The following is a 230,026-nucleotide window of genomic DNA, read 5'->3' as shown; positions in this document are numbered from 1 at the left end:
CCTCGACGACCACGTCGATGTCACCCCGTTTGACCAGGGCCGTGGCGTCGGTGGTGATGAGCTCGGGCGCGATGCCCTCGCGCACCTTGGAGGGCCGGCGGACGGCGACACCGGCGAGCTCGACCGGGGCGCCGATGCGCGCGGCGAGGTCGTCGGCGTGCGTCGTCATGATGCGCGCCACCTCTGAGCCGACCACTCCACAGCCCAGCAGCGCCACCTTCAGCGGACGCGTACGCATCATCCGACCTCGTTTCCTTCTACAGCTTGAGTGCGAACCAGTCTCACTCACCGGACGGGAGTTTCTATCCCCCGTCCGGATCCTGAGATATCTATTTCATCAGCCGACATCGAGACGCAGGAGATCTTCCTCCGTCTCACGCCGGACGATCACGCGCGCCTCACCGTCGCGGACAGCGACGACGGGCGGGCGAAGTGCGTGGTTGTAGTTGCTGGCCATGGAGCGGCAGTACGCCCCGGTGGCCGGTACGGCGATCAGATCGCCCGGCGCCAGGTCGGACGGCAGGAACGCGTCCTTGACCACGATGTCGCCACTCTCACAGTGCTTGCCGACGACCCGGGTGAGCATCGGCTCGGCGTCGGAGGTGCGCGACACGAGCGAGACGGAGTACTCCGCGTCGTACAGAGCGGTACGGATGTTGTCCGACATGCCGCCGTCGACGCTCACGTACGTCCGCAGCCCTTCGAGCGGCTTCACGGTCCCCACCTCGTAGAGCGTGAAGGCGGTGGGGCCCACGATGGCGCGCCCGGGCTCGACCGAGATCCGCGGGGTGGCGAGCCCGGCGGCCTCGCACTCCCTGGTCACGATGTCATTGAGGGCCTTGGCGATCTCGTGCGGCTCCCGGGGGTCGTCGTCCGGGGTGTAGGCGATGCCGAGTCCGCCGCCGAGGTCGATCTCCGGCAGCTCGACGCCGTGCTCGTCGCGGATCTGCTTCAGCAGCCCCACCACCCGGTGCGCCGCCACCTCGAAGCCGGAGGTGTCGAAGATCTGCGAGCCGATGTGCGAGTGGATGCCGACGAGCTCCAGGCCGTCGAGCTTCAGCGCGCGCCGGACGGCCTCGGCGGCCTGTCCCCCGGCGAGCGCGATGCCGAACTTCTGGTCCTCGTGCGCGGTGGCGATGAACTCGTGCGTGTGGGCCTCCACGCCGACCGTCACCCGGATCTGCACCCGCTGGCGGGTGCCGAGCGACTGGGCGACGTGGGCGACGCGCACGATCTCCTGGAAGGAGTCGAGGACGATCCGCCCCACGCCGGCCTCCACCGCGCGCCGGATCTCCGCCTCGGACTTGTTGTTGCCGTGGAACGCGATGCGGTCGGCCGGCATCCCGGCGTCGAGGGCGGTGGCCAGCTCGCCGCCGGAGCAGACGTCGAGGTTGAGCCCCTCCTCGTGGAGCCACCGCACGACGGCCCGGGACAGGAACGCCTTGCCCGCGTAGAACACGTCGGCGTCCTTGCCGAAGGCCTCGGCCCAGGCGCGGCAGCGGGCACGGAAGTCGGCCTCGTCGAGGAAGTACGCCGGGGTGCCGAACTCCTCGGCGAGGTCCGTGACGGTGAGCCCGCCGACGGTCACCCGGCCCTCCTCGTCACGGCCGACGGTCCGGGCCCAGACCTTCTCGTCGAGCCGGTTGAGGTCGGCGGGCGGGGCGCTGTAGTGACCCTCGGGCAGGACATCGGCGTGACGGGGCCCGGCGGGATGTGCGGAACGGCTCATGTCGGCTCTTTCAGATCTGTTCGGGTGCGCTGATGCCGAGCAGGGAGAGGCCACCGGCGAGCACCGTCCCGGCGGCTTCGGCGAGCGCGAGCCGGGAACGGTGGGCGGCCGAGGGTTTCTCGTCCCCGAGGGGCAGCACGGTGTGCTGGAACCCGAGGAGCGCGTCGGCGATGGCCTCCAGGTGCCGGGCGACCCGATCGGGGGCGCGATGGCGTGCGGCGGCTTCGAGAACGGCGGGGTGGTCGCCGAGGGCGGTGAGGAGGACGGGGGCGTGGACGTCCTCCTCGTACGCGCTGCTGAAGTGGAGCTGCGCGGCGTTGCGGACGAGGGCGCGGGCTCGTGCGTGCGCGTACCGCACGGTGAAGAGGGGGTTGCCCTCTCGCTGCACGAGAAGCCCGTCGTGCTTGGGGTGATCGTGGGCGGCGGCCCGCAGGAGGGCCCACCGGCCGGCGTCGTGCCCGGTGCGCGCGGGGTCGTACGACGCGGGCAGCGGCCGCAGGCGCTCCGCCCCGCCGGCCCCGACGGTGGCGTCCGCGCCCTGGCTGCGCAGCAGCCGCACCACGGTCTCGGTGAGGAGCCGGGCGCGGGGCTCGTGGGCGGGCGCGAAGGTGACGACACGGCCGCGGAGGGCGTCCCCGTGCCCGTACCGCGCCCCCTCGGCGAGAATGCGCCGCACCAGCTCGGTGTCGCCGCCGCCGAGGGTGAAGTTCAGGAACCCGGGCCCGGTGATGTCGATGCGCTCGATGCTCTCGGCGCCGGGTGCGGTCTCGAGCCGCGCGCGCAGGATCTCGGCGACCCGCCGGGGCGGCAGCCCGGCGGCGCCCGCGAGCTGGAGCGCGGCGCTGGTGGCCCAGTCCCCGCGCCCACCGGGCCGCGGCCGCTCGACCTTGACCCGCTCGGGCACCCGCGTCCCCGCCCCCAGCGCACCCTCACCGACCGCACGGCGCACGGCGTGCAGCACGGTCAGGGAAAGGTCCGCGGGGGTCACGGGACAAGCGTATGGGAGGAGGGGGCGGTGGGTGGAACCGGTTTCGCGATGCGGGCAGGCGGGGTGGGGGGCGTTCCGGGGGGTGGGCCGCTCGGGGGGCGGCCGGGAAGTGCTGGGGCGGGGCGCTCGGGGGTGCGGGGCGCCGGGGGCGCCGGATGGAGGGCCCGGGTGGAGCGCTGCCGGGTCGCTCATGCTGTCGGCTCGCGCGGCGGGGATGCGACGAGGGCGCCAGTAGGTCTGTCGGGCGGGACCGAACACACGGGGGGAGACCGATGAGGCCGGCGGGGCTCAGTCGGGTCCAGGGGCCTTTGGCCGGCCGGACCCTGCGCAGCCGGGCCTCTCCTCTTGCGGGGTGGCTTGGCCCCGCCGGGCGGATGCCCTGTGCCGAGGCGCCCAGGTCGAGCCGCGCCGCAGGCGAGTCATGGCAGCGCGCGAGCGTCTGAAGCGCAGCCTGTCCCACCGCGTAGTCCCGCGACCTCGTCGGGCAATCGTCCCGGACCCGGGCGCTCTGCTCAGCCGCGCGTGCTCTCCGCCCGCCCGGCACCGCGCCGCCCGTCCACCGGAGGCGGGGGCGGCTCCGGGTGCATCGGCGAGTCCCGGCGCATCAGTTGCCGCACCAGCCGCACCAGTTCGGCGGGCTCGAAGGGCTTCGCGAGGAAGGCGTCGACCCCGGCGGCGAGCCCGGTATCCACCTCGTACTGCGTGCACGCACTGATGATCGCGACGGGCAGGTCCCTGGTCCGCGGATCCTCCCGCAGCCGCTCGGCGGTCCTCAGCCCGTCGAGCCGCGGCATGACGACATCGAGGGTGACCACATCGGGGCAGACGCGATGCACGACATCCAGACATTCGGCACCGTCGGCCGCGGTCACCACCTCAAAGCCCTCCAGCTCGAGGTTGACCCTGATCAGCTGCCGAATGACCCTGTTGTCGTCCACCACAAGGACCCGGCCGGACACGCCTGACACAACTCGAGAGTAGGTCGCGATCCGGCCCTGCGTCCGGGTTTTCCCCACTTCCGCCCCGCACGGGCGACGCGGCACGGCCGACGACTGCCGCCCGTAAATACCTGTTCACAGGCACCCTCCGGGAGCTGGTAGGGTTCTACCCGTCGCCGCAGGAACGCGGCGGACGCCCCCGTAGCTCAGGGGATAGAGCAACGGCCTCCGGAGCCGTGTGCGCAGGTTCGAATCCTGCCGGGGGCACTTCCGGAAAGAGGGTCTGACCAGCGGAAACGCTGGTCAGACCCTCTTTGCATGGGGCTGAAACAGCAACGGCCTACCTTGCCGCTCCTGCTCCCAGCGACGTCGCCCTGACCTGGACCTTTACCGCGCCGGACGCACAGTGTCCCGTATGTTCGATCCCGCGAAATCGACGTCGTGGGACATGTGCGGGACGAAAAGCCTCGGAGAGAGCGGAGAACCCCATCCCCCCACACCGTGACCTGCGCCTTTCCCGCCAGCGCGGGTCAACCACATACGGAGCGCGGGGCCGTTGCACTTCGCATCTCACCTCTCCGGCCGGGTTGTTTACAGATACGGCGCGGGCTCCCTCTGACATCGGCGCACCCGAGGGACGCGCGGGGCATGAGATCCCCGTGGGCAACTGGGTTGACCGCGAGGAGGTTGGCGGCCTCTCATCCGTATTCGCCCAGAAGCGCGTCGATGCGCCTGTTGGCGAGGGCCTGACGGCCGTAGAGGCATTTCGCGTACCGGCTCATGAGGACCTCGACGCTATTGCCCGCCCGTTCGGCGACCTCGGTGGGGTCGACGCCGGCGTTCAGCCAGGTGGACAGGGCCGAGTGTCGCAGGTCGTAAGAGCGGGCGGCGAGGGGAGACACCACCAGGTCCGGCGGGGGGCGAGTTCGCGGGCCCCGTGCCAGGCGCGATCGTACGTGCGGGAGCCCACGATGCCGCCCTTCTCATGGAATTACCGCACCGAGTTCACGAGCGTCGTGCGCTTGCGTCGCTGTGTTTCCGCAGCCGCGACCGTACCGTCCTGCTTCAGCCGGAGAGCCTGCAGCACGCCGCGCATCACGACCGGGTCCAGAAGGCCGTCCAGGGGGCGTGAAGCCCGGGCGACCCAGTCCAGAGCGAGCCGCACCTCTGTGGGCGCGGTGCGCGTATCGGGCCGGGGGATCACGAACGCCCAGTTCCGCAGCGCCCGCCGCAGCAGCTCGTCACCCGGCCGCCCTCGTGTCCTTCCGAGCATCGCCATGGTGATGGAGCAGAGCGCGTCGTTGGTCTCGTTCCGGGTCTTCGCCGAAACCTGAATGCCGCCTGCGGTTCCAGTGTCAGCCAAGAAAGCCGCCAGGAGGATGAAGGGTAGGATAAGTGGCATGAGCGAGCCCACCGGAAAGTACTCGATCACCATGCCGCGCGACATCGCCGAAGCCGCCAAGGCCCGCAGCGGCCCCTCCGGCCTTTCCGCCTACGTGGCCGCCGCCGTCGCCCGCCAGATCGAACGCGACAACCTCAACGAACTCATCGCCGTCGCCGAGGCCGAGCACGGTCCCGTCACTGACGACGAGATCCAGTCCCTGCGCGACCAGCTCGCCCAGGCCCGTCGCGAGCAGAACCAGCATGGGGCGAGCGCAGCGTGACCCGCTCCCCCGCGATCCCCGGCGGAACCCTCGTCCTCGACAGCGAAGGCCTGGCCAAGGCCGTCCTGCGCGACCGCGCGGTCACCGCCTGGCTCGCCCTGGCCCGCGCCGACGACCTGCGTGTGATCACCTCGGCGGCCACCCTCGTCGAAGTGGTCCACCCCCGCATCAACCGCCCGGCCCTGGAGTGGACGCTCTCCCGTCTCGCCGTGGAGCCGATCACCGAACCGATCGCCCGCCACGCCGCCGCCCTCCTCGCCGACGCCGGCCTGCACGGTCACAAGTACGCCATCGACGCCATGCTCGCCGCCACCGCGCTCGCCTCACCGGGGCCTGTCACGATCCTCACCTCCGACCAGGAGGACCTCATCACCCTGTGCGGTGGACGCGTCACAGTGATCAAGGTCTGACAGCGACTGACCGTACGAAACGCGATCGCGAATTCCGGGCAGCCGCGTCAGCGCCTGCCTTCTGTCCCCAGCCATGACTCGAAGGCCATCAACTGTTCGCCCACGGCCCCCAGCGAGTACGGCGAGGATTCGTACTGCACCGACAGATTGACCTCGTAAAGCTTGTACACCGCCGGAGCCGTCTTTCCCGCCACGGACGCCTCCTTCAAGGCCCGGGCCACTTTTTCGAGGTCTGCTCGACGAAGGGCACACGTGACCTCCGGCCACACCGTCTCCGCAAGGTGATCACAGAGCTCCATCAGAAAGCGGCCCGCCCGTGCCGCACGCTCGGAGGTCGCCTCTTGCCTCGCCTCGTGCATATGGTCCGCGAGATGATCGTTGCGCTCGTCCTCGCTGTCCCATGAACCGTCGTCGTAAATCTCTTTCCAGGTGCCCTCGGCCCGATCCATCGCCGCCTCTCGTAGGCGTGGTTGCCGGTCTGGCGGGTGAGTGGGGCGGCCAGGCGGCGGTAGACGGCGAGTGCATCGGCGGGGCGGGTGGGACGTGACTGGTCGGCGAGGGTGAGCCACTGGCCGTCGTGAGCGCCGTGTGTCGCGGCGGCCTGCCAGGCCGCGTCGGTGTCCTTGTCGTCGAGGAGGGCGTCGACGAGGACGCGGCCGCCGTGACCGTCTTTCCGTTTCGCGTCGGCGCGCAGGAGCTCCAGGGCCCTCTCGCGCTCGTGCGACCAGCATGCGGCGGTTCTGGCAGCGGCACGTAGCTGCTGGTAGGTCAGTAGAGTGCGGCGGGCCGTGAAGTGGTCGCGGCGCAGGGTGACGGCGTCTGCGAGTCGGCCCGTCCCGGTGTAGCGGTCGGCGAGGTGGTCGACAAGGGCGGTGTCGGCCGTGGCGAGGTCCTCGGTCTCGCGGATGCCGCGCTCGGCCCATTCCAGGGCTTCGGCGGGGCGGTCGGCAGTGCCCAGTTCGCGGGCGATGAGCAGGTGAGTGTGGCCATCGGGTGCCAGGTCGGCGGCGTGTATGGCGATCACCGTGTCGATGTCCCGCACCGACTTCGCGAGGTGCTGGATCAGGTGCTTCTCGGCCCAGCCGGTGCGGTTCGCCTTCCAAGCCTCCGTCGCGTACCGGCGCAGGGCGGCCAGGCCCGGCTCGCCAAGCAGGTCCTCGTAGTCCAGCGGGTCGATGTCCGTCAGGTCGGCCGCATCGTCGAGGACGTGGTTCACCAGCCAGTGCGCGAGTTCTTCAGGGTCTGGGCTGGCTTCGCGGCAGGCGTCGAGGTGGGCGCCGGCGAGGTCGGCACCGATCTGGCCGAGCCGGCCGTCGGAGTCGTCGACGCTCTCGACGACCCCGGCCAGCAGCCCGATCGCCTCCCGCGCCAGCTCCATCGCGTCAACCGCCCGGCCCGAGGCCGTCAGCGACCGGATCGCGGACACCGATTGCCCCGCCTGGTCGGCGTAGGCACGGGCGTCGGCATACTCGACGTAGCCGTACTGGGCGAACGGGCCGATGTCGAGCAGCTCACGGATGCGGGACCGGATCCCGGCCAGGTCTCCGCGAGCGCTCGCTGCCCGCAGTTCCAGGCGGCGCCGCAGCTGCCTGTCCTCGGCGATCTCCTCCCGTACGAGAGCGAGCAGGTCCTCACGCGACAGGCCGGACAGCCAGGCGTCGAGGCCGCGCGCCCGGTCCCGGGCCGACTCCCGTTGACGGGGGAGGTCTGCCTCCTGCGCCATCACCTTCAGGCCGAGAGCGACCAGGTGCTTGCAGAAGTTGCCTTCCCGACCGTACGGGCAGTCGCACGTGCCGGCCGGCCCCTTGCGTCCGCCCAGGACCAGCTCCGCCTCGTACCGCTCCGTGCCGCGCACCGACGCCCTGATCCAGCCGTCACCGAACTCCACACCAGACACCGCGTCGACGTAACCGAGCCCACGCTCGAACGAACGCTCCCCGGCCAGCGCCCTCAGCTTTGCTTCCGTAAGACCGCTCACAATTCCCCGCGCTTCGATCCAGGCTCGGGCTCCGCCCAACGGCCCTCACCCTAACGGCCGCCAGGTCGAACGACTCCGGCGATCAGAACACTGCCACCCTCGCGAGGCAATGCCTCATCTGAGGCCAACCGCTGCGGCCGGACTCGTAGCCACGTGGGGCCGACAGACAGGGAAGGCGGCCAGCCATTCGGCCGCGGCTGCGGTGCATGGAGCTCATGTACGAGACGGCCGTGAGGAAGGGGCTCTCCCGCCCGGCGTGCGGACGCTGGGGTCCCACACGTCGGACACCGCATGGCGGTGAACATGAACCCCTCCCGGCCCTTTCGCCGGCGTCGACCGGTGGGATTGGGGTCTCTGAGCGCCCGGCAGGAGCTCGACGAGGTCCAGCGTCGGGAGGAGCACCCGGGCCGGCGTATGGCGGGGATCTGGAGCGCGGTGATCGCAGCACGGGCGTCCGCACAGGACGGGGACGATGCCCGGCGGCGGTTCACGCTCTCGCTGCCGACCGGACGATGCCCGGGCAGCGGCTCACGCCCTCCAGCCGCCGCCCGGATCGCCGGGCCGGCGGCAAGCCGGTGGTGCAGATGGACGGGGCGGGGCGGCGGGCGACAGGCGAGACGCATTTGGTGTACTCAGCCGTCGTGCGCTTGAGTGTCCACGTCAAATCGACAATGAACACGAGGGGTTGACCTTGAGTAAGGCAGCACGGGGGATCGCGGCCGGAGTGGTGCTGATGGCCGTACTGACGGGGTGTGGTGGTTCGGACGACGGTCTGGATGCCTTCCGCGGGGACGGTGACAAGCCGCCGGTCACGTTCACGCCGGACATGGTCCGCACGGCCCTCCCCAGCAAGGCGAGCGCCCCCAAGGGCTTCGAGGGCGACGACGTCGAGGTCGAGGCCGGCGAGAAGGCCGTCGAGGCGTGCACCGAATCGACCGAGTCCAACTGCGGCGGGCTGCTCAGCATGGGCGGTACCGACTTCGACGCGGACGCCGGCAGCCGGGGCGACAGCTCCGACTACGACGGTGAGGTCGTCTTCGGCATCCTGGCCTTCCAGAGCCCGGACGACGCCAGGGCCACGTACAAGGCCCTGGTGACCGAGGAGCGCGGCAAGGCCGAGAAGGACGGAAAGAAGCCGAAGCTGGTGGAGATCAGCGCGGGTGCCGAGGAGACCGAGGCCTTCGAGGACGCCGAAGGCGAGACCACGGTCATGATGCGGATCGGCAGTGTCGTCGCCGTGGTGAACGGCGAAGGCACCTTCGTCGAGAAGCCGAACTACAACGACCTCGCGAAGCTCCAGATCGACCGGCTGAAGAAGACCGCCCAGGGCATGAACCCCGACGCGTGATCCGCCGGGCCTCCGCGGCCCGGCCCCGGCCGGGCCGCGGGCGGGCCGCCCGCCGAGGGCGACCACGCGCTGCTTGTGTACGACGCGGGGCCACTACCGAATCCCGTGTGTGACGGCGGCCGGGTCATGGGCCGGCCGTCGTCACGTCACCCGTCGAGACGCTCGCGGAACCGGTGGCCTTCGGCGAGCACCGGTTCGCCTCCGGGCGTGCCCTGCGTGTCGAGGGGCCGGCGCCGGTGTGAGGGTGTGGTGCTCGCCGACATGGTCGCGCGGTTGGAGCTTCACAGCGCCGCGACGAGGCGCACGGGCTTCCCGTCGAGCCCGACCTGTTGGGTGCACCACTCCGCGGTCGCCCGGTGGAGGTAAGTGGCGGAACCGGGTTGCGCGTTTCTGTAGAAACGTCAATCAATCGTGAAGCCCCAGAAGACGCCGACTTCCGTGGCCGAGAAAGCGATTACACCGCAGTCCATTACGTGCCCGGTGAAGCCCTCGTAGGCACCCTCGCGACCATACATGTCGGCATGGGGATTCACTCGCGCCGTCGCCGCATCGGTGAAGAACAGCGCATCTCCTCCGACCTTGCGAGGACCACTCTCGCGTGACCGGTCAATTCGGCCTCACGCGCGGCGAAGTCAGGGATTTCGTCCACTTGGAACCACTCGCCCTGAAGAGTGACCCATACTTGCTCGGCCCCCCGCTTGGACAAGGGGAAGGCCGACTTGAAGTCACCCGGCGTGACAGCACTGAACGGGTTTCCCAGGCCAGCGCCGTAATCGCCCCCTCCTGGTGCCGCGACAAACCCCGACCAGCCACGAGGATCGCGGTCTGCAGACGCATGACGTCGAGAGCGTCCAGACGCCAGTCATCGTGCCGTCGCGCGCCCACAGCCGCGAACATGCCCTGCCCGAACAGCGCCCGCAAGGAACAGCTCCACGACGCCTCTTCCAGATGGGTCACGGGTCATCCTCCCAGTTCTTCGAAGGGGCGCACACGGGTGCCGGGGCTTGAGAGGTCCGTTACGGACCCGTAGTTCGGTGGCGTGTCGATCACGACCGGCCGTGGCTGAGTCGGGCCGGAGCGCCCGAGGGGTCCGTGGCGGCGTCGGCGGTAGCGTAGTGGTTCGCGGTCACCGTGAAGCCGACCGCGGCGCCGCCGACATTCGCCACTTGGCCCACACCTCGATGAAGCGGTTGCCGACTTTCTTTTTAGCGGCGGCGAACTCCCATGCGGCGGTTCCGTAGCCCCCGCAATCCGGATACCGGCCAAGCTCACCGAGGAGTTGGTTGGCCCCCTTGTTTCAGTCCTGGAGATGCGCGACGTAGCCCGAGAGGGCGTACAGCGAACTGGGGGTAACGTCGATGTCTGCGTTCTTTGTGGGAGGCGCCGGAAGGGGCGTGCTCATCAGCCCGCCCCCCATCCACGCAGCACTGCGGCATGTTGGGCTTTCAGCCGGCAGGAGAGGAGCCGAAGGGCGGCGGAATCAGCCGCTGTATTGTCGTCGCTGTCACTCATGCTTCCCCCACGTCAGAGTTCATGGATGCGGCTCGTGCGCAGCTCGGTGGGGACCTGGTCCGGATCCACATCGTCATGGATGTGCCTGCAGGCCGCCTTTGCGTCGAGTTCCTGCTCAGTGCACCCGTCCCGGCGTCTACGAACAGCCGCGTCGATCAGGTTCACGACCTCACGGGGGTCCCCCTTCGCAGCATGACGCGGCTGCCGTCGGGCTGGTCAGTTTCGCGCTGATCGCTCGATGTTCCACCGGCTCCGTGTCGGCCTGCGGGGCCATGTCCGGTTCCGGAAGCACCCAGTTCTGTTCCGGTGTCGCCAACCGGCCCCGCGGCAGCCCGCGGTACGGGCAGCGGGACTGCCCGCCGTGCAGCGCGCGCGGCTCCCTTGTCCAAGGCCCCCACACCATGAGGGTCGCCGGCCCGCCGACCGGTGCGGAGAGGGTGGGTGGGAGGGAACGCGGGGTGCATCGGTTCGTCGGGGCAACGCGGTACGACGCGGGAGATGCGCCCGGCAACCGGCGGCCGACAGCGCGCGGCCGAGGGGTGGCGGGGTGTGGGCGCGGGCCGCGTGGAGAAATCGGAGGCCGTCGTGGCGACTGTCGTCGGGCATCCGGCAGGACCGCGCCGCAGCGGTCACATGCGGTCACTGACGATCAGAGTGGTGCATCCATTGGCCAGACTGGGAAGCGATCAGCCCAAACAGCCTCGGAGTAGGCACCGTTGGGTCACACTGCTCCCGCGCGATCAGAGGCGGGCCGTCCGATCGGGACGGCCCCACCTCCGCCGAGGTGCGGATGTGGGGGGTGGGGGCGGGGCAGTACCGCCTCCCGGGTGACCGGTCAGGCGTGGTCCGGGTGGAGGAGGTCCGACTGGGCCAGCAGATACGCGAGGTGGGCGCGGCTGCGGCCGCCGAGGAGGTCGGAGGCCTTCTTGATGTGGGTGGAGACCGTCCGGGCGCTGATGCCCAGCCGGGAAGCGATCGCCGCGTCGGTGTGCCCCTCGACCATCAGGCGCAGGACGGCTCGACGGGTCTCGTCGGTCATCAGCGGAGGACGGATGTATTCCTGGGTGATGCTGACCGCTTCGCCTCTGGACCACGCGTGTTCGAAGACGGTGGCCAGGTAGTGGACGATCGCCGGGTGTTCTATGGCGAGCGCCGCGGTTTTGCGCTCGTGGCGCGGGTCGGGGATGAAGGCCGTGGTTCGGTCGTAGATGATCAGCCGGTCGAAGACCTCGTTGAGCGTGCGGAACTGTGCGCCCGAGGCGGTGGCCTGCTCGATGTAGGCGAGCGTGGGGCCGTGGGTGCGCACCGTGTGCTGGTAGAGGGTGCGCTGTTTGACGCCGCGTCGGTGCATCGCGAGGACGCGGGAGAGGGATCTGGCGAGGTTCTCGGGGTCCCTGCTGCCGCCCGGCTGGCACGTCAGCAATTCCTCGCGACAGGCGTCGGCCGCCTGTTCGAGCGCGGCGTGGATCACTTCCTCTCCCTGGAGCAGTCGTACGGGTGCGGACGCCCCTTGACGGGCGGCGCGGTAGACGGTGTCCGCCGCTGTGATTGAGTCACGGATGGCGGCCACCGTGTGCTGGTGCGCGAGCACCTCGCGTTCGATGGGGCGGGTGAGTTCACGGCCCGCGATGTCCGGAGGGACGGCTGCCAGGAGTGCCGGGCTTTCAGCCAACGGCCGCAACAGGCCGAGCCGGAGAAGACACTCGGGCACATCCCCCGATATCGGACCGTGCGTCAGCGCACGTCGGTACACCTCAAGGCCACGCTCGCAGAGCCGCACAACGTTTGAATGAGGCGCTAAGTCCGATTTTCTGCACATTTGCGTCTCCTTCTGGTTCTTGCATTGCGTGATCATGATGCTACTCAACGGCCGTTTTGGGTGTGGGCATAAGGCATTCTTTCCACAGCGAGAGGCCGAGGGGCCTTTCAGCCAGGGGAGGGAAAATGCACCACTCACGAAAGGTCATACGAGTGCTCTTTGCGGCGCTGACTTTGGCCCTTGCGGTCGGGTTCTCCGAGCTGGTCACGGACAGTCGCGCCGGAGGAATGAATTCCGTCAACTCGGTCGCCGCCGGCCCGATCTTCGGGACCACCGACGGGGATGACGGCTGGGGCTGATCGGCGCTCGCCGACCGAGCGAACGATCCGGGGGCGCACAGGCCCCGACAGACCGTCAGATTTCCGCGATGTGAATTCGGGCGTCACAGTTCGGCCCGAATCGATGGGGGCGCTGGATGAGTACGGAGAAGAACCGCGAAACAGTCGGGATACTCCTGGCGGGTGGCAGGGGGGAGCGGGCCAAGCCCATCACCCTGAAGTCCTCGGACCACATCCGCAGCAAGGCGCTGATCCCGTTCGCCGGCCGCCGTCTCGTCGAGTGGGTCGTCGATGCCTGCCGTGAGCAGGGCATCCGCCGCTTCTACGTGGTGACGCACGGCCTCGAGAACCGTACGCAGATCAAGCTGCTGCTCGGCCACGGCGAACGTCACGGTGTGGAGGTCACGTACTCCCGCTCGCGGTTCGACCGCTACAACGTCGGCTCGGCCGGCGCCACCCTGCACAATCTCGAACAGTGGGACCTGCAGGGCCGCGCCCTCGTACTGCCGGTGGACTCGCTCTTCGACTTCGATCTGAAGGCGATGGAGGAGACGCACGCCGACCGCGGCGCCCTGGTGACCGTGGCCGCGGTGCGGCGCACCGCCGACGAGATCGCCGGCAAGTACGGGGTCATGCGTACCGACGAGGACGGCCTGGTCCAGGGGTTCGTCGAGAAGCCGGACCGTGATCGCATCGGGGAGCTCTTCCCGCGCACGGCCGAGGACCCCGGGGCCACCCTGCCGACCAACGCGGGCATGTATCTGGTGGACTGTGCCCGGCTGCGGCTGCTCGCCCGTGAGCCGGAACTGTTCCGGCAGAGCTACCAGCGCCTGGACTGGGGCGGCGACCTGCTGCCCTGGCTGGCCGCCCGCGGGCTGCCGGTGGCGACGCACGCCATCGGCCGGCTCGGCGACCTGGGCAATGTGCCCGACTACCTGCACACCTTGCGGCTCGTGCTCAACGGTGCGTACGAGCAGATGAACCGGCTCATGGATCTTCCCGACTTCGACTCGCCGCGGGCCTGGATCCATGAGAGCAGCCTGCGGACGAAGGACGACGTCACCGGCACCACCCTGGCCCAGAAGATCGAGGAGGGCTCGGTGGTGATCGGTCCGGGTGTCCGGATCGGCCGGGAAGTGGAGATCGGGCCCGGGGTGCGGCTCGAGCACTCGGACATCGGCGACGGGGCCGAGGTCCGGGAGGGCGGCACCCTGGTCCGGTCCGCGGTCGGGGAGTCCGCGGTCGTCGGCGCCTACGCCGAGATCGAGGACTCGTACATAGGGCCCATGGCGGAGGTCTGCTCGGAGCGGACCCGCCCTTCGAAGCTCGAACGATTCTCGGCCATCGGCGACGGAGCGATGCTCTGGCCGGGGTCACGGTTCTGCGGGGTCACCATCTACCCGCGGCTCAGGGTGCCCGCGATGACCGGGGTGCCCGCGGAAACGGAACTCAAGAGCGCCGACGACATCCTCAACTGGGTGTAGCGGCGGCACACTCCTTGGAGGGGACCGCCATGCGGAGTCCCATTGCGGTAATAGGAGGGGCGGGCCGGCTGGGGAGCCTGGTGACCCGGCGGCTGCTCCAAGAAGGTACCCGGGTACGGGTGGTGAGCCGGCATCCGGAGCGCGGCCGGCTCCCGCTCGGAGTGGAGGAACACCGCGCCGACGTGCGGTACGCGGCCTCGCTCTCCCTCGCTCTGCGCGGCTGCGCGGGCGTGGTCTTCACGGTGGAGCCGGGCACGGCCGACAGTGGTCCGGACAGTCCCGAGACGACGATGTACGACGGTGTCCGCAATGTGCTGGCCGCCGTCACCGAGCAGGGTGAACGCCCGCACTTCGTGCTGGTGAGCCAGATCTTCGTGACCCGTCGCGAGCACCCGATGAACGCGTACGGGCGGCTGCTCGACTGGCGGCTGCGCGGTGAGGACGCCGTGCGCGAGTCGGGTCTGCCGTACACCGTCGTCCGGCCGAGCTGGCTGACCGACGAGGGCTTCGCCGGCAACCGGGTGCGCCTGGAGCAGGGCGACCGCGGCGACGGCTGGGTGTCCAGGTCGGCGGTGGCGGAGGCGTGCGTTCAGGCCCTGAGCAGTCCGTCGGCGGTCGGCCGCACCTTCGAGATGTACAACGAGCTGGGCGAGACGCCGACCGAATGGGCGCCGCTGTTCGCCAGGCTCAGCCCCGACCGCGTGCTGGAGCACCTGAGCGGCCGCTAGCGGACCCGCCCCAGGACGGGGTGCCGGGAGTCGTGGAGACCGACGAGGCGGCTGACCCACCACCGCCCCGTCCCCCCGCCCGTCGTCCACCGTCCCCCGTGACGACGGGCCGTGGAAACCGGGACCGGTGCGCGCGAAGGTACCGCTGGGCCTGCGCACCGGCCCGGTTCTCCGATCCGAACTTTCAGGCCGAGGCCGAATACCGAATCTTTTTGAAGGGTGTTCGGCTGCCGAGCCTGCCATTCTGTGGGAGAGAGCTGGGTAATGGTCGTGGAACAAGACCTGAATATGCCCGACGATATTTCGACCGCGACAGTCTCCGAGTTTCTTGCCCGGACACTCGCGTCCATTCCGCGCAGCGATCAACGACGCTGGGGCGAGCTGTATGTGCGCGGTCTCCTGTCGGTCGTCGGCAAGAAGACGATGCGGGCGCTCGCGAACAACGCGGGCGGCGGCGTGGAGCAAAGTCTCTATCAATTCATCACCAAATCGCCGTGGGACAGTGTTCCCGTACGGCAGGAGTTGGCCCGCTTCCTCCAGCAGGAGGCCCAGCCGCGCGCCTGGGTGGTGCAGCCGCTGGTGATCACCAAGGTCGGCCAGCACTCCGTCGGCGTCGAGCGGCAGTTCGTGGCCAAGCTCGGACGGGTCGTCAACTGCCAGCAGGGCATGGGCCTGTGGCTGGCGTCCGACCAGCTGAGCGCGCCCGTGGACTGGTGGCTCGCGCTGCCCGAGTGCTGGACGGACCGGCCGGAGATGCGCAAGCGGGCGTCGATCCCGGATCATGTGGGGTCCTGTCCGCCCGAGCAGTGCGCGATCGGCTCGGTCGGCCGGATGAGTGACGAGTGGAGCATGCCGGCCCGGCCGGTGGTGATGGATCTGCGCGACGCGGGTCCCGCCGCGGTCTGCGCCGAACTGGTCGAGCGCCAGATCCCGTTCGTCGTACGGATCGATCCCGGGATGTCGCACACGGACGTCGAGCTGCGCCGGGCCGGTGACATCCGTTCGCCGGAGACGGCGCACGACCTGCCCGCGGCGCTGAGCCGTAACCGGATGCCGGTCGAGTGGCTGGACCACCGCACCGGCATGGTGCGGGCCACGTCCGTGGGATCGACCCGGGTGCGGCTGCGCGCACCGGGCGGCGGCCGGCTGGATCGGCAGGACCTGGTGCTCCTCGGGGCCTGGGGCAAGCCGGGCGGGCGCGGCCCGAGCGAGTACTGGCTGTCCAACCTGTCGCAGCCGAGGCTCGGCACGGTCTACCGCACGGCCATGCTCAGCCGGCGGGTCGAGCGCGATCTGACGGAGGTGGGCTACCGGCTGGGTGTGCGTGACTTCGAGGGGCGTTCGTTCCGCGGCTGGCACCACCACATGACGATGGTCTCCCTGGCGCACGCGATCACCGTGCTGTCCCGCTCGCGGGCGGCCGAGGCGGCCCTGTCCGATTCCCGTAGCGCGAAGGTGTCCGCGGCATGACCGTCACCCCGGAACTGCCGGAAGCCCTCGACACCGGGCGGATAGCCGCCGATCTGCACCGGCTCCTGCCGGCGTGGCTCGGTGAGCAGCGCTGGTTCGGCGGCAAGGACTGGTCGGCGCCCGACGTGGAGCCGGTGCTGGTCGAGGCCGTGTGCACGGACGGCCCGCCGCTGCTGCTGGTGGTCGTGCGCACGGAACACGACGAGTGGTACCAGCTGCTCGTCGGGGTGCGCGACATGGTGCCGACCGCGCTCGGGCCCGCGATCATCGGGCACAGCGGCGGTTCGGTGCTCTACGAGGCGACCGCCGACCCGGAGCTGATGGGCCGGCTGCTGGCGCGGATCGCGGCGGGCGGCACGTCGGGGCACGCCGAGTTCCACCGCTCCCCCGGCGCGGACATCCCCGCCGGGCTGCCCGCCGTGGTGGTCACCGCGGAGCAGTCCAACACCTCGATAGCGTTCGGTGACCGCATGATGCTCAAGGTGCTGCGGCACCTCGTGCCCGGGCCCAATCCGGAGCTCGAGATGCTCGCCGCGCTGCAGCGGGCCGGGGACGTGCCGAGCGCGGCGCCGCTGGGCTGGTTCGAGACGTCCGCGTCGGCGCCGGGCGGCACCCTCACACTCGGCATCCTGCAGCAGTTCGTCCCCAACCGGGGCGACGGCTGGGAGATCGCCGTGGAGGAGGCGCGTGCCTGCATCGTCGGCGAGTGCGAGAGTGTCGCGCCGCTGGGCGGGTTCGCGGAGGAGGCCCACGGGCTGGGGATGGCCACGGCACGGGTGCATGCCGCGCTCGCCGCGCAGCTGGAGACCCGGGAGCTGAGCGCGTCGCAGGTCGACGAGCTCGTCGCGGTGCTGACGGGCCGGCTGGACCACGCGCTGGACCAGGTGCCGTCGCTGCTGCCGTTCGCCCGGCAGCTGCGCTCGGTGCACCAGGACCTCGCCGAGGTGGCGAAGCGGGGCAACACCCCGCTGCGCATCCAGCGGATCCACGGCGATCTGCACCTCGGGCAGACCCTGCGCGCCGAGGACGGCTGGGTGGTGATCGACTTCGAGGGCGAGCCGGGGCAGCCGCGGGAGGAGCGGCGGCGGCTGCAGCCCGCGCTGCGTGACATCGCCTCGATGCTGCGGTCCTTCGACTACGCGGCGCACCACGCGCTGGCGGAGGTGCTCGGCGTGCCGCCGGGCGAGCAGTCGCCGCAGAACGTGCAGGGCACCCGGCTGGCCCGGCGTGCCTCGGCGTGGGCGGTGCACGGCAGGCGGGCGTTCTGCGCGGGGTACACGGAGGCGGGCGGCACCGATCCGCGCAACCAGCCGGTGCTGCTGCGTGCGTTCGAGGCGGACAAGGCCGTGTACGAGGCGGTGTACGAGGCCCACAACCGGCCCGAGTGGCTCTCCATCCCGATGGCGGCGGTTCGCCGTCTCGCCAAGTAGGCCGATCACGAGGGCAGGTTGATGATGTCCCACGCACCCGACCGGCGCCACACACTCGACCGACACCGCGTACCGGACCGGCGCCACGCGGCCGTACCGGCGTACGAGTTCCGGGGCGCGGCCGCGGGGGCCGGGGCCTCGGTGTCGCCCTTCACGGTCCTCGCGTCCTCGGCCCGGTTCGCGTCCTTCGCGCCGAGGGCCTCGCTGGCGTCGTTCGCGCGTCTGGTGTCCCTGACCCGGACGGTCCTCCCGGCGTTGCCTGCCTTCCCGGCGTTGCCGGCCTCCTCGGCTCTGCCGACCCCCTCGGTTCCGCGGGCCTCCGCGGCCCCGCCGAACGCCTCGCCCCGCGGCGGGCGGCGCGGCCGGGTCGGGGAGGTGGCGGCATGAGCGCCGTGGGGACGGCGGACGCGGCGGTCGTGGGCGGCGGGCCCGCCGGGCTGTCCGCCGCGATCTACCTGGCCCGCTACAACCGTGACGTCCTGGTCTTCGACACGGGTCACGGCCGCTCCACGCACCACCAGGTCAATCACAACTACCTGGGCTTCCCCGACGGGATCGCCACGGTGGACCTGCGGAAGCTCGCGGTGGAGCAGCTCGCCCGCTACGACAACGCGCGGATCGTGCACCACCTGGTCAACTCCGTGGAGGGTGACGCCGAGAGCGGCTTCGTCCTGCGCTCCCAGGGGCACTCCTGGCGGGCGCGCACGGTGCTGCTGGCGACCGGGGTGCTGGACCACTTCCCGCACTTCCCCGGCTGGGAGTCGTACGTGGGCCGGTCGATGTTCTGGTGCATCACCTGCGACGGATACGAGAACCGGGGCCGCGACATCCTGGTCGTCGGCCACACCGACGCGACCGCCGGTGAGGCGATGCAGCTCCACGCCCTCACCGACCGGGTGCGGCTGCTCACCAACAGCCGAGGCGACGAGATCAGCGAAACGTTCCGCCGCCGGCTGGAGCGGGCCGGTGTCGAGGTGATCCACGACCGGATCAAGGAGGCGGAGGGCGAGGACGGCCGGCTGCGCGCGCTCGTCACCCGCACCGGCCGCCGGCTGGAGCTGGAGGCGCTGTTCTCCATCCAGGGCGCGACGCCGGAGACCTCGCTCGCCCGCCGGCTCGGTGTCGCCCTCACGCCCGCCGGATACATCGCGGTGGACTCCGAGCAGAAGACGTCGGTGCCGGGCGTGTACGCGGCCGGGGACGTGACCGCCCTGCATTCCCATCAAGTGGCCGCCGCCGTCCACGAAGGCGCCCAGGCGGCGTCCGCCGCCAACTACTTCCTCTATCCGCCCGAACTGAAGGCCGAGTAGGTCAGGAAGTCCGCGATTGTTCTTTGCCCGGCTCGTATTGCGCTGAGCATGATGGTGGAGCACATCCCGGAATTGTGTCTCTTTGCTGTGCCGGAAGCCACCCGCCCGAAATTGTTCGGGGTCTGATTCCCGCAGAGAGCGGCCGGACCGGTGCGAGCCTTCTCATGTCCCGGGGGAAAAGGAGAATTCCCATGATTCACCAGTTCATTCTGGCGGCGCCCAAGCCGGGCATGACCGCCCAGGAGTTCCAGGACTACTGGGTCGACGTCCACGCGGTGAACTACGCGGCGAAGATCCCGCAGATCCGCAAGTACATGGTCGACACCCGGGTCGAGACCGGCGCCGACCTCGGCACGCCGGCGCTCCCGCACCAGGGCATCGCCGAGATCTGGCTGGCGAACGGCGAGGAGCAGCTGGCCTCGCTGCAGACCGAGGAGTTCCTCCAGGGCGCCCGGCTCGACGAGCCCAAGTGGGCCGCCTTCTGGCAGACCATCGTCGTCGACACCACGGCCTACGAGATCGTCCCCGGTCCGGCGCTCGCCAAGGGCCAGGACTGGGTCAAGCTCACCGTGCTGCTCAAGCGGCGGCCGGGCCTCGCCCTGGAGGACTACCGCAAGCAGACGCTCGGCTCGTACGCCTCGGTGGTCAGCGCCACGCCCGGGCTGCGCCGCTATCTGCACGCGCACACCGTGGACGGCGCCTACGTCTTCGGCGAGGCCGGCTTCGACAGCGTCGAGCAGCTCTGGTTCGACGACGTCGCCGCCCTTCAGGAGGCGCTGCGTTCGCCGTACTTCACCGGTCAGGTCGCGGCCGCCCGCGAGGAGGTCGCCGACCCGAAGTACGTGTTCTCCCTCGCCGTGAAGGAGAACTGGATCATCGGTCCCGAGGCCCGCTGATCCGCCCACCGATTACCGAAGGAGCAGGCGTGGCCAGAAGGAACGCCAAGAAGATCCTCGTGATTCTGTCGGAGTACGGCTACTGGGGCGAGGAGCTCGTCGGGCCGCTGCACCACTTCGACCAGCGCGGATACGAGGTCGTGTTCGCGACCCCCACCGGCAAGCAGCCGCACGCGCTCCCGCCGAGCATGGACCCGACGTACATCGACCCGCCGCTCGGGAAGTCCGTGACCTCCGAGGAGGTCGCCAAGCTGACCCGGCAGATCGACGAGTCGGACCGGCTGGCCGACCCGATCGACATCTCCAGCTGGGTGCCCGAGCGCCCGTACACCGCGGACGACAACTACCTGCGGAAGCTGGAGGCGTACCACCGCGCCCTCGACGTGGTGGCGAACGAGCTGGAGGAGTACGACGCCCTGCTGATCGTGGGCGGCTCCGGCCCGGTCGTGGACCTCGCCAACAACGAGCGGGTGCACCAGATCATCCTGGCCTTCCTGCGCGCCGACAAGCCGATCGCGGCCGAGTGCTACGGCGTGGCCCCGCTGGCCTTCGCCCGTGACTGGGAGGACCGCAAGTCCATCATCTGGGGCAAGCACGTCACCGGTCACTGCAAGGAGTACGACTACAAGGACGGGACGGGTTTCCTCAACACCGATTTCGTCATCGGTCCCCCGCCGTATCCGCTGGAGTACATCCTGCGCGACGCCACCGGCCCCGAGGGCCGTTACCACGGCAATTTCGGCAAGGACACCTCCGTGATCGTGGACTACCCGTTCATCACCGGGCGTTCCACTCCGGATTCCTACCTGACCGGTGAGAAGGTCGTCGAGGTTCTCGAGGACGGGCTCCGCCGCTACGGCTGGTAATTCAACGGCTCACCGAATCGAGAGAAGGAAGACATGGCCAGGCAGGGTAACGCGGCGATCATCGAGCAATTCCTCGCTGATGGAATTCCCTACATGTTCGGCAATCCAGGAACGGTCGAGCAGGGATTCCTGGACGCACTGGAGGAGTACGACGACCTCCAGTACATCCTGACCCTGCAGGAGACGGTCGCCGCCGGTATCGCGGACGGGTACGCCCGTGCCACCGGCCGTCCGGCCCTGTTGCAGCTCCACAGCGGCGTCGGTCTCGGCAACGGCATCGGCATGCTGTACCAGGCCAAGCGCGGCCACTCGCCGCTCGTCGTGATCGCCGGCGAGGCCGGGGTCAAGTACGACGCGATGGACGCGCAGATGGCGGCCGACCTGGTCGCCATGGCGGAGCCCGTCACCAAGTACGCGACTCGGGTCACCGACCCGAACTCCGTGCTGCGGGTGCTGCGCCGCGCCATGAAGATCGCGATGACGCCGCCGCGCGGGCCGGTCTTCGTCTCCCTTCCGCTCGATGTGCTGGACGCGGTCAACACCGAGCCGGTCGTCCCGAGCACGTTCCTGGAGACCCGCACGGCACCGGTTCCCTCGCTCGTCGAACAGGCCGCGCGGCTGCTGGCCGGCGCCGAGAAGCCGATCGTCCTGGTGGGGGACGGCGTCTCGGCGTCCGGCGGGCAGGCGGAGCTGGTACGGGTCGCCGAGCAGCTGGGCGCCGACGTGTGGGGCGTGGACTTCTCCGAGGTGAACCTGGACGCCCGGCACCCGCTCTACCGGGGCCAGCTGGGCCATATGTTCGGTGAGGTCAGCCGGGCCGCGGTGAAGGACGCGGACGCGGTGCTGATCGTCGGCACCTATGTGTTCCCCGAGGTGTTCCCGGTCCTGGACAACCCGTTCCGGGAGGACGCCAAGATCGTCCACATCGATCTCGACGGGTACGAGATCGCCAAGAACCACCCCGTGACGCTGGGCCTGGTCGCCGACCCCAGGGCCACCCTCGCGGCACTCGCCACCGAGCTGGAGGGCCGGCTCTCCGCGGAGGCCCGGGCGCTTGCTTCGGGGCGGCTGGAGTCCCGCCGCCGCGAGCAGCCCGAGGGGCCCGAGGACGACGGCTCGCTGCTCCACCACTTCCTGCGGGAGCTGGCCGGTCAGGCGCCCGAGGACCTGATGGTCTTCGACGAGGCGCTGACCGCGGCCGGCCCGCTGAACGCCCATCTGCCCGGGCGGCTGCCGGGCCACTGGTTCTCCACCCGTGGTGGTTCGCTGGGCGTCGGCATCCCGGGCGCCATCGGCATCAAGCTGGCGCACCCGGACAAGACCGTGATCGGTTTCACCGGCGACGGCGGCTCGATGTACACGTTCCAGGCGCTGTACACCGCGGTCCGGCACAACGTCGGCGCCAAGTTCGTGATCTGCAACAACCGCAGCTACAAGCTGCTCGACCTCAACATCGAGCAGTACTGGCGGGAGCGGGACGTCCCGCTGCACGCGCATCCGACGCCGTTCGACCTGTCCCACCCCGATCTGGGCTTCAGCCAGATCGCCCAGGGGTTCGGCGTCGACGCCCTGCGGGTCGACGACCACGAGCAGGTGGCGTACGCGGTGAAGCGGATACTCAGCGACGACAAGCCGTTCCTCATCGATCTGCGTACCACTGAAGGGGGAAATCGTGGCTGAGACACCTTCACGCGACGGGGTACTCAGCGGGCGCAGGATCGCCATCCTGGCGGAGAGCGACTTCTACGAGCCCGAAATCGCCTACTACCAGCGCCGGTTCGCCGAGGAAGGAGCGCGCGTCGACTTCCTGACCCGGCTGTGGGGCAACAAGTCGATCACCTTCACCGGCCACGAGTACCGTGCGCCGCTGACCGTGACCCGCAGCCTGGAGGAGCTCGACGACCGCCGGCTGCGCGAGTACAGCGCGCTGATCGTGCCGTCCGGCATGGTCGCCGACCGGCTGCGCTACACCGAGGACATCGAGCAGCTGGCGCCGGCCACGGACCTGCTGCGCCGGGCGTTCGCCCGGTCGGGCGTGGTCAAGGGGATCATCTGCCACGGCATGTGGCTCGCCGCGTCCATCCCCTATGTCGTCCGGGGTCGCAAGGTCGTCTGCCACAACAACCTCATCGGTGATGTGCGCAACATGGGCGCCAACTACGTCGACCAGGACGTCGTCGTCGACGGCGACCTGGTCACCGCGAGGACGGGCGACCACTGCCATCTGTTCGCCAGGACCATCATCGACGAGCTCGTGCTGCGAGGGGCGTGAAAGCCATGTCTGCCACATCCGACTCCGTGAACTTCACGTTCTCCGACACCGTCGCGGGCCGCGTCACGCGCTTCGACCGCGAGGCCCGGGTCGTCACCGTGATCACGCCGGGCGGCAAGGAGTTCGCGATCTCCCTGGACGGCGGCCCGAGCGCGGAGCTGCTGCACAACCTGGGCGAGCCGTACCAGGACGCCTCCGGCCACATCGACGAGCTGCTCCAGGAGGGCGCGTTCGTCCTCGCGTACGGCATCTTCTACCCCCGGGGCGAGGGGATGCGGTTCGAGGCCAAGCGGCTGATCTTCGTGGGGCGCCAGGGCGACGACTTCCGCTTCGAGGAGGCGGGCTGGTGGGTGCGGCAGATCCGGGAGATCGCCGGCTTCTACCGCAAGGCCCAGTTCGGTGACGGACCCGTCGACTTCGACGAGTACCGCACCGAGATCCGGCTCGGCGGCGAGAAGACCGCCAGCCACGTCCAGGAGACCGACACGATCTCCCGGCTGGTCTTCGGCATGGCGTCGGCGTTCCTGCTCACCGGTGAGGACGAGTACCTGGAGGTCGCCGAGCGCGGCACCGAGTACCTGCGCGAGCACATGCGGTTCGTCGACACCGACGAGAACGTCGTGTACTGGTACCACGGTCTGTCGATCGACGGGGACATCGAGAAGAAGCTGTTCACCTCGGAGTTCTCCGACGACTACGACGCGCTGCCGGCGTACGAGCAGATCTACGCGCTGGCCGGGCCGATCCAGACCTACCGGATCACCGGTGACCCGCGGATCAAGGACGACGCGGACGCCACGCTGCGCCTGTTCGACCGGTTCTACCTGGACCCGGAGCACGGCGGGTACTTCTCGCACATCGACCCGATCCTGCTGAGCCCGCACCACGACTCGCTCGGGCCGAACAAGTCCCGGAAGAACTGGAACTCCGTCGGTGACCACGCGCCCGCGTACCTGATCAACCTGTACCTGGCGACCGGTGAGCGGAAATACGCCGACATGCTGGAGTACACCTTCGACACGATCGTCGAGCGGTTCCCGGACCCGAAGCACAGCCCGTTCGTGCAGGAACGATTCCACCAGGACTGGTCGCACGACACCACGCACGGCTGGCAGCAGAACCGGGCTGTCGTCGGCCACAACCTGAAGATCGCCTGGAACCTGATGCGGATGCACAGCCTGCGGCCCAAGCCCGAGTACCTGGAGACGGCCGCCTCCATCGGCGAGACCATGCCCGACGTCGGCGGCGACCGCCAGCGCGGCGGCTGGTACGACGTGGTGGAGCGCATCAAGGCCGACGGCGAGGAGCAGTTCCGCTTCGCCTGGCACGACCGCAAGGCGTGGTGGCAGCAGGAGCAGGCGATCCTCGCCTACCTCATCCTGCACGGCATCACCGGCCGTGAGGACTTCCGTGACGAGGCGCGGGACGCCCAGTCCTTCTACAACGCGTTCTTCCTCGACCACGACGAGGGCGCCGTCTACTTCAACACCCTGGCGAACGGCCTGCCGTACCTGCTGGGGGTCGAGCGGCTCAAGGGCAGCCACTCGATGAGCATGTACCACTCGGCGGAGCTCTGCTACCTGGCCGCCGTCTACAACAACCTGCTGGTCAACGGCAAGGCGATGGACTTCTGGTTCAAGCCCGACCCGTCCCTCCTGGAGGGCCGTCTGCTGCGTGTCTCCCCCGACCTGCTGCCGGCCGGTTCCGTGCGGATCGAGTCCGTCGACATCGAGGGCGAGCCGCACGCCGACTTCCAGGCGGAGGCGCTGACCGTCCGGCTGCCCGAGACCTCGGGCCGCGTCAAGGTCAAGGTCCGCCTCGCCCCGGGTGGCGGCCGCAAGGAGGTGACGGGATGACCGTCAGGGTCAACGCGCGGTCCGAGGGCGACATCACGGTGATCGCGCTCGACGGCGAGATCAACAGCACCACGTCCGGAGGGCTGCAGGCGCAGCTGCTGCCGTTCATCCGGCAGGGCGCCGAGGTCCTCGTCGATCTCACCGGCGTCTCCTACGTCTCCAGTGCCGGTCTGCGCACGCTGCTGATCGTGCACCGGCGGGCCCAGCAGGTGGAGGCCCGCATCACCCTGGTCGGCCTGTCGGAGGAGGTCACATTCGTCATGAACGCCACCGGGTTCCTGGACTTCTTCCGGATCGGCGAGGACGTGGACTCCGAGCTGGAGCGGGCGGCGCGATGAGCCCGCAGGACGTCCAGGAGATGCGTGAGCGCGTCGACGCCTACCCCACGCACCGGATCGGCGGCTATCGGGTGCGGGCCGGCCGCCCGTTCCCGTACGGGGCCGTCCCGGTGCCCGGCGGGGTCAACTTCTCGGTCTACTCGGACCGCGCCACCTCGATGAGCCTGGTGCTCTTCGAGCGTGGCGCGGCCCGGCCGACCGCGGAGCTGGAGTTCCCCCCGGAGTTCCGCACGGGCAGCGTGTACGCGATGACGGTGTTCGGGCTCGACGTGGAGAACCTCGAGTACGGGTTCCGCGCCGACGGCCCCTTCGACCCGGTGGCCGGCGACCGTTTCGACGCCCGCCGGGTGCTCAGCGACCCGTACGCCCGGCTCGTGTCGGGCCGGGACGTGTGGGGGCGGGAGCCGGACTGGAGCGATGTGTACCAGTACCGCGCCCAGGTCGTGAACGACGACTTCGACTGGGGCGACGACACCCCGCTGCGGATCCCGACCGAGGATCTCGTCATCTACGAGACCCATGTGCGCGGCTTCACCCGGCACCCCTCGTCGGGGGTGCAGGCGCCGGGCACCTACGCGGGACTGCGGGAGAAGATCCCGTACCTGAAGGAGCTCGGGATCAACTGCGTCGAGCTGCTGCCGATCTTCGAGTTCGACGAGCTGGACAACCCCCGGACCAATCCGGTGACCGGGGAGCGCCTGCACAACTACTGGGGCTACAACACCGTCTCGTTCTTCGCGCCCAAGGCCGGCTACGCGGCCACGGGCCGGTTCGGCATGCAGGCCGACGAGTTCAAGTCGCTGGTCAAGGAGTTGCACAAGGCCGGCATCGAGGTCGTCCTGGACGTCGTGTTCAACCACACGGCCGAGGGCAACGAGCACGGGCCGACGATCTCGTTCCGCGGCCTCGACAACGCCACGTACTACATGCTCACCCCGCACGGCGACTACTACAACTTCAGCGGCACCGGCAACACCGTCAACTGCAACCACCCGGTGGTGCGGGACTTCGTGCTGGGCTGTCTGCGCCACTGGGTCGCCGAGTACCACATCGACGGGTTCCGCTTCGACCTGGCGGCCATCCTGGACCGGGCCCCGGACGGCACCCCGCTGCCCAACCCGCCCCTGCTCGAACAGCTCGCGCACGACCCGATCCTGCGGCACACCAAGCTGATCGCCGAGGCCTGGGACGCGGCCGGGCTCTACCAGGTCGGCAACTTCCCCAACTACGGCCGCTGGTCGGAGTGGAACGGAAAGTACCGCGACGCGGTGCGCAAGTTCATCAAGGGCGAGCCCGGACTCGCCGGTGAGCTCGCCACCCGGATGGCCGGCTCGCCCGACCTCTACTGGGGCCGCACCGCGACGGCCTCGATCAACTTCGTCACCGCACACGACGGCTTCACGCTGAGCGACCTGGTCTCCTACAACGACAAGCACAACGAGGCCAACGGCGAGAGCAACAACGACGGCGCCAACGACAACCACAGCTGGAACTGCGGCGAGGAAGGACCGAGCGCCTCCCCGCACGTGCGTGACCTGCGGCTGCGCCAGATGAAGAACATGCTGGCCATCCTGCTCACCAGCCAGGGCGTCCCGATGATCCTGGCGGGTGACGAGGTGGGCCGCACCCAGCTCGGCAACAACAACACGTACTGCCAGGACAACGAGCTGTCCTGGTTCGACTGGGGCCTCGTCGAGGCCAACGCCGAGCTCCTGGAGTTCACCCGCGGCCTGATCGCCTTCCGGCACGCGCACCCGGTGCTCCGCAACACCGAGCATCCACGCGGCATCGACTCCATGGGCAGCGGCTACCCCGACGTCAGCTGGCACGGAGTACGGGCCTGGCACCCCGACTGGGCCGACCACTGCCGGGTCGTGGCCCTGATGCGCTGCGGCCACCACGCCAAGGGCGGCGTCCCCGACGACCACGTCTACGTCGCCGTCAACGCCCACTGGGAATCGCACGACCTGGAGCTGCCGCAGCTCCCGGACGGGCAGGCATGGCACCTGTTCGCCGACACCGGCGCCCTGATGCCCTACGGCCTGCACCCGCTGGGCGAGGAACCCCTGCTGGAGCACCCGGGCCGCTACCACCTGGGCGCGCACTCCGCGGTGATCCTCGTCGGCCGGCCCGTACACACACCGACGTAACCAAAGGAGACCGACCGTGTCCTTCGACGTAAGGCTGAGGGTCAACGACCGCGTGGCGACGATCGAGCTGAACGGCGAGCTCGACGCGTCCAGCGCCGCCCAGTTCCACGAGACGATCGACCAGGCGGCCGCGGCCGGCGCGATCGAGCTGGTGATCCGGGCCGAGAAGCTGTCCTACATGTCCAGCGCGGGCCTGCGGTCCCTGGTGTTCGCCCGCCAGAAGATGGGTGACGACGTGCGCATCGCCGTCGTCGGCGCCACCGAGCCGGTCGCCCACACGATCAGGCTGGCCGGGTTCGACCACAGCATCGATCTGATCGACGCCTAGGGAGGCGAGCAGAGATGGCCCTCGACTCCGGTGCCGCACCCGGTGCGTCCGGCGCGTCGGAACCCTCCGACCGGCGCTGCGACCTGCCGTCCGGATGTGTCCTCGCCGGGCACCCCCTGTCCGGCGAGTGGCCGTCGGGTGCGCTGCGCGTCCCCGCGCGGCTCTCCGATCTCGACCGGGTCGCCGAGTTCGTGCTCGGGCTGGGGGCGCGGGCCGGTCTTCCGGAGAGCTCCCTGTACCGGCTGCGGCTGGCCGCCGACGAACTGGCGACCAACATCGTCATGCACGGGTACCGGGGGGCCGCGGGCGAGATCTCGGTGGACGGAGGCGTCGACCCGGACCAGGTGTGGGTGCGCTTCGAGGACGACGCCCCGGCGTTCGACCCCCGTCAGGGGATGCGGGCACCTGCCCTCGATGTGCCGCTCGCCGAGCGGCAGATCGGGGGGCTCGGCGTCTTCCTGGCCTTCACCGCCGTGGACTCCTTCGAGTACGAGCTGGTGGCGGGCCGCAATGTCAGCACGCTCGTGATGAATCGCGCGTCGAAGGGATAGACCGGCGCGTCCCGGACGACCGGTCCGGGACCGTTTCGTGGACTGATGAGGTGACATGTTGCAGACCAATGTGCTGCTGCTGGACGAGCATCGCAGCGCGCCTTCCGAGCTGCTGAAGGCGCTGGACAGCGTCGGCGCCGTCGTGCGGATCAGGACACCCGCGGACGTGCTGGTCGTCCAGCACGGACAGCTTCCCGCCACGGAGGTCCTCTTGGCGTACGCAGGTCTGTCACCGCACACCGTCAGAGCGGTGGCCCGCCGGCTCGACGACGAGGGCCAGCGGCCCACCGTGGTGGCTTTCGCCGAGCACGATCTGCATCTGCTCGGCAGCCACATCCACGCCGGCTCCGACTACCTGGTGCCGCCGTTCTACCCGGACCTGGTACGGGCGCGGCTGCGGGACTGTCACGAGCGGGCCAATTTCACCCGGACCATGGAGGACGTCACGGCGCGTGCCGAACTCCTCAGCTACGAGCGGGAGCTGGAGATCGGACGGGAGATCCAGATGGGTTTCCTGCCGGACGCGCTGCCCAGCCCCGACGACTGGGAGATCCACGTCAGGTTCCGTCCGGCGCGGACCGTCGCGGGCGACTTCTACGACGTGTTCGAGCTGGTCAACAACCGGCGGCTGGCGCTGGTCGTGGCCGATGTCTGTGACAAGGGCGTCGGTGCGGCGCTGTTCATGGCGCTGATCCGCAGCCTGCTGCGGCACACCGCCGAGCAGAGCGGGCTGCAGAGCCTGATCGCCGCCGATTTACTGGGCGAGGAGACCGGCTGGCGCGAGCAGAGCCGGGCCATACCGGTCGTCGGCGCGACCCCGCTGCTGAACGCCGTCGTCGGCACCAACAACTACCTGACCAGGAACCACATCAGGCAGGGCTACTTCGCCACCATGTTCTTCGGCGTCCTGGACCCGGTCACCGGGAACCTGGTCTACATCAACGGCGGCCACAACCCGCCGGTCCTGGTGAGCGCGAGCGGCCAGGACCCCGTGCTGCTCGAACCCACCGGGCCGGCCGTCGGGGTCATCCCCGACGTCGCCTTCTCGCTGGGGTACGCCCAGATCAGCCCCGGCGACACCCTGTTCATCTACACGGACGGGGTGACCGAGGCACGGTCGATGACGGGCGAGTTCTTCGGCGAGGAGCAGATGCTGCGGCAGCTGTCGATGGCGGCGGTGCGCGGTGAGGAGCTGCTCGACCACATGGACGGGGTGCTCAGCGAGTTCGTCGGCCCGTCCGAACAGTCGGACGACATCACGATGATGGCCGTCCACTGGCGCGTCCCGGAACGTGTACCGGACAACGAAACCGGGCCGCGGCCCGAGCCCGAGCTCGCCTGACCCACGACTCACCGGACGGAACCCATGTCGCAGATCATCACCGTGCACTCCTACCGAGGGGGGACGGGCAAGTCCAGTACGGCCGCGAACCTCGCGCTGCTCCTGGCCTCCGCGGGCCGCCGGGTCGCGCTGGTGGACACCGACATCCAGACACCGGCGCTGGACGTGATGTTCGGCGACACCGTCCCGGCCGTACGGCGCTCCCTGTCCGACTACCTGATCGGCCACTGCGAGATCGAGGACGCCGCCTACCCGTGCCGGGCGGACGTCGGGCACGACGGGGTGTTCCTGGTGCCGGCCCGCAGCCGGGCCGCCGGCATCAACGAGATCATGGGCCGCGGGTACGACGTCGGGCTGCTCCGCGAGGGCTTCGACCGGCTGATCGACCTGCTGGCCCTCGATGTGCTGCTGCTCGACACGCACGCCGGGTTCAACAACGAGACGGTGACGGCCATGGCCAGCTCCGACGCCCTGGTGATCGTCACCCGGGCGGACCGGCTGGACCTCGCGGGCGCCCGCGAGACCATGGCGCTGGCCAACCGGCTGGGCTGCGTCCGGGTCAGCGTGGCGCTGAGCATGGTGCCGGACGGCGTGGTGCACGAGCGACTGCGCAACGACGTGGAGACGGCGTACGACACCCCCATCACCGCCGTCCTGCCGTACGCGCCGGAGATGGCGTCGCTCGCCGGAGAGCGGTTGTTCAGCCCGGCGTACCCGCACCATCCGCTGGTCGCGGGGTATCGCCGGCTCATCTCCGCGGTGAGCAACGGCACCACGGCGATCCGCCGGTGAACCGGCCCCCCTCCCCCCTATCAGCGACCGCACCCCGGTGCGAGGAGGCATGACGATGCAAGGCAGGACGAAGAAGCGGAACGCCAAGGGCGCCGCACGCCCGGCCGGGGCCGGCGCGGCCGCGACCGGCACCCCCGAGGGGGGCGTGGCCGCGCCGTCGGACGCGGAAGCGAACACCGCGGCCGGCGCCGGTGCCCCTGAGGGGGGCCCGGCAGGCGTGGGCGCGCCCGAGGCGCCCGTGCTCGGCACCGCGGGCTCGAACGCCGACCCGGACGCCGCCCGCCCCTCGGCCGCGGCGGTGGGCACAGCCCCGTCGCCCGCCGGTGCCGGCTCGCCACGGCCGGCCGACGGCACAGACCCTGCGGTCGCCGGACCGCACCCCGGTGGGGCTTCGGCCGCCGCCGGGGCGACGGACTCTCCCCTCGCGGATACGGGCACCCATGCGGCGGCTCCCGCCGGCACGGCGGCCGGGAACGGCGTCGCCGAGAGCGCCGAGCGCCAGGGTGGCGGCGCGGCCGCGTACGGCGGCGCCGACGAGGCCGCCGGCTCGCTCGGCGAAGGGGCGGAGGCGGCCCGCGGGGGCCTCGCGGGGCACGTGGGGGAAGGCGTGCACCGGGGGGCCGGGGGCTCGCGGGTGTTCGGGGCCTCGGTGGGCCGGATTCCGATCGTCGACGTGCGGCCGCGGGTGGACGAGGGGCGGCGGCCCGCGCGGGCCGTGCCCGAGGAGGTGTTCGAGGTCAGCGCGACCGTGTTCCGCGAGGGGCACGACGCCGTCGGCGCGAACGTCGTGCTCACCGGGCCCGACGGTGAGCCCGGCGAGTGGACCCCGATGCGGCTCACCGCGCCCGGCACCGACCGGTACGCCGCGGCCGTCTCCGCGGACCGGGAGGGCGACTGGACGTACCGGGTGGAGGCCTGGACCGACCCCGTGGCGACATGGCGGCACACCGCCGAGGTGAAGGTGCCGGCCGGGATCGACGTGGAGCTCGTCCTGGAGGAGGGCGCCCTCCTCCTGGAGCGCGCCGCCGACGCGTTCGCGGTGACCGAACGGACCCCGCTGACGCATGCCGTGACCCGGCTGCGCGACACCCGGCTCGGCGCCGACCAGCGGCTCGCGGCCGCGTTCGCGCCCGTGGTGACCGCGCTGCTGGGCGCCCGCCCGCTGCGGGAGCTGGTGACCTCCTCGGCCGAGCTGCCCCTGCGGGTCGACCGGGAGCGGGCCCTGTTCGGCTCCTGGTACGAGTTCTTCCCCCGTTCCGAGGGCGCGGTCGTACCGACCGAGCCGGACGCCGACGGGGTCGTCGCGCCACCCCGCTCGGGGACGTTCCGCACCGCGGCGAAGCGGCTGGACGCCGTCGCGGACATGGGCTTCGACGTGGTGTACCTGCCGCCGATCCACCCCATCGGCACCGCCCACCGCAAGGGCGCCAACAACACGCTCACGCCCGGCCCGCACGACCCGGGCTCCCCCTGGGCCATCGGCTCCGCCGACGGCGGCCACGACGCCGTCCACCCGGACCTCGGCACCCTCGAGGACTTCGACCACTTCGTGTCCCGGGCCGCTGAACTGGGCCTGGAGATCGCCCTGGACTTCGCGCTCCAGTGCTCCCCCGACCACCCCTGGGTGCAGGACCACCCCGAGTGGTTCCGGCACCGGATCGACGGCACCATCGCGTACGCGGAGAACCCGCCGAAGAAGTACCAGGACATCTACCCCATCGACTTCGACACCGACCCGGACGGGCTGCACAAGGAGTGCCTGCGCGTCCTGCACCACTGGATGGCGCACGGCGTACGGATCTTCCGGGTCGACAACCCGCACACCAAGCCGGTGGCGTTCTGGGAGCGGCTGATCGAGGCGGTGCACGCCACCGACCCCGATGTGCTGTTCCTCGCCGAGGCGTTCACCCGCCCGGCCATGCTGCACAGCCTGGCCCGGGTGGGCTTCCACCAGTCGTACACGTACTTCACCTGGCGCAACTCCAAGGACGAGGTGGAGTCGTACCTGTCCGAGCTGGCGGGGCTCGGCGGCGAGGAGAGCGCGGCCTATCTGCGGCCGAACCTCTTCGTGAACACCCCGGACATCCTGCACGCCTACCTGCAGTACGGCGGCCGGCCCGCCTTCGAGGTGCGGGCCTGCCTCGCCGCCACCGCCTCCCCCGCCTGGGGCGTGTACGCGGGCTTCGAGCTGTGCGAGAACGTGGCGGCCGACCCCGGCAGCGAGGAGTACCTGGACTCGGAGAAGTACCAGTACCGCCCGCGCGACTGGGAGGCGGCGGAGGCCGACGGCACCTCCCTGTCGCCGCTGCTGCGCACCCTCAACCAGCTGCGCCGCGACCACCCGGCGCTGAAGCAGCTGCGCAACCTGCGGTTCCACCGGACCGACAACGACGCGGTGGTCTGCTACTCCAAGCGGGACGGCGACGACTGGGTGCTCGTCGTGCTCAACCTCGACCCGCACAGCGTCCGCGAGGCGACCGTCTCGCTCGACCTGCCCGCGCTCGGCCTCGACCGGTCGGAGTCGTTCCAGGTCCATGACGCGCTTTCCGGCGCCACCTACGAATGGGGGCGGGTCAACTACGTGTGCCTCGACCCGCGCCGCCAGGTGGCTCACATATTCACGGACGGGAACACGAAGTCGTGACCAGGGACCTGGCAGCCTCCACGAAGACGGACACCACGAAGACGGACACCGGGAAGCCGGGCGCGGCGGAGCCCGGCACGAAGAGCACGGACGGCGGGCTCACCGACACGGTCCACACGGCGCCGACCGACCTCAAGCGCCTCCTCACCGGCGAGGTCAGCGACCCGCACGCGCTGCTCGGGCCCCACCCGGGACCCGCCGGGATCACCGTGCGGGTCCTGCGCCCCCTCGCCGAGCACGTGCGGCTCACCACCCCGTCCGGCGAGCCGCTCGCCGCACTGCGGCACCAGGGCGGGGGCGTCTTCGCCGGACTGCTGCCGGACCCCGGCATCCCCGACTACCGGGTCTCGGCGGTCTACGGCGACGAGACCCACTCCTACGACGACCCGTACCGCTTCCTGCCCACGCTCGGCGAACTCGACCTGCACCTGATCAGGGAGGGCCGCCACGAACAGCTGTGGCGGGTGCTCGGCGCCAACGTCCGCACCCACGAATCCGGCCACGGCCCGGTGCACGGCACCGCCTTCGCGGTGTGGGCGCCGAACGCGCGGGCCGTGCGGCTCGTCGGCGACCTCAACCACTGGGACGGCCGCGCCCACCCGATGCGCTCGCTCGGTGCGAGCGGGGTGTGGGAGCTGTTCGTGCCCGGCGTCGGCGCGGGCTGCCGGTACAAGTACGAGATCCTCACCCCCGACGGCCGCTGGATCCAGAAGGCCGACCCGCTGGCCTCCTCGGCCGAGGCCGCCCCCGGCACCGCGTCCGTCGTGCACACCTCGACGCACCGGTGGAACGACGGGGCGTGGATGCGTCGGCGCGGGGAGCGCGACGCCACCCGGGCCCCGATGAGCGTCTACGAGCTGCACCTCGGCTCCTGGCGGCCCGGCCTCGGCTACCGCGAGCTGGCGAACGAACTGCCCGCCTACGTCAAGGCGCTCGGCTTCACCCACGTCGAGTTCCTGCCGCCGGCCGAGCACCCCTTCGGCGGCTCCTGGGGCTACCAGGTCTCCTCGTACTACGCGCCGATGGCCAAGCCCGGCTCGCCCGACGACTTCCGGGCCCTGGTCGACGCACTGCACCAGGCCGGCATCGGGGTCATCGTCGACTGGGTGCCCGCGCACTTCCCGAAGGACGACTGGGCACTGGCCCGCTTCGACGGGACCCCGCTCTACGAGCATCCAGACCCGCGCCGCGGCGAGCACCCCGACTGGGGCACCCTCGTCTTCGACTACGGCCGTACCGAGGTCCGCAACTTCCTCGTCGCCAACGCGGTCTACTGGTGCGAGGAGTTCCACATCGACGGGCTGCGGGTCGACGCCGTCGCCTCGATGCTCTACCTGGACTACTCGCGCCGCGACGGCGAGTGGCTGCCGAACGCCTACGGCGGCCGGGAGAACCTGGACGCGGTCGAGTTCCTGCAGGAGATGAACGCCACCGTCTACCGGCGCTGCCCCGGTGTCGTCACCATCGCCGAGGAGTCCACCGCCTGGGACGGCGTCACCCGCACCACCGACCGGGCCGGTCTCGGGTTCGGGCTGAAGTGGAACATGGGCTGGATGCACGACTCCCTGTCGTACATGGCCCAGGACCCCGTGCACCGGCAGCACCACCACCACGCCATGACGTTCGCGATGATGTACGCGTACGCCGAGAACTACATGCTGCCGATCAGCCACGACGAGGTCGTGCACGGCAAGGGTTCGCTGCTCACGAAAATGCCCGGCGACCGCTGGCAGCAGCTGGCCAACCTGCGCGCGTACCTGGCCTTCATGTGGGCCTTCCCCGGCAAACAGCTCCTGTTCATGGGCCAGGAGTTCGCCCAGGACAGCGAGTGGTCGCACGACCGCGGCCCGGACTGGGCACTGGCGGGCCACGCGCCGCACGCCGGCGTGCGGGACCTCGTCCGCGACCTGAACCGGTCCTACGCCACGGACCCCGCCCTGTGGAGCCAGGACACCCGGCCCGAGGGCTTCCGCTGGATCGACGCCGACGCCGCCCAGGACAACCAGTACTCCTTCGTCCGGTACGGGGAGGACGGCGAGGTCCTGGTGTGCGTCTACAACTTCCAGCCGACCGTACGGCACGGGGTGCGGCTCGGTCTGCCGTCGGCCGGGAACTGGATGGAGGTGCTCAACACCGACGCGGCGGCCTACGGCGGCAGCGGCGTCACCAACCCGGGACGCGTCGCCGCGCGCGACGAACCGTGGCAAGGACTGCCCGCAAGCACGGAGATCACCCTGCCGCCACTCGGTGCCGTCTGGCTCCGCCCCTCCAGCTGACCTTCCCGGCCACAGGACCGACCCGTGTGGCCACAGGGCTGACCTTCACCGCCACAGGGAGGCGACCTTCCATGCCCGCACCGCGACTGAGGACCACCCCGCTGCCGGGGATCGGCGTGCAGTACGAACTCACGACCCGCCGGCACGACACCCTGTCGGTCGTCGCCCACCGCGACGGCACCCGCACGCTCAACGTCCACCACGACGACGACCCCGACTCGTGCGGGCTGTCCATGCGCCTGACCGGCGCCGAGGCGCTCACGCTGACCGAGGCGCTGCTGCCCGGCCACAACAACCCCAACCTGCTGCACACCAGCGACTTCGGGCTGCTCGCCGAACGCGTCACCATCACCGGAGACTCGTACTGGAACGGGAGGCAGCTCGGCGACACCAAGATGCGCACCACGACCGGGGCGTCCATCGTCGCCGTCATGCGCCGGGCACACCCCATCCCCTCCCCCGGCCCCGACTTCCGGCTGCGCAGCGGCGACACGATCATCGTCATCGGCACCCGCGAGGGTGTCGACGCCGCGCACGCCATCCTCGAGCGGAAGTGATGACGTGCATTCCGCCGTGTTCCTGATCGAGTTCGGGGCCGTCGTTCTGGCCCTCGGGCTCCTCGGGCGGTTCGCCGCCCGCGTACGCTTCTCCCCCATTCCGCTGTACCTCCTGGCCGGGCTCGTCTTCGGCCACGGCGGCATCGTTCCGCTCGGCGGCAGCGAGGAGTTCATCGAGATCGGCGCCGAGATCGGGGTCGTCCTGCTGCTCCTGATGCTCGGACTCGAATACACCGCCGGAGACCTGGTCGGACATCTGCGGACCCACGCGCCGGCCGGAGTGGTCGACTTCGTGCTCAACGCGGTGCCCGGCGCGGTCGCCGCGCTGCTGATGGGCTGGGGGCCGGTGGCCGCGGTCGTACTCGCCGGAGTGACATGGGTGTCCTCCTCCGGAGTGATCGCCAAGGTGCTGGGCGACCTCGGGCGGATCGGCAACCGGGAGACGCCCGCCATCCTGAGCGTCCTCGTCCTCGAAGACCTCGCCATGGCCGTCTACCTGCCCATCCTGACCACACTGCTCGCCGGCGCCGGATGGGCGGCCGGCGGGATCACCCTCTCCATCGCCCTGGGCGCCGTCGGCGTGGTGCTCGTCGTCGCCGTGCGGTACGGACGGGTCATCTCCCGCTTCATCTCCAGCGACGACCCCGAGAAACTGCTCCTGGTGGTACTCGGACTGACCCTGCTGGTCTCCGGATTCGCCCAGGAACTCCAGGTGTCGGCGGCGGTCGGGGCGTTCCTGGTCGGTATCGCCCTCTCCGGCGAGGTCGCCGAGAACACCCACCACCTGCTGATGCCGCTCAGAGACCTGTTCGCGGCCGTCTTCTTCGTCTTCTTCGGGCTCAGCACCGACCCGGCGACGATTCCGCCCGTACTCGTCCCCGCGCTCGTGCTCGCGGTACTCACCTCGCTGACGAAGATCGCCACGGGGTACTGGGCGGCGAAGCGCGCCGGGATCGGCGAGCGGGGGCGCTGGCGCGCGGGCGGCGCGCTCGTCGCCCGCGGCGAGTTCTCCATCGTCATCGCGGGCCTCGCGGTCGCCTCGGGCGTGGAACCCGCGCTCGGGCCGCTGGCGACGGCGTACGTCCTGCTGCTGGTGGTGTTCGGGCCGGTGGCGGCGCGGTTCACCGAGCCGGTGGCGCTGTGGGTGACGGGGCGGCGGGGCACGAAGCGGGTGGTGGGCTCGGACTCGGGGACGGTGGTGGCCGGTGCCGGTGCCCGTGCCGGCGCCGGTGCCGGTCCCGAACCGACGCCGGCGGCAGCGCGGGACTGAGATCCGGCGGCCCGCGGGCGCAGCTGCCCCACCTGCCGACGGGTGGACCCGCCCCTGCCTGGGCGCGAGTGCGTCACCGGCCGGTGGGTGGATCCGCGCCTTTTCGGGCGCGCGCGGTTGCGCCACCTGCCGGTGGGTGGGGCCGTCCCTTCTCGGGTGCGGCTTCGTCGCCTGCCGGTGGGTGGTGGGGTGCGGCCCCTCCGGGCTCGACTCCTCGGGGTCGGCGGCCTGTCCTCTCTTGCAAGGGAGCCGTCCCAGCGCCGCCAACCGTGCAGGGTCGTCCCCGCAGGGGTTGGCCCCACCCCGGGCCGTGTGCCGAGTGCGGCCCGGTGTGGGCCGTGGCCCGTGGTTCCGGTTGTGGCCAGGCGCCGCCGCTGGGCCGCCTGGTTGTGGGCATGCGTTCCGCCTGGGGCGGAACGGGTGGGCACAACCGGACCACGGCCCGCAGACGAACGGGGGTCCGGGGCGGAGCCCCGGCGGTGGGGCCGCACCCCGCGGGTGCGGAGACCCCGGGGCGGGGCGGAGCCCCGGGTGGTGGGGCCGTGCCTGGGTGGGGGTGTCCGGGTGTCGAGGGCGGAGCCCCGGCGGTGGGCCCCCACCCCGCGGGTGCGGAGACCCCGGGGCGGGGCGGAGCCCCGGGGTGGGCCCGGGGCGGCTCGGGTCAGGGCTGGGCGGTCAGGGAGGGAACCGCCCTGAAGATGCCGTCGGGGTCGTAGCGGCGCTTCGTCTCGAGGAGACGCCCCTTGTTCGGCCCGAACCCCAGCAGCGCCCGCTCGCGTTCGTCCGCACCCAGCAGGTTGGGGTAACCCCCCGGCAGCGCGTGACCGGCGAGTTCCGCGGAGAGGCCGCGCGCCCAGCGCCGGTGCGCGATGTCGGCCGCGACGTCGCCCTCGGGGACCCAGGAGCCGGCGATCTCGACGAGGATGTGGTCCCGGCGCAGGGCGAACGCCGTGTCGGGGACCGGGACGCGGGCCGCGGCGCCGTGGAAGTGGTGGAGGAAGATCCCCGAGTACGGGGACGTCATGCGTCCCGCCGCGGAGACGAGCAGTTCGATCGTCTCGTCGGTGAGCCCCGGGAGCCAGCGGGTGCGCATCTCGTTGTGGCGGCCGTCGACGATCGTGCCGTCGAACATGCCGAGCACGTCCTGATAGGACATGGCGCCCGGTTCGCCGGTGGCACGTTCGGTGAGGGCGGAGAGGACGGCGGGGGGCCGTTCGGGGTCGCCGCTCCACAGCGGGAGCAGGAACAGCACGGGTGTGCCTGCGGGCCCGGTGAAGAAGCCCGCCATCACGGTGAGTGCGTCCGGAGCCTCGGCGATCATGTCGCGATAGCGGCGCAGGATCGTTTCTGCTTCGGTGAGCGGGAAGATCAGCAGGCCGGAGACGACCGTCGTGCCGGGGTGGACCCGGAAGCGGAGGGACGTGGCGACACCGAAGTTGCCGCCGCCCCCGCGCAGCGCCCAGTACAGATCGGGGTTCTCGTCGGCGTCGGCGGTGACCTCGGTGCCGTCGGCGAGGACGATCCGGGCGGCCAGGAGGTTGTCCGCGGCCAGGCCGTGGCTGCCGCCGAGGAGGCCGTACCCGCCGCCGAGCGTGAGGCCGGCGACGCCGACGGCCTTGACGGTGCCGAGGACGGGCCGGAACCCGTGGGTGTGGGCCGCCGCCACGAGGCCCCCGGCGCGGACGCCGCCCTGGGCCTCGGCGGTGGCCGTGGCGCGGTCCACGGTGACCCGGTCCATCGCGCGCAGGTCGAGGACGACGCCGTGGTCGGTGAGGGCCCGGCCGGCCCAGTCGTGGCCGCCGCCGCGGACCGACAGCGGCAGGCCGTGGTCGCGGGCGATCCGGACGGCGGTGGCGACGTCCCGGCCGTCGGCGCAGCGCACCAGCGCGGCGGGGCGCCGGTCGACGGCGCCGTTCCAGATCCGGCGGGCGTCGTCGTAGGGCTGGTCGGCGGGTGACAGGACGGTGCCGCGCACCGCTCTTCGGAGGTCGGCGGATATGTCCGTGCGAAGTGTCATCGGTGCCCCTTCAAAGACGAAGGGCGCCCGGGCAGGCCGGGCGCCCTCGGAGTCGTACGGGTGTCAGCGGGCGACCTGGGCGTAACGGCCCGACTGGACGGTGGTCTTGTCGATGGCGGCGAGGAACTCCTGGGTCTCGTCGGCCGTGAAGAAGCCCTTCATGGTGGCGTCGGCGTCCTCCGGCGTGGCCCAGTGCACGATGACCAGGTATTCGCCGTCGTCGCTGCGGGAGACCTCGCGGGACACGAAGCCGGGGCGCTTGGCCATGTAGTCGCTCTCGACCTTGCGGTCGAGGCCGTCGAAGGCCTCCGCGTCGGTGCCGGCGACCAGCTTGAACCTGACGGTCTCTATGGTGCTCACGGGGTCCTCCTGAAAGCGTCGGCGTGGGCGTGGGCCCACTGGGCGAAGGTGCGGGGGTCGCGGCCGAGGAGTTCGCGCACGGTGGGGCGGACCTTCGAGTCGTCGAGGGTGCCCGTGTCCTCCGCGTAGTAGCGGAAGAAGGCGTCGATGTACTCGGGGGGCGTGTTGCCCTCCATCTCCTTGCGGGCTTCCTCGTCGGTCAGGCCCTCGAAGCGCAGGGGGCGTCCGAGGACTTCGCCGAGGATCCGGACCCGGTCGGCCGGCAGCAGCGGTTCGGGGCCGCTGAGGGCGTGGGCCCGGCCGGTGTGGTCCGGGTCGAGCAGGACGCGGGCCGCGACGGCCGCGATGTCGTACGGGTCGATCATGGCGATCGGCTTGGTCGGGAAGGGGGCACGGACGAGATCGCCGGCCGCCAGCTGGTCCTGCCACTGGAAGGTGTTGGACATGAAGCCGCTGGGGCGCAGGATCGTCCACGGCAGGCCGGAGGCCCGTACCGCCTCCTCGGAGCGGATCATGAAGCGGGAGATCGCGTTGTCCAGGTCGCCGTCGGGGGCGGCGACGGTCGAGAGCAGCACGACGTGCTCGACTCCCGCGGCCCCGAACTCGGCGAGGAGACCCGGCATGTCCGCGTAGCCGGGCAGCAGGAAGACCGCCCGGACGCCCTGCAGCGCGGGGCGCAGGGACGCGGGTTCGTTGAGGTCCCCGACGGCGGTCTCGGCGGGTGCGTCCCGCGTGGGCCTGCGGACCAGAGCCCTCACGGGGCGGCCCGCGGCGGCCAGCAGGGCGGTCAGTTCGGCGCCGACGTGGCCGGTCGCTCCGGTCACCAGGATCATGACGTGGCCTCCAGGTCGAGGACGAGCCGGCCCCGGACGTGGCCCTCCTCGCCGAGGGCGTGGGCGTCCTTCACCTCGTCGAGGCGGAAGACCCGCTGGATCTCGGGGCGGAGGCGCCCCTCGGCCAGCAGCGGGGCGACCTTGTCCAGCACGGCGCCGTCGGGGTGCACATAGGTGAAGCCGGCGCGCACGCCGTGGTCCTCGGCCGTCTGCCGGTGGTCGGGACCCTCGCCCTTGAGCGTGACGACGATCCCGCCGGGCCGTACGACGTCGAGCAGCCGGAAGAACTCGGCCCCGCCCATCGGGTCCACCGCCAGGTCGACGTCCTTGACCTCCTGCTGGAGGGGGACCGTGCGGTAGTCGACGACCCGGCTCGCGCCCAGGCCGCGGACGAACGCGTGATTGGCGGGGGACGCGGTGCCGATGACCTCCGCGCCCGCGTCGACGGCCAGCTGGACCGCGATGTGGCCCACGCCGCCCGCCGCACCCGAGACCAGCACCCGCTGGCCGGCCCGCAGGCCGCCGTGCTCGAAGAGCGTCTGCCAGGCGGTGAGCGCGACCATCGGGACGGACGCCGCGACCAGGTGGTCGACGCCCTCCGGCTTGGCCGTCAGTTCGGTCTCGGAGGCGACGGCGTACTCGGCGTAGCCTCCCGCCAGGGCCGGGAAGCGCGGCATGCCGAACACGGCGTCGCCCTCGGCGAACCGCCGGGCTCCCGGGCCGGTGGCGACCACCGTGCCCGAGATGTCCCAGCCCAGAACGGCGGGGAAGGCGGCGACGCCGACGCCGTGCCCGGCCCGGGTCGCCCAGTCGATGGCGTTGACGCCGGCCGCGTGGACACGGACCAGCACCTCGCCCTCGCCGGGCTCCGGGACGGGCAGCTCACGGACTCGGAGCGTCTCCGGGCCGCCGAAGGCGTCGATCACCGCCGCGCGCATGGTGCCCGTCACGGCGCCAGGCGCAGGTCGTGCTTGGGCGCGAACTCGACGATCTGCCGCTTCTGTTCGTCGGTGAGTGGGACGGGAGCCTCGCCGGCCCGGGCCTCCTGACCGATCTCCATGAAGAACTTCTCCAGGTAGGCCGGGGTGAACATGAACAGCATGCGGCTGGTGTGCAGGCCGACGTTGCGGAAGCGGTGGCGGGTGCCGCGCGGCACGAAGACGAAGTCGCCGTCGTGGGCCACGAAGGTCTTCTCGCCGTTGAGGAACTCGATGTCGCCGTTGAGGATGTAGAAGGCCTCGTCCGCGTGGGGGTGGATGTGCGGCGGCGGGCCGCCGCCGGGCGGCACGGACGCCTCGGCGAAGGTGAGCGAGCCGTTCGTGTTCTCGCGGGTCGCCTTGAAGGTGTAGACGGCGTCGCCGAACCAGTAGGTCGGGCCGGTGCCCGCCGGGTGGTGGACGACGTCGCCCTCGGGGTGGGGGTTGGTGGCCCCCGTCTCGGGCTGCGCGGTGGTGGTCATCTGGGTCTCCCGGGGGTCAGAGTCGGAACAGGCCGGGGTCGGCGACGACGACGTCGAGGAGGACGGGGCCGTCGGCGCTCAGCGACTCGCGGAGGGCCTGCTGGAGGCCTTCCGGCGTCTCGATGCGCTCGCCGCGGACACCGAAGCCGCGGGCCAGCTGGGCCATGTCGACGCCGCTGAGGTCGTACCCCTTCTCCCAGGACTTCTGGTCCTGGAGGTAGTACTTCAGGGAGAGGTAGCCGGCGTTGTCGGGGATGACGAAGGTGACCGGCAGGTTGTGCTGGGCCGCGGTCCACAGCGAGTGCAGGGTGTACTGGGCCGAGCCCTCGCCGACGACCACGACGGCGCGGCGGTCGGGGCGGGCCAGTGCGTAGCCGACGGCGCCGGCGAAGGGGAAGCCGAGCGCGCCGCTGGCGGTGGCGAAGTAGCCGTTGTCGGCGCCGAGCGGGATCTGCTCGTGGAAGTCGGCGCGGGCGATGGGGAGCTCCTCGAACAGGACAGCGTTGTCCGGGAGTTCCTTGGAGAGCAGGTGGAAGAGGTACGCCTGGGTGAGCGGTGTGGACGCCTCGGGCACGGCCACGGGCTCGCGGACGGGGGCGAGCTCGGCGCGCTCGCGCCGATCGACGAGCGGGACCAGGCCTTTGACGACGGCGCCGGGCTGGGCGATGAAGCTGCGGTTGGCGAGCGTCGCCGCGGCGGCCTGCGGGTCGTCGGTGACGTGCAGGAACTCGATGTCGTCGGTGAGCGTGGGCCGGGGGCTCTTGTCCAGGTCGGCCGGCGCGGTGGAGAACAGGTCCCAGGCGGTGAAGAGGGTGAACGCCGGGCCGCCGAACACCACGACGACGTCGTGCTGGGCGGAGAGCCGCTCGTTGATCAGCTCGGGGATGGGCGGCAGGACGCCGGCGAAGAGCGGGTGGTCCTCGGGGAACGCGCCGCGGTTCCACACCGGGGCGCCCCACACGCGGGCGTTGAGCTTCTCGGCGAGCTCGATCAGCGCGCCGCGGGCGCCCTGGGCGTCGACCGGGCCGCCGGCGATGATGCCGGGACGCTGGGCGCCGTTGAGGGCGGCGGCGATGGCGTCCAGCGCGGCCGGGGACGGCACGGTGGCGTTCTCGACGACGGGGATGCGCACCGGCGTCGGGTCCGCGGGGCGGATGTAGTCGTCCTCGGGGACGGCCACGAACACCGGGCCCTGCGGGGCCTGCTTGGCGATCTGGTACGCCTGGGCGATCATCGCCGGGACGTCCTGCGGGCGGGCGGGCTCGCCGGCCCACTTGATGTACGGCTTGGCCAGCTGGGTGGAGTCCTTGGCGATCAGGAACGGCTCGCCGAGAAGCATCTTGCGGGCCTGCTGGCCGCCGAGGATGACCATGGGGGTCTTGGCGGAGGCGGCGGTGTAGACGCTGCCCATGGCGTTGGCGAGGCCGGGACCGCCGTTGATGATCACCAGCGCGGGTTCGCCGGTGGCCTGGGCGTAGCCGTCCGCCATACCGACGACGGACGCCTCCTGCAGGCCCATGACGAACCTGAACTCGTTCTCGGGCCAGGCCTCGAAGAGCTTCATCTCGGTGTGGCTGGGGTTGCTGAAGATGGTCGTCAGACCCAGCCGGCGCAGTACGTCCAGCGTTGCGTCGCGTACGGTCCGGAGGCCGGTTGCGTCGGTCACGGTCATTCTCCTGATCGGGGGGGGAAGACGGGTGGTACGAGGGGTGTGGGGGGCGGGCCCGGCTCAGTTGGCCGGGGCCACGGCGGGGCCGCTGTCGGCGGGCCGCGTGTCGGCGGCCGGCGCCGCCGCGGGCAGGGTGAGCCTGCCGCTGGCCCAGGTGAGGGGCAGGGCGACGGCACAGACGATCAGCGCGACGAGCGGTGTCCTGCCGACGTCGTACGCGGCGACCGCCCAGCCGCCGATGGCGGCACCGGCGGCGATGCCGGCGTTGACGGCGGAGGCCCCGAGGGTGGCGGCGAGGTCGCCGCCGGGGCCGGCGAGGGAGATCACCCGCAGCTGGAGGGACGGCACGATGCCGAAGCCGACCAGGCCCCAGCCGGCGAGCGCGATGCCCGCGAGCAGCGCGTTGGAGCCGAGCAGGTAGAGCCCGCCGAGGGCGAGGACGAGGACCACGTTGCCGACCAGCAGGGTGGCGTTCGCGTTCCGGTCGGCGAACTTTCCGCCGGCGAAGGTGCCGATGGCACTGGCGAGGCCGAAGATCAGCAGGAAGGCGCTGACGCCGCCGCCGGAGATGCCGGTGACGTCCTCCAGGAAGGGCGCGAGGTAGGTGAAGGCGGTGAACTGTCCGCCGAGCAGGAGCAGGCCCACGGCGAGCATCGCGAGGACGCGGGGTGCGAAGGCGTGCCGGGCCTGGGCGCCGAGCCCGCCGGATCCGCTGCCGGCGACGGACGGCACGAGGGCGAGGGTGGCGACCAGGGCGAGGGCGCCGAGGATGACGATGCCGACGAACGCGGCGCGCCAGCCGATCGACTGGCCGACGAGGGTGCCGAGGGGCACGCCGATGACGGTGGAGACGGCGATGCCGCCGAAGACCATGGAGACGGCCTGGCCCCGGCGTTCGGCCGGGACGAGCCCGGCGGCGACCGCGGAGGCCACACCGATGAACAGGCCGTGGATGGCGCCGGTCACCACGCGGGCGGCGAGGAGCAGGCCGAAGGCCGAGGCGACGACGGCGACGAGGTTGCCGGCGATGAAGACGGCGAGAGCGAGCCACAGCAGGGTCCGCCGGGGCAGCTTGATGGTCGCGGCGGTGACGACGGGGCCGCCGAGGGAGATACCGAGCGCGTAGGCGGTGACCAGGAGCCCCGCCGTGCCGACGGAGACGTCCAGGTCGCCCGCGATGAGGTTGAGTACGCCGACGATGACGAGTTCGGCGGTGCCGATGACGAACGCGCCCAGGCCGAGCGCGGCCAGCGCGTAGGTGCTTCGGGTCTCGCTCATGGGCGAGCCCCTCCTTCGGTTCGGTGATGGGGTGGCTGGGTGGGGGCTCCCGGCGTCCGGCCGCACAGGGGGGTGTACGGCCGGACGCCGCGGTGGGGGCCCGGCGGGGACCGGGGGTCGGGGTCGGGCGGTCGGGCGAGTGGGGCGAGGGGGCTCGCGGGCGCCGTGAGGGAGGGTGCGCGAAGTTCGCGGGGTACGGGCGAATCGAGCGGGGGTACCTCCCACGCCCGCGGGGCGGAGGGGAAGGTCGACCGTCGACGCACGCGACCGGCGCCCGGAGCCGAACCGGGCCCCTTGTAAGGGGGTTACACCTTGTAGCGCTGCTTGACGTCCTCCGCGAAGCCGAGGTAGTCGCGCAGCGGCCAGACCTGCTCGAACTCCAGGTACTCGCGCATCGGGAGGCGGCCGAGGGCCGTGCGGTCCAGTTCCTCGGCGTCGGGCGAGTCGATGATCGCGATGACGCGCTTCTGGGCGGCGACCTTCCAGATGCCGACGCAGAAGCCGGAGTCCACCGTCTCCTGGGCGTGGATGGCCTCTTCCTGCTCCAGCTCCCACAGTTCGTCGAGGGAGATCCGGCCCTCGTGCTTCCACTTCATCTGGACGTAGAACAGCATGGGGTCAACTCCAGTTCGTGTGCGGGTGGTCGGCGCGCGCGCGGCTCAGCGCGCGGCCTTCTCCCGGATCAGAGCGGTGAGCGCGTGGTCCGCGCCGAAGACCTCGACCGCGAGGTCGAGCGGGGTCTTGCCGTCGTGGCCGACCAGGTCGAGCCGGGCGCCGGCGCCGACGAGGATGCGGACGCACTCCTCGTAGCCGTGCCACAGGGCGTCGTGCAGGGGGGTGTAGCCGTTGGTGGCGCCCTGGAAGTCCAGGTCGATGCCGGGCCGGCGGACCAGCTCGGCGGTGATGTCGGCGTGGCCGTTGTAGACCGCCTTGTGCAGCGGTACGGCGCCGAAGGTGGGTTCCACGGCGTTGACGTCGGCGCCCGCCGCGAGCAGCAGCCTGACGATCTCCCCGTGGCCGTCGCGGGCGGCGACGAGCAGCGGGGTGTGCCAGTCGTTGAAGCCGTTCAGGAACGGGAAGCGCTCGTCGACCTCGGCGCCGCCGTCCAGGAGCTTGCGGGCGCGTTCGGTGTCGCCCTCGGCGACCGCGGCCATGAGTTCCTGGCGGGCCACGGCGTCCTCGTCGCTCTTGCGGCGGGCGTTGAGGTGCTCCTCCGCCTTGAGCAGCTGGTCCTTGCCGAAGGTGTTGACGTTCAGCTCGTATTCGAAGTGCTGCTCCAGCGAGAAGCCGTAGTGCGTGTAGACCTTCAGTCCGGCGCCCTGGGCGAGCAGGTACGCGGCGATGTCCGGGTACTTGAACCAGAGCGCGTCCATCAGGGGCGTGTGCCCGGTGGTCGGCGCAACGGCGTCGACGAACGCCCCGGCCTCGACCAGCGCGCGGACGACGTCGAGGCTGCCGCCCATGCAGGCCTTGTGCAGCGCGGTCGCGCCGGCCCGGCTGTCGCCGGTGTGGATGTCGGCCCCGGCCCCGATGAGGGCCCGGACGGTGGGCGCGTCGGCCTGGCCTGCAGCGATCATCAGGACGCTGAGGCCGGTCGCCTCCTCGCGTGTGGAGGGGTCGGCGCCGACGGCCAGCAGGCCCGCCACGTTGGAGGCGTCGCGGTCGCGGACCGCGGCGATCAGGTCGGCGCTCATCAGGCGTTCACCTGGCCGGACGTGTCCCCGCGCAGGGCCCGGACGATCGTGGAGGGGTCGGTGTACGACTTCCAGCGGACGATCTTCCCGTCGCGGACGGTGAGCCACTGGATGAATTCGATCTCGAATTCTATTCCGGTGCTGCGGACCACCGAGAGTTCATGAATGACGCCGGCCGCGTTCTCGCCGTCGACGGCGAGGTTGACGAGTTTCTCGAACTTGACGTCACAGGCCCCGGTGAAGACCTGGAGGCTGGCGAGGACGGCGTCGCGGCCGCGCAGCGCGCCGATCCACTTCATGTCGTCGTTGTAGCCGGGGACGGGCGTGTAGTTGTACCACTCGACGTCGTCGGCGAGCAGGGCGAGGCAGGTCTCGAAATCGCCGCCGGTGAGTGCGTCGAACCAGCGCTGGGCGACCGCTCGGGTCTCTGCTGTGAGGTCACTCATTTGTACTCCTCGTGAGGGCATTCGGGACGCGGAATGAGCCCGAGGGAATCTCATGGAATTGTCGTCCGGGGGCCCGTCCGATACCTACAAGAGCAAATCGACTTCCTGAGGTGACCGCGTCCGGATGTTTTTCGGGGAGGTCAGGATCCGGTGGAGCGCGCCTGGTCGGTGCCGGTGAGCAGTTCGCGGTTCCCGTCCGTCCAGGAGCGGGTCATCACGATTCCGTTGAGGAGCCAGCGGCCTTCGGTGCGGACGAGGTCGAAGCGGTAGCGGCCGCCGATGGTCCACAGCGGGCCGCCGTGTTCGTTGGGCTGCCGGTGCACCGCCTGGAACATCGCGGTGCACACCGCGGTGTCGCCCTCCACGTCGACCAGGAAGTTGCTGATCAGGTGTTGCGTGGAGGCGAGGTTGCCGAGGAGGGAGGACCAGGCGGTGACCAGGTCCTTGCGGCTCATGGTGGTGGGCTCGCCGCCGTTGAGGCTCGTGTAGTCCACCCGGATCTCGTCGGTGAACATCCCCTCGACCGCGTCCCATTCGCCCTGGTCGGTGTACCAGGCCATCCGGGTGCAGGCCTCGATCACGTCAAGTCGGTCCGCCGCGGAACTCATGGGCCGACCACCTCCCTTGTGTGTGTGGGTGCGTAACAGGTGTGGCCCAGCCGCTTGGTCCACCGGTGCTCGATGAGCAGCGCGCAGACGATGAGCAGTCCGAGCGAGACGACCTCGCCGACGGCTGCGGCGAAGTAGCCGATGGGCACGGTGCCGAAGGCGAGTGCGGCGGCGGCGAAGTGGAAGCGCTGGGGCCCGATCTTGAGAATGCCGTGGAACCAGGCGATGCCGGCGAGGTAGAGCGCGACGCCGCCGGCGAGTGCGAGGGACGGTGCGAGCGGGAGGCCCTCGAAGGGGTGCACGATCGTCTTCTTCACCGCGGCCGCGATCAGGATCAGTCCCAGGAGCATCGGCACGTGCGCGTAGAAGAATGCGGAGAGCGCCATCCGGGACCGGGTGGTGGAGTCCTGTCGCTCCAGGGCCACTTCGGCGCGGCGGGCCTTCTCCGACTCATTGAAGTACACCCACCACAGGCAGGCCGGGATGATGAAGATCAGGACGGCGGTGGTGACCACGGACAGCCCGGCCGGGGCTCCGTCGGTGCCGATGCCCAGCGCCAGGAACGAGTCGCCCAGGGCGATGATCATCAGCAGTCCGTGGCGCTCCACGAAGTGGCCGGGCTTCAGGTCGAACCCGGAGACGCCGGTGATGAGGGGGGCGAGCACTTCCAGCAGTACGGCGCCGCCCCAGCACAGGTACATCGGTACGCCGTCGAGGAATCCGGCCAGGATGATCAGCAGGGCCCCGGCGACGTGGAACGGCGCGATGCGCAGCATGTTCCGGGCGGCCTTGGGGCCGCTGAAGGCGAACAGGGCGGCGTGGACGCTGACGATCAGCAGGTAGCCGACGCCGAAGGCGACGCCGTCGCCGGTGAAGGCGTTGGGTGTGGTGAGCCCGACGACCAGGAACGAGGCCATGCCCAGGAGCAGCAGCAGACGCTGGTGCTTGCCGTGCGGCGGCACGTGGTTGGTGAGCCATGCGTACCCGCCGTACATCCACCACAGCAGCCAGAAGACCAGCAGGATCTGCAGGGCCCCTTGCGGGTTCATGCGGTCGCTGAACACGCGAGCGAGCTGGGTGAAGTTGAAGACGAACGCGAGGTCGAAGAAGAGCTCGAGCGTGGTCACCCGCGCTTTGTCCAGCGCGAGCGGATCGCCTACTTCCGGAACGTCTTCCGTACGGGTGCCGGACGATGCGGGGGACATGGCGCGAAGGTAACGGCGGCCCCGGTGACCGGGTCAAAGAATCCGGCTCGACATCATGAAGTCGGGGCGCGGGGATGGCGGGGCGGGTGCCGCGCCGGAGTACCCGGATCATTCCCAACCAATGCCCAAGCCAGGTTAAGGGAAGGGCAAAATCCGTATTTGACATGAGAAAGTCTGCATGTCGTCGGAGGGCCGAATCGGGGCCATTTTTCCGCGCACACTTTCGGCCCCACCTCAGCTTTTCGGCCATCGGCGTCCCGGGCCGGGGGGCATTCACGGCCGTTCGCGGTGTGCCGACCGAAACATATGGTCTCTCGCTACCTGGGCGGGTTGTCCCTACCGCCCCTCACGAGAAGAGAGACACACGTGGAACGTATTCGTCCCGTCCGTTCCCTCGCGGCCGTGGGGTTGTCCCTCGCCGCGCTGCTCTCCCTGCCGGCGCTGACCGGCAAGGCCGTCGCCGACGAGGACGGCGCCGCCCAGTACCACTCCGGCACGGCCTTCACGCTGCCGGGGCCGCGCGTCTTCCCCGAGGGCATCGCGGCCGACGACCGGACCGGCGACTTCTACGTCGGCTCGTACGCGACCGGAGCGGTCTACAAGCGGGCGGCCGGCAAGCCCGCCGCCGAGGTGTTCCTCCCCGAGGGCACGGACGGCCGCACCGCCGCGGCGGGACTGAAGGTCGACAGGTCGAACCGGCTGTGGGTCATCGACCCGAAGGGGGTCATGGTCTACGACCTCGCGACCCGCAAGCGCCTCGCCCACTTCGTGTCCGGGACCCCGGACGCCTCGCTCCTCAACGACCTCGACATCGCGCCCGACGGCTCGGCGTACGTGACCGACTCCTGGCGCGCCGTCGTCTACCGCGTCACCCCGGCCCAGCTCAAGGCCGCGATCGACGGGGGAGGCGGCGGCGGGAACCTGACCGTCGCCCACAACCTCGTCGGGGTCATACCCCCGCAGCCCGAGAAGACCGTCACCCTCAACGGCATCGAGGCCGATTCCACCGGCAGCTATCTGCTGACGGTCGACTCGGCCGGCGGCGGGCTCTACCGCATCGACCTGAAGACCGGGGAGATGCGCAAGGTCACCGCCACCGTGAGCCTGAAGTACGGCGACGGCCTGCACCTGGAGTCGGGCCGGGTCTGGATCGCGCACTACGGCAACAACAAGATCAGCCGGCTGAGGCTGAGCACGGACGTGACGTCGTTCGTCGTCGAGCGCGAGGCCGTCGACGCGACGCTGCAGATGCCGACCACGCTGGTGCGCCGCTACGGCCACCTCTATGTGGTGCGCTCGCAGTTCGACAAGCTGGCCGGCGGGACGGCCGAGCTCCCGTTCACCATCGCCGACGTGACCGGGATCTGACACCCCACCTGGGGGCGCCAACAGGCGCCCCGGGGGAGAACCGGGCTCAAAACGTCCCCGGACGCCGCGCGGAAAGGGCTGGGGCCCGCCCCGAAGGGCGGGCCCCAGCCTCCACGGAAGCGGCGGTCGACCGGTCAGCCGGCCGTCGTCACGGGGGCGTTGCCGGCGCTCCGGGCGGCGTCCTCGCCGCCCGGGCCGGATGCCACCGGCTTCCCGGCGGCCGCGGGCACCGGCGCCTTCAGGAAGCGCGTGGCCCAGACGGCGGGCAGTGCGACGAGGGCGGTCACCAGGGCGACCAGCGCCACGTCGTCGGTCCCGAAGGAGGCCAGCGCCCACCCGCCGACCGCGGCTCCCCCCGCGACACCCACGTTGACCGCGGAGGCGCCCAGGGTGGAGGCCAGGTCGCCGCCCTCGCCGGCGAGTGAGATGACCCGCAGCTGCAGGGAGGGTGTGACGCCGAAGCCGACGAAGCCCCAGACGGCCAGTGCGAGCCCGACGAGGACGGGGCTCGCCCCGAAGACGTACAGCGCGGCCAGCGCGACGGCCAGCACCGCGTTGCCGACGAAGAGCGTGGCGGAGGCGTTGATATCGGCGAACCGGCCGCCGACGAAGGTCCCGACGGCACTGGCCACACCGAAGACCAGCAGGAAGGCACCGACGGCGCCGCCGCCGATCCCGGTGACCTCCTCCAGGTAGGGGGTGAGGTAGGTGAAGGCGATGAACTGCGAGCCCATCAGCAGCACGACGGCCGCCAGCATGGCCACCACACGAGGGTGGAAGGCGTGCCGGGCCTGCGCCCCGAGCCCGCCCGCACCACTGTTCTCGACCGGAGGCACGACGGCCACGATGGCCACCAGCGCGAGCGCGGCCAGCACGACGACACTGCCGAAGGTGGCCTGCCAGCCCAGGCCCTGCCCGATCAGGGTGCCGAGCGGCACACCGACGACGGTGGACACCGAGATGCCGCCGAAGACCAGACCGACGGCCTGGCCCCGGTGCTCGGGGGCGACGAGGGAGGTCGCGACGGACGACGCCGCACCCAGGTACAGGCCGTGGATGGCGCCGCAGAGCAGCCGGGCGACCATCAGCAGCCCGAACGCGGCGGAGAAGACGGCCACCACGTTGCCGGCGATGAACACGACGAGGGCGAGCCAGAGCAGGGTGCGCCGCGGCAGCCGGATCGTCGCCGCGGTGACGAGCGGGCCGCCGAGGGAGACGCCGAGGGCGTACGCCGTGACCAGCAGGCCGGCTGTGCTGACGGAGATGCCCAGGTCGTCCGCGATCAGGCTGAGCACGCCGACGATGACGAGTTCGGCGGTGCCGATGACGAACGCGCCCAGGCCGAGCGCGGCCAGTGCGAGTCGGTTACGGGTCTGGCCGACCCCGGATCCGGTTGCGGTGCTCATACAAGGGCCCTTCTGCTTCGGCGGGGCGGGGAACGCCCTCACGCGTACTTCAGGTTCAGCTTCGTGATGCGTCCGTCGCGGACGTCGAACTCGTAGTTCGCCTCGAATCCGCCGGAGCCGCCGGGGGCGAAGCGGACGAGGAGCGTGGTGCCGTTCTCCCTGGGGGTGCTTTTGAGGACGGTGAGCGTTCCGCCCATGCCCTCGGACTCGGCCCAGCCCCGGATCTCGTCGTGGCCCTTGAACTCGCGGCCGGTGTCGATGACGGCACCGTCCGTGTGGAACGCCTTGGCCAGCGCGTCGGCGTCCTTGGCCGCCACCGCGTCCACATAGGCCTGGGCGGCGGGGTCCACCTTGCCGGGGTCCGCCGCGGGAGCACCGGCCGTGTCCTGGGTTCCGGGGGTTTGCTGTGCGGCCGGGGCGCCGGTGGTGGGCGCGGCGGCGGTGTCCTTGTCGTCACCGCCGCCGTCGGAGCACGCGGTGGCGCCGGTGAGCAGCGCGGCGGTGAGGGCGAGCGGCGGTATCGCGCGGATCAGATGATTTCTCATGATATTTCTCCCTGGTCGGGCGAGGGGTCGGCGCTCAGGCGTAGCTCATGGAGACCTGGTGGATGAGCCCGTCGCGGAGCTCGAAGCGGTAGCTGGCCCGGAATCCGGCGAGCAGGCCCTCGGGGTCGAAGCGCAGCAGGACCGTCGAGCCGTTGTCACCGGGGGTGTTGCCGAGGACGGTGACGTCGCCGCCGATGACCTCGGCCTCGGCCCAGTCGCGGATGGCGTCGCGGCCGCGGAACTCCCGCCCGGTGTCGCCGACCGTGGCGTCCTTGTGGAAGGCGGCGACCAGGGCGTCCAGGTCGCGGTTGTCGACCGCATCGACGTAGCCGCGCACGGCGGGCTGCAGGGACGTCAGGGCCTTCTGGTCGTGGGTGTCCGGCGTCGAGCGCAGGGCCTCGCTGGTCGCGGCCCGCACATAGGGGCTGGTGAAGGCGGCCGCGACACCGAAGAGGACCACGGCGGCGACCACGACGGCCACCGTCCGGCGCCGCGACGGGCGGCTGAGCGTGAGCTTCATGGGGCTTCTTCCTTCTCTGGGGGTGGTGGCCGGTTCACCACGCGATCGGCCGGCGGTCGCGGAAGAACCCGCCGGTCGGTCCGTCGTCGGGGAGCAGCGCCAGCCAGGTGATCGTGTCCGCGCCCTTCTCGACGCTGGTCGGCGCCCATGAGCCGCCCATGTCGGTGCGGACCCAGCCGGGGCAGACGGCGTTGACCTTGACCGTCGGCGGCACGGCCGCGGACACGACGAGGGTGAGGGCGTTGAGCGCCGCCTTGGTGATGCCGTAGGCCGCCGGGGAGGGGATGTTGTCGGTCATGGCGCCGAGCCCGGAGGAAACGTTCACGACCCGGCCGTGGCCGCGCCGGACCATCCCGGGCACGAACGTGTGACAGGTCCGGAAGGCGCCCATGAGGTTCACGTCGACGGACTGCCGCATCGTCTCCTCGCTGAGCGAGAAGAACGAGTCGGTCGGGTAGACGCCCGCGTTGTTGACGAGGACGTCGATCTCGACGCCGTCCTCGTCCAGCCGTTTCGCGCAGGCACGCACACTGTCGCCGTCGGTGATGTCCAGTTCCTCGACCCGGACCCGAAGGCCGTGGCGGGTCAGCTTCTCGGCCGCCGCCCGGCCGCGCGAGGGGTCGCGCGCGGCCAGGACGACGTCGAGTCCGGCCCGCCCCAGCTGGCGGCAGGTCTCGAGGCCGATGCCCCGGTTGCCGCCGGTGACGAGCGCGGTGCGTGTGGTGTGCGGCGCCTGAGACATGCGTATGACGCTATCGGCGGCCCGTGCGGGCCGGTCAATGAAAAACGGCCGACAACATGAGGTCGCGGGCGCCACCGGCGGAGCGTCACCCGTCCGTGGGACACGCCGTGTTCAGGAGTTCAGCGCCGAGTCGTAGACCGCCTTCACCCGGCGCGCGGCCTCCTCCCAGGCGAACCGCTCCTCGGCGCGTGCGCGGCCGGCGGTGCCCATCGCGGCGGCGAGGCCGGGGTCGGCGATCAGCCGGTTCACGGCCGCCGCGAGGTCCGAGGCGAATCGTTTCTCGTCCAGCGGGGTACCGGTCCCGTCCCGCTCCTGCTCGATCGGCACCAGCAGGCCCGTCTCGCCGTCCGCCACCACCTCGGGGATGCCGCCGGTGGCCGTGGCGACCACCGCCGTCCCGCAGGCCATCGCCTCCAGGTTCACGATGCCCATCGGCTCGTACAGGGAGGGGCAGACGAACACGGTCGCGTGGGTGAGGAGCTGCCGCAGCGACTCCTGGTCGAGCATGCCGTCGATGCGCACGACACCGCCGCGCATCCGTCCGAGCTCGTCGACCAGGGCCGCCGTCTCGGCCGCGATCTCCGGGGTGTCGGGCTGGCCGCAGCAGAGCACCAGCTGGGCCGCCGGGTCGAGTTCGAAGGCGGCGCGCAGCAGCTGCGGGAGGCCTTTCTGCCGTGTCACCCGCCCGACGAAGAGCACGATCGGCCGGGTGGGGTCGACGCCGTACCGCTCGAGGGCGGCCACCCGGTGGTCGGGGCGGTGGACGGCGGTGTCGATGCCGTTGTGCACCACGTGGACCCGGGCGGGGTCGACGTCGGGGTAGACGCGCAGGATGTCCTCACGCATGCCGTGGGAGACGGCGACGACGGCGTCGGCGGCCTCCACGGCGGTGCGCTCGACCAGGGACGACAGGGCGTACCCGCCGCCGAGCTGTTCGGCCTTCCAGGGGCGCAGGGGCTCCAGGCTGTGCATGGTGACGACGTGCGGGACGCCGTGGAGGACTTTGGCGAGGTGGCCGGCCCCGTTGGCGTACCAGGTGTGGCTGTGCACCACGTCCGTACCGGCGCAGTGGGCGGCCATCTCCACGTTGACGCCGAGGGTGCGCAGCGCGGGGTTGGCCCCGTCGGCGAGGTGCGGCTCGCGGTAGGCGGTGACGTCCGGTTCGGCGCGGGGTTCCCCGAAGCAGTGCACGCGCAGGTCGACCAGCCGGCGCAGCCGAGCGGAGAGCTCCTTCACGTGCACCCCGGCGCCGCCGTAGATCTCCGGCGGGAACTCCTTGGTCAGCAGGTCGACGCGTATGGGGGGCGACTCCTGGGGCGGTGGCGGTGCTTGCGTTCGAGAATTCATGGGCACTTCCTGACGTCGGAGAGCTGGTACGCCGCCGGCCCTGGGGTCCCGGGCGGGGCGGGCGCCACGGCGGGACGGAGCCGTGCGCCGGTGGGGCGGGCCCGCGGCGGTGGGGCAGCGGGGCGTCCGTCCGTCCGCCGCGGGCCCCCTGTCGCGGACGGTAGCGAATCGGGGCCCGGCCCCGGAGGTGTCGGCCGACCGCTCGATAGATTTTGATCATGAACGCCGAAGACCTTCCCGCGGCCGCGGGCCACCCCTCGGACGAGGGCCACGACGAGGACCACGACGAGATACTCCCGGCCGTCCCCACGCCCGGGGACGGTGCCTTGTGGCAGGCACCGGCGCTCCTGGAGGAGCGGCTGTACGACCTCTGCCGGCGGGACGAGGGGTACGCCTATCTGCGGCTGGTGGCGACCGAAGGGCTCTACCGCCCGGTGTCGCCGGCCGCCGTCCAGCGGACCGCCGGGGAGGTGCCGCCGCTGCACGCGGCCGCGCTGGAGGACGGCCGGCGGCTGGTGCAGGTGTACACGGCGGGGGTCCTGCCACGGCCGCATCCGGAGGTGGTGTACAAGTTCGTCACGCTCGGGACGCTCGCCGCGATCTGGCCCGACGGCGTGGACATCCTGGTGGTCAACGGGGCGACGCCGTGCGAGCAGTGGTTCCTCGCCGACGAGGAGGAGCGGGAGATCTGGGCCGAACTCCACGAGGACCTGTTCCGGCCGGACGAACTGGGCGGCCGGATCGACACCCGGCGTACCGGGGCGCCCGGGGACGAGGCACTGCTGCGGGGGCTGGCCTGCGGCGCGCACCTCTGTTACGCCAACGGCGACGCCTGGAACACCCTGAACTGGCACGGCGCCGGTTACAGCGGGGAGGTCGAGCGGCTGAGGGACTCCTGGGACGTGTCGGGCGCGGAGGACTGGCGGTCCGTGCAGGAGCGGCTGCTGGAGTGCGAAGTCTCCCCCTGGTACTGGGACTTCGTCCTCGGGGCGCGCGAGTGGCTGGTGCGGGAGCAGGGTCACCCGCGGGTCGATCCCGCCGAGTGGCGGGAGTGTGTCGAGGCGACGCTGCGCGGGCGGGCACGGGCCGCGGGCGGCGGCTCCGCCGATCCGGAACTCGACGGCCTGGTGGCGTATCTGCGCGCGCTGGTCGGCAAGGTGTTGCGGTACGAGGCGCGGTTCCGGGCCGACGGGCTGCTGCCGCCGGACGGCCGGGTGGGCACGGTGGCCGCCTGGGACATCGGCCGGGCCTCGAAGATGGCGCGCTGGGGACGCGGCGCGCGGTACGCCACCGAGGCCGAAATGCACGCCGCGATCGCCCGCGCGGGGCGGGCCGCGCAGGGCGCCTACGCGACGTGGGAGGAGTTCTCCGCCGGGTACGTCCTGGGGCGCTGCCTCCATTTCGACGAGGAGGAGTTCGGGGACTGGTACACCACCGTTCTGGACGCCCACAGGGCGCTCGCGGACGACCCGGAAAGCCCCTGGACAGCCGTTCCTCTGAACAGTTGATCAGATCGCACTCTCGTGCGAGAGTTCGAACGATCTGACTGAACAACCGAACAACGTCGGGGTCTTCATGCGCGAGTCCTTACGTGTGGGGGGCGGCACCGAGCCACAAGCTCACCGCCCTGGCCGCTTCGCAGGGATGGGGGGTTTCTCGGCCATCTGGGCCGGGCAAGTGGTGTCGCTCGTCGGCAACTCGGTGCTGCGGTTCGCCTTCATCATCGAAGCGTGGTCGGCCGGCGAAAGGGCGACCGCCGTCACCACGCTGTCGCTCTGCGCGCTGCTGCCCCAGGTGCTGTTCAGCCCGGTGGCCGGCGCCCTGATCGACCGGGTCGGCAAGCGCAGCGCGCTCCAACTCGCCGACGCGGGCGGGCTGCTGGTCGTGGGACTGCTGACCGCCCTGCACTTCGCGGGCGGAGGACTCCGGCCCTGGCAGATCTATCCCGCCGTCGCCCTGCTCGGAGTGAGCGCCGCGTTCCAGTTCCCCGCCCTGGCGTCGGCCGTGCCGCTGCTCGTACGCAAGGACCAGCTCCAGCGGGCCAACGGGCTGCTGGCGAGCGCCAAGAGCACCGCCGACATCGGCGGCCCGGCCCTGGGCGGTGTGCTGATCGCCCTGTCGGGCATCGGGGTCGTCCTCGTCGCCGACCTGGTCAGTTTCCTCGTCGCGCTCGCCACGATCCGGGCCGTGCGGTTCCGGGGCGGCGAGGCCGCCGGGGAACGCAAGCCCCGCAAGCGCATCCTGCGCGAGGCCACCGAGGGCATGCGGTACCTGTTCGGGCAGCCGGCCCTGCGCGATCTGATCCTGACCTTCTGTGCGGTCAACCTGGTGATGGTGTTCGGGTTCGCCGCCGTGCAGCCCATGGTCCTCGCCAGGACGGGCAACGACGCCGCGGCACTCGCGAGCGTCAACACGGCGATCGGGATCGGCGGGGTCGCGGGCGGGTTGCTCATGGCCGCCTGGGGCGGGCCGCGCAACCGCGGCCGCGCCATGATGACCGGAGTCATCGGCATGTGCCTGTCCGCGCAGGTCGCGATGGCCCTGGCCGGCGGGATCGCCGGCTGGTGCGCGGCGATCCTCGTCGGGGCGCTGCTCATGCCCCTGGTCAACGGGACGATGCAGTCCCTCGTCCAGACCAAGGTCCCGCAGGAGTGGCACGGCCGGGTGTTCGGGGCGGTGATGTTCCTGTCCCAGATCTCGGTGCCGCTGGCCACCGCCGTCTCCGGGCCGCTCGCCGACCATGTCTTCGAGCCGCGGGCGAGCGCCGGGACGGGCGTGTTCGTGCTGCTCGGCCCGGTCCTGGGGGACGGACCCGGCAGCGGCATGGCCGCCATGCTGCTCATCGCCGGCCTGTGCGGAATCGCCGTGGCGCTGTGGGGCCTCGCCCGGCGCTCGGTGCGTGACATCGACGCAACGCTTCCCGATCTGAAGGGGGAATGAAAGGGATGAGTGACGTGAGGACCAATCCGTTCGAGGACGACGACGCGCGCTACCTCGTACTGGTCAACGACGAGGGGCAGCACTCGCTCTGGCCCGAGGGGATCGACGTGCCCGCGGGCTGGACCGTGGCGCACACGGCCGCCGCGCGGCCGGACGCCCTCGCGTACGTCGAGTCGCACTGGACGGACCTGCGGCCGGTGAGCATACGCGGCGGGCGGTTCCTGACATGACATCCGTGCACGGACTGTTCGCCGAGCAGGTGCGCCGCAGACCCGGCGCCACGGCCCTGATCCACGCCGGCGAACGGCTGACCTACCGCGAACTGGACGCCCGGGCGGGCAGGTTCGCGGGACTGCTCGCCGCCCACGGCGTCGGGCCCGGCGACCGGGTGGGGCTCCGCCTGGAGCGGTCCACCGAGATGGTCGCGGCCCTGCTCGGGACCCTCAGGGCGGGCGCCGCCTATGTGATGCTCGACCCGGAGTTCCCCGCCGAGCGGCTACGGGCGATGGCCGCCGACGCCGGAGCGCGGACCGTGATCACCCGGCGCGGGGGCGGCGGCACCGTCTTCGCCGAGGACGCCGCGACCGCCCCGTACCGGGAGGCCGTGACGGTCCGGCCCGGCGACGCCGCCTGCGTGATGTTCACCTCCGGATCGACCGGCCGGCCCAAGGGCATCGTCGCCTCCCACGACGCGGTCACCGCGACCCTGACCGGTCAGGACTTCGCGTCGTTCGGCCCGGGCGCGGTGTGGCTGCAGTGCGCTCCGGTCTCCTGGGACGCGTTCGCGCTGGAGCTGTGGGGGCCGCTGCTCGGCGGCGGCACGTGCGTACTGCACCCGGGGCAGCGTCCCGAACCGGTCGTGATGGGCCGGCTCGTCGCCGACCACGCCGTCACGTCCATGTATCTGTCCGGCAGCCTCTTCAACGTGATCGTGGACGAGTATCCGCTCGCCCTGGAGGGCGTGCGGGAGATCGTCGTCGGCGGCGAGGCGCTCTCCCCCGCCCATGTGGGCCGCGCGCTGGAGCGGTGGCCGGGGCTCCGCCTCAGCAACGGCTACGGCCCCGTGGAGGGCATGGTCTTCCTCACCACGCACCGGGTGCGCCCCGGTGACGTGAGGGGCGGCGGCCCGGTGCCCATCGGGCGCCCGCTCGCCGGCAAGCGGGTGTACGTCCTGGACGAGCGGCTGCGGCCGGTGCCCGACGGCACGACCGGGGAGCTGTACGCCGCGGGGGCGGGCATCGCCCTCGGGTACGCCCGGCAGCCGGGTCAGACCGCCGAGCGTTTCCTGGCCGACCCGTTCGACGGGACCGGCGGGGTGATGTACCGCACCGGGGACCTGGTGCGGCGCCGGCCGGACGGGGTGCTGGAGTTCGCCGGCCGGGCCGACGCCCAGGTCAAGATCCGGGGCTTCCGGGTGGAGCCCGGTGAGGTGGAGGCCGTCCTCGGCCGCCACCCTCTGGTGGCCCGGGTCGCGGTCGTCGCCCGTGAGGACACCCCCGGCGAACGCCGGCTCGTCGCCTATGTGGTGGGCCGCGAGGGCTACGACGAGCGGGAGCTGCGGACGTACGCGAAGGAGCTGCTGGCCGACTATCTGGTGCCGGGTGCCTTCGTCACGCTGGACGCCCTGCCTCTGACCGGCAACGGCAAGCTGGACCGGGCGGCGCTGCCCGCGCCGGCGGCCGTGCGGGGCACCGGCGGCGGTGGTCGCGGTCCCGCCGGCGCCCACGAGGAGGCGTTGTGCGGGCTGTTCGCCGAGGTGCTGGGCGTGACGTCGGTCGGCGTGGACGACGACTTCTTCGCCCTGGGCGGACACTCCCTGACGGTCGCCCGGCTGCTGGGGCGCGTGCGGGCCGTGCTCGGCGCCGAGATCGACGTGAGGACGCTGTTCGAGGCGCCGACCCCGTCCGCGCTCGCGGCCCGGCTGGCCGCGGGCTCCGTCCCGGCCGTCCCCGCCCCCGGCGGGGCCGCACCGCCGGAGCGCACCGGCGGGGTCTCCGACGCCCAGCGGCGGCTGTGGTTCCTGGACCGCGTCGACGCGGGTGTCGCGTACAACATGCCGATGCTGACCCGGCTGCGCGGGCCCGTGGACACGACCGCCCTGGCCGCCGCGCTCGGCGAGGTCGTGGCGCGGCACGAGGCCCTGCGGACCGTCTTCGACGAGGTGGACGGCGAGCCGGTGCCGCGGGTGCTGACGGGTGACGCCGCACGGCCCCGCCTCGCACACCGGGTGGTGGAGGCCGGGGAGCTGGAGGCCGCGATCGCCGAGGCCGGCCGGCACCGGTTCGACCTGAGCTCCGAGATCCCCTTCCACGGGGTGCTGTTCACCCTTCGCGAGCGGCCCGACGAGCACGCCCTGCTGCTGGTGATGCACCACATCGCGGTCGACGGCTGGTCGCTCGTGCCGCTGTACCGGGACCTGTCGCGGGCGTACGCGGGCCGGGAACTCGCGCCGCCCGGGCCCGGGTACGCCGAACACGCGCGGCGCAGACGCGCGCGGGTCGCCGCGCTGCGCGACGACCAGCTCGCCCACTGGGGCCGGGTGCTGGCCGGGGCGCGCACCCCGCGGCTGGCGTGGCGGGAGGGCGACACCGGGCTGCCCGACACCTGCACCGTCGTACGGAGGCTGGACGCCGCGACCCACGCCCGGCTGCTGCGGCTGGCCCGCGAGCACGGGGCGACGCTGTTCATGGTGCTGCACACCGCGCTCGCGGCGGTGCTGGCCAGGGCCGGAGCTGGCGAGGACACCGTCGTGGCCGCCCCCGTCGCGGGCCGCGGGACCGACGGGGCCGTGGACGACGTGGTCGGGTTCTTCGTCAACATGCTGGCGCTGCGCACGGACGCCTCGGGCGATCCGGCGCTGAGGGAGCTGCTGGCCCGGGTCAGGGACACGGACCTGACCGCCTTCGGCCATCAGGACGTGCCCTTCGAGGAGGTCGTCGACGCGCTCAACCCGCCGCGCCGGCCCGGGCGCCAGCCGTTCACCGACGTGGTGCTGGCGCTGCAGAACAACGCCCGTGCGCGCCTGGACCTGTGGGGTGCGCAGCCGGACGGCGGCACCGAGGTCGAGGTGGTGCGCACCGGAGCCGCCCGGTTCGAGCTGCTGGTGGACGTCACCGACCGCCGGTCCCCGGAGGGGGCGCCGGACGAGATCGTGCTCACCCTGGAGTACCGCACGGACGCCCTGGACCGGGACACGGTCGCCCATCTCGCGGACGCGCTCCGGCGCACCCTGGAAACGGCGGCGGCCGACCCCGGCACGCGTCTTTCGCAACTGCCCCTGCCGGAGCCGCCGCGCATGCCCCGCCCCGAACCGGAACCCCGGTCCGAAGCCGGGCCCGGGGCGGGCGGGTCGTCCCGCGCGCCGCGCACCGGCCTGGAGCGGCGCATCGCCGAGGTCTGGAGCGACGTCCTCGGGGTCGAGGACATCGGCGCCCACGACGACTTCTTCCTCCTCGGCGGCAACTCGCTGCGGGCCGTCCGGGTCGCGGCCAGGCTCACCACCGCCGGCCTCGGCCCCGTCACCGCCACCCGGCTCTTCGCCGCCCCGACGGTCGCCGCGCTGGCCGCCGCGCTGGAGGCCGCCGGCGACGCGGGTACGCCGTCCGCACCACCCGCTCCCATACCGCGCCAGGCGCGCACGCCCCGCCGGAAGGAGGTCCCGTGGACCTCAGTGTGATGTTCTTCGGGGCCGACGCCGGCGAGGCCCGCCACACCGAGACGTACGACGACATCCTCGAGGTGGCACGGACCGCGGACCGGCTCGGCTTCCACGCCCTGTGGACGCCCGAGCGGCACTTCCAGCAGGTCGGGCAGGTCTTCCCCAGCCCGCCCGTGCTCGGTGCCGCGCTCGCGGTGGCCACCGAACGGATCGGCATCCGGGCGGGGAGCGTGGTCCTGCCGCTGCACCACCCGCTGCGGGTCGCCGAGGACTGGGCCGTCGTCGACAACCTTTCGCACGGCCGGGTCGGGCTGTCCGTGGCGACCGGCTGGCACTCCACCGACTTCGTCCTCTCCCCCGGCACCTACGCCGACCGCCGGGAGCGGACGCTGCGCGGGATTCCGCTCCTGCGCCGGCTGTGGTCGGGCGAGGGCGCCACGTTCCCGGACGGCACGGGAGCACCGGCGGAGGTCCGGCCCATGCCGAGGCCCGTGCAGGAGACCCTGCCGCTGTGGATGACCACCTCCGGCAACCCGGAGACGTGGGAGGCGGCCGGCCGGCTGCGCACCGGGGTGCTCGGCGCGACCGTCGGGCAGAGCCGCGAGGACCTCGCGGACCGGATCGCCCGCTACCGCGCCGCCTGTGCCGCCGCCCCCGAGCAGGGCGGCACCGGACCGCGCGGCCGGGTCACCCTGATGGCGCACACCTTCGTCGGCGAGGACGACGAGGAGGTGCGGCGGCTGGCCGCGGAACCCCTCAAGACGTATCTGCGCTCCTATGTGCGTCAGACCTCGGCCAATCGGTCCGCGGACCGGCGGACCGCGGAGCTGAGCGGCGAACAGACCGCGATGCTCGCCGAGTTCGCCTTCCGGCGCTACCTGAAGTGGGGCTCCCTGCTCGGTTCCGCGGAGACCTGCCGCGGGATGCTCGCCGACCTGAGCGACCTGGGCGTCGACGAGGTGGCCTGTTTCATCGACTTCGGCCTCGGCCGGGACGAGGTGCTGGCCGGTCTGCACCGGCTGGCCGAACTCGGGAAGGATCTGTGATGGGCACCGCCACGGGCACGCCGGGGGCGGCCTCCCCCGCCGACCGGTTCAGCGCGCTCGACTCCGGGCAGCGGGTGCGGCTGATGCGCCGCCTGGTGGAGGCCGGCCGGGCCGGCACCGTACCGGCCGTCGTCCCGCCCAGGCGGGCCGAGGGGCCGGTACGCCTGAGCCCCGCTCAGCAGGACCTGTGGGTCTACGAGTCGCTGTATCCCGGCACTCCGGTGCTGAACCTGTGCGCCGCCTACCACTTCGAGGGTCACGTCGACCCCGGGCAGCTCGCGGCGGCGCTGACCCGGGTGTGCGCGCACCACGACATCCTGCGCGCCCGGGTCGGCGGGGAGCCCGGGGACCTGTGGCTCCACTTCGCCGAGCCCGGCCCGTTCGTGCTGGAGCGGGAGGACCTGCGCGGCGGCGGGCGGGGGATCGCGGAGGCCTTCGAGACGTTCCGGCGCCGCCCGTTCGACCTGGCGTCGGACGAGCCGCTGATCCGGGGCCGGTTCGTGACGGTCGACGACGACCGCGCCACGCTGATGCTGAGCCTGCACCACATCATCACCGACTGGTGGTCCTTCGACGTGCTGCAGGGCGAGTTCGCGGAGGCCTACCGGGCGGTCCGGGACGGCACCCCGCCCCGGCTGGAGCGGCCCGCGATCCAGTACGCCGACTTCGCGTCCTGGCAGGGCGAGCTGGAGGAGTCCGGGGTCTTCGACGCCCGGCTGGCGTTCTGGCGGCACTATCTGGAGCGGCCGCCGGCCGCGCTGACGGTGCCGGGCGCGCCCGCGGGCGACGGCGAGGGCATCGCCCAGATCCCGTTCCGGATCGAGCCGGCGACGGCGAACGCGGTCCGGGAGCTGGCGCGGGAGCGCGGCACCTCGGTCTACGTCGTGATGATGACGGCGTTCGCGGTGCTCGCGCACCGGCTGTCCGGCGCCGACGACCTGGTGCTCGGCACGCCGACCGCCAACCGGGCCGCCCGCGGGCTCGAGCGGGTCATCGGCTACGTCATGAACGCCGTTCCGACGCGCTGGCGCATCGGCCCGGAGGACTCCTTCGACGATGTCCTGGGCCGCTTCACCGCCGACTGGCCGAAGCTCCTCGCCAACGCCGACCTGCCGGTCGGGCGGATCGTCTCCGCCGCCGCGCCGGAGCGCAGCGCCGGGCGCTCGCCGCTGTTCCAGTGGGTGTTCATGCACCTGGCGCCGCAGCGCAGTGTGCGTTCGGTGCGGGAGTTCGCCGAGCCCGAGCGGATCCACACCGGCGGGGAACACAACCTCGTGGGCATCGTCCGGGAGGCCGGCGAGGCCATGACGGGCAGCTTCGAGGTACGCACGGAGCTGTACTCGCCGGCCGTGGTCGCCCGATGGGCCGAGGCGTTCGTGGAGTTGCTGGGCCGCTTCACGGCCGCGCCCGGCGTGCCGCTGCGCGAGCACAGCCTGCTGGCGCGGGCGGAGGCGGCACGCCTGCTCGCCGCTTCGGCCGGCCCCGCCGCACCCGCTCCGGAATCCCTGCCGGAGCTGGTGGCCCGGCGCGCGGCCCGCACACCGGACGCCCCCGCGCTGGCGGGTGAGGGCGTCACGCTGACCTACCGGGAGCTGGCGGACCGGGTGGACCGGCTGGCCGGGCTGCTCGCCGGGCGCGGGGCGGGGCCTTCGACGCTCGTGGCGCTGGCGCTGGGGCGGAGTCCGGACACGGTGGTGGCGGCGCTGGCCGTGCAGCGGACGGGAGCCGCGTATGTGCCGGTCGACCCGGACCATCCGGCCGAGCGGGTGCGCCATGTGCTGGCGGACACGAGCCCGGTGCTGGTCGTGACCCGGCCGGGCGCGGAGGTGCCGGGCGACGTGCCCCGGCTGGAGCTCGACGGGTCCGCCTTCACCCACGAGGCCCTGCCGGCCCGGGAGCCGGACATACGGAGCGCCGCGTACGTGATCCACACGTCCGGGACGACCGGCCGGCCCAAGGGCGTGGTCGTCACCCACGCCGGGATCGCCGCGCTCGCGCACGGCTATGCCGAGCGGTTCGGCATCGGGCCCGGCGACCGGGTGCTGCAGCTCGGCTCGCCGGCCTTCGACATCTCCGTCGGCGAGGCGGCGCTGGCGTTCGCCGCGGGCGCGACGCTGGTCGTCGCGCCCGACGGGCCGCTGGCGGGGGCGGCGCTGGGCGACGTCCTGGAGCGGGAGCGGATCACCTTCGCCCTGGTGCCGCCGACCGTGCTGGCAAGCGTCCCGGACCGGGAGTACCCGGCGCTGCGCACGGTCGCCGCGGGCGCCGAGGCCTGCCCGCCGGAGCTCGTGGCCCGCTGGACGGCGGGCGGCCGCCGGTTCCACAACGCGTACGGTCCGACGGAGTCGACCGTGGGCGCCACCGCCTCCGGGCCGCTCGCGGCGGACGGCGGGACACCCACCATCGGTACGCCCGTGGCGGGCACGCGCGCCTATGTGCTGGACGAGCGGCTGCGGCCGGTGCCCCCCGGGGTGCGCGGCGAGCTGTACCTGGCGGGTGACGGACTGGCGCGCGGCTATCTGGGGCGGCCCGGCCTGACCGCCGAGCGGTTCACCGCCGACCCGTACGGTCCGCCGGGTGCGCGGATGTACCGGACCGGGGACCTGGCGCGGTGGCGGGAGGACGGTTCGCTGGACTGCCTGGGCCGCTCCGACGACCAGGTGCAGCTGCGCGGCTTCCGCGTCGAGCCGGCCGAGATCGCCGCCGTGCTGGCCGGACACGACGCGGTCGCCCGGGCGGTGGTGGTCCTGCGGGAGGACTCCCCCGGTCGGCCGCGGCTGGTCGCCTACGTGGTGCCGGCGCCCGGCGCCGTGATCGACGCGGCCGGGCTGCCGGCATACGCGGCGCAGCGGCTGCCCGCGCACATGGTGCCGTCGGACGTGGTGGTCCTGGACGCGCTGCCACTGGGCCCGACCGGCAAGCTGGACCGGGCGGCACTGCCCGTGCCGGGGCCACGCCCGGCCGGGGGGCGGGCACCGTCGTCCGCCCGCGAGGAGGCGCTGTGCCGGTTGTTCGCGCAGGTGCTGGACGTGGCGGCGGTCGGCGCCGAGGACGACTTCTTCCGCCTGGGCGGCGACAGCATCATGGCGATCCAGCTGGCCGGGCGGGCCCGGTCGGCGGCGGGGCTGGCGCTTTCGCCGAGGGACGTCTTCACCGCCCGCACGCCGGCGGGGCTGGCGCTGGTGGCGCGGGACGCCGCGGCGGCGGCGCCCGCGGACTCCGGCGTGGGGCGGCTCCCGCTGACTCCGGTGATGCGCTGGTGGCGCGAACAGGGCGGCGACCCCGCCGCGTTCACGCTCTCGATGGCCTTCCCGGTGCCGGACGGCGTGGACCGGGCGCGGGTGACCGCGGCCGTGCGTGGCCTGGTGGACCGGCACGGCGCGCTGCGGATGCGGCTGCTCGGCGACGAGCTGGAGGTTCTGCCCCCCGGTGACGTGGTCGTGCGGGTCCTCCGGGAAGAACCGGCGGACCGGCGACTGGACCCCGCGCGGGACGGAATGCTGCGGGCCGTGTGGCACGGGGGCCGGCTGCTGCTGACCGTCCACCACCTGGCCGTGGACGGGGTGTCGTGGCGGCTGCTGGGGACGGAGCTGGCCGCCGCGCTGGCCGGGGAGGAGGTGCCGGCGGTGGCCGGTACGTCCTTCCGGCGCTGGGCCGGCGTACTGCGGGACGAGGCGCTGCGGCCCGGGCGGGCCCGCACCGAACCGGCCTGGTGGGAGCGGGCCCTGGGCGGGCCGGACGCCCGGCTCGCCGGTGGGCGCGGCGCCGGGGCGCCGCGTGGCACGTTCACCGTGGAGTTCGGCCCGGACGTGACGGAGGCGGTGCTCGGCGCCGTTCCGGCGGCCTTCCACTGCGGTACGGACGCGGTGCTGCTCGCCGCGCTGACGGCGGCGGCCGAGCGGTGGCGCGGCGCCGGCGGCGGTCTGCTGGTGCATCTGGAGGGGCACGGGCGGGAGGCGCTCGGCGACGGTGGTGCGGACGTCTCGCGGACGGTGGGCTGGTTCACGACGCAGTACCCGGTACGGCTGGACGCCGGCGGGGCGGCCGGCGCGGGCTTCTGGGACCCGGCCGGGGAGGCGCCCGGGGAGGCGCTGAAGCAGGTCAAGGAGCAGCTGCGGGCCGTGCCGGACAGCGGGATCGGCTGGGGGCTGCTGCGGTATCTGAACCCGGACACGGCTGCCGTGCTGGCCGGCCTGCCGGTGCCCGACGTGCGGTTCAACTATCTGGGCCGGATGGCCGGGAGCGACGCGGCGGGCGGCGAGCTGCTCGGCGCGGAGGCGGACGCGGTGCCGCTGGCGCACGCGGTGGAGATCGACGCGGTCGCCGTCGAGTCGGGCGGGGACGGTCTGCGCCTGGTGGCCGGCTGGTCGTACGCGCGCGGCGTGTTGGACGAGGCCGGGGTCCGGCGGCTCGCGGAGCTGTGGCGCGAGGCGGTGGGGGTGCTGGTGGCGCATGCCGGACGGGACGGGTCGGGCGGGCACACCGCCTCCGACTTCGACCTGGTGGACCTGTCGCCGGACCAGCTGGCGATGCTGGAGGGCGAGCTGTGAGCAAGGGAAGGATCGCCGACGTACTGCCGCTGTCGCCGGCGCAGGAAGGCCTGTACTTCCACGCGCTGCGGGACACCGGGGGCCCCGATCCGTATCTGGTGCAGGCGCGGTTCCGGGTCGCGCCGGGGGTCGCGGTACGGGAGGCCGTGGCCGCGCTGCTGGAGCGGCACCCCAATCTGCGGGCCTGCTTCCGGCACGAGCGGCTGGAGCAGCCGGTGCAGCTGGTCCCGCGCGAGGCGGCCGTCGCCTGGCGGGAGGCCGAGGGTGCCGACGTGGCCGGGGTGATGGCGGAGGACCGGGCGCGGCGGTTCGACATGGCGCGGCCACCGCTGGTGCGGGCCACGCTCGTGTCCGGCACCGAACTGGTTCTGACGTTCCATCACATCCTGTTGGACGGCTGGTCCCTGCCGGTCGTGGCGCGGGACCTGCGGGCGCTGTGCGCCGGCGAGCCGCTGCCCGAGCCCGTGCCCTACCGCCACTACCTGGCCTGGCTGCGGCGGCAGGACCCGGAGCGGGCCGCGGCGGCGTGGCGGGAGGCGCTGGCGGGCCTGGAGCGGCCGCCCCTGCTCGCGCCGGAGAGCCACGGGGGCGAGCCGTTCGGCGACCCCGACGTACGGGACGTCGAGCTGTCGGCGGAACTGACAGCCGCGCTCGGGCGGCGTGCCGCCGCGTGCGGGGTCACCGTGAACACCCTCACGCAGGCGGCGTGGGCACTGGTCCTGGCCCGGACGACGGGTGCCCGGGACGTGGTGTTCGGGGCGGTCGTGTCGGGCCGGCCGCACGATCTGCCCGGCGTCGAGGAGATGGTGGGCCTGTTCATCAACACCCTGCCGGTACGGGTGCGGCTGCGCCCGGACGAGTCGGCCGGCGCCCTGCTGGCACGGCTCCAGGACGAGCAGCTGCGGCTGGCGCCGTACCACCACGTGCGGCTCGCCGAGGTGCGGCGGGCGGCCGGAGTGGGTGAACTCTTCGACACGGTGCTGGCGTTCGAGAACTATCCGCGCGGTGCGGGGGACGCCGACCGCGCGGACGGCGCCGAACCGGCCGTCCGGCTGGTGGAGGCGCGCGACGCCACCCACTACCCGGTGACCGTGGCGGTCGTGGCCGGCGAGCGGATGCTGCTGAGGATCGGCTGCCGGCGGGGCATCGACCCGGACGCGACGGCGGCCCGTCTGGTCCGGGCGTTCGAGGAACTCGCCGGCGACCCCGGCCGCCCCGTGCGGGACCTGGACGTCCTGCCGTCCGGTGAGCGCGAGGCCCTGCTGGCGGCGGGAGCGGGCGGGGCGCCCCACGCCGGGGTGGTTCCCCCCGACGAGGCGGCTTCCACCACGGCTTCCGCGGCGGGGGCGGCGACGATCACCGCCCGGTTCGCCCACTGGGCCGCCCGCACCCCGGACGCCGAGGCGGTCCGCGCCGACGGCCACCGCCTCACCTACGCCGAACTGGCCTCCTGCTCCGGCGCGCTGGCCGCGCGGCTGGCCGCCGCCGGGGTGCGCCGCGGTGACACGGTGGCCCTGCTGCTGCCCCGCTCGCTGCCCCTGATCGTGGCCCAGCTGGCCGTGCTGAAGGCCGGCGCCTGCTACCTCCCCCTCGACCCGGCCCAGCCGCCCGCGCGGCTGACCCGGTTGCTGACGTCGTCGGGCGCCCGTCTGACCGTGCTGCCTCAGGGGGACGCCGCCGCGTGGCTGCCCGGAGGAACGGCCCGGCTCCGGCTCGACGCGGGCGGTTTCGCCGAGGGAGACGTGGAGCCCGCAGGAGCGGTGGAGCGCGTAGGAACCGTGGAGCCCGCAGAAACAGTGGGCGTGGAGGGCCCCTTGCCGATGCCCGGCACCGGCGACGCCGCCTGCGTGATGTTCACGTCCGGGTCGAGCGGTGAGCCCAAGGGCGTCGTCGTGAGCCACGGGAACGTCGTCGCGCTCGCCGCCGACAGCCGCTTCGCCGGCGGCGCGCACCGCCGGGTGCTGTTCCACAGCGCGCACACCTTCGACGCCGCCACCTACGAGGTGTGGGTGCCGCTGCTCGGCGGCGGCACCGTGGTGGTCGCCCCCGACGAGCTCCTGACGCCCGATGTGCTGAAGCGGGTCCTGCCCGACCAGGAGATCACCGGGCTCTGGCTGACGGCCGAGCTGTTCCGGGCCGTCGCCGAGCCGGCGCCCGAGGTGCTCGGGACGCCGCGCGAGGTGTGGACGGGCGGTGACGTGGTGTCGCCGGACGCGGTCCGCCGGGTCCGCGAACGGTGCCCGGACACCCGGGTCGTCATCGCGTACGGCCCCACCGAGACCACCGTGTTCGCCACCGCCGGGAGCGAGGGCATCGGGCGGCCCCTCGACGCGACCCGTACGTACGTCCTCGACCGCGATCTGCGTCCGCTGCCCGACGGGACGGCGGGAGAGCTGTACGTCGCCGGGAACGGCGTCGCCCTCGGCTACCTGCGCCGGCCCGGCCCCACCGCGGAGCGCTTCATCGCCGACCCGTACGGCCCGCCCGGCAGCCGGATGTACCGCACCGGCGACCTCGTCAGGCGCGTACCGGGCAGCGGTGTCCTGGAGTTCGTGGGCCGCGCCGACGACCAGGTGAAGGTGCGCGGGTTCCGGGTCGAGCCCGGCGAGGTGGAGGCGGCCCTGGCCCGCTGCCCCGGTGTCGTGCGTGCGGTGGTCACCGCCCGGCCCGGCCCGGGCGGGGGGAAGGTCCTCGCGGCGCATCTGGTCCTCGCGGCGGGCGCCGGGCTCGGCGCCGTACGGGAGGAGGCGGCACGGATCCTGCCCGGGCATCTGCTGCCGTCGGTGTGGGCGCGCGTCGACGAGGTGCCGCTGACCCCGCACGGCAAGGTGGACCGGAACGCGCTGCCGGAGCCGGAAACGCGGGCGGAGGCCACCGCGCCGGCGAGGGCGCCGCGTCCCGGGACGGAGGCGGAGCTGTGCGCCCTGTTCGCCGAGACGCTCGGCGTGGGAAGTGTCGGGCCCGACGGCGACTTCTTCGCCCTCGGCGGGCACTCCCTGCTGGCGCTGCGCCTCACCTCGCGGATCGGGGCGGCCCTCGGGACACGGGTGCCGGTCGCCACGCTGTTCGAGGCGCCGACCCCGGAGGCGCTGGCCGCCCGGCTGGACGCACCGGCCGGCGACGGGCCCGGCGGGCGTGAACCGCTGATCACCCTGCGCACCGGCGGGCAGCGCCCCCCGCTGTTCTGCATGCACCCCGGCTTCGGCCTCGGCTGGTCGTACACGGCGCTTCTGCCGCACCTGCCCGGCGACCAGCCGGTACACGCCCTGCAGACGCCGGCCCTCCGGGGGGAGGAATTGCCCGCGACCATGGCCGGCATGGCGGCCCAGTACGCGGAGCGCCTGCGGGCCGTCCAGCCGAACGGGCCCTACCACCTGCTCGGCCGCTCGTTCGGCGGGCCGCTCGCGCACGAGGTCGCCGTGACGCTGCGCGACGCGGGCCAGGAGGTGGCGCTGCTCGCCGTCGTGGACGCCATGCCGAAGCCGCCGGAGACCGGGGAGCGGCCGCTGGACCCGGCGGTGCTGGAGCGGGAGGTGCTGCTCATGCTGTTGCGCAACGTGGCACCGGACGCCGTTCCGGCCGCCGGGGCCCTGTCGCGCCGCGAGGTGTTCGCGCGGGCCCGGGCGGCCGGCGGCGTGGTCGCGGACTTCGACGACGAGCAGCTCGGCGTCCTGGTCGACGCGTGCGCCCACCATGTGCGGCTGGCCCACGGATGGCGGCCGCGACCGTACGACGGAGTGGTGACGCTCTTCTCGGCGACCGTCGCCTCCGAGGCCACGACCGAGGCCAAGGCGGCGGCCTGGCGGCCCTGGGCATCGGATGTCGACATCCGTGAACTGGACTGCGGGCACAGCGAGGTACTGCACCCGGGGCCGGCGGCCGCGATCGCCGCCGTCCTCGTACAGACACTGCGGGGGACGTGACACACATGACCGACGACGAGGAGTACGAGTTCCCGGTCTCGGACGCGCAGAGCCGGCTGCTCGTGCTGGACCAGCTGGACCCCGGGTCCGCCCAGTACAACGTGCCGGCGGCGTTCGACGTGCGCGGGCCGTTCGACCGGGAGGCCTTCCGGTTCGCCCTGGACGCCCTGGTGGCGCGGCACGAGTCGCTGCGCACGGTGTTCCGCACCGCCCCGGACGGCACGCCGGTCCAGATCGTGTCCGCGCGTGGCCGTGCGGCGCTGCGGGTGGAGGACGGCGTCGTGCCGGCGGCCGAGGCGGACGCGCGGATGCGGGCCGAGGCGGCGCGGCCGTTCGACCCGGCGGCCGGACCGCTGCTGCGCACCACCGTGTGCCGGGTGGACGAGGCCACGCACCGGGTGCTGCTGGTCGCCCACCACCTGGTGTGCGACGGCTGGTCGCTGCAGGTGATCCTGCGCGAGCTGGCGGCGGCGTACGAGGCACGGCTGAAGGATCAGCCCTATGATCCGCCGGAACTACCCCTGCAGTTCCCCGACTTCGCGGCGTGGCAGCGGGAGCGGATGGCGGCCGGGGCGTACGCGGACGCCGTCGCGCACTGGGCCGGCCGGCTGCGCGGGGCGCCCGGGACGGTGGCGCTGCCGCTGGACCGGCCGCGGCCCGCGGTGCGGTCGGCGGCGGGCGGCTCGGAGCGGTTCACCCTGGGCCGGGACGTGCGGGAGCGCCTGGCCTCCGTGGCACAGGAGCACGGGGCGACACCGTTCATGGCGCTGTTCGCGGCGTACGCGGCGTTCGTGGCGCGGCTGTCGGGCCGTACGGACCTGGTCATCGGGTTCCCGGTGTCGGGCCGGGACCGGCCGGAGCTCCAGGACCTCGTCGGCATGCTGACCAACACCCTGGCGCTGCGCGTGGATCTGGGCGGTGACCCGGCGTTCGGCGAGCTGGTGGGGCGGCTGCGGGAGCGGCTGCTGGCCGGCGCGCCGTACCAGGAGGCGCCGTTCGAGGCGGTGGTGGACGCGGTGGCACCGGCCCGCGAAACCAGCCACGACCCCGTCGTGCAGGTGGTGTTCGGGTACGACGACGACACCGAGATGGCGCTTCAGCTGGCCGGCTGCGAGGTGACGCGGGTTCCGCTGGACCTGGACACGGCCAAGTTCGATCTGCATCTTCAGGTGGAACGGTGGGGCGCGGACCTCTCGGCGCAGCTGATCCACCGCCGCGAGCTGTTCGACGCGGCGACGGTGCGCGCCTGGGTGCGGAACTTCCAGACGTTGCTGGACGGTGTGCTGGCCCGCCCGGACGTGCCCCTGTCGCTGATCGACGCGGTCGGCGAGGAGGAGCGCGCCGAGGTGCTGGCGGCGGCCGACCGCACCTCGGCGGCCGCCGGCGTGGACCGGCTGGTGCCCGATCTGGTCGCGGACCGGGCGGCCGAGCGGCCCGACGCGACGGCCCTGGTCTGCGGCGACGTGCGCCTGACGTACCGCGAGCTGCTGGCCGCCGCCGACGCCCTGGCGGCCCGGCTGCGGGCGTCCGGCGTCCGCCCGGGCGTCCGGGTGGGACTGCTGCTGCCGCGCTCGGCCGAGATGGCGGTCGCGGCGCTGGCGGTCCTGCGCGCGGGCGGCGCCTACGTCCCCCTGGACCCGTCCCATCCTGCGGCCCGTCTGCGGTACATGGTCGGCGATTCGGGCACGGCCCTGCTGCTGACCGCCGCCGGAACGGCCGCCACGGCGGAGGTGCTCGGCGTCGCCGTCCTGCGGGTGGACGTGCCGTCGGTGGCCATGGACCCGGCCGCGGGCCCGCACGCCTTCGGGCACGCCGGCACCGCACCGCAGGACCCCGGAGCCGCACCGCAGGACCCCGGAGCCGCTCCCGGTCCGCGGGACCTCGCCTATGTGCTGTACACGTCCGGGTCCACCGGCGTGCCCAAAGGGGTGGCGGTCGAGCACCGGGCGCTGGTCAATCTGGCCGTCGCGGTGCGCCCGGCTTTCCCCGTCACGGCGGGCGACCGGGTGCTGCAGTTCGTGTCGTTCGGGTTCGACGTCGCCGTGTCCGACCTGTTCTTCCCGTGGGTGGCCGGGGCCGAACTGCACATCGCACGCGAGGAGGAACGGCTCGGCGACGCCTTGTTCGCGCGGCTGCGGGACTCCGCCATCAGCTATGTCTTCCTGCCGCCGTCGGCGGCGATGCTGCTGCCTGCGGGCGCGGGCGGCGCCCTGCCGGCGCTGCGCACCGTGGCCGTGGGCGGCGAGGCCTGCCCCGCCGAGCTGGTGGAGCGGCTCGCGGCTCCGGGGCGGCGCATCGTCAACGCGTACGGGCCCAGTGAGGCGACCGTCTACGCCACCACCGCCGACCTCCACCCGGGCGAGCCGGTGGTCATCGGCCGTGCCGTGCCGGGTGCCCGGACGTACGTCCTGGACGCGCGGCTGCGGCCGGTGCCCGTCGGTGTCGCCGGCGAGGTCTACGTCGCCGGGGCGTCCCTGGCCCGCGGTTACATCGGCCGGCCGGGCATGACCGCCGAGCGGTTCACCGCCGACCCGTTCGGCCCGCCCGGCAGCCGGATGTACCGCACCGGCGACCTCGGGCGCATCGACGCGAACGGGGTGCTGCACTATCTGGGCCGCACCGACCACCAGGTGAAACTGCGTGGTTTCCGCGTCGAGCTGGGTGAGGTCGAGGCGCTGCTTGCGGGCGCCCCCGACGTCACCGTCGCGGCGGCGGCCGTGCACGACCAGCGGCTCGTGGCGTACGTCGTCGGCACCGCCCCGGACGAGGCGCTGCGCGCCCGGCTGGCCGAGCGGCTGCCCGGCTACATGGTGCCGGACGTCTTCGTGCGCCTCGACGAGCTGCCGCTCAACCGGTCCGGCAAGATCGACCGCGGCCGGCTGCCCGCACCGCCGGCCACCCGCCCGGAGCTGGCCGCGGCGTACACCGCGCCCGCCGGTGACACCGAGGCGTACGTCGCCGGGGTGTGGGCGCGCGTCCTGACCGTGGACCGGGTCGGCGTCCACGACAACTTCTTCGACCTCGGCGGCAATTCGGTACGGCTTCTGGCCGTGCTGGCGGCGCTGCGGGAGCGCCACGACGAGGACTCCCTGTCCCTCGTCGACCTGTTCCGGCACCCCACCGTGCGCGCGCTCGCCGCCCACCTCGACCGAACCACCCGCTCCTCGCGGGACACGGCCGCGGTCTCGCGGGGCGGCGACCGCCGTTCCCGCCGGGCCGCCACCGCGCAGCGACTGCGTGGCAACCGGAAAGGCAGTGAACGATGACCGACGTGCCCGAGGGTGCGATAGCGATCGTCGGTATGGGCGGGCGCTTCCCCGGCGCCCCCGACCTGGCCACCTACTGGGCCAACCTGCGCGGCGGCGTCTGCTCCCTGACCGACTTCACCGAGGCGGAGCTTCTCGCGGACGGCGCGGACGAGCGGGAGGTCCGCCACCCCGGCCATGTGCCCACCAAGGGCTTCCTGGTGGACGCGGACCGTTTCGACGCGGGGCTGTTCGGCTTCAACCGCACCGAGGCCGCCGCCCTGGACCCGCAGCACCGGCTGCTGCTGGAGACGGCGTGGGCGGCGCTGGAGGACGCCGGTCACGACCCGCGGCGGGCACCCGCGCGCACCGGCGTGTACGTCGGCGGCTCCCCCACCGAGCACATGCTCGCCGCCGCGACCGACCGGGAACTGGCGGCGCGGATCGGCGCCGTGCAGGTGCGGATCCTCACCGACCGGGAGTTCCTGGCGTCGTGGGTGTCGTACCGGCTGGGTCTCGACGGTCCGAGCATGAACGTCCAGACGGCCTGCTCGACCTCGCTCACGGCCGTGCACCTGGCGGCGCAGGCCCTGCTGCTCGGCGAGTGCGACACCGCGCTGGCCGGCGGGGTGTCCGTGGACACGGTCCGCAGGCGCGGCTACATCCACCACGAGGGCGGGATCTTCTCACCGGACGGCCGGTGCCGGCCCTTCGACGAGAAGGCCGCGGGCACGGTGCCGGGCAACGGCGTCGGGGTGGTCGTGCTGCGGCGGCTGGAGGACGCGCTCGCGGACGGCGACCCGGTGCGGGCGGTGATCCGGGGCACGGCGGTGACGAACGACGGCGCGGCGAAGGTCGGTTTCACCGCGCCGGGCGTGGACCAGCAGTCGGCGGCGATCACCGAGGCCTGGGCGGCGGCGGGCCTGGACCCGGCGGCCGCCCAGTACCTGGAGGCGCACGGTACGGGCACCGAGCTCGGCGACCGGATCGAACTGGCGGCGGCCGGGGCGGCGTTCGCGGGCGCCCGCGGCATCGGTCTCGGCTCGGTCAAGTCGAACATCGGCCATCTGGACGCGGCGGCCGGTGCCGCCGCACTCGTCAAGTCGGTGCTGATGCTGGAGAACGGCATGTTCGCGCCGACCGTGAACATCACGGGCGAGCATCCCGGACTGCGGACGGACTCCTCGCCGTTCCGGCTGGTGACCGAGGCGGCACCGTGGCCGCGGCCCGCCGACGGACCGCGGCTGGCGGGCGTGACGTCGGTCGGCATCGGCGGCACGAACGTGCATGTGGTCCTGGCGGAGGCGCCCGAGCGCCCGGAGGGCGCGGTACGGCGGGTGAGCCGGCCGGCCCACGCGTTCGCGGCCGAGAGCCACGGCGCCCTGTCCCTGCCGACCGCACGGTCGGCGGAGCCCGTGCCCGCGGAGCTCTTCCCCGGGCCGGCCGGGCCCGGGGACGCGGCGCCCGGCGAAGCACCGCCCGCCGGTGGTACGCCGGTGGCGGCCGGAGAGGACCTGGCGGCGTCCGTCGCCGACGTGCTGTGCGAGGCGCTCGGCCTCGACGGGCAGCCGGCCGACCTCGACCGGACGTACTTCGCGGCGGGCGGCGACTCGCTCACCGCCGTCCACCTGGTGGGGCGCATGCGGGACGAGTTCGGCGTCGACGTGCCGATCGACCTGTTCCTGGAGCAGCTCACGCTCGGCGAGATGGCGGCCCGGATCGTCGCCACCCGGGCCGGTGACGATTCGCTCGACGCGCTGCTGGACGAGTTCGAGGCCGAGGGACGAACGTGACGGTCGATCTGCTCGACCCCCGGGTGCACGGCAGGCGGGACCTGCGGGGGCTGTGGCGGGAGCTGCGCCGCGGCGAGCCGGTGCGCTGGCAGCCCGTCGACCCCGCGCGGGGCGCGGCCCTGCCGGGCTTCTGGGTGGTCACCCGGCACGCCGATGTGCAGCGGGCGCTGCGCGACACCGCGACGTTCTCCTCGCAGGGCGGCAACATGCTCGACACCCTGCTGCAGGGGCGGGACCGCGGGGCGGGGAAGATGCTGGTGGTCACCGACGGGCCACGGCACGGCGCTCTGCGCCGCCTGCTCAACAGTGGCTTCGGCCCGCGGCAGCTCGGGCCGGTCACCGATTCGATCGCCCGCTCCACGCGCGCCCTGCTCGCGGAGGCGGTCGCGCGCGGCCGCGGGGACTTCGTCGCCGAGGTGGCGGCGCAAGTCCCGCTGCGGGCGATCTGCGAGCTTCTCGGCGTGCCGCCGGCGGACCGGGCACGGGTGCTGGAGCTGACGAACGCGGCGATGCTCGGCGAGGCCGCCACGTCCGGCGATACCGGCGCAGCGGCTTCGGTCGAGGTGCGGATCGCCCGGAGCGAGATCATGACGTACTACCTGCGGCTGGCCGCCGAACGGCGGGACGTCCCCGGCAGCGACATCATCAGTCTGCTGGTGGACGGCACGGTCGACGGGCGGCCGCTGTCCGAGGAGGAGGTCCTCCTCAACTGCTACAACCTCATCATCGGCGGCGACGAGACCGCCCGGCTGTCGATGGCGGGCGGGCTGCTGGCCCTGGCCGGCCACCCGGACCAGTGGGAACGGCTGCGCAACGCCCCCGAGCTGGTCGGGCCGGCCACCGAGGAGATCCTGCGCTGGACGACGCCGGTCGCCCACGTGGGGCGCACGGCGACCACCGACACGGAGCTCGGCGGGGTGCGGATCGCGGCGGGCGACGCGGTGACGCTGTGGTGCGCGTCGGCCAACTTCGACGAGGAGGCCTTCACCGATCCGGACGTGTTCGACGTGTCCCGCGACCCGAACCGGCACGTCACGTTCGGTTTCGGGCCGCACTTCTGTCTGGGGGCCCAGCTCGCCCGGGTGGAGATCCGGGCGATGCTGTCCGAACTGCGCGCGCAGGCGGAGTCGTTCGAGGTGACGGGCCCGGCGGAACGGCTCGCGTCGAACTTCGTGCACGGCGTGAGCACGCTGCCGGTGGCGTTCACTCCGGCAGTGCGGCCTCGATCAGCTTGACCACGTCGGGCAGCTGCTCCTCGATGTAGAAGTGGCCGCCGGGCAGGACGTGCAGGGCGAACGGACCGCTCGTCTCGGCCTCCCAGGCGCGTGCGCCGTCGACGTCGACGCGCGGGTCGCGGTCGCCGGTGAGCGCGACGACCGGGCAGCTCAGCCCGGGGCCGGGACGGCGCCGGTAGGCGTGGACGGCGCGGAAGTCGGCACGGAGGGCGGGCAGTGCGAGGTTGAGCAGGCCGGGGTGTTCGAGGAGCATCTCGTGGGTGCCGCCGAGGAGCCGGACCTGGCCGAGGACCCAGTCGTCGTCGAAATCCCCGGGCGGCGGCGTGCCTTCCGGCGGCCAGGGCAGCGCGGGGCCCTGCCGCGCGGAGACCAGGAGCACCGCGGGCGGCGTGCCGTCTTCTGTGAGGAGCCGGGCGACCTCGTGGGCGACGGACGCGCCCATGCTGTGCCCGAACAGGGCGAACGGGGCGTCCGTGTACGGGGCGAGCTCGGCCCGGCAGGCGTCGGCGAGTGCGCCGATGTCCTCCAGGGGCGGTTCGGCGAACCGGTCGTGTCGGCCGGGGTACTGCACGGCCAGCGTCTCGACCCGGTCGCCGAGCGCGGCGGAGAGCGCGTGGTAGGCGACCGCGGCGCCGCCCGCGTGCGGGAAGCAGATCAGCCGGACACGGGCTCCGGGTGTGGGGTGGAAGTTCCGTATCCACGCGCTCACGCGTACTCCTCCTTCTGACGAAGCCGGTTACAGGCAGCCTACTTGTCCGGTGCAGGCATCTTCCGGGCGCGTCCGTGGTGGCGGTCCCCCGCCGTCGGCGCGGCGAGGGCGATACGGCGGTGGGCGCGGCGCAGCATGAGCCGGGCGAGGAACGGGTGTCCGCGGCGGGCGGCGGCGAAGTAGAGCCAGCCACGGGTGTGGTGGATCCGCACCACAGTGGTGAGGGTGACGTGGTCGTCGCCGAGGAGCACGGAGGCGCGGAAGTCCAGGTGCCCGGCGTCCTTGCCGAGGAGAAGCTCGCTCTCGCCCACGGCCACGACGGGGAAGGGCAGGACACCGCGCCAGGCGAGCGGGTCGCGGGGCATGCCGGGAGTGAGGGGAAGCCGCCAGGCATCGGTGAAGTCCGTGCGGTCGAAGGCGTGCCGGGCGAGCCGGGCGGCCTCGGGGGGTTCGGCGGCGACGGGCCACGCGTAGCCGAGGCGGTGCAGCAGCCGCACCCACGGGGTGCGAGTGACGGGGCGGGCGGCCGTGCCGGTGACGGCACGCTCCGCGTTGTCGAACAGCTCCTCGACGGTCGTGTCGTGGAGCGAGCGGACGCCGAGCGTCCACAGAAGGGTTTCGGCCATTGTCTGCCGCTGCTCGAGGACGTGCGTGAGGCGGCAGCGCCGGTCGCCGAGTGGCTCGACGGTGAGCCGGTGGTGGCCGTTCGCCGGGGCCGTGAAGCCGAAGGTGAGGGAGCGGCCGGGGGTGTACGCCGTGACGCTGTAGCGGACGGGCCCGTGCCCGCCGTCGGCGCCCGCACCGAGCGGCCGGTCGAACCGCATGGGCGCCCAGGCGGGAGCGGGGAAGAGCGGGTCGTGGTCGCTGGCCAGCAGGTCGAGGAGAGCGCCCACCTCGTGGGCGGGTGCGTCGACGACGCGTTCGTGGACGTTCCGTACCCTGCGCATTCCACACCTCCGTACGGGAGCGTATGTTCCACCGTACGGTACCGTACGGCCATGGAGCGCGAACGACCGGCCCGCAGAAGACTGACCGCCTCGGACTGGGCCGACGCGGCGCTCGCTGCCATCGGCGAGGGCGGCCTCGCGGCCGTCGCGGTGGAACCCCTCGCCACCCGCCTGGGCACGACGAAAGGCAGCTTCTACTGGCACTTCGCCAACCGGGACGCCCTCGTGGAGGCGGCGCTCACACGGTGGGAGGAGGTCGGCACGGAGGCGATCATCACCGCCATGGAGAGCGAGCCGGACCCGGAACGCCGACTGCGCATGCTGTTCCGGGAGGCCATCGCGGCGGCGGCGGAGGACCCCTTGGAGGTCTCGCTGCTGGCCACCGCCGCCCACCCCCAGGTCGCCGCGGTCCTGCGGCGCGTGACGGAGCGCCGGGTCGGCTATGTGGCCCACCTCTTCGAGGAGCTGGGCTTCCCCCCGGACGAGGCCGCCGACCGCGGTCTGCTGGCCTACACCACCTACCTGGGCCACACCCAGCTCACCCATGCGGTCCCCACGGCCCTCCCCGCGAACCCGGCCTACCTCGACTCGGTCCTGACGACCCTGCTCCACCGCCCCTGACCCCCGCCGGACACCGGGGCGCCGCCCCCGAAGCACCCCCGGGCGTCGCGCCGACGCGCTGCCCGGACGAACACATGGCGCCCAACGCCGGGCAGCCCCGGCCCATGACCCCGCCGCGGCGTCGGACCGGAACCGCCCGGGCAACGCCGCCCGCCGCACGACACCGGCACCGACCGGGGCCGGGCGCTCAACGCGACCGCGGAGACGCCCGCGGCGTACCCGGTCGCGACGGGACTCCGGGGGCTCGCCCGCTCACACGACACCAGGCCCCCGGCGCACCACGACCACGGGTGTTGACGGCACTTCGCGCCGTCAACACCCCGTGCCGCGGCGGGGCACCGGGCGCACCCCCAGCTCGCGACACCGCGCGAGGGGTCCGCACACAACGCCCACTGGTGGGGACCACGCACTTCGCGCGGGCAGTGCCCCGCGGCCGTGCCGGGGCGCCGGGGGCCGCCCGGCCGCGTCGGGGGGCCGTAACCCGGGTCAGGCCGAGCGCTTGCGCGGGGGCGTCGCCTTCTTCGTCGTTTTCTTCGCCGCCGCCTTCTTCGCCGTCGTCTTCTTCGCCGTCGCCTTCTCCGCCTGCTTCCCGCCCGACGCCGTCTTCGACGTGGACTTGCGGGCCGGTGCGGCCGCCTTCTTCGCGGCGGTCTTCGCCGTGGACTTCTTCCCGCCCGCCTCCTTGGGGGCGGCCGGGGCGCTGCGGCGGGAAGCCGCCGCCTTCTTGCGGGTCTTCGGGAGTTCGGTGACCGACGCCTCCGGCTCGCCCTCTCCGCGCGCCTCCCTGGCCGCGCGGACACTGCTCTCCAGCGCCGCCATCAGGTCGATGACCTGGCCTTGGGGCCGCTCCTCCGCGGGCGCCGGCACCTCCAGCGCGCCTTCCGCCTTGGCCGCGATCAGCTCCTCCACCGCGGCCCGGTAGTCGTCGTGCAGCGACTCGATGTCCACTTCGCCGAGGGTGTCCATCAGGGCGTCGGCGAGGTCGAGTTCGGCCTCGCGGACCGTCACGGACGTGTCCGGGGCGACCCCCTCGGGGGTGCGGATCTCGTCCGGCCACAGCAGCCCGTGCATCGCGATGACGTCGTCGACGACCCGCAGCATCCCGAGCCGCTCCCGCCCGCGCAGGGCGAACTTCGCGATGGCCACCCGCTCGCTCCGCTTGAGCGCCTCCCGCAGCAGCGTGTAGGGCTTGGCCGCCGGCACGCCGTTGGCGGCCAGGTAGTACGCGGCGTCCATCTGGAGCGGATCGATCTCCGACGCGGGCACGAACGCCACGATCTCGATCGTCTTCGCGGTGGGCAGCGGCAGCGCGGCGAGGTCCTCGTCGGTGATCGGGATCATCGTCCCGTCGGCCTCTTCGTACGCCTTGCCGATCTCCGGGGCCGACAGCTCCTCGCCGTCCAGCTCGCACACCTTGCGGTAGCGGACACGGCCGCCGTCCTCGACGTGGATCTGCCGGAAGGAGATCGACTTGTTCTCGGTCGCGTTCACCAGCTTGATAGGGATGCTGACCAACCCAAAAGAAATCGCACCGTTCCATATGGATCGCACGTTTCATCCCTTTCGTCCCGAAATCGTGGGATTCTCATCGTATGACGCCGATCACGGAGGTGGAGGGGCGGCGCCTGCCGCTCAGCAACCTGGAGAAGGTCATCTATCCCGCCACCGGGACGACCAAGGGCGAGATCCTGCACTACTACGCCGTGGCCGCCGAGGCCTTCCTCCCCCACCTCCACCACCGTCCGCTGTCCTTCCTGCGCTATCCGGACGGCCCGGACGGACAGCTGTTCTTCACCAAGAACCCGCCACCGGGCACCCCCACCTGGGTGACGACCGTCTCCGTCCCCCGTACGGAGGACAAGGACGCCCACCAGGTGATGGTCGAGAGCCTCGCCTCGCTGATGTGGGCCGCGAACCTGGTCGTGGAGTTCCACACCCCGCAGTGGCGCTCCGACTCCCCGGCCGTCGCCGACCGCCTGGTCCTGGATCTCGACCCGGGCCCGCCGGCCACCGTCGTGGAGTGCTGCCGGGCCGCCCTGTGGCTGCGCGAGCGCCTCGCGGCCGACGGGCTGCGCTCGTACGCGAAGACGTCCGGCTCCAAGGGGCTGCACCTGTACGCCGCGCTGGAGCCCACCCCGTCCCGGGCCGTCTCGGCCTACGCCAAGGCCCTCGCCGTGGAGGCGGAGGCGGAGCTGCCCGCGCTGGTCGTACACCGGATGACCAAGGCCCTGCGCCCGGGCAAGGTGTTCGTCGACCACAGCCAGAACGCCGCCGCCAAGACCACCGCGGCGCCCTACACGCTGCGCGCCCGCCGGACGCCGGCCGTCTCCACCCCCGTGACGTGGGAGGAGGTCGAGGCCTGCCGCCACCCCGGCCGGCTGGTGTTCCTGATGGCGGACATCCCCCCGCGCCTCCAGCGCTACGGGGACCTCCTCGCGCCGCTGGCCGACCCCGGGCACGCGGGCCGGCTGCCATGAGGCCGCCATGCCCCTGAGACCGCCCCTCAAGGTGGCGCTCGCCGAGACGGTGGGCACCCTGCCGCGCGAGCCGGGGCTGGCGTACGAGCCGAAGTTCGACGGCCACCGCATGCTGGTGTTCCGGCAGGCCCAGGGGGTGGTGCTGCAGGCGCGCTCCGGGCGGATCGTCACCGCCGCGTTCCCGGACCTGTCCGAGGCGGCGGAGAACCTGCCGGACGGCACCGTCCTGGACGGCGAGGTGGTCGTCTGGTCCGGCGGCCGGACCGACTTCGCCGCGGTCCAGGGACGGGCGGCGGCCACCCCGGGGCGGGCGCCCGGCCTGGCGCGGCGGCTGCCCGCCTCGTACGCCGCGTTCGACCTCCTCGCGGCGGGCGGTACCGATCTGCGCCCGCGGCGCTACGACACGCGGCGCGAGCGCCTGGTCGAACTGCTCGCGGACCTGGGCCCACCGATTCAGGCCGTTCCCATGACGACCGATCCGGACCTGGCCACCACCTGGTACGAGACGCTCACCGCGAACGGCATCGAGGGCCTGGTGATCAAGCGGCTGGACCAGCCGTACAGGGCGGGCACGCGCGCGTGGCGCAAGCTTCGGCACACCGACACCCGGGACGCCGCGGTGGTCGGCTTCACCGGCGCGCAGGCGCGGCCCGCCGCGCTGGTCCTGGTCCTGCCGGACGACGACACCCCGGTCGTCTCCAGCCCGCTTCCTCCCGCGCTGCGGGCCCGCGCGGGTCTGGCCCTCGGCGCGCTGACCCCGGGACCGGCAGGCACGGCGACGGCGATCGGCCTGGGCGAGGTCGCCTATCGCTCCGTGCCGCCCGAGCTGACCGCGGAGGTCGCCACCGGCACCACGCGCCACACGGTGACGACGGTGCTGCGGCTGAAGGAGGGCTGAGAGGGACGCGGGGCTCCGGCCATGGCGCGGCGGGGCCGGGCGGCGTTGTGGCGCCGTTCCGGCGGGGCACGGCGGGGCCCGGCCGGGAGCTTCCCAGGCCCCTTTCAGGGGTCGCCGAAAGGTGCCGTCCCGGGCCGCCCGGGAGCACGATGCGTGTCCGATTGCCGGGTCATCCTTCTCGGGGGTGTGGTGCACTATTGCCCCCAAGTGCAGTGTTGACGGGGAGGGATGGGCATGTTCACGGGGATCGACGAGGTCGACTGGGCCTCGCTGGGTCATGCCTACGGTCCGGCAGACGACGTGCCCGCCCTGCTGCGCGGCCTCGCCTCCCCGGACCCGACGGAACGCGAGATCGCCCTCGACGGGATGTACGGCGCGGTGCACCACCAGGGCGATGTGTACGACTCGACACTGGCGTGCATCCCCTTCCTGCTGGAGCTGGTGGCCCGCCCCGACGTGCAGGACCGCGGCTGCATCGTCGAGCTGCTGACCAGCATCGGCGGCATCGACCTGGGCGGCGACGACGAGCTGGAACTCGACCCGGAGGACGAGGGGTTCGAGGACGCGGCGAACTACGCGATGGCCGCGGCGGCCGTCGCCGCCGGGGCCGACGTCTTCGTCGGTCTGGTCCGGGACGACGACCCCGAGGTCCGGCTCGCCGCGCCGGGCGCGCTCGCCTCGCTGCACGGCGACCCCGCACGCGTCCTGGTGCTGCTGCGGGAGCGGCTGACCGTCGAGAGGGAACCGGAGGTGCGGCTCGCGCTGATCGAGGCGGTCGGCCGGATCGCCCTGCGGTACGAGTCGCTGCGCGACGAGATCGCGGAGTGGCTCGGCTGGCTGACGGGCGCCGCGCAGGACCCGGCGCTGCGGCTGGCGGCGCTCGCGCAGCTGGCCCGGTGCGCTCCCGCCCGGCTGCCCGCGGACGTGGTGGCGACGGTGACGGGGCTGCTGGCCCAGCTGCGGGAGCCGCGGTCCGCGCGCCGTACGGCGGACCTGCCCGGCCGGGGGGACACGCCGGGGGCGCTGTTCGCGGCCGGTCCACGCGATCCCGCCGACCTGTGCGGACCGGCCGACCTGTGCGGACCGGCCGACCTGCGTGAGCCCGCGGATCTCGGCGAGCCCGCCGAGGCGCTCGACCGGGCCGAGCCGCGGCCCACCGCGCCGACGCTGGTGGGACAGTTGCGGGAGCTGCGCGAGGAGCAGCGGGCCGGCCGCGGCACGGCCTGGGCGGACGATCTGCTGCGCACCCTGCACGGCGCCCTGGACGACCGGGTGGACGACCGGATCGCGCTGATCACCGCCCAGCTGCGCAGCCCCGACTGGGACCAGCGGGCGGACGCCGTCTGGATGTGCGGCGGCCTCGTCCGCACCTGGCGCGGCGGGTACGAGGAGGTGGTGCGGCTGGTCGGCGAGCAGCTGGACGACCCCGAGCCCCGGCTGCGCGAGGCGGCCGCGGTCCGGCTGGAGGACCTTTTCGGGCTCGCCCGGCCCGCCGCCGACGCCCTGGCGGCGAGGGTCGCGGCCGATCCGGCTCCCTGGGCCCCCGAACGGCCCGGGCTGCGGCCCGGTTCGGGCAGCACGCTTCTCGCCCTCACCCGGGCGGGTGACGCTCGGGCGGTTCCGGCGCTGGCCCGGGCGCTGCGGGAGCCCGAGGTGGACACCAAGCTGCTGTACGCGGTGACGGAGCTGGCGGAGGGTGCCGCCCCGCTCGCCCCGCTGCTGCGCCGCAGACTGGCCGAACTGCCGCTGGACGACGACCTGGGCGAGCAGGCCGCCCCGCTGCTGCTGGGCCTCGCGCATCTGAGGGCCGTCGAAGCGCTGCCGGAGGTGCTGCGGGCGCTGCGCGGGGCGCCCGTGTTCCGCCGTGAGTGGGTGATCGAGTCGGCGTTGCGGGCGCTGACCGCGTTCGGGCCCGAGGCCGCGGAGGCGGTGGGCGACCTGCGGGCACTGATGCGGGACGCCTCGGCCGGGACGGTGACGGCCGCGGCGCGTGCCCTGTGGGCGGTCGAGGGCGACGCCGGGGCGGTTCTGCCGACGCTGCGGTCGCTGCTGCTGTCGAGGGACGTCCACCACCGGCGCGAGGCGGCCTGGGCGGTCGGCGCGATGGGCCGGGCGGGTCTGCCCGCGGTGCCGGAGCTGCTCGCCGGGCTGGCCGGCCACGACCTGTGGCTGCGGGTGGACACGGCGACCGCGCTGTGCCGGGTGACCGGGGACGGACGCGAGGCGCTGCCGGTTCTGATGGCAGCCTGGAGGGAGAACCGGTACACCCGGGTGGAGATCGCCGAGTGCCTCGCGGAGCTGGGACCGGGGGCCGCGGCGGATGCCGCCCCGCTGCTCCGGGCCGAGCTGGCCCGGTCGCGTCGGCACAACGTGTGCGAGGGCAGCGCCGGGGACCACGACATCCACCACGACGAGAAGCTGCTCACCCTGTGCCGACGGGCACTGGGCCTGGCCGGGGAGGCGACCGGATGATCATCTTCGGCACCAAGGCGTACCTGTACCAGCTGGCGATGCTGACGCTGGTCTGCGGGCGGTGCGGCAATCCGGCCGCGCACTCCCTGCGCAAGAAGGTCACCAAGTTCACGCTGTTCTTCGTGCCGCTGTTCCCGGTCTCGGCGAAGTACGCGACGCAGTGCACGTTCTGCGGGGCGGAGGAACGGATCTCGCGGGAGCAGGCCGAACGGCTGCTGAGCCGCGACGGGCGGGTCCACAGCTGAGTCGGGAGTCCGGTCCGCGGCGTTTTCCGCGGCCGTTCCGCGGCCGGTTCCGCGGCCGTGCCGGGCGGTGCGCCCGCGGATCCGGTCGGCACGCAAACGGGACTTCCCTGCGAATAAGGTGGGCGGGACGACCTCCCGCCCGGTGACCCCGCCCGGTGGCCCGACCCACAGGAGCACAGTGAGCCCGCACCGCACCGCCGCGTACGCCGCGGCTCTGCTGCTGCCCCTGGCCGCGCTCGCCGCGCTGCTCACGGGCTGCGGCAACGCGGGTGAGCTGCAGAGCGCGGGGCCCACTCCGACAGCCGTCGGCCCGGTCCGTCTCTGGCCCGATCTGCCGCCGATCACCGCGCCGCCGATCGACTACGGCGAGAGCGACACCGAGCGGGTCCCCGGGATCAAGGCGCCGGGCGGGGACGTGTACCGGGTCGACCCGGTGGCCGTCGTGCAGGCCGAGGTGGCCGCCAACCCCGACCAGTACAGCGGCGGCGACGGCCTTGACGACGAAACGGTTCGGCGGATCGGGGAGTGCCGTCGGAAGCCGAAGGCGTGCCCCGTGCTGCGGCCCTACTACCGGGATCTGACCGGGGACGGCCGGGACGAGCTGATCGTCGGCATCCGGATGAGCGACGCGAACGTGGGCGTGCGCTGCTACCTGCCCGAAGGGGGCGGGCTGACCCGCATCATGTCGACCGTCGACCAGATCGTGAGCGTGGAGATGGCGGGCCGGGACCTGATCCTCCGCGTGGTCTCCGCGGGCATCCCGGGCTATGAGTACCGGACCGCCTGGTCGTGGGACGACCAGCAGCGGACCATGCTGCCCAAGCGCGACGAGATCATCCGGGTGAAGCCCGTGCCGCCGACGCCGAGGACCCCGGCCCCGCGGCCGCCGGGCCCCACACCGACGCCCCCGACCGCCTCGCCGTGGGCGGGCACCCGGTGACCGGCACGGGGACGAAGGGCCCGCGCCGCCCGCGCCGCCCCCGGGTGCCGGCCTGGGCCGCCACCCTGACGTGGAAGGCCGCGGTCTTCATCACCCTGATGTGCTGTGCGCTGGCCGCGCTGCTGGGCGTCCTGGTGCATGTGTCGGTCACCCGGCAGACCGTGGACACGGCGCGCGAGAAGGCGCTGGACCGGCTGGAGGAGGTGACCCGGGCCTACGAGGCGGGCGAGCCGCTGCCGCCGTTCGCGGGTGTCGACCCGCCGGGGCTGCCGTCGTCGCTGCGCGATCTCGCCGCCGGGGGCAGCCGCGGCACGCTGGTCTCCAGCTACCGCGACCGGCCGACGATGTGGGCGGCGGGGCCGGCCGACGGACGGGCGCTCGCGGTGCGCGTGGACTACTCGCTGAGCGCGAACACGATCTCCGGCCTGGACCAGGCGATCCTCGGTTCCTCGGTGCTGGCGATCGGGGCGACGCTGCTGGTCGGCGCCTTCGCGGTCACCCGGGTCACGCGCCGGCTGCATCTGACGGCCCAGGTGGCCCGGCGGATCAGCGCCGGCGACCTCGACGCGCGCGTGAACGACCCGCGGACGAAGGACCCTTCGCGGCCGGAGGACGAGGTGGCAACGGTTTCCGGGGCACTGGACACCATGGCGTCCTCGCTGCAGAGCAAGCTGCTGAGCGAGCAGCGGTTCACCGCGGACGTGGCCCATGAACTGCGTACGCCGCTGACCGGGCTGTCGGCGGCGGCCGAGCTGCTGCCACCGGGCCGCCCCGCGGAGATGGTGCGGGACCGGGTGAAGGCGATGCGCGCGCTGACCGAGGACCTGCTGGAGATCTCCCGGCTGGACGCCCGTACCGAGACGGTCGATCTCGATGTGCACGAGCTGGGGCCGCTGGCCGAGCGGGTGGTGCGGGCGTCGGCGACGGACACCGAGGTGCGGATCGTCCGGAACGTCCGGGTCGAGACGGACAAGCGACGCCTGGAGCGGGTGCTGGGCAATCTGGTGGGCAACGCGCACAAGCACGGCCGGGCACCGGTGACCGTGACCGTGGACGGACCGCGGCTGACGGTCCGGGACCACGGGCCGGGCTATCCGGACTACCTGCTGGAGCACGGGCCGCAGCGGTTCCGCACGGAGAGCGGCAGCAAGGGCCACGGCCTCGGGCTGACGATCGCGGCGGGGCAGGCGGCGGCCATCGGCGCGGAGCTGGTCTTCGTGAACGCGACGGACGGCGGGGCGGAGGCGCGGCTGACTCTGCCCGAGTACGTGGACTTCACCGGACCGTCCGAGGAGCACGATGCGGGCGCCGGGCCGGACGAACCACGCGGCACACTATGACATAGGGGACATATGCCCCCCTGCTTGCTACGTTGCGGTCCATGACCGCAACGCCGGCCGACGCCCCGCCGACCGGGCTGCGCCTCCACAAGCGCCGCGGCGTGGAACTGTCCCTGCTCGTCTGCGCCGTCCTCATCTCGGTGTACGGCTACGTCGGTGTCGGTCTCGCCCGCGGCGGCGCCGTCCCGCCGGACGCCGCCGGCTACGGCGCCGGACTCGGCCTGCTGGCCCTGCTCGCCCACCTCGCGGTCCGGCTGCGCGCGCCCTACGCCGACCCGCTGCTGCTCCCCATCGCGGTACTGCTCAACGGCCTCGGCCTGGTCCTCATCTACCGCCTGGACCTGGAGACCCCGGCCGACCGGGCGGCCCCCACGCAGCTGGTCTGGTCGACGCTCGGGGTCGCGCTGTTCATCGCCGTGGTCACCGCGCTGCGGGACCACCGGCTGCTGCAGCGGTACGCGTACGTGTCGGTCGCCGCGGCCCTGCTCCTGCTGCTGGTGCCGATCTTCTTCCCCGCCGTGAACGGGGCGAAGATCTGGATCCGGATCGGCGGACTCTCCTTCCAGCCGGGCGAGTTCGCCAAGATCCTGCTGGCGCTGTTCTTCGCCGCCTACCTCGCGGCCAACCGCAACGCGCTGGCCCACACCGGTCGCCGGGTGTGGGGGATGCAGTTCCCCACCGGACGCGTACTCGGCCCGATCGTCGCGATCTGGCTGCTCAGCGTGATCGTACTGATCCTGGAACGGGACCTCGGCACCTCGCTGCTGTTCTTCGGCCTCTTCGTGATCATGTTGTACGTGGCCACCGGCCGGACCGGCTGGATCGCCGTGGGCATCCTGCTTGCCGCGGTCGGCGCCGTGGTGGTCGGCCACCTCGAACCGCACGTCAACGGCCGCGTCCAGGACTGGCTCGACCCGTTCGCCTCCATCGACGCGGGCCGGGGGCCGGGCCAGCTCGCCCAGTCGCTGTTCGCCTTCGCGGCCGGCGGCATGCTCGGCGCGGGACTGGGACTCGGCCACTCCACCCTGATCGGCTTCGCCGCCAAGTCCGACTTCATCCTCGCCACCGCCGGGGAGGAGCTCGGCCTGGTGGGCCTGACCGGCATCTTCCTGCTGTACGCGCTGCTGGTGGCGCGCGGCTACCGCACCGGGCTCGCGCTGCGCGACCCCTTCGGGCGGCTGCTCGCGACCGGGCTGGCCGCCATCCTCGCGCTCCAGGTCTTCGTCATCGCGGGCGGCGTGATGGGGCTGATCCCGCTGACGGGCATGGCCATGCCCTTCCTCGCGCAGGGCGGTTCGTCGGTCGTCACCAACTGGATCATCGTGGCCCTGCTCATCCGGGTCAGCGACTCGGCCCGTGCCCCGGAGCCCGACAGCTACGAGCCCGGTGTGATCGCCCCTGTCACCGAGGACGCCCGGTGATCATCCCCCCGGGACTCGACTTCGCCCGCCCGGGAGGCGCCCCCAGCATCCGCCGCGCCGCCGCGCTCTGCCTGCTGATGCTGGTCGCCCTGCTCGCCAACGCGGCCCGGGTCCAGGTCCTCCAGGCCGACAGACTCGACGGCAACCCGGCCAACCGGCGTACGGTGCTGTCCCGTTACGCCGAGCCGCGCGGCGACATCATCGTCGGTGGCAGACCGGTCACCGGCTCCAAGGACACCCACCAGCAACTGCGCTACGAGCGCACCTACACCGACGGCCCGCTCTACGCGCCGGTCACCGGCTACGCCTCGCAGACCTACGGCACGACCCTGCTGGAGAACACGGAGGACCACGTGCTGTCCGGCACGGACCCGCTGCTCGCGCCGTTCCCCTTCTGGCACGACATCAGCCGGGGCCGGCAGCCCGGCGGCCGGGTCGTCACCACCATCAAGGAGTCCTTGCAGCGGGCGGCGTACGACGGCCTGGACGGACGGCGCGGGGCGGTCGCCGCCCTCGAACCGTCCAGCGGCCGCATCCTCGCGCTGGTCACGAGCCCCTCGTACGAGCCGGGACAGCTCTCCGGCACCGGCGCCGGGGTCGCCGACGCGTGGGCGCGGCTCAACGGCACCCCGAGCAGGCCGATGCTCAACCGGGCGATCCGCCAGACCTACCCGCCCGGCTCCACCTTCAAGATCGTGACGGCGGCCGCCGCGCTGGACGCGGGAGTGGTGAGCGACGTCGACGCGGCGAGCGGTACGCCCGACCCGTTCCTGCTGCCGGGCACCCGCACCGTGCTGCCGAACGAGGCGACCGGCTGCGACAACGCCTCGCTCGCGTACGCCATCCGCTGGTCGTGCAACACGGTGATGGCCGACCTGGGTGTGAGGGTGGGGGCGGCCGGGATGTTCGACGCGGTGGCGCGGTTCGGCTTCAACGACACCACGCTGCGCGTCCCGGCAAGGGTCTCGAAGTCCAACTTCGACCAAGACATGACGGTGGATCGGCTGGCGCTGTCCGTGATCGGCCAGTACAACACGACGGCGACGCCGCTGCAGATGGCCATGGTCGCCGCGGCCGTCGCCAACGGCGGGGACATCGCCCACCCGCACCTCGTCGACCGGACCACCTCGAAGAGCGGCCGCGTGGTGGCGCAGCACGTACGCCGCACCTACCAGCAGGCGATGAAGCCGTCGACCGCGGTGCTGCTGCAGCGGCTGATGGTCGACGTGGTGGAGCGGGGCTCGGGCCGCAACGCGACGATCGAGGGGGCCCGGGTCGGCGGCAAGACCGGCACGGCCCAGCACGGCGTCGGCAACATGGGCACGCCCTATGCCTGGTTCATCGGCTGGGCGCAGGCCGTGGACGAGGGGATGCCGGCGGTGGCGGTGGCGGTCGTCGTCGAGGACGCCTCGGCGAACCGCGAGGACGTCAGCGGTGGCGGCAGCGCCGCGCCGATCGCGCGCGCCGTGATGGAGGCGGCCCTGCGGGAGCGGGAGCCGTAACCGGCGCCGTCGTCTCGGCACACGGGACGGGCCTGGGCTCCGCAACAAGATCATGCCTATGGTGCGGCCATGTCCTACGAACTCGCCCAGGCGAACATCGCCCACCTCAAATTCCCGCTGGACTCCGCCGAATTGAAGGACTTCGTCGACGCCCTCGACCCGGTGAACGCCGTGGCCGACGCCGCGGACGGGTTCGTGTGGCGGCTGCAGAGCGACAGCGGCAACGCCACCGACGTGCCGGTCCTCGGGGACCGCCGGCTGATCATCAACATGTCGGTGTGGCGCGACACCGACGCCCTGACCGCCTTCATGTACCAGGGGCGGCACCGGGAGCTGCTGCAGCGCAGATTCGAGTGGTTCGAGCGGGTGCGCGAGGCGATGACGGTGCTGTGGTGGGTGGAGACGGGGCACCGCCCGACGGTGGAGGAGGCCGAGAAGCGCCTCCTCCACCTGCGCGAGCAGGGCCCGACGCCGCACGCGTTCACGCTCCGGACGAGCTTCCCGCCGGGCGCGGCGGGCTGAGGCTCAGCCGAGCGGCTCGCGCATCTCCTCGCGTACCTGGAGGGTCACTTCGGCGGCCTTGGCCAGGTCGATGTCGGCGGGCTTCCGGCCCGTCGACGCGGCGTCGACCAGGGCGACTCCGGCCGCCGTGTTGTCGTCGCCCCAGGCGCACATGGGGAAGGTGACGTTGTTCTTGGTGTTGGTGAGCACCTCGCACTCCACCTTCACCTCGGAGCCGGCCGGGGTGGCGTCCTTCGGCGGGATCTCCACCTTCGCGTCGTCCGCGGTGCCCGCGCCCCGCAGGACACCGCGGCGCTCGGCGTCGGGGTCCTTCAGCTGCCCGTAGAGCCCGGAGACGACCAGCGCCTTGGGCCCGCCCTCCGCCTCGGCGGACAGGTACTGCGCGACGGCGGCGCCACCGGTGCGGACATCGCTGCTGTAGGTGTCCTCCAGCAGCTTCTTGCCCTCGGTGCCGGACATGTCCTGGGCGAGCTTGTACTCGCCCTTGACCAGGGTCTCCGGGACGGAGAGCTTGTGCTCGGCGGCCGGGAACGGCTTGCCGGCGCCGGAGGCGTCGAACAGCGCCTTCGCGCCGAAGCCGAGGCCGCCGAGCAGCACGAGCGAACCGGCGACGATGCCGATGACCAGCCCGGTGCGCTTCTTCCGCGGCGGCGGGCCCGCGGGCGGGAAGCCCATGGCCGGTCCGCCCGGTTGCGGCTGCCCGTACGAGCCCGGGTAGTGCTGCGGCTGCGGGAACGCGGGCTGCGGGTACCCGGGCTGCGGCTGCGGCGGGCCGTAAGGACCGGGCTGGGGGCCCGGGGGCTGCTGGGGCGGAGGCGGCATGGTCATGTCCAAAGGCTATGTCACGCGCGTGAGGTCGCTCCGGGCGCGTCCCCAGCACGGCTCACGCCTCCTCGGTCACCGCTCGCCGCTCACGCCTCCCCGGCGCCCGCCGTGATGGCACCCTCGACCTCCCTCACCCGCTCGGCCTCCTCGGCGGCGAAGCGCTCCCGGTCGAGCTGCTCGGCGATCTCCTCGTCCTGGGTCATCAGCAGATCGAGGTTGGAGTCGCCGAGCTCGAAGACGCCCATGTCGACATACGCCTTCTGCAGTCGCTCGCCCCACAGGCCGATGTCCTTCACGCACGGCACGATCCGGCTGAACAGCAGCTTGCGGAACAGCCGCAGGAACTCGGAGCGCTCGGAGAGCTCGTCGGCCTCTCGCCTCCCTATCCCGAAGTTTTCCAGGACCTCCACGCCGCGCAGCCGGTCGCGCATGAGGTAGCAGCCCTCGATGACGAACTCCTCGCGCTCGCGCAGTTCCGCGTCGGTCAGCTGCTTGTAGTAGTCGCGCAGGGCCATCCGGCCGAAGGCCACATGACGGGCCTCGTCCTGCATGACGTAGGCCAGTATCTGCTTGGGCAGCGGCTTGTCCGTGGTGTCGCGGATCATGCCGAAGGCGGCGAGCGCCAGTCCTTCGATGAGGACCTGCATGCCGAGGTAGGGCATGTCCCAGCGGGAGTCCCGCAGGGTGTCGCCCAACAGGCCCTGCAGGTTGTCGTTGATCGGGTAGAGCATCCCGATCTTCTCGTGCAGGAACCGGCCGTAGATCTCGGCGTGGCGCGCCTCGTCCATCGTCTGCGTGGCGGAGTAGAACTTGGCGTCCATGTCGGGCACGGACTCGACGATCCGGGCCGCGCAGATCATGGCGCCCTGCTCGCCGTGGAGGAACTGGCTGAACTGCCAGGACGCGTAGTGCCTGCGCAGCTCGCCCTTGTCCTTCTCGGTCATCTTCGACCAGTGGCGGGTGCCGTACAGGGTCAGCGCCTCGTCAGGGGTACCGAGGGCGTCGTACGGGTCGACCTCCAGGTCCCAGTCGATCCGGGTGGCGCCGTCCCACTGCTTGTCCTTGCCCTTCTGGTAGAGCGCGAGAAGGCGGTCCCGGCCGGAGCCATTCTTCTGGCCCGGGAACACGGCCTCCCAGCTGAAACGGGCCGCGCCCGTCGCCGGCACCTGCCAGATCGGATCTCCCGGGTCCTTGCTGTAGAACTCGTGCGTCGACACTGACGGCTCCTTCGCCTGACTGAGTCCCGCGTACGTTCGGCTGTTCGGCAGGCTCACACGTTGGTAGACGCCGGGTCAACAAGTCGCGCGCGGGGGATTGACGCCCCTTGCTGACAGGCAGTCTTATAAAGGATGACCCCCGGTAACTCAACTGCGGCGAGGTGCCTCAGACATGACGACCGTGACCGAACGCGACATCCGTCAGCTCCGCGACGCGCTCGGCCCGCTGCGGGACCGCGAACAGGTCGCCGAGCGCCTGCTCGAATCCTCCGCCAAGCACTCCTTCGACCCGGACAAGGAACTCGACTGGGACGCCCCGATGGAGGAGGGCAAGTGGTTCTGGCCGCCGGAGCTGGTATCCCTCTACGACACCCCGATGTGGCGGAAGATGTCCGAGGAACAGCGGATGGACCTGGCCCGGCACGAGGCCGCGTCCCTCGCCTCGCTCGGTATCTGGTTCGAGATCATCCTCATGCAACTGCTGGTCCGGCACATCTACGACAAGTCCGTCACCAGCAACCACGTTCGCTACGCCCTCACCGAAATAGCCGACGAATGCCGCCACTCCATGATGTTCGCCCGCATGATCCAGAAAGGTGAGGCCCCGGCGTACCCGGTACCGCGCGTGTACCACAACTTGGCCCGCGTCCTGAAGACCGTCTCCACCACCCCCGGCTCCTTCGCCGCGACCCTGCTCGGCGAGGAGATCCTGGACTGGATGCAGCGGCTGACCTTCCCCGACGAGCGCGTCCAGACCCTGGTGCGCGGCGTCACCCGCATCCACGTCGTCGAGGAGGCCCGACATGTGCGCTACGCCCGCGAGGAGTTGCGCCGCCAGATGGTGACGGCGCCGCGCTGGGAGCAGGAGTTCACCCGGATCAGCTGCGGCGAGGCCGCCCGTGTCTTCTCCGTCTGCTTCGTCAACCCGAAGGTGTACGAGAACGTCGGCCTGGACCGGCGCGAGGCGGTCGCCCAGGTGCGGGCGAGCGGCCACCGGCGCGAGGTCATGCAGTCCGGCGCCAAGCGGCTGACCGACTTCCTCGACGACATCGGAGTACTGCGGGGCCCGGGGCGCAGGCTCTGGAAGAGCTCCGGCCTGCTGGCCTAGGTGTAGTGCCCTGTGAGGTTGCGGACGCGAGGCGGAGGAGGAAGCCACCGCGATGGGGGCACCTCCCGTGCCCGAAGGACCACGGGGGACGACAGGGCGACCGACGACAACGCGGTAGCCGGGCGTGCCGGGGCGGCTCGCGAGCCCGGCACGATCCGGAGAAAGCGCTGGGCGAGAAGCACCGGCGGGGGGCGGGCGCCCGCCGCCCCGGGACGGTGCGGACGTTTTCTGGCGCGGGAAGCGCTGGTCCCCGTGCCGCCTCGCGGAGTTACGCTGCGGGCATGACGAGTGCCGCCACGCCCGCGTACCGACGGCTCAGCGTCGAGGAGCGCCGCACCCAGCTCCTCGGCGTCGCCCTCTCGCTCTTCGCGCACCGGCCGCCGGACGAGGTCTCCCTCGACGACGTCGCCGAGGCCGCGGGGGTCTCCCGGCCGCTCGTCTACCGGTACTTCGCCGGCGGGAAGCAGGAGTTGTACGAGGCGGCGCTGCGGTCGGCCGCCGACGAGCTGGAGCTGTGCTTCGCCGAGCCGGCCGCCGGCCCGCCGACCGAACGGCTCGCCCGGGTCCTCGACCGGTACCTCGCCTTCGTCGACGAGCACGACGCGGGGTTCAGCGCCCTGCTGCGCGGCGGCAGCGTCGCCGAGACCTCACGGACGACCGCGATCGTCGACGAGGTGCGGCGGGCCGCCGCCGAACAGATCCTGGTCCACCTGGGCGTCACCGCGCCGGGCCCCCGGCTGCGGATGATGGTGCGGACCTGGATCGCGGCGGTGGAGGCGGCCTCGCTGATCTGGCTGGACGAGGGGAAGCAGCCGGCCGCGCCCGCGCTGCGGGCCTGGCTGGTGGACCACTTGGTCGCCCTGCTGACGGCGACCGCCGCGACGGACGAGGAGACCGCCGGGGCCGTGGCGGGGCTGCTGGCGCTGGAAACGGCACAGGGTCCGGTCGGGACGCTGGCGCGCCGGGTGATCCCCGTCGTGAGCGAGGCCGCGCACCTGCTGTGAGACTGGTCCCGTGCGAAGCGAGAACACCCCCTTCTACGGCGGGCCCCTGGACGGCCAGGTCCTGCCCGTCCTGACCGGCCCGACCGGCCACCCGCCCAAGTGGTACGAGATCCCGGTCCCGGCCACCGAGGCGGGCCCGGCCACGGTCCACACCTACCGCCGCGTCCCGGCCGGGCACACCAAACGGCTGGGCATCCAGCGCGGCTGGAAGTACGAGTACGAGCCGGCGGGCCGTGAGCGGCTTACCCCCAAATGGCCCTGGTCCAAGCCCCACGGGGGAGGTCCGGCGGGGAGCGGCTCGGCATAGGATCACGGGCGACCGTGCCACCAGGGGGGAGCTTCCGCATGGAGTCGTCGCTTCAGCCGATCCAGCCGGCGCAGCCGCTTCAGCCGATCCAGCCACTGCGGGCCGGTGATCCGCGCCGGGTGGGGCCGTACACCGTGCTCGCCCGCTTCCGGGAGTCGGCGAGCGCGGTGCGCTACCTCGCCCACGGGCCCGACGGGGTGACCGTCGTCGTCGCCGTGCCGCCGCCCGAGCTGGCCGGACTGGCCGCGTTCCGGCGACGGTTCACCGCGGAGGTGCGGATGGCCGAGCGGCTGGCCGGGGGCTGGGTGCCGGAGCCGCTGGACGCGGCCACCGACGGACCCGAGCTGTGGGCGGCGACCGCTTACGTACCCGCCGTGACCCTCGGTGAGGCGGTCGCCCTCGCGGGCCCCCTGCCGCCCCAGGCGGTCCGGGTCCTGGGCGCGGGCCTCGCCGAGACCCTGTCCCGCGTGCACGCCACGGGCGCCGTGCTGCACGGTCTCGCGCCCGGCACGGTCCTGCTGGCCGCGGACGGGCCCCGGCTGAACGCGTTCGGCGCGCTCGGCGCCGCCGAGGCGGCCGGGGCCAGGCCGGGCGGCCGGCTGTCGGTACGGCTGGGCTGCCTCACCCCGGAGCAGGCCGCGGGCGACGAGCCGGGCCCGGCGGCCGACGTCTTCGTCCTGGGCCTGCTTCTGGCGTACGCCGCGACGGGCACTCCCCCGCTCCCCGACGCCGCCGACATCGCCCGGGCCGAGCCCGATCTGGCCGCCGTCCCCGAGGAACTGCGCCCGCTGATCGCCCAGTGTCTGGCCAAGCCGCCCGCCGACCGGCCCACCGCCGGCCGGGCCGCCGCCGGACTCGCCCTGGAGGGCGCGGCGAACCTGGCCCGCGACGGATGGCTCCCCGCCCCCCTGACCACCGCGATCAGCACCCAGGCGGCCCGGGCGCTGGCCCTGGAGGCACCGGCCGAACAGGCGGCCGCCGAACAGGCAGCGGCGGAGCCGCCGCACGAGGAGTCCGACGGGCGGACCGTGCGCTTCGGAAGGTCCGCGGAGCCGCGTGACCGGAGCACCACCGAGCTCGTGGTGGCCCCGTCCGCGCCGACCGCCGGCGGCCCCGCGCCCGCGCCCACCGCGCCCGCCGCCCTCCCGGCGGTCCGGCCGCCCGCCCCCGTGGTACCGGCACCCGCCGCCACCACCGTGCCGACGCGGGACACCGGGCCGTCGCGGCGCGCGCTGTTCACCGGGATCGCCGCCGGTGTCGCCGGGGCCGTCGTCGGGGGCGGCGGCGTGCTCGCGATCGCCTCGGGCGACGACGCGCCGCCGGCCGACGCCGAGCCCGCAGCCAGGCCCCGGCCCGCGGCGGTGCCCGGACTGGCACCCGGGCCGCGCTGGACGTACGAGAGCCCGGCCACCCGGCTCGGCTTCGTCAACGCCGCCGTATGGCACGGCCGCACGCTCGTCGTCACCACCGACGAGCACACCACCGCCGTGGACGTCGCGACCGGCCGGCGCCTGTGGCGGCGCGAGGAGTCGCCGTCCCTCGGCGCGGCCCTCCCCGCCGGGGACGACCTGCTGTTCGTCGCCGGGCCGACCGAGTTCCAGTGGCTCTCGCCCGAGGACGGCGTGGTCAGGCACCGGCTGCGGTTCAGGGACCGGTTCCCCTCCGCGCCCGGCCTGTTCGTGTCGGCCGTCGCCGGACGGTCCGGGAACGTCGTCTGGTTCACCGGCACGGTGAAGAACGGCGCGCCGCCGAAGGAGACCGTCCGTACCTTCCTGTTCGCCTTCGACGTCGTACGCCGCACAGAGCTGTGGCGGGTCCAGGTCCCCAACGGGCGCTCCCCCCACACCCCGGTGTACGAGGTGCTGGCGCTGCGGCCGGACGCCCTCGTGGTCCGCCAGGACCCGCGGTCGCTCACTCCGGCACAGACGAAGGCCGCCAAGAACCTGGCGATCTTCTACTCCCACGACCGGGTCACGGGAAAGCAGCAGTGGTTCCGCCCGTTCGGCTCGGTCCTGCCGGGCACCACGGTGTCGGGTGACGAGTCGGGGCGGCTCTTCGCCGCGGTCGGCGACGACCTGCACGCGTTCGACACCCGTACCCGCGGACCGCTGTGGCAGATGCACGGCGCGCCGGCCCTCGGCGGCACGGCACCGTTCGTCTTCGGGCGCGGCACGGTCCAGGACGGCACGCTGTACATCGCCAACGCCTACCAGACGGTGTACGCCGTGGACGCGGCGACCGGCCGGCCTCGCTGGCAGCGCGCGACGGAGGCGTCCGCCCGCGGGGCCGGCGAGGCCCCGGAGACCACCCTGGCCGCCGGTGGCCGCACGCTGCTCGCCGCCGACCGCTCGCAGGTGACCGCGTTCGCCGCGGCCGACGGACGACGGCTGTGGAAGTTCCAGAACGCCGGCGTCCAGGACCCGGGGAGCAAGGACACGACCGCGCCGTACACCGCCCTGGCGGCCGGCCCGGCGACCGCGGTCGTGTACCGCGAACGGACCTTCTACGCCCTGCCGCTGGAGTGACCCGCGTACCGCGGCCCGGACACCGGCACCGGCTGTCTCCGCAGGCGCGCGGGCGGGTCGTCGTGTTCCCCCTCCACGGGTGACCCGACTACTCCGATCCGACCACTCCTGCGTTAGTCGTACGAATCACCGCCACATGCATTTCGGTGGGAGGTGATGACATGTCAGTACGCCCGGTCGTCCGGGAGCGCGTGGCCGTGTGCACGGCGGTCTGCACGGCGGCGCTGGTCGCGGCGCTGCCCATGGCCCCGGCGGTCGCCGAGCCCTCCCCCGCTCCCCCGCCCGCCTCCGGCCCGCCGTCGGCCGCCGGCTCGCTGCCGGTGATGCTGGGCCGGCTGCGCACCCTGTACCAGCAGGCGGAGGAGGCCACCGAGGCGTACAACGCCGCCGAGGAGGAACTGAAGGCCCACACGGCGGAGACGACGAGGCTCACCGGCGATCTCACACGCACGAGGGACGCTCTGGCGGAGAGCCGGATGGCGGCGGGGCGGCTCGCCCGGGCGCAGTACCAGGGCCGCCTCGGCTTCTCCTCGTCCCTCCAGCTGCTGCTCTCACGCGACCCCGACCACGCCCTGGACCAGAACCACCTCGTCCGCCGCGCGGCGCGCGAACAGGCGGCGACCGTGATCCGGCTGCGGACCGGCGAACGGCGGGCGGACGAGCTCGCCACGGCGTCGCGCCGGGCGCTGGACCGGCAGCAGACGCTCGCCGCACGGCAGAAGGAAGCCCGGGACAGCGTCCAGGAGCGGCTGCGGGAGGTCGAGCAGATGCTCGCCGCCCTGTCACCGGAGCAGGCCGACGAGCTGACCGAGCTGGAGGACGCGCAGACGGCCGACGCGCAGGAGGAGCTCCTCGCCACCGGTGACCTCGACGACACACTGACCCCGTCGGAGGAGGGCGACGAGGCGCTGGAGTACGCGACCCGGCAGATCGGCAAGCCCTACGTGTGGGGCGCCGAGGGGCCGGAGTCGTTCGACTGCTCCGGTCTCACCTCCCGCGCGTGGGCCGCGGCGGGCCGGACGATCCCGCGCACCAGCCAGGAACAGTGGCGCACTCTCCCGCGGGTGCCGCTGCGGGCACTGCGCCCCGGTGACCTGGTCGTGTACTTCCCCAAGGCGACCCATGTGGCGATCTACCTCGGCAAGGGCCTGGTGATCCAGGCGCCCCGGCCCGGCGCCCGTGTCAAGGTCTCGCCGATCGCCGCCAATCCGCTGCTGGGCGCCGTGCGCCCGGACCCGGCGGCCCGTCCGCTGGCGGCGTACACCCCGCCGGAGCTCCCCGGAGACGCGGCGGCCGGCTCCGACGAGGGGTACGACGGAGTCGCCGGGGGCTGACGCCCCCTGCACCCCCACTCCGGACCACCGGGATCCGGGGCTCCGCTCGGCTACGCGGGGGTGACCGACGCCAGGTACGCCGCCGTCCTCTCCGGGTCGTAGAAGTAGTCCTCGAAGTCCGAAGGGTCGTTGAAGCCGTTGGCGAACCGGTCGGCGACCGGCTGGAGCTGCCCGGCCGCGCCGATCAGGTTCAGCACGTGCTCCGGCGGGACGCCCAGCATGGCGTTCGTCCACTTGGTGACGTGCCGCGCCGTCTCCCAGTAGCGGTCGAACGTCTGACGCATCCACGCCTCGTCGAACGGCTTGTCCCCCTGCTCGACGATGGAGGCCAGGTAGGAGGCGGCGCACTTGGAGGCGGAGTTGGAGCCCTGGCCGGTGATCGGGTCGTTGGCGACGACGACGTCCGCGACGCCGAGGACCAGCCCGCCGCCGGGCAGCCGGCCGACCGGGTTGCGCACCGTCGGGGCGTACCGCCCGGCCAGCGTGCCGTTGGCGTCGGTCAGCTCCGCCTTCGTCGCCCGCGCGTACTCCCAGGGCGTGAACTTCTCCATCAGCTCCAGGGTGAGTGCCAGGTGCTCCGCCGGGTCCCTGACGCCCTGGAAGACGTCGAGCGGCCCGCCCGGGACGCCCTCCCAGAACAGGATGTCGGCCCGGCCGCCGGTGGTGAGCGTCGGCATGACGAACAGTTCACCGACGCCCGGTACCAGGTTGCAGCGCACGGCGTCGTAGTCCGGGTGCTCGGGGCGCGGGCCGAGCCCGTGGACGTAGGAGACGGCCAGCGCGCGCTGCGGCTCGGCGTAGGGCGAGCGGGCCGCGTCACGGCCGAACATCGACACCAGCTCGCCCTTGCCGGCCGAGACCAGGACGAGGTCGTAGGTGCGGGAGAAGTAGTCCAGGTCGGAGACCGCCGCGCCGTGGATCACCAGCTGGCCGCCGCGCTGGGCGAAGGTCTCCATCCAGCCGGCCATCTTCACCCGCTGGTCCACGGACTGGGCGTAGCCGTCGAGCCTGCCGACCCAGTCGACGACCCGCTCGGACCCGGGCCCCGCGACGGAGACGCCGAGGCCCTCGATGCGGGGGGCCTGGGACTCCCAGAAATTGATGCCGAGGTCCCGCTCGTGCTGCAGGGCGGTGTGGAACATGCACTGGGTCGACATGACCCGGCCGGTCCGGATCTCGTCCGCCGTGCGGTTGGACATCAGGGTGACCTCGTAGCCCCGCGTCTGGAGGCCGAGGGCGAGCTGGAGCCCGGACTGGCCGGCTCCGACGACGAGTATCTTCCGCATCGGGTTCTTTCCTTACTCGGGAGTGGCTTCGAGGGCCCGGGCGACGAGTGCCAGAAGCGACTCGATGACGGTGATCCGGCTGCGGGCGTCCATGACGACGACCGGTACGTCCTTCGGCACCGTGAGCGCCTCGCGGACGTCCTCGGCGTCGAACAGTTCGGTGCCCTCGAAGTGGTTCACGGCCACGATGTACGGCAGGCCGCAGCTCTCGAAGTAGTCGAGGGCGGGGAAGCAGTCGGTCAGCCGGCGCGTGTCCGCCATCACCACGGCGCCGATCGCGCCGCGCACCAGGTCGTCCCACATGAACCAGAAGCGCTGCTGGCCGGGCGTGCCGAAGACGTACAGCACCAGTTCGTCGTCGAGGGTGATGCGGCCGAAGTCCATCGCGACGGTGGTGGTGAGCTTCCCGGGTGTCGCGGTGAGGTCGTCGGTCTCCTCGCTCGCCCGCGTCATCAGCGCTTCCGTCTGCAGCGGTGTGATCTCGGAGACCGCCCGGACGAACGTCGTCTTCCCGACCCCGAAGCCGCCGGCCACGACGACCTTGGTGGCGACGGGGGCCCGGCTGTGGTCGAGCTGCCAGGCCTGCAGCCCCTCCTCCGGGACGTCGGAGAGGTGCGGGACGTCAGAGACGGCGGAGCCCACTGAGCACCCTTTCGAGCAGTGCGCGGTCGGGTCGGCCCTCGCCGTGGCCGGTCCCGTACACACGGATCCTTCCCTGGTCGGCCAGATCGCTGAGAAGCACCCGGACGACTCCCAGCGGAATCCGGAGCAGTGCGGAGATCTCGGCGACCGTCCGCATCCGGCGGCAGACCTCGACGATGGCCCGCATCTCGGGCATGACGCGCGCGAGGGCGCCGCCCGTGGTGAGTTCCCTGCGGTCTTCCGGTGCTTCGAGCGCGGCGACGAACGTCTCGACGAGGAGGACGTGGCCGAAGCGGGTGCGACCGCCGGTGAGCGAGTACGGGCGGACGCGGGCGGGGCGACGCCCTTCCCCGCGTACGGGCAGCTTGGCGTTCATGCCGGCGGCGGAGGCGGAGATCGACGTCACTGGGCACTCTCCATCGACTTGCGCAGCTCGCTGCGGAGTTCGGGGGTGAGGACGTGTCCGGCGCGGCCGACGAAGAGCGCCATGTGGTAGGCGACCACGCTCATGTCGCAGTCGGGGGTGGCGTGGACGCCGAGCAGGGAGCCGTCGCTGATGGACATCACGAAGACGCTGCCCTCGTCCATGGCGACCATGGTCTGCTTGACGCCGCCGCCGTCCATGAGCCTGGCGGCGCCGATGGTGAGGCTGCCGATGCCCGAGACGATGGTGGCGAGATCCGCGCTGGAGCCCCGGGGGCCGTCGGGGCGGCCGGGGGTGGAGGGGGCGGTGTGCCCGTCCGGGTCCGAGGACAGCAGCATCAGCCCGTCGGACGAGACGACGGCGACGGAACGGACCCCTGGCACCTCCTCGACGAGGTTGCCGAGCAGCCAGTGGAGATTTCTGGCCTCGCTACTGAGTCCGAATGTGCCGGTCGTCGCAGTCAACTGCGTGCCTCCTCGACTGTCTCCCCCGTCTCTTCGGTCGGTACTGCTTCCATCTGCCGGGTCGTTTCCGCGATCTCCGCCTCGGCGTCGCGGCGGCCGTCCTTGGCGCCCTGGTGGAACCCGCCCAGCCGACGGCGCAGCTCGCTCGCGTCGACCCCGCCCGTGCGCTCCGCGCGCGGGGCGCCGGACTGCACGACCTTGGGCGTCCGCTTGGGCAGCCCCTTGTCGGTGACGCGTTCCGACTCGGGCTCGCGGGGCTCACCGCCGGCGGCCTCGCCGTCCCCGGGCCGGTCGTGGGCGTCGGGTCCGATCGCGTAGGGGCCGGACCCGTCGCCCTGCGGGGTGTCCGCGGCCTCGGGTCCGGAGTCCCCGGCCGGGGCCTCTTCCCGGGCGGGCTGGGCGTCCGGTCCGGGGGCGGTCTCCTGGTGCGGGAGCGCGTGGTGCTCGGGCTCCGGCTCGGGCTCCTGCTCGCCCTGGCCGACCGCACCGGGCTCCGGGGCCGGGCTCACCACGCGCACCTGCAGGGTCGTCTCGGGGTTGTCCTCTCCCGGCGCCCGCTCATCGGCTGCCGGAGCGGCCGGTTCGTCCTCGTCGGTCGTGTCGGTGGCGTCCAGCGCCTCGGTGGCGTCCGGCGCCTCGGTCGCGTCCGGCGCGTCCACGACCGGATCGGACGCGGCGTCCCCGGGCACCGCCTCCTCGGACGCTTCCTCTGAAGCTTCCTCCGGCTCGGCGTCCCCGGGGGCGGCCTGCGCGCCCGCCAGAGGGTCACCGGCGTCCCGGGTGCGGCTGCCCGGCAGCGTGTTGGAGTTGGCCTCGGCGACCGAGCCGGGCAGGTTCAGGGTGGGCACGGTGGCCCCGACCGTGACGGACGGCGGCACGGCGTTCGCCGGCGCCTCGGGGAGCAGGGCGGTCGGGAGGACGACGACCGCGGCCACTCCGCCCTGCTTCTGGTCGCGCAGCTGGACCCTGACGCCGTGCCGGGCGGCCAGCAGCGCGGCGACCCGGATGCCGAGCCCCTCGCCCTCCTGGTCGTCGTCGGTGGCCGGGTCGGGGTCGGCGAGCCGGGTGTTGAGCTCGGCCAGCCGGCCCTCGGTGATGCCGATGCCCTCGTCCTGGACGGACAGCATGACCTCACCGCTCTCCAGCAGCCAGCCGGAGAGCTGGACCTGCGCGTCCGGCGGGGAGAAGGAGGTGGCGTTCTCCAGCAGCTCGGCCAGCAGATGGCTGAGGTCGTCCGCGGCGAACCCGGCGACGTGCGCGTGCGGGGGCAGCGACTGGATGGTGACCCGCTCGTACCGCTCGATCTCGCTGACGGCGGCGCGCAGGACGTCCACCAGCGGCACCGGTCCGTGGTGGGCGTGGCTGTGCTCGTGACCGGCCAGGATCAGCAGGTTCTCGCTGTGCCGGCGCATGACCGTGGCCATGTGGTCGAGCTTGAAGAGGGTGGAGAGCCGCTCGGGGTCCTGCTCGCGCTCCTCCATCTTCTCGATGACGCCGAGCTGCCGCTCGACGAGACCGAGCGTGCGGAGGGAGAGGTTGACGAAGGTGTGGTGGACGGTGTGGCGCAGCCGCTCCAGCTCGGCGGTGACCTCGGCGGTCCGCTCGCGCAGTTCGGCGCGCTGCCCGGCCAGCTCGGCGGCGAGGGCCTCGCGGGCGCCGGTCAGGTCGGCGCGGTCGCCGTCGAGCTTCTCGGCGCGGGCACCGAGGTCGAGCAGCTTGCCGTGCAGGGTGTTGAGGGACCGTACGACCTGGGCGAACTCGTCGTTGCGGCCGGTGAAGCGGACCGGCTCCTCGATTTCCGGGGCGCCGGCGACGCGCGCGGCGCCGATGCGCAGCACGGCGAGCGGGCGGGTCAGGGTGCGGGCGACGGCGGTGGAGACGCCGACGGCGATGAGCAGGCAGCCGCCGAGCAGGGCGATGCGGAGCTCCAGCGCGGTGACGTCGTCGTCGCGCAGCCGCTCCATGTGCTCGACCCGGCCGGTGGCGAGCGCGGATTCGACACCGCGCATCTGCTCGATCCGGGCGGTGAGCGCGGCGTCCAGCTTCTCCCGGTCGGTCCCGCGCTCCGCCTTGGACAGTTCGGGCTGGTCGGTGAGGCGGGCGAGGTAGGCCTCGGCGCTCTTGACCTCGGGGCCGGTGACGGTGCCGGCGAGGGAGTCGCGGGCCTCGGGGTCGGCGGCCTGGTCGAAGTCGGCGAGGGCGGCCTGCTCGCGGACGCGAGCCTGCTGGGCGGCGGCGCTGAGGGCGCCGCGATTGCGGTCGGCCTCGTCGCCCGCCGGGTCCTCCTGCTCGACGTACCGGCCGGTGATCGGGTCGAAGACGGTGCCGGTGCTCTTCCTGCCGGGTACGGCGAGGGCACCGAGGAGCAGGCCGCGGGTGGCGGAGGCCTGTTCGACCGCCTGTCCGAGTTCGGCGGGGGCGCGGGTGCCGGTGAGCTCCGCGCGGGCGGGTGTCCGGTCGGCGAGTTCGGCGGCGAGGGCCTGGAGCTTGGCGATGACGGCGGTGTAGGCGCGGTGGGCCTCCAGGGCGGAGCCCTTGCCGGTGAGGGCGGCGCGCCGGATGGCGGGCACGGTGGCGAGCTCGCGGCGCAGTTCGTCGGGCGCGGCGCCGTGGATCTCGTCTATCTGCCGGTCGACGCGGGCGCTGCGGCTGCCGTCGGACGTGGCGGCGCCCTCGCCGCCCTTGGCGTTGCCGCCGGGTCCGTCCTTCTTGTCGTCCCGGCCGCCCGCGACGTACGCGGTGACCTCGTCGCGCTCGTCGGCGAGGGAGTGGGCGAGGGTGACCGCCTGCCGGTTGAGCTGGGCGAGGGTGACGAGCCGCTGGGAGTCCGTCAGGTCGCCGGACGCGGCGAGGACGGCGGGGGTGCCGGCTCCGACGACGGTGATGCCGACGAGCGCCACACCGGCGACGAGCCGGCTGCGTACGCGTACGCTGCGGCCGCCCGGGGCCTGGGGGTCGCCGGGAGTGTCACTGCGCTTCTGCACCGGTGCTCACATTCTTGAACTCGTCCGCCCATGAAGCAGGGGTGACGACCGGTCATTCGAGAAAGCGCTCCCACCCCTGGTACGGCCTCCGACCATTCCAGCGCTTTTCTCGAACGGGACTCGCGTCGGCCACTCCGCCACCCGAACGAGTGAACAACACTCCTGAGTTGGCGAACAACTCCCGTGGGTGCGTGGGACCGGTGCCGCCGGGGGTGCGGGTTGGAACTTCCGGGCGGGCTTTGGCAGGATGCGCGCCCGCATCTTCTCGGAGCCTCCGATTCCGACCCCTGCGCATACTCTGACCTGGTGGTACAGGCCAATTTCAGCCTGTTGTCCACGGTGTGAAGGAGTCATGCAGACTGGGGTGATGCAGACCGAGATCGCTTCCGTGCCGGGCAGCCCCGAACGCCCCAACGAGGACTGGTCTTCCGTGGCTCTTCCAGCGTCGGGCCGGGGCGGAGTGGTGGTGCTCCTGGACGGGGTGACACCACCGGAGGGTGACGACGGTTGTGTGCACGGCGTGCCGTGGTTCACCGCCCGGCTCGGCGGGGCGCTGACCGAACTGTCCGGTTCGCGGGCGGATCTGACACTGGCTGAGATCCTGGCGGAGGCAATCCGGCGCACCGCGGGGGCCCACCGGAACACGTGTGACCTTTCTCACGTACGAACGCCTCAGGCGACGGTGGTCATGGCGCGCTGGGGCGCCGAGGCGGTGGAGTATCTGGTCCTGTCCGACTCGACGCTGCTGCTGGAGTCGCCGGACGGGACGGTACGGGCGGTCCTGGACGACCGGCTGGTCCGGCTGCCGCCGGGTTCCCTGGTGAGCGCGGAGATCGCCGACGCGACCGTGCGGAACAAGGAGGGGGGCTTCTTCACGGCCGCGGCCGACCCCTCGGTGGCCGCCCTCGCCGTGACGGGCCGTGTCCCGCTGACCGCCGTCCGGGCGCTGGCGGCACTGACGGACGGGGCGGCGCGATGGACGGAGACGTTCGGGGCGGGCGACTGGACCGACCTGTTCCGGGTGCTGCGCAAGGAGGGGCCGCGTGGCCTGATCGCGCGGGTCCGTGAGCTGGAGGCGGCGGAGGCGGCGAACACCGCGCGCGCCCGGCCCCGCCGGGGCAAGGTCCATGACGACGCGACCGCGGTGTTCGCCGAGCTCCGGCTCGTCTGAGGGGCGCCGTCAGGCCTCCGCCCGGGTGTTGAGCTGGTGCAGCAGCCGGGCGAGCTCGGCGACCTCGGCACGGTCCCAGCCGGCGAGCTTGCGGACGTAGCGGGCGCGGCGGGCGTCGCGTACGCGGCGGAAGCGGTCGCGGCCCTCCTCGGTGAGGCGCACGAGCGAGGCCCGGCCGTCGGCGGGGTCGGGGTCCCGGACGACCAGGCCGAGCACCTCCAGGGCGCGCAGTTGCCGGCTCATGGTCGCCTTGCCGACGCCGAAGTACCCGGCCAGGTCGGTGGCCCGCTGGCTGCCCGCCTCGTCCAGCCGGACGAGGAGGCCGTAGGCGGCGGGTTCCAGCTCGGGGTGGACTTCGCGGGCCATTTCACCGGACGACGCGCGGGCGCGGCGCAGAAAGACCGCCAATTCCCTTTCCAGGGCGAGGTATTCCTCGTCCACACCATTCTTTCCGTGGGACTCCGGGCCACTCCCCGTACCGCTTCCGTGCACGTCAGCACCCCTCGCGCGCTTTCCGATCGCTGAAAGTTTCTTTCCCGCGCCGCCATTGCCGCAGCTCGGCACAGTATTTCGCAGGCGTAGACCAACGGCGCCACTCCGACCCCCTTCCGTGGCGCGGGTCTACGTGCGTAGCGTTCTTATGACATGTCCACACCATTACCCGGGGCGTGTCGTCCTCCCCACCCCCACCGAGGCCTTTCGGAGGCACGCAATGACCGTGCACAGATCCGGAACGACCCGTCTCAGAAGATTCCCCGCCACGGCCGCGGCCCTCCTCGCGGTCCTGGTCCTCGTCCTCTCCCTCCCGGGCGCGGCGACCGCCGCCGACAAGCCCGCCCGGGGCACCGCCCACATGGGTATGGGCGTCGCCGCCCACGACGGAGTGGGCGGCCTCCCGCCGGACTCCCGAGCCGTCCAGACCGAGGGCGTGGACGTCTCCAGCCACCAGGGCAACGTGAACTGGTCCGCCCTGTGGACCAGCGGTGTGAAGTGGGCCTATGTGAAGGCCACCGAGGGGACGTACTACCGGAACCCCTACTTCGCGCAGCAGTACAACGGCTCCTACAACATCGGCATGATCCGCGGCGCCTACCACTTCGCCACCCCCGACACCACGACGGGCACCGCCCAGGCCGACTACTTCGTCGGCAACGGCGGCGGCTGGTCCCGCGACGGAAGGACCCTGCCGGGCGCCCTGGACATCGAGTGGAACCCGTACGGTCCGGCCTGCTACGGCAAGAGCCAGTCCGCGATGGTGAGCTGGATCCGCGACTTCCTGAACCGCTACAGGTACCGCACCGGCCGTGACGCGGTGATCTACACCGCCACCAGCTGGTGGAAGCAGTGCACGGGCAACTACGGCGGCTTCGGGGCCTCCAGCCCGCTCTGGGTGGCCCGCTACCACACGACCGTGGGCGAGCTCCCCGCCGGCTGGGGCTACTACACGATGTGGCAGTACACGTCCTCCGGCCCGATCGTCGGCGACCACAACAGGTTCAACGGCGCGCAGGACCGGCTGCAGGCCCTCGCCAACGGCTGAGGCGCGGACGGAAGGGGAGGACCCCCGGCGCACCGGCGCCGGGGGTCCTCGTCACGGACCGTGCGGTCAGCCGCACCGGCCTGCCGGGCGGGACCGGGTGACCAGGTTGGTCCAGCCCGTCGTGGCGTCGATCCAGACGACCTGGGCGCCCGTCACCGCGGCGGGGGAGATCTGTTCGCCGCGGTTGCAGGAGACCCGCTCCTTGCGGGAGCCGTCGGTGGTCAGCTGCCACAGCTTCGGCAGCGACTCGTTCGTGAGGGTCGCGGAAGGGGTGGCGGCGGCGACCGTGACCGCCGTCTCCGAGACCGTCAGGTCGAGGGAACGCAGGGCGCCGGGCTTGGCCTCGGAACTGATGTCGAAGGCCGAGGTCCCGTCGAGGTTCGCGCGGCGGATGCCCATCTGCCCGTCGTCGGCGAGGTTCTCGTCGGTCAGCCAGAAGACGTTGCTGCCGTTGATGCCGGTCTGGCCGATGCCCCACGGCTCGCCGAGCTGCTCGGTGAGCGTCGTCCGGTTCGTCTTCAGGTCGTAGATCTCGACACCGAGCCGGTACTCCTCCGGCGCCGGGTACAGCTTGGCGTAGGCGATCCTGCCGTCGGACACCGAGGCCAGCCCGGTGGCCAGCTCGTAGCGCCCGCCGTCGACGAACGTGGGCTCCCGGTCACCGGGGCGGAGGAAGCCGACATGGCGCCCGCCGAGGATGTCGCCCGTCTCGAAGACGGTCACCCCGTCGTCGATGCGCACGCCGGCCACGTCCGTCGCGGCGCTGTACAGCTTCTTGATGGGCCCGCCGGAGAGCGGACGCGACAGCAGGTCGACGGAGGTCGCGCTGTACGCCGCCCAGACGACGGTCCTGCCGTCGGTCGCCGGGTAGACGTGGTAGCGGCCGTCGTTGGGGCTGATCAGCTTGGGGGTGCCCGCGCCGTCCGCCCGTCCCGCGTAGACGGAGTACGGCTCGGAGCCCTCGTCGTTCGACTTGGACGTGACCCACCAGCCGCCGCCGGCCTGGACACCGGTGCCGGCGATGTTAAGCCTGCCGAACAACTCGTCCGTGTCGACGCCCAGCGCCTGCTCCCAGCCGGGGACGACGCCGTGGGCGTTGAAGGAGCGCTTGGTGGTGTTCAGCTCCCGGGTCGTGGCGCCCAGGTCCTTGGCCGCCGCGAGGACCGCGTTGCGGGCGTCGGTGAAGCCGTCGAGCGGCGTCATGTACTCGGTCAGGGCCTTGTACACGATCCGGTCGGCGAGCTCGCCGCCAAGGTCCCGGCGCATGTCCCACAGGGCGCCGGAGAAGATGGTGGAGTTGAGGTGGACGCCGCCGTTGTCGGTGCCGAAGGCCACACCGAGGAAGTTCTTCGACGTGGTGGCGCCGTCGTCGAGGTCGCGCAGGGCACACGCGCGGGGCGTGCCGGCGCGGCAGAGGTCCTCGCCGATCAGGCCGGCGTCCGGGTGGTCCATGGTCAGGCCGGACCGGGTGACGTCGATGGCGTTGCCGAAGTAGTCGGCGATGGCCTCGTTGAGGGCACCGGACTGGCCGGCGTACACGAGGTTCGCCGTGTTCTCGACGACGCCGTGGGTCATCTCGTGGCCCACGACGTCCAGGTCGGCGGAGAGCGGCCGGTAGGTGTCGTCGCCGGAGCCGTACACCATCTTGGATCCGTCCCAGAAGGCGTTGACGTACGGCTGGCCGAAGTCGGTGACCCCCACCACGGAGTTGACGGCCGTGCCGCGGCCGTCGAGGCCGTTGCGGGCGTGCTGCGTCCGGTAGTAGTCGTAGACCTGCCCGGCGGCCCAGTGGGCGTCGACGGCGCCCGCGTCGGTGGCGTCCTTGCCGAACTCGGCGGTGGCGGAGCCGAACTCCCCCAGCCCGGACGGCCAGGTGCCCGCGACGTCGTTCACGTCCTTGCCGCGCCCGTCCCAGGTGGTGAGCGGGTTCTTGGTGCTGTCCGCCATCCGCGCGTGGTCGGACAGCAGGTACCGGTCGCCCTTCTTGTACACGTTGAGGTCGACCTTGGTTCCGTTCAGCAGTGTGCCGCTGCCGGCGGAGCCGGGGTGCGGGGCGCCCGGGTCGTCGGCGGCCCGGGCGCCGGCCGGAGCGGCGCCGCCCGCCGTCCTCGGCGGGGCGACGGTCTTGATGCCGCTGTACTGCAGGAGCGGGTAGCCGGCCCGCGCGTCGACGTAGACCTGCTGGAGCACCGGCGCGCCGGTCGCCGGGTTCGTGCCCCGTACGGTCACGTGGTACGCGAGGACGCCCTCGCCGCTCGGGATCACCACCAGCCCGCGGGCCGTTCCGCTCAGCGGCTGGGTGCGGGAGGGCGCGGCCTTGCCGAGCCGGTGGCCGCCCACCCGTTCCAGGGTCGCGGTGACCGCGCGGCGTACCGCGACGTCCTGGGCGACGGACGGCTCGGTGCCGGTGTCGAGACCCGTGAAGTACTTGCCGGAGGTACCGGTGACGACCCGCTTGCCGCGTTCGGTCTCCATCCGCACCAGGTACTGGCCGCCGAGCACCGGCACGCCCCGGTGCTTCTGCTGCAGCCGTACGGTCTCCTCCCCGCCGCGCTTCAGGGTCTGTACGGGGGCGAGATCACGCCCCGGCTCGGCGATCTTGTAGCGGCCCTCCCTGGCGGCGAGATGGCCGCGGGCGGCGTCCGCGGGGCTCGCCTTCGCGTCCACCGCCTCGCGGATCCCGTCCACCAGGGCGGGGGTCTCGGTCCGCGCTCCCGGAACGACGTCGGCCGGCGGTGCGGCGGCCGGCGGGGTCGCCGCCAGGGCCGGAACCGCGGTGATCAGAAGGCCCGCGGCGGCGAGCAGTGCCGCTCCCGACGCCCCGGTCCGTATGCCGGCTCTCGCCGCGTGTGGCTTGCGTTCGCGCACAGTACGTACCCCTCCCACGTGCTGGTCAGCCGTACAGGTGGTCATGGCCATTGCAAGTGCTGGGACGTCAGGGCGGCAATGAGACAGGGGTGTTGAGAAGTGGACACGCACACTTGTGGGTCCCGTGAGGGCGGCGTGAGAATCCGGTGCATGATCCAGGGGGAACTGACCACTCTTGGCCTGGGCGAAGTCGAGCAGCGGGCGTACGAGGCACTGCTGGGGGAACGGGCGGACGGGCCGGACGAACTGGCCCGCCAGCTGGGGCTGGAGCGGGCGCGGCTCGACACCGCGCTCGACCGGCTCGTGGAGCACGGCTTCGCACGGCGGACCGACCCGCCCCACGAGGACGGCCTGCCGCAGCCCGCGGCCCCCGCGGCCGCCATCCGCACGCTCATCCACCGTCGCCAGGCGGAACTGCACCTGCGCTCGGCCGAGCTGGAGCGATTACGGATGACCGCCGACCGGCTGGCGGGCCGGCTGCCGCCGGACGCGGCCGCCACCGGCGGCGTGGAGGTGGTGACCGGCCGGCGGGCGATCGGCGAGCGGGCCGGCCGGCTCCTCGCGGCCGCCGCGCGGGAGGTGCTGGTCCTCGACCGGTCCCTGCCCGCCGGCCTCGGCGTCGAGTCGCTGCTGGCCCGCGGTGTCCGGGTGCGGGCGGTGCTCGACCGGGCGGGCCTCGCACAGCCCGGCCGGGCGCGGGCGCTGGCCGCCCTGGCGGAACGGGGACTGCGGCTGCGGCTGGCCGCCGCCGTGCCCACCCGGCTGACCGTGGTGGACCGCCGGGTCACGCTGGTGCCGCCGGCCGACGCCGCCGATCCGGAGGCGGCCGCGCTGGTGATCGGAGACGGCCCGCTGCGCTCCGCGCTGGTGCCGCTGTTCGAGACCGCGTGGGAGCGGGCCACCCCGCTGGGCACCGGCGGGGGTGCGGCGCCGCCGGGTCAGCAGCGGGAGTTGCTGGCACTGCTGGCCGCCGGGCTCAAGGACGAGGCCATCGCCCGCCGGCTGGGCGTCCATGTGCACACCGCGCGGCGGCGGATCAGCCGGCTGCTGGAGTCGCTGGACGCGCGGACCCGGTTCCAGGCGGGGGCGCAGGCCACCCTGCGGGGCTGGCTGGAGCCCTGACCGTACTCCCGGAGAACGCTCTGATCGGCAAGGATGGGGCGCATGCACTGGAAGAGGCCGTCGCTGTGGACCGTTGTCGCAGCCACCGTCATGACCGCCGCCTGCGGGTGCGCCGCGACCTCGCACTCGGCTCCGCGCCCTGCCGGGGACGCGGACGCCGGCACCGCGGCCGCGAGACCGCCCGCCGCCGCGCCCTCACCGCAGCGCTCGGCCGTGCCGTCCGCCGGGCTGAAGTCGGTCGGCGTGCTGCTGGACGGTGAGGAGCACTGGTGCACGGCGAGCGTCGTCGACAGCCCGGGCCGCAACATCGTGGCCACCGCCGCGCACTGTGTCTTCGAGTACGGGACGTACGCGGAAGGCATCGCCTTCGCACCCGCCTTCCGGGGCGCCGGCAAGGGCTCCGCCCCGTACGGGACGTGGAAGGTCGCCGCCATCCAGGTCGACGACAGGTGGCGCAAGAACGGGGACGAGTCGGCCGACTTCGCGTTCCTGACCCTGGAACCCGACGCCAAGGGGCGCGATGTGCAGGACGTCGTGGGGGCGGCGACGCCCGACTGGGCGTCACGGCCGCAGCGCCGGGTGACGGTGGTGGGTTACCCCAACCCGGAGCACAACCCGGACAACCGCCCCATCACCTGCACGACCGACGCCCGCCACGACGCCGACCAGCCCGCCGCGATGGTGCGCATCGAGTGCGCCGGGTTCTGGGACGGCACCAGCGGCAGCCCGTGGCTGGCCGACTACCGCGACCCGGCGCACCCGGGCCGGATGATCGGCGTCCTGAGCGGCGGTGACACGGACACCGAGTCCACGGCGGTGCTCTTCGACGCGAAGGCGCGGGCGCTGTACGACCGCGCGGTGGCGGAGAAGCCCTGACCGGTCACGCCCGGAACCCCCCGCGGCGGGCAGCACCGCGGGGGGGGTTCCGTGCGCCGGTGGCGCCCTGGGCGGAGGCCCGGTGGCCGAGGCCCGGTAGCCGAGGCCCGGTAGCCGAGGCCCGGTGGCCGGTCGCCGGTGGCCGGTCGCCGGTCGCCGGTCGCCGGTCGCACGGTGCCCCGGCGAGCGGTGCCCCCGTGGCCACCGGCGGGCACCGCTCGTCGCGGTCAGCCCCGGGCGGTGCGCGGTGGGCGAGCCCGCGGCTCTCGGCGCGGCCGTGCGCGCCCGGGACGTCCCTCTCGGGGTCGCCCCTGGCCGGGCGGGGCGCGCGGGGCGGGTCAGGCTGCCAGGGGCAACGCCGACCTGGCGGGGGACAGCGCCAGCTCCAGCACCTGCCGGACGTCCGTCACGGGGTGGACCTCCAGCTTGTCGAGGATCTCGGCGGGGACGTCGTCCAGGTCCGCCTCGTTCCTCTTGGGGATGATCACGGTCGTGATGCCGGCCCGGTGCGCGGCCAGCAGCTTCTGCTTCACGCCGCCGATCGGCAGGACACGTCCGGTCAGCGACACCTCACCGGTCATGGCGACTCCCGTCCGGACCGGTCGCCCGGAGAGCAGCGACGCGAGCGCCGTCGTCATGGTGATGCCGGCGCTCGGGCCGTCCTTGGGGACCGCGCCCGCCGGGAAGTGGATGTGCACGCCCCGGTCCTTCAGTCCGGTGACCGGGAGCTCCAGTTCGGCACCGTGCGAGCGCAGGAAGCTCAGCGCGATCTGCGCGGACTCCTTCATCACGTCCCCGAGCTGGCCGGTCAGGGTGAGGCCCGCCGCGCCCGTCTCGGGGTCGGCCAGCGACGCCTCGACGAACAGGACGTCGCCGCCCGCGCCGGTGACCGCGAGTCCGGTGGCCACGCCCGGTACGGCCGTGCGCCGCTCGGCCGGGTCCTGCGCGGACTCGGGCACATGGTGCGGGCGGCCGATCAGCTCGCGCAGATCGCCGTCCGTGACGGTGAGCGGGAACTCTCGCTCGCCCAGTTCGTGCTGGGCGGCGACCTTCCGCAGCAGCCGGGCGATCGACCGCTCCAGGTTCCGTACGCCCGCCTCCCGGGTGTACTCCCCCGCGAGCTTGCGCAGGGCCGGCTCGTCGAGGGTCACTTCACCGCTCTCCAGGCCCGCCCGCTCCAACTGGCGCGGGAGCAGGTGGTCGCGGGCGATGACGACCTTCTCGTCCTCGGTGTATCCGTCGAGGCGGACCAGCTCCATCCGGTCGAGCAGCGCCTCGGGGATGGCCTCCAGGACGTTCGCCGTGGCGAGGAAGACCACGTCGGACAGGTCGAGTTCGACCTCCAGGTAGTGGTCGCGGAAGGTGTGGTTCTGCGCCGGGTCGAGGACCTCGAGGAGGGCGGCCGCCGGGTCGCCGCGGAAGTCGGAGCCGACCTTGTCGATCTCGTCGAGCAGGACGACCGGGTTCATGGACCCGGCCTCCTTGACGGCGCGGACGATACGGCCGGGCAGCGCGCCGACGTACGTACGCCGATGGCCGCGGATCTCCGCCTCGTCCCGCACGCCGCCGAGGGCCACCCGGACGAACTTGCGCCCCATGGCGTGGGCGACGGACTCTCCGAGCGAGGTCTTGCCGACGCCCGGCGGGCCGACCAGCGCGAGCACCGCGCCGCCGCGGCGCCCGCCGACGACGCCCATTCCGCGGTCGGCGCGCCGCTTGCGTACCGCCAGGTACTCGGTGATCCGTTCCTTCACGTCGTCGAGGCCCGCGTGTTCGGCGTCGAGGACGGCCTTGGCGCCCCGGATGTCGTAGCTGTCCTCGGTGCGTTCGTTCCAGGGGAGTTCCAGCACCGTGTCGAGCCAGGTGCGGATCCAGGAGCCCTCGGGGCTCTGGTCACTGGACCGCTCCAGCTTCTCGACCTCCTTGAGGGCGGCGTCGCGCACCTTCCCGGGGAGGTCGGCGGCCTCGACGCGGCTGCGGTAGTCGTCGGACTCGTCCCCGTCCGCCTGGCCGTTGAGCTCGCGCAGCTCCTTGCGCACGGCTTCGAGCTGGCGGCGCAGCAGGAACTCGCGCTGCTGCTTGTCGACGCCCTCCTGGACGTCCTTGGCGATGGACTCGGCGACGTCCTGCTCGGCGAGGTGCTCGCGCAGCTGTTCGGTGGCGAGCTTGAGCCGGGCGACCGGGTCCTCGGTCTCCAGCAGGGCGACCTTCTGTTCCACCGTCAGGAAGGGTGAGTATCCGGAGTTGTCGGCCAGGGCGGAGACGCCGTCGATCTGCTGGACGCGGTCGACGACCTGCCAGGCGCCGCGCTTCTTCAGCCAACTGGTGGCGAGGGCCTTGTACTCCTTGACGAGTTCGGTGACCGCGCCGGGCAGCGGGTCGGGCAGGGTCTCCTCGACCACGGCGCCCTCGACCCACAGGGCGGCGCCCGGTCCGGTGGTGCCCGCGCCGATGCGGACGCGGCCGCGGCCGCGGATGAGCGCGCCGGGGTCACCGTCGGAGAGCCGTCCGACCTGCTCGACGGTGCCGAGGACACCGGTGCCCGCGTAGGTGCCGTCGACGCGGGGCACCAGCAGCACGCGCGGCTTCCCGGACCCAGGCCCGCTGGACCGGGCGGCGGCTTGTGCGGCCTCCACCGCGGCTCGTACCTCCGTGTCGGACAGGTCCAGCGGCACCACCATTCCGGGCAGCACGACCTCGTCGTCGAGCGGCAGCACGGGCAGGGTCAGGACGTCGTTGTAGGACGAGGACTCAGCAGCCATGATCTCCCCTTAGGCAGCGAAGTTGAGCTGTACCGACTCAATGCCTCACGCCTCCGGGATGTTCCCCGGGGCGCGTTCGCTCTGAGCGATCACCGCCCCGCCCGCGACGGAAGGCGGCTTGACGCCCTCTCAGATCGGGGCGGTACCGCCAGGACTCCGGACCGCCGAAACCCTGGCTTCACGACGGCCCTCCGTGTGTAATAGACCCATGGACAGTTCAGCCATTACAGCAGCGTGGGTCCGGGGATGGGCCGTGTCCCGCGGCACGCCCCCGCCCGTCGAGGAGCCCTGGGGCCACCGCATCGACGTCGGTCTGCCGCACCACGTGTTCCGGCACGTGCTGCCGGAACCGGACGAGATCTCCGTGGGCAAGCTCTGCCGGGACGTCACCGAGCCGAACGCCTGGCTCAAGGTCCTCGCGGAGCCCGGGGAGGTCACCGGCTGGATCACGCCGGACTGGACCGTCCCGGACGACCCCGGCTTCATGATGTTCACCGAGCTGCGAGCGGCGGCCGCACCCGCGCCGCCCGCCGGATACACCGTGGAGGACGAGGACACGGGCGGCGTCTTCCGGGTGCGCGTCCTCGCGGCCGACGGCACGCTCGCCGCCCGCGGCCAGATGGCGGCGACCGGCGCCACGGCGGTGATGGACCAGATCGAGACACACCCCGGCCACCGGCGCCGGGGCCTCGGCCGCCTCGTCATGCGCCGGTTGCAGACGGCCGGCGCCGAGACGGGGGCCGTGACCGGAGTGCTGAGCGCCACCACCGACGGCCGCGCCCTGTACAGCGCCCTGGGCTGGCGGTACCAGGGCCCGCTGACCGGGATCGTGCGGAACGCCCGGCCCGATCGAGAAGAAGCGCCCTAGGTGGGCATGGGTGCCGCCCGCCGCACCAGCGGCCAGCCGGCGATGCCGATCAGCAGGGCCAGCGGATGTCCCCAGTTGGTGAGCGGGTCCTCGAAGGCCAGCAGGTCGTGGAGGAGCAGCACCGACACCCACGCCAGCACGACGGCCCGCACCACCGGGGTGAGCAGCCCGGCCAGCGCACCGACGCTCGCCATCAGCCCGAAGCTGATGCCGTAGTCCAGGCGGTGCAGCGAGCTGCCGGGCAGGTGGCCGGCCAGGACGGACAGGGCGACCGGGATCTCGGTGGCCAACGTGGCCACCACGTGCCCCACCAGGAAGACGGCGGCCGCGCGCCACGCCCCGATGCGCCGCTCCAGCGCGGTCAGGACGAACACGAACGCCACGGCGTACGGCGACAGCAGCCCGCCCGCCACCCACAGGGCACTGGCGGCCAGCACCAGCAGCGGGGTCCGGGACAGATGGGCGACGTCCGTGCTGGAGGCCCGCAGCAGGGCGGAGACGGTTTCGGGGTCGCCGAACTCCGCGAAGAGCGACGAGGCGATCAGCAGGAGCGTGTAGCAGAAGGTGAACGGCGTACCGATGGGGCCGGGAAGCAGCCGGACGGCCGTGCGCCACCACGCCCCGGCGGGAGCGGGGGCGCACCCCGGGACGGGCGGCCCCGCGGGGGGCGCGGCCGCGGCGGTCCGCTGGCGCGGCACGGCGTTCAACAGCGCCGCGCCGTCGCGCACCACGCCGCGCGTCCCGCCTGTCTCACGCCTCTCGCGCGTTCGCAGCTGATGCACCGCGAGGCCCCTTCGTTCGACGAACCCCCCGGTCCACCCTGCCCCCACTCAACGCGATCATCCGTGCGATCACCAACGCGGGCGCCCATGATCTGGATCACACCGCACAACCTTCGCCGCGGCCGGGGCGTCGCGAAACCGGCCCGCCCACCGGGGCCGTCTCAGTAGGCTGAGGATCATGGCTCAGACGCTCGACCGACGTGAAGGACCGTACGGCGAAGTGGTGCTGCGGCAGCGCGGCGACGACTTCGAGATCATCGCCAACGGCACCTTCCTGATGGACACTTCCGACGGCCGTTCGGAACGGCTGCTCGTCGACGCCGCCCGGGACGCGCTGGGGGCCCGTCCCGGAGGCGCCGCGGCGGGCGAGGGGCCCGCCGTCCTCATCGGCGGCCTCGGGGTGGGCTTCTCGCTCGCGCACGCCGCGGCCGGCCCCCACTGGGGCCGCATCGCCGTGGTCGAGCGCGAACAGGCCATCATCGACTGGCACCGGGAGGGACCGCTCGCCGCGATCTCCGGCACTGCGCTCGCCGACCCGCGCACGGTCCTGATCCACGCCGACCTCGTGTCCTACGTCCACACGTCGCCCGACCGGTACGACGCCCTGTGCCTGGACATCGACAACGGCCCCGACTGGACCGTCACCGAGGACAACGACAGCCTCTACTCACCGGCCGGTCTGGCCGCCTGCGCGGCCCGGCTGCACCCCGGCGGGATTCTCGCCGTGTGGTCCGCCCAGCCCTCCGCCGATTTCGAAGAGTCATTGCGGAATGCCGGATTCACCGGGGTAAGAACCGAAGAGGTCCCGGTTGCCCGGGGCGTACCGGACGTGGTCCACCTCGCCGTTCGCCCTGCGTAGCCGGGACCCGGTCGGTGCCTTTACGCTGCTGACCGAACACACGGATCTACACGCGGTTCGCGCACGGCGCGACAGGGGCGGGGCGATGGAGCAGACACACACCACCCACACCGGCACCACGGTCGCGCCTGGTGCTCAGCGCCGAGTGCTGGTCGTCGAGGACGACAACACGATCGTCGATGCCATCTCCGCCCGGCTGCGGGCCGAGGGCTTCCTGGTGCAGACGGCGACCGACGGCCCGGCGGCCGTCGACGCGGCGGAGGCCTGGCAGCCGGACCTGATGGTCCTCGACGTCATGCTGCCGGGCTTCGACGGCCTGGAGGTGTGCCGACGGGTACAGGCGCAGCGTCCGGTACCGGTGCTGATGCTGACCGCACGGGACGACGAGACCGACATGCTGGTCGGGCTCGGGGTCGGCGCGGACGACTACATGACCAAGCCGTTCTCGATGCGCGAGCTGGCCGCCCGGGTGCACGTACTGCTGCGCCGGGTGGAGCGGGCCGCGCTGGCCGCGGTGACGCCGCGCAGCGGCATCCTGCGCCTGGGCGAGCTGGAGATCGACCACGCCCAGCGCCGGGTCCGGGTGCGCGGCGAGGACGTGCACCTCACCCCGACCGAGTTCGACCTGCTGGTCTGCCTGGCCAACACACCGCGCGCCGTCCTCTCGCGCGAGCAGCTGCTCGCCGAGGTGTGGGACTGGGCGGACGCCTCGGGCACCCGCACGGTGGACAGCCACATCAAGGCGCTGCGCCGGAAGATCGGCGCCGAGCGCATCCGCACGGTCCACGGCGTCGGCTACGCGCTGGAGACGCCCGCGCCATGAGTTCGCTCCGGTCCCGGCTGCGCTCCGTCTCGATCTCGATCAAGACCAAACTGGGTTCACTCGTCGTCGTCTCGGTCTTCATCACGACCGGCCTGCTGATGGTGGCCCTGCGCACGGAGACCGAGCTCCGTTTCATCACGGTGTTCTCGGTGATCGCCACGCTGCTGATCACCCAGTTCGTGGCGCACGGCCTGACCGCGCCGCTGGACGAGATGAACACGGTCGCCAAGTCGATCTCGCACGGCGACTACACGCGCCGGGTGCGCGGCGCCGGCCGCCGCGACGAGCTCGGCGACCTGGCCTCCACGATCAACCGCATGGCGGACGACCTGGAGGCGGTGGACCAGCACCGCAAGGAGCTGGTGGCCAATGTCTCGCACGAGCTGCGCACGCCCATCGCGGCGCTGCGGGCGGTGCTGGAGAACGTCGTGGACGGGGTCTCCGCGGCCGATCCCGAGACCATGCGTACGGCGCTGAAGCAGACCGAGCGGCTGGGCCGGCTGGTCGAGACGCTGCTGGATCTGTCACGGCTCGACAACGGTGTCGTACCACTCCGGTCGCGGCGCTTCGAGGTGTGGCCCTATCTGTCCGGCGTGCTGAAGGAGGCCAACCTGGCCGCCGCGCAACGCGCCCTGAGCTCCGGCTCGGGCAATCACACCCGCACCGACGTCCATCTGCACCTGGACGTGTCGCCGCCGGAGCTGACCGCGCACGCGGACGCGGAGCGGCTGCACCAGGTGGTGGCGAACCTGATCGACAACGCGGTGAAGCACTCGCCGCCGCACGGCCGTGTCACCGTACGGGCCAGGCGCGGGCCGCAGCCCGAGTCGCTGGACCTGGAGGTCGTGGACGAGGGCCCCGGCATCCCCGAGTCCGAACGGCACAAGGTCTTCGAGCGGTTCAACCGGGGCAGCGTCACGGCGCCGCACGGGCCGGGCAGCGACGGCGGCACGGGACTGGGGCTGGCGATCGCCCGCTGGGCGGTCGATCTGCACGGCGGCCGTATCGGGGTGGCCGAATCCGCACGTGGATGCCGGATTCTGGTCACTCTTCCAGGGATCCCCCAGCAGCGCGGTTGACGTAGGGTTCGAACCGGACGGGCTGCTTCTGCGAGGACATATGCAGGAGATGCCCGGACGAGGTCGGGCTTGCACGCCATCGCGGGCGTGTGGCGATGCTGTCGCGTACCCGATCGCGGGTGAACCACGCTTGTTTCCCGCCATTCCCGGCCGCGAAACCAAGGTTTCCGTGTGATGTACGCGACGATGGCACGCCCGGTCTGCACCTCCCGGCCAGGGAGGCGTAGCCTTTATTTCCGCTGTCCATCACCTTGTGAAGCGGAAGAGGGCGGTTGCCGCCGTGTCGTCTCAGTCCCCCAGTAACTCGAGCACTTCGACCGACCAAGACGGGCAGGGTCTGAACCCTGCCGCCGCGTTCGGTGCCAATGAGTGGCTCGTCGACGAGATCTACCAGCAGTACCTCCAGGACCCGAATTCGGTCGATCGTGCCTGGTGGGACTTCTTCGCCGACTACAAGCCGGGCACCGCCGGCTCGGCGGACAAGCCCGCGGGCGAGGGAGCCGCAGCCGCGGGGGCTGCGGGTACCGCGACCCCCGCCGCCCCGGCCCCGGCGACCCCGGCCCCGGCGACTCCGGCCCCGGCGCAGCCGGCAGCAGCGGCTCCCGCACAGACCGCTGCCGCCCCCGCTCCCGCCGCCCCGGCCGCCAAGCCCGCCGCCGCCAAGCCCGCCGCGAAGGCCGCTCCCGCGGCCGAGGCCCCGGCCGGCCCCGAGCTCGTGACGCTGCGCGGCCCCGCCGCGGCCGTGGCGAAGAACATGAACGCCTCGCTGGAGATGCCGACGGCCACGTCCGTCCGCGCCGTCCCGGTGAAGCTGCTTTTCGACAACCGCATCGTCATCAACAACCACCTCAAGCGCGCCCGCGGCGGGAAGATCTCCTTCACGCACCTCATCGGGTACGCGATGGTGCAGGCCATCAAGGCCATGCCGTCCATGAACTGGTCCTACGCGGAGAAGGACGGCAAGCCGACCCTGGTCAAGCCCGACCACGTGACCTTCGGTCTGGCCATCGACCTGGTGAAGGCCAACGGCGAGCGCCAGCTGGTCGTCGCCGGCATCAAGAAGGCCGAGACGCTGGGCTTCTTCGAGTTCTGGCAGGCGTACGAGGACATCGTCCGCCGCGCCCGGAACAACAAGCTGACGATGGACGACTTCACCGGCGTCACCGTCTCGCTGACCAACCCCGGCGGCCTGGGCACCGTCCACTCCGTGCCGCGGCTGATGCCCGGACAGTCCGTCATCATGGGCGTCGGCTCGATGGACTACCCCGCCGAGTTCCAGGGCACCTCCCAGGACACCCTGAACAAGCTGGGCATCTCCAAGGTCATGACGCTGACCTCGACGTACGACCACCGGGTCATCCAGGGTGCCGCGTCGGGCGAGTTCCTGCGGATCGTGGCCAACTTCCTCCTCGGCGAGGACGGCTTCTACGACGAGATCTTCAAGTCGCTGCGCATCCCCTACGAGCCGGTCCGCTGGCTCAAGGACATCGACGCGTCGCACGACGACGACGTCACCAAGGCCGCCCGCGTCTTCGAGCTGATCCACTCCTACCGGGTCCGCGGCCACGTCATGGCCGACACCGACCCGCTGGAGTACCGCCAGCGCAAGCACCCCGACCTGGACATCACCGAGCACGGCCTCACCCTGTGGGACCTGGAGCGGGAGTTCGCGGTCGGCGGCTTCGGCGGCAAGTCCATGATGAAGCTGCGCGACATCCTCGGCGTGCTGCGCGACTCGTACTGCCGCACCACCGGCATCGAGTTCATGCACATCCAGGACCCCAAGCAGCGCAAGTGGATCCAGGACCGCGTCGAGCGCCCGCACTCCAAGCCGGAGCGCGAGGAGCAGCTGCGCATCCTGCGCCGGCTGAACGCCGCGGAGGCGTTCGAGACGTTTCTCCAGACCAAGTACGTGGGCCAGAAGCGGTTCTCGCTGGAGGGCGGCGAGTCCGTCATCCCGCTGCTCGACGCGGTCATCGACTCGGCTGCCGAGTCGCGCCTGGACGAGGTCGTCATCGGCATGGCCCACCGCGGGCGCCTCAACGTCCTCGCGAACATCGTCGGCAAGTCGTACGCGCAGATCTTCCGCGAGTTCGAGGGCAACCTCGACCCGAAGTCGATGCACGGCTCCGGCGACGTGAAGTACCACCTCGGCGCCGAGGGCACGTTCACCGGCCTCGACGGCGAGCAGATCAAGGTCTCCCTGGTCGCCAACCCCTCGCACCTGGAGGCGGTCGACCCGGTCCTCGAAGGTGTCGTCCGCGCCAAGCAGGACGTCATCAACAAGGGCGGCACGGACTTCACCGTCCTGCCGGTGGCCCTGCACGGTGACGCGGCCTTCGCCGGCCAGGGTGTCGTCGCCGAGACGCTCAACATGTCGCAGCTGCGCGGCTACCGCACCGGCGGCACGGTCCACATCGTCATCAACAACCAGGTCGGCTTCACGGCGGCGCCCGAGTCGTCCCGCTCCTCCATGTACGCCACGGACGTGGCCCGCATGATCGAGGCGCCGATCTTCCACGTGAACGGTGACGACCCGGAGGCCGTGGTCCGCGTGGCGCGGCTGGCCTTCGAGTTCCGCCAGACGTTCAACAAGGACGTCGTGATCGACCTCATCTGCTACCGCCGCCGCGGTCACAACGAGGGCGACAACCCGCAGTTCACCAACCCGCAGATGTACAGCCTGATCGACAAGAAGCGCTCGGTGCGCAAGCTGTACACCGAGTCGCTGATCGGCCGCGGCGACATCACGCTGGAAGAGGCGGAGCAGGCGCTCCAGGACTTCCAGGGCCAGCTGGAGAAGGTCTTCGCGGAGGTCCGCGAGGCGGTCAGCAGCCCCGCCCCGGCGCCCAGCCCGGAGCCCCGGGCGGAGTTCCCGGTCGCCGTCTCCACCGCGGTCTCCCAGGAGGTCGTGAAGCGGATCGCCGAGTCGCAGGTCAACATCCCCGAGCGGATCCAGGTCCACCCGCGTCTGATGCCGCAGCTGCAGCGCCGCGCGGCCTCCGTCGAGGACGGCACGATCGACTGGGGCATGGGCGAGACCCTCGCCATCGGCTCGCTGCTGATGGAGGGCACCCCGGTCCGGCTCGCCGGCCAGGACACCCGCCGCGGCACCTTCGGCCAGCGCCACGCGGTGCTGGTGGACCAGGAGACCGGCGAGGACTACACCCCGCTGCTGTACCTCTCCGAGGACCAGGCCCGCTTCAACGTCTACGACTCGCTGCTCAGCGAGTACGCGGCGATGGGCTTCGAGTACGGGTACTCGCTGGCGCGTCCCGAGTCGCTGGTCATGTGGGAGGCCCAGTTCGGTGACTTCGTCAACGGCGCGCAGACCGTCGTCGACGAGTTCATCTCCTCGGCCGAGCAGAAGTGGGGCCAGACCTCCGGCGTCACGCTGCTGCTGCCGCACGGCTACGAGGGCCAGGGCCCGGACCACTCGTCCGCCCGCCCCGAGCGCTTCCTCCAGCTGTGCGCGCAGAACAACATGACGGTCGCCATGCCGTCCCTGCCGTCGAACTACTTCCACCTCCTGCGGTGGCAGGTGCACAACCCGCACCACAAGCCGCTGGTCGTCTTCACCCCGAAGTCGATGCTGCGCCTCAAGGCGGCCGCGTCCAAGGCGGAGGAGTTCACCACGGGCGGCTTCCGCCCGGTCATCGGCGACGCGTCGGTGGACGCGAACGCGGTCCGCAAGGTCGTCTTCTGCTCCGGCAAGGTCTACTACGACCTCGAGGCCGAGCGGCAGAAGCGCGGTGTCACGGACACGGCGATCATCCGGCTCGAGCGTCTGTACCCGCTGCCGGGTGCGGAGCTCCAGGCCGAGATCTCCAAGTACCCGAACGCCGAGAAGTACCTGTGGGCCCAGGAGGAGCCGGCGAACCAGGGTGCCTGGCCGTTCATCGCGCTCAACCTGATCGACCACCTCGACCTGGCGGTCGGCGCGGACATCCCGCACGGCGAGCGCCTGCGCCGCATCTCGCGTCCGCACAGCTCCTCCCCGGCGGTCGGCTCGGCCAAGCGCCACCAGGCGGAGCAGGCCCAGCTGGTCAGCGAGGTCTTCGACGCCTGAGCGGAGCCTCAGCGGTAGCTGTCGGGCCCGGCCCCCACGAGGTGACTCGTGGGGGCCGGGCCTTTTCCCGCGCCCTTACCCTGAAGGGGTACACCCCGTCCGTACCAGGAGCATGTCTTGTACTTCACCGACCGTGGCATCGAGGAGCTGGAGAAGCGGCGCGGCGAGGAGGAGGTCACCTTCGAGTGGCTCGCCGAGCAGCTGCGTACGTTCGTCGACCTCAACCCCGACTTCGAGGTACCAGTCGAGCGCCTGGCGACGTGGCTGGCCCGGCTCGACGACGAGGACGACGACGAGTAGAGGGCTCCTCAGGCAGTGCCGTCCTCGCGCACGCGGTCGTGGGCGAGGCCGAGGGCGCCCTGGGCGGTGAGCAGCGCGCCCGCCGCCGCCCAGCCGGGACTGCGCCGGGCGAGGGCCCAGACCAGCAGCGGGAGGCCGGTCGCGAGTTGGACCGCGGCGAGCATCCGGACCCCGGGGCCACGGAGCCGGGAGCCCGGGCCCCGGGGGTCGAGCCGGCCGGCTTCGGCGGCCTCCGGTTCGGACCGGACCCCGCCGGACAGGCCCTGCTGTTCGACCGGTTCGGCGCCGTAGGCGTGCGCGGCGGTGCGCAGGCGGTCGGCCGGCTCCCCCGGCGTGAGGCCCGGCGGCAGGGTGAGGCCCCGCCGGGTCAGGACGGCGGTGAGGCCGAGCAGCCTGGTCCGGCCGTCGGCGTCCGGGTCGCGCCGGGTGAGGCGTTCCAGGTCCCCGACGTCCACGACCGGGTCCAGCCCGAGGCGGACCGCGAGGGTCCGCATCGCCTCGTCCTCGCCGACGGGGGTGCCGTCGGACAGCCAGGTGTATCCGACCGGGCGGCGGAAGCCGGTGGCGAGGGTGCAGCCGGCCCGGTCCGCGTCCCACCACAGCGCCACCACCGGCCAGGGCGCGCCGACGGCGAGCGCGGTGGCCCAGCCGCCCACGACCCGCTCGACCGGTTCGGCGCCGTCCAGCCAGGGCCTGCCCTCGGGGACGAGCACGCTCCAGTCGCTGCCGGCCGGGGCGAGCAGCAGCCGCTCGCGCAGCAGGTGCGCGGGCGACCGGACGGCGTCCGGCCCCGTTCCGCACAGCAGGAGCGCGCCGGGGTGAGTCGCGTTCATGCCCCTTACGCTAGGGCAATTTGCCCCGATACGGCGCGCTTGACTTCCCCGGACCGCGATATATCGTGTATCTCAAGGAGACGCGATATGTTGCGTCATGTCCCAGGGAGGCCCCATGCCGGAGTGGTCCGTCAACGCGCCGAGGAAAATCACCCTCGACGACCCTGTGACGACGCTCAAGGTGCGCATCGTCAACGGCACGGTCAACGTCGTCGGCACCGACGAGGGTTCCGCCCGGGTGGAGGTGTCCGAGCTGGACGGCCCCCCGCTGATCGTCACCCAGGAGGGCTCCACCCTCACGGTCGCCTATGAGGACCTGCCCTGGCAGGGCTTCCTCAAGTGGCTCGACCGCAAGGGGTGGCACCGCAACGCGGTCGTGTCGCTCGCCGTCCCGGCCGGCGCCACGGTGGAGGTCGGCGTGGTCGGGGCGGGCGCCGTGGTCTCCGGCATCCGGGGACGCACGGAAGTCCGCGGCGTCAGCGGCGACACCACGCTCGTCGGACTCTCCGGCGAGGTACGCGCCGACACCGTCTCCGGCAACCTGGAGGCCCAGGCCGTCACCGGTGACCTCCGCTTCCACTCCGTCTCGGGCGACCTGACCGTCATCGAAGGCGCCGGCACGTCCGTCCGGGCCGACTCGGTCAGCGGTGACATGGTCATCGACCTCGACCCGACCGAGGAGCCCACCGACATCCGGCTGACCACCGTCTCGGGCGAGGTGGCGATCCGGCTGCCGCACCCGGCCGACGCGCGGGTGGAGGCGAACACCGCGAGCGGCGCGGTGTCCAACGCGTTCGAGGACCTGCGGGTCAGCGGCCAGTGGGGCGCCAAGAAGATCACCGGAAAGCTCGGCACGGGGCGGGGCACGCTGCGGGCGACGACCGTCTCCGGCTCGATCGCCCTGCTGCGCCGCCCGCACGACAGCGAGCCCGCGCGGGCCACCGAGGGAAAGGTGCTCTGAGATGCCCCCCGTCTTCGCCCACGGCCGCCTGCGGCTCTATCTGCTCAAGCTCCTCGACGAGGCCCCGCGCCACGGGTACGAGGTGATCCGTCTCCTGGAGGAGCGCTTCCAGGGGCTGTACGCGCCCTCGGCCGGCACCGTCTACCCCCGGCTCGCCAAACTGGAGGCCGAGGGTCTCGTCACGCACGCCACCGAGGGCGGCCGGAAGGTGTACTCCATCACGGACGCCGGGCGCGCGGAACTGGCGGGCCGCAGCGACGAACTGGCCGACCTGGAGGTGGAGATCCGCGACTCGGTCTCCGAACTCGCCGCCGAGATCCGCGACGACGTGCGCGGCGCGGCCGGCAAGCTCCGCAGCGAGATGCGGGCGGCGGCGAGCGCGACCCGCACGTCGTCCGGCGGCGGTGTCGGCGCGGGTGAGGACTGGGAGGCCTGGCGCACCGCCAAGGAGGAGCTGCGGAAGGCCAAGCAGGAGTGGAAGGACCAGGCGCGGCGGGCGAAGGACGAGTCGCGCCGGGCCCGCGAGGACGCGCGGACGGCCCGCCGCGAGGCCCGGGAGGCGCAGGAGAACGCCCGTGAGGAGATGCAGCGCATCGCCCAGCAGGTCCAGGACCACATCGCGGCGGGCGACTGGCCGAACGGTGTCCGCGAGGGGCTGTCCGAACTGACCACCCGTCTTGGCGGCCTCTTCGGCGGCGGGACCCCGCCCACGACGGCCTGGCCGACCTGTGCGAAGCCCGAGCCGGCCGAGGCCCCCGAGTGGGACGACCTGGCCGCGACCGGCGACCCGGCGCGTGACCTGGAGCGGCTGCTGGACCGCTTCCGTGACGACGTCCGCGACGCTGCCCGCGACCACGGAGTGACACAGGCCCAGCTGGCGGAGGCCCGCCGGCACCTCTCCACGGCCGCGGCCCACATCGCGGCGCTGCTGCGGGGGCCGCGGGACTGAGGCAGCGCGGCTCAGCCCGGGGTGACGGTGATCCGCACCTCGGTGCCCGGGACCGCGTGGACGCGCAGGAGGGCGGGCCGGTCCGGCCGCACCGTGGCCGTGCGCGGCCAGGCCTGGCCCGTCACCTCCACCCGCCAGCCCCGCGGGTCCGGGGGCAACGAGAGCTCCGTGGTGCCGCGGGCGGCGGTGTAGGTGAGCGGGGACTCGGAGACGCCGCGGCCCGCCACCGCCCGCGCGTACGGCGCGGCCGTCTGTTCCTTGTTCGTACGGAAGGCTCCCGTGCCGTCCACGGCGCAGTACCCGCCGCCGTAGCACCACACATAGCCCGCCCAGCCGGAGCTGTAGCGGTTCAGGGAGGCCAGCGCCTCGCGGTAGAAGCGGCCCATGTTCGGCAGCGCGTTGTTCAGCGGGCCCCACTCCCCCACGACCACCGGGACGCGGTACTCCTTCGGGTAGCGGGTGACCGCCGCCTCGTAGGCCTCGATCCAGCCCGCGGCGGGGTCGTAGTCCGCGCCCGCCTCCATCGCCGAGTTGTAGAAGTGCGGGGCGTAGACGACCTTGGGGTCGTCGACCCTTCCGAGGGCGGTGGGCACCCCCTCGCCGACGAGGGGCGTGGGCTCGATGAAGAGCCAGTTGTCGCCGTCGACCGGGCGGATCGCGTCCGCGAGGCGGTTGTAGAGCGGTGTGAGGTGGTCGCGCTCGATGCGGCGGGCGGCCGCGGGCAGGTCCTCGCCCTCGCGCAGTTCGCCCATCGGCTCGTTGATGAGGTCGTAGCCGAGGACCGCCGGGTGGTGCTCGAAGCGGTCGGCGAGGACCCACCACATCCGCGCCTGCGCCCGGCGCAGGTCCTCGTCCTCGTAGAGGTGGGTGAAGGCACGCTGCACGGCCGGCTCGAAGTATTCGGCGAACCAGTCGTCCGGGTGCGGGGTGAAGGGCAGGCCGTCGGTGCGGGTGGCCCACTCGGGGATGCCGCGGTGTCCGAAGGCCGGGCCGAAGACGTCCTGGTGGGAGTCGATCAGGACCTGGACGCCGTAACGGTCGGCCCAGTCGAGGATGCGCTCGATCTTGCGGAGGTACGACTGGCTGTACCGGCCGGGCCGGGGCTCCAGGTCGTCCCAGAAGACCAGCAGGCGGGCGAAGTTGAAGCCCCGCGCGCTCATGTCGCGGAAGTGCTTCTCGGTGATGGCGGAGAGCGCCGCGTCACCGCGGTGCGTCTTGTCCTCGACGTTCCAGCCGCGCAGTGTGAGGACACGGCCGCGGTCGTCGGTGAGACGGGGTATGTCCGGTTCGGCCGCCCGCGTCGGCGGCAGGGTCAGCAGGGCGGCGAGTACGAGGGCGAGGGTGCGCATGAGGGGACCTCCGGCATCGGGTGCCGGAGATCCCATCAAGGAACCTGACGGTCCATCAAGACATCGTCAGGACGATCTTCCCGAAGAGGTCACCGGTCGCCATCTTCTCGAAGCCCTCGCGGGCCCGGTCCAGCGGCAGTACCTCGTCGATGACCGGCCGGACGCCGGTCGCGGCACAGAAGGAGAGCAGGTCCTCCAGCTCGTCCTTGGAGCCCATGGTGGAGCCGACGACCTTGAGTTCGAGGAAGAAGATCCGGGTCAGCTCGGCGTGCGCGGGGCGGTCGCCGCTCGTCGCGCCCGAGATCACCAGCGTGCCGCCGGGCCGCAGCGACTTGACCGAGTGCGACCAGGTGGCGGCGCCGACGGTCTCGATGACCGCGTCCACGCGCTGCGGCAGCCGTGCGCCCGGCTCGAAGGCCTCGACGGCGCCCAGCTCGATCGCGCGCTTGCGCTTGGCCTCGTCGCGGCTGGTGGCGTAGACGCGCAGGCCGGCCGCCTTGCCGAGGACGATCGCGGCCGTGGCGACGCCGCCGCCCGCACCCTGGACGAGGACCGAGTCGCCGGGGCGGACCCCGGCATTGGTGAAGAGCATGCGGTACGCCGTGAGCCACGCGGTCGGGAGGCAGGCGGCCTCCTCGAAGCTCAGCTCCTTGGGCTTGGGCAGCACGTTCCAGGTGGGTACGGCGACCTTCTCGGCGAAGGTGCCCTGGTAGCGCTCGGTCAGGATGGAGCGCGGCTCGTTCGGGCCGACGCCGTGGCCGGTCTGTCCGACGACGGAGTGGATCACCACCTCGTTGCCGTCCTCGTCGAGGCCGGCGGCGTCGCAGCCGAGGATCATCGGCAGCTTGTCCTCGGCCAGGCCCACTCCCCGCAGCGACCAGAGGTCGTGGTGGTTGAGCGAGGCGGCCTTGACGGTGACGGTGGTCCAGCCGGGACGGACCTCGGGCGCCGGGCGTTCACCCAGTACCAGGCCGTTCAGCGGCTGATCGCGGTCGATTCGGGCGGCGTAGGCAGCGAACATGACCTTGAGGTTAGGGCGGCACCGGTGCGCGGCGGAACCGCGTACCGGTGTGACGTCAGTCCCTGCGCGGTACGACGGGCACGGCGCGGCACGGCGGCACGGTACGACGGGCGCGGCGGCACGGCGGCGCGGGCGGGCACGGGCACGGCGGGCACGGCAAAGGCCCCGTCCCGGGGCGGGACGGGGCCTTCGGGGTACGTCAGCGACGCGCGACACCCTCCGCACGGGCGGCGGCGGCCACCGCGGCCGCGACGGCCGGGGCGACCCGCTCGTCGAACGGCGACGGGATCACGCAGTCGGCGGCGAGCTGGTCGCCGACCACGTCCGCGATCGCGTTGGCGGCGGCGATCTTCATGCCCTCGGTGATCCGGGACGCCCGGACCTGCAGCGCGCCCGCGAAGATGCCGGGGAAGGCGAGCACGTTGTTGATCTGGTTCGGGTAGTCGGACCGGCCGGTCGCCACGACGGACGCGTACTTGTGCGCGATGTCGGGGTGGACCTCGGGGTTCGGGTTGGCCATGGCGAAGACGAAGGCGTTCGGCGCCATCGACGCGACGGCCGGCTCCGGGACCGTGCCGCCGGAGACGCCGATGAAGACGTCCGCGCCGGCCAGCGCGCTCTCCAGGGAGCCGGAGAGCCCGGCCCGGTTGGTGATCTCGGCGAGTTCGCGCTTCACCGGGTTCAGGTCCTCGCGGTCCCGGCTGACGATGCCCTTGCGGTCCGCGACCGCCACGTCACCGAGGCCGGCCTCCAGGAGGAACTTGGCGATGGCCACCCCGGCCGCGCCGGCGCCGGAGATCACCGCGCGCAGGTCGCCGAGGCCGCGACCGGTCAGCTTCGCGGCGTTACGGAGCGCCGCGAGGGTGACCACGGCGGTGCCGTGCTGGTCGTCGTGGAAGACCGGGATGTCGAGCCGCTCCTGGAGCTTGCGCTCGATCTCGAAGCACCGCGGCGCCGAGATGTCCTCCAGGTTCACCCCGCCGAAGGACGGCGCGAGACGCACGACGGTGTCCACGATCTCGTCCGTGTCGGTCGTGGCGAGGGCGATCGGGACCGCGTCCACGCCGCCGAACTGCTTGAAGAGGATCGCCTTGCCCTCCATGACCGGGAGGGAGGCCTCCGGGCCGATGTCGCCGAGGCCGAGCACGGCGGTGCCGTCGGTCACCACGGCGACGACCTGGGACTTCCAGGTGTACTCGTGGACCAGCTCGGGCTTCTCGGCGATGGCGCTGCACACCTTGGCGACGCCGGGCGTGTAGGCGAGGGACAGGTCGTCCTTGTCACGGATCGGAACCGTGCTCTGCACGGCCATCTTTCCGCCCCGGTGCAGGGCGAAGGCCGGATCGAAGGGCTCGTCGGTCCCTTCGGTATCGCTGTCGCTGCGAGGATTGACGATCTCCGCTGCCATTTGTTGACCCCTTAAGTCTTCATCATTTGAGGGTGGCCACTCCTGGTTGAGGAGGGGTGGGCGGGCACCGCGGCCGCCGTGTCTGGTAGCCGCGCGGGCGCGCCGCACAACGCGCCCTGAGCCCCGGATGAGGGGTGTAAGGATCCTTCTTACCGGACGGACGGTACCGGCGACGAGTCGATTAGGCGCCTGCGGCCCCGCCCGGCGGTCCCGCATGACAGGTGGCGATCTCGCCACTCATGGCCGAATATCTGGACAAGTCCATACAGCGTCCGTATCGCGCGTTCGATCCCGCCCACATGGCGAGATCGGCCGGAGATTTTCCGGTTGCAAGAAGATAAACCCGCAGAAGGTCCGGCCTTGATGTACCGGCCCCGTCGGGTTCGGGGGTGACCCGTTATCCGATTTTGACATGCGAGGCCCCCTGTTTGGGCCAGTCCGAATGGCAAGATGCCAAATCACACGAGGTCGCGACACTCGAAGGTGCGTGCCCCGACCCTTGGCAACTCCCCAGATAAGCCGGAGGAACCCGACCATGACCGCAAGCACCACACGCCGCACCACCGCCGCGAAGCTCCGAACCGCTGCGGTCGGAGCCATCGCGGTCACCGGGGCCCTGCTGCTCACCGCCTGTGGCGACCAGACCAACGGCGGATCGGCCGGCACCACCGAGCCGGGCAAGACGGGCAACGCCGCCCCGCTCTTCGACAAGCTCCCCAAGAAGTACCAGGACGCCGGTGTCATCAAGGTCGGCACCGACGCCGCCTACGCCCCGATGGAGTTCGAGGAGGGCGGCAAGATCGTCGGTATCGACCCCGACATCGCCGCCGCGCTCGGCAAGGAGCTCGGGGTGAGGTTCGAGTTCACGAGCGGCACCTTCGACGGCCTGATCTCGTCCCTCAACACGGGCCGCCAGGACATCGTCATGTCCGCCATGAGCGACACCAAGGCCCGCCAGGAGGGCCTGGACGACAAGGGCAAGAAGGTCGGCGAGGGCGTCGACTTCGTCGACTACTTCAACTCGGGCGTCTCCCTCCTGGTCAAGAAGGGCAACCCGCAGAACATCAAGTCCCTGGACGACCTCTGCGGCAAGAAGGTGGCCGTCCAGCGCGGCACCATCTACGAGGACACCTTCAAGACGCAGGCCGCGAAGTGCGCCAAGGACAAGAAGGGCACGCTCACCATCGAGGCGTTCGACACGGACGCCGAGGCCCAGACCCGCGTGAAGTCCGGTGGCGCGGCCGCCGACCTCAACGACTACCCGGTCGCCGCGTACATCGCGAAGACCGCGGGTGGCGGCAACGACTTCGAGGTCGCCGGCGGCCAGACCGAGGCCGGTCCGTTCGGAATCGCGGTCGACAAGCAGAACACGCAGCTGCGTGACGCGCTCAAGGAAGCGCTGGACGCCATCATCAAGAACGGTGAGTACGGCAAGGTCCTGGAGAAGTGGGACGTCAAGAACAGCGCGGTCACCGCGGCGACCATCAACGCCGGCAAGTGATCCGTCGCTCCGTACCAAAGTTCGCGTTCCAGTGAAGGGCAGTCACTGTGACTGACAAGTTCGACAAGGTGCCCGCCGACGAGCCACCGGCCGAGGACGCGGCCGGGAAGCCGTCCGAGGCGGCGGCCGACAAGCCGAACGAGGCCGCGGCCGACAAGCCGGCCAAAGCCTCCGCCGAGAAGCCGGCCAAGGCTGCGGGCACCGAAGGGGCTCCGGCGGACAAGCCCGCCGGGGTCCCGAAGGAGGCGGGGCCGGGCGCCCTCGCCAAGTCCGACCCGCTCCCCGAGGAGATCAAGGCCATCCCGGTCCGCCACTGGGGCCGCTGGGTCAGCGGTGTGCTCGTGGTGGCCCTGCTGGGGGCGCTCGTCTGGGCCTTCGCCCAGGGTGACATCCGCTGGGAGACGGTCGGCGAGTTCCTGTTCGACGACCGGATCCTGACCGGCCTGGGCAAGACGCTGCTGATCAGCGTGCTGTCCATGCTCATCGGTCTGGTGCTGGGCGTCGTCTTCGCCGTGATGCGGCTGTCGAAGAACCCGGTGACCGGAGCCGTGGCCTGGCTCTACATCTGGTTCTTCCGCGGCACCCCGGTCTTCGTGCAGCTGCTGCTGTGGTTCAACCTGGCGCTGATCTTCCCGATCCTCAACCTTGGGTTCTACAAGGACGAGATGACGGACGTCATGACCCCGTTCATGGTCGCCCTGCTGGGCCTCGGCCTGAACGAGGGCGCCTACATGGCGGAGATCGTCCGCGCCGGCATCCAGTCCGTCGACGAGGGCCAGACCGAGGCCTCGCACGCGCTGGGCATGAGCAACGCCAAGACCATGCGGCGGATCGTCCTGCCGCAGGCCATGCGGGTGATCGTGCCGCCCACCGGCAACGAGTTCATCAACCTGCTCAAGACGTCCTCGCTGGTCTCGGCCGTGCAGTACGTGGAGCTGCTGCGCGCCGCGCAGAACATCGGCTCGACGTCCTTCGCGATCATGGAAATGCTGCTCGTCGCCTCCGTCTGGTACCTGGCCCTGACCAGTGTCTTCAGCGTCGGCCAGTACTACGTCGAGAGGTACTACGCACGCGGTTCGCTGCGCACGCTGCCGGATACACCGTGGCAGCGCGTCAAGAAGAACCTTCGCTTCGTCTCGTCCGACCGCTCGGCCGGAGGTGCCGTATGACCGCCATGGTGAAGGCCGAGGGCGTCCACAAGTCCTACGGCGCCGCGCACATCCTCAAGGGCATCGACCTCGAGGTGAACAACGGAGAGGTGTTCTGCCTGATCGGCCCGTCCGGTTCCGGCAAGTCCACCTTCCTGCGGTGCATCAACCACCTGGAGAAGATCAACGCCGGCCGGCTGTACGTCGACGGCGAGCTGGTCGGATACCGCCAGAAGGGCGACAAGCTCTACGAGCTGAAGGACAGCGAGGTCGCCCTGCAGCGGCGCGACATCGGCATGGTCTTCCAGCGCTTCAACCTCTTCCCGCACATGACCGCGCTCGGGAACGTCATGGAGGCCCCGATCCAGGTCAAGGGCGAGTCCAGGGCCGTGGCGCGGGAGCGGGCACGGAAGCTGCTGGACCGGGTCGGCCTGGCCGACAAGGCCGACAACTACCCCACGCAGCTCTCCGGCGGCCAGCAGCAGCGTGTCGCCATCGCCCGTGCGCTGGCGATGGAGCCGAAGCTGATGCTGTTCGACGAGCCGACGTCGGCGCTGGACCCGGAGCTGGTGGGTGACGTCCTCGACGTCATGCGCCAGCTCGCGGAGGACGGCATGACGATGGTCGTCGTGACGCACGAGATGGGCTTCGCCCGCGAGGTCGGCGACTCGCTCGTCTTCATGGACGGCGGTGTGGTGGTCGAGTCGGGTCACCCGCGCGACGTCCTGACGAACCCGCAGCACGAGCGGACGAAGTCCTTCCTGTCGAAGGTGCTGTAGCCGCACGGACGCGAAGGGGCGGTACGGAGCAATCCGTACCGCCCCTTGTGCCGTTCCGGGGGAACCGGGTCCCGCGGCCACCCCGCCGCCCCTCCCGCCGTAATACCCTCGTAGAGAAGCTGTGTCTTACCGTCCGCCCTGCCGATCCCAGCCCGCCGCCGTAAGGATTGAAAGTGGAACTGGCCTCTTACTCGGACTACGCCGTACGTCTGGTGAACACCGAGGAGCCGGCGCGCAACAAGGACTCCCTCACCTCCGTGGAGGCGGTCCGTGACCTTTTCGGAGCGTCCTCGCAGATGGCGCGGCGCGCGACCGACGCGGACGTGACCCGCTTCCGCTCGGTGCGGGCCCGGCTGCGGGCGGTCTTCACCGCGGCCGACTCCGGGGACCAGACCCAGGCGGTCGACCTGCTGAACTCGCTCCTGCTGGAGTTCCCGGTGGCCCCGCAGATCTCCGGCCACGACCACCTCGACGACGAGGGGCGGCCGCGCTGGCACATGCACCTCGCCGACCACCCGTCCAACGCGACCGCCGGATACGCGGCGATCGCCGCCATGGGGCTGGCCATCCACCTCACCGAGTACGGCGCCGACCGGCTCGGCCTGTGCCAGGCCGCCCCCTGCCGCAACGCCTATCTCGACACCTCGACCAACCGCTCCCGGCGCTACTGCTCCGACCGCTGCGCCACCCGGGCGAACGTCGCCGCCTACCGGGCTCGCAAGCGACTGGAGACCGAGCGGTCCGCCGGCACCGGCCGCACCGCGGACACCAGCCACGAGAGCACCGCGCCGAGCGACCGCTGACGCCCCGGCCGTATCCGCCGGTACCGGGCCCGTACGCGCCCCAGGACGAGTTCCCCGGGCACCGGGCCGAAGGCGCGGCTGTCCACGGCCTCGGCGTCCTGGTTGTCCCCGAGCACCCACCAGCCGCCGTCCCGCCGCTCGACCAGCCGCTTCACGATCAGCAGGTCCTGCTGCAGCGGATGCCTCAGCACGGCCACGTGCCCGGCCTTGAGCCCGGCGCCGTAGTGCACCAGCAGCTGGTCCCCGTGCCGCAGGGTCGGCACCATCGAGACCCCTGTCACCTCGGCGATCCCGAACGGTGCCCTCGGCTCCCGCCCCTGCTCCGTCATCCGGCACCTCCTGTTCTTTCCTCCACGAGTCCCATAGTGACCCTGGACTTTTGTCGTAAGCCCATGGGGGCACTCGCGAAAACCCCTCTCTCACGGAGTAATGTCCCACCTGAGAAGACGATCACGAGGAAGGACAGCTCAATGCTCTCCCGCCTGTTTGCCCCGAAGGTGAAGGTCAGCGCCCACTGCGACCTCCCCTGCGGTGTCTACGACCCGGCCCAGGCCCGCATCGAGGCCGAGTCGGTCAAGGCCGTCCAGGAGAAGATGGCCGCCAACGACGACGCGCACTTCCAGGCCCGCGCCACCGTCATCAAGGAGCAGCGCGCGGAGCTCGCCAAGCACCACGTGTCGGTGCTGTGGAGCGACTACTTCAAGCCGCCGCACTTCGAGAAGTACCCGGAGCTGCACACGCTGGTCAACGACACGCTGAAGGCGCTGTCGGCGGCCAAGGCCTCCACCGACCCGAAGACGGGCGAGAAGGCGCTGGAGCTCATCGCGGAGATCGACCGCATCTTCTGGGAGACCAAGAAGGCCTGACCCAGGTCACGCGTCCCGGACCACGAGTCCGGCGTCCCGGCCCGCGACCCCCGGTCGCGGGCCGGGTCGTTCCCGGCGCCCGGTGCGGTGTCACTGGGTGGCCCATTTCGCCATCCAGGTGTCGTTCAGGATCGAGATGACCTGCTCGCAGCTGTTGACGAAGTCGTCCTCCTCCGCGGGGTCCGGCGAGGGCGGCGCGCCGCGCTGGGCGAGCAGACGCTGCAGCTCCGCGGCGGTACGGGTGAACTCGATGTGCTGGTACTCGTACTTCGCCGCCAGCGCGTGCACGCTCACCGCCGTGCCCACCGTGGCGACGACCGCCACCCACGCCGCCGCCTGCTCCACGCCGAACGCGCCGGCGAGCGCGCCCAGGGCGCTGCCCGCGATGCCGAGGCCCAGCTCGACGCGGCGGGCCGTGGCCGCCCGGCGGCCCATCAGCTCGGCCTTGGGCCGGTAGTAGCCGGTGATCTGTCCCCGCACCCGTATGTCGGCGTACGTCGGGACATCGGCCACCGCGGGGAGCGACCGGGGCACCGGCTCGATGCCGGTGGTGTACGGCAGCAGATCCGAGGCCTCGGCCCGCAGCCGGTCGGTCCTCTCCCTCAGCACCGACCGGGGATCCCCGGTGCGGTAGGGCGTCACCCCGGCGAGGAAGGCGTAGACCTCGTTCTTGATGGCCTCGCTGACCGATCGCATCCGGGTCCAGTTCTCGACGGCGGCGGTGCCCGTCCGGACGGCGAGCACGGGGATCAGCCCGGCGGCGACGGCGGACACGAAGGCCGCGCCCTTGCCGACGGTCTCGTTCCAGCCCATGGTCTGTGCCGCGGCGGTCCCGGACACGGCGGCGGCGATACCGAGCAGCAGGCACGCCGTACGCGCCCGCCCGATCCGCCGCTTGAGCCGGCCGGCCGCCCGCGACCACACGCCCTGCTCGGCCCAGACCGCCGACTCGGTTGTTTCCGCGCGGAGTTGACTCACACGGGGATTGTGCAGAGCGCACGAACGGCAGCGCAACGTATTCGGCCGATCACCCAGCCGGCCTCACCGCGGAGGTGGGGCATTCGTCAGGCGGCCTGTACCAGGGGGCTGCCGTGGCACAGCAGCCACTGGCGGTAGGGGGCGGCGCGCAGGGCCGCCTCCCGGTACGCCGCGGCCAGTTCGGCGTAGACGGGTTCGGGGTCGCTCCCGGGCCGGGAGTAGAGCAGCAGGCGCACCGCCAGCGGGTCGCCCCGCAAGGGGCGGATGGCCATGTCCTCGCGGGGGCCGGAGGTCGGCTGGCAGGGCGCCACGACCTCGCCGACCACGATGAGGGAACCGGCCGTGTGGTAGTCGCCGTGGAGGACCGGGGGGTCGATCCCGGCCGCCGCGAGGACGCGCCGCAGGCCGTCCCACTCGCCGTCCACCGTGGGGTCGACCATCCAGCGGTCGGCGGCGAGGTCGGCCAGGTCGACGACCGGCGAGGCCGCCGCCGGATGGTCGCGGGACATGGAGATGAACTGCGGCTCACGCTCGACCAGCACCCGCCGCTCCAGTCCGTCCGGCACGCGCAGCGGGCAGCCCTCGACCTCGTGCACGTACGCCACGTCGAGCTGGCCCGTGGCCACGGCCCGCAGCAGGGCGTTGGCGGAGACGTCCATGTGCAGGGAGATGTCGGTACCGGGCAGCCGTTGGCGCAGCCTGCGCAGCCAGCCGGCCAGCACCCGGCTGGCGGTGGAGCCGATCCGCAGCCGGGCGACGCCGTCGGCCCGCGCGGCGGCCGCCCGGGTCTCGGCGACGAGCAGCGCCATCTGGGCGACGAGGGGGCGGGCGCGGCTCAGAACGGCGTGCCCCAACGGCGTGGGGCGGCAGCCGGTCCGCTCGCGGGCGAAGAGCTCGGCGCCCAAGGCATGTTCGATGCGGCGCAGTTGGGTCGTCAGCGAAGGTTGGCTGACTCCGAGCTGCCGGGCCGCCTTGTGCAGGCTTCCGGTGTCGGCGATGGCGCAGAGCGCCCGAAGGTGTCTCACCTCCAGCTCCATGCACCGAGAGTAGGGCCGCACCTTGGGTCACACCAGACACGTCAAGGCCGTTGAAGACCGGACCGCTGGCGGAGATACGCCGGTCCTATCGCTCGTTGACATCATCCGTTCACCCGTCGGCTCCTCGAAACTCTGTCCAACCGAACAGGTCCGACCGGACGGCCCACCCCACCGTCCAGGACGAGTAGGAGCCCCCCATGAGACACCCCAAGACCGTGCTGGCCGCCGCGTTGAGCCTCGCCGCCGCTCTCGCGGTCGCACCGGTCACGACCGCGACCGCCGCACCGGTGCCCGCGGCGTCGTCCGTTCCGTCGAGCTTCGCCGCGTACGCCGGGTCCCCGGAGGAAGCGAAGGCCAACAAGGCGTTCTACCAGGCCGTGATGCGGTCGGTGGCCGAGAAGCGTGCCGCGAGTCCGGGCGCCCAGGCCGTCACGGTCGTCTACTCGGCGTCGAGCGCCCCGAGCTTCCGCACGCAGATAGCCCGCTCCACCCAGATCTGGAACAGCTCCGTCAGCAACGTGAAGCTCCAGGAGGGCAGCAACCCCGACTTCCGCTACTACGAGGGCAACGACTCCCGCGGCTCGTACGCCAGCACCGACGGGCACGGCCGGGGATACATCTTCCTCGACTACCGGCAGAACCAGATCTACAACTCCACCCGCGTCACCGCCCATGAGACCGGCCATGTGCTGGGACTGCCGGACCACTACTCGGGTCCCTGCAGCGAGCTGATGTCGGGCGGCGGTCCCGGCCCGTCCTGCCAGAACGCCCAGCCGAACACCCAGGAGCGCTCCCGCGTGGACTACCTGTGGCGGGGCGGCCTGACGGCCGCGGCCGCCAGGGTCTCGTAGCCGCCCGGGACGAGAGGACGGGGCGCCCCGCGGGTCGGCGGGGCGCCCTCCTCCGTATCCGCCGTGGGCTGAAACCCGCCCGGCAGGCACCGGTCGTGCGACCGTGGGTCCATGGATGAGGCCGAAGAGATCGCGGATGAGCGCCGCGGGACGTTGTACGAGGCGGTGGGCGGCGAGGACGCCCTGCGCCGGCTGGCCGGCACCTTCTACCGGGCCGTGCCGGCCGATCCGCTGCTGGCGCCGGTCTTCGCGGACTTCACGCCGGAGCACACCGAGCATGTGGCGGTCTGGCTGGCCGAGGTCTTCTCGGGACCGGCCCGCTTCACCGGGGAGTTGGGCGGCCACCAAGCCCTCCTGCGGGCCCACCTCGGGATCTCGATCACCGAGGAACAGCGTCTGCGCTGGATGGAGTTGATGACCGCGGCGGTGGAACAGGAGCTGCCGGACGACGCGCTGCTGCGCCGTCGGGTCCTCGAGTACTTCGACTGGGGTACGAAGATCGCCCGGGAGGTCTCGGCGTCTCCGCCCGGCACGGACCTCGGCGACCCGGGCCCGACCCCCCGCTGGGGGTGGGACGGCCTGGTGTGAGACGCCGGCCGAGGGGTCCCGGGAGCCGGCCGGCTCCCGGGGTGTGTCAGGCGGCTTCCAGCAGCCTCCGCCCGAACCGGGCGCCGGGCGGCAGCTGGCGCAGGATGCGGTCGAGTGCCTGGTCGAAATCGCCGCCCGCCAGGCCCGACTCGTACGCCGCCCCACCGCAGTGCAGGGTCAGCTGAAGATCCACCCGCTCGGGTGAGCCGTCGGACAGGGCTTCACCCAAAGCCAACAGGCAGCTGAGGGTGGCCTGTTGGGGTGTGCCGTCGAGGACGACCGGCAACGGCAGGTCCCACTCCAGGACGCAGCCGGCCAAGGGCAGGCCGCCGTTCTCCTCCGCCCCCGTCAGCGTGGCGAGGCCCGCGCCCGCGTACTCCACGCCCCTGATACGGGTGGCGATGCGCCGCCCGTCCGCCGTGATGACGATCGCTTCCGCGCCACGGCGATCCCGGTACCAGCCGGTCCATACTTCCGTCGACTCCGATGACATGGCGCGGACTGTAGCGGTATGACTGCCTCCGACGTGCGGCCGGTCACCCCCGGAGCCTGACTTCAGCCGGTCTTGGTGCTCTTGCCCGGCTCGTTCCGCGCCTCACCGTCCGGCTCCTCGACGTACAGGACGCAGTCGGGGTTGTGGCAGGGGCGGGGGCGCCAGACCGGAACCCACGCACCCAGCGTCTTGTGTCGCTCGATCACCGTGCCGACAGGCCGACCGCAGGCGGGGCACACGGGTTCGCGCTCGGCCTGCGGGCTGCGGACGGTTCGACGTCCTTCGCTGCCCATGCCCCCAGGATATTGCGATTCCGGAGGACCGGACAGGCGGGCGTCACCGCTTTCTGCTGTACCACCGGACGACGACGCCGTTGTCGAAGCCGCGCATCTCGTCCAGGGTGAAGTCGCTGATGGCACAGTCGACACCGCCGAACATGGGCATGCCGGAGCCGTAGATCTGCGGATACGACTTGATCACCAGCTCGTCGACCTCGCCCATCAGCTGGCCGGCGATCTTCGAGCCGCCGCAGAGCCAGATGCCGAGGGGGCTGTCCTCCGCCTTGAGCTCGCGGACTCGGGCGACGACGTCGCCGGAGACGATCTCGACGTTCGGGTGCGGCGACTCGCTCAGGGTGCGGGACACCACGATCTCCCGCAGGTGGCCGTACGGGCTGGGCACACCGGCGTCGAGGCCGAGCTGGTAGCTGCCGCGGCCCTGGATGACGGTGTCGAAGTGCTTGTTCTCCGCGTCGGTGAGACCGAAGGCCTCGCGGGCCTGGGCCGGCAGCGTGTCGGGGAATTCGGTCTTGAGGAATTCCAGGTACTCCTCGCTGAGGAGCTGGATCATCGAGGTGGCGTCACCCTTGGGGTCGCCGATGAAGCCGTCGAGGGAGCAGGCGACGAAGTAGCTGAGCTTGCGCAAATCAGTCCTTGTCCTGGGGGAAAGTGGAGTGCCTCGCCCCGGTTCCCCCGGGACTCAACCACGACGGCTATAGTGCTCCATCTGTAGTGGTTGCGCAAGAGGCTTTGTGCGGCGAGCCGGGAGGCAGGCATGGCAAGGAATCCGGAGCGCAGGACGGCGCTGCTCGACGCCGCCATCGACGTGCTGGCGAGGGAAGGCGCCCGCGGTCTGACCTTCCGGGCCGTGGACGCGCAGGCCGGCGTGCCGTCCGGGACGTCGTCGAACTACTTCGCGAACCGCGACGACCTCCTCACCCAGGCCGGCTCCCGCATCCACGCCCGGATGGTCCCCGCCCCGGACAAGGTGGACGCGGCGATGCGTCCCGAGCCCAGCCGGGAACTGGTCGCCGAGCTGATGAAGTGGCTCGTCCAGCGGATGGCGGAGGAGCGTACCGGCTACCTGGCGATGCTGGAGCTGCGGCTGGAGGCCACCCGGCGGCCCGCGCTGCAGGCCGAGCTCACCCGGGCCGTGCGGGCGGACCTCGGCGAGAACACCCGCTTCCATCTGGCGTCGGACCTGCCCGGGGACGCCGACACCGTGCTGGTGCTGTACCTCGCCATGACCGGCCTGCTGCTGGAGCACTTCACGCTTCCCGGTGTGCTCGCCGCGGAGGAGCTGGACCGGGTCGTCGAGACGGTGGTGGACAGGATCGTGCCCGCGCGGTAGGCCACCGCCTCGGGGCGGGCACCTCCGTCGGTCAGCGGGTACGCCGGGTGACGAACTCGGCGAGTGCCAGCAGATCGCCGGCCGCGGCCGGGTCCGGCACCGCCTGTGACAGCTGGTGCACCGCCCTGGCCATCCGGTCGGCGGCCTGGACCTGGGCCCAGTCGCGGCCGCCCGCGCGGTCCACCGCCTCCGCCGCGCGCCGCACGTCCCTCTCGTCCAAGGCCGGCTGCCGATACAGCTCCGCCAGGTCCTCACCGGCCGCCGTGCCGGAGCCGAACGCGGCGACCACCGGCAGCGACTCCCTGTGGGCGGCGAGACCGGCGCCCACGGGCCTCCCCGTCTGCTGCGGGTCGCCCCAGATCCCGATCAGGTCGTCGATCAGCCGGAACGCCAGGCCCGCCTCACGGCCGAACGCGTCCATCGCCGTGACCTCCGCCTCGCCCGCGCCCGCGTACAGCGCGCCCACCGCACAGGCACAGCCCAGCAGCGCCCCGGTCCTGGCGGTCGCCGTGGCAAGGCACTCCTCCAGCGACACCTCGTGCGGGCCCCGGCCCGCGAGGGCGCGGTCCGCCTGCCGGCCGGCGCAGAGTTCGATCACACAGGCGGCCAGCCGCGCGGAGGCGGCCGCGGCGGCGGGGTGGGGGTCCTCGGCGAAGAGGCGCAGGGCCAGGGCGAGCATGGCGTCACCGGCGATCAGGGCGTCCGGCGTGCCGAAGACGGTCCGCGCCGTCGGCCTGGTCCGGCGGGTGGCGTCCCCGTCGACGATGTCGTCGTGGAGCAGGGTGAAGTTGTGCGTCAGCTCCACCGCGGCGGCGGCGCGGACGGCGGCGCTCGGGTCACCACCCGTCGCCCGGGCCGCCGCGAGGACGAGCGCGGGGCGGATCGCCTTGCCGGCCTGCCCGGCCGCCGGGGTGCCGTCGGCGTGCTCCCAGCCGAAGTGGTACATCGCCACCCGCCGTACCGGACCGGGCAGCGTCTCGACGGTGGAGCGCAGTTCGGGCTGGACGACGGTCCGGGTGCGCTCCAGGAGCGCCGCGGCCCCCTGACTGTCGGCCGCGGCGTCCCTGTCGGTCGTGGTCACCGCCAGCGGCTGACTTCGACGTTCTCCAGGACTCCCAGGGCGTCCGGGACGAGGACCGCCGCGGAGTAGTAGGCCGTGACCAGGTAGGAGATGATCGCCTGTTCGTCGATGCCCATGAAACGCACCGAGAGGCTGGGCTCGATCTCGTCCGGGAGGCCGGTCTGGTGCAGGCCGATGACGCCCTGGTCGGCCTCGCCCGTGCGCATACAGATGATCGAGGTGGTGCGTGCCTCGGTGACCGGGATCTTGCTGCAGGGGAAGATCGGCACACCACGCCAGGCGGGGATCTGGTGGCCGCCCACGTCCACGCTGCCCGGGACGAGACCGCGCTTGTTGCACTCGCGCCCGAAGGCGGCGATGGCGCGCGGGTGGGCGAGGAAGAGCTTGTTGCCCCGGCGCCGGGAGAGCAGCTCGTCCATGTCGTCCGGGCTGGGCACCCCGTCGTGCGGCTGGAGCCGCTGGCCGTAGTCGCAGTTGGCGAGGAGACCGAACTCCTTGTTGTTGATGAGCTCGTGCTCCTGGCGCTCGCGCAGCGCCTCGACCGTGAGCCGCAACTGCTGCTCGGTCTGGTTCATGGGCTTGTTGTAGAGGTCGGCCACCCGGCTGTGGACCTTCAGCACGGTCTGGGCGACGCTCAGTTCGTACTCGCGGGGCGAGGCCTCGTAGTCCACGTAGGTGTGCGGGACGACCGCCTCGCCGACGTGGCCGGCGGAGAGGTCGATGGCCTTCTCGCCGTACTTGTTGGTGCGCTGGTGCGGCAGGGACGCCAGACCGGCGAGGTGCCCGGCCAGCGAGTCCGCGCGCTCCGCCAGGTTGGTCACATCGGCGCGGGTCAGCTCCAGCACGGTGCACGCGGTGGCCGCGCGGGCCGTGTAGTCCCAGGTCGCGTCGGCCTCGGCCAGGGAGCGGTCGCCGAGGTACGCGCCGTCGGCGAGCACACCGAGCACCGCCTCGTCGCCGTACGGCCCGGTGCCGAGCTGCTCGACCCGGCCGTGGGCGAGCAGGAAGACCCGGTCGGTCGGCTCGCCCGCCGTGGCGAGGACCTCGCCCGGGGCGAATTCCCGCTGCGTGCAGCGGTTCGCCAGCTCCGTGAGCGCCGCGTCGTCCTCGTACGTCCGCAGCGCGGGCAGCTCGCGCAGCTCGTTGGGGATGACCTGGACGCGCTGACCGGTCTGGACGAACGTCACCCGACCGTCCCCGACCGAGTAGCTGAGCCGCCGGTTCACCCGGTACGTACCGCCCTGCACCTCGACCCACGGCAGCATCCGCAGCAGCCACCTGGAAGTGATCTCCTGCATCTGCGGTACGGACTTGGTGGTGGTCGCAAGGTTGCGGGCGGCTGCCGTACCGAGACTCTGCTGCGGCGGCGCCTGCACGGCCTGCGTCTCGTCGCCGACCGACCCAACCGAACCAACCGACATGAAATTACCTTTCGATCATCGACTGACTGCGGGAGAAGCCTTTCAGCACGCTGTGTGCCCGCGCCATTACACAAATGAGTGCGACTGGATCATCACACCGTGGGGTATGGAAGGGGCTTCCACGGGGCGCCAGGTTGTCCGGATCGGCTCGCATGACGCGCGATGCGCAGGGAGCGGAGAGAATGTCCCCGTGAACGCGCTCGACCTGTCCTCGCTCGGACCGCTCCTGCCCTCCCCCCTCCGGCCGGTGGACGACGAGCGCTTCGCCCGCCACGGCGTCCGGCTCCTGCTCAAGCGTGACGACCTGATCCACCCCGACCTCGTCGGCAACAAGTGGCGCAAGCTCGCGCCGAACCTGGCCGCCGCGGCCGGGCGTCCGGTGCTCACCTTCGGCGGCGCGTTCTCCAACCACCTGCGCGCCACCGCCGCCGCGGGCCGCCTGCTGGGCTTCCCCACGACCGGCGTCGTCCGGGGCGACGAGCTGGCCGGCAGGCCGCTGAACCCGTCGCTCGCGCGGTGCGCGGCGGACGGGATGCGTCTGGTGTTCGTGGACCGGGCGACGTACCGGACGAAGGACGACCCGCGTGTGCTGTCGGACCTGCTGCGCGAGGCGCCCGCGGGGAGTGTCGTCGTCCCCGAGGGCGGCAGCAACGAGCAGGCGGTGCGCGGCTGCGCCGGGCTGGGCCGCGAACTGCGCGGGCGGGCGGACGTCGCCGCGGTGGCGTGCGGCACCGGCGGAACCCTCGCCGGCCTGGCCGCGGGGCTCGGCCCGGGCACGCGGGCACTGGGCATACCCGTCCTGCGGGGCGGCTTCCTGGACGGTGACATACGGGCCCTGCAGGAGCGGGCTTTCGGCGGCCCGGCGGGCGACTGGAGCCTGGACGAGCGGTTCCACTTCGGCGGCTACGCCCGTACGGCACCGGTCCTCGACGCCTTCGCCGACGACTTCGAGGCGCGGCACGGGCTCGCCGTCGAACGCATATATGTCGCCAAAATGCTGTACGGGCTCGTCGCCCTCGCCGAGGAGGGCGCGTTCCCTCCCGGCACCGTCGTCGCGGCCGTGATCACCGGCCGTCCCGAACCGGACCCGGCGCCCGGTCAGCCGCCCGGTCAGCCGCCCGCCGTGCCCTCCCGGTAGGCCGCCGCCTCCTCCAGGTCCAGCCGGCGCAGCAGGGTCCGCATCATCTCGTCGTCGATGCGCCGTTCGTCGCGCAGCCGCACGAAGACCTCGCGCTCCGCGCCGATCATCTCCCGCGCGAGCCGCCGGTAGGTGTCGTCCGCGGACTCCCCGGTGAGCGCGTTGACCGCCCCCAGCCGTTCCCAGACGGCGTTGCGCCGCCGCTCCAGGACCGTGCGCAGCCGGTCGGCCAAGGGCTGCGGCAGAGCGTTGCGCTCGTCGCCCAGGAGTTCCTCCAGCCGCCGTTCGGCGGCGCGTGAGGCCTCGCTCTGGGCCTGGGCCTCGGCCAGGGTCTCGGCCCGCGCGTCCCGCCCCGGCAGCTTCAGCGCCCGGATCAGCGGCGGCAGGGTGAGCCCCTGCACCACCAGCGTGCCGATCACGGTGGTGAAGGTCAGGAAGAGGACGAGGTTGCGCGCCGGGAACGGCTCGCCGTCCGTGGCCACGGGGATGGAGAAGGCGATGGCCAGGGACACCACGCCGCGCATCCCCGCCCAGGCGACGATCACCGGTCCGCTCCACGAGGCGTCGGGTTCGCGTGCCCTGATGCGCGGGGACAGCGCCCGTGGCAGATAGGTGGCGGGGAGGACCCAGACGAAGCGGACCAGCACGACCGCGGCGAAGACGCCGGCCGCGTACAGGGCGGTCTGCCCCATGCCGTACTGGCCGAGCCCGCGGACCACGTGCGGGAGCTGGAGGCCGATCAGGGCGAAGACCGACGACTCCAGGATGAAGGCGACCATCTTCCACACGGCCTCCTCCTGGAGACGGGTGGCGAAGTCGACCTGCCAGGCGCGGTGTCCCAGATAGAGGGCGACCACGACGACCGCCAGCACTCCGGAGGCGTGGACCCGCTCGGCGGCGGCGTAGGCGACGAAGGGAATGAGCAGGGAGAGGGTGTTCTGGAGCAGCGGCTCCCCCAGGTGACGGCGGAGCCAGTGGATGGGCACCATCAGGACCAGCCCGACGCCGATGCCGCCGAGCGCCGCGAGGGCGAATTCGCCGATGCCCCCCGCCCAGCTCACACCCTCGCCGACGGCCGCGGCCAGCGCGACCTTGAACGCGGTGATCGCGGTCGCGTCGTTCACCAGGGACTCACCCTGAAGGATCGTGGTGATCCGGTTCGGCAGCCCGAGCCGCCGGGCGATCGCGGTGGCGGCCACGGCGTCCGGCGGGGCGATCACGGCTCCGAGGACGAGCGCGGCGGTCAGCGGCAGGTCCGGTACGAGGAGATGGGCGAGGTAGCCCACGGCGACGGTGGCGAACAGGACGTAGCCGACCGAGAGCAGCGCGACGGGCCTGACGTTGGCCCGCAGGTCGAGATAGGACGAGTCCAGGGCGGCCGTGTGCAGCAGGGGCGGCAGCAGCAGCGGCAGCACGATGTGCGGGTCGAGGGTGTAGTCGGGGACGCCGGGCACGTAGGAGGCCGCGAGACCGGCGGCGACCAGCAGCAGCGGGGCCGGGACCGGTGTGCGGCGGGCCGCTCCGGCGATCGCGGCGCTCACCGCGACAAGCGCCACCAGTGGCAGTACGTCCATCGTCTCCCCATTCGGCCCACCGATATCCTGGCCATCATGAGCGAGTGCCAGCACGTCGCGGAACTGCCGCGCCCCGAGCCCGCCCCGCTGACCGAGACCTGTACCGAGTGTCTGGCGGCCGGGACGCACCCGGTGCAGCTGCGGCTCTGCCTGGCCTGCGGGCACATCGGCTGCTGCGACTCCTCGGCGGGGCAGCATGCCACGGCCCACCACAAGGAGACCGGCCACCCCGTGATGCGGACCTTCGAGCGTGGCGAGAACTGGCGATGGTGCTTCGTCGACGGTTCGATCGTGTGAGGTCTGGGTACGTCAACCCTCCGCCGGTTTCTCGCGATTGGGCACCACACACCTCTAGCCACTGTGTGTACTCATGTGCTTACCATGAGTGACAGTCGTCGGACCGGGGGTCCCGGCGACACGGCACCATGGATCGCGATAGCGTCACGGCGGACTACGCATACCTGCGTACCGCACGGTTCCGGGGAGGATCGGCCCTCCCCGAGCCCCGAAAGAGCTTGTGCCACCTTGGAGGTGAGGGTGTCCCAGATCGCTGGCGAGCCCGGGACCCAGGACTTCGTGGAAGTCCGGCTGCCCGCTGCGGGTGCCTACCTGTCCGTGCTGCGTACGGCCACGGCCGGCCTGGCGGCGCGTTTGGACTTCACCCTCGACGAGATCGAGGACTTGCGCATCGCGGTCGACGAGGCCTGCGCGATCCTGTTGCAGCAGGCCGTGCCCGGCTCGGTCCTCAGCTGTGTGTTCCGCCTGATCGACGACTCGCTCGACGTGACGGTGTCGGCGCCGACGACCGACGGCCGGGCGCCCGAGCGTGACACCTTCGCCTGGACGGTGCTGTCGGCGCTGGCCGGCAAGGTGGACTCGTCCGTCGCCGACGACCGGACGGTCTCGATCAGCCTGTACAAACAGCGCGGCGCGGGACCCGGGCCGGCGTGAGGAACGGGGACGGTCCGGTGCGAGACGAGGAGCGCGGCCCACGGGAGCGGCTGCTGAGCGCGGCGGCGGGCATCCCGGAACAGCAGGCACGGCCGCACCCGGTGGACGGTCTTATTGACGCCTCGGAGCAGGCGGAAGCAGAGGCGGCGGCCCGGATGAGCGAAGACGAGCAGCAGCAGAAGCGGCAGGGACGGCACCACGACCCTCATGACCGCAGCGGTGCGCGGGCGATGTTCATCGAGCTGCGCAAGCTGCCGGACGGCTCACCCGAGCGCGCCGAACTGCGCAACCAGCTGGTGCGGATGCATCTGCCGCTCGTGGAACACCTGGCCCGCCGCTTCCGCAACCGTGGCGAGCCGCTGGACGACCTGACGCAGGTCGCCACGATCGGTCTGATCAAGTCGGTGGACCGGTTCGACCCGGACCGCGGTGTCGAGTTCTCGACGTACGCCACGCCCACGGTGGTCGGCGAGATCAAGCGGCACTTCCGCGACAAGGGCTGGGCGGTGCGCGTGCCGCGGCGGCTGCAGGAGCTGCGGCTGTCGCTGACCACGGCCACGGCGGAGCTGTCCCAGCAGCACGGCCGCTCCCCGACCGTCCACGAGCTGGCCGAACGGCTGGGCATCTCGGAGGAGGAGGTCCTGGAGGGCCTGGAGTCCGCCAACGCGTACTCGACGCTCTCGCTGGACGTCCCGGACACCGACGACGAGTCCCCGGCGGTCGCGGACACACTGGGCGCGGAGGACGAGGCGCTGGAGGGCGTCGAGTACCGCGAGTCCCTCAAGCCGCTGCTGGAGGACCTCCCGCCGCGCGAGAAGCGGATCCTGCTGCTGCGGTTCTTCGGCAACATGACCCAGTCGCAGATCGCCCAGGAGGTGGGCATCTCGCAGATGCACGTTTCCCGGCTGCTGGCCCGTACGCTCGCGCAGCTTCGCGAGAAGCTGCTGGTGGAGGAGTAGGCGAAGAGGCGGAGGCGCCTGGCGGGTCAGGCGCGGCCGCGGATGCCGAGGGCTTCCGTGGTCGCCGGGTGGACCAGCAGCACCAGGCCGGTGACCGCGGCGATCGCCAGGGCGATGCCGGCCGGGATGGCGACGCTGCTCGCCTGGAGCAGGGTCCAGGCGACCGGCAGGGCCATCAGCTGGGTGATGATCGCCGGGCCGCGGCTCCAGCTGCGGCACCGCAGCAGGCCGCGGGCGGCGAACAGCGGGATGAGCCCCAGCGCGATGAGGGTCGCCCCGCCGGTCAGGGCCTGGGTCAGATCGTCGGGCCGGCCCGTGAGGCTCGTCACGAGCAGGTAGAGGCCGCCCGCGAAGAGGGCCAGGGCCTCCGCTCCGGCCACGGCCGCGGCGCCGGTCACCCGGGCCGGGCGCCGGGCGGAATCGGGGGTTTCCGGGGTGTTCTGCTGCGTACTGCTCACCCGAGCAGGGTAGCCGCCGGACTCCCGTCGGGACCGGTCCGGGGGGCGAGACCCCCCTGGGCCAGGTACCGCGCGGTAGGTAACCTGGCGCTCATGCGCGCACTTCTCGTGGTCAATCCGGCAGCCACCACCACCAGTGCGCGCACGCGTGACGTTCTGATCCACGCGCTGGCCAGCGAGATGAAGCTGGACGCGGTGACCACGGAGTACCGGGGGCACGCGCGGGATCTGGCCCGGCGGGCCGCCGAGTCCCGGGACATCGAGATGGTCGTCGCGCTCGGTGGCGACGGCACGGTCAACGAAGTCGTCAACGGTCTGCTGCATCACGGCCCCGATCCGCAGCGGCTGCCGCGCCTCGCGGTCGTGCCCGGCGGCTCGACGAATGTCTTCGCCCGTGCGCTGGGGCTGCCGAACGACGCGGTGGAGGCGACCGGCGCGATCCTCGACGCGCTGCGGCAGCACCGGGAGCGGACCGTCGGCCTGGGGGTCGCGGCGGGCACTCCGGGCACGGAGGACGAGGCGGTCCCGGCCCGCTGGTTCACCTTCTGCGCCGGGTTCGGGTTCGACGCGGGGGTGATCGGCCGGGTCGAGCAGCAGCGGGAGCGCGGCAAGCGGTCGACGCACGCGCTCTATCTTCGCCAGGCGGTGCGCAGCTTCCTCGACGAGCCGAACCGCCGGCGCGGGACGATCACGCTGGAGCGCCCGGGCAGTGACCCGGTCCAGGATCTTGTGCTGTCGATAGTCTGCAACACCGCCCCCTGGACCTACCTGGGCAATCGTCCGGTGTACGCGTCACCGGAGGCGTCGTTCGACACGGCGCTCGACGTGCTCGCGCTGAGCCGGCTGTCGACGGCGGCCGTGGCGCGGTACGCGACGCAGTTGCTCAGGTCCACTCCGGAGCGCGGGCCGCGAGGTAAGCACGCGCTCTCCTTGCACGATCTGACGGACTTCACCTTGCATTCGAAGGTTCCGCTCCCGTTCCAGATGGACGGAGACCACCTGGGGCTCCGCACAAGCGTGACGTTCACAGGCGTTCGCCGTGCACTGCGTGTGATTGTGTGAGTGGAAGGGCCGTTAGTCCTTTATCTCGAACGTATGGGCTGGGGTCCACCCCATAGAAGTACGGCTGTGACCTAGCCGACACCGAGGAATCAAAAAAAACTTTCCGGAAGGGGTTGTATCCGCCGCCGAGGTTTGCGAATCTCTACATGGCGATCGGGACGGCCCGCAACACCGGCCTCCAGCGAAAGCCAGAACCCCTCCTCAAAGTCCAGGACCACACCAGTTCATCTGGGGGTCGGCCCTTCACTTGTTGAGGGATTCGTGAAAGCGTTCACATTCACAAGCAACTTGCATGCAACACCAAGGAGAGGTAGCAGCCATGGACTGGCGTCACAACGCCGTTTGTCGTGAGGAAGACCCCGAGCTGTTCTTCCCCATCGGCAACACCGGTCCTGCGCTGCTGCAGATCGAGGAAGCCAAGGCTGTCTGCCGACGCTGCCCCGTCATGGAGCAGTGCCTGCAGTGGGCGCTCGAGTCCGGCCAGGACTCCGGCGTCTGGGGTGGCCTCAGCGAGGACGAGCGTCGCGCCATGAAGCGCCGCGCCGCTCGCAACCGGGCGCGCAACGCCAGCGCCTGAGCGACGCCACCGCTACGAGCCTGAGCCAGGCGGCGCGTACAGCGTGTACGCACTGACCCGCCTCCCGAGCCGCAGCGCGCAGCAGTAACCAAAGCGTTCGAGCCCCGGACCGTCTCTCACGGTCCGGGGCTCGCTGCTGTGCGGGCGCCGCCGCGGCGGGCGCGGGCGGGGCCGCGGTTGCCCGTTACTTCTGCGACTGCACGGGGACGTCGAGGACGACCCGGGTGCCGCGCCCGGGCGCGGGCTGCATGTCGAAGGTGCCGCCCAACTCCCCTTCCACCAGAGTCCGCACGATTTGCAGTCCGAGATTGCCGGCGCGCTGCGGATCGAAGCCCTCGGGCAGACCACTGCCGTCGTCCTGGACGGTGATCAGCAGCCGGGCGTCGGCCGCGCGGGTGTCGGCGCGGACGGCCGAGACCTCGACGGTGCCGTGCTCGCCGGGGGCGAAGGCGTGCTCCAGGGCGTTCTGCAGGATCTCGGTGAGGACCATGGAGAGCGGAGTGGCGACCTCGGCGTCCAGGATGCCGAAGCGGCCGTTGCGCCGGCAGGTGACCTTGCCGGGCGAGATCTCGGCGACCATCGAGATCACCCGGTCGGCGATCTCGTCGAACTCGACCCGCTCGTCGAGGTTCTGCGAGAGGGTCTCGTGCACGATCGCAATCGATCCGACGCGGCGCACCGCCTCGTTGAGCGCCTCCCTGCCGCGGTCGGAGTCCATCCTGCGGGCCTGGAGCCGCAGCAGGGCGGCGACCGTCTGGAGGTTGTTCTTCACCCGGTGGTGGATCTCCCGGATGGTGGCGTCCTTGGTGATCAACTCGCGTTCGCGGCGGCGGAGTTCGGTGACGTCCCGGAGCAGTACCAGGGAGCCGATGCGCGTGCCCTTGGGCTTGAGCGGGATGGCGCGCAGCTGGATGACGCCGCCGTTGCCCTCCACCTCCGCCTCGCGCGGGGCGTAGCCGCTGGCCAGTTTGACCAGGGCCTCGTCGACGGGACCGCGGGAGGGGGCGAGCTCGGCGGTGATCTGGCCGAGGTGCTGGCCGACGAGGTCGGCGGCGAGGCCGAGGCGGTGGTAGGCGGAGAGGGCGTTGGGCGAGGCGTACTGCACCACGCCGTCCGCGTCGAGCCTGATCAGACCGTCACCGGCGCGCGGCGACGCGTCCATGTCGACCTGCTGCTCCGGGAAGGGGAAGGTGCCCGCGGCGATCATCTGGGCGAGGTCCGAGGCGGACTGGAGATAGGTGAGCTCCAGCCGCGAGGGTGTACGGACAGTGAGCAGGTTGGTGTTGCGCGCGATGACACCGAGGACACGGCCCTCCCGGCGCACGGGGATGGACTCGACCCGTACGGGCACCTCCTCGCGCCACTCCGGGTCGCCCTCCCGGACGATCCGCCCCTCGTCGAGCGCGGCGTCCAGCAGCGGACGGCGGCCGCGGGGAACGAGATGGCCCACCATGTCGTCCTGGTAGGAGGTGGGTCCGGTATTGGGGCGCATCTGTGCGACGGAGACGTATCGGGTGCCGTCCAGGGTGGGCACCCACAGGACGAGGTCGGCGAAGGAGAGGTCGGAGAGCAGCTGCCACTCCGACACCAGCAGGTGGAGCCACTCGAGGTCGGACTCACTCAGAGCGGTGTGCTGGCGTACGAGATCGTTCATGGAGGGCACATGTGCGAGCGTACCTGTGTGGTTGAACCTGGTGCTTCCACCGTCCGTGGTGGAGGATAGGCCCGTACACACGGACTGCTCGTGGATGGACAGACCTGAATGGTCTAGTCCACAATGAGTTGGTAAAGCCTCCATCCTCCCCGCACAGGAGGGTGGATCGAGGGGACCGGCGCTCTCTGCCCTGACTGCGACGGCACCTCTCACACGGCCGCGGCACCGCACACCGTCGGCCGGGCAACTCCGGGCTGCGGTGCCGGACGGGTTGAGGGTCCCGTCCTGGCGCCGCGGCCCGCGGGTGTTTCCGGGGCCGTCAGGGCGCGTTCCGCAGGCCCCGTCCGGCCGGGAACGCCTGGCACGCACCAGACGCCCCCGGCCCCGCCCTCCGGGCGGACGACGCCACTTTCGCAATACGCCCTACGCGCCGCCCCCCGCCGGCCACGCCCGCATCGCCGTCTCGGCCAGCGCCTCCAGCTCCTCCCGCGTGGCTCCGTCGCGCGACTGCTGCGACATGCCCTGCAGGACGGCTCCACTGAAGCGGGCGAGCACATGGGGGTCCGCGCCGGGCGCGAGCAGGCCCGCGTCCCGGTCCGCGCGGATACGCTCCTCGAAGCTCGCGATGTTCGCCTCGCGGCGGTCCCGCAGGGCACGCTCGACCTCCGGCGTGGCGCAGTTGATCGCCGCCGTGATCATCAGGCAGCCGCGGGGGTGAGCCGGGTCGGTGTACGCGGCGGCCGCCTCGCGCAGCAGCCGGGCGATGCCCGCCCGGGCGGTGGGCTCCTCGGCGAGGGCGCGGGCGCCGAACGCGCCGTAGGTCCGCGCGTAGGCCGCCACGACCTCGTAGAACAGGGCCTTCTTGTCCCCGAAGGCGGCGTACAGGCTCGGCGCGCCGATCCCCATGACGCGGGTCAGATCGGCGACCGACGTCGTCTCGTAGCCGTGCTCCCAGAAGGCCAGGGTCGCCTGCTCCAGCGCCGCGTCGCGGTCGAAGGAGCGGGGCCTGCCGCGCTGTCTCGTCGCCATGGCCGCATTTTATAGCGGGCACTAAAAAATCTTTGGTACGGTCTTTTCTGTAACGATCACTATGAAAAAAGGGGGGCGCCCCATGGGCACGCTCACGGGCAGGACGGCGCTGGTCACCGGCGGCAGCCGGGGCATCGGGCGAGGCATCGCGGAGCGGCTCGGCCGCGACGGCGCGCGGGTCGGGGTGCACTACGGCGGCAACGAGACGGCCGCCAAGGAGACGGTCGCCGCGATCGAGGCGGCCGGCGGCTCGGCCTTCGCGCTCGGCGGCGAGCTGGGCGTCGCGGGGGACGCGGACGGGCTGTGGGCCGCGTTCGACCGTTACGCGGACGGACTGGACATCCTCGTCAACAACGCGGGGATCGGGACGTCCCGGCCGTTCGCGGAGATCTCCGAGGCGGAGTACGACCGGGTCTTCGGGGTGAACGCCAGGGCTCCGTTCTTCGTGTCCCGGCTCGGACTGGAGCGGATGCGGGACGGCGGCCGGATCATCAACGTCTCGACGGGCCTGAGCCGGGCGGCGCTGATGCCGGACACGATCGCGTACGCGATGAGCAAGGGCGCGCTGGACGTGTTCACGAAGTACCTGGCGAAGGTGGTGGGCCCGCGCGGCATCACCGTCAACGCGGTGGCGCCGGGCATCGTCGACACGGACGTCAACGCGGGGTGGCTGCGCGGGAACGACGAGGCCTGGGCGGGGGCCGCGGCCATGTCGGCCACCGGGCGGGTGGGCACCCCGTCGGACATCGCGGACGTGGTGGCGTTCCTGGCCTCGGACGAGGCGCGCGCGATCACCGGTCACTGGATCGACGCGACGAACGGCTCCCTGCCGTAGGGCGTGTTGCGAAAGTGGCGTCGTCCCCCCGCCCGGACGGGACCTTCGAAGCACGCCCCGGCCGCCGGGGCCGGCGGCGAACCTCGGGCCCGGGATCAGCGGGTCTCGGTGACCTTGGCGAGGGCTCTCGGCGCGTCGGGGTCCTGGCCGCGGGCGATGGTCACCTCGTACGCGAGCAGCTGCAGCGGCAGGATCTCCAGAATGGGCTGGAGCTCCTCGTCCAGGCCGTGCGTCGGCAGCACGAAGCCCGCAGAGGCCGCCTCGACCTGGGGGCGGGGGCCGACGACGAAGAGGTCGGCACCGCGGCCGCGCAGGCGGTCCAGGACCGGCTGGAGCGCGGCGCCGCCCCGGCCGTCGGTCACCACCGCGATGACCGGTGAGATGTTGTCGACCATGGCGAGCGGGCCGTGCAGCAGATCGGCGCCGGAGTAGGACAGCGCCGGGATGTAGCTGGTCTCCATGAGCTTCAGCGCGGCTTCCTTGGCCGTCGGGTAGCCGTAGCCGCGCGAGGTGATGACCATGCGCTCGGCGAACCGGTACCGGGCCGCGAGCTGCCGGACCTCGGCCTTGCGGTCCAGGATGCGGGCGGCGAGTTCGGGCAGCGCCTTCGCCGCCCCCAGCGCCTCGTGGGCACCGCCCCTCAGCCCCTCCACGAAGAGGTAGAGGGCGAGGAGCGAGGCGGTGTACGTCTTGGTCGCGGGGAGGGCCTTCTCGGGCCCGGCCAGGATGTCGATGTGGTACTCGGAGACGGCGGCCAGCGGCGAGTCGGCGTTGTTGGTCACCGCGAGAGTGACCGCGCCCGCCTCCCGGGCGGCCCGGGTCGAGGCGACGAGGTCGGGTGAGCCGCCGGACTGGCTGACCGTGATCACGAGGACATCGGTCAGATCGGGCCGGGCGCCGTACGCCGTCGTGGTCGACATGGAGGTGAGGCCGCACGGCAGGCCGAGGCGGATCTCCAGCAGGTACTTGGCGTACAGCGCGGCGTTGTCCGAGGTGCCGCGGGCGGTCAGCAGCACGAAACGCGGCGCGCGGGCCGCGATCGCCTCGGCCACGGCCTGGATCCGCGGGGCGCCCTGCTCCAGGATCCGGCGCAGCACCGCGGGCTGCTCCGCCATCTCCCCCGCCATGATCCGACCCGGCTGCTCGCTCATGTCAGACAGTCGACCACGGTTTCTCGCGGGGCCGCCAGCGGGACGAGCCCTTCTGCTAGATTGGTCTATACCACATAGCCCACATGGACTACTCGGACCACTCAAGATCGGCAGGCCCAGCGTGGAAGTTGTCATCGTCCAGGACGCCAAGGCAGGCGGCGAACTCATCGCGGAGGGCATCGCCCGTCTGCTGCGCCGCAAGCCCGACGCTCTGCTCGGCGTGGCCACCGGCTCGACTCCGCTGCCCGTCTACGACGCCCTGACCGCCAAGGTCCGGGCGGGCTCCGTGGATGTCTCGCGGGCCCGGATAGCCCAGCTGGACGAGTACGTCGGACTGCCGGCCGGGCACCCCGAGTCGTACCGCTCGACCGTCCTGCGCCAGGTCGTCGAGCCGCTCGGGCTGAGCCCCGACGCCTTCATGGGCCCGGACGGCTCCGCCGAGGACGTCCAGGCGGCCTGCGAGGCCTACGACCGGGCGCTGGCCGAGGCGGGCGGCGTGGACCTGCAGATCCTCGGCATCGGCACCGACGGGCACATCGGCTTCAACGAGCCCTGCTCCTCGCTCGCCTCCCGGACCCGCATCAAGACCCTGACCGAGCAGACCCGCGTAGACAACGCCCGCTTCTTCGAGGGCGACATCGACCAGGTGCCGCACCACGTCATCACCCAGGGCATCGGCACCATCCTGGAGGCCCGCCACCTGGTCCTGCTGGCCACCGGAGAGGGCAAGGCGGAGGCGGTCGCGCAGACCGTCGAGGGCCCCGTGGCCGCCCTGGTGCCGGCCTCCGCGCTCCAGCTGCACCCGCACGCCACGGTCGTCGTCGACGAGGCCGCCGCGTCCAAGCTGAAGCTCGCCGACTACTTCCGGCACACCTACGCCAACAAGCCCGCCTGGCAGGGCCTGTAGGCAGGGCGGCGAAAGGGGCCCGGGTTCGTCACCGAACCCGGGCCCTCTTCGTGTCTCCGCACCGGCACAACCCCTGCGCACCGGTACGGACGTCCCTCAGGCGGTGCCCGTGAGGATCTCCGCCGCCGCGAGACCGCACACGCGGGCCGCCCCGCGCGTCGCGATGTGCGGGGCCCCCTTCGGCGCGGCCTGGCTCAGGCCCATCTCCACCACGGCGGTGTCCGGGCGGGCCGCCAGCAGGGCGTCCAGCGCCGCGGCCATCCAGGGATGGCGGTGGGCGTCCCGCACGACCGCGACGATCCGCCGCTCCCCCGCGTCCCGCAGGACCCGCTCCACGGCCGTGTCGGAGGCGTAGGTGCCGGTCCTGGTTCCCGGCAGCAGCCGGACCAGCTCGGCCCCGACGCCCCACGGCGTCTCGTCGCCGACCGCGATGTTGGCGACCGGCGTGAACGCGGCGACGTAGGCGGGCCCCGTCAGCGGCGTGCGTTCCCCGGTCACCGTCACGGCCCGGCGGGCCGCCACCAGTCCGATGTCGTAGCCGGGCGCGGTCCCCTCCTGCACTGCCGCGCCCGGCTCCGTCACAGCCCCCCTGACCCGGTGCGCCTGGGTCCAGGACGCCAGCGCGCGCACACGCGCGGCCGCGTCGGCCAGCCGCTCCTCGGGCAGTTCGCCGGTCCGTACCGCTTCGACCAGCGCGTCGCGCAGCCGCAGTACGGTCTCCTCGTCGGCCAGGCCGCCGCCGACGCAGATGGCGTCGGCGCCCGCCGCGATCGCGAGGACGGAGCCGCGCTCGATCCCGTACGTCGAGGCGATGGCCTGCATCTCCATGCCGTCGGTGACGATCAGGCCGTCGTAGCCCAGCTCCTGGCGCAGCAGTCCGGTGAGGATCCGCGGGCTCAGGGTGGCCGGGTGTTCGGGGTCGAGCGCGGGCAGCAGGATATGCGCGCTCATCACCGATTTGGAACCCGCGGCGATGGCCGCGCGGAAAGGCACCAGCTCACGGGCGTGCAGTGTGTCCAGATCCACATCGATGCGGGGCATCGCGTGGTGCGAGTCGACATTGGTGTCGCCGTGTCCGGGGAAGTGCTTGGTGCACGCCGCGACACCGGCCGCCTGGAGGCCTTCGACGTACGCGGCGGTGTGCCGGGCCGTGAGGCCGGTGTCGGCGCCGAACGACCGCACACCGATCACCGGGTTGTCCGGGTTGGAGTTGACGTCGGCGGACGGCGCCCAGTTGAGGTCGACCCCGCAGGCGGCGAGCCGGCGGCCGAGCTCCTGGGCGACGGCCCGGGTGAGCGCGGTGTCGTCCACCGAGCCCAGGGCGTAGTTGCCGGGGAAGGAGGAGCCGCTGCGCACCTCGAGACGGGTGACGTCGCCGCCCTCCTCGTCGATCGCGACCAGCACGTCGTCCCGCTCGGCCCGCAGCCGGGCGGTGAGCGCCGCGAGCTGTTCGGGGCTCGCGATGTTGCGGCCGAACAGGCCGACCGCGGAGAGGCCTTCGCCGATGCGGCGCAACAGCCAGTCGGGGGCCGTGGTGCCGACGAAACCCGGCTGGAGGACGGTGAGGGCGTCCCGGGTGAGGGTGTCGGAGGTGCCACGCACGAGAGTCGTCATGGGTGCCGTTATCCCTTCACTGCGCCGGCGGTCATGCCGCCGACGGCCCGGCGCTGGAGGAAGAGGAAGACGATGAGCACGGGGAGGGCGAAGAGCGAGGAGGCGGCCATGGTGGCGCCCCAGTCACTGCCGAACGCCGTCTGGAACTGCGTCAGCCACAGCGGCAGGGTCTGCGCCGTCTTGTCCTTGTTCAGGATCAGGACCATCGCGAACTCGTTCCAGGCGGTGATGAAGCCGAAGAGCGAGGTGGACATCAGGCCCGGCGCGAGGAGCGGGAAGAGGACCTTGCGGAAGGCCTGGCCGCGGGTGCAGCCGTCGATCTGCGCGGCCTCCTCCAGCTCCACCGGGACGGCGGCGATGAAGCCGCGCAGGGTCCAGATGGTGAAGGGCAGCACCATGACGAAGTAGATCGCCGTGAGCAGCGGGATGCTGTTCAGCATGTCGCCGTCGCGGGCGATCATGTACATCACGATGACCATGACCTCCCACGGGGCCATCTGGGCCATCATCACGCCGAGGACGAGGCCCTTGCGGCCGCGGAACCGCATCCGGGCGATGGCGAAGCTCGCGGCCAGGGCGACGACCAGGGCGAGCAGCACCGCGCCGACGGTGACGGTGAGACTGTTGCCGACATACGTCCAGAACAACTCGACGCCGGTGGCGGTCGGGTAGTTCTCGAACGTCGGCGCGAAGAGGAAGACCGGGTCCTTGGTGAGGATCTCGGACTGCGGCTTCAGCGACGAGCTGAACATCCAGTACACGGGGAAGACGAAGATCACCGCGAGGACGAGCGCGGTCAGGTTCTTCAGGACCGCGCCGGGCCGGACCGGCTTGCGGCGCAGTACCTGCGGCGCCTTGGCGTGGGTGGTGCTCACTGCTCCTCCTCCTGCTTCAGGATCAGGCGGAAGTAGAAGGACATGGCGGCGATCAGCATCACGATGGTGAGGACCGAGATGGCCGCGGCGAGGCCGTAGTGGGCCTGGCCCTGCCCCTCGATGTAGGCGAAGACCGGGAGGGTCTCGGAGGTGCGGTCGGGGCCGCCCAGGTTCATGGCGTAGACCTGAGCGAACGCCTTGAAGACCCAGATGATCTCCAGGAACGTGGTGATCAGGAAGAACGGCTTCAGGTTCGGGAAGACGACGGACCAGAAGGTGCGCCAGCCGTTCGCGCCGTCCATCTTGGCGGCCTCGTACAGCTCGGTCCCGATCGTGGTCAGGCCGGCGTACATGTTGAGCGCGACGAACGGGATCGATCCCCACACCACCAGGACGGTGACGATGACGAGGGTGGAGAATCCCGTTTCGAACCAGTTGTGCTGCTCGTAGCCGGCGAAGCCGAGTGTGCGCATCAGCCAGTTCGCGACGCCGAACTGCTCGTCGAACAGCCACCGGAAGACGGTGACGGACGCGACGATCGGCATCGCCCAGGCCAGCATCAGCGCCAGCGAGAGCACCAGGCGCATCTTCTTGCCGAGCCGGTTGAGCAGCAGACCGACGAGCGTGCCGACGCCCATGATCAGCACGACGTTGCCGGCCGTGAAGAGGACGCTGCGGACCACGACGGTCCAGAACTCCGGGTCACCCAGCAGCTCGGTGTAGTTCTCGAAGCCGATCCACTCCGGTTTGCGGGTGATCAGTTCCTTCCGGTTGACCTGCTGGAAGGAGAGGATCACATTGCGGATCAGCGGATAGAGCAGCAGCACCGCCATGGACAGGACGGCCGGGGCGATCAGCAGGTAGGGCAGCGCCCCGCCGGGCAGTGAGCGTCTGCCGCGAGGAGGCTGGAGGACTTGTCTGTCGCCGGAAGGGGGCGGCGGGGTCTTCCCGGCCGCCTTTCCGGGCGCGTCCTGAGGAACGGTGCTCACCGTTCCCTGGGAGTCCACGGTCATGGTCTTCTTCCTCGCGGTTCTCGGTGACCGCCCGTCGTGGTGGGCCTGGGACAAGGGGGCGGTGCCATGACCCGGTGGTGCGACCGGTCCGCTGCCGGCCGCACCACCGGGTGGTCACGGGCTACTGCTGGTTGACTCGCTCGGTGATCACCTTGTCGGCGGCCTCACCGGCCGTCTTGGGGTCCTCGCCCTTCAGCACCTTGGTCATGTAGTCCTTGATCGGGTTGGGCGCGGTCTCGACGTTCGCCCAGCCCGGGGTGACCGGGGTGATCTTGCCGACGGACGCGGACAGCGCCATGGCCTCGGCGAAGGAGCCGGGGGCCGGCTTGAACTGCGCGGCGTCGTTGTTCGGGAGCAGCGCGCCCTGGGTGGCGGCGGCGTACTTGGCCATGTGCTCCTTGCCGGCGGCCAGGGCCAGCCACTCCTTGGCCAGGTCCTTGTGGGTGGAGCGCTCGGCGACGGCGAGGTTGGAGCCGCCGAAGAAGACGGAGCCCGGCTTGTCGGCGGTCTTGCCGGGAATCGGGAAGTAGCCGAAGTCGGCGGTCTTGCCGGCCTTCTTCAGCGCGTCGATCGCGCCGCCGGCCTCCCAGCCGAGACCGATCCAGGACGCGACGCCGCCCTTGGGGACGATGTCGGTGGACTGCTGGGGGGTCGCCTCGTCCTTGTCCTTGGGAGCGGTCGAGTACGACTGCAGCTCCTTGTAGAAGTTGATGGCGGCGGTGGCCTGCGGGGAGGACAGGTTGCCCTTCCACTTGTCGCCGTCCTTGACCGCGAGGTCGCCGCCCTCGTCCCAGAGGAAGCCGGAGAAGACGTACCAGCTCTGGCCGGGGAGGTAGATGGGCTGGGTCTTGGGGTCGGCGGTCTTGAGCTTCTTCAGGCCCTCGATCCACTCGGCGCGGGTCTTCGGCGGGGTCACGCCGGCCTTCTTGAAGGCGGCCTTGTCGTAGACGACGACCCGGTTGGCGGCGTACCAGGGGGCGGAGTAGAGCTTCCCGTCCAGCTCGTTGGAGGCGAGCATGCCCTTGTTCCAGCCGTCGTGGCCGAGCTTGGCCTTGTCGTCCGTGAGGTCGGCGAGGCCGCCCGTGGCCGCGTAGCCGGCGGTCTGGGTGTTACCGAGTTCCAGCACGTCCGGCGGGGTGTCCTCGGAGAGGGCCGTGGTGACCTTCTCCTGGATGCCGTTCCACTGCTGGACCTCGACCTTGACCTTGACGCCCTTGTGCTTGGCCTCGAAGGCCTTGTTGACTTCCTTGATCCAGGCGTCGGGAGCGGACCCGTCCATGACCCAGACCGTCAGCGTCTTGTTGCCGCCGGCCTCGGTGTCGCCCCCCTTGCCGCTGTCGGAACCGCACGCGGCGATGCTGACCACCATGCCCGCGACGCCGATCGCCGCGATGAGCTTGCGCTTCACGCCACCCTCCTCAGGGATGCCTGCAACCCCTGCCCACCGCGAAGCCATACGCCTGGTAGTGCTCGTGGGACTGGGACTTGGTCTTTAATGGTTTAGACCAGTACCCGGGAGCTTGGCCTAGACCTTTAGGGGTGTCAAGGGTGTATAAGAAGGGCAGTCGGGTCCGTTACCGGACCGACACCTGAGGAGGGGCGACGACCCGTGACCGGTCCGTGCCACCATGTGAGCCGCAATAGACGGAGGAGCCGGTGACGGCAGCAGCACAGGAGTCGGGAAGGCGGGCCATGGCCACGGACGGGGGCGGTACCGAGACCGAGAGCGGAAATGCGACCCGCACGGCTCGCGTGCCCAAGTACTACCGACTGAAGCGGCATTTGCTGGAAATGACGGAAACGCTCCCGCCGGGCACCCCGGTGCCGCCGGAGCGCACCCTCGCCGCCGAGTTCGACACCTCCCGCACGACCGTGCGGCAGGCCCTGCAGGAGCTGGTCGTCGAGGGCCGCCTGGAGCGCATCCAGGGCAAGGGCACCTTCGTCGCCAAGCCGAAGGTCTCCCAGGCGCTGCAGCTCACCTCGTACACCGAGGACATGCGCGCCCAGGGCCTGGAGCCCACCTCACAGCTGCTCGACATCGGGTACGTCACGGCGGACGACACGCTCGCGGGACTCCTCGACATCTCGGCCGGCGGGCGCGTCCTGCGCATCGAGCGGCTGCGGCTGGCCAGCGGCGAGCCGATGGCCATCGAGACCACCCACCTGTCCGCGAAGCGCTTCCCCGCGCTGCGCCGCTCGCTGGTCAAGTACACCTCGCTCTACACCGCCCTGGCGGAGGTGTACGACGTCCGGCTCGCGGAGGCCGAGGAGACGATCGAGACCTCGCTGGCCACCCCGCGGGAGGCCGGCCTGCTCGGCACGGACGTGGGCCTGCCGATGCTGATGCTCTCGCGCCACTCGCTCGACGAGAACGGCGAGCCGGTGGAGTGGGTCCGCTCGGTCTACCGCGGCGACCGCTACAAGTTCGTGGCGCGACTCCAGCGCCCGAACGGCTGAGACGGCGGCGACGGGACCTTGCTGGGGGTCCGGGGGTCACCCCCCGGACAGACACAGCGTGGCCCGACTCCAGCGCCCGAACGGCTGAGACGGCGGCGACGGGACCTTGCTGGGGGTCCGGGGGTCACCCCACGGACAGACACAGCGTGGCCCGACTCCAGCGCCCGAACGGCTGAGACGGCGGCGACGGGACCGGGCCGGCTGGACAACGGGGATCCCCCAAAAGGTCCCCCGGACGGACCCGGCGTCGCCCGTTTCGCGGCGTCCGAACGACTGAACTTCCGTTTCGTACCGGCCCGGTGAGAGCCACGCCCCGTCAAAAGGCGTGGCTCTTCACCGTTTCCGCACGTCGAGACTGGTCCGTTATCCGGACGGGGGTTCCGCGCGACGAAACGGTCCCTTAGATTTCCTGCCCATTACGCAAGTGCTCGGTGAGGGGACGGAGTCGCTGCATGTCGCAGGAGCAAGAGGAGAAACAGCCGGTGAGCCCGCCGGCCGTCACCCCGGTGCGGGTGGTGGTGGCGCTCTGTCTGATCGCACCCTTTGTGGCGATGCTCTGGGTCGCCTCGTACGCCAAGCTCGAACCGGTCTTCATGGGCATCCCGTTCTTCTACTGGTACCAGATGCTCTGGGTCGTGATATCGACCGGTCTCACGATGATCGCCTACAAGCTGTGGCAGCGTGACCAGCGCGCCCGCAAGGGGGGTGGGTCGCGATGAAGGACGGTGTGAACGGCGTCGCGCTCGGCGTCTTCGTCTTCTTCTTCCTGGCCGTCACGGTCATGGGCTTCATGGCCGCGCGCTGGCGCAAGGCCGAGAACGAGAACAGCCTCGACGAATGGGGCCTCGGCGGCCGCTCGTTCGGCACCTGGGTGACGTGGTTCCTGCTCGGCGGCGACCTCTACACGGCGTACACCTTCGTCGCCGTCCCGGCCGCCATCTACGCGGCGGGCGCGGCCGGCTTCTTCGCCGTGCCGTACACCATCCTCGTCTACCCGCTCATCTTCACCTTCCTGCCCCGCCTGTGGTCGGTGTCCCACAAGCACGGATACGTCACCACCTCCGACTTCGTCCGCGGCCGCTTCGGCTCCAAGGGGCTGTCGCTGGCGGTGGCCCTCACCGGCATCCTCGCCACGATGCCGTACATCGCCCTCCAACTCGTCGGCATCCAGGCGGTGCTCGACGTCATGGGCGTCGGCGGCGGTGAGAACACCAACTGGTTCATCAAGGACCTGCCGCTGCTCATCGCCTTCGGTGTGCTCGCCGCGTACACCTACTCGTCCGGTCTGCGGGCCCCGGCGCTGATCGCCTTCGTCAAGGACACCCTGATCTACATCGTCATCGCGGTGGCGATCATCTACATCCCGATCAAGCTGGGCGGCTTCGACGACATCTTCGCCGCGGCCGGCGACGCCTACGCGCAGATCAACCCGGCCACCGACAAACCGCGCGGCGCGCTCGTGCCCGGCGAGGCGGGCCACTGGGGCTACGCCACCCTGGCGCTCGGCTCGGCGCTGGCGCTCTTCATGTACCCGCACTCCATCACCGCGACGCTCTCCTCGCGCAGCCGTGACGTGATCCGCCGCAACACCACGATCCTGCCGCTGTACTCACTGATGCTGGGCCTGCTGGCGCTGCTCGGCTTCATGGCCATCGCGGCGGGCATCAAGGTGCAGAACGGCCAGCTGGCGATCCCCCAGCTGTTCGAGAACATGTTCCCGGACTGGTTCGCGGGCGTCGCCTTCGCCGCCATCGGCATCGGCGCGCTGGTCCCGGCGGCCATCATGTCCATCGCCGCGGCCAACCTCTTCACCCGGAACATCTACAAGGACTTCCTGAAGCCGGACGCCACCCCGGAGCAGGAGACCAAGGTGTCCAAGCTGGTGTCGCTGCTGGTGAAGGTGGGCGCGCTGGCCTTCGTCCTCACCATGGACAAGACCGTCGCCATCAACTTCCAGCTGCTCGGCGGCATCTGGATCCTGCAGACCTTCCCGGCCCTGGTCGGCGGTCTGTTCACGCGCTGGTTCCACCGCTGGGCGCTGCTGGCCGGCTGGGCCGTCGGCATGGTCTACGGCACGGCCGCCGCGTACGGCGTCGCGAGCCCCACGCAGAAGCACTTCGGCGGCTCGTCCGCCGAGATCCCGGGCATCGGTGAGATCGGCTACATCGGCCTGACGGCGTTCGTCCTCAACGTGGTCGTCACCGTCGTCCTCACCTTCGTCCTCAAGGCCGTCAAGGCCCCCGAGGGCGTGGACGAGACGTCGCCGTCGGACTACACCGCCGACGCGGGCGACCCGGGCGTCAAGGTCGAGCTTCCGCCGGCCACGGCGGGTGCCGGTCACTGACGGCCCTCGCGCACGACGAAGGCCGCCGCACTCCCTCCGGGGGGCGCGGCGGCCTTCGTCGTCGCCGCACGAGGGGCCACACTGCGCCCATGGACATCACCATCAGGGCCGTACGGCCCGACGAGCACACCGCGCTGGGCGACATCACCGCGGAGGCGTACCTCGCCGACGGGCTGCCGGCCTTCGGAGAGAGCGACGAGTACCTGCACGAGCTGCGCGACGTGTCCGCGCGTGCCGCGGGGGCCGAGGTGCTCGTCGCCGTGGGCGAGAACGAACAGCTGCTGGGCGGCGTGACGTTCGTCGCGTCCGGCGGCCCGTGGGCCGGCATCGCGCGCGAGGGCGAGGCCGAGATCCTGATGCTCGCGGTGGCGGAAGCGGCCCGCGGCCGGGGTGCCGGCGAGGCGCTCGCACGGGCCTGCGTGGAGCGCGCCCGGGCCCTGCCGGGCTGCCGGGGGATCGTCCTGTCGACCCAGGTCGCGATGCGATCGGCCCACCGGCTCTACGAGCGGCTGGGGTTCGTACGGACCCCGGAACGGGACTGGGAACCCCTCCACGGCGTCACTCTGCGCACCTACGGCCTGAAGCTCTGAGCGACACGGCGATTGCCGACCGACACAACATGTGGGGGGTGCCTCAAGGGGAGCCCCCCACATGTATGCTCATGCTCGCTGTCGTCGCAGGGGAATCCGGTGCGAATCCGGAACTGTCCCGCAACGGTGTGTTGGTGTGCCTTTGCGCCCTTTGAAGTCCGAACACCTGCTGACAGTGCGCCCGGTCCGTCCGGCCCGGGTGCCCAGACGTCCGGGCCTCGCGGAGTGGGCCGGTGGACGCGGTGCATGCGCCCCTGTGCCCGGGCGCCCCGCTCCCCTGCCCGCCCGCCGGCCCCGAGCCGAGCGAGGGAGAGCCCCCACGTGACCATCGCGCCAGCCGATCCGGCCTCAAGCGTCACGGACACGGAGACCGACGGACCCGGGACCGCCCACCCGTCTCCCACCACCGCCCTCGACGGAGGTCCTTCGGGCCGCGGCGCCGACCTGCTGCGGACCCTGACGGACCTCACCGCCGATCTGCCCGACACGGACCCCGGCCGGGTCGCCGCCGCCGCGCTGCGCGGCCGGCACGCCGGTTCGGACGACGCCGAACTGCGGGAGCTCGCCACCGAGGCGGCCGCCGGACTCATCTCCGAGGACCCCGCGTACTCGCGGCTCGCCGCCAGGCTGCTGACCCGGACCATCGCCGAAGAGGCGGCGAGCCAGGGCGCGGTGTCGTTCTCGGCGTCCGTGGCCGTCGGCCACCGTGAGGGCCTGATCGCCGACCGCACGGCCGAGTTCGTCCGTCTGCACACCGTACGGATGGACGGCCTCGTCGACCCGGAGGCGGACGACCGCTTCGGCTACTTCGGCCTGCGGACGCTCTACTCGCGCTATCTGCTCCGGCACCCGATCACGCGCAAGGTCATCGAGACCCCGCAGCACTTCATGCTGCGCGTGGCGGCCGGCCTCGCGGAGGACGACTCGCTGCGCGCGCTGGACGAGGTCGCGGCGCTCTACCGGCTGATGAGCCGGCTCGACTACCTGCCGTCCTCCCCCACGCTGTTCAACTCCGGCACCCGCCACCCGCAGATGTCGTCCTGCTACCTGCTGGACTCGCCGCAGGACGAGCTGGACTCGATCTACGACCGCTACCACCAGGTGGCGCGGCTCTCCAAGCACGCGGGCGGCATCGGACTGTCCTACTCCCGCATCCGTGCCCGCGGTTCGCTCATCCGCGGCACCAACGGCCACTCCAACGGCATCGTGCCGTTCCTGAAGACCCTGGACGCCTCGGTCGCCGCCGTGAACCAGGGCGGCCGCCGCAAGGGCGCGGCCGCGGTCTACCTGGAGACCTGGCACGCGGACATCGAGGAGTTCCTGGAGCTGCGCGACAACACGGGCGAGGACGCCCGGCGCACCCACAACCTCAACCTGGCGCACTGGATCCCGGACGAGTTCATGCGCCGGGTCAACGCGGACGCCGAGTGGTCGCTGTTCTCGCCGGCCGACGTGCCGGAGCTCGTCGACCTGTACGGCGAGGAGTTCGACACCGCCTACCGCAGGGCCGAGGCGGCCGGACTGGCCAAGAAGACCATGCCGGCCCGTGACCTGTACGGCCGCATGATGCGCACCCTCGCGCAGACCGGCCAGGGCTGGATGACGTTCAAGGACGCCTCCAACCGGACCGCGAACCAGACCGCCGAGCCCGGCACGGTCGTGCACTCCTCCAACCTGTGCACCGAGATCATCGAGGTGACGAACGACGGCGAGACCGCCGTCTGCAACCTCGGTTCGGTGAACCTGGGCGCCTTCGTCGCCGGAGGCACGATCGACTGGGAGCGGCTGGACGAGACCGTCCGCACCGCCGTGACGTTCCTCGACCGGGTCGTCGACATCAACTTCTACCCGACCGAGCAGGCCGGCCGGTCCAACACCAAGTGGCGGCCGGTGGGTCTGGGCGCGATGGGCCTGCAGGACGTCTTCTTCCAGCTGAAGCTGCCGTTCGACTCCCCCGAGGCGCGCGCCCTGTCGACCCGGATCGCCGAGCGGATCATGCTCGCGGCCTACGAGGCCTCCGCCGACCTCGCCGAGCGCAGCGGCCCGCTCCCCGCATGGGAGCAGACCCGGGCGGCGCGCGGGGTGCTGCACCCGGACCACTACGACGTGGAGCTGAACTGGCCGGAGCGCTGGGCGGCGCTGCGCGAGCGGATCGCCTCGGTCGGCATGCGCAACTCGCTGCTGCTGGCCATCGCCCCGACCGCGACCATTGCCTCCATCGCCGGCGTGTACGAGTGCATCGAGCCGCAGGTCTCCAACCTCTTCAAGCGTGAGACGCTGTCGGGTGAGTTCCTCCAGGTCAACTCCTACCTGGTCGAAGAGCTGAAGAAGCTCGGCGTGTGGGACGCGCAGACCCGGGAGGCGCTGCGCGAGTCCAACGGATCGGTGCAGGGCTTCAGCTGGGTGCCCGCCGAGGTGCGTGCGCTGTACCGGACGGCCTGGGAGATCCCGCAGCGCGGCCTGATCGACATGGCGGCGGCGCGGACCCCGTTCCTGGACCAGTCGCAGTCGCTGAACCTGTTCATGGAGACGCCCACCATCGGCAAGCTGTCGTCGATGTACGCGTACGCCTGGAAGCAGGGCCTGAAGACGACGTACTACCTGCGCTCGCGTCCGGCGACCCGGATCGCCCGTGCCGCGCGGGCATCCATCCCCGTTCAGCAGGTCGCCGACCCCGAGGCGGTCGCCTGCTCCCTCGAAAACCCCGAGTCCTGCGAGGCCTGCCAGTAATGAGCGCCCACCCGTCGCCCGAGAAGAACCTCCTCGACCCGGGCTTCGAGCTGACCCTCCGTCCGATGCGCTACCCGGACTTCTACGAGCGCTACCGGGACGCCATCAAGAACACCTGGACCGTGGAGGAGGTCGACCTCCACTCGGACGTCGCCGACCTCGCGAAGCTGACGCCGGCCGAGCAGCACATGATCGGCCGCCTGGTCGCGTTCTTCGCGACGGGCGACTCGATCGTGGCGAACAACCTCGTCCTGACGCTGTACAAGCACATCAACTCCCCGGAGGCGCGCCTGTACCTGTCGCGCCAGCTCTTCGAGGAGGCCGTGCACGTCCAGTTCTACCTGACGCTGCTCGACACCTACCTGCCCGACCCGGAGGACCGTTCGGCGGCCTTCGCGGCGGTCGAGAACATCCCCTCCATCCGCGAGAAGGCGCAGTTCTGCTTCAAGTGGATGGACTCGGTCGAGAAGATCGAGCGGCTGGAGACGCAGGCGGACCGCCGGCGCTTCCTGCTCAACCTGATCTGCTTCGCCGCGTGCATCGAGGGCCTGTTCTTCTACGGCGCCTTCGCCTACGTGTACTGGTTCCGCAGCCGCGGCCTGCTGCACGGCCTGGCCACCGGCACCAACTGGGTGTTCCGCGACGAGACCATGCACATGAACTTCGCCTTCGAGGTCGTGGACACGGTCCGCAAGGAGGAGCCCGAGCTCTTCGACGACGAACTCCAGCGGCAGGTCACCGACATGCTGAGGGAGGCGGTCGAGGCGGAGCTGCAGTTCGGCCGCGACCTGTGCGGTGACGGCCTGCCCGGCATGAACACCGAGTCGATGCGCGAGTATCTCCAGTGCGTCGCCGACCAGCGCCTGGTCCGGCTCGGCTTCGCCCCGGTGTACGGCTCGGAGAACCCGTTCTCGTTCATGGAGCTGCAGGGCGTCCAGGAGCTGACCAACTTCTTCGAGCGCCGCCCGTCGGCGTACCAGGTGGCGGTGGAGGGCTCGGTCGACCTCGACGAGGACTTCTGAGCCGCCGCGCCTTCCGCGACGGCGAAGGGCCCCGCTCCCGGAGGAGCGGGGCCCTTCGCCGTACGGCGGGATCAGTCGTTCGCGACGACCGGGTAGCGCGGGGTGCCCTCGGCCATCTGACGGAGCGCGTCCTTGCGGTCCCGCTTCGAGAGGCGGTCGATGTACAGGTAGCCGTACAGGTGGTCCGTCTCGTGCTGGAGGCAGCGGGCGAAGTAGCCCGTGCCGCGCACCTTGACGGGGTTGCCGTGCATGTCCTTGCCGTGCACCTCGGCGTAGTCCGGGCGGGCCAGCGAGGCGTACGCCGTCGGGACGGACAGGCAGCCCTCGTTGGAGTCGTCGAGGACACGGCGGTCCGCCGGGAGGTCCTGGAGGACGGGGTTGACGACGTAGCCGGTGTGCCGCACGCCCTCGTCGTCCGGGCAGTCGTAGACGAAGACCTTCAGGTCGACGCCGATCTGGTTGGCGGCCAGGCCGACGCCCTCCGCCGTCCGCTGGCTGGCGAACATGTCGTCGATGAGCTGCGCCAGCTTGTCGTCGAACTCGGTGACGTCCTTGCACTCCTTGTGCAGCACCGGGTTGCCGACGACCGTGATGGGGCGGGAGGTGCCGCGCTCGCGGTACGCGGTCTCGCGCTCCTCGCAGTCCTCCGTGTCGATGACGAAGCCCTCGTCGTCGACCTGCTGAGCCGTCTCCTGCTGCGCCATGTCCGCCACTGCGCCTTCCCTGTCACCCGATGCTGCGTTGTGCCCGTACAGCCTACGGGCACGAGTCAGCAGACTTCTTCGAGATCCCGCCACTCGCGGCTGTCGGGACTGTCCGCCACCCATCCGTCGAGCAGGCCGCGCACCAGTCCGGCGGGCGCCGCGATGCCGCATTCGCGCTCCGGCACCCACAGCTCGCCGGGCGAGCGGTGGCCGAGCGGCCCGGGGTGGCCCGGCTCGCTGTGATCGTGCGGGTCCAGGTGTTCGCCCTCGCCCTCGGCACTGGGCATCCGCGACTCCGAACAGGCACGGCACAGCAGCCGCACCGACGAGGACCAGTCCTCGGCGGCGAAGCCGGCGTCCGCGGCGAGCTGCTCCAGGGCGTCCCGGTCGGCCTCGGTGGCCGCCTCCAGGAGCACCACCCAGGTCGGCACCGGGGACGGCGCCCACAGTTCGATCTCGTCGAAGACGGGGAAGCTGTGCCCGGCGGAGGTGGTGCGTTCACCGTGCGGGACGCCGTCGTGCAGGACGACCTCGCCCCAGCGCCGCCCGGACGACGGCAGCGGGATGGACAGCACCTCTATCCGCGCCGGATCCAGCCGGCGTCCCCACACGACCTCGGCCTCGCCCTCCGGCGACAGCCGGACGGCCGCGCTGCCCAGCTCCATCCCGGCCGGCTCCCCGCCGGCCGCGGCGGCTCCGGGCACCTTCAGCCCGTAGGCCTGCCAGGCGCGGCGCGCCAGCGGCCAGTCCTGGAGCGCGGTGGCGGCGATGCCGACGTTCCACCAGTCCGGTGCGCCGGTCTCCTTGTCGAGCAGGGCGACGGCCCGCAGGCCCGCGGTGCGCGCCTGCTCCCAGTCGTGCCGGAACTTGTGCAGCAGCGCCAGGTTGAACCAGGACTCCGAGAGCCAGGGCTCCAGGTCCGCCGCACGCGTGAGCAGCGCGCCCGCGTCCTCGTACCGCCCGTCCCCGATCAGCGTGAACGCGCGGTCGGTGGCCTGCCGCCACGAGGCGGAGGGCCGATGCCGTACCTTCCCGAAGATCCTCACGATTCCCGCCTGCCGGTCGCTGAAGGTCACTGCCCCCGGACACCCTCTTGTTCGCATCCAACCATGCCGGGTCACACGCCCGCTCATTACCCATGGGTTACCCAGGTGCCGGGCGGGCGACGCCGCCGCGGGCGAGGACTCTGGCGAGGGACTCCACCACGGCCGGATGATGGTCCCGGGCAGTGCCCAGCCTGAGCTGTTCCAGGGCGCAGAGCGCTTTCCGGTCGCTTTCCCCGGACAGGTCGTCGTACGCGTTGACGGTGCGGACGATCCTGGCCGGCAGGGGCTGCTCGCGATACGGGTCGGCCTGCCGCTCCACGACGACGGCGACGGCCTCCGGGACGCCGGTCTGGCGGACCACAGCCCCGCCCAGGAGCGCGATCCGGCGCTGCTCGGCGGCCGGCAGCAGAGCGGTGGCGCCCTCCGGTACCGGGTCGACCAGGGACAGCTGACCGATGTCGTGCATCAGTGCGGCGTACTCCAGGACGGTCAGCTCCGGCCCCGACATCCCGAGCTCGCGCCCGACGGCCCTGCTCAGGGCCGCCACCCGGTGGGCGTGGCCGGGGGACGTGTATCCGGCGACCTCGGTGGCACGCGCGAGGGAGGCGATCGTCTGGCGGTAGGTGGCGCGGACGGCGAGGTACCGGCGGAAGGAGAGCTGGGTGAGCAGCAGCGGCAGGCAGAACACCGGCAGCGCCCACAGCCCTGCCACGGCCACGGCCAGGGCCACGACGGCCCCCGTGGCGCACACGGCCGAGCCGATGCCGGTCAGCGCCCGCAGCTCGCCGCGCAGGACCGGGACGAACGGGACGGGGACGGCGGGCGCGCCGGCCGCGCGCCCGGCACCGCGCGGGAGAGTACGGGCGCTGCGTATGAGGGCGGCCAGGACGGCGTCGCACAGCGCGGTCAGCGCGAGCACGAGCAGCAGGAACAGCGCGTAGTACGGCCCGCGGCCGGTGCTCCTCAGCAACTGGCCGGAGTTGAAGAGAGGCTGGAAGCAGACCGCGGCGAAGCCGACGGTGAGCACCCGGCGGGCGACGTGGTCGAGCGCGGGGCCGTTGCCGCGGGCGACGTGCGGGACGACCCCGGCGAGGGCGCCCGCGACGGCGACGGCGACGATCTGCGGTACTCCGTGGCCGGTGGGACGCCCGCCGGCCTCGCCGAGCAGCGCGTACGCGAGGGCGGCGGCCGCCCCGAGCGGCGCGGGCTCCCTCTCCCCGGGCAGGGCGCCCCAGCGGGCGAGCTCGCCGACGGCGATGAACAGCCCGAAGGCGAGCGCGGTTCCGGGCTCCACGATCCCGTGCCAGAGCGTCCAGCCGAGCCCGCCGGCGGTGAGCGCGCCGGCCGCGGTGTACACGGCGGCGACGGCGGCGGCCGGGGGCCGGACCACGGTGACGGAGATCCGGCCGCCGCGCATCATCGTGTGCCGCCGTGGGCAGGGTTCTCGGACGGCCGCCCGAGACCGCCGGACGCCGGCCGTCGTGCCTGGTCATGGGGAGGCGGGACGTTTCCGCGCGGGGGCGCGGGAACGCCCGGCAGCGTCTGGTCGGCGGTGACCTCGGTCTGCCAGCCGTGCCGGGCGAGCGCCCGGACCAGGGCCTGCACCATCCTCGGGTCGAACTGGGTGCCCGCGCACCGCTCCAGCTCCGCGACCGCCGTCGGCACCGGACGGGCACGGCTGTAGGAGCGGGTCGACGTCATGGCGTCGAAGGCGTCGGCGACGGCCACCACCCGGGCGAACTCGGGGATCTGCGCGCCGCGCAGCCCGTACGGGTAGCCGGTGCCGTCCAGGCGCTCGTGGTGGTGCAGGATCGCGGAACGGGCCTCGCCGAGGAAGCCGATCCCCCGGACCATCTCGTGCCCGTACTCGGGGTGCAGCTCGATGATCCGCCGCTCCTCCGGGGTGAGCGGCCCGTCCTTGCGCAGCACCCGGGTCGGTACGCCCAGCTTGCCGACGTCGTGCAGGATGCCGGCGAAGCGGAGCACCTCCAGGCGCGCCTCGTCCATGCCGAGCTCCCGGGCGATGAGCACGGAGGCGCGGCCCACCCGCTCGCTGTGCCCGCGGGTGTACTTGTCCTTGATGTCGACGGCCTGCACCAGGGCCCGGATCGTCGCCTGGTGGGCGGCGCGCTCCCGGTGGTACTGGCCGAACATCCAGCAGGAGATGTACATGGGCAGCAGCACGAAGAGGGCGGCCGGCCAGCCGTAGGGGCTGCGCCAGAGGACCGCCATCATCAGCCCGGCGAGGCCGTGCACGGCGTGCGGGGCGAGCGAGCGCAGGAGGAGTCCGCGCCAGGCACCGCGCGGCGGCACGTGCTCGGCGGTGGCGCGGATGCCGCCTTCGAGGGCGGTGAGGACAAGGCAGAAGGTGAGCACCGAGGCGGTGGCCGGCAGCAGCGCGTAGGGAAAGTCCGGGGCGGACGGGACGTGGCCGGCGCCGCCGAGCGCGGCGGACCCGCCGAGGAGCGACCCGGTCCCGGCGGCGGCCCAGGCGGCGACGGCGAGCTGGGCGGTGCGCCAGATCCGGCGGGCCGTCCTGGGCCGGTGCTCGACGCGGGCGACCAGGCCGCCGGGCACGGCGACGAGGGCTGCGGCGGAGGGCGGCAGCAGCAGGACGGCGGCGAGCAGGACCGGGAAGAAGGACGCGGCGCCCACCGGCATGACGGCGCCGCTCGTGATCCGGCCGAGGGACGGACATCGGGCCGGCCATTCGCAGAAGGCGTACAGCGCGGCGAGGAGCCCGACGGCTCCCCACGGGGTCGCGGCGCCCGGTGCGAACGCGGGGAGCGCGCACGCGGTGGCGCACAGCACGGCGCAGGTCATGTACGCGCGCGCCGCTGCCGGAATGCCCGCCACGCTCTCCCGCCCTCCCGTCCGTCCCGGTGCACCGGGCTCCAGTTCGCCCAAATTGAGCGCCAGGCTAGCGAGTTGGGTGGGCCGGGGCGGCGGGTCCGAATCGATTAGCACCTTCGGGTGACGTGCTGCCGGCCGCGGGGACGCGATGAACGGGGAAGGGGCGCGCCGCGGTGATCGCGGCGCGCCCCTTCCCGACGGCGCTGTGTCACTCCCCGACGCACACGGCGTCGACGCGGGTCATTCCTGGGTGGCCGTCGACACGTCGTGGTCGGGCACGGCCTGCCCGGACCGGATCAGCTCGATCCGTCCCATCACCTTGGCGCGCAGGTCGGTCGGTACGTCGTCCTGGCCGCAGCAGCGCTTGACCAGCTTCTTCACGGCCTGCTCGAGCCCGTACTTCTCCAGGCACGGAGAGCATTCCTCGAAGTGCACCTCGAACTTGGTGCAGTCGCTGTCGGGCATCTCATGGTCGAGGAACTCGTAGAGATGGTCCAGGACCTCCGAGCAATCCGTCTCGTGCGGCTCTCCGCAGCTCATGAGCCCGAGCCTTTCCGATCGTTCGACGACTCTCCGGCGCCCGCGGGGACCAGACCGCGTTCGCGGGCGTAGTCCTCGAGCATGCCGCGCAACTGGCGGCGGCCACGGTGCAGTCGGGACATCACCGTGCCGATGGGTGTACCCATGATGTCCGCGATCTCCTTGTACGCAAAGCCCTCGACGTCCGCGAGATAGACCGCGATGCGGAACTCCTCCGGGATGGCCTGGAGGGCTTCCTTCACATCGGAGTCCGGCAGGTGGTCCAGCGCCTGCGACTCGGCGGAGCGCAGACCGGTGGACATGTGCGACTCGGCGCGCGCCAGCTGCCAGTCCTCGATCTCCTCGGCGGCGCTGCGCTGGGGCTCGCGCTGCTTCTTCCGGTACGAGTTGATGAAGGTGTTGGTGAGGATCCGGTACAGCCACGCCTTGAGGTTCGTTCCCTCGCGGAACTGGTGGAAGGACCCGTACGCCTTGGCGTACGTCTCCTGGACCAGGTCCTCCGCGTCCGCCGGGTTGCGTGTCATGCGCAGCGCCGCCGAGTACATCTGGTCGAGGTAACCGAGGGCGTCCCGCTCGAAGCGCGCGTTGCGCTCGACGGTCGTCTCCTCGGGGCCGTCGTCGGTCCCTGCGTCGGTCCCAGTGACCGGACCCACCTCCTCCAGCGCTGTGGCGAGACCGAGTGCGGACCCGCTCGAATCGGAGAATAGTCGACCTTCCGGTGACAGTCCCTTCCGATTCTTTCCGCCCGACGCCCGGCCGGGCGCGATCGTGGCCGCGGGCAGAACCGTCCAGGCCGGCTCTGCGGCGTGCGGTCGACTCGGGCAGATGGTCGAACCCATGCGACGGACTCCCTCTCGTGGCTCTCTGTTTCATCGACGAACGTCACAACAGAAGAGGGCCGCTCCTCATTCCCGCAGGGCGGCCACCCATGTCCCGACCCCGTCGGTGATCACCCGGAGGGCCTCCTCCTGCGTGACGGGGGCCCGTTTCGGCACCGCGAAGCCATGATCGCCGAAGGGGACCTCGACCATCTCGTGGTCGCCCGCCGGGAACTCCTCCGGCTTCCCGAACGGATCGCTGCCGCCCTGGACGACGAGGGTGGGCACGCCGGCCCCGAGCAGCTCGTCCGCCCGGGAGCTCTCCGGCTTGCCCGGCGGGTGGAGCGGGAAGGACAGTGCGAGTACGGCGCGGGCGCCCAGCTCGGCCGCGGTGCGGCAGGCGACGCGGGCCCCGGCGCTGCGCCCGCCGGCCACGACGGGCGGGCCGGCCGCGCGCAGCGCGGGCCCCACGTCTCGCCAGCCCTCGTCGAGCCGCTTGGGGGCGGGCGCGAGCTTCTTGCCGGCGACCCGCCAGGGCTGCTCGACCAGGGCGACGCTCACGCCGGCTGCGGGCAGGGCGGCGGCGAGGGCTTGCAGGTCACGGGCCTCGATGCCGCCCCCGGCGCCGTGGGAGAGGGCCACCACGAGCCGGGCGTCGCCCTCGGCGGCGTGCCAGGTGATCCGGGCGTCGCCGACGCCGGTCGGAACGGTTTCACTGTGCGTCACGGAGGTCACGGCTCCATCCTGCCCGGCCCGGCCGCCCGGGTCCTGTCCGGCCGATCTTGCCGGGCGCGCGTGTCCCGCACGCACGCTCGCCGCGCCGTCGTCACGCCGACTCCCCCGTGGCCCTCCGGGCACGGGAGGTGCCCCGCCGCGCCGGCTCCCATCTCCGCCGGTCGGTCGCACGCACCGGACCCGCTCCCTGATCCGGCCGGACGGGACTTCCGTACACGCCCTAGAAGAGCGTTCCCTCCTCCGGGGCGGCGAGTTCCTCCAGCAGTTCGGGGCCGTTGTTGCGGACGTTGCTGACCGACGTGGTGACGGGATAGGCCCGCATCAGGCCCTCGGGCGGCGGGGCGAGCAGCGCGCGCAGGTCTTCCACGTCCGTGCGGGCCGGGTCCAGCCAGGCGTCCCAGCGGTCCGGGGTGAGCATCAGCGGCATGCGGGGGTGGATGTCCGCGAGCGTGCGCGGGCCCTCGGCGGGGGCCACCCCGAGCGGGCCGGTCTCCGCATCGGTGGTGATCACGGAGCAGGTGGCCCACCAGGCCTGCGGGTGGTCGGCCGGGAGCGTGGGGTCGCGCCAGAACTCGTACAGCCCGGCCATCGCGAAGACCGAGCCGTCGGCCGGCGTCACGAAGTACGGCTGCTTGCGCGGCCGCTTCTTCTTTCCCTGCTCCTCCAGCTGCCGCTCCTGGGCGCCGGTCACCCACTCGTAATAGCCGTCGGCGGGCAGGATGCACCGGCGCGAGGTGAAGGCCTGCCGGAAGGACGGCTTCTCGTGGACCGTCTCCGCACGGGCGTTGATCATCCGGGCGGCGCCCTCGGGCGTCTTCGACCAGGACGGTACGAGTCCCCACTTCAGCGCCCGCAGCTGCCGAACCGGACGGCGGGGATCCGCGTCCTTGTCCTTGGAAGGGCGTTCGAGGACCGCGTACACCTCCTTGGTGGGAGCCACGTTCCAGTCGGGGGCCAGGGTCTCCTTGGGCTCCCACTTCTCGATCTGGAAGAGTCCGGTGAGGTCTTCGGGCCTCCGGCTCGCCGCATAACGTCCGCACATATGTGTCACCCTGCCATCCCGTCCCACCGTTTGAGGAGCCGTCCGAGAAATGGCCAGCGCCGACGTCTTCGGTACCCAGCCCGCCCCGGACGTGTGGCTCGTCGTCGTGACGGCCGTCGCCGCCCTCGCCGTGACGGTCCCCCGCGCCGTGTGGCGGGTCTCGCGCAACGCGATCACCATCGCCCACGAGGGCGGCCACGGGCTGGTCGCGCTGCTCACCGGCCGCCGTCTGGACGGCATCCGGCTGCACTCGGACACCAGCGGCCTCACCGTCAGCCGTGGCAAGCCGTCCGGTCTCGGCATGATCCTGACCGCGGCCGCCGGGTACACCGCGCCGCCCCTGCTCGGCCTCGGCGGCGCGTGGCTGCTCGCCGAGCACCGCATCACGCTGCTGCTGTGGGTGGCCACGGCCCTGCTGCTGGCCATGCTGGTGATGATCCGCAACGCGTACGGAGCACTGACCGTCATCCTGACGGGCGCCGCGTTCCTGCTGGTGTCCTGGCTCACCGAGCCGGTGGTGCAGTCGGCGTTCGCCTACAGCGCGGTGTGGTTCCTGCTGCTGGGAGGGGTGCGCCCGGCCTTCGAACTCCAGGCGAAGCGCCGCCACGGCGGCGCCCCGGACTCCGACGCCGACCAGCTGTCCCGGCTGACGCACGTCCCGGCCGCGATGTGGTTCTTCCTTTTCCATGCCGTGTCGCTCTGTTCCCTGATCGGCGGGGGTCGCTGGCTGCTCGGTCTGTGACCGGCCGCGGGCAGGCACCCCGTCTAGAGTGAGGGCATGACCGAAAGTCCCTCGCACCTCGATCTCTGGCCTGCCCCGCTCGCGAGCGGAGCCGTCGACGCGACGGTCACCGTGCCCGGGTCGAAGTCGGTCACCAACCGCGGCCTGGTCCTGGCCGCCCTCGCCTCCGAGCCCGGCTGGCTGCGCCGGCCGCTGCGCTCCCGCGACACCCTGCTGATGGCCGAGGCCCTGCGCACGCTGGGCGTCGGCATCGAGGAGGGGGTCGGTCCGGACGGCACCGGTGAGGCCTGGCGCGTCATCCCGGCCGGGCTGCGCGGTGACGCCACGATCGACGTCGGCAACGCCGGGACGGTCATGCGGTTCCTGCCGCCGGTGGCGGCGCTCGCCGACGGGCCGGTGCGCTTCGACGGCGACCCGCGCTCCTACGAGCGCCCGCTGCACGGGGTGATCGACGCGCTGCGCGCCCTGGGTGCCCGGCTGGAGGACGACGGCCGTGGTTCGCTGCCCATGACCGTGTACGGCGCGGGTGCCCTGGAGGGCGGTCCGGTGGAGATCGACGCCTCGTCGTCGTCCCAGTTCGTCAGTGCCCTGCTGCTGTCGGGCGCGCGCTTCAACCAGGGCGTGGAGGTGCGGCACACCGGTGCCCGCCTGCCGTCCATGCCGCACATCCGGATGACCGTCGACATGCTCCGTACGGTCGGGGCGCAGGTCGACGAGCCGGAGACCGGTGGCGAGCCGAACGTGTGGCGGGTCTCGCACTCCGCGCTGCTCGGCCGCGATCTGACGGTGGAGCCCGACCTGTCGAACGCGCAGCCGTTCCTGGCCGCCGCCCTGGTCACCGGAGGCCGGGTCACCGTCCCGGACTGGCCGGAGCACACCACCCAGCCCGGTGACGCGCTGCGGGAGATCTTCACCGAGATGGGTGGCTCCTGTGTGCTCGACGAGCGGGGCCTGACCTTCACCGGCACAGGCACGATCCGCGGTATCGACGCGGACCTCGGCGAGGTCGGCGAACTGACCCCGGGCATCGCGGCCGTGGCCGCCCTGGCGGACTCCCCGTCGACGCTGCGCGGTGTGGCCCACCTGCGGCTGCACGAGACGGACCGGCTGGCCGCGCTCACCAAGGAGATCAACGAGCTGGGCGGCGACGTCGAGGAGACGGCGGACGGACTGCACATCCGTCCCCGTCCGCTGCACGGCGGCGTCTTCCACACCTACGACGACCACCGGATGGCCACGGCCGGTTCGATCATCGGCCTCGCCGTGGACGGCGTGCTGATCGAGAACGTCGCCACCACCGCCAAGACACTGCCGGACTTCCCGCAGATGTGGACCGGAATGCTCGAGGCCTGACGACATGCGCCGCTACGGCAAGCACACCGACGAGGACGACATCCGCTCCCGCCCCAACCGCAAGGGCAACCGTCCCCGGACCAACATCCGCCCGAAGCACGAGGACGCCGCCGAGGGCATGGTCCTGACCGTCGACCGGGGCCGCCTCACCTGCCTGGTCGACGACACCGTGGTCATGGCGATGAAGGCGCGCGAGCTCGGCCGCAAGGCGGCGGTGGTCGGCGACCGGGTGTCCCTGGTCGGTGACATGTCCGGCAGGAAGGACACCCTCGCGCGGATCGTCCGGATCGGCGAGCGCGCCTCGGTGCTGCGCCGTACGGCCGACGACGACGACCCCTACGAGCGGGTGGTCGTCGCCAACGCCGACCAGCTGGCCATCGTCACGGCCCTGGCGGACCCCGAGCCGCGTCCCCGGCTGATCGACCGCTGTCTGGTGGCGGCGTTCGACGGCGGTCTGGAGCCGCTGCTGGTGCTGACCAAGTCGGATCTCGCGCCCCCGGAAAAGCTGCTGGAGCTGTACGGAGCGCTGGACATCCCTCATGTGGTGACGAGCCAGGAGGAGCTGTACGACGGCCACACCGCCGCCGACCGGGTCCGCGAGCACCTGGCCGGCCGGACGACCGCGTTCGTCGGCCACTCGGGGGTCGGCAAGACGACCCTGGTGAACGCGCTGGTGCCGGACGACAAGCGGCGGATTACCGGTCATGTCAACGCGGTGACGGGCCGCGGACGGCACACCACCACCTCGGCGCTCGCACTCCCGCTCAACCGTGCGGACGGCTGGGTGATCGACACCCCCGGGGTGCGGTCCTTCGGGCTGCACCACGTCGATCCGTCGCGGGTCATCCACGCCTTCCCGGACCTGGAGCCCGGCACGGAACACTGCCCGCGCGCGTGCAGCCACGACGAGCCGGACTGCGGGCTGGACGAGTGGGTGGAAGGGGGCCACGCCGACCCCGCGCGGCTGTACTCCCTCAGGCGGCTTCTCGCCACGCGCGAGCGACGCGAAGGGGACTGACTCGCGCACGTTTGCGGATGACCGCGGTTGGTAAGTGCATAATCGCACCAAGTGACACGAAGCAGTCACGGACCTACCGCGGGGAGGCACCGACGATGGCGTGGCTGCTGGTGGTTGTCGCCGGGTTGCTGGAGACGGGCTTCGCGGTCTGTCTCAAGCTGTCGTACGGCTTCACGCGCCTGTGGCCCAGCATCGGCTTCGCCTGCTTCGGACTGGGCAGCTTCGGGCTGCTGACCCTCTCCCTCAGGGAGCTGGACGTGGGCCCCGCGTACGCCGTCTGGACCGGGATCGGGGCGGCGGGCACCGCCGTCTACGGCATGATCTTCCTGGGTGACGTCGTCTCCACGCTCAAGATCGTTTCGATCACACTGGTGATCATCGGCGTCATCGGGCTTCAGCTGTCGGGTTCGTCGCACTGACGGCGCCGCGGACGAGGTCGCCCAGCTCGGGGGAGCCGGGAGCGACGACGTAGGACAGGGCCAGGCGCACGGCCAGCTCGCAGGCTTCCGCGCCCGGTCGCCGGCCGAGCGCGGCCAGCGACCGGTCCCGGACGGCGGCGGCGAGCTCTCCGGGTGCCGGGGTTCCGGCGTCGGCGCGACGCTGGGCGGCGGCGCCGGTGAGCAGCCGGGCGCCGGGCCTGGCCGGGCGCGGCGCGGGCAGCCGCTCGCTCCAGCAGCCGGTGATCAGGGCGCGCAGGAGGGGTTTCGCCCGGGCCTCGCCGACGATCCACTCGGCGACGGAGGCCAGCCGGTCGCCGTCACCGGTCCCGCGGGCCTCGGCCAGGACGCGGTCGACGCCCCGCAGATAGGCGTCGGCCTCGCGCCGCACCAGGGCGCGGGCGAGGCCCTCCTTGCTGCCGAACTCGTTGTAGAGGGTCTGCCGGGACACCCCCGCCGCGGACGCGACGTCGACCATGCGGACGGCGGACCAGGGCAGTACGCCGAGGGCCGTGAGGGCGGCGTTCAGCAGAGCTTCTCGCGCGGTGGGCACCATTGCCTCCCGGAGCGTCGCTTCCGAGGCCGAGCGGGTCTGCGCTCAGAGTCGACAGGCTGCCACGCACTGTCAATAGCCCCTGCGGAAGCGGCCGATCCGCCGGCGCTGATCGGCCGGGATAGAGTGCGCCTCATGGCCGATTACCACGATGATCTGCGTCTTGCCCATGTCCTCGCGGACGCCGCCGACGCCGCCACGATGGACCGGTTCAAGGCTCTGGACCTGAAGGTCGAGACCAAGCCGGACATGACACCGGTGAGCGAGGCGGACAGGGCCGCCGAGGAGCTGATCCGCGGGCATCTGCATCGGGCGCGGCCGCGGGACGCGATCCTGGGCGAGGAGTACGGCGTCGAGGGCACCGGTCCGCGCCGCTGGGTGATCGACCCGATCGACGGCACCAAGAACTACGTGCGCGGCGTGCCGGTGTGGGCGACGCTGATCGCGCTCATGGAGGCGGGCGAGGGAGGGTTCCAGCCCGTCGTCGGCGTGGTGTCCGCCCCGGCGCTCGGCCGGCGCTGGTGGGCGGCGAAGGGGCTCGGCGCGTACACGGGCCGCAGCCTGTCCTCGGCCACCCGGATCCATGTCTCCCGGGTGGCGGAGCTGTCCGACGCCTCGTTCGCCTACTCCTCGCTGAGCGGCTGGGAGGAGCAGGGCCGGCTGGACGGTTTCCTGGATCTCACGCGCGCCTGCTGGCGCACGCGCGCGTACGGCGATTTCTGGCCGTACATGATGGTCGCGGAGGGCTCGGTGGACTTCTGCGCGGAGCCGGAGCTGTCGCTGTGGGACATGGCCGCGACCGCGGTCGTGGTGCAGGAGGCGGGCGGCTCGTTCACCGGCCTCGACGGCAGGCCGGGGCCGCACAGCGGCAACGCGGCGGCCTCGAACGGGCTGCTGCACGAGGAGTTGCTGGGATACCTGAACCAGCGCTCCTGAACATCTGGCGTGTGAGCGCCAGTTGGGCCCGCCCCTCTTGTTGGGACCCTGAATGACTGCCACTCTGAGAGTCCCCCCGCTTGTGAACTTGTGAATCCATCTCATTCAGGGATTCACCAAGGAGGTGGCTCCATTCATGCTCGTCCGTGACGCCATGAGCACAGTGGTCCTCACCATCGGCCCCGCACACACTCTCCGCCAGGCAGCCAGGCTGATGGCGGCGCGCCGCGTCGGCGCGGCCGTCGTTCTGGACCGCGACACCAGCGGCCTCGGCATTCTGACCGAGCGCGACATCCTCGTCTCCGTCGGCGCGGGACAGAATCCCGACCTGGAGACCGCAGGCGCCCACACCACCACCGATGTCGTCTTCGCGGCACCGACCTGGACCCTGGAGGAAGCCGCGGAAGCCATGGCCCATGGCGGCTTCCGGCATCTGATCGTGCTCGACGGGGACGGCCCCGTCGGCATCGTGTCCGTGCGCGACATCATCCGCTGCTGGGCGCCGGTCCGCCGGCGCGCCGGGGCACTGGCCGGCTAGCGCGGAAAGGGCCGGAGGGCCGGCCCCCAGCGGGAGCCGGCCCTCCGTCTACGGCAAGCGATCCGGTCTGTTCAGCCGCGCAGGGCCTGGACCGCGGCCTCCAGCCGCTTGCCGAAGTCTCCGTCCGCCTGGCGGAAGTTGTCGACGGCGCGCTCGACGATGTCGTCGCGCGAGACCTTGGCGATGAACCCCGCCAGGTTGTCGATCAGGCGCCCCTTCTCGTCCTCCGGCATCAGGCGGTAGAGGTTGCCCGCCTGCACGAAGTCGTTGTCCTCGGCGTGGACGGGGGCCGGGTGGTCGCCGGTCGCACCGCTCACCGGGACCGGCTGCCACAGCGGGCGGTCGATCTGGTGGGGGCCGCCGAAGCTGTTCGGCTCGTAGTTCTTCGCGCCCTTGTGGCGGCCGTCGTAGAGGAAGCCGTCACGGGAGTTGGTGCGCGCCTCGGTGGCGTGCGGACGGTTCACCGGCAGGTGGTCGGCGTTGATGCCGACGCGGTAGCGGTGGGCGTCGCCGTACGCGAAGAGGCGGCCCTGGAGCATCTTGTCCGGGGACGGACCGATGCCGGGGACGAAGTGGGCCGGGCTGAAGATGCTCTGCTCGACCTCGGCGAAGATGTTCTCCGGGTTGCGGTTGAGCTCCAGCTTGCCGATCTCGATCGGCGGGTAGTCCGCGTGCGGCCACACCTTGGTGAGGTCGAACGGGTTGAAGCGGTACGTCGCCGCATCGGCCGCCGGCATGATCTGGACCTGCACGGTCCAGGTCGGGAAGTCACCGCGCTCGATGGCCTCGCGCAGATCACGCTGGTGGGAGTCGGGGTCCTCACCGGCGAGCCGGTTGGCCTCGTCCTGGGTGAGGTTCTTGATGCCCTGGTCGGTCTTGAAGTGGTACTTGACCCAGAAGACCTCGCCGGCCTCGTTGTTCCACTGGTAGGTGTGCGAGCCGTAGCCGTTCATGTGGCGGTACGAGGCGGGGATGCCGCGGTCGCCGAACAGCCAGGTCACCTGGTGGGTGGACTCGGGCGACAGGCCCCAGAAGTCCCAGACGTTGTCCGCCTCCTGGGAGCCGGTGTACGGGTCGCGCTTCTGCGTGTGGATGAAGTCGGGGAACTTGATGGCGTCCTTGATGAAGAACACCGGGGTGTTGTTGCCGACGAGGTCGTAATTGCCCTCTTCGGTGTAGAACTTCAGCGCCCAGCCGCGCGGGTCGCGCACCGCGTCGGCCGCGCCGAGGTTGCCCGCGACGGTCGAGAAGCGCAGGAAGGTCTCGGTCTGCTTGCCGACCTCGGAGAGGAACTTCGCGCGGGTGTACTTCGTGACGTCGGCGGTCACGGTGAAGGTGCCGTAGGCCCCCGCACCGCGCGCGTGCACCACGCGCTCCGGAATGCGCTCACGGTTGAAGTGCGCGAGCTTCTCCAGCAGCAGCTGGTCCTGGACCAGAACCGGACCGCCGACGCCCGCGGTCTCGCTGTTCTGGTTGTCGGCGACCGGCGCGCCGGCCTCCGTGGTGAGCGGTCCCTGCGTCACGTGCGCCTCCTGCGTCATTACTGCAAGTCCTGTCCCTTACTAAAGCCGGTGTCGATCCTACAATGGACTTTGTCTAAGTCAAGCTCGAATCCAAAGCCACACCGGTTCAGGACTTGCTCCGCCTCCCTGTTAGGCTGGTCCCATGAGTGACCTGTTGGAACGGCTGCGCGGACGCGGCTGGCGTATGACCGCGCAGAGGCGAGTCGTCGCCGAGGTCCTCGACGGGGACCATGTGCACCTGACCGCCGACGAGGTTCACGCCCGCGCGGTGGAGCGGCTCCCCGAGATCTCCAGGGCGACCGTCTACAACACACTGGGTGAACTGGTCTCGCTGGGCGAGGTCCTCGAGGTGTCCACGGACCGCCGCGCCAAGCGGTACGACCCGAACGCACACCGCCCCCACCACCACCTGGTCTGCGCCCGCTGCGGCGCGATCCGCGATGTGCACCCGGCGGGCAATCCGCTGGCGGACCTCCCGGACACCGAGCGCTTCGGCTTCACGGTCTCGGGCGTCGAGGTCACCTACCGGGGCATCTGCCCCGACTGCGCCGCGGCGGCCTAGGGCGGCGCGCCCCGCGGGGACGGCGCGCCCCGTCGGCCACTCGCGCGGCCCCCACGGGGGCGGCGCGCCTCGCGGAGTACCACGTGGCCCCGGTCAGGACGGCGTGCCACCGCACCCCCGCGGTTGCTTCCCGGACGGGGCTTCCACCTCCGGACCAAGGGCCGCGCCCCCGACCGTGCCGAGCCCTCGACATGCCGAAGGGCCCGGATCCATAGGATCCGGGCCCTTCGTACGTGGTAGCGGGGACAGGATTTGAACCTGCGACCTCTGGGTTATGAGCCCAGCGAGCTACCGAGCTGCTCCACCCCGCGTCGGTGAACACAACCTTACGGGAGCTCGTGGACCAGCGCAAATCCATAAGCCGGCCTTGGAGAACGGGCCGACCGGGCCCGGCCCCGGCCGGCGGTCCGGGACCGGCCTCAGGCGGTGAGCTCCTGGTGCAGGGCCTCGCTGAGCCTGGCCGCCCGCTCCGCCACTTCCGCGGGGCCGAGCTCCACCGCGCGGGCGCACCAGCGCCGGCCCTCGGTCAGCTCACCCCGCCGGGCGGCGAGCAGCGCCAGGCGCAGGGCGGCCCGGCCGTGGCCGGCGCGCGCGGCCCGGGTCCACCAGAGCGATGCCTCCCGCTCGTTCCCGTCGCGGGCGAGCAGCAGGCCCAGGTTGAAGGCGCCGTTGCGGCTGCCGGCCTCGGCGGCCTCGCGGTACCAGCGCGCCGCCTCGGCGGTGTCCCCGCGCGCGGCGGCGAGCATGCCGACGCGCACCTGGGCGCGGCGGTGCCCCTGCTCGGCCGCCCGCTCGTACCACTCCTCGCACTCGCTCTTGGCGGCCTGCGGCTCGCCGAGGGCGGGCGGTCCGGCGGCCGGCTGGCGCGCGTCGAGGACGGTGGCCAGACGGAAGGCGGCCTCGGCGCTGCCGCTGCCCGCCGCGGTCCGCAGATGGCGCTCGGCCTCCTGCTCGTCGCCGTCCCGCAGGCGGGCGATGCCGACCTGCAGCGCGGCCTCGGTGTGGCCGGCGGCCGCGGCGCGCTCGTACCAGCTCAGGGCCGTGCGGTCGTCGTCCCGTCCGGCATAGAGGATGCCCAGGTTGAACGCGGCGTCGACGCTGCCGGCCTCGGCGGCCTTGGAGAACCAGGGCTCGGCGCCGTTCGGGTCGCCGCCCTGCAGGAGCAGGATGGCCAGGGCGTTGGCGGCCTCGCGGTGACCGGCGTACGCGGCGCGGCGGTACCACTGCTCGGCCTGCGGGACCCGGTCCTGGGCGGCGAACAGCAGCCCGAGGTTGTACGCGCCGTTCACGTCGCCGGCGTCGGTGGCGGCGCGGTACCAGCGCTCGGCGGTCTGGTGCTCGCCACGGGCGGCGTGCAGGGCGCCCAGTGCGTTGGCGGCGTTGCCGTCGCCGTCCTGGGCGGCGCGGAGCCACCACACGGCGGCGCTCTCCTCGTCCCCGGCGTCGCGCAGCAGGAAGCCGAGCGCGCAGGCGGCCCGGGCCTCGCCGTCCTTGGCGGACATCAGGTACCAGCGGCCGGCCTCCTTCAGCTCGCCGCGCCGTTCGAGGATCGCCCCCAGGTACAGGGCGGCACGCGGGTGGCCGCGCGCGGCGGCCTGCCGGTACCACTGCTCGGCGGTCTCGGTGCCCGCCGCGGCCTCCTCGGCCTCGTCGGCGTCGGTACCGGTCCCGGCCCGGGCCTCGGCCTTCCGCTCCAGAGCGCGGGCCAGCCGGTAGGCGGCCTCGCGGTGGCCCTGCTCGGCGGCGGAGCGCAGCCAGCGCTCGGCACCGGCGTCGCTGCGGTGCTCCAGCAGGTCGGCGAGGGCGTAGGCACCCAGCGCGTGCCCCTGCTCTGCGGACTGGCGCAGCCAGTACTCGGCGGCGGGCTCGTCGCCGCGCTCGCGGTGGTGGCGGCCCAGGGCGTGCGCGGCGGCCGCGGATCCGGCCACGGCGGCGATGCGCCACCAGCCGGCCGCCTCGTCGGCGTATCCGCGCTGATGGAGCAGGACACCCAGGTTGTTGGCGGCGGCGCGGTCGCCCTCGGCGGTCGCGGCGCGCAGATAGGGCTCGGCGCCGTCAAGATCGCCACGGCGCAGCAGGAGCGCGCCGAGGACGCTCATCGAGGCGGCGTCCCCGCTGTCGGCGGCGCGGCGGTGGCGGGCCTCGGTCTCGACGGTGTCGCCGTTCTCCACCCCGTCCAGCGCGGCGGCACCCACCATGGCAGCGTTGTCAGCGGCGGCGGTCTCCGGCCCGGCGCCGGTCATCACGTCTGCGGCGTTTCCGGCATGCCGCTGCACAAACCGGCCTGTCTCCAACAGAGTTGCCCTGTCCCCCATAAATTCCATCGTCGCACCACCCGCAACGCGCGTACACCTGGTATACCGCAGCCAGTGAGGTCACTTCAGCGTTTTGTCGACATGCCCACAGGGAGACAAGTCAAACACGTCTCACCCCAACCGCCCCCACGCGGCACACGGTTCAACCCCCTTCGACACACGCCGAGGGCCCGGATCTCGAAAGATCCGGGCCCTCGTGTTCAGTAGCGGGGACAGGATTTGAACCTGCGACCTCTGGGTTATGAGCCCAGCGAGCTACCGAGCTGCTCCACCCCGCGTCGGTGAAACAACAGTACCACGACGCGGAGTGAAGCCCGGCTCAGAGCCTCAGCTGCCCTTGCCGTCGGCCGGGGCGCCCTGCGCCGCCTTCCGCTGGGCGTCCGCGGCGGCGGCCCGCTGCAGGGCCTCCGCGAGCTCGGCCTGCGCCTTGCCGTACGCCGTCCAGTCACCCTTCTTCAGCGCGGCCTCGCCTTCGGCGAAGGCCTTCTGCGCGTCCGCGATGGCCTGCTTCAGCGCCGCGTCGCCGGTGACCGGCGGCTTGGTGGTGTCGGTCGGCGGCGGCGTGGTGGGCGTCTCGCCGTCCACTCCGAAGACCGCGTTCAGAGCGGCTCCCAGGTTGTCCTCGAACACCGTGGTGTCCTTGGTCGTGTCGTTCGCCGGCTGGTCCGCGTCCACGTACGACACCGCCACCTTCCGCAGCAGCGGGTAAAGGGCGTTGCGGCCCTGCGCGTACACCGGCTCGACGTAGAGGAATCCGCCGTCGAGCGGCACGGTCAGCAGGTTTCCGTACTGGATGTCGGAGTCGGCGCCCTTGAGGTCGCGGACGAACTGGGCCACCGACGGGAGGCTGTTGAGCTTGTTCTGCACCTGGGCCGGGCCCGGTACGTCCGAGGTCACCCGCAGCAGCCTTATCCGGCCGTAGTCCTTGCTGTTGGCGTCGGCGTCGACCGACATGAAGGCGCCGAGGTTCGGCCGCCCGTTCGGGGTGAACGTCGTCGTCAGCGAGAACTGCTGGGCCTGGTCCCCGGGCATCTTCATGCTCAGGTAGTACGGCGGGACCGCGTTGCCGTCCTTGTTGGTCGGGTCGTCCGGCACCTGCCAGGCGTCACTGCCGCTGTAGAACTGGGCGGCGTCCTGGACGTGGTAGCGGGTGAGCAGCTCGCGCTGGACCTTGAACATGTCCTGCGGGTACCGCAGGTGGTCCTTGAGGTCCTGCTTGATGGCGCTCTTCGGCTCGACCGTCCCGGGGAAGGCCTTCATCCACGTCTTGAGGACCGGGTCTTCTGTGTCCCACTCGTACAGCTTCACCGTGCCGTCGAAGGCGTCGACGGTGGCCTTCACCGAGTTGCGGATGTAGTTGACCTGGTTCTGCTGGGCGACCACCGCGCGCGTGTCGTTGCCGGCGGTCAGCGAGTCCGTGGTGGTGTCGCCGAGCGTCGTACGGGACGCGTACGGGTAGCCGTTGGTGGTCGTGTAGGCGTCGACGATCCACTGGATGCGGCCGCCGACGACCGCCGGGTAGGCGTCGCCGTCGATGGTCAGCCACGGCGCGACGGCCTCGACGCGCTCCTTGGGCGTGCGGTTGTACAGGATCCGCGAGCCCTCGCCGATCGCTCCCGAGTAGAGGATCTGCGGCTCGCTGAACGCCACCGCGTAGGCCGCCCGGTTGAAGGCGTTGGAGAGGTTGACGCCGCTCTTGCCCGTGTAGCTGGTGGTCTTCTCGCCGTTCTCCTCGTAGTCGAGCTCCTTCTGCGGACCGCCGACGATCGAGTACTGCTCGGTCTTCTCGCCGTAGTAGATCCGCTGCTCGTACTTGGGTGCCTGACCGGTGGTGGGCAGGCCCGACTCGGTGAAGATCGGGGAGCCGTTGGCGTCCGTCGTGGTACCCGTGGCCATGATCGCGCCGTAGCCGTGGGTGTACGTGAAGTGGTCGTTGATCCAGTTCCGCTTGGGGATGCCCCGGATGTTCAGCTCACGCAGACCGATGACCGTGTCCTTGCCCTGGTACCGGTCGACGTCGAGCGTGGTGGGGAACTGGTAGTACTTCCGCTTCTGCTCCAGCTGCTGGAACGTCGGCGAGACGATGTTCGGGTCGACCAGGCGGTAGCTGGCCGCCGTGTCCGCGTCCTTGCGCAGTACGTCCTTCGCCTTGACGGTGGACTTGCCCGAGTAGTTCTCGGGCTTCGTCCCGTCGATGGCGTACGCCTTGCGCGTCGCCTCGATGTTCTTCTCGATGTACGGCGCTTCCTTGGCCTGCTCGTTCGGCTGGACCTGGAACTTCTGCACGATCGCGGGGTAGAGCCCGCCGATCAGGATCGCCGACAGCACCATCAGGCCGAAGCCGATGACCGGGAGCTGCCAGGTGCGGCGCCAGAGCGTCGCGAAGAACAGCACCGCGCAGATGGCGGCGATGCAGAAGAGGATGGTCTTGGCCGGGAGGTAGGCATTGGCGTCGACGTACCGCAGGCCCGTCCAGTTGCCGGTCGCCTTGAAGTCGCTGGACTTCACCGCGAGGCCGTACCGGTCGAGCCAGTACGCCACGGCCTTCAGCGAGACGAAGACGCCCAGCAGCACCGACAGGTGCCCGGTGGCCGCGGCGGTCGCGCGCGCGCCCGGGCTGGTGATGCGCAGCCCGCCGTACAGGTAGTGGGTCAGGGCGGCGGCGATCAGCGACAGCACGGTGGCCGCGAAGCCGAAGCCCAGCAGGAACCGGTACCAGGGCAGGTCGAAGGCGTAGAACGACACGTCCATGCGGAACTGCGGGTCCTTCTGTCCGAAGGACACGCCGTTCACCCACATCAGCCAGGTGCGCCACTGACCGGAGGCGGAGGCACCGGCGATCAGCCCGACCAGAGCGGTGATCGCGAGGAGCACCCACTTCTTGTACGGGGCGACACCCATCCGGTAGCGGTCGAGGCTCTGCTGTTCCAGCGACATCGCGCTCAGCGGCGGCCGGAGCCGGTGCGCGAGCCAGATGTTCAGCCCGACGGCCAGCGCCATGAGCAGGCCGAAGACGGCGAACAGCCCGATCTTGGTCCACAGGGTGGTGGTGAAGACGGACGAATACTGGACGGAGCGGTACCAGAGCCAGTCCGTCCAGAACCCGGCGAACATCACGAAGATCATCGCCAGCACGGCCAGCACGCCCAGGGTCATGAGCAGCGTGCGGGCCCGCCGGGACGGCCGGCCGACTCTGATCCGTGGCCCGGTCGGGCCTCCGCCGCGGTCCGGCATCTGGAAAGCCAACGTACGCCCCTCGAATTCGCGGTCGTGTGTGAAGCAGCGTGTGCCGCCGGAGCAGCGTGTGCCGCCGGGCCGCCCTGTGCGGCACCGATGCAGGCCCAGCGATCGTAGAGCCCACTGATGCAACTTACTGAGGCTTTACCTAGTTCCCGTCTCCGGGGGATGAGGAGGCAGGATATTGCCCATGTCCAACCTTTCTTCCTCCGGCCCCCCGATGGCCGCGAGCCCGCTGACCCGCGCGGTGCTCGAGATCGACGAGTACGCCTCCGGCCTCGGCTGGGACCAGCCTGCCAGGCTCTTCGCCCTCGTCGACACCGCGCAGCTGCGCTCCCAGGAGCCGGGTCTCGCCTCCCAGCTGGGCCTCGACCGGGACGAGGGAGCGGCCCCGCTCACCCCGATCGAGCAGGACGAGATCCCGGCCGACCGGCCGCTCGACGACTTCCTCGGCACCATCGCCTGGCCCGACGCCGTGGTCGGGTGCGCGATGACGGTGGAGCGTCTGATGCTGCCGCCGTCCGCCGAGGCGTCCGTTCCGGACGGTCTCGACGAGGCGGACCTGGCGAAGTGGGTCGCCGCCCACCCGGACCGCCAGGAGGTCCGGATGACGGTGGCGGTGTTGCGCGACGGTGCGCGCGAGTCGGCGCTGCGGCTGCGCGAGAAGGACTCCCCCACGGAGGTCCTGACCGGCGCCGACCTGGTACCGGGCCTGGCGGAGGCCCTGGCCGCGACGTTCGAGGGCTGAGCGCCGGCGGCCCGGGCCCGCCCGCCGGGGGCCGCCCGGGCCCTCGTCCGGCCGCGAGCAGTGGCCGCCGCGGGGGTCCGCGACCCGCGGCCGGTCAGCCCGCCGAGCAGCTCGGCAGGCCGGCCGTGTCGCCGGTCCGGATCTTCTCCAGCGCCTTCACCGCGCCGTCGATGTTCTCGACCTTGATCAGGGTGAGGCCGGACGGAGTGTCCGACGCGGCCGCGGCGCAGTTGTCCGCGGGCGTCAGGAAGTACCGCGCGCCGGCCTTCCGCGCGCCGACCAGCTTCATGTCGATGCCGCCGATCGGGCCGACCTTGCCCTGGTCGTCGATGGTGCCCGTACCGGCCACGAACCTGCCGCCCGTGAGATCGCCCGGGGTGAGCTTGTCGACGATGCCGAGCGAGAACATCAGACCGGCGCTGGGGCCGCCCACGTCGGCGAGCTTGATGTCGATGGCGAACGGGAACGTGTGGTCGACCCCGGCCTGGATGCCGACGATCGCCCGGTCGCCCTCCGGGGCCTTCGTCGTGGTGATCGTGACCGTCTCGGTGGTGGTCGGCGCGCGACCCGCCTTCTCGGCGGCGGCCGCCTCCTTGGCGGGGACGATCGTGAAGACGACGTCCTGCTTCGGCTGGTGCTTGGTCACGAGCTTCGCCACGTCCTGCGGCTGCTTGACGGGCGAGCCGTCCACGGCCTTGATCACATCTCCCGCGTGCAGCAGCCCCTCGGCGGGGCTGTCCTTCTGGACGGAGGCGACGACCACCCGCGCCGACACCGGGATGCCCAGCTGCCCGAGAGCGGCGACCTTCGCGCTCTCCTGGGACTGGCTGAACTCCTCGGCGTTCTCCTGGGTGGACTCCTCCTCGGTCTTGCCGTCGGGGTAGAGCGTCTCGTGCGGCACCACGACGCTGTCGTCCGCGAGCCACCCGTAGACCGCCTCGACGAGGTTCATTCTGTAGTCCGCACCGGTGACCCTGACCGTGGTCATATTGAGATGCCCGGAGGTGGGGTAGGTCTGGTGGCCTGAGATCTGAAGCACCGGCTCGCCATCGGCCTCACCGAGCGTGTTGACCGTCGGTCCGGGGCTCATCTCCGAGTAGGGCACCTTGAAGAACACACCGGCGCAGAGCAGCGCGATGAGGACGAGGGTGGAGGCGAGCATCGTCGCGGTGCGGCGTGGCATGGAACGACAGTACGGGACTCGCCTGTCGGTGCACCCCCGGGGCCGGTCCGTACGGGGTGACTATCAGACCGGACCGCTGCCGGAGCGGGACTTCTCCATGGCGTCGCGGAAGCGCGCGTAGCCGGCGAGTTCGGCGATGTCCTCGGTGGTCCGGTTGCGCGAGGCCCAGGTCCCCCATATCGCGGCACCGATGCCCGCGAAGAGCGGGATCAGCAACCAGGCGAGTGCTGCCACGGCGCGACCTCCCGTCCCCGTCTCCCGTGCGCGAATGCCACTGACTGATCAGCAGATTAACCATCCGCCGTTCCAACGCTCACGCCAGGGGTGCGGTTACGCAAATCGGGCGCCGGCCCTCCCGGACCCGTGCCCGGGGCTCAGCAGGCCCCCACCCACTCCTCGGTGCCGTCCGAGAAGCGCTGGTGCTTCCAGATGGGGACCTCGTGCTTGAGGTCGTCGATGAGCTTGCGGCACGCCGCGAAGGCCTCCGCGCGGTGCGGACACGAGACCGCGACCACCACGGCCAGGTCCCCCACGGTCAGATCACCCACCCGGTGGATCGCGGCGAGGGCGCGGACGGGGTGGTCGGCCACGACCTTCTCGGCCACCCGGCGCAGCTCCGCCTCGGCCGACGGGTGGTGCGAGTACCCGAGGGAGTCCACGTCGGCGCCGCCGTCGTGGTTGCGGACGGTGCCCACGAAGAGCGCCGTGCCGCCGGCCGCGTCGTCACCGACGGCCCGGAAGACCTCGTCGAGGGAGAGCGGGGTGTCACGGATCGCCAGCAGCCGGATCGGGTCCGCCGCCGCCCGCTCGCCGGGGTGGTCGTACGTGGGTGCCATGCCGCCCATGGTGCCCCACGGCACTGACATCGCGGAATAGCGTTATCGCCCGGTCCGTCCACGCGCGCGTTGGAGCCTCCTACAGCAGGGCCCCGGACGGAGCGGCGGACGGGGGCGTCCGCGGCGCCTCTCCGGGCCCGGACCCGGGCCGGGGCCGCCGGGAACCGCCCGGAACCGCCGGGACCGCCGGGAACCGCCCGCGCCGGTCAGATGCCGCGGCGCTTCCTCGCCCGGCGGACCAGGGCGGCCGTGCCGAGCAGGGCGACCGTGGCACCGGCGGCACCGGCGGCGGTGGCGTCCTTGCGGCCCAGGCGGCGGCCCGCGACGGTGTGGCGGCCCTCGACCTCCTCCAGCAGCGCGGCGAGCACCTCCTCGTTGGTCCACTGCGGCCGCCAGCCCGCGTCGTGCAGCCGCCCGACGCTGACCACCCAGGGGTGCATGGTGTACGCCAGGTCGCCGGCCGGCGAGGGGGTGAGGCCGATCCGGTGCAGCCGGGCCGCCGCGCCCAGCGCCACCGCCGAGGGCAGCTCCATGCGCCGGATGCCGCTGAGCTCCTCGACCTCCTCCTGTTCCAGCCAGCCGTCGCAGCCGACCGCGAACTCCCCCTCGACCTTCTCCAGCGCCGCGTACTCCAGGGCGCTGACCAGGTCCTCGACGTGGCAGAACTGCCAGGTGGGGTGCGATCCGGCGACGACCAGCAGGCGGGGCGACTCGAAGTACCGGGTCAGGGCCGTGTCCGTGCCGCCCACCAGGACGGCGGGGCGCACCACGGTGACGTTCAGGCCGGGGTGGGCGCGGGGCGCGCGCCGGGCGAGGCGCTCGATCTCCAGCAGGTCGCCGACGCCGGTGGCCTCGGCGGTCGCCCGCAGCTCGGCGTCCTCGGAGAGCGGGATGTCGTTGTCCGGCAGTGCGCCGTAGACCATCGCGGAGGTGCACAGCACGACGCGGTGGACCCCGGCCGCCGCGGCGGCCGTCAGCACCGTCTGCGTACCACGTACGTTGTACGCCGTACGGGCGGCCGGGTCGGTCTCCAGGTCGAGATCGAGCGCGAGGTGCACCACGACGTCCGCGCCGCGCAGCTTCTCGGCGATCGCCGGGTCCCGTACGTCCAGGATGTGCCAGTGCGCCTCGGGGATCTCTCCGCGGCGCTCGTCGATGGCGATGACCTGCCTGATCTCGTCGGACGCGACGAGGCGCCGGGTCAGCAGGTCACCGACGCCGGAGGCGGCACCGGTGACCGCGACGACGGGGCCGCGGCCGGCGGACTGGGTTGACTCGTTTCGCCTCTGGCGAACTTCGGCGCCGCGCGCTGCGCGAACCTGTGGATCTGGGGAACTCACCGGGCGTCTCCAGCGGTTGTCTTCAGTACGTACGTGAATGACGCGTACGTACCAGGTGGCGTCCATCCTGCCGCAGGCCACGAGCCGGTGGAGCATCGAGCCCACATCCGGCTCCGATGTCTAGGCTGGTGGTGTTGTCGGGCAGCCGCCGCCGGCAGAAGCCGGCGGCCCTACGAGCCGAGGAACCCCGTGAGTGACACCCCATTCGGATTCGGCCTTCCGCCGGAGGAGCCGGAGGACGGCGACGAGGGCCGGAAGACGCCCTCCGAAGGCGGCAAGGGTGCCGGTGACAACCCGTTCGGGTTCGGCGGCCTGCCGGGCGGTGCGGACAACCCGTTCGCCGCCATGTTCGGCTCGCTGAACCCGGCCGACCTGGGCGCCGCCTTCCAGCAGCTGGGCCAGATGCTCAGTTACGAGGGCGGACCGGTCAACTGGGACATGGCCAAGCAGATCGCGCGCCAGACGGTCTCCCAGGGAACGCCCGACGGCACGAAGGACTCCAGTGTGGGCCCGGCCGAGCGGGCCGCCGTGGAGGAGGCCGTGCGGCTGGCGGACCTGTGGCTGGACGGTGTCACGTCCCTGCCGTCCGGTGCGCACACCTCCGTGGCCTGGAGCCGCGCGGAGTGGGTCGAGGCGACGCTGCCCGCCTGGCAGCAGCTGGTCGACCCGGTCGCCGAGCGGGTCGGCGCCGCGATGGGCGACGTCCTGCCCGAGGAGATGCAGGCCATGGCCGGCCCGCTGATCGGCATGATGCGGTCGATGGGCGGCGCCATGTTCGGCCAGCAGATCGGGCAGGCCGTGGGCGTGCTGGCGGGCGAGGTCGTCGGTTCCACCGACATCGGCCTGCCGCTGGGTCCGGCGGGCAAGGCCGCGCTGCTGCCGCTGAACATGGAGACGTTCGGCAAGGACCTGGGCGTGCCCAAGGACGAGGTGCGGCTGTACCTGGCGCTGCGGGAGGCGGCCCACCAGCGGCTCTTCGCGCACGTGCCGTGGCTGCGCTCGCACCTGTTCGGCGCGGTCGAGGGCTATGCGCGAGGGATCAAGGTCGACACCTCCAAGCTGGAGGACGCGGTCGGCCGGCTCGACCCGTCGAACCCGGAGCAGCTGCAGGAGGCGCTCCAGCAGGGCATGTTCCAGCCGGAGGACACTCCGGAGCAGAAGGCCGCCCTGGCCCGGCTGGAGACGGCCCTGGCGCTCGTCGAGGGCTGGGTGGACGCGGTGGTGCACGAGGCCGCGAAGTCCCGGCTGACCTCGGCAGCGGCGCTGCGCGAGACGCTGCGCAGGCGCCGTGCCTCGGGTGGCCCGGCGGAGCAGACGTTCGCCACGCTGATCGGCCTGGAGCTGCGCCCCCGCCGGCTGCGGGACGCTTCCCGGCTGTGGGCGTCGCTGACCGACGCGCGGGGCGTGGACGGGCGCGACGGCCTGTGGGAGCACCCCGACATGCTGCCGACGGCGTCCGACCTGGACGACCCGGACGGCTTCGTCCACCGTGAGCACCTGGACTTCTCGGAGATCGACAAGATGCTCGGCGAGGCGGCCGGGAACCAGGACCGCCCCAAGGGCGCCGAGCACGACGAGGACGACACCGACAAGTGAGCCTGCACGAAGACGCCGTCCTCGTCCTGAAGACGTACGAGGACCAGCCGGAGCTGCGCCAGACCTATCTGGATCATCTGGCGGCGCATCCGGACGGCATGTGGAAGGCGTGCGAGGCCGGTCATCTGACGGCGAGCGCGCTCGTCGTCGACCCGGAGCGCGGCCGCGTCCTGCTGACACTGCACAGGAAGCTGGGCATGTGGCTGCAGATGGGCGGCCACTGCGAGCCCGGTGACCCGACGGTGGCCGCGGCCGCGCTGCGCGAGGCGACGGAGGAGTCCGGCATCCCGGGTCTGACGCTGCTCGCGGACGGTCCGGTGCGGCTGGACCGGCACGCGATCCCGGCCCCCTGCCACTGGCACCTGGACCTGCAGTACGTGGCACTGGCCCCGCCGGACGCGGTGGAGGCGATCAGTGACGAATCACTGGATTTGCGCTGGTTCGGGTACGACGAGGTGGCGGACGTGGCCGACGCGTCGGTCGTCCGGCTGATGGAGGCGGCGCGCGCCGCGCTCTGACGCATCGACTGAGGGGCGGCCGCGGACCGTGCGGCGCTGGGGCGTGTTTCGAAAGTCCCGTCCGGCCGGGAACGCCTGGCACGCACGGTCCAGACTCCCCCGGCCCCGCCCTCCGGGCGGACGACGCCACTTTCGAAACCCGTCCTAGTTCCAGGCGTTGTTCTGGTTCTGGGCGTGGGAGCCGTGCTGGCCGGCGCCGAACTGGGCGCGCAGGCCCTGTCCGATCTCCGCGTTCTGCGGCGGCATGACCTCGCTGGGCTGGACGAGCGCGAAGCCCTGCCCGAGGAAGCTGAGTTCCCAGCCCTCGCCGGTGCTGCCGCGGCGGCGGCGCACGTTGGAGGAGTGCGTCTGCGCCTGCATCTGTACGCGCAGGCTCGACGACCAGGCGACGATCGCGTCCGAGTCGACGTTGACGTACTTGTCCGGAGTGACCTGCATCATCAGCGGCTGGCCCGAGGTCATCAGGGCGACCTGGCCGCGGCCGGAGATGTTGAGCTGGTACTTGCCGGAGCCGGAGATGCCGTACTGGCTGTCCACGGCGATGACCTCGGTGTGCAGCGTGGAGTCCAGCGCCAGGACGTAGGCGCTGTCCACGGTCATGCCCTCCTGGTCGACCTCCACGACGTGTACGTACTGCGCCAGGTTGGCCAGGTAGACCGTGCCCTGCCCGGAGCAGCGCATGAGGTCCAGGCCCTCGCCGGTGTTGGCGCGGGCACGGCGCTGGCTGCTGGTCTGGTACTCGCCGTCGAAGTCGATCAGGCCCTGGTAGGCGACCATGGCGCCCTTGCGGGCGAGCACGTCGTCGTGGCCGGTGAGAGCGACCCGCAGGAGCTGCGGGTTCTGGACCGCGTACCGGTCCTGGGTCTGCTGTTCCGTGTAGCTGAAAAGCGGGCTCTGCATGATGTGTTCTCGCTCCCCCTCAGCCCCGGATCCGAAGCCGGTCGGTGCTGTCCTCGCTCGGCTGTACGACGACGATGCCCTGTCCGGAGAAGGCCATCTGGTACGCCTCTCCACTGCCCCGGCCGATCAGGGACGAGGCCTTGAAGCTGCGCTTGCCCTTCACCTTGAGCGCCGGCGACCAGGCGACGAGCGCGTCCGGGTCGACGTACGTCTCGTCCTCGCCGCGGCCGCAGTCGACGACGATCGGGGTGCCGCGCGAGGTCAGGGCGACCCAGCCGGTGCCGGCGATCGTCACGTTCCACAGGCCCTGGCCGGCGAACTTGGCGAGGCCCTTGACCTTCTCGACGCCCCACTGGAGGTGAGCGTCGAAGGCGAGCACATTGGTGCCGTTGACGGAGATCGAGTCGTTGTTGAGGTTGATGACGACGACGTCCGCGCCGTAGTCGGCGAGGTACAGCAGACCGTCGCCGGAGCACTTCATGATGGGCGCGCCCTCGCCGGTGACCCACTGGGAGGCGATCTGCCGGACGGCGGGCGGGTTCGGCTCGTACTGGACGAAGCCCTCGTAGGCGACCATGGAGCCGGTGCGCGCGTACAGGTCCTGGCCGGACACCATGGCGACCTTGAGCATGGTGCGGCCGTGGTTCTCCATCCGGGCCGCCACGGGGGTCGGGGCGTAGCCCGCGAGTTGCTGGTTCATTTTTCCGGGCTCCCTCAGACCTCGTAGGGCTGGACGACGATGAAGTTGCCGGGGGCGCCCCGGAACTGCAGGTTCACGGTCTCGCCGCTGTGGCCGGGGTAGGCGTTGCGGCGGAGCCGGACCTGGCTGGAGAGGATGACCTGGGACGCGGACGACCAGGCCACGATGGCGTTGGAGTCGGCGAAGGTGGTCGGGGTCACCGGAAGGACCACCGGGATGCCCTGCGTCTTGACGATGACGGTGCCGGTTCCGGTGAACTGCATGGTGAACAGGGCGCCGCCCGGAATGCCGTGCCCCTCGATGCGGCGGACCTCGTGCTGCAGCGACTCGTCGAAGGCGAGCACGTTCTCCGCGGAGACGCAGATGCCGTCGCCCTGGAGTTCGATGGGGTGCAGATGGGCGCCGTTCTCGGCGAGGAAGACCTGGCCGCGGCCGGTGCAGCGCATCAGCTGCATCTCCTGGCCGGTGGCGTTGCCGACGATACGGCCGGCGAAACCGGCGCCCTTGTAGCTGAAGTCCACCTTGCCCTGGTACATGACCATGCTGCCCTGGCGGGCCAGGACGGGGACGCCGCCCATGGCGAGGTCGACCCGCATCATCTGCTGGTTCTGCGGGGTCCAGCGCGTGCCCGTGGCGGTCTCGCGGTACGGCTGGAGTGCCGCATCCAAGCCCGCACCGACCTGCGGGGCGGCCTGCGGCATGCCGTGCGGCATCCCGTGCGGCATGCCGCCGGGGGGCGTGGCGCCGGGCGGCTGCTGGCCGAACTGCTGCTGGGCGTAGGGGCCGGGGGCCTGGGCGGGCGCGCCGTACGGCGACGGTGCGACGGGCGGCTGGCCCTGGCCGGGAACCTGACCGTACTGCGGCTGCTGGGGCTGCTGAGGCGCCTGCGGGGGCTGCCCGTACGGGGACGGGGCAGCCGGCGGGGCCATCGGGGCCGCCATGGTCGGCGCGGTGTGCACCGGCTGCGACACCGGAGCGGGGGCCGGTGCCTGGGCGGGGGCCGGTGCCGCGGGCGCGCCGAAGGACGGAGCCGGCTGGGGCGCCTGCGGGGCCGCGGGGGCGCCGAAGGACGGGGCGGGCTGGGCGGGCGCGGGAGCCTGGGCCGGCGCACCGAAGCCCGGGGCGGCACCCTGCGACGGCACCGGCTGCTGCGGGGCCTGCTCCTCCTCGGCGACCTCGCCGCCGAAGTTCTTGAGCAGTGCCTCCAGCCCGCCGTCGAAGCCCTGGCCGACGGCGGCGAACCGCCAGACGTCCTTGAGGTAGAAGTCACCCAGCATCACAGCGCGCTCGGTGCTGAACTCGGCGCCGGTGAAGGCGTACCGCGCGACCTCCTGGCCGCCCGCCACGATACGGATGTGACCGGGGCCGACCTGGGACATCTGGCCGGCACCGTCGATCGTGGCGGTGAAGGAGAGCTTCTGGATGTGCGCCGGGATGCGGTCGAGCGTGACGCGGAAGGACTCGGTGTCACCGGCCTGCGCGCCGAGCAGCTGAATGGACTCCTCGGGCGTTTTGGGCTGGTTGAAGAAGACGAAATACCGGTCGTCCGAGAGTTGCTCATTGGCGTCGAGGCCGAAGCAGCTGATGTCGAAGGTCAGACCCGGTGCGGCGATCTGCACGCCTACGTACAGATCCGTGCCGGGTGTGAGATCACTGATCTTGGCCTTGTGGCCGCGTTGGAATTCCCTGGCCATGCGTAACGACCGTCCCCCATCCCGAAATATGAATGCGTCGCGCCAGGCTAACGGCTGGATGCGACATTGAGCCAAGTCGGGACAGCTTCGGTACAGGATCGGCGAATGTCACTCTCCGCGAGCGACCGGGAGATGCGGCAGCCGGTCGGCCGCGACCACCCCCTCGAGGTAGCCGCGGGCGCGCTCGGTGCGGGGGTAGGCCTCCAGCAGCCGCCAGAACCGCGGCCCGTGGCCCGGCACCAACAGATGTGCCAGTTCGTGGACCAGGACGTAGTCCACGACATACTCGGGCATTCCCTGCAGCCGGTGCGAGAGCCGGATGCTGCCCTCGGCCGGAGTGCAGGAGCCCCAACGGGTGTTCTGGTTGGTCACCCACCGGACGGACGTGGGCCGCGCCCGGCCGTCGAAATACTGGGCGGACAAGCGCTCCGCGCGCTCGGCCAGTTCGGTGTCGCCCAGGATGCGCTTGCTCTCCTGGGCGGCGAGTTTGTCGAGCATCACGCTCACCCAGCGGCGTTCCTCGGCCTCCGACATCCGGGCGGGGATGAGCACGACGGTCCGGTCGCCCTCGCGATAGGCGGAGACGGTCCTGCGGCGCCGGGAGCTCCTTCGGACCTCGACCGCACTCGTCCCCGATCCACGGGGCGGGTCGCTTGTCGGGCTGCGCTGTGGGTCGGCGGGCACGCCCCGACGTTACCCGCTGTCAGCACGGGAAGTCCCACCCCGGGAACGGTTCACGCGTGATCCATCCACAGCCTGCACCATTTGAACGACTAATTACCCACCCTGGGGACAACTTTCGGCGGCTTCGGCGTGCGCGCCGCATTCTGACCATGCGGATCGGTGGAGCGGCAGGACGCGGATCGGCGGGACCGATGAAGATCACGGGGGCGGATATGCATCCGAAGGTGAAGCCGGCGCTGCGGCGCGCCTGGCGAAATCTGCAGTGCGTACAGTTCGGCGCGGCACCCGCACACGCGGTGGTGCTCGGCCCGGTGGACACCACGACAGGCAGCCTGCTGGCACTGCTGGACGGTACGCGCGGGCTCGGTCTGTTGCGGGAGGAGGCGCGGGCGCTGGGGCTGCCGGAGGGCCGGCTGGAGGCGCTGCTGGCCCGGCTGGAGGCGGCGGGGCTACTGGACGACACGGTGGCCGGCGGGCCCGCGGCCGACACGCTGCGCGGAGAGGACGGCGCGCTGGACGCGCTGCGCGCCGATCTGGCCTCGCTGTCGGTCGTGCACCGTGAACCGGGCGGGGGGATACGGCGCTTGGCGGCCCGGCGCGGGATGCGGGTGCAGGTGAGGGGCGCGGGCCGGGTCGGTGCGGGCATCGCGGCGCTGCTGTCGGGCGCCGGGGTGGGCCGGGTCGACGTTCTGGACGGCGAGTGTGTGCGGCCGTGGGACGTGGCGCCCGGTGGGCTGCCGGCCGAGGCGGTGGGCGAGCGCCGGGACACCGCGGCGCGGCGGCTGGTGGGGCGGTCGGCACCCGGAGGCCGGGCGCCGCGCACGGGACGGGCGGGCGGGCCGGAGCCGGGCCTCTCGCTGATCGTGGTGGCGCCGAGGGACGGGCTGGGCGCCTATGCGCCGGACCCGGTGCCGGCCGACGCCTGGGTGTCCACCGGTACCCCTCATATGTACGCGGGTGTGGTGGAGGCCACGGGTGTGGTGGGCCCGCTGGTGCTGCCCGGCGGCACGGCCTGTGCGCGCTGTCTGGAGCTGGAGCGTACGGATCGTGACCCGGCCTGGCCCCGCATGCTGGCCCAGTGGCGCTCGGGGCGGCAGAACGCCGTGCCGGCCTGCGATCTGAGCCTTTCGGCCATGGTCGCCGGACTGGCAGCGGCTCATGCGCTGGCGTTCCTCGACGGGGATCTGCCGGCGAGCACCGGCGCCCGGTGGGAGACCTCACTGCCGCTGCTGGACTGGCGCTCGGAGCGGTTCTCGCCGCACACGGAGTGCCCGTGCGGCGCCGCGGGCCGGGAAGTGAGGGAACGCACCTCGGAGGCCGGGACGGGGCAGGACACAATGGCGAGGTAACCGCCGTTCATCGGCATCGGCCGGAGGTAAACGCGGCACGCAGTCTGGGATTTGGAGGGGCGCATGTCTGATCTTCCCCGGAAGGCGGTCACCCGGACCGCCAAGTTGGCCGCGTTGCCATTGGGCTTCGCGGGCCGGGCCACCTGGGGTCTGGGCAAGCGGATCGGAGGCAAGTCCGCGGAGATAGTGGCGCGGGAGCTGCAGCAGCGCACGGCGGAGCAGTTGTTCCGGGTGCTGGGTGAACTCAAGGGCGGCGCCATGAAGTTCGGCCAGGCGCTGTCCGTCTTCGAGTCGGCGCTTCCCGAGGAGATCGCGGGCCCGTACCGGGCCGCGCTGACGAAGCTCCAGGAGGCCGCTCCGCCGATGCCGACCCGCACGGTCCACTCGGTGCTGGAGGAGCGGCTGGGCGAGGAATGGCGGGAGCTTTTCCTGCAGTTCGAGGACAAGCCGTCGGCGGCCGCCTCGATCGGTCAGGTGCACCGGGCCGTGTGGCACGACGGGCGCGAGGTCGCGGTCAAGGTGCAGTACCCGGGCGCCGGCGAGGCGCTGCTGTCGGACCTGGCCCAGCTGAGCCGGTTCGCCCGGCTGCTGGGGCCGCTGATCCCCGGCATGGACGTCAAGCCGCTGATCACCGAGCTTCGTGACCGGGTGTCGGAAGAGCTGGACTACGGCCTGGAGGCGCAGGCGCAGCGGGAGCACGCCGCGGAGTTCGCGGACGATCCCGATGTGGTGGTGCCGGACGTGGTGCACCAGTCGGACCAGGTGCTGGTGACGGAGTGGATCGACGGGACACCCCTGTCGGAGGTCATCGCCGACGGCACGCAGGAGCAGCGCGACCGGGCGGGGCAGCTGCTGGCACGGTTCCTCTTCTCGGGTCCGGCCCGTACCGGGCTGCTGCACGCCGATCCTCATCCTGGGAACTTCCGGCTGCTGCCGGCCGCGGACGGGGCGGAGGACGGCGACAGCGGGGGATGGCGGCTGGGCGTCCTGGACTTCGGCACAGTGGACCGGCTGCCGGGCGGGCTGCCGGAGACGATCGGCAGGTGTCTGCGCATGACGCTCGAGGGCGAGGCGGAGACGGTCTACGGACTTCTGTGCGAGGAAGGGTTCGTCAAGGAGACCATCGAGCTCGACCCGGACGCGGTGCTGGACTATCTGCTGCCGATCATCGAGCCGGCGGAGGTGGAGGCGTTCACGTTCAGCAGGAGCTGGATGCGCCGGCAGGCTGCCCGGATCGCGGATGTGCGTTCGCCCGCACACCAGTTGGGCAAGCAGCTGAACCTGCCGCCCGCGTATCTGCTGATCCACCGGGTGACGCTGAGCACCATCGGGGTGCTGTGCCAGCTGAACGCGTCGGTGCGGCTGCGCGAGGAACTGGAGGCATGGCTGCCCGGCTTCCTCCCGGAGGCCGAGGAGGATGTGGAGCCCGTGGAGGCGCAGGCGTGAACCGGGGCGGCACGGGGGACCGCCATCGGTTCACCACCAGGAGGAGTCGAGTCTGCTCTCGATGGCTCTGAGGTTCTCTCGGGCACATTCGTCGCAGAAGTAGTGGCGGCTGCCGTTCTCCACGGAACAGGTCCAGGTGACCGGGAGGGTGTCGGCCGTCTTGCCGCAGCGGGAGCACACCACGCTCTGCTCGTCCGGCTGCGCGGGGGAAGATGTCCGCTCGTTCACTACGAGACGATAACTCCGTCGGGGCCGTGGGCGCCGACAACGCACCGCGGGGGCCGGTCGGTTCGACCGGCCCCCGCGTGGGGTCCACTCACCGGCATCGGCGCCTCGGGGCGCCGGCGGTGGATCAGTGCATGACGGCCATGGCCAGCGCGCGGCGGGCGCGCATGGAGACGCGCTCGGCGCGGCGCTGCATGCGCCGGGCGGCGACCAGGCGCACGGCCTGGCGTTCCGCGTCGGCTTCCCGCATGCGGTCGTGCATATGAGCACGGGCCAAGGCTTCTTGGATGAGTTGCATCTCGCGGTTCCTGTTCTGACGCGAGGCGTTCGCGCCGATGGTGGTGAAGGCTGGGGTCGCGGAGCCGGCGGGCTCGCTGGTGGAAGAGGTCATCGGGGCCTGCTTCTGGGGATCGTGCGTCAGGGGGCGGTCAATGGTTCCGGTGCGCTTCTGGGCCTTGGGAGTCGCCTCCCAAGTGATGGCGGTCACGCCGCGACCGGGTTCTTGCGCGGGCGGCCACGGGGCCGCTTGCGGGCAACGACCACGCCCTGGACGAAGAGCTCGCCGCCCCAGACGCCCCAGGGCTCACGCCGCTCCTTGGCGCCCGCCAGGCAGGCCTCCATGAGAGGGCAGGTCCGGCAGAGGGACTTGGCGTACTCGACGTCCGCCGGAGACTCGGCGAAGAAGACCTCCGGGTCGTAGGAGCGACACGGGACGGGCACGCCGAGGTTCTCGATGGCGTCGTCGAGCGCGGTGAGCGCGGTGAGGGGGGTCAAGGTGGGGTCCTCCGTGAGGCCGGGCGGGGGGATCGTTTCGGAAGGCGGTACGGACGGGGCGTGCGCTTCGAGTTGCACGGTTCTGTCTTCCTCGTCTGGTCGGTCCGGCCGGTCGGCCGGTGGGCTGGTACCGGGTTCTGCTTGGTCCCGAGGCCCCTTCGCTCCGTTCCGCCCGTTCGGGCAAAACAGAAGGGCCGCGGATCCCGGGTGGGGTTCCGCGGCCCTGAAGGCGCCGGCCTGATCCTGGATCAGGCTGGATCACTCCAGGGTTCGAGCCCACGGAAGGCCCACATCGTGTGGTGCTGCTGCGTCTGCTGCTTGGTTTCGGCACCGGTCGCCGCGAAGGCATAGGCCATGCCCTCTGCTGCTCCTGCTTCCAGTGCCTCGGTCGGTCGCTCAATGCGCTCCTGGACGGGGAGAGCCGTCAGGAGGGCGGCGGGGCGCACGGCGGCGAAGCCGGACACACCGGTGCCAAGGAGCGAAGCCGAGCCGGAGAGGCCGAGCGAGCAGGCGGAGACGACCGAGCGATCGGTCATTTTGACGGTGCTGATGGCGTTGCTGGTGGAGCTGAAGTTGATGCTGATCACTGGAATCGCCTCCTCTCGGCGTCTCGGGGGGATCGGTTGGAGCCGGTCCCACGCGTATTCGGATAAGTACAGCACAAGGACAGGGCTTCGGAGAAGCCGCTGTTCTCGTGGTTAAGAACCTATGGGGATCACTGGGGCGCGCGCAAACTATTTTTTCGACGAGTTTGCATCAGTCCTCCTCGTCGTCGGGCCCAACCTCCTGACCTGCACAGATGGCCAGGACATCGGCACCGAAGCGGTCCAGTTTGCGCGCGCCGACGCCTGCGATGGAGGCGAGCTCGTGGTCCGTGGACGGGACGGCCTCGGCGATCGCCATCAGGGTCTTGTCGGTGAAGACGCAGTACGCGGGCTGGCTGAGCTGCTGCGCCTGGTCGGAGCGCCACTCGCGAAGCCGCTCGTAGAGCGCCTCGTCCATGTCGGACGGGCAGTCCTCGCAGCGCATGAGCTTCATCTCGCCCGCGTCGGTGAGTGTCGTACCGCACACCCGGCAGCGGACGGGGCCGCGCCGGCCGCGCCGCGCGGCAGGGCCGGCACCCCGCTCGATGCCGCCGCTGCCGCCCGCTGTCCGGGCGCCGGGTGCCGTGGAGCCGGGGCGCAGTCCGCCGAGGAACCGGGTGGGCCGGCGGGAGGGGCGGCCGCCGGGCGACCGGGACAGCGCCCAGGACAGCGAGAGGTGGAGCCGCGCGCGCGTGACGCCGACGTAGAGCAGGCGGCGCTCCTCCTCGATCTGCTCATCGGTCTTGGCGTAGGTGATCGGCATCATGCCCTCGGTGAGCCCGACCAGGAACACCGCGTCCCACTCCAGACCTTTCGCGGAGTGCAGCGAGGCGAGGGTGACGCCCTGGACGGTGGGGGCGTGCTGGGCAGCGGCCCGCTCGTCGAGCTCGGCGACCAGGTCGCCGAGGGTCGCGTCGGGCTTGGCGCGCGCGAAGTCCTCGGCGAGCCGGGCCAGCGCGGCCAGGGACTCCCAGCGGTCGCGGACCGCGCCGGAGCCGGCCGGGGGCTCGGTGGTCCAGCCCTTGGTGGAGAGCACGGCGCGGACCTGCGAGGGCAGGTCGACGACGTCGTCGAGGAGGGAGTCGTTGTTGCCGAAGCGGGCGGCACTGCGCAGGGCGGCGCCGGCCTCCCGGACCTCCTGGCGCTCGAAGAAACGCTCGGCGCCGCGCAGCTGGTAGGGGACGCCGGCGTCGGCGAGGGCCTGTTCGTAGACCTCGGACTGGGCGTTGATCCGGTACAACACGGCGATCTCGCCGGCCGGGACGCCGGTGGCGATCAGGTCGCGGATGCGGCGGGCGGTGCCCTCGGCCTCGGCGGGCTCGTCGGCGTACTCCGTGAAGACCGGGGCGGGGCCCGGGTCGCGCTGGGAGATCAGCTCCAGGCGGTGCTCGGCGGCGCGACCGCGGGCCTGGTCGAGCAGCCCGTTGGCGAGGTGGACGACCTGTGGGGTGGAACGGTAGTCCCGGACCAGCTTCACCACGGTGGCGTTCGGATGGCGGGTGCGGAAGTTCAGCAGGTGGTCGGGGGTGGCGCCGGTGAACGAGTAGATCGTCTGGCCGGCGTCGCCGACGACGCACAGGCTGTCCCGGTCCCCCAGCCACAGGTCCAGGAGCCGCTGCTGGAGCGGCGACACGTCCTGGTACTCGTCCACCACGAAGTGCTGGTACTGGCGGCGGATCTGCTCGGCGATGTCGTGCCGGTCCTGGAGGATGCCGACCGTCAGCAGCAGCACGTCCTCGAAATCGATGACTCCGCGGTCCCGCTTGAGCTGCTCGTACATGGCATAGATCTGGCCAATCTCGGCGGTGTCGCGCGGGGCGTCGCGTTGCGCCTTGGCGACGGCGGCCGGATAGTCGGCCGGCACCGTCTGGGTGACCTTCGCCCACTCGATCTCGCTGGTGGTGTCACGCAGCTCGTTGCGGTCGAGCCGGACGCGGCAGCGTGCGGCCGCGTCGGCGACCAGCTGGATCTTGCGCTCCAGCAGCCGGGGCATCTCCCCACCGACGGCTTTCGGCCAGAAGTACTGGAGCTGACGCAGGGCCGCGGAGTGGAACGTACGGGCCTGGACGCCGCCCGCACCGAGCTGTCGCAGCCGGCCTCGCATCTCGCCCGCGGCGCGGTTGGTGAAGGTGACGGCCAGCACACTGGCCGGCGGGAGTATGCCCGCGCGGACGCCGTAGGCGATGCGGTGGGTGATCGCGCGCGTCTTGCCCGTGCCGGCCCCCGCCAGCACGCACACCGGACCGTGCAGGGCGGTCGCCACCTCGCGCTGCTCGGGGTCGAGCCCTTCGAGCACCGCGTCGGCCGAGTCCGGGACCCGCGGGAAGAGAGTGGAGTGCGTTGCTGCTGTCACCCTGCCATGCTGCCAGGTCGCCCGTGGCCGGCGAGACGGTTGTCCACAGGCCCGGGGGCGCGGTCATACCGGCGGGGAATGGTCGCGGGATCGCGTACGTTCTTCCCTCCTGGTGCCGCACCCGCGGCACCGGCGGCACCCGCCGGCTACCCCAAGGAGCGCGAGAGACGATGCAGGGCACTCTGACGATGTACAGCACCACGTGGTGCGGCTACTGCCGCCGGCTGAAGAGCCAGATGGACCGCGAGGGCATCGCGTACACCGAGGTCAACATCGAGCAGGACCCCGAGTCGGCCGCGTTCGTGGAGAAGGCCAATGGGGGCAACCAGACCGTCCCGACCGTCCTCTTCGCGGACGGTTCGACGCTGACCAACCCCTCGCTGGCCCAGGTCAAGCAGAAGATCGGCGCCTGAGAGGCCCCTTTCCGGGCCGGGCGCCCCGTCACACGGGCGCCCGGGCACGCTCGCCCCTCACCCGGGCGGCGGGGCACGCTCAGGCCGTCACCCGGGCGGCGGGGCACGCTCGGGCCGTCGCAGGACGGCGGGGCACGCTCGGGCCGTCGCTCAGGCGACGCTTCCCGGCTTCGGCAGCGGCTTGCCGTACCAGAGCTCGATCAGCCGGGCCGCGATCGAGATGCCGTACGGGGGCAGCACCTCGCCGGACTCGAACGCGGCCCGCAGCTCCTCCCGGGAGAACCAGCGGGCCTCCTCGATCTCGTCGCCGTCCACATTGATCTCGGACGAGGTGGCACGCGCCATGAAACCGAGCATCAGGCTGGACGGGAAGGGCCACGGCTGGCTGGCGACGTACTCGACCTCGCCGACCGTGACGCCCGCCTCCTCGAAGACCTCGCGGACCACCGACTGCTCGATGGACTCCCCCGGCTCGACGAAGCCGGCGAGCGTGGAGAAGCGGCCCTCGGGCCAGTGCACCTGGCGGCCCAGCAGCGCCCGGTCCTCCTCGTCCGTCACCAGCATGATCACCGCCGGGTCGGTGCGCGGGTAGTGCTCCGCGCCGCAGGCGGGACAACGGCGGATGTGGCCGGCGGCCGCGATCACGGTGCGCTCGCCGCAGCGCGAACAGAAGCGGTGCATCCGCTGCCAGTTCTCCAGCGCCACCGCGTGCACCATCAGACCCGCGTCGCGCGGGGAGAGCAGCAGACCGGCCTCGCGCAGGCCGGCGGGGCGGGCCGACTGGTCCATGCGCCCGGGCAGGGCGTCCTTCTGGAGCGCGAAGTAGCTGACGCCGTCGGCGTCCGTGCCCAGGAAGTAGCGGTGCGTCTCGGTGACGGGTGCCTCGAAGGAGGGCGTCATGACCAGCTCGGTGCGTCCGTCGGGGGTGTCGTCGATCAGTACCTGGCCGCCGGAGACCACGAAGACCCGGGTCGACGGGTGGCTCCATGCCGCGGCGAGCCACGCCTCGTCGAGGCGGTGGTGCGCCGCGCGGTCGATGCCGCTCGGGGCGGTGAGGCCGATCGGACGATGGCCTTCGTTACTGATGGTGCTCACTGGTGCTTCCAACTCCCCCGGATGGATGGGTGTCTCTTCAGCGGAGTGCGGCGGACAGGTCGCCCCACAGGTGGGCGGTGGTTTCCACGCCCTTGAGCAGCAGGTCCAGCTCGACCTTCTCGTTCGGCGAGTGCCAGCCGTCGGACGGGACCGAGATGCCGAGGAACAGCACCGGTGCCGCGAGGACGTCCTGGAGGTCGGCCGCCGGCCCGGAGCCGCCTTCGCGCGTGAAGCGGATCTTGGCGCCGTCGAACGCCCGGCTCATCGACCGTACGACGGACTGGAGGGCCGGGTGGTCGAGCGGTGTCAGACAGGGGCGGGTCGCGGCACCGAAGGTGATCTCGTGGCGGATGCCCGCCGGGGTGCGGGCGGCGACCCAGTCGCGTACGGCCATCTCGATCTTGTCCGGGTCCTGGCCGGCGACCAGCCGGAAGGAGATCTTCAGGTGGGCGGAGGACGGAATGATCGTCTTGCCGCCGGGGCCCTGGTAGCCGCCGCCGATGCCGTTGAGTTCGGCGGTCGGGCGGGCCCAGACGCGCTCGAGGGTGGAGTATCCCGCCTCGCCGAGGGTGCCGTACGACTTGGCGGTGGCCAGCCATGACGCCTCGTCGAAGGGCAGCTCGGCTATGAGCTCGCGTTCGGCGTCGGTCAGCTCGGCGATGTTGTCGTAGAAGCCGGGGATCGTGACGTGCTCGTTCTCGTCGTGCAGCGCGGCGACCAGGCGGGCGGCGGCGGTCGCCGGGTTGGGCACGGCGCCGCCGAACGAGCCGGAGTGGATGTCCTGGTCCGGGCCGTACAGCGTGATCTCGCAGTCGGCGACCCCGCGCATACCGGTGCAGACGGTGGGAGTGGTCTCCGACCACATGCCGGTGTCGGACACGATCACGGCGTCGGCCGCGAGGCGGGCGCGGTGCCGCTCGACGAGCGCCCGGAAGTGCGGCGAGCCGGACTCCTCCTCGCCCTCGACGAGGAGCTTGAGGTTCAGGGCGGGGGCTGTGCGGCCGGTGACGGCGAGATGCGCGCGGACGCCCAGGGTGTGGAAGAACACCTGGCCCTTGTCGTCGGCGGCACCGCGCGCGTGGAGCCGGTTGTCGCGGATCACGGGCTCGAAGGGCTCCGTGTGCCAGCCGTCCTCGCGGGCGGCGGGCTGCACGTCGTGGTGGCCGTAGACGAGGACGGTGGGCGCGTCCGGGTCGCCCGAGGGCCACTCGGCGAACACGGCGGGCGCGCCGTCGGTCTCCCAGACCTCGGCGACCGGGAAGCCGGTCGCGGCCAGCTTCGCGGCGAGCCACTCCGCACTGCGCCGCACGTCCGGTGCGTGCTCGGGCTGCGCCGACACGGACGGAATGCGCAGCCACTCGGCGAGATCGTCGAGGAAGGCGGCGCGGTGCTGCTCGATGTACGCACGTACGGCCTGGGTCCGTACGGTCTGGACGGCGCTGTCCGGGGTGTCGCTCATGCTCCTGAGCCTATCCGGCGTCCGGGGTCGTCCCGTCGGGCGTCCCAAGGAGCAGGATGCGCTCCAGTTCCGGACGGCCCGGCAGGTGGTCGGGGCGGACCACCTCTCCCGTGCGTACGTACACGAAGGCGGCGGTCACCGCGTCGAGCGGCAGGCCGTGCCGCTCGGCCCAGGCGAGCCGGTAGACGGCGAGCTGGAGCGGGTCGGCGGTGCGGGCGCGGTTGGTCTTCCAGTCGACGATCTCGTACGTGCCGGTGGCGGCGTCGCGGTAGACCGCGTCGATGCGGCCACGGATCACCCGGCCGGCGAGCGCGAGCTGGAAGGGCGCCTCCACGCGGTACGGGGTGCGCCGCGCGTACGGCGTGTGCTCGAAGGCCTCCTTGAGGGCGGCCAGGTCCCGCTCGTCGGCGATCTCCGGCTCGTCGGTGTACTCCTCGCCGCCGGGCAGCTCGTCCGGGCCGAGCATCGGGAGCGGCAGCTCCTCGAAGCGGGCCTCGACCCAGGCGTGGAACCGCGTCCCCCGGCGGGCGGCGGGCTGCGGCGGGCGCGGCATGGGCCGGGCGAGCTCCTGGGCGAAGCCGTCCGGGTCGGCGGCGAGGCGCAGCAGCTGCGACGCCGAGAGGGAGGCGGGCAGTGGCACGTCACGGGTGGTGGCGCGGGCGCGGAGCAGCTCGGAGGCGAGGGCGTCGAGGTCGCGGTCCCACGAGGCGAGGGTGCGGGCCTCCTCGGGGGTGAGGTGATCGTTCCCGCGCGGGAGCCGGCCACCGGGCGCCCTCGCGCCGGACCGGGTCGGCTCGGCGGCGGGGGCGTCACCACCGCGCCGGGGCGCCGGCAGGTCCGCGTGCGGGGGCGCGGCGCCGTCGTCGGGCGCCGGCTCGTGGGATACGGGCGCGGCAGGCAGCTCGGTCTCCCAGTCGTCCCAGTCCGCGAGGTCGCCCGGCAGCGGCCCGTCGCCGTCCGGGGGGTCGGCGAAGCCGGGGCCGTCCGGTTGGTCGTCGAAGCCGTCGCCGTCCGGGTGGTCGGCGAAGTCGTCGCCGTCCGGGTGGTCGTCGAAGCCGGGGTCCGGGCGGTCGTCGAACAGGGGCTCGGGGGTGTAGGGCTGTGCGGCGGCCGGGGCAGGGGCGTCCCGGTGCTCCCCCTCCTCCTGGGCCGCGGCCAGATGACGCAGGACCGTGTCCGCGGCCGCACGGCGGCGGGCGAGCGAGGCGGCGTCGAGGGGGAGCGGCCAGACCTGGTCGGCCGCCGGGGCCAGCAGGGCCGGGTTCTCCGCGTCCTCGGCGGGCTCGTCCGCCCAGGCCTCGATCTCGCCGTGGCCGGCCGCGCAGTGGTCGTACAGCGCGTGCAGGAAGGGGGACGGGCCGCGGGGGCGCTTCTGGGTGGGGCCCCACCAGTGGGCCGAGCCCAGGAGGAGCGAGCGGGGGCGGGTGAAGGTCACGTACCCGAGCCGCAGCTCCTCCGTGTGCTGGTGGTCCCGCATGGCCTCCTTGAACGCCTTGAGGGACTTCGCGCCCCACTCGTCGATCGCCGGGAGGGTCGCCGCGTCGCCGCGCAGTCCGTGCGGCAGGACCTGGGGCTGGGCCGTCCAGGACTCGCGCGACCTGGTGCTCGGGAACTGTGACGTGACCAGGCCGGGGACGGCGACGACGTCCCACTCGAGGCCCTTGGACTTGTGCGCGGTGAGGACCTTGACCGTGTTCTCGCCGCCCGGCAGGGCGTTGTCGAGGCCCTTCTCGTACTGCGCCGCGGTCCGCAGGAAGCCCAGGAAGGCGAGGAGGGTCGCCTCGCCGTCGAGGGAGGCGAAGCCGGCCGCGGTGTCCAGGAAGCTGGACAGGGTCTCGCGGCGGCGGGCGGCCAGGGCGTGCGGGGACGCGGAGAGTTCGACCTCCAGGCCGGTGGTGGCGAGCACCCGGTGGAGGACGTCCATCAGGGGGTCGGCGAGGGAGCGGCGCAGATCGCGCAGTTCGGCGGCGAGCCGGGCGAAGCGGACCCGCGCCTCGGCGGAGAACGGCAGGCCGTCGTCCTCCCCGGCCGGATCGAGGAAGGTGTCCAGCGCGTCGGCCAGGGAGATCACCTCGGCCGGGTCGACGCCCTCCACGGCAGCCGCGAGCCGCTCGTCCGGGTCGCCGTCGTCGCCCCGGTCCCGGTGGACGAGGAGCCGGGCGCGGCGCCCCAGCAGCGCCAGGTCCCGGGCGCCGATGCGCCAGCGCGGCCCGGTGAGCAGCCGGACGAGCGAGGCGTTGGCACCGGGATCCTGGAGGACCTCGCAGACGGCGACCAGGTCGGCGACCTCCGGGAGGTGCAGCAGGCCGGACAGGCCGACCACCTCGACCGGTACGTCGCGGGCCACGAGCGCGGCCTGGATCTCGGGGAAGTCGGTCGCCGTACGGCACAGGACGGCGATCTCGCCGGGCTCCTTGCCCGTGCGGACGAGATGGGCGATCGAGTCGGCGAGCCAGTCGATCTCCTCCGCCTGGGTGGGCAGCAGGGCGATCCGGACCGTGCCGTCGCGCTCGGCGCCGGGCGCGGGCCGCAGCGCCGCCACGCCTTCGTGCATGGCGCGCAGGGGCGCGGCGAGTTCGTTGGCGAGGTCGAGGAGCCGGCCGCCGCTGCGGCGGTTCTCGCTGAGCGAGAAGCGGGAGGCGGGCCGTCCGTCCCGGTACGGGAAGTGCTCGGGGAAGTCGTCCAGGTTGGCGACGGACGCGCCGCGCCAGCCGTAGATCGCCTGGCAGGGGTCGCCCACGGCGGTGACGGGATGTCCGGTGCCGCCGCCGAAGAGCCCGGACAGCAGCAGCCGCTGGGCCACGGAGGTGTCCTGGTACTCGTCCAGGAGCACCACCCGGAACTCGTCCTGGAGGATCGCCCCCACCTCGGGGCGGGTGAGCGCCAGTTCGGCGGAGAGGGCGATCTGGTCGCCGAAGTCCAGCAGGTCGCGGGCGCGCTTGGCGTCGCGGTACCGCACGACGAGGTCGAGCAGCTCGCGGCGGGCGGCCGCGGCCTCGGGGACCTTGCGCAGGTCGGCGTTGCTGAGGCGGGCGGTCTCCAGGACGGAGAGCAGCCCGGAGTCGTGGGCGAGGAGGTCGGCGGGGCGTACGAGGTGCTCGGCGAGCTCGGCGTCGAGCGCGAGGAGGTCGCCGACGAGGGTGGGGAACGACTTGGTCAGCGCGGGGTACGGCCCCGGGGCCTCGCGCAGCACCCGCGCGGCGAGCTGGTAGCGGGTGGCGTCGGCGAGGAGGCGGGCGCTGGGCTCCAGGCCGATGCGCAGGCCGTGGTCGGTCAGCAGCCGGCCGGCGAAGGCGTGGTACGTCGAGATGCGGGGTTCGCCCGGCGGGTCGTCATGGTCGATGGTGTCCGGGTCGGTGACCCCGGCCCGGACGAGTGCCTTGCGGACGCGCTCGGCGAGCTCGCCGGCCGCCTTGTTGGTGAACGTGAGGCCCAGGACCTGCTCGGGCGCGACCTGGCCCGTGCCGACCAGCCAGACCACCCGGGCGGCCATCACCGTCGTCTTGCCGGAACCGGCTCCGGCCACGATGACCTGCGGGGCGGGCGGCGCGGTGATGCAGGCCGTCTGCTCCGGGGTGAACGGGATGCCGAGGAGCTCTTTCAGCTGCTCGGGGTCGGTGAGGCGAGTGGTCACGGTCATCGAGGCTAACCGGCGCCACCGACAGTCCTCATTCGACGATGTGGCGGCCCTCGGGGCGGGCGCTGCACGAGGCCCGGAACGCGCAGTGGTCGCACTGCTTGCCGCTGGACGGGGTGAACCGCTCGTCGAGGACGCGGCCGGCGGCGGTGGCGAGGAGGTCGCCCACCCACGTGCCGTCGAGGGGTTCCTGCGCCTGGACCCTGGGCAGCCGCTCGCCGCCCTCCTTCTTGGGGGCGGCCTGGCGCAGGTGCACCAGTTCCGCGCCGCCGGGCTCGGGGCGGCGGCCGTCGAAGACCTCGTCCACGGCGCCCTCGCGGACGGCGAGCTGGTAGACGGCGAGCTGGGGGTGGCGGGCCACCTCGTCCTTGGTGGGGGCCTGCTTGCCGGTCTTGAAGTCGACGACGTACGCGCGTCCGTGCTCGTCGGTCTCGACCCGGTCCATGGAGCCCCGGATGCGCACCTCGTACTCCCCCGCTTCGAGGGTGACGTCGAAGTCGTGCTCGGTGGCGGCGGGGGTGCGTCCGCCTCGGTCCATCACGTGCCAGCGCAGGAAGCGTTCCAGCGCCACGCGCGCGTGCTCCTTCTCCTGGGCGGACTTCCAGGGCGCGTCGAAGGCGAGGGCGTCCCACACGGAGTCGAGCCGCTCCATGAGGACGGCGAGGTCGGCCGGGGTACGGCCGGAGGCGACCTCGTCGGCGAGGACGTGGACGACGTTGCCGAAGCCCTGGGCGGCGGTGGCGGGCGCGTCCGCCTTGACCTCGCGGCCGAGGAACCATTGCAGGGCACAGGTGTTGGCCAGCTGGTCCAGGGCGCTGCCGGAGAGCGCGACGGGACGGTCGCGGTCGCGCAGGGGCGCGGCGGAGTGCGTCGGGTCGTACAGGCCCCACCAGCGGTACGGGTGGGCGGCGGGCACCAGCGGCTGGCCCTCCTCGTCGGTGAGGGCGGCGAGGCGGGCGAGGCGCCGGGCGGCGGCGTCCCGCAGCGCGGGGGACGCGTCCGGGTCGACGGTGGTGGCCCGCAGCTCCGCCACGAGGGCCGCCACGGCGAGGGGCCGGCGGGGGCGGCCGGTGACGTCCTTGGGCTCCACACCGAGCTCGGTGAGGAAGCGGGAGGGCTGGTCGCCGTCGTCGGCGGGGGCCTTGACCGCGGTCACGACGAGGCGGTCGCGCGCCCGGGTGGCGGCGACGTAGAACAGGCGGCGTTCCTCGGCGAGGAGGGCGCCCGGAGTGAGGGGCTCGGCGATGCCGTCGCGGCCGATGCGGTCGGCTTCGAGGAGGGAACCGCGGCGGCGCAGATCGGGCCAGAGTCCCTCCTGTACGCCGGCCACGACGACCAGGCTCCACTCCAGTCCCTTGGAGCGGTGCGCGGTCATGAGCCGGACGGCGTCGGGGCGGACGGGCCGCTTGGAGAGCGTGTCGGCGGCGATGTCCTGGGCGTCGAGTTCTTCGAGGAAGTTGAGGGCGCCTCGGCCGCCGGTGCGCTCCTCGGCACGCGCGGCGGTGTCGAAGAGGGCGCACACGGCGTCGAGGTCGCGGTCGGCGTTGCGGCCGGCCGCGCCGCCGCGGAGCGCGGAGCGCTGCAGCCGGGCGGGCCAGGGGGTGCCGTCCCACAGGAGCCAGAGCGCCTCTTCGGCGGTGCCGCCGTGCGCGAGCAGCTCGCGGGTGCGGCGCAGGAGGTCGCCGAGGCGCTGGGCACCGCGCGCGTAGGCGGGGTCGTGCGCGACGAGCCGTTCGGGTTCGGCGAGCGCCCGGGCGAGCAGGACGTCGGACGGCGGCGGCACCTTGTTGCCCCCGGCCCGTTCCTCGTCCCGCAGTGCCCGCCCCAGCCTGCGCAGGTCGGCTGCGTCCATGCCACCGAGGGGCGAGGTGAGCAGGCTGATGGCCGTCTCGGCGTCCAGCCACGTGCCGGAGTCCGCGGGCGTCGTCCCGGCCGACGGGCTTCCCGGGCCCGCCGCGCCGGACCCGCCCGGCTCCGCGCCGGCGGCCGGGCTCCCCGTCCCGTCGGTCGCGCCGGCGTCGGCACCCGCGTCCCCGGCGGCCTCTTCGGCCCGCCGGCCGTCGGCCACCGCGCGCGTGGACGCCGTCTTCGCCGGGTCCGGGGCCTCGGCCCCGGCCCCCGCGTCCGGGTGTGTCTCCGGCCGCGGCGGTGTGTCACCGGCCGGGGTGGCGGACGGTGCGGGGTGGAGCGAGGCCCGGGCCGTGGCACGCAGGGCCGTCAGGAGGGGGGTGACGGCGGGCTCGTGGCGGAGGGGCAGGTCGTTGCCGTCGATCTCCAGGGGGACGCCCGCCGAGGTGAGGGCGCGGCGGACGGTGGGGATGGTGCGGCCGCCGGCCCGGACCAGGACCGCCATCTCGTTCCAGGGGACGCCGTCCTCCAGGTGGGCCCGGCGGAGAATGTCCGCGATGTTGTCGAGTTCGGTGGAGGCGGTCGGGAAGGTGTACGTCTCGACTCGTCCACCGCCGCGTGTGGCGGCCGGGTCGCGGTGGGCGCGGGCCTTGTCGGCGGGCAGCCGCGGCAGCGGCATCCTCGCGGTCAGCAGTCGGGTCGCCGCCAGCAGGCCGGCGCCCGAGCGGCGCGAGGTGGTGAGGACGGCGACCGGCGCCGGGGTGCCGTCGGCCCGGGGGAAGGTGTCGGGGAAGTCCAGGATGCCGTTGACGTCGGCGCCCCGGAACGCGTAGATCGACTGGTCCGGGTCGCCGAAGGCGTACAGCGTGCGCCCGTCGCCCGCGAGGGCCCGCAGCAGCCGGACCTGCGCCGGGTCGGTGTCCTGGTACTCGTCGACAAAGACCGCGTCGTACCCGGGCAGCGCCACCGTCCCGGCCAGCAGCACCGCCCGGTGGACGAGTTCGGCGTAGTCGAGGACGCCCTGCATGTCGAGCACATCCAGGTACTCGGCCAGGAACTGGGCCGCCGCCGACCAGTCCCGGCGCCCCGTGCGGGCGGCGAAGGCGCCGAGGGCGCGCGGGCCGAGGCCCAGTTCGCGCGAGCGGGCGAGGACCGCGCGGACCTCGTCGGCGAAGCCGCGCGTGGTCAGGCAGGAGCGCAGCTCGTCGGGCCAGCTGATCCGGGCCAGGCCCTCCTTTTCGAGGCCGAGCTGGCCTTCGAGCAGCTCACGCACGGCGAGGTCCTGCTCGGGCCCGGAGAGCAGCCGCAGCGGTTCGGAGAAGAGTCCGGCGTCCTGGTGGGCGCGGACCAGGGCGTAACAGAAGGAGTGGAAGGTGGTGGCCTGCGGTGCCTCTGTACCGCCGAGCCGAGCCGTCATCCGGTCCCGCAGCTCGACCGCGGCCTTGCGGCTGAAGGTCAGCACCAGGATCCGTTCGGGGTCGGTGCCCTTCGCGACGCGGGCCGCGACCGCCTCCACCAGCGTGGTCGTCTTGCCCGTCCCGGGGCCGGCCAGCACCAGGAGCGGCCCCGTGCCATGGTCAACCACGGCGCGCTGCGATGCGTCCAGGAGAGGGGGATCCACGGGGACCGGCGGGGTACGAACCAGTCGGTACGCGCCCGGGGTCCGCCCACGGTTGTGCGTACGCCCGGTGGTGATGGAGGAGGAGCTCACGTGGATCGCCGGTCCTGGTGGGTGTGCTGGTGGTGAGGAGGAACGTTACGCGTACTCCGTACGGCTTCCGGAGTGCTCGCCCCGCCCCCGGATGGCCCAAGCTGTCAGGTGTGAGCCATCGCACTCGCCCCGCCGGCCGCCTCTCCCCCGCCGTCCCACCGGGCCCGCCTCATGTCGAGGCGCGGCAGGTGGTCGCCGGCGTCACGGGTGGCCTCCTTCAGCGGGGTGCCCTCCTCCCGGTAGTGGCCGAGGGCGCGCAGCTCGTGGCCGGGCAGCAGCTGTCCGTCCGCCCGCACCACACGCCACCAGGGCACGGCTCCGCCGTACAGCGCCATGACGCGGCCGACCTGACGCGGGCCGCCCTCACCCAGCCATTCGGCGACGTCCCCGTACGTCATCACCCGGCCGGGCGGGATGAGCTCGGTGACTTCCAGCACCCGTTCCGCGTACTCGGGAAGCTCCTGCGCAGTCATTCGGCCCATCCTGCACCACAGCACCGACAACGCGGGCAATGCACCCTGATGCCCCCCGGTCCCGCTCGGTCATGCCACCATCTTCCGGGCGGTGACTGGTGATACGAGATCAAGAAGACACAGAGACGGCGAAGGGGCAGGATGTACGGCCTCCGGCGGAGGCGGACACTCCTGAACCACAACGGCAGGACGACCGGGACCCGAGGGGTCACGGCGGCCGGGAGAACCGGCAGGACCGAGAAATGGAACGGGAACGGACATGCGCGAACGCGGAGGGGCACATCGACCGCGTCTCCGGTGACGAGCCGCTTCTCGCCGCCCGCGTCCACCGCCCGTCCGATCTGCTGCGGCTGCTCATCGGCATCCTCGCCATCGGCGTCGTCATCGCCATCGCCGCCTTCGCCCACGGCACCACGTCCGGCCTGGAACAGGACATCAGCAAGGGCACCGACCAGACCCCCGACGTGTTCGTCAAACTGGCCGGGCTCGCCTCCAGCATCGCCGTCCTGCTGGTCCCGGTCGCCTTCGCGATCGAACGGCTGATCAAGCGGGACGGACTGCGGATCGCGGACGGCGTCCTCGCCGCCGTGCTGGCGCACGGGGTCACGCTGGCCACCGACCTGTGGGTGGCGAGGGGCGCGCCCGCGACGATCCAGGACGCCCTGACCCAGCCGCAGGCGGGCGGCGGACTGACCGACCCGGTGCACGGCTATCTCGCGCCCGTCATCGCCTACATGTCGGCCGTCGGCATGGCCCGCAGGCCGCGCTGGCGGGTGGCGCTGTGGGCGGTGCTGCTGCTCGACGCGTTCACCATGCTGGTGGCCGGCTACACCACACCGCTTTCGATCATCCTGACCATCCTGATCGGCTGGACCGTCGCCTACGGCACGCTCTACGCCGTCGGTTCCCCGAACGTCCGCCCCACCGGACAGACGCTGCTCGCCGGTCTGCGCCACGTGGGCTTCCGCCCGGTCACCGCGATGCGCTCGGAGGACGTCCCGGACACCGCCGAGCAGGGCGACCGGGGCCGCCGCTATCTGGTGACGCTGGAGGAGGGCGACCCGCTCGACGTCACGGTCGTGGACCGCGAGCAGCAGGCGCAGGGCTTCTTCTACCGGGTGTGGCGCCGGATGACGCTGCGCGGTATCACCACCCGCCGCTCGCTGCAGTCGCTGCGCCAGGCCCTGGAGCAGGAGGCGCTGCTGGCGTACGCGGCGATCGCCGCCGGGGCGAACGCGCCGAAACTGATCGCCACCTCGGAGCTCGGCCCGGACGCCGTGATGCTGGTGTACGAGCACCTGGGTGCCCGTTCGCTGGACGCGCTCGCCGACGACGAGATCACCGACGAGGTCGTGCGAGGGGCCTGGGAGCAGGTGAAGGCGCTGCAGTCGCGGCGTATCGCGCACCGCAGGCTGACCGGTGACGCCCTTCTGGTGGATCGTTCCGGCAAGGTGATCATCACTGATCTGCGGGGCGGCGAGATCGCCGCCGGCGACCTGGTGCTGCGCATGGACATCGCCCAGCTGCTGACCACGCTCGGACTGCGGGTGGGCGCCGAACGGGCGGTGGCGGCGGCCGTCGAGGTGCTCGGCCCTGACGCCGTCGCGGACTGTCTGCCGCTGCTCCAGCCGATCGCGCTCAGCCGCTCGACCCGGGGGACGCTGCGCAAGCTGGCGCGCGAGCGGTCGCAGCGGGAGCGGGAGGCGGTGCTGGCGGCGTCGGAGGCGGCCCGGCAGGCCCGCATCGAGGCGCACCGGAAGACGGACGAGGAGCGCACCGAGGAGGAGAAAAGGGCCGAACGCAGGGCGGTACGCGCGGAGAAGCAGGCCGAGAAGCGAGCCCTGGAAGAGGCCCTGGAAGAGGCGCGCGAGGAGGACCTGCTCGCGCAGATCCGCCAGCAGGTGCTGCTGATCCGGCCGCAGGCGCCGGTCGAGCCGGTCCGGCTGGAGCGGATCAGGCCCCGGACGCTGATCAGCCTGATCGCCGGGGCCATCGCCGCCTACTTCCTGCTCTCGCAGATCGCCCGGACCGAGCTGTCCACCATCGGCCACGCGCACTGGGGCTGGGTGGCGGCGGCCGTGCTGTTCTCGGCCGTGAGCTATGTGGCTGCCGCGATGAGCCTGCTGGGCTTCGTGCCCGAGCGGGTGTCGTTCGTCCGGACGGTGATCGCTCAGGTCGCCGGGTCGTTCGTCAAGATCGTCGCCCCCGCCGCGGTGGGTGGCGTGGCGCTGAACACACGCTTCCTGCAGCGCTCGGGGGTCCGGCCGGGGCTGGCCGTGGCCAGTGTCGGCGCCTCGCAGCTCTTCGGTCTCGGGGCGCACATCCTGCTGCTGCTGGCCTTCGGTTATCTGACCGGCACGGAGAAGACCCAGGACTTCACGCCGTCCAGGACGGTCATCGCCGGCCTGCTGACGGTGGCGGTGCTGGTGCTGGTGGTCACCGCGATTCCGGGCCTGCGGAAGTTCGCGTCGACCCGGCTGCGCTCGCTGTTCGCGGGTGTGGTGCCGCGCATGCTGGACGTGCTGCAGCGGCCGCTGAAGCTGCTCACCGGCATCGGCGGGATGCTGCTGCTGTCGGCGGCATTCGTCCTGTGTCTGGACGCCTGCATCCGCGCCTTCGACGGCGGGCACCAGCAGCTCAGCTACGCGAGCCTGGCCGTGGTGTTCCTGGCGGGCAACGCGATCGGCTCGGCGGCGCCGACGCCGGGCGGTGTCGGCGCGGTGGAGACCGCGCTGACGTTCGGCCTGGTGACTGTCGGCGGGCTCCCCGCGGAGATCGCCGCCCCCGCCGTCCTGCTGTACCGGGTGATGACGCTGTGGCTGCCGGTGCTGCCCGGGTGGCTCTCGTTCAACTACCTGACCCGGAAGGGCGACCTCTGAGAAGGGCGACCTGAGAAGGACGACCTCGAAGGGGACGACGTCTGAGGAGGACGACGTCCGAGGAAGGCGGCCCCCAGGGCGGCCTTCTGCGGAGCGGCCCCAGACGCGGCCTCCGACGGCACCGGAGGTGCCGTGGGGGCCCACCGACGGGCCACCCGTGTGGGCCACCCGCATGGACCGCCCGCACGGGCGCCCCACGGCGGACAGGCGCACGATGGATGCATGCCGTCCACACGTGCCGCCCTGGCCGCCGTCTCGTCCCCCGTCCGGCGCGGTGCGGTGCTGGCCGCGGTGATCGTCGGCGCGCTGCTCGCCGGAGGGTGCTCCGACGACGGCGACGCGGGTGACACGGGCGAGAGTCCGGCCCGGCCCACCTCGCTCGCGGCGCAGAAGCTGACGTGGAAGCCGTGCCCGGCGCCGTCCGTGGCGGAGGGCGGCGGGACCGAGCCGTCCCCGCTGCCCGGCGGCACCCGGTGGGAGTGCTCGTTCATGAACGCCCCGCTCGACTACGCCGACCCCGACGGCGAGACCATCGAGATCGCCCTGATCCGTGCGAAGACCTCCGACCCGGAACGGCGCATCGGCTCCCTCATCTTCAACTTCGGCGGCCCCGGCGGCTCCGGCGTCACCGGCCTGCCGTCGTTCGCCAAGGAGTACGAGAAGCTGCGCACCCGCTACGACCTGGTGAGCTTCGACCCGCGCGGGGTCGGCCGCAGCGAGGGCGTGGAGTGCGAGGACGACCCGGAGCTGGACGCGTTCTACGCGCTGGACGCCACCCCCGACGACGCCGCCGAGGAGAAGGCGTACCAGGACGGGCTGCGGCGGTTCGCCGACGCCTGCGAGGAGAACTCCGGCGACGAGCTGCCCCACGTCGGCACCCTGAACGCGGCGCGGGACATGGACCTCATGCGCCAGGTACTCGGCGACGACAAGCTGTACTACTTCGGCATCTCCTACGGCACCGAGCTGGGCGGCGTGTACGCGCACCTGTTCCCCAAGGCCGTCGGACGCGCGGTCTTCGACGCCGTCGTCGACCCGGGCGGCACCGCCGAACAGGGCTCGCTGGGCCAGGCCAAGGGCTTCCAGCTGGCGCTCGACAACTTCGCCCGGGACTGCGTGTCCCGCGGCGACGCGTGCAAGCTGCCGGGCAGCACCCCCGAGGAGATCGAGTCCTTCGTCATCGGCCTGCTCGACGAACTCGACAAGAAACCCATCCCGGGCATCGGGGAGCGGGAACTCACCCAGTCGCAGGCGGCCAACGGCATCGCCCAGGCGCTGTACTCCAAGGAGTACTGGCCGTACCTCGAACAGGGCCTCGACGAGGCGGACGGCGGTGACGGCTCGCTGCTCCTCGCCCTGTCCGACTCGATGAACGGCCGCGACCAGAACGGCAACTACAGCAACGTCCAGGCGGCGAACGCGGCCATCAACTGTGTCGACAACAAGGCGCGGTACTCGCTGGAACAGACGAAGGCGAAGCTGCCGGAGTTCCGCGCGGCGTCGCCGGTGTTCGGGGAGTACCTCGGCTGGGGACTGCTGGGCTGCTCGCACTGGCCCGTCCCCGGCGGCTGGGACCACCCGGACGTCAGCGCACCCGGCTCGGCCCCGATCCTGGTCGTCGGCACGACCGGCGACCCGGCCACGCCGTACGCGGGTGCCAGGGCGATGGCGGAGGCGCTGGGCAAGGGCGTCGGCATCGAGCTGACCTACGAGGGTGAGGGGCACGGCGCGTACAACGGCGGCAATGCCTGTGTGCAGAACGCGGTGAACGGCTACCTCCTCGACGGCAGGGTGCCTGCCTCGGGAACGGTGTGCCGATAGGCCCGCCGTCCACAGGACCGGTGAGGGCGGGTGGTACCGGCCTAGGATGGCCGTTCAGCACGGGAGTGGGGTGGGAGCGCATGTCCAAGCGGACACGGACGGGAGCCCTGGTGGCAGCGGCGGCTCTGCTGGCCGGGACGGTCGCGGGCTGCGACAGCGGGACCGGAACCGACAGGGCGGGCAGCGGCGGCCCGGCGGGCGGCGGAGCCGGCCAGAAGGTGGACTGGCGGGCCTGCGAGGCGCCCGAGGGCGAGGAGGAGCCCGGCGGCGACTGGCGGTGCGCGAGCGTCAAGGTACCCCTCGATCACAAGAAGCCCGGCGGAGAGGAGATCTCCATCGCGCTGATCCGCAAGGAGGCCCGCGAGAAGGGCCGCCGGATCGGCTCGCTGCTGTTCAACTTCGGCGGACCGGGCGCCTCCGGTGTCGGCATGCTGCCCCAGTTCGCCGACGAGTACCGGGACATCAACACCCGGTACGACCTGGTGGGCTTCGATCCGCGCGGGGTCGCGCAGAGTTCCGGCGTGGTCTGCCGGGACGACAAGGAACTGGCGGCGGCCGAGAAGCGGGTCGACCTCACACCGGAGACCGACGCCGAGGTGACCGCCTTCCTCAAGGACGGCGCCGACTTCGGCAAGGGCTGCGCCACCCGCTCCGGCAAGCTGATACCGCATGTCTCCACGACCAACGCCGCGCGGGACCTGGACATCGTCCGCCAGGCGCTGGGCGACGAGAAGCTCAACTACTTCGGCATCTCCTACGGCACCCAGCTGGGTGCCACCTACGCGCACTTGTTCCCGAAGAACGTCGGACGGTTCGTCCTGGACGCGGTCGTCGACCCCACGGCCGACGCCGTGGGTCACGCCCGCAACCAGACCACCGGCTTCCAGCGGGCACTGGGCAACTACCTCGCGTCGACCGGCGAGAACCCCCAGCGGGGAACCGCGCGCGTGGCCGCGCTGCTGAAGCGGCTCGACGCGCAGCCCCTGCCGACCGGCGACGGCGGCCGGGAGCTCACCGACAGCCTGGCCCTGACGGGCATCGCGCAGGCGCTGTACGCGGAGAGCCTGTGGCCGCAACTGAAGGACGCGCTCAGCGAGGCCGAGGAGGGCAAGGGCGCCCGGCTGCTGGCGCTCGCCGACTGGTACAACGACCGTGACGAGAACGGCCACTACGGCACCGACAGCCACTCCCAGCGGTCGATCTCGTGCGCCGACAGCAACCGTCGCCCGACGGCCGGCGAAGTGCGGACGATGCTGCCGGAGTTCCGGCGGATCTCCCCGGTCTTCGGTGAGTTCCTCGCCTGGGACACGGCGGGGTGGTGCGCGGACTGGCCGGTGAAGGGCGAGTCGGCCGACTTCGAGGCGAGCGCCCCGGGCGCGGGGCCGATCCTGGTGGTGGGCACCACGGGTGACCCCGCAACGCCGTACGAGGGCGCCGAGAAGATGGCGGACGAGCTGGGCGAGGGCGTGGGTGTGCTCCTCACCAACAAGGGCGAGGGGCACGGCGCCTACGGCACGTCGGCGTGTGTGACCGGGAAGGTCAACGACTATCTGATGGACGGCAGGGTGCCGGCGAACGGCACCACCTGCTCGTAGGCGGCCGGGCGCACGAAGGGGCCGGACCCCCGAGGGTCCGGCCCCTCACACATGACCGGGTGCGGCGGCAGCGCGGTCCAGGGCGAAACACGCCCTAGTAGACCGGCTTCTCCGGCTCGATCTGGTTGACCCAGCCGATGACACCGCCGCCGACGTGGACCGCGTCGGCGAAGCCGGCGGACTTCAGCACCGCGAGGACTTCCGCACTGCGGACACCCGTCTTGCAGTGCAGGACGATGCGCCGGTCCTGCGGCAGGTCCTGGAGGGCGCTGCCCATCAGGAACTCGTTCTTCGGGATCAGCCGGGCACCGGGGATCGAGACGATCTCGTACTCGTTCGGCTCGCGGACGTCGATGATGTCGATCTTCTCGTCCGTGTCGATCCACTCCTTGAGCTGCTTGGGAGTGATCGTGGAGCCGAGCGCCGCCTCCTGGGCCTCCTCGGACACGACGCCGCAGAAGGCCTCGTAGTCGATGAGCTCGGTGACGGTCGGGTTCTCGCCGCAGACCGCGCAGTTCGGGTCCTTGCGGACCTTGACCTGGCGGTACTGCATCTCCAGGGCGTCGTAGATCATCAGTCGGCCGACCAGCGGGTCGCCCACGCCGGCCAGGACCTTGATCGCCTCGGTGACCTGGATGGAGCCGATGGACGCGCACAGGACGCCCAGCACGCCGCCCTCGGCGCAGGAGGGGACCATGCCCGGCGGCGGCGGCTCGGGGTAGAGGCAGCGGTAGCAGGGGCCGTACTCCGACCAGAAGACCGAGGCCTGGCCGTCGAACCGGTAGATCGAGCCCCAGACGTACGGCTTGTTCAGCAGCACGCACGCGTCGTTGACGAGGTAGCGCGTGGCGAAGTTGTCCGTGCCGTCGACGATCAGGTCGTACTGGCTGAAGATGTCCATCACGTTGTCGGCCTCGAGCCGCTCCTCGTGAAGGATCACGTTCACGTACGGGTTGATGCCGAGGACGCTGTCCTTCGCGGACTCGGCCTTGGAGCGGCCGATGTCGGACTGGCTGTGGATGATCTGGCGCTGCAGGTTCGACTCGTCGACCTCGTCGAACTCCACGATGCCGAGGGTGCCCACACCGGCCGCGGCCAGGTACATCAGGGCGGGCGAGCCGAGGCCGCCCGCGCCCACACAGAGTACGCGCGCGTTCTTCAGCCGCTTCTGCCCGTCCATCCCGACGTCGGGGATGATCAGGTGGCGGGAGTACCTGCGGACCTCGTCTACGGTGAGCTCGGCAGCCGGCTCGACCAGGGGTGGCAGCGACACGGAGACCTCATCAATACAGCTGGTCGGGAGTCAGTGGTTCTCTCGTAACACTGCCACGGCCCTTCTCATTCCGAGACACCCGGTCCGATCTGCGAGACGATTTCGTCCCAGTAGCCGGGCAGCGCCTCGAATGGATTGTTTTGTCCGGTGCGGTCGGTGAAGAAGATCGTCCCGGCTCCCTGCCAGCGGGCGATGCGCATCGCCTCGTCGAGATGGGTGCGCGGCACACCGTGGACCAGGTGCACGAACCGCTCGGGCGGGTGGTCCGCGGTCCACTCCGCCACTTGGGACCAGCGGTAGTCGGTCCATGGGCCGGAGAAGGTGACGAGTTGGTCGGCGATCTCCGCATAGCCGGGACACGGGTGGGTGCCGTGGCCCAGCACCAGGTGGCCGCCGTCGGCGTCCTCCAGCATCGCCTCCAGGGTGGCAGTGGCGCGTCTCACAGCGGCCAGGTCCGCCCGGTCCGTGGGACAGCGGTCCAGCAGATAGCCGTCCACCCGGTACCAGTCCAGGAACCGGTGGGCGTCGGACACGATCTCGCCGAAGGCCCGGGACCCATGAGTGAGGTCCAGATGACCGAGAACACGCACGCCCGCGTTCCGCAGTCTGCCCGCCGCCTCCAGGCAGTGCGGGTCCGGCCGGGCCCCCGGGCCGTCCGAGACGTTCAGCACGGCCCAGTGGACGGGTGTGCCGGGGCGGGTCAGCTCGGCCCATTCGACCGGTGCGAGGAGGGGATGGGCGTAACCGGGGACACCGAAGCCCAGCCGTTCCGCACCGGTCGCGGACAGCTCGGTGCCCGTGCTGGTCAGATGCGGCACGCGGCCTCCATCCAGATGTCGGCGAGCGACTCCTCCAGGTTGATCCGGGGCCGCCAGCCGAGCCGGTCGCGCGCGGTGCGGACGTCCGCCTGCTGCCAGCCGCCGCAGCCGTCCGGGTAGGGATAGGGGCCGGCGGACAGGTGCTCCGGGCCGTGCCCGTCGCGCTGGACGCCGATGGCGGGCCGGGCCGGCGGGCCGTCCAGCTCGTGCAGGGCACCGCCGTAACCGGCGACGCGGGCGAGCACGGCGGCGGCGTCGCGGAGCCGTACGGCGCGGCCGGTGCCGATGTTGACCACGCCCTGGGCGGCGGAGAGGGAGGCGGCGTGCACGGCCCGCGCCACATCGCGAACGTCGACGAAGTCGCGCTGCACACCGAGGCCGCCGAGCTTCAGCTCGCCGTCGCCGGACTGCATGGCGCGGCGCATCGCCTCGGCGAGCCGGCCGAGTGGTGATCCGGCCGGGGTCCCGGGGCCGACGGGTGAGAAGACCCTCAGGACGACCGCGTCGAGGCCGGAGCCCAGGACCAGTTCGGTGGCGGCGAGCTTGGACACGCCGTAGGGACCGCCGGGGCGGGGCACGGCGTCCTCGGCGGTCGACGAACCGGGCTGGGAGGGGCCGTACTCGGAGGCGCAGCCGATCTGCACCAGGCGCGCCCCGCAACCACTGCGGCGCAGTGCCTCGCAGACGGTGGCGACGGCGACGGTGTTGTGCCGGGTCAGCTCGCGGGCGCCGCCCCGGGTCGCCCCGGCGCAATTGATCACGACCCCGGGGTGGACGGCGTCCAGGAAGCGGGTGAGCGCGCCGGGGCTGCCGCCGGCGAGGTCGAAGCGCACATCGGCGTCGTCCCCGCGCCCGAGGGCGGTCAGGTGCACGGCCGGGTCGGCCAGCAGCCGGTCGGCGACGAAACGGCCGAGGAATCCATTGGCACCGAGCAGCAGCACCCTCATCGCGCGGCCCCCTCGCGGCGACGGGTCGTGGCAGGGGATTGGGGGGTCATGTCTCTTCTCTCCTTGATGGTGTCGCGTCGGGTGGTACGGCTGGTGCTGCAGGGGGCTGGGTGTCCCGGTGGCGGTGCCGCGTCCCCGGCGGGCGTGCCGCCCGCCGGGAGATCAGGGGGTGGCGTGGGCGGAGGCCCGGGTGAGGACGGCGGCGGCGTGCGCGAGCAGGGCGAGGGCGGCGGCGCCGCAGACGAGGGCGGGTACGGCTCCGGCGCCCCAGCTCCCGACGACCGCCTGGACAGGCCGGCCCAGCCAGTCGCAGCCGGGAACGCGCCCGGCGAGCACGGAGGCGAGGGCGAGCACTTCGGCGGAGCTCGCGGCGAGGAGGCCGGTGGCGGCGGCCTCGGCGTAGCCGTGGACGGTGAGGAGCCGGGCGAGGAAGAGCAGGGCGCCGAGGGCGGCGGTGCCGGCGAGCGCGGCGCCGGCCCGCCCGCCCCCGGGCCCCCCGCCGACGATCCGGTCGAGAACGAGAGCGACGAGGACCAGCAGCGCCGCCAGGGCCGCCAGGTAGCACCCGACGACACCGAGGAGCAGGGGCCGCGTCCCGGCGGCGAAGTCCTCCAGTCCGCGGCTGCCGGCGAGTCTGCGCCGTGCCCGTACGGCGAAGGTCCGGGCGCACCAGGCCGCGGGGGCGACCGCGAAGGCCAGCCCGAGCAGCGGCCCGGCGTCCGGCGCCCGGAGTTCGTCGGGGCCGCCCGAGACGAGCCGGGCCAGCAGACTGTCACCGCACACGGCGTAGCCGAGGAGCCAGCAGGTCCAGGCGCGGGTGCCGGGCACTCTGCGTCCCGGGGCGCGCAGGGGGCCACGGCGCAGACAGCCGAGGAGCGCCACGGCGAGACCGACGGCGCCCGCGGCGCCGACGGTGAGCCGCAGGAGCCCGTCGGTGACGGCGAGACCGGCGAAGACGAGCGCGCCGACGGCTCCGGGCAGCAGTGCGAGGGCCCGGTCGGCGCGGGACCCTTCGTCGTCCGGCCCGGCGGCGGTGCGGGGGTTCCCGGTGGTGCCGGTCCGGCCGCCGCCGTCACCACCGCCGCCACCGCGGCTGTCGGTGCCGGCCTCGCTGCCGCTGTCGCCGTCGCCGTCGCGCGGCACGCGCGCGTAGAGCTCCTCGGCGAGCGAGAAGACATCGCGGTGCCGGAACCGGGCGGCGGTACGGTCGGTGACGCCGTGGGCCTCCAGTCCGGCGGCGATCTCCAGCGGGTCGACGGCCCGCCGGCACAGTCGGCGGTGGCGGTGGAGAAGGGCCTTGACGGGGTCGGCGGGTCCTCTCCGGGGCATGGTCCTGCCGGCCTCAGGCATCGCCGTCCCCCGATCCCGTACGGGCGACGGCGGGCTGCCCCGCCCATGCGGGGAGCACGCCGCGGCACCCGGCACGGCCGGTCCAGTGGCCCGGCAGGAACGCCTCGGCGGGCCGGCCGAAGGGACGCGGTTGGCCCGAGGCGCCGATACCCTCCGCCTCCCGGTGGACCGGCGCGCGGGAGATGAGCTCCAGGTAGATCCCGCGGAATGCCGACAGGTTCTGTTCGACGGTGAAGAGTTCGAGCGCCCGGGCGCGGGCGGCGGCACCGAGCCGTTCGCGCCGGCCGGGATCGGCCAGCAGCGCGAGGCAGGCGTCGGCGAGTGCCTGTGGATTGCGCGGGGGCACCACCAGCCCCGTGCCTCCGATGACCTCGACGACGGCACCCACGTCCGTGGAGACGGTGGCGCGGCCGCAGAACATGGCCTCGACGAGGCTGACGGGGAATCCCTCGACGACGCTCGAGAGCACGACGACAGCGCCCGAGGCGTACGCCTCGGCGAGATCGGGGGCGTCGGGGCCGCCGATCTCCTCGAAGGAGACCGGGTTGTCGCCGACGGCGTGTGCGTCGGCGGCCTCGTCGGGGAAGAGCTGGGCGGCGAGCGCCTTGCAGTGCCCGAGGTACGCGTCGGCTCCCGGGTCCTGCACGGGCGCGAACACGATCCTGAGCCGCGCCGCCGGCTGCGCCCGGCGGATCTCCGCGAAGGCGTGCAGCAGGGCGATCAGGTCCTTGGCGGGCTCGATCCGCCCGACCCAGACGAGGGTGTGCGGGTCGCCGCTGTCGCCCCCCTCGCCGACGGCGGCGAACCGGTCGGCCTCCATCCCGGGGTGGACCGTGCGCAGTTTGGTCCGGTCGGCGCCGCACTTCTCCTGCCAGCGGCGGGCGTGGCCGTTGCCGGGGGTGATCACGGCGGCTTGGTGGTAGACCTCGGCGGCGAGCCGGCCGTGGAAGGCGGCGAGCAGGGTGCGCACGGGTGTGCTGAGGGGCGCGTCGGTGGTCGCCAGATAGTGCGCGCGGAGCTGGACGCCGTACTCGGTGACCAGCAGCGGGACACCGAAGAAGCGTTTGGCCAACAAGCCGGGAAGGGCCGCTGTGCCGCCGGACGCGGCGTGGCAGAGGTCGACCGCGCCGAGGCTGTCCGTGTCGTACCAGTCCAGGGAGAGCGGGCGCAGGGCGCGCTCCAGCCGGTCGACAAAGGCGAGATGGTCGGGCACCGTCGCGCCGTGCAGCCCGCGGCGTGCGCCGCGGGCGCGGCAGGCGGACTCCAGGGCGCGGACGGCGACTTCGGAGCGCAGGGCGGCGTACAGTCCGCCCCGCTCGCGGGCCAGCTCGGCGAGCCCGTACAGGCCTTCCGCGAAGCCGTTCCCGTCGCTGCCGCAGACCGCGGCGACCAGGTGGCCGAAGTGGGTGGCGAAGCGCCGGCGGTCGCGCCGGCCGTAGCTGCGGCCGTCGTCCTCGGGCGTCCAGAGCGGGGCCGTGCGCACGCGCTGGACGTGCGGGGGCAGCGGCATCCAGCCGCCGTCCTCCTGCTGGGCGCTGCGGCTGAGGGCGTAGATGTCGAACTCGTGCCGAGCGAGCCCGCGCACGAGCCGGTCGCACCAGAGCCTGGACTCACCCGAGGCGTACGGGTAGCCACCTTCGGTGAGCAGTCCGATCCGCAATGAGCACACCCCCGATCTTCCTTTCCCGCGGCCGTCGTTGGTCCGGCGACTCGCAGCGGGACGACGTTAAGCGGATATACCGGTG

General features: G+C 72.2%; 195 protein-coding genes, 3 tRNA genes and 1 riboswitch (1 of these 199 cut by a window edge). Of the genes, 100 read left to right on the top strand and 98 right to left on the bottom strand.

The window, feature by feature from the left end; genetic code table 11:
* The 4 genes from ACY34K_RS05800 to ACY34K_RS05785 form a co-directional block, all read right to left on the bottom strand.
* Positions 1-238: the start of a homoserine dehydrogenase gene (locus ACY34K_RS05800; protein ID WP_462744788.1), read on the bottom strand. 1,052 nt of this gene lie to the left of the window's left edge; the window shows 238 of its 1,290 coding nt (coding positions 1-238); the start codon lies at positions 236-238; its stop codon lies off the left edge, out of view.
* A gap of 99 nt (positions 239-337) precedes the next feature.
* Complete coding sequence (gene lysA, locus ACY34K_RS05795; protein ID WP_462744395.1) at positions 338-1,729, bottom strand: diaminopimelate decarboxylase; 1,392 nt, start codon at positions 1,727-1,729, stop codon at positions 338-340.
* Between the two features lie 10 nt (positions 1,730-1,739).
* Entirely contained in the window at positions 1,740-2,717 is a 978-nt protein-coding gene (gene nrtL, locus ACY34K_RS05790; RefSeq protein ID WP_462744393.1) for an ArgS-related anticodon-binding protein NrtL, read from the bottom strand.
* A gap of 512 nt (positions 2,718-3,229) precedes the next feature.
* Complete coding sequence (locus ACY34K_RS05785) at positions 3,230-3,733, bottom strand: response regulator (protein WP_462744391.1); 504 nt, start codon at positions 3,731-3,733, stop codon at positions 3,230-3,232.
* A 117-nt stretch (positions 3,734-3,850) separates the two neighbouring features.
* Here ACY34K_RS05785 and ACY34K_RS05780 point away from each other — a divergent pair.
* Positions 3,851-3,922 (top strand) — tRNA-Arg (locus tag ACY34K_RS05780).
* 431 nt (positions 3,923-4,353) lie between these two features.
* Here the strand turns inward: ACY34K_RS05780 and ACY34K_RS05775 are convergent.
* Together ACY34K_RS05775 and ACY34K_RS05770 are read right to left on the bottom strand one after the other, a co-directional pair.
* Positions 4,354-4,557, bottom strand: a complete 204-nt coding sequence (locus tag ACY34K_RS05775) for a hypothetical protein (protein ID WP_462744389.1) — start codon at positions 4,555-4,557, stop codon at positions 4,354-4,356.
* Between the two features lie 89 nt (positions 4,558-4,646).
* Positions 4,647-5,018 carry a hypothetical protein gene (locus ACY34K_RS05770; RefSeq protein ID WP_462744387.1) on the bottom strand — a complete coding sequence of 124 codons (372 nt, stop codon included), beginning with the start codon at positions 5,016-5,018 and terminating at the stop codon, positions 4,647-4,649.
* 37 nt (positions 5,019-5,055) lie between these two features.
* On the opposite strand from ACY34K_RS05770, the gene ACY34K_RS05765 reads away from it, so the two are divergent.
* Positions 5,056-5,319 (top strand): CopG family transcriptional regulator, encoded by a 264-nt coding sequence (locus ACY34K_RS05765; RefSeq protein WP_462744385.1) that lies wholly within the window; start codon positions 5,056-5,058, stop codon positions 5,317-5,319.
* Positions 5,316-5,729, top strand: coding sequence for a PIN domain-containing protein (locus ACY34K_RS05760; RefSeq protein ID WP_462744383.1), 414 nt, complete (start codon positions 5,316-5,318; stop codon positions 5,727-5,729). The genes ACY34K_RS05765 and ACY34K_RS05760 overlap by 4 nt, the downstream gene beginning before the upstream one ends.
* Before the next feature lie 47 nt (positions 5,730-5,776).
* Here ACY34K_RS05760 and ACY34K_RS05755 read toward each other — a convergent pair whose 3' ends face one another.
* Both ACY34K_RS05755 and ACY34K_RS05750 read right to left on the bottom strand, forming a co-directional pair.
* A complete protein-coding gene (locus ACY34K_RS05755; RefSeq protein ID WP_462744381.1) occupies positions 5,777-5,923 on the bottom strand; it encodes a hypothetical protein in 147 nt (48 codons plus the stop codon).
* A gap of 104 nt (positions 5,924-6,027) precedes the next feature.
* Positions 6,028-7,707 carry an SWIM zinc finger family protein gene (locus ACY34K_RS05750; RefSeq protein ID WP_462744379.1) on the bottom strand — a complete coding sequence of 560 codons (1,680 nt, stop codon included), beginning with the start codon at positions 7,705-7,707 and terminating at the stop codon, positions 6,028-6,030.
* Positions 7,708-8,398: 691 nt separating this feature from the next.
* Between ACY34K_RS05750 and ACY34K_RS05745 the strand changes: the two genes are divergently transcribed.
* Complete coding sequence (locus tag ACY34K_RS05745; RefSeq protein ID WP_462744377.1) at positions 8,399-9,055, top strand: hypothetical protein; 657 nt, start codon at positions 8,399-8,401, stop codon at positions 9,053-9,055.
* Between the two features lie 2,347 nt (positions 9,056-11,402).
* On the opposite strand, the gene ACY34K_RS05740 is transcribed toward ACY34K_RS05745, so the two are convergent.
* Positions 11,403-12,239, bottom strand: a complete 837-nt coding sequence (locus ACY34K_RS05740) for a helix-turn-helix transcriptional regulator (RefSeq protein WP_462744375.1) — start codon at positions 12,237-12,239, stop codon at positions 11,403-11,405.
* Between the two features lie 562 nt (positions 12,240-12,801).
* Here ACY34K_RS05740 and ACY34K_RS05735 point away from each other — a divergent pair.
* From ACY34K_RS05735 to ACY34K_RS05640, 20 genes are all read left to right on the top strand, one after another.
* On the top strand, positions 12,802-14,148 hold the full coding sequence (locus tag ACY34K_RS05735) for a sugar phosphate nucleotidyltransferase (RefSeq protein WP_462744373.1): 1,347 nt from the start codon (positions 12,802-12,804) through the stop codon (positions 14,146-14,148).
* 29 nt (positions 14,149-14,177) lie between these two features.
* Entirely contained in the window at positions 14,178-14,876 is a 699-nt protein-coding gene (locus ACY34K_RS05730) for an SDR family oxidoreductase (protein ID WP_462744371.1), read from the top strand.
* 288 nt (positions 14,877-15,164) lie between these two features.
* Positions 15,165-16,346, top strand: a complete 1,182-nt coding sequence (locus ACY34K_RS05725; protein WP_462744369.1) for an IS701 family transposase — start codon at positions 15,165-15,167, stop codon at positions 16,344-16,346.
* A complete protein-coding gene (locus ACY34K_RS05720) occupies positions 16,343-17,776 on the top strand; it encodes a maltokinase N-terminal cap-like domain-containing protein (protein ID WP_462744367.1) in 1,434 nt (477 codons plus the stop codon). Before ACY34K_RS05725 ends, ACY34K_RS05720 begins: the two co-directional genes overlap by 4 nt.
* A gap of 383 nt (positions 17,777-18,159) precedes the next feature.
* Positions 18,160-19,086, top strand: coding sequence for an NAD(P)/FAD-dependent oxidoreductase (locus ACY34K_RS05715; RefSeq protein ID WP_462744365.1), 927 nt, complete (start codon positions 18,160-18,162; stop codon positions 19,084-19,086).
* A gap of 191 nt (positions 19,087-19,277) precedes the next feature.
* Entirely contained in the window at positions 19,278-19,982 is a 705-nt protein-coding gene (locus ACY34K_RS05710; protein ID WP_462744363.1) for an EthD domain-containing protein, read from the top strand.
* Positions 19,983-20,011: 29 nt separating this feature from the next.
* Positions 20,012-20,848 (top strand): type 1 glutamine amidotransferase domain-containing protein, encoded by an 837-nt coding sequence (locus tag ACY34K_RS05705; protein WP_462744361.1) that lies wholly within the window; start codon positions 20,012-20,014, stop codon positions 20,846-20,848.
* 33 nt (positions 20,849-20,881) lie between these two features.
* Positions 20,882-22,528, top strand: coding sequence for a thiamine pyrophosphate-binding protein (locus tag ACY34K_RS05700; protein WP_462744359.1), 1,647 nt, complete (start codon positions 20,882-20,884; stop codon positions 22,526-22,528).
* Positions 22,518-23,120 carry a DJ-1/PfpI family protein gene (locus ACY34K_RS05695; protein WP_462744786.1) on the top strand — a complete coding sequence of 201 codons (603 nt, stop codon included), beginning with the start codon at positions 22,518-22,520 and terminating at the stop codon, positions 23,118-23,120. The genes ACY34K_RS05700 and ACY34K_RS05695 overlap by 11 nt, the downstream gene beginning before the upstream one ends.
* Before the next feature lie 5 nt (positions 23,121-23,125).
* On the top strand, positions 23,126-24,976 hold the full coding sequence (locus ACY34K_RS05690) for an AGE family epimerase/isomerase (RefSeq protein ID WP_462744357.1): 1,851 nt from the start codon (positions 23,126-23,128) through the stop codon (positions 24,974-24,976).
* On the top strand, positions 24,973-25,314 hold the full coding sequence (locus tag ACY34K_RS05685) for an STAS domain-containing protein (RefSeq protein WP_462744356.1): 342 nt from the start codon (positions 24,973-24,975) through the stop codon (positions 25,312-25,314). Before ACY34K_RS05690 ends, ACY34K_RS05685 begins: the two co-directional genes overlap by 4 nt.
* The gene (gene glgX / locus ACY34K_RS05680; protein ID WP_462744354.1) at positions 25,311-27,464 is read left to right on the top strand and encodes a glycogen debranching protein GlgX; all 2,154 of its coding nucleotides are present in this window, start codon (positions 25,311-25,313) and stop codon (positions 27,462-27,464) included. The genes ACY34K_RS05685 and glgX overlap by 4 nt, the downstream gene beginning before the upstream one ends.
* Positions 27,465-27,480: 16 nt before the next feature.
* Positions 27,481-27,792, top strand: coding sequence for an anti-sigma factor antagonist (locus ACY34K_RS05675; RefSeq protein WP_462744352.1), 312 nt, complete (start codon positions 27,481-27,483; stop codon positions 27,790-27,792).
* 14 nt (positions 27,793-27,806) lie between these two features.
* Positions 27,807-28,343, top strand: a complete 537-nt coding sequence (locus tag ACY34K_RS05670; protein ID WP_462744350.1) for an ATP-binding protein — start codon at positions 27,807-27,809, stop codon at positions 28,341-28,343.
* 55 nt (positions 28,344-28,398) lie between these two features.
* Positions 28,399-29,685, top strand: a complete 1,287-nt coding sequence (locus ACY34K_RS05665) for a PP2C family protein-serine/threonine phosphatase (RefSeq protein WP_462744348.1) — start codon at positions 28,399-28,401, stop codon at positions 29,683-29,685.
* 24 nt (positions 29,686-29,709) lie between these two features.
* Positions 29,710-30,477 (top strand): MinD/ParA family ATP-binding protein, encoded by a 768-nt coding sequence (locus ACY34K_RS05660; RefSeq protein ID WP_462744346.1) that lies wholly within the window; start codon positions 29,710-29,712, stop codon positions 30,475-30,477.
* A gap of 634 nt (positions 30,478-31,111) precedes the next feature.
* The gene (locus tag ACY34K_RS05655; RefSeq protein ID WP_462744784.1) at positions 31,112-33,121 is read left to right on the top strand and encodes an alpha-1,4-glucan--maltose-1-phosphate maltosyltransferase; all 2,010 of its coding nucleotides are present in this window, start codon (positions 31,112-31,114) and stop codon (positions 33,119-33,121) included.
* The gene (gene glgB, locus ACY34K_RS05650) at positions 33,040-35,397 is read left to right on the top strand and encodes a 1,4-alpha-glucan branching protein GlgB (protein WP_462744344.1); all 2,358 of its coding nucleotides are present in this window, start codon (positions 33,040-33,042) and stop codon (positions 35,395-35,397) included. Before ACY34K_RS05655 ends, glgB begins: the two co-directional genes overlap by 82 nt.
* A gap of 71 nt (positions 35,398-35,468) precedes the next feature.
* On the top strand, positions 35,469-35,954 hold the full coding sequence (locus ACY34K_RS05645) for a cation:proton antiporter regulatory subunit (protein ID WP_462744342.1): 486 nt from the start codon (positions 35,469-35,471) through the stop codon (positions 35,952-35,954).
* A 4-nt stretch (positions 35,955-35,958) separates the two neighbouring features.
* Complete coding sequence (locus ACY34K_RS05640) at positions 35,959-37,224, top strand: cation:proton antiporter (protein ID WP_462744340.1); 1,266 nt, start codon at positions 35,959-35,961, stop codon at positions 37,222-37,224.
* Positions 37,225-37,885: 661 nt separating this feature from the next.
* Here the strand turns inward: ACY34K_RS05640 and ACY34K_RS05635 are convergent.
* From ACY34K_RS05635 to ACY34K_RS05580, 12 genes are all read right to left on the bottom strand, one after another.
* Positions 37,886-39,241 (bottom strand): FAD-binding oxidoreductase, encoded by a 1,356-nt coding sequence (locus ACY34K_RS05635; protein ID WP_462744338.1) that lies wholly within the window; start codon positions 39,239-39,241, stop codon positions 37,886-37,888.
* A 63-nt stretch (positions 39,242-39,304) separates the two neighbouring features.
* Positions 39,305-39,601: an antibiotic biosynthesis monooxygenase family protein gene (locus tag ACY34K_RS05630; protein ID WP_462744336.1), complete on the bottom strand. Its 297-nt coding sequence runs from the start codon at positions 39,599-39,601 to the stop codon at positions 39,305-39,307.
* Complete coding sequence (locus ACY34K_RS05625) at positions 39,598-40,434, bottom strand: NmrA family NAD(P)-binding protein (protein ID WP_462744334.1); 837 nt, start codon at positions 40,432-40,434, stop codon at positions 39,598-39,600. The genes ACY34K_RS05630 and ACY34K_RS05625 overlap by 4 nt, the downstream gene beginning before the upstream one ends.
* Positions 40,431-41,384: an NADP-dependent oxidoreductase gene (locus ACY34K_RS05620; protein ID WP_462744332.1), complete on the bottom strand. Its 954-nt coding sequence runs from the start codon at positions 41,382-41,384 to the stop codon at positions 40,431-40,433. The genes ACY34K_RS05625 and ACY34K_RS05620 overlap by 4 nt, the downstream gene beginning before the upstream one ends.
* Positions 41,381-41,893: a cupin domain-containing protein gene (locus tag ACY34K_RS05615; RefSeq protein WP_462744330.1), complete on the bottom strand. Its 513-nt coding sequence runs from the start codon at positions 41,891-41,893 to the stop codon at positions 41,381-41,383. The genes ACY34K_RS05620 and ACY34K_RS05615 overlap by 4 nt, the downstream gene beginning before the upstream one ends.
* 16 nt (positions 41,894-41,909) lie before the next feature.
* The gene (gene mdlC, locus ACY34K_RS05610) at positions 41,910-43,559 is read right to left on the bottom strand and encodes a benzoylformate decarboxylase (protein ID WP_462744328.1); all 1,650 of its coding nucleotides are present in this window, start codon (positions 43,557-43,559) and stop codon (positions 41,910-41,912) included.
* 63 nt (positions 43,560-43,622) lie between these two features.
* Positions 43,623-44,840, bottom strand: coding sequence for an MFS transporter (locus ACY34K_RS05605; protein WP_462744326.1), 1,218 nt, complete (start codon positions 44,838-44,840; stop codon positions 43,623-43,625).
* 305 nt (positions 44,841-45,145) lie between these two features.
* Complete coding sequence (locus ACY34K_RS05600) at positions 45,146-45,454, bottom strand: muconolactone Delta-isomerase (protein ID WP_462744324.1); 309 nt, start codon at positions 45,452-45,454, stop codon at positions 45,146-45,148.
* A gap of 45 nt (positions 45,455-45,499) precedes the next feature.
* Complete coding sequence (locus ACY34K_RS05595) at positions 45,500-46,534, bottom strand: ankyrin repeat domain-containing protein (protein WP_462744322.1); 1,035 nt, start codon at positions 46,532-46,534, stop codon at positions 45,500-45,502.
* Positions 46,534-46,980 carry a nuclear transport factor 2 family protein gene (locus tag ACY34K_RS05590; protein WP_462744320.1) on the bottom strand — a complete coding sequence of 149 codons (447 nt, stop codon included), beginning with the start codon at positions 46,978-46,980 and terminating at the stop codon, positions 46,534-46,536. Before ACY34K_RS05590 ends, ACY34K_RS05595 begins: the two co-directional genes overlap by 1 nt.
* Before the next feature lie 140 nt (positions 46,981-47,120).
* On the bottom strand, positions 47,121-47,588 hold the full coding sequence (locus tag ACY34K_RS05585; protein ID WP_462744318.1) for a nuclear transport factor 2 family protein: 468 nt from the start codon (positions 47,586-47,588) through the stop codon (positions 47,121-47,123).
* Positions 47,585-48,793, bottom strand: coding sequence for a low temperature requirement protein A (locus ACY34K_RS05580; RefSeq protein ID WP_462744316.1), 1,209 nt, complete (start codon positions 48,791-48,793; stop codon positions 47,585-47,587). The genes ACY34K_RS05585 and ACY34K_RS05580 overlap by 4 nt, the downstream gene beginning before the upstream one ends.
* 366 nt (positions 48,794-49,159) lie before the next feature.
* On the opposite strand from ACY34K_RS05580, the gene ACY34K_RS05575 reads away from it, so the two are divergent.
* The gene (locus ACY34K_RS05575) at positions 49,160-50,161 is read left to right on the top strand and encodes an SMP-30/gluconolactonase/LRE family protein (protein ID WP_462744314.1); all 1,002 of its coding nucleotides are present in this window, start codon (positions 49,160-49,162) and stop codon (positions 50,159-50,161) included.
* Positions 50,162-50,295: 134 nt separating this feature from the next.
* On the opposite strand, the gene ACY34K_RS05570 is transcribed toward ACY34K_RS05575, so the two are convergent.
* The 5 genes from ACY34K_RS05570 to glgA form a co-directional block, all read right to left on the bottom strand.
* Positions 50,296-51,567, bottom strand: a complete 1,272-nt coding sequence (locus ACY34K_RS05570; RefSeq protein WP_462744312.1) for an MFS transporter — start codon at positions 51,565-51,567, stop codon at positions 50,296-50,298.
* Positions 51,568-51,605: 38 nt separating this feature from the next.
* Complete coding sequence (locus tag ACY34K_RS05565; RefSeq protein ID WP_462744310.1) at positions 51,606-52,112, bottom strand: nuclear transport factor 2 family protein; 507 nt, start codon at positions 52,110-52,112, stop codon at positions 51,606-51,608.
* 34 nt (positions 52,113-52,146) lie between these two features.
* Positions 52,147-52,632 carry a nuclear transport factor 2 family protein gene (locus ACY34K_RS05560; RefSeq protein ID WP_462744308.1) on the bottom strand — a complete coding sequence of 162 codons (486 nt, stop codon included), beginning with the start codon at positions 52,630-52,632 and terminating at the stop codon, positions 52,147-52,149.
* 34 nt (positions 52,633-52,666) lie between these two features.
* The gene (locus tag ACY34K_RS05555; RefSeq protein WP_462744306.1) at positions 52,667-53,374 is read right to left on the bottom strand and encodes an SDR family oxidoreductase; all 708 of its coding nucleotides are present in this window, start codon (positions 53,372-53,374) and stop codon (positions 52,667-52,669) included.
* A gap of 111 nt (positions 53,375-53,485) precedes the next feature.
* Entirely contained in the window at positions 53,486-54,721 is a 1,236-nt protein-coding gene (gene glgA, locus ACY34K_RS05550) for a glycogen synthase (protein ID WP_462744305.1), read from the bottom strand.
* 218 nt (positions 54,722-54,939) lie between these two features.
* Here glgA and ACY34K_RS05545 point away from each other — a divergent pair, with 218 nt between their 5' ends.
* From ACY34K_RS05545 to ACY34K_RS05500, 10 genes are all read left to right on the top strand, one after another.
* Positions 54,940-56,229, top strand: coding sequence for a DUF1266 domain-containing protein (locus ACY34K_RS05545; protein ID WP_462744303.1), 1,290 nt, complete (start codon positions 54,940-54,942; stop codon positions 56,227-56,229).
* A gap of 136 nt (positions 56,230-56,365) precedes the next feature.
* A complete protein-coding gene (locus ACY34K_RS05540; protein ID WP_462744301.1) occupies positions 56,366-57,661 on the top strand; it encodes an MFS transporter in 1,296 nt (431 codons plus the stop codon).
* 5 nt (positions 57,662-57,666) lie between these two features.
* Positions 57,667-57,891: an MbtH family protein gene (locus ACY34K_RS05535; protein WP_462744299.1), complete on the top strand. Its 225-nt coding sequence runs from the start codon at positions 57,667-57,669 to the stop codon at positions 57,889-57,891.
* A complete protein-coding gene (locus ACY34K_RS05530; RefSeq protein WP_462744297.1) occupies positions 57,888-61,337 on the top strand; it encodes an amino acid adenylation domain-containing protein in 3,450 nt (1,149 codons plus the stop codon). The genes ACY34K_RS05535 and ACY34K_RS05530 overlap by 4 nt, the downstream gene beginning before the upstream one ends.
* Positions 61,322-62,365, top strand: a complete 1,044-nt coding sequence (locus ACY34K_RS05525; protein WP_462744295.1) for a MupA/Atu3671 family FMN-dependent luciferase-like monooxygenase — start codon at positions 61,322-61,324, stop codon at positions 62,363-62,365. The genes ACY34K_RS05530 and ACY34K_RS05525 overlap by 16 nt, the downstream gene beginning before the upstream one ends.
* The gene (locus tag ACY34K_RS05520) at positions 62,365-66,915 is read left to right on the top strand and encodes an amino acid adenylation domain-containing protein (RefSeq protein WP_462744293.1); all 4,551 of its coding nucleotides are present in this window, start codon (positions 62,365-62,367) and stop codon (positions 66,913-66,915) included. Before ACY34K_RS05525 ends, ACY34K_RS05520 begins: the two co-directional genes overlap by 1 nt.
* Entirely contained in the window at positions 66,912-70,838 is a 3,927-nt protein-coding gene (locus ACY34K_RS05515; protein WP_462744291.1) for an amino acid adenylation domain-containing protein, read from the top strand. Before ACY34K_RS05520 ends, ACY34K_RS05515 begins: the two co-directional genes overlap by 4 nt.
* Positions 70,839-70,843: 5 nt before the next feature.
* Positions 70,844-74,104 carry a non-ribosomal peptide synthetase gene (locus tag ACY34K_RS05510; RefSeq protein WP_462744782.1) on the top strand — a complete coding sequence of 1,087 codons (3,261 nt, stop codon included), beginning with the start codon at positions 70,844-70,846 and terminating at the stop codon, positions 74,102-74,104.
* Entirely contained in the window at positions 74,101-75,876 is a 1,776-nt protein-coding gene (locus ACY34K_RS05505) for a beta-ketoacyl synthase N-terminal-like domain-containing protein (RefSeq protein WP_462744289.1), read from the top strand. The genes ACY34K_RS05510 and ACY34K_RS05505 overlap by 4 nt, the downstream gene beginning before the upstream one ends.
* Positions 75,873-77,111: a cytochrome P450 gene (locus ACY34K_RS05500; protein ID WP_462744287.1), complete on the top strand. Its 1,239-nt coding sequence runs from the start codon at positions 75,873-75,875 to the stop codon at positions 77,109-77,111. Before ACY34K_RS05505 ends, ACY34K_RS05500 begins: the two co-directional genes overlap by 4 nt.
* On the opposite strand, the gene ACY34K_RS05495 is transcribed toward ACY34K_RS05500, so the two are convergent.
* Together ACY34K_RS05495 and ACY34K_RS05490 are read right to left on the bottom strand one after the other, a co-directional pair.
* A complete protein-coding gene (locus tag ACY34K_RS05495; RefSeq protein WP_462744285.1) occupies positions 77,080-77,820 on the bottom strand; it encodes a thioesterase II family protein in 741 nt (246 codons plus the stop codon). The genes ACY34K_RS05500 and ACY34K_RS05495 overlap by 32 nt on opposite strands.
* Before the next feature lie 38 nt (positions 77,821-77,858).
* Positions 77,859-78,767 carry a DUF2867 domain-containing protein gene (locus ACY34K_RS05490; protein WP_462744283.1) on the bottom strand — a complete coding sequence of 303 codons (909 nt, stop codon included), beginning with the start codon at positions 78,765-78,767 and terminating at the stop codon, positions 77,859-77,861.
* A 51-nt stretch (positions 78,768-78,818) separates the two neighbouring features.
* On the opposite strand from ACY34K_RS05490, the gene ACY34K_RS05485 reads away from it, so the two are divergent.
* Positions 78,819-79,388 (top strand): TetR/AcrR family transcriptional regulator, encoded by a 570-nt coding sequence (locus tag ACY34K_RS05485; protein WP_462744281.1) that lies wholly within the window; start codon positions 78,819-78,821, stop codon positions 79,386-79,388.
* A 486-nt stretch (positions 79,389-79,874) separates the two neighbouring features.
* On the opposite strand, the gene ku is transcribed toward ACY34K_RS05485, so the two are convergent.
* Positions 79,875-80,939 (bottom strand): non-homologous end joining protein Ku, encoded by a 1,065-nt coding sequence (gene ku, locus ACY34K_RS05480; RefSeq protein ID WP_462744279.1) that lies wholly within the window; start codon positions 80,937-80,939, stop codon positions 79,875-79,877.
* 41 nt (positions 80,940-80,980) lie between these two features.
* On the opposite strand from ku, the gene ligD reads away from it, so the two are divergent.
* From ligD to ACY34K_RS05435, 9 genes are all read left to right on the top strand, one after another.
* Positions 80,981-81,865: a non-homologous end-joining DNA ligase gene (gene ligD, locus ACY34K_RS05475; RefSeq protein WP_462744277.1), complete on the top strand. Its 885-nt coding sequence runs from the start codon at positions 80,981-80,983 to the stop codon at positions 81,863-81,865.
* Positions 81,866-81,872: 7 nt separating this feature from the next.
* Entirely contained in the window at positions 81,873-82,763 is an 891-nt protein-coding gene (locus ACY34K_RS05470) for an ATP-dependent DNA ligase (protein ID WP_462744275.1), read from the top strand.
* 234 nt (positions 82,764-82,997) lie between these two features.
* Complete coding sequence (locus tag ACY34K_RS05465) at positions 82,998-85,235, top strand: PBS lyase (protein ID WP_462744273.1); 2,238 nt, start codon at positions 82,998-83,000, stop codon at positions 85,233-85,235.
* Entirely contained in the window at positions 85,232-85,480 is a 249-nt protein-coding gene (locus tag ACY34K_RS05460; RefSeq protein ID WP_462744271.1) for a zinc-ribbon domain-containing protein, read from the top strand. Before ACY34K_RS05465 ends, ACY34K_RS05460 begins: the two co-directional genes overlap by 4 nt.
* Positions 85,481-85,658: 178 nt before the next feature.
* Positions 85,659-86,420, top strand: coding sequence for a hypothetical protein (locus ACY34K_RS05455; protein ID WP_462744269.1), 762 nt, complete (start codon positions 85,659-85,661; stop codon positions 86,418-86,420).
* Positions 86,402-87,760 (top strand): ATP-binding protein, encoded by a 1,359-nt coding sequence (locus tag ACY34K_RS05450; RefSeq protein ID WP_462744267.1) that lies wholly within the window; start codon positions 86,402-86,404, stop codon positions 87,758-87,760. Before ACY34K_RS05455 ends, ACY34K_RS05450 begins: the two co-directional genes overlap by 19 nt.
* A gap of 41 nt (positions 87,761-87,801) precedes the next feature.
* Positions 87,802-89,181, top strand: coding sequence for an FtsW/RodA/SpoVE family cell cycle protein (locus tag ACY34K_RS05445; protein WP_462744265.1), 1,380 nt, complete (start codon positions 87,802-87,804; stop codon positions 89,179-89,181).
* 77 nt (positions 89,182-89,258) lie between these two features.
* A complete protein-coding gene (locus ACY34K_RS05440) occupies positions 89,259-90,683 on the top strand; it encodes a penicillin-binding transpeptidase domain-containing protein (protein ID WP_462744780.1) in 1,425 nt (474 codons plus the stop codon).
* 69 nt (positions 90,684-90,752) lie between these two features.
* The gene (locus tag ACY34K_RS05435; RefSeq protein ID WP_462744263.1) at positions 90,753-91,205 is read left to right on the top strand and encodes a DUF3291 domain-containing protein; all 453 of its coding nucleotides are present in this window, start codon (positions 90,753-90,755) and stop codon (positions 91,203-91,205) included.
* A 3-nt stretch (positions 91,206-91,208) separates the two neighbouring features.
* On the opposite strand, the gene ACY34K_RS05430 is transcribed toward ACY34K_RS05435, so the two are convergent.
* A complete protein-coding gene (locus ACY34K_RS05430) occupies positions 91,209-92,033 on the bottom strand; it encodes a hypothetical protein (protein WP_462744261.1) in 825 nt (274 codons plus the stop codon).
* 83 nt (positions 92,034-92,116) lie between these two features.
* Entirely contained in the window at positions 92,117-93,247 is a 1,131-nt protein-coding gene (locus ACY34K_RS05425) for a ferritin-like domain-containing protein (RefSeq protein WP_462744259.1), read from the bottom strand.
* 172 nt (positions 93,248-93,419) lie between these two features.
* On the opposite strand from ACY34K_RS05425, the gene ACY34K_RS05420 reads away from it, so the two are divergent.
* From ACY34K_RS05420 to ACY34K_RS05400, 5 genes are all read left to right on the top strand, one after another.
* On the top strand, positions 93,420-94,355 hold the full coding sequence (locus ACY34K_RS05420; RefSeq protein WP_462744257.1) for an AurF N-oxygenase family protein: 936 nt from the start codon (positions 93,420-93,422) through the stop codon (positions 94,353-94,355).
* A 281-nt stretch (positions 94,356-94,636) separates the two neighbouring features.
* A complete protein-coding gene (locus tag ACY34K_RS05415) occupies positions 94,637-95,359 on the top strand; it encodes a TetR/AcrR family transcriptional regulator (protein WP_462744255.1) in 723 nt (240 codons plus the stop codon).
* 10 nt (positions 95,360-95,369) lie between these two features.
* Positions 95,370-95,666 (top strand): hypothetical protein, encoded by a 297-nt coding sequence (locus ACY34K_RS05410; RefSeq protein ID WP_462744253.1) that lies wholly within the window; start codon positions 95,370-95,372, stop codon positions 95,664-95,666.
* Between the two features lie 86 nt (positions 95,667-95,752).
* On the top strand, positions 95,753-98,191 hold the full coding sequence (locus ACY34K_RS05405) for an outer membrane protein assembly factor BamB family protein (protein WP_462744778.1): 2,439 nt from the start codon (positions 95,753-95,755) through the stop codon (positions 98,189-98,191).
* A 161-nt stretch (positions 98,192-98,352) separates the two neighbouring features.
* Positions 98,353-99,525, top strand: a complete 1,173-nt coding sequence (locus tag ACY34K_RS05400; RefSeq protein WP_462744251.1) for a C40 family peptidase — start codon at positions 98,353-98,355, stop codon at positions 99,523-99,525.
* 50 nt (positions 99,526-99,575) lie between these two features.
* Here ACY34K_RS05400 and ACY34K_RS05395 read toward each other — a convergent pair whose 3' ends face one another.
* Genes ACY34K_RS05395 through ACY34K_RS05375 form a run of 5 tightly spaced genes read right to left on the bottom strand, consistent with a single transcriptional unit; the run spans position 99,576 to position 105,325 of the window.
* On the bottom strand, positions 99,576-100,811 hold the full coding sequence (locus ACY34K_RS05395) for a styrene monooxygenase/indole monooxygenase family protein (RefSeq protein WP_462744249.1): 1,236 nt from the start codon (positions 100,809-100,811) through the stop codon (positions 99,576-99,578).
* A 12-nt stretch (positions 100,812-100,823) separates the two neighbouring features.
* A complete protein-coding gene (locus ACY34K_RS05390) occupies positions 100,824-101,453 on the bottom strand; it encodes a GTP-binding protein (RefSeq protein WP_462744247.1) in 630 nt (209 codons plus the stop codon).
* Positions 101,434-101,829, bottom strand: coding sequence for a DUF742 domain-containing protein (locus ACY34K_RS05385; protein ID WP_462744776.1), 396 nt, complete (start codon positions 101,827-101,829; stop codon positions 101,434-101,436). The genes ACY34K_RS05390 and ACY34K_RS05385 overlap by 20 nt, the downstream gene beginning before the upstream one ends.
* A 26-nt stretch (positions 101,830-101,855) precedes the next feature.
* Positions 101,856-102,341 carry a roadblock/LC7 domain-containing protein gene (locus tag ACY34K_RS05380; RefSeq protein ID WP_462744245.1) on the bottom strand — a complete coding sequence of 162 codons (486 nt, stop codon included), beginning with the start codon at positions 102,339-102,341 and terminating at the stop codon, positions 101,856-101,858.
* Positions 102,338-105,325, bottom strand: a complete 2,988-nt coding sequence (locus ACY34K_RS05375; protein WP_462744243.1) for a sensor histidine kinase — start codon at positions 105,323-105,325, stop codon at positions 102,338-102,340. Before ACY34K_RS05375 ends, ACY34K_RS05380 begins: the two co-directional genes overlap by 4 nt.
* Positions 105,326-105,692: 367 nt before the next feature.
* Between ACY34K_RS05375 and ACY34K_RS05370 the strand changes: the two genes are divergently transcribed.
* Positions 105,693-106,496: a hypothetical protein gene (locus tag ACY34K_RS05370; protein WP_462744774.1), complete on the top strand. Its 804-nt coding sequence runs from the start codon at positions 105,693-105,695 to the stop codon at positions 106,494-106,496.
* A 9-nt stretch (positions 106,497-106,505) separates the two neighbouring features.
* On the opposite strand, the gene ACY34K_RS05365 is transcribed toward ACY34K_RS05370, so the two are convergent.
* Entirely contained in the window at positions 106,506-106,988 is a 483-nt protein-coding gene (locus ACY34K_RS05365; RefSeq protein WP_462744241.1) for a MarR family winged helix-turn-helix transcriptional regulator, read from the bottom strand.
* Positions 106,989-107,208: 220 nt separating this feature from the next.
* Between ACY34K_RS05365 and ACY34K_RS05360 the strand changes: the two genes are divergently transcribed.
* Positions 107,209-108,036 (top strand): lysozyme, encoded by an 828-nt coding sequence (locus ACY34K_RS05360; RefSeq protein ID WP_462744239.1) that lies wholly within the window; start codon positions 107,209-107,211, stop codon positions 108,034-108,036.
* Positions 108,037-108,102: 66 nt separating this feature from the next.
* On the opposite strand, the gene ACY34K_RS05355 is transcribed toward ACY34K_RS05360, so the two are convergent.
* Entirely contained in the window at positions 108,103-110,904 is a 2,802-nt protein-coding gene (locus ACY34K_RS05355; protein ID WP_462744237.1) for a M4 family metallopeptidase, read from the bottom strand.
* A gap of 150 nt (positions 110,905-111,054) precedes the next feature.
* Here ACY34K_RS05355 and ACY34K_RS05350 point away from each other — a divergent pair, with 150 nt between their 5' ends.
* A complete protein-coding gene (locus ACY34K_RS05350; protein ID WP_462744235.1) occupies positions 111,055-112,026 on the top strand; it encodes a helix-turn-helix domain-containing protein in 972 nt (323 codons plus the stop codon).
* 42 nt (positions 112,027-112,068) lie between these two features.
* Positions 112,069-112,902, top strand: coding sequence for a trypsin-like serine peptidase (locus ACY34K_RS05345; RefSeq protein ID WP_462744233.1), 834 nt, complete (start codon positions 112,069-112,071; stop codon positions 112,900-112,902).
* A gap of 338 nt (positions 112,903-113,240) precedes the next feature.
* Here ACY34K_RS05345 and lon read toward each other — a convergent pair whose 3' ends face one another.
* Positions 113,241-115,664, bottom strand: coding sequence for an endopeptidase La (gene lon / locus ACY34K_RS05340; RefSeq protein WP_462744231.1), 2,424 nt, complete (start codon positions 115,662-115,664; stop codon positions 113,241-113,243).
* 208 nt (positions 115,665-115,872) lie between these two features.
* Here lon and ACY34K_RS05335 point away from each other — a divergent pair, with 208 nt between their 5' ends.
* Positions 115,873-116,532: a GNAT family N-acetyltransferase gene (locus ACY34K_RS05335; protein WP_462744229.1), complete on the top strand. Its 660-nt coding sequence runs from the start codon at positions 115,873-115,875 to the stop codon at positions 116,530-116,532.
* Here ACY34K_RS05335 and ACY34K_RS05330 read toward each other — a convergent pair.
* Positions 116,529-117,305 carry a rhomboid-like protein gene (locus ACY34K_RS05330; protein WP_462744772.1) on the bottom strand — a complete coding sequence of 259 codons (777 nt, stop codon included), beginning with the start codon at positions 117,303-117,305 and terminating at the stop codon, positions 116,529-116,531. The two genes, ACY34K_RS05335 and ACY34K_RS05330, sit on opposite strands and share 4 nt — an antisense overlap.
* Before the next feature lie 187 nt (positions 117,306-117,492).
* On the opposite strand from ACY34K_RS05330, the gene ACY34K_RS05325 reads away from it, so the two are divergent.
* From ACY34K_RS05325 to ACY34K_RS05305, 5 genes are all read left to right on the top strand, one after another.
* Complete coding sequence (locus tag ACY34K_RS05325; protein ID WP_462744227.1) at positions 117,493-118,173, top strand: spermidine synthase family protein; 681 nt, start codon at positions 117,493-117,495, stop codon at positions 118,171-118,173.
* Between the two features lie 85 nt (positions 118,174-118,258).
* Entirely contained in the window at positions 118,259-118,996 is a 738-nt protein-coding gene (locus ACY34K_RS05320; protein WP_462744225.1) for a response regulator transcription factor, read from the top strand.
* Positions 118,993-120,075: a HAMP domain-containing sensor histidine kinase gene (locus ACY34K_RS05315; protein WP_462744223.1), complete on the top strand. Its 1,083-nt coding sequence runs from the start codon at positions 118,993-118,995 to the stop codon at positions 120,073-120,075. Before ACY34K_RS05320 ends, ACY34K_RS05315 begins: the two co-directional genes overlap by 4 nt.
* Positions 120,076-120,355: 280 nt before the next feature.
* Entirely contained in the window at positions 120,356-124,144 is a 3,789-nt protein-coding gene (locus tag ACY34K_RS05310) for a multifunctional oxoglutarate decarboxylase/oxoglutarate dehydrogenase thiamine pyrophosphate-binding subunit/dihydrolipoyllysine-residue succinyltransferase subunit (protein ID WP_462744221.1), read from the top strand.
* Between the two features lie 117 nt (positions 124,145-124,261).
* On the top strand, positions 124,262-124,444 hold the full coding sequence (locus ACY34K_RS05305; RefSeq protein ID WP_019075209.1) for a DUF6104 family protein: 183 nt from the start codon (positions 124,262-124,264) through the stop codon (positions 124,442-124,444).
* Positions 124,445-124,452: 8 nt separating this feature from the next.
* On the opposite strand, the gene ACY34K_RS05300 is transcribed toward ACY34K_RS05305, so the two are convergent.
* Positions 124,453-125,277, bottom strand: a complete 825-nt coding sequence (locus ACY34K_RS05300) for a hypothetical protein (RefSeq protein ID WP_462744218.1) — start codon at positions 125,275-125,277, stop codon at positions 124,453-124,455.
* Between the two features lie 115 nt (positions 125,278-125,392).
* Between ACY34K_RS05300 and ACY34K_RS05295 the strand changes: the two genes are divergently transcribed.
* On the top strand, positions 125,393-126,238 hold the full coding sequence (locus ACY34K_RS05295; RefSeq protein WP_462744216.1) for a DUF4097 family beta strand repeat-containing protein: 846 nt from the start codon (positions 125,393-125,395) through the stop codon (positions 126,236-126,238).
* Position 126,239: 1 nt separating this feature from the next.
* The gene (locus ACY34K_RS05290) at positions 126,240-127,187 is read left to right on the top strand and encodes a helix-turn-helix transcriptional regulator (protein WP_462744214.1); all 948 of its coding nucleotides are present in this window, start codon (positions 126,240-126,242) and stop codon (positions 127,185-127,187) included.
* Between the two features lie 11 nt (positions 127,188-127,198).
* Here ACY34K_RS05290 and ACY34K_RS05285 read toward each other — a convergent pair whose 3' ends face one another.
* The 3 genes from ACY34K_RS05285 to ACY34K_RS05275 all read right to left on the bottom strand — a co-directional run bounded on the left by ACY34K_RS05285 (position 127,199) and on the right by ACY34K_RS05275 (position 130,965).
* Entirely contained in the window at positions 127,199-128,536 is a 1,338-nt protein-coding gene (locus tag ACY34K_RS05285) for a glycoside hydrolase family 5 protein (protein ID WP_462744212.1), read from the bottom strand.
* A gap of 55 nt (positions 128,537-128,591) precedes the next feature.
* Positions 128,592-129,557 carry a zinc-binding dehydrogenase gene (locus ACY34K_RS05280; RefSeq protein WP_462744210.1) on the bottom strand — a complete coding sequence of 322 codons (966 nt, stop codon included), beginning with the start codon at positions 129,555-129,557 and terminating at the stop codon, positions 128,592-128,594.
* Positions 129,558-129,756: 199 nt separating this feature from the next.
* Positions 129,757-130,965: an NAD(P)-dependent malic enzyme gene (locus ACY34K_RS05275; RefSeq protein WP_462744208.1), complete on the bottom strand. Its 1,209-nt coding sequence runs from the start codon at positions 130,963-130,965 to the stop codon at positions 129,757-129,759.
* A gap of 535 nt (positions 130,966-131,500) precedes the next feature.
* Here ACY34K_RS05275 and ACY34K_RS05270 point away from each other — a divergent pair.
* From ACY34K_RS05270 to ACY34K_RS05255, 4 genes are all read left to right on the top strand, one after another.
* On the top strand, positions 131,501-132,466 hold the full coding sequence (locus ACY34K_RS05270) for an ABC transporter substrate-binding protein (RefSeq protein ID WP_462744207.1): 966 nt from the start codon (positions 131,501-131,503) through the stop codon (positions 132,464-132,466).
* A gap of 290 nt (positions 132,467-132,756) precedes the next feature.
* Positions 132,757-133,635 carry an amino acid ABC transporter permease gene (locus ACY34K_RS05265; protein WP_462744770.1) on the top strand — a complete coding sequence of 293 codons (879 nt, stop codon included), beginning with the start codon at positions 132,757-132,759 and terminating at the stop codon, positions 133,633-133,635.
* Positions 133,632-134,393, top strand: a complete 762-nt coding sequence (locus ACY34K_RS05260; RefSeq protein ID WP_462744206.1) for an amino acid ABC transporter ATP-binding protein — start codon at positions 133,632-133,634, stop codon at positions 134,391-134,393. The genes ACY34K_RS05265 and ACY34K_RS05260 overlap by 4 nt, the downstream gene beginning before the upstream one ends.
* A gap of 173 nt (positions 134,394-134,566) precedes the next feature.
* A complete protein-coding gene (locus ACY34K_RS05255) occupies positions 134,567-135,196 on the top strand; it encodes a CGNR zinc finger domain-containing protein (RefSeq protein ID WP_462744204.1) in 630 nt (209 codons plus the stop codon).
* On the opposite strand, the gene sodX is transcribed toward ACY34K_RS05255, so the two are convergent.
* Entirely contained in the window at positions 135,100-135,525 is a 426-nt protein-coding gene (sodX, locus tag ACY34K_RS05250; protein WP_462744202.1) for a nickel-type superoxide dismutase maturation protease, read from the bottom strand. The two genes, ACY34K_RS05255 and sodX, sit on opposite strands and share 97 nt — an antisense overlap.
* Before the next feature lie 141 nt (positions 135,526-135,666).
* Here sodX and sodN point away from each other — a divergent pair, with 141 nt between their 5' ends.
* Entirely contained in the window at positions 135,667-136,062 is a 396-nt protein-coding gene (sodN, locus tag ACY34K_RS05245; RefSeq protein WP_462744200.1) for a superoxide dismutase, Ni, read from the top strand.
* 90 nt (positions 136,063-136,152) lie between these two features.
* On the opposite strand, the gene ACY34K_RS05240 is transcribed toward sodN, so the two are convergent.
* Entirely contained in the window at positions 136,153-137,040 is an 888-nt protein-coding gene (locus tag ACY34K_RS05240; RefSeq protein ID WP_462744198.1) for a DUF4231 domain-containing protein, read from the bottom strand.
* An 86-nt stretch (positions 137,041-137,126) separates the two neighbouring features.
* Positions 137,127-138,077: a LysR family transcriptional regulator gene (locus tag ACY34K_RS05235; RefSeq protein WP_462744196.1), complete on the bottom strand. Its 951-nt coding sequence runs from the start codon at positions 138,075-138,077 to the stop codon at positions 137,127-137,129.
* A 197-nt stretch (positions 138,078-138,274) separates the two neighbouring features.
* On the opposite strand from ACY34K_RS05235, the gene snpA reads away from it, so the two are divergent.
* Both snpA and ACY34K_RS05225 read left to right on the top strand, forming a co-directional pair.
* Positions 138,275-138,928, top strand: coding sequence for a snapalysin (gene snpA / locus ACY34K_RS05230; protein ID WP_462744194.1), 654 nt, complete (start codon positions 138,275-138,277; stop codon positions 138,926-138,928).
* 111 nt (positions 138,929-139,039) lie between these two features.
* A complete protein-coding gene (locus ACY34K_RS05225) occupies positions 139,040-139,516 on the top strand; it encodes a group II truncated hemoglobin (protein WP_462744192.1) in 477 nt (158 codons plus the stop codon).
* Between the two features lie 46 nt (positions 139,517-139,562).
* Here ACY34K_RS05225 and ACY34K_RS05220 read toward each other — a convergent pair whose 3' ends face one another.
* From ACY34K_RS05220 to ACY34K_RS05210, 3 genes are all read right to left on the bottom strand, one after another.
* Positions 139,563-140,009 carry a DUF6304 family protein gene (locus ACY34K_RS05220; RefSeq protein ID WP_462744190.1) on the bottom strand — a complete coding sequence of 149 codons (447 nt, stop codon included), beginning with the start codon at positions 140,007-140,009 and terminating at the stop codon, positions 139,563-139,565.
* A 62-nt stretch (positions 140,010-140,071) separates the two neighbouring features.
* On the bottom strand, positions 140,072-140,302 hold the full coding sequence (locus ACY34K_RS05215; protein WP_462744188.1) for a hypothetical protein: 231 nt from the start codon (positions 140,300-140,302) through the stop codon (positions 140,072-140,074).
* Between the two features lie 43 nt (positions 140,303-140,345).
* Entirely contained in the window at positions 140,346-140,933 is a 588-nt protein-coding gene (locus ACY34K_RS05210) for a dihydrofolate reductase family protein (RefSeq protein WP_462744186.1), read from the bottom strand.
* 129 nt (positions 140,934-141,062) lie between these two features.
* Between ACY34K_RS05210 and ACY34K_RS05205 the strand changes: the two genes are divergently transcribed.
* Positions 141,063-141,638, top strand: a complete 576-nt coding sequence (locus ACY34K_RS05205) for a TetR/AcrR family transcriptional regulator (protein ID WP_462744184.1) — start codon at positions 141,063-141,065, stop codon at positions 141,636-141,638.
* 31 nt (positions 141,639-141,669) lie between these two features.
* Here ACY34K_RS05205 and ACY34K_RS05200 read toward each other — a convergent pair whose 3' ends face one another.
* Together ACY34K_RS05200 and ACY34K_RS05195 are read right to left on the bottom strand one after the other, a co-directional pair.
* On the bottom strand, positions 141,670-142,719 hold the full coding sequence (locus ACY34K_RS05200) for a family 2 encapsulin nanocompartment cargo protein polyprenyl transferase (protein ID WP_462744182.1): 1,050 nt from the start codon (positions 142,717-142,719) through the stop codon (positions 141,670-141,672).
* Positions 142,716-144,140 carry a family 2B encapsulin nanocompartment shell protein gene (locus ACY34K_RS05195; RefSeq protein WP_462744180.1) on the bottom strand — a complete coding sequence of 475 codons (1,425 nt, stop codon included), beginning with the start codon at positions 144,138-144,140 and terminating at the stop codon, positions 142,716-142,718. Before ACY34K_RS05195 ends, ACY34K_RS05200 begins: the two co-directional genes overlap by 4 nt.
* A 190-nt stretch (positions 144,141-144,330) precedes the next feature.
* Here ACY34K_RS05195 and ACY34K_RS05190 point away from each other — a divergent pair, with 190 nt between their 5' ends.
* Positions 144,331-145,278 (top strand): 1-aminocyclopropane-1-carboxylate deaminase/D-cysteine desulfhydrase, encoded by a 948-nt coding sequence (locus ACY34K_RS05190; protein ID WP_462744178.1) that lies wholly within the window; start codon positions 144,331-144,333, stop codon positions 145,276-145,278.
* On the opposite strand, the gene ACY34K_RS05185 is transcribed toward ACY34K_RS05190, so the two are convergent.
* Entirely contained in the window at positions 145,251-146,852 is a 1,602-nt protein-coding gene (locus ACY34K_RS05185; RefSeq protein ID WP_462744176.1) for a Na+/H+ antiporter, read from the bottom strand. The genes ACY34K_RS05190 and ACY34K_RS05185 overlap by 28 nt on opposite strands.
* Positions 146,853-146,888: 36 nt before the next feature.
* On the opposite strand from ACY34K_RS05185, the gene ACY34K_RS05180 reads away from it, so the two are divergent.
* From ACY34K_RS05180 to ACY34K_RS05170, 3 genes are all read left to right on the top strand, one after another.
* The gene (locus ACY34K_RS05180) at positions 146,889-147,149 is read left to right on the top strand and encodes a UBP-type zinc finger domain-containing protein (protein WP_462744174.1); all 261 of its coding nucleotides are present in this window, start codon (positions 146,889-146,891) and stop codon (positions 147,147-147,149) included.
* 240 nt (positions 147,150-147,389) lie between these two features.
* A complete protein-coding gene (locus tag ACY34K_RS05175) occupies positions 147,390-147,803 on the top strand; it encodes an ATP-binding protein (protein WP_073754203.1) in 414 nt (137 codons plus the stop codon).
* Positions 147,800-148,762, top strand: a complete 963-nt coding sequence (locus ACY34K_RS05170) for an RNA polymerase sigma factor SigF (protein ID WP_462744172.1) — start codon at positions 147,800-147,802, stop codon at positions 148,760-148,762. Before ACY34K_RS05175 ends, ACY34K_RS05170 begins: the two co-directional genes overlap by 4 nt.
* A gap of 26 nt (positions 148,763-148,788) precedes the next feature.
* On the opposite strand, the gene ACY34K_RS05165 is transcribed toward ACY34K_RS05170, so the two are convergent.
* A complete protein-coding gene (locus tag ACY34K_RS05165; protein WP_462744170.1) occupies positions 148,789-149,220 on the bottom strand; it encodes a hypothetical protein in 432 nt (143 codons plus the stop codon).
* A gap of 93 nt (positions 149,221-149,313) precedes the next feature.
* Between ACY34K_RS05165 and ACY34K_RS05160 the strand changes: the two genes are divergently transcribed.
* Positions 149,314-150,282 (top strand): diacylglycerol/lipid kinase family protein, encoded by a 969-nt coding sequence (locus tag ACY34K_RS05160; protein WP_462744168.1) that lies wholly within the window; start codon positions 149,314-149,316, stop codon positions 150,280-150,282.
* 319 nt (positions 150,283-150,601) lie between these two features.
* Positions 150,602-150,859 (top strand): WhiB family transcriptional regulator, encoded by a 258-nt coding sequence (locus ACY34K_RS05155; protein ID WP_003953983.1) that lies wholly within the window; start codon positions 150,602-150,604, stop codon positions 150,857-150,859.
* A 184-nt stretch (positions 150,860-151,043) separates the two neighbouring features.
* On the opposite strand, the gene ACY34K_RS05150 is transcribed toward ACY34K_RS05155, so the two are convergent.
* Together ACY34K_RS05150 and ACY34K_RS05145 are read right to left on the bottom strand one after the other, a co-directional pair.
* On the bottom strand, positions 151,044-152,513 hold the full coding sequence (locus ACY34K_RS05150) for a sensor histidine kinase (RefSeq protein ID WP_462744157.1): 1,470 nt from the start codon (positions 152,511-152,513) through the stop codon (positions 151,044-151,046).
* 423 nt (positions 152,514-152,936) lie between these two features.
* Positions 152,937-153,542, bottom strand: a complete 606-nt coding sequence (locus ACY34K_RS05145) for a TetR/AcrR family transcriptional regulator (protein WP_462744155.1) — start codon at positions 153,540-153,542, stop codon at positions 152,937-152,939.
* 82 nt (positions 153,543-153,624) lie between these two features.
* Here ACY34K_RS05145 and ACY34K_RS05140 point away from each other — a divergent pair, with 82 nt between their 5' ends.
* Entirely contained in the window at positions 153,625-154,377 is a 753-nt protein-coding gene (locus tag ACY34K_RS05140; RefSeq protein ID WP_462744153.1) for an SDR family oxidoreductase, read from the top strand.
* Between the two features lie 95 nt (positions 154,378-154,472).
* Here the strand turns inward: ACY34K_RS05140 and ACY34K_RS05135 are convergent, their stop codons facing one another.
* Positions 154,473-155,528 carry an SIS domain-containing protein gene (locus ACY34K_RS05135; protein WP_462744151.1) on the bottom strand — a complete coding sequence of 352 codons (1,056 nt, stop codon included), beginning with the start codon at positions 155,526-155,528 and terminating at the stop codon, positions 154,473-154,475.
* A gap of 121 nt (positions 155,529-155,649) precedes the next feature.
* Between ACY34K_RS05135 and nagB the strand changes: the two genes are divergently transcribed.
* Positions 155,650-156,435 carry a glucosamine-6-phosphate deaminase gene (gene nagB, locus ACY34K_RS05130; RefSeq protein ID WP_462744149.1) on the top strand — a complete coding sequence of 262 codons (786 nt, stop codon included), beginning with the start codon at positions 155,650-155,652 and terminating at the stop codon, positions 156,433-156,435.
* A gap of 96 nt (positions 156,436-156,531) precedes the next feature.
* Here the strand turns inward: nagB and ACY34K_RS05125 are convergent, their stop codons facing one another.
* The 4 genes from ACY34K_RS05125 to ACY34K_RS05110 all read right to left on the bottom strand — a co-directional run bounded on the left by ACY34K_RS05125 (position 156,532) and on the right by ACY34K_RS05110 (position 161,345).
* The gene (locus tag ACY34K_RS05125; protein ID WP_462744147.1) at positions 156,532-158,049 is read right to left on the bottom strand and encodes a glycoside hydrolase family 3 protein; all 1,518 of its coding nucleotides are present in this window, start codon (positions 158,047-158,049) and stop codon (positions 156,532-156,534) included.
* An 8-nt stretch (positions 158,050-158,057) separates the two neighbouring features.
* On the bottom strand, positions 158,058-158,924 hold the full coding sequence (locus ACY34K_RS05120; RefSeq protein WP_462744145.1) for a carbohydrate ABC transporter permease: 867 nt from the start codon (positions 158,922-158,924) through the stop codon (positions 158,058-158,060).
* Positions 158,921-159,937, bottom strand: a complete 1,017-nt coding sequence (locus tag ACY34K_RS05115; RefSeq protein WP_462744143.1) for a carbohydrate ABC transporter permease — start codon at positions 159,935-159,937, stop codon at positions 158,921-158,923. Before ACY34K_RS05115 ends, ACY34K_RS05120 begins: the two co-directional genes overlap by 4 nt.
* Positions 159,938-160,058: 121 nt before the next feature.
* Positions 160,059-161,345, bottom strand: a complete 1,287-nt coding sequence (locus tag ACY34K_RS05110; protein WP_462744141.1) for an extracellular solute-binding protein — start codon at positions 161,343-161,345, stop codon at positions 160,059-160,061.
* Between the two features lie 284 nt (positions 161,346-161,629).
* Here ACY34K_RS05110 and ACY34K_RS05105 point away from each other — a divergent pair, with 284 nt between their 5' ends.
* The 6 genes from ACY34K_RS05105 (at position 161,630) to ACY34K_RS05080 (ending at position 169,080) form a co-directional block, all read left to right on the top strand.
* On the top strand, positions 161,630-162,394 hold the full coding sequence (locus ACY34K_RS05105; protein ID WP_462744768.1) for a GntR family transcriptional regulator: 765 nt from the start codon (positions 161,630-161,632) through the stop codon (positions 162,392-162,394).
* 452 nt (positions 162,395-162,846) lie between these two features.
* Positions 162,847-163,113, top strand: coding sequence for a DUF3311 domain-containing protein (locus ACY34K_RS05100; RefSeq protein WP_462744139.1), 267 nt, complete (start codon positions 162,847-162,849; stop codon positions 163,111-163,113).
* Positions 163,110-164,738, top strand: coding sequence for a monocarboxylate uptake permease MctP (gene mctP, locus ACY34K_RS05095; RefSeq protein WP_462744137.1), 1,629 nt, complete (start codon positions 163,110-163,112; stop codon positions 164,736-164,738). Before ACY34K_RS05100 ends, mctP begins: the two co-directional genes overlap by 4 nt.
* Positions 164,739-164,827: 89 nt before the next feature.
* Positions 164,828-165,328, top strand: coding sequence for a GNAT family N-acetyltransferase (locus ACY34K_RS05090; RefSeq protein ID WP_462744135.1), 501 nt, complete (start codon positions 164,828-164,830; stop codon positions 165,326-165,328).
* Positions 165,329-165,393: 65 nt separating this feature from the next.
* Positions 165,394-165,516: riboswitch (cobalamin riboswitch) on the top strand.
* A gap of 133 nt (positions 165,517-165,649) precedes the next feature.
* Positions 165,650-168,058 (top strand): ribonucleoside-diphosphate reductase subunit alpha, encoded by a 2,409-nt coding sequence (locus ACY34K_RS05085; protein WP_462744133.1) that lies wholly within the window; start codon positions 165,650-165,652, stop codon positions 168,056-168,058.
* Positions 168,058-169,080, top strand: coding sequence for a ribonucleotide-diphosphate reductase subunit beta (locus ACY34K_RS05080; protein WP_462744131.1), 1,023 nt, complete (start codon positions 168,058-168,060; stop codon positions 169,078-169,080). Before ACY34K_RS05085 ends, ACY34K_RS05080 begins: the two co-directional genes overlap by 1 nt.
* Positions 169,081-169,151: 71 nt before the next feature.
* On the opposite strand, the gene def is transcribed toward ACY34K_RS05080, so the two are convergent.
* The 8 genes from def to ACY34K_RS05040 form a co-directional block, all read right to left on the bottom strand.
* On the bottom strand, positions 169,152-169,784 hold the full coding sequence (gene def / locus ACY34K_RS05075) for a peptide deformylase (RefSeq protein ID WP_462744129.1): 633 nt from the start codon (positions 169,782-169,784) through the stop codon (positions 169,152-169,154).
* A 65-nt stretch (positions 169,785-169,849) separates the two neighbouring features.
* Positions 169,850-170,830, bottom strand: a complete 981-nt coding sequence (locus ACY34K_RS05070) for a tetratricopeptide repeat protein (RefSeq protein WP_462744766.1) — start codon at positions 170,828-170,830, stop codon at positions 169,850-169,852.
* Positions 170,831-170,927: 97 nt separating this feature from the next.
* The gene (locus tag ACY34K_RS05065; RefSeq protein WP_462744764.1) at positions 170,928-172,247 is read right to left on the bottom strand and encodes an HD-GYP domain-containing protein; all 1,320 of its coding nucleotides are present in this window, start codon (positions 172,245-172,247) and stop codon (positions 170,928-170,930) included.
* The gene (locus ACY34K_RS05060; protein ID WP_462744127.1) at positions 172,247-173,686 is read right to left on the bottom strand and encodes an HD-GYP domain-containing protein; all 1,440 of its coding nucleotides are present in this window, start codon (positions 173,684-173,686) and stop codon (positions 172,247-172,249) included. The genes ACY34K_RS05065 and ACY34K_RS05060 overlap by 1 nt, the downstream gene beginning before the upstream one ends.
* A 237-nt stretch (positions 173,687-173,923) precedes the next feature.
* Positions 173,924-174,223, bottom strand: a complete 300-nt coding sequence (gene rsrA, locus ACY34K_RS05055) for a mycothiol system anti-sigma-R factor (protein WP_462744125.1) — start codon at positions 174,221-174,223, stop codon at positions 173,924-173,926.
* A complete protein-coding gene (locus ACY34K_RS05050) occupies positions 174,220-174,876 on the bottom strand; it encodes a sigma-70 family RNA polymerase sigma factor (RefSeq protein ID WP_462744123.1) in 657 nt (218 codons plus the stop codon). Before ACY34K_RS05050 ends, rsrA begins: the two co-directional genes overlap by 4 nt.
* Before the next feature lie 252 nt (positions 174,877-175,128).
* On the bottom strand, positions 175,129-175,767 hold the full coding sequence (locus tag ACY34K_RS05045) for an alpha/beta hydrolase family protein (RefSeq protein WP_462744121.1): 639 nt from the start codon (positions 175,765-175,767) through the stop codon (positions 175,129-175,131).
* 229 nt (positions 175,768-175,996) lie between these two features.
* Positions 175,997-176,818, bottom strand: coding sequence for an SOS response-associated peptidase (locus tag ACY34K_RS05040; RefSeq protein WP_462744119.1), 822 nt, complete (start codon positions 176,816-176,818; stop codon positions 175,997-175,999).
* A 49-nt stretch (positions 176,819-176,867) separates the two neighbouring features.
* Between ACY34K_RS05040 and ACY34K_RS05035 the strand changes: the two genes are divergently transcribed.
* The 4 genes from ACY34K_RS05035 (at position 176,868) to ACY34K_RS05020 (ending at position 180,350) form a co-directional block, all read left to right on the top strand.
* Entirely contained in the window at positions 176,868-177,560 is a 693-nt protein-coding gene (locus ACY34K_RS05035; protein ID WP_462744117.1) for a M50 family metallopeptidase, read from the top strand.
* Between the two features lie 36 nt (positions 177,561-177,596).
* Positions 177,597-178,913: a 3-phosphoshikimate 1-carboxyvinyltransferase gene (aroA, locus tag ACY34K_RS05030; RefSeq protein WP_462744115.1), complete on the top strand. Its 1,317-nt coding sequence runs from the start codon at positions 177,597-177,599 to the stop codon at positions 178,911-178,913.
* A gap of 4 nt (positions 178,914-178,917) precedes the next feature.
* Positions 178,918-179,931 carry a ribosome small subunit-dependent GTPase A gene (gene rsgA, locus ACY34K_RS05025; protein ID WP_462744113.1) on the top strand — a complete coding sequence of 338 codons (1,014 nt, stop codon included), beginning with the start codon at positions 178,918-178,920 and terminating at the stop codon, positions 179,929-179,931.
* Between the two features lie 95 nt (positions 179,932-180,026).
* The gene (locus ACY34K_RS05020; RefSeq protein WP_462744111.1) at positions 180,027-180,350 is read left to right on the top strand and encodes a DMT family transporter; all 324 of its coding nucleotides are present in this window, start codon (positions 180,027-180,029) and stop codon (positions 180,348-180,350) included.
* Here ACY34K_RS05020 and ACY34K_RS05015 read toward each other — a convergent pair.
* Positions 180,316-180,921 (bottom strand): TetR/AcrR family transcriptional regulator, encoded by a 606-nt coding sequence (locus tag ACY34K_RS05015; protein WP_462744109.1) that lies wholly within the window; start codon positions 180,919-180,921, stop codon positions 180,316-180,318. The genes ACY34K_RS05020 and ACY34K_RS05015 overlap by 35 nt on opposite strands.
* A 135-nt stretch (positions 180,922-181,056) precedes the next feature.
* Between ACY34K_RS05015 and hisN the strand changes: the two genes are divergently transcribed.
* Positions 181,057-181,857 (top strand): histidinol-phosphatase, encoded by an 801-nt coding sequence (gene hisN, locus ACY34K_RS05010; protein WP_462744107.1) that lies wholly within the window; start codon positions 181,057-181,059, stop codon positions 181,855-181,857.
* Between the two features lie 136 nt (positions 181,858-181,993).
* Positions 181,994-182,395: a CBS domain-containing protein gene (locus tag ACY34K_RS05005; RefSeq protein WP_462744105.1), complete on the top strand. Its 402-nt coding sequence runs from the start codon at positions 181,994-181,996 to the stop codon at positions 182,393-182,395.
* Between the two features lie 71 nt (positions 182,396-182,466).
* On the opposite strand, the gene ACY34K_RS05000 is transcribed toward ACY34K_RS05005, so the two are convergent.
* Entirely contained in the window at positions 182,467-183,918 is a 1,452-nt protein-coding gene (locus ACY34K_RS05000) for a catalase (protein ID WP_462744103.1), read from the bottom strand.
* Between the two features lie 142 nt (positions 183,919-184,060).
* Here ACY34K_RS05000 and ACY34K_RS04995 point away from each other — a divergent pair, with 142 nt between their 5' ends.
* Complete coding sequence (locus ACY34K_RS04995; protein WP_462744101.1) at positions 184,061-184,480, top strand: Fur family transcriptional regulator; 420 nt, start codon at positions 184,061-184,063, stop codon at positions 184,478-184,480.
* A 234-nt stretch (positions 184,481-184,714) separates the two neighbouring features.
* Here ACY34K_RS04995 and ACY34K_RS04990 read toward each other — a convergent pair.
* From ACY34K_RS04990 to ACY34K_RS04975, 4 genes are all read right to left on the bottom strand, one after another.
* Positions 184,715-184,791 (bottom strand) — tRNA-Met (locus tag ACY34K_RS04990).
* 108 nt (positions 184,792-184,899) lie between these two features.
* Complete coding sequence (locus ACY34K_RS04985) at positions 184,900-186,804, bottom strand: tetratricopeptide repeat protein (RefSeq protein ID WP_462744099.1); 1,905 nt, start codon at positions 186,802-186,804, stop codon at positions 184,900-184,902.
* 195 nt (positions 186,805-186,999) lie between these two features.
* Positions 187,000-187,073: transfer RNA gene (locus ACY34K_RS04980), tRNA-Met, on the bottom strand.
* A 49-nt stretch (positions 187,074-187,122) separates the two neighbouring features.
* Positions 187,123-190,029, bottom strand: a complete 2,907-nt coding sequence (locus ACY34K_RS04975) for a UPF0182 family membrane protein (RefSeq protein ID WP_462744762.1) — start codon at positions 190,027-190,029, stop codon at positions 187,123-187,125.
* 193 nt (positions 190,030-190,222) lie between these two features.
* Between ACY34K_RS04975 and ACY34K_RS04970 the strand changes: the two genes are divergently transcribed.
* Positions 190,223-190,780 carry a PPA1309 family protein gene (locus ACY34K_RS04970; RefSeq protein ID WP_462744097.1) on the top strand — a complete coding sequence of 186 codons (558 nt, stop codon included), beginning with the start codon at positions 190,223-190,225 and terminating at the stop codon, positions 190,778-190,780.
* 94 nt (positions 190,781-190,874) lie between these two features.
* On the opposite strand, the gene ACY34K_RS04965 is transcribed toward ACY34K_RS04970, so the two are convergent.
* From ACY34K_RS04965 to ACY34K_RS04950, 4 genes are all read right to left on the bottom strand, one after another.
* Positions 190,875-191,963 carry a YlbL family protein gene (locus ACY34K_RS04965; protein WP_462744095.1) on the bottom strand — a complete coding sequence of 363 codons (1,089 nt, stop codon included), beginning with the start codon at positions 191,961-191,963 and terminating at the stop codon, positions 190,875-190,877.
* Between the two features lie 63 nt (positions 191,964-192,026).
* Positions 192,027-192,197 carry a hypothetical protein gene (locus ACY34K_RS04960; RefSeq protein ID WP_462744093.1) on the bottom strand — a complete coding sequence of 57 codons (171 nt, stop codon included), beginning with the start codon at positions 192,195-192,197 and terminating at the stop codon, positions 192,027-192,029.
* 140 nt (positions 192,198-192,337) lie between these two features.
* Positions 192,338-192,799, bottom strand: a complete 462-nt coding sequence (locus ACY34K_RS04955; protein ID WP_462744091.1) for a molybdenum cofactor biosynthesis protein MoaE — start codon at positions 192,797-192,799, stop codon at positions 192,338-192,340.
* Between the two features lie 206 nt (positions 192,800-193,005).
* On the bottom strand, positions 193,006-194,139 hold the full coding sequence (locus ACY34K_RS04950; protein WP_462744089.1) for an SDR family oxidoreductase: 1,134 nt from the start codon (positions 194,137-194,139) through the stop codon (positions 193,006-193,008).
* Between the two features lie 189 nt (positions 194,140-194,328).
* Here ACY34K_RS04950 and ACY34K_RS04945 point away from each other — a divergent pair, with 189 nt between their 5' ends.
* On the top strand, positions 194,329-195,735 hold the full coding sequence (locus ACY34K_RS04945; RefSeq protein ID WP_462744087.1) for a zinc-dependent metalloprotease: 1,407 nt from the start codon (positions 194,329-194,331) through the stop codon (positions 195,733-195,735).
* Positions 195,732-196,253 (top strand): NUDIX hydrolase, encoded by a 522-nt coding sequence (locus ACY34K_RS04940; RefSeq protein ID WP_462744085.1) that lies wholly within the window; start codon positions 195,732-195,734, stop codon positions 196,251-196,253. Before ACY34K_RS04945 ends, ACY34K_RS04940 begins: the two co-directional genes overlap by 4 nt.
* 144 nt (positions 196,254-196,397) lie before the next feature.
* Here the strand turns inward: ACY34K_RS04940 and ACY34K_RS04935 are convergent, their stop codons facing one another.
* From ACY34K_RS04935 to ACY34K_RS04920, 4 genes are all read right to left on the bottom strand, one after another.
* Positions 196,398-197,153 (bottom strand): AIM24 family protein, encoded by a 756-nt coding sequence (locus tag ACY34K_RS04935; RefSeq protein ID WP_462744083.1) that lies wholly within the window; start codon positions 197,151-197,153, stop codon positions 196,398-196,400.
* Positions 197,154-197,172: 19 nt separating this feature from the next.
* Positions 197,173-197,853 (bottom strand): AIM24 family protein, encoded by a 681-nt coding sequence (locus tag ACY34K_RS04930; protein ID WP_462744081.1) that lies wholly within the window; start codon positions 197,851-197,853, stop codon positions 197,173-197,175.
* A 14-nt stretch (positions 197,854-197,867) separates the two neighbouring features.
* Complete coding sequence (locus ACY34K_RS04925) at positions 197,868-199,547, bottom strand: TerD family protein (protein WP_462744079.1); 1,680 nt, start codon at positions 199,545-199,547, stop codon at positions 197,868-197,870.
* Between the two features lie 108 nt (positions 199,548-199,655).
* The gene (locus tag ACY34K_RS04920; protein WP_462744077.1) at positions 199,656-200,231 is read right to left on the bottom strand and encodes a M48 metallopeptidase family protein; all 576 of its coding nucleotides are present in this window, start codon (positions 200,229-200,231) and stop codon (positions 199,656-199,658) included.
* A 212-nt stretch (positions 200,232-200,443) separates the two neighbouring features.
* Between ACY34K_RS04920 and ACY34K_RS04915 the strand changes: the two genes are divergently transcribed.
* Together ACY34K_RS04915 and ACY34K_RS04910 are read left to right on the top strand one after the other, a co-directional pair.
* Complete coding sequence (locus tag ACY34K_RS04915) at positions 200,444-201,580, top strand: TOMM precursor leader peptide-binding protein (RefSeq protein ID WP_462744075.1); 1,137 nt, start codon at positions 200,444-200,446, stop codon at positions 201,578-201,580.
* Between the two features lie 63 nt (positions 201,581-201,643).
* Entirely contained in the window at positions 201,644-203,026 is a 1,383-nt protein-coding gene (locus ACY34K_RS04910) for an ABC1 kinase family protein (protein WP_462744073.1), read from the top strand.
* 30 nt (positions 203,027-203,056) lie between these two features.
* On the opposite strand, the gene ACY34K_RS04905 is transcribed toward ACY34K_RS04910, so the two are convergent.
* The 5 genes from ACY34K_RS04905 to ACY34K_RS04885 form a co-directional block, all read right to left on the bottom strand.
* The gene (locus tag ACY34K_RS04905; RefSeq protein WP_462744071.1) at positions 203,057-203,254 is read right to left on the bottom strand and encodes a hypothetical protein; all 198 of its coding nucleotides are present in this window, start codon (positions 203,252-203,254) and stop codon (positions 203,057-203,059) included.
* A 124-nt stretch (positions 203,255-203,378) separates the two neighbouring features.
* Positions 203,379-203,642, bottom strand: a complete 264-nt coding sequence (locus ACY34K_RS04900; protein ID WP_462744760.1) for a hypothetical protein — start codon at positions 203,640-203,642, stop codon at positions 203,379-203,381.
* 92 nt (positions 203,643-203,734) lie between these two features.
* Positions 203,735-204,103 (bottom strand): WhiB family transcriptional regulator, encoded by a 369-nt coding sequence (locus ACY34K_RS04895; protein ID WP_462744069.1) that lies wholly within the window; start codon positions 204,101-204,103, stop codon positions 203,735-203,737.
* Between the two features lie 170 nt (positions 204,104-204,273).
* On the bottom strand, positions 204,274-204,612 hold the full coding sequence (locus tag ACY34K_RS04890) for a hypothetical protein (RefSeq protein WP_462744067.1): 339 nt from the start codon (positions 204,610-204,612) through the stop codon (positions 204,274-204,276).
* Between the two features lie 169 nt (positions 204,613-204,781).
* A complete protein-coding gene (locus ACY34K_RS04885; protein ID WP_462744065.1) occupies positions 204,782-206,962 on the bottom strand; it encodes an ATP-dependent DNA helicase UvrD2 in 2,181 nt (726 codons plus the stop codon).
* A 170-nt stretch (positions 206,963-207,132) separates the two neighbouring features.
* Between ACY34K_RS04885 and ACY34K_RS04880 the strand changes: the two genes are divergently transcribed.
* Positions 207,133-207,375, top strand: coding sequence for a mycoredoxin (locus tag ACY34K_RS04880; RefSeq protein WP_462744063.1), 243 nt, complete (start codon positions 207,133-207,135; stop codon positions 207,373-207,375).
* A 150-nt stretch (positions 207,376-207,525) separates the two neighbouring features.
* Here ACY34K_RS04880 and nudC read toward each other — a convergent pair whose 3' ends face one another.
* The 5 genes from nudC to ACY34K_RS04855 form a co-directional block, all read right to left on the bottom strand.
* Positions 207,526-208,470: an NAD(+) diphosphatase gene (gene nudC / locus ACY34K_RS04875; protein WP_462744061.1), complete on the bottom strand. Its 945-nt coding sequence runs from the start codon at positions 208,468-208,470 to the stop codon at positions 207,526-207,528.
* A gap of 37 nt (positions 208,471-208,507) precedes the next feature.
* Complete coding sequence (locus ACY34K_RS04870) at positions 208,508-209,929, bottom strand: dipeptidase (RefSeq protein ID WP_462744059.1); 1,422 nt, start codon at positions 209,927-209,929, stop codon at positions 208,508-208,510.
* 10 nt (positions 209,930-209,939) lie between these two features.
* Complete coding sequence (locus ACY34K_RS04865; RefSeq protein WP_462744057.1) at positions 209,940-213,563, bottom strand: ATP-dependent helicase; 3,624 nt, start codon at positions 213,561-213,563, stop codon at positions 209,940-209,942.
* Between the two features lie 34 nt (positions 213,564-213,597).
* Complete coding sequence (locus ACY34K_RS04860) at positions 213,598-217,125, bottom strand: ATP-dependent helicase (protein ID WP_462744055.1); 3,528 nt, start codon at positions 217,123-217,125, stop codon at positions 213,598-213,600.
* Between the two features lie 104 nt (positions 217,126-217,229).
* A complete protein-coding gene (locus ACY34K_RS04855) occupies positions 217,230-217,607 on the bottom strand; it encodes an MGMT family protein (protein WP_462744053.1) in 378 nt (125 codons plus the stop codon).
* A 233-nt stretch (positions 217,608-217,840) separates the two neighbouring features.
* Here ACY34K_RS04855 and ACY34K_RS04850 point away from each other — a divergent pair, with 233 nt between their 5' ends.
* The 3 genes from ACY34K_RS04850 to ACY34K_RS04840 all read left to right on the top strand — a co-directional run bounded on the left by ACY34K_RS04850 (position 217,841) and on the right by ACY34K_RS04840 (position 223,893).
* A complete protein-coding gene (locus ACY34K_RS04850; RefSeq protein WP_462744052.1) occupies positions 217,841-220,477 on the top strand; it encodes a lysylphosphatidylglycerol synthase domain-containing protein in 2,637 nt (878 codons plus the stop codon).
* Between the two features lie 222 nt (positions 220,478-220,699).
* Positions 220,700-222,298: an alpha/beta hydrolase gene (locus tag ACY34K_RS04845; RefSeq protein ID WP_462744050.1), complete on the top strand. Its 1,599-nt coding sequence runs from the start codon at positions 220,700-220,702 to the stop codon at positions 222,296-222,298.
* Positions 222,299-222,378: 80 nt separating this feature from the next.
* Positions 222,379-223,893: an alpha/beta hydrolase gene (locus ACY34K_RS04840; protein WP_462744048.1), complete on the top strand. Its 1,515-nt coding sequence runs from the start codon at positions 222,379-222,381 to the stop codon at positions 223,891-223,893.
* Between the two features lie 94 nt (positions 223,894-223,987).
* Here the strand turns inward: ACY34K_RS04840 and moeZ are convergent, their stop codons facing one another.
* The 5 genes from moeZ to ACY34K_RS04815 all read right to left on the bottom strand — a co-directional run bounded on the left by moeZ (position 223,988) and on the right by ACY34K_RS04815 (position 229,941).
* Positions 223,988-225,166, bottom strand: coding sequence for an adenylyltransferase/sulfurtransferase MoeZ (gene moeZ / locus ACY34K_RS04835; protein ID WP_462744046.1), 1,179 nt, complete (start codon positions 225,164-225,166; stop codon positions 223,988-223,990).
* Between the two features lie 65 nt (positions 225,167-225,231).
* On the bottom strand, positions 225,232-225,984 hold the full coding sequence (locus tag ACY34K_RS04830; protein WP_462744044.1) for a spherulation-specific family 4 protein: 753 nt from the start codon (positions 225,982-225,984) through the stop codon (positions 225,232-225,234).
* Positions 225,972-226,931: an NAD-dependent epimerase/dehydratase family protein gene (locus tag ACY34K_RS04825; RefSeq protein WP_462744042.1), complete on the bottom strand. Its 960-nt coding sequence runs from the start codon at positions 226,929-226,931 to the stop codon at positions 225,972-225,974. Before ACY34K_RS04825 ends, ACY34K_RS04830 begins: the two co-directional genes overlap by 13 nt.
* 162 nt (positions 226,932-227,093) lie before the next feature.
* Complete coding sequence (locus ACY34K_RS04820; RefSeq protein ID WP_462744040.1) at positions 227,094-228,260, bottom strand: hypothetical protein; 1,167 nt, start codon at positions 228,258-228,260, stop codon at positions 227,094-227,096.
* Between the two features lie 13 nt (positions 228,261-228,273).
* A complete protein-coding gene (locus ACY34K_RS04815; RefSeq protein WP_462744038.1) occupies positions 228,274-229,941 on the bottom strand; it encodes a DUF3492 domain-containing protein in 1,668 nt (555 codons plus the stop codon).
* Positions 229,942-230,026: the final 85 nt, after the last annotated feature.

The sequence above is a fragment of the Streptomyces sp. STAM6 genome, assembly GCF_054963715.1.
The sequence above is the reverse complement of the archived record's forward strand: the minus strand, read 5'-3'. Positions and strand labels throughout refer to the sequence as shown.

What these genes read in the sequence shown, in the direction of transcription:
- lysA (WP_462744395.1), bottom strand. Translation starts at nt 1,729, where the DNA reads ATGAGCCGTTCCGCACATCCCGCCGGGCCCCGTCACGCCGATGTCCTG.
- ACY34K_RS05765 (WP_462744385.1), top strand. Translation starts at nt 5,056, where the DNA reads ATGAGCGAGCCCACCGGAAAGTACTCGATCACCATGCCGCGCGACATC.
- ACY34K_RS05735 (WP_462744373.1), top strand. Translation starts at nt 12,802, where the DNA reads ATGAGTACGGAGAAGAACCGCGAAACAGTCGGGATACTCCTGGCGGGT.
- ACY34K_RS05730 (WP_462744371.1), top strand. Translation starts at nt 14,178, where the DNA reads ATGCGGAGTCCCATTGCGGTAATAGGAGGGGCGGGCCGGCTGGGGAGC.
- ACY34K_RS05725 (WP_462744369.1), top strand. Translation starts at nt 15,165, where the DNA reads ATGCCCGACGATATTTCGACCGCGACAGTCTCCGAGTTTCTTGCCCGG.
- ACY34K_RS05720 (WP_462744367.1), top strand. Translation starts at nt 16,343, where the DNA reads ATGACCGTCACCCCGGAACTGCCGGAAGCCCTCGACACCGGGCGGATA.
- ACY34K_RS05715 (WP_462744365.1), top strand. Translation starts at nt 18,160, where the DNA reads ATGAGCGCCGTGGGGACGGCGGACGCGGCGGTCGTGGGCGGCGGGCCC.
- ACY34K_RS05710 (WP_462744363.1), top strand. Translation starts at nt 19,278, where the DNA reads ATGATTCACCAGTTCATTCTGGCGGCGCCCAAGCCGGGCATGACCGCC.
- ACY34K_RS05700 (WP_462744359.1), top strand. Translation starts at nt 20,882, where the DNA reads ATGGCCAGGCAGGGTAACGCGGCGATCATCGAGCAATTCCTCGCTGAT.
- ACY34K_RS05690 (WP_462744357.1), top strand. Translation starts at nt 23,126, where the DNA reads ATGTCTGCCACATCCGACTCCGTGAACTTCACGTTCTCCGACACCGTC.
- ACY34K_RS05685 (WP_462744356.1), top strand. Translation starts at nt 24,973, where the DNA reads ATGACCGTCAGGGTCAACGCGCGGTCCGAGGGCGACATCACGGTGATC.
- glgX (WP_462744354.1), top strand. Translation starts at nt 25,311, where the DNA reads ATGAGCCCGCAGGACGTCCAGGAGATGCGTGAGCGCGTCGACGCCTAC.
- ACY34K_RS05670 (WP_462744350.1), top strand. Translation starts at nt 27,807, where the DNA reads ATGGCCCTCGACTCCGGTGCCGCACCCGGTGCGTCCGGCGCGTCGGAA.
- ACY34K_RS05665 (WP_462744348.1), top strand. Translation starts at nt 28,399, where the DNA reads ATGTTGCAGACCAATGTGCTGCTGCTGGACGAGCATCGCAGCGCGCCT.
- ACY34K_RS05660 (WP_462744346.1), top strand. Translation starts at nt 29,710, where the DNA reads ATGTCGCAGATCATCACCGTGCACTCCTACCGAGGGGGGACGGGCAAG.
- glgB (WP_462744344.1), top strand. Translation starts at nt 33,040, where the DNA reads ATGGGGGCGGGTCAACTACGTGTGCCTCGACCCGCGCCGCCAGGTGGC.
- ACY34K_RS05645 (WP_462744342.1), top strand. Translation starts at nt 35,469, where the DNA reads ATGCCCGCACCGCGACTGAGGACCACCCCGCTGCCGGGGATCGGCGTG.
- ACY34K_RS05635 (WP_462744338.1), bottom strand. Translation starts at nt 39,241, where the DNA reads ATGACACTTCGCACGGACATATCCGCCGACCTCCGAAGAGCGGTGCGC.
- ACY34K_RS05625 (WP_462744334.1), bottom strand. Translation starts at nt 40,434, where the DNA reads ATGATCCTGGTGACCGGAGCGACCGGCCACGTCGGCGCCGAACTGACC.
- ACY34K_RS05615 (WP_462744330.1), bottom strand. Translation starts at nt 41,893, where the DNA reads ATGACCACCACCGCGCAGCCCGAGACGGGGGCCACCAACCCCCACCCC.
- ACY34K_RS05605 (WP_462744326.1), bottom strand. Translation starts at nt 44,840, where the DNA reads ATGAGCGAGACCCGAAGCACCTACGCGCTGGCCGCGCTCGGCCTGGGC.
- ACY34K_RS05600 (WP_462744324.1), bottom strand. Translation starts at nt 45,454, where the DNA reads ATGCTGTTCTACGTCCAGATGAAGTGGAAGCACGAGGGCCGGATCTCC.
- ACY34K_RS05595 (WP_462744322.1), bottom strand. Translation starts at nt 46,534, where the DNA reads ATGAGCGCCGACCTGATCGCCGCGGTCCGCGACCGCGACGCCTCCAAC.
- ACY34K_RS05590 (WP_462744320.1), bottom strand. Translation starts at nt 46,980, where the DNA reads ATGAGTGACCTCACAGCAGAGACCCGAGCGGTCGCCCAGCGCTGGTTC.
- ACY34K_RS05585 (WP_462744318.1), bottom strand. Translation starts at nt 47,588, where the DNA reads ATGAGTTCCGCGGCGGACCGACTTGACGTGATCGAGGCCTGCACCCGG.
- ACY34K_RS05580 (WP_462744316.1), bottom strand. Translation starts at nt 48,793, where the DNA reads ATGTCCCCCGCATCGTCCGGCACCCGTACGGAAGACGTTCCGGAAGTA.
- ACY34K_RS05570 (WP_462744312.1), bottom strand. Translation starts at nt 51,567, where the DNA reads ATGAGCACCGCAACCGGATCCGGGGTCGGCCAGACCCGTAACCGACTC.
- ACY34K_RS05565 (WP_462744310.1), bottom strand. Translation starts at nt 52,112, where the DNA reads ATGAGAAATCATCTGATCCGCGCGATACCGCCGCTCGCCCTCACCGCC.
- ACY34K_RS05560 (WP_462744308.1), bottom strand. Translation starts at nt 52,632, where the DNA reads ATGAAGCTCACGCTCAGCCGCCCGTCGCGGCGCCGGACGGTGGCCGTC.
- ACY34K_RS05555 (WP_462744306.1), bottom strand. Translation starts at nt 53,374, where the DNA reads ATGTCTCAGGCGCCGCACACCACACGCACCGCGCTCGTCACCGGCGGC.
- glgA (WP_462744305.1), bottom strand. Translation starts at nt 54,721, where the DNA reads ATGAATTCTCGAACGCAAGCACCGCCACCGCCCCAGGAGTCGCCCCCC.
- ACY34K_RS05545 (WP_462744303.1), top strand. Translation starts at nt 54,940, where the DNA reads ATGAACGCCGAAGACCTTCCCGCGGCCGCGGGCCACCCCTCGGACGAG.
- ACY34K_RS05540 (WP_462744301.1), top strand. Translation starts at nt 56,366, where the DNA reads ATGGGGGGTTTCTCGGCCATCTGGGCCGGGCAAGTGGTGTCGCTCGTC.
- ACY34K_RS05535 (WP_462744299.1), top strand. Translation starts at nt 57,667, where the DNA reads ATGAGTGACGTGAGGACCAATCCGTTCGAGGACGACGACGCGCGCTAC.
- ACY34K_RS05530 (WP_462744297.1), top strand. Translation starts at nt 57,888, where the DNA reads ATGACATCCGTGCACGGACTGTTCGCCGAGCAGGTGCGCCGCAGACCC.
- ACY34K_RS05520 (WP_462744293.1), top strand. Translation starts at nt 62,365, where the DNA reads ATGGGCACCGCCACGGGCACGCCGGGGGCGGCCTCCCCCGCCGACCGG.
- ACY34K_RS05510 (WP_462744782.1), top strand. Translation starts at nt 70,844, where the DNA reads ATGACCGACGACGAGGAGTACGAGTTCCCGGTCTCGGACGCGCAGAGC.
- ACY34K_RS05505 (WP_462744289.1), top strand. Translation starts at nt 74,101, where the DNA reads ATGACCGACGTGCCCGAGGGTGCGATAGCGATCGTCGGTATGGGCGGG.
- ACY34K_RS05490 (WP_462744283.1), bottom strand. Translation starts at nt 78,767, where the DNA reads ATGCGCAGGGTACGGAACGTCCACGAACGCGTCGTCGACGCACCCGCC.
- ACY34K_RS05485 (WP_462744281.1), top strand. Translation starts at nt 78,819, where the DNA reads ATGGAGCGCGAACGACCGGCCCGCAGAAGACTGACCGCCTCGGACTGG.
- ligD (WP_462744277.1), top strand. Translation starts at nt 80,981, where the DNA reads ATGACGCCGATCACGGAGGTGGAGGGGCGGCGCCTGCCGCTCAGCAAC.
- ACY34K_RS05470 (WP_462744275.1), top strand. Translation starts at nt 81,873, where the DNA reads ATGCCCCTGAGACCGCCCCTCAAGGTGGCGCTCGCCGAGACGGTGGGC.
- ACY34K_RS05465 (WP_462744273.1), top strand. Translation starts at nt 82,998, where the DNA reads ATGTTCACGGGGATCGACGAGGTCGACTGGGCCTCGCTGGGTCATGCC.
- ACY34K_RS05460 (WP_462744271.1), top strand. Translation starts at nt 85,232, where the DNA reads ATGATCATCTTCGGCACCAAGGCGTACCTGTACCAGCTGGCGATGCTG.
- ACY34K_RS05445 (WP_462744265.1), top strand. Translation starts at nt 87,802, where the DNA reads ATGACCGCAACGCCGGCCGACGCCCCGCCGACCGGGCTGCGCCTCCAC.
- ACY34K_RS05440 (WP_462744780.1), top strand. Translation starts at nt 89,259, where the DNA reads ATGCTGGTCGCCCTGCTCGCCAACGCGGCCCGGGTCCAGGTCCTCCAG.
- ACY34K_RS05435 (WP_462744263.1), top strand. Translation starts at nt 90,753, where the DNA reads ATGTCCTACGAACTCGCCCAGGCGAACATCGCCCACCTCAAATTCCCG.
- ACY34K_RS05430 (WP_462744261.1), bottom strand. Translation starts at nt 92,033, where the DNA reads ATGACCATGCCGCCTCCGCCCCAGCAGCCCCCGGGCCCCCAGCCCGGT.
- ACY34K_RS05420 (WP_462744257.1), top strand. Translation starts at nt 93,420, where the DNA reads ATGACGACCGTGACCGAACGCGACATCCGTCAGCTCCGCGACGCGCTC.
- ACY34K_RS05415 (WP_462744255.1), top strand. Translation starts at nt 94,637, where the DNA reads ATGACGAGTGCCGCCACGCCCGCGTACCGACGGCTCAGCGTCGAGGAG.
- ACY34K_RS05400 (WP_462744251.1), top strand. Translation starts at nt 98,353, where the DNA reads ATGTCAGTACGCCCGGTCGTCCGGGAGCGCGTGGCCGTGTGCACGGCG.
- ACY34K_RS05395 (WP_462744249.1), bottom strand. Translation starts at nt 100,811, where the DNA reads ATGCGGAAGATACTCGTCGTCGGAGCCGGCCAGTCCGGGCTCCAGCTC.
- ACY34K_RS05385 (WP_462744776.1), bottom strand. Translation starts at nt 101,829, where the DNA reads ATGAACGCCAAGCTGCCCGTACGCGGGGAAGGGCGTCGCCCCGCCCGC.
- ACY34K_RS05370 (WP_462744774.1), top strand. Translation starts at nt 105,693, where the DNA reads ATGCAGACCGAGATCGCTTCCGTGCCGGGCAGCCCCGAACGCCCCAAC.
- ACY34K_RS05360 (WP_462744239.1), top strand. Translation starts at nt 107,209, where the DNA reads ATGACCGTGCACAGATCCGGAACGACCCGTCTCAGAAGATTCCCCGCC.
- ACY34K_RS05350 (WP_462744235.1), top strand. Translation starts at nt 111,055, where the DNA reads ATGATCCAGGGGGAACTGACCACTCTTGGCCTGGGCGAAGTCGAGCAG.
- ACY34K_RS05345 (WP_462744233.1), top strand. Translation starts at nt 112,069, where the DNA reads ATGCACTGGAAGAGGCCGTCGCTGTGGACCGTTGTCGCAGCCACCGTC.
- lon (WP_462744231.1), bottom strand. Translation starts at nt 115,664, where the DNA reads ATGGCTGCTGAGTCCTCGTCCTACAACGACGTCCTGACCCTGCCCGTG.
- ACY34K_RS05335 (WP_462744229.1), top strand. Translation starts at nt 115,873, where the DNA reads ATGGACAGTTCAGCCATTACAGCAGCGTGGGTCCGGGGATGGGCCGTG.
- ACY34K_RS05325 (WP_462744227.1), top strand. Translation starts at nt 117,493, where the DNA reads ATGGCTCAGACGCTCGACCGACGTGAAGGACCGTACGGCGAAGTGGTG.
- ACY34K_RS05320 (WP_462744225.1), top strand. Translation starts at nt 118,259, where the DNA reads ATGGAGCAGACACACACCACCCACACCGGCACCACGGTCGCGCCTGGT.
- ACY34K_RS05315 (WP_462744223.1), top strand. Translation starts at nt 118,993, where the DNA reads ATGAGTTCGCTCCGGTCCCGGCTGCGCTCCGTCTCGATCTCGATCAAG.
- ACY34K_RS05300 (WP_462744218.1), bottom strand. Translation starts at nt 125,277, where the DNA reads ATGAACGCGACTCACCCCGGCGCGCTCCTGCTGTGCGGAACGGGGCCG.
- ACY34K_RS05295 (WP_462744216.1), top strand. Translation starts at nt 125,393, where the DNA reads ATGCCGGAGTGGTCCGTCAACGCGCCGAGGAAAATCACCCTCGACGAC.
- ACY34K_RS05290 (WP_462744214.1), top strand. Translation starts at nt 126,240, where the DNA reads ATGCCCCCCGTCTTCGCCCACGGCCGCCTGCGGCTCTATCTGCTCAAG.
- ACY34K_RS05285 (WP_462744212.1), bottom strand. Translation starts at nt 128,536, where the DNA reads ATGCGCACCCTCGCCCTCGTACTCGCCGCCCTGCTGACCCTGCCGCCG.
- ACY34K_RS05280 (WP_462744210.1), bottom strand. Translation starts at nt 129,557, where the DNA reads ATGTTCGCTGCCTACGCCGCCCGAATCGACCGCGATCAGCCGCTGAAC.
- ACY34K_RS05275 (WP_462744208.1), bottom strand. Translation starts at nt 130,965, where the DNA reads ATGGCAGCGGAGATCGTCAATCCTCGCAGCGACAGCGATACCGAAGGG.
- ACY34K_RS05270 (WP_462744207.1), top strand. Translation starts at nt 131,501, where the DNA reads ATGACCGCAAGCACCACACGCCGCACCACCGCCGCGAAGCTCCGAACC.
- ACY34K_RS05260 (WP_462744206.1), top strand. Translation starts at nt 133,632, where the DNA reads ATGACCGCCATGGTGAAGGCCGAGGGCGTCCACAAGTCCTACGGCGCC.
- sodX (WP_462744202.1), bottom strand. Translation starts at nt 135,525, where the DNA reads ATGACGGAGCAGGGGCGGGAGCCGAGGGCACCGTTCGGGATCGCCGAG.
- sodN (WP_462744200.1), top strand. Translation starts at nt 135,667, where the DNA reads ATGCTCTCCCGCCTGTTTGCCCCGAAGGTGAAGGTCAGCGCCCACTGC.
- ACY34K_RS05235 (WP_462744196.1), bottom strand. Translation starts at nt 138,077, where the DNA reads ATGGAGCTGGAGGTGAGACACCTTCGGGCGCTCTGCGCCATCGCCGAC.
- snpA (WP_462744194.1), top strand. Translation starts at nt 138,275, where the DNA reads ATGAGACACCCCAAGACCGTGCTGGCCGCCGCGTTGAGCCTCGCCGCC.
- ACY34K_RS05225 (WP_462744192.1), top strand. Translation starts at nt 139,040, where the DNA reads ATGGATGAGGCCGAAGAGATCGCGGATGAGCGCCGCGGGACGTTGTAC.
- ACY34K_RS05220 (WP_462744190.1), bottom strand. Translation starts at nt 140,009, where the DNA reads ATGTCATCGGAGTCGACGGAAGTATGGACCGGCTGGTACCGGGATCGC.
- ACY34K_RS05215 (WP_462744188.1), bottom strand. Translation starts at nt 140,302, where the DNA reads ATGGGCAGCGAAGGACGTCGAACCGTCCGCAGCCCGCAGGCCGAGCGC.
- ACY34K_RS05205 (WP_462744184.1), top strand. Translation starts at nt 141,063, where the DNA reads ATGGCAAGGAATCCGGAGCGCAGGACGGCGCTGCTCGACGCCGCCATC.
- ACY34K_RS05195 (WP_462744180.1), bottom strand. Translation starts at nt 144,140, where the DNA reads ATGTCGGTTGGTTCGGTTGGGTCGGTCGGCGACGAGACGCAGGCCGTG.
- ACY34K_RS05185 (WP_462744176.1), bottom strand. Translation starts at nt 146,852, where the DNA reads ATGGACGTACTGCCACTGGTGGCGCTTGTCGCGGTGAGCGCCGCGATC.
- ACY34K_RS05180 (WP_462744174.1), top strand. Translation starts at nt 146,889, where the DNA reads ATGAGCGAGTGCCAGCACGTCGCGGAACTGCCGCGCCCCGAGCCCGCC.
- ACY34K_RS05160 (WP_462744168.1), top strand. Translation starts at nt 149,314, where the DNA reads ATGCGCGCACTTCTCGTGGTCAATCCGGCAGCCACCACCACCAGTGCG.
- ACY34K_RS05155 (WP_003953983.1), top strand. Translation starts at nt 150,602, where the DNA reads ATGGACTGGCGTCACAACGCCGTTTGTCGTGAGGAAGACCCCGAGCTG.
- ACY34K_RS05150 (WP_462744157.1), bottom strand. Translation starts at nt 152,513, where the DNA reads ATGAACGATCTCGTACGCCAGCACACCGCTCTGAGTGAGTCCGACCTC.
- ACY34K_RS05145 (WP_462744155.1), bottom strand. Translation starts at nt 153,542, where the DNA reads ATGGCGACGAGACAGCGCGGCAGGCCCCGCTCCTTCGACCGCGACGCG.
- ACY34K_RS05140 (WP_462744153.1), top strand. Translation starts at nt 153,625, where the DNA reads ATGGGCACGCTCACGGGCAGGACGGCGCTGGTCACCGGCGGCAGCCGG.
- ACY34K_RS05135 (WP_462744151.1), bottom strand. Translation starts at nt 155,528, where the DNA reads ATGAGCGAGCAGCCGGGTCGGATCATGGCGGGGGAGATGGCGGAGCAG.
- ACY34K_RS05125 (WP_462744147.1), bottom strand. Translation starts at nt 158,049, where the DNA reads ATGACGACTCTCGTGCGTGGCACCTCCGACACCCTCACCCGGGACGCC.
- ACY34K_RS05115 (WP_462744143.1), bottom strand. Translation starts at nt 159,937, where the DNA reads ATGACCGTGGACTCCCAGGGAACGGTGAGCACCGTTCCTCAGGACGCG.
- ACY34K_RS05105 (WP_462744768.1), top strand. Translation starts at nt 161,630, where the DNA reads ATGGCCACGGACGGGGGCGGTACCGAGACCGAGAGCGGAAATGCGACC.
- ACY34K_RS05100 (WP_462744139.1), top strand. Translation starts at nt 162,847, where the DNA reads ATGTCGCAGGAGCAAGAGGAGAAACAGCCGGTGAGCCCGCCGGCCGTC.
- mctP (WP_462744137.1), top strand. Translation starts at nt 163,110, where the DNA reads ATGAAGGACGGTGTGAACGGCGTCGCGCTCGGCGTCTTCGTCTTCTTC.
- ACY34K_RS05090 (WP_462744135.1), top strand. Translation starts at nt 164,828, where the DNA reads ATGGACATCACCATCAGGGCCGTACGGCCCGACGAGCACACCGCGCTG.
- ACY34K_RS05080 (WP_462744131.1), top strand. Translation starts at nt 168,058, where the DNA reads ATGAGCGCCCACCCGTCGCCCGAGAAGAACCTCCTCGACCCGGGCTTC.
- def (WP_462744129.1), bottom strand. Translation starts at nt 169,784, where the DNA reads ATGGCGCAGCAGGAGACGGCTCAGCAGGTCGACGACGAGGGCTTCGTC.
- ACY34K_RS05065 (WP_462744764.1), bottom strand. Translation starts at nt 172,247, where the DNA reads ATGCGCGGCGGCCGGATCTCCGTCACCGTGGTCCGGCCCCCGGCCGCC.
- rsrA (WP_462744125.1), bottom strand. Translation starts at nt 174,223, where the DNA reads ATGAGCTGCGGAGAGCCGCACGAGACGGATTGCTCGGAGGTCCTGGAC.
- ACY34K_RS05040 (WP_462744119.1), bottom strand. Translation starts at nt 176,818, where the DNA reads ATGTGCGGACGTTATGCGGCGAGCCGGAGGCCCGAAGACCTCACCGGA.
- ACY34K_RS05035 (WP_462744117.1), top strand. Translation starts at nt 176,868, where the DNA reads ATGGCCAGCGCCGACGTCTTCGGTACCCAGCCCGCCCCGGACGTGTGG.
- aroA (WP_462744115.1), top strand. Translation starts at nt 177,597, where the DNA reads ATGACCGAAAGTCCCTCGCACCTCGATCTCTGGCCTGCCCCGCTCGCG.
- rsgA (WP_462744113.1), top strand. Translation starts at nt 178,918, where the DNA reads ATGCGCCGCTACGGCAAGCACACCGACGAGGACGACATCCGCTCCCGC.
- ACY34K_RS05020 (WP_462744111.1), top strand. Translation starts at nt 180,027, where the DNA reads ATGGCGTGGCTGCTGGTGGTTGTCGCCGGGTTGCTGGAGACGGGCTTC.
- hisN (WP_462744107.1), top strand. Translation starts at nt 181,057, where the DNA reads ATGGCCGATTACCACGATGATCTGCGTCTTGCCCATGTCCTCGCGGAC.
- ACY34K_RS05005 (WP_462744105.1), top strand. Translation starts at nt 181,994, where the DNA reads ATGCTCGTCCGTGACGCCATGAGCACAGTGGTCCTCACCATCGGCCCC.
- ACY34K_RS04995 (WP_462744101.1), top strand. Translation starts at nt 184,061, where the DNA reads ATGAGTGACCTGTTGGAACGGCTGCGCGGACGCGGCTGGCGTATGACC.
- ACY34K_RS04985 (WP_462744099.1), bottom strand. Translation starts at nt 186,804, where the DNA reads ATGGAATTTATGGGGGACAGGGCAACTCTGTTGGAGACAGGCCGGTTT.
- ACY34K_RS04975 (WP_462744762.1), bottom strand. Translation starts at nt 190,029, where the DNA reads ATGCCGGACCGCGGCGGAGGCCCGACCGGGCCACGGATCAGAGTCGGC.
- ACY34K_RS04970 (WP_462744097.1), top strand. Translation starts at nt 190,223, where the DNA reads ATGTCCAACCTTTCTTCCTCCGGCCCCCCGATGGCCGCGAGCCCGCTG.
- ACY34K_RS04965 (WP_462744095.1), bottom strand. Translation starts at nt 191,963, where the DNA reads ATGCCACGCCGCACCGCGACGATGCTCGCCTCCACCCTCGTCCTCATC.
- ACY34K_RS04955 (WP_462744091.1), bottom strand. Translation starts at nt 192,799, where the DNA reads ATGGCACCCACGTACGACCACCCCGGCGAGCGGGCGGCGGCGGACCCG.
- ACY34K_RS04935 (WP_462744083.1), bottom strand. Translation starts at nt 197,153, where the DNA reads ATGCAGAGCCCGCTTTTCAGCTACACGGAACAGCAGACCCAGGACCGG.
- ACY34K_RS04930 (WP_462744081.1), bottom strand. Translation starts at nt 197,853, where the DNA reads ATGAACCAGCAACTCGCGGGCTACGCCCCGACCCCCGTGGCGGCCCGG.
- ACY34K_RS04925 (WP_462744079.1), bottom strand. Translation starts at nt 199,547, where the DNA reads ATGGCCAGGGAATTCCAACGCGGCCACAAGGCCAAGATCAGTGATCTC.
- ACY34K_RS04915 (WP_462744075.1), top strand. Translation starts at nt 200,444, where the DNA reads ATGCATCCGAAGGTGAAGCCGGCGCTGCGGCGCGCCTGGCGAAATCTG.
- ACY34K_RS04910 (WP_462744073.1), top strand. Translation starts at nt 201,644, where the DNA reads ATGTCTGATCTTCCCCGGAAGGCGGTCACCCGGACCGCCAAGTTGGCC.
- ACY34K_RS04900 (WP_462744760.1), bottom strand. Translation starts at nt 203,642, where the DNA reads ATGACCTCTTCCACCAGCGAGCCCGCCGGCTCCGCGACCCCAGCCTTC.
- ACY34K_RS04880 (WP_462744063.1), top strand. Translation starts at nt 207,133, where the DNA reads ATGCAGGGCACTCTGACGATGTACAGCACCACGTGGTGCGGCTACTGC.
- ACY34K_RS04870 (WP_462744059.1), bottom strand. Translation starts at nt 209,929, where the DNA reads ATGAGCGACACCCCGGACAGCGCCGTCCAGACCGTACGGACCCAGGCC.
- ACY34K_RS04855 (WP_462744053.1), bottom strand. Translation starts at nt 217,607, where the DNA reads ATGGGCCGAATGACTGCGCAGGAGCTTCCCGAGTACGCGGAACGGGTG.
- ACY34K_RS04850 (WP_462744052.1), top strand. Translation starts at nt 217,841, where the DNA reads ATGGAACGGGAACGGACATGCGCGAACGCGGAGGGGCACATCGACCGC.
- ACY34K_RS04845 (WP_462744050.1), top strand. Translation starts at nt 220,700, where the DNA reads ATGCCGTCCACACGTGCCGCCCTGGCCGCCGTCTCGTCCCCCGTCCGG.
- ACY34K_RS04840 (WP_462744048.1), top strand. Translation starts at nt 222,379, where the DNA reads ATGTCCAAGCGGACACGGACGGGAGCCCTGGTGGCAGCGGCGGCTCTG.
- ACY34K_RS04825 (WP_462744042.1), bottom strand. Translation starts at nt 226,931, where the DNA reads ATGAGGGTGCTGCTGCTCGGTGCCAATGGATTCCTCGGCCGTTTCGTC.
- ACY34K_RS04820 (WP_462744040.1), bottom strand. Translation starts at nt 228,260, where the DNA reads ATGCCCCGGAGAGGACCCGCCGACCCCGTCAAGGCCCTTCTCCACCGC.